A 223,849-nucleotide genomic window follows, 5' to 3' on the forward strand; every position below is an offset into this window, starting at 1 on the left:
TCTTGCCTGCGCCTCGAACGGCGCGGGCAAGACCGCTCCACCGAGAGGCTGGAGTGATGGGCAAGGATGGGGCCACGCACCACGAGAGGACACCTCACCTTGCCGTCGAAGCCGGACGCCAACTTCATCTGGTCCATCGCCAACCTGCTGCGCGGGCCGTACAAGCCCAAGGAGTACGGCGACGTCGTCCTGCCGATGACGATCCTGCGCCGGCTGGATTGCGTCCTGGCCGCGACCAAGGACGCCGTGCTTTCCGAGCAGAAGCGCTCCGGTGACCGGACGGCCAAGGACCTGCTGGACGTCAAGCTGCGTAAGGCCGCGAAGTACTCCTTCTACAACACCTCGCCGTACACGCTCCCGTCGCTGACCGGGGACAGCGCCAACATCAAGGCCAACCTGCTGTCCTACGTCGACGGTTTCAGCGACAACGTTCGCGACGTCTTCACCCGGTTCGGGTTCGAGGAGCAGGTGCAACGCCTGGAGGAGGCCAATGCCCTCTACCTGGTGGTCCAGGAGTTCGCCAAGCTCGACCTGCGCCCCCAGCACGTCAGCAACACCGAGATGGGCTCGGTCTTCGAGGAGCTGATCCGCAAGTTCGCGGAGGCGAGCAACGAAACCGCTGGTGAGCACTTCACCCCCCGTGAGGTCATCGCCCTCATGGTCGACCTGCTGCTGGTGGGCGACGAGGATGCGACCACCCCGGGCAAGGCCGTGAACCGCCGCGTTTACGACCCCGCGGCCGGCACTGGCGGGATGCTCTCGACGATGGATGAGCACCTGCGTGAGCAGAACCCGGCCGCCCGGCTGCTCATGGCCGGGCAAGAGATCAACCCCAGCTCGTATGCCGTGTGCAAGGCGGACATGATCATCAAGGGCCAGCCGGTTGACGCCATCGCCCTGGGCAACACCCTCACCGACGACGCCCACGCGGGCAAGGACTTCCACTACTGCCTCTCCAACCCTCCTTTCGGAGTGGAGTGGAAGACCTCTCAGCGCGAAGTCATCAAGGAGCACAAGCAGCTCGGCTTCAACGGACGCTTCGGCCCCGGCCTGCCCGCCGTCTCCGACGGGTCCATGCTGTTCCTGCTCCACCTGATCGACAAGATGCGCACCGTCGACCCCGACGACGAGAACGTGCGCGGCCGGGCCGCGATCGTCCTCAACGGATCGCCGTTGTTCACCGGGCGGGCAGGGTCGGGCGAGTCGGAGATCCGGCGCTGGGTCATCGAGTCCGACCTCCTCGACGCGATCATCGCGCTGCCGACCGACGTGTTCTACAACACCGGCATCGCCACCTACATCTGGGTCCTCGACCGCAAGAAGCCGGCCGAACGGCGCGGCTACGTCCAGCTCATCGACGGCTCGCAGATGTTCACCAAGATGCGCAAGTCCCTCGGGTCGAAGCGCAAGGAGTTGTTGCCCGCCGACATCGAGACCCTCGTCAAGCTGTACGCCGAGTTCGATGGCGCCGATGACAAGCGTTCCAAGGTCTTCCCGGGGGAGGCCTTCGGCTTCCACACCATCACCGTCGAACGATCGCTGCGCCTCGCCTTCCAAGCCACGGCTGAGCGGATTGACGAGGCCATCACGTCCAAGGCGGTTCAGAAGCTCGACGAGAGCACGCAGGAGCAGCTCCGCCGCGCGTTGCAGACCCTCGACCGCGAGACCGTGTGGAGAGCGCGTCCGGCTTTCGATCAGGCCTTGGGCAAGGCACTCGGCGCCGCCGGTCTCCAGGTCGGATCACCGGTCCGCAAGGCCATCCACGCAGCCCTGAGCGAACGTGACGAGACCGCGGAGATCTGCACGGACGCCAAGGGCAACCCCGAGCCGGACCCCAAGCTGCGCGACACCGAGAACGTCCCGCTCGGTCAGGACGTCGACGAGTATGTCGCCCGCGAGGTCCTTCCGTACGTCCCCGACGCTTGGATCGACCACGCCAAGACCAAGGTCGGCTACGAGATCCCCTTCACCCGGCACTTCTACGAGTACGTCCCGCCACGCACGCTCGAGGAGATCGACGCCGACGTCAAGCGGCTCATCGCCGAGATCCAGGAACTGTTCGCGGAGCTCGACTCGTGAGCGAGATGATCCGGCTCAAGTACGTCAGCTCGATCAACGAGGGCGTCCTAGCGGAGGATGCCGATCCTGGCTTTGAGTTCCTGTACGTGGACATCTCCGCCGTAGGTCAGGGGACCCTCGCGCTTCCGGCCGAACCGACCCGTTTCGCAGTCGCTCCCAGCAGAGCCAGGAGGCTCGCCGTAGCTGGCGATACCGTCGTCTCCACGGTGCGGACCTATCTGCGGGCCGTGACGGAGGTGCCCGCAACGGAGGACCCCCTTGTCTTCTCGACAGGGTTCGCCGTGATCAGTCCGGACCGGCAGCGTGTGTACCCGCGCTATCTGACGTGGCAGCTCCAGGCCGACAACTTCATCTCCACCGTCGAGTCCATCAGCACGGGCGTCAGCTACCCTGCGACATCGGCCGCCGCTATTGGAGACATCGGCGTTCGGATCCCGCCGCTGGATGTCCAACGTGCTGTCGCCAACTTCCTGGACCGTGAGACGGCGAAGATCGACGCGCTCATCGCCAAGCAAGAGCGGCTACTCGCCCTGCTTGACGAGAGGGAAGACGCTTTGCGGAAGGCATGGACGCTTGGCCACACTCAGGGCGCTGCGGCAACGCGGATTGGAAGAGTCTTGGAGCGTCTCGAGCGACCTCCGGCTGAACCTGCCCCGATCGTCACCGCGTACCGGGATGGCCAGGTGACAAGCCGTGGAGTTCGGCGAGAGGACGGTTACACCATCTCCTTCACAGAGCATGGGTATCAGGGGGTGGAGGTTGGCGACCTCGTCTTTCACGGCCTGGATGGCTTCGCGGGAGCAGTGGGCGTGGCAGAGGTGTCTGGGAAGTGCTCGCCCGTCTACCACGTCTGCCGGGCGCGCGAAGGCCACGATGCTGAGTACCTAGCCCAGCACATCCGCGCCCTGGGCGTGTCCGGCATGCTCGAGAAGTTCGCGTGGAGTGTCCGGCAACGAAGTGCTGACTACCGAAACTGGGCGCTCTTTGCGGCCTTGCCAATCGCGGTACCGTCCCTGCATGAGCAACGTGAGGCGGCCGACGAGATTCGTCGCGCCCGTGAGCGCGCGAGCCGGTTGCGCAGATCCGCCAAGGCGTGCATCGACCTACTCAGGGAGCGGCGCGCGGCCTTGATCACGGCGGCGGTGACGGGCAGGTTGGACGTCACCACCTACGGGAAGGCGGGCTGAGGCGTGGCGGTGGAGCATGAGCGGCAGCTCGAGGACGAGTTGTGTGACCATCTCGGCGCGCATGGGTGGGTCTACGAGCCGGGTGCGACCGGCTACGACAAGGAGCGGGCGTTGTGGCCCGCTGACCTGTTCGCCTGGCTGGAGGCGACCCAGCCGGAGACCCTCGCCGCGCTGGTCAAGACTGACAAGGATCGGGAGCGACTGCTGGACCGGCTTGCCGAGTCGCTGGATCGCCCCCTCGACGCGGGCGGAGGGACCCTGTCCGCGTTGCGCTACGGGTTCAAGTTCACCAAGCAGCTGGACCTGTGCCAGTTCCGCCCGGCGGAGTCGATGAACCCGACGACTACCAAGCGCTATGCCCAGAACCGGCTGCGGGTGGCGCGGCAGGTGTACTACTCGGAGAACAAGACCGACTCGATCGACCTGGTCTTTTTCGTCAACGGGCTGCCCGTGGCGACGACCGAGCTGAAGAGCGAGTTCCAGCAGGACGTCCACGAGGCCATCCGCCAGTACCGGCACGACCGGCCACCGGTGGACCCCACAACCCGTCGCCGCGAGCCATTGCTGACGCCTGGGCACCGGGCCCTGGTCCACTTCTCCGTCGACAATTCGGAGGTCTACGTGACCACCCGGCTCGACGGCGCTGCGACCCGCTTCCTGCCGTTCAACCGTGGCAACGCCGGGCATGCCGGCAACCCGCCGAACCCGCACGGCGCGGCCACGGCATACCTGTGGGAGGAGGTGCTGGCCAAGGACACCTGGCTGAACATCCTGGGCAAGTTCATGCACGTCCAGGTGAGCAAGCGCAAGGACCCGGCGACCGGCAGGGTCAGCCGGTCCTCGACGGTGATCTTCCCGCGCTACCACCAGCACGACGCGGTCACCACGCTCCTCGCCGACGCGAAGGAGAAGGGCCCCGGGCAGCGCTACCTGATCCAGCACTCGGCTGGGTCGGGCAAGACCAACTCGATCGCGTGGCTCTCGCACCAGCTCTCCACGCTGCACGACGCGGACTCTGACAAGGTCTTTGACTCGGTGCTGGTGATCACCGACCGGACGGTGCTGGACGACCAGCTGCAGGACGCGATCTACCAGATCGACCACAAGCGGGGCGTGGTGCTGCCGATCGGGCAGGGCACCGACAGCGACTTCGCCAAGCGGTTCGCCTCCAAGTCGCAGGCACTGACGGAGGCATTGACCACCGGCGGGGCGATCATCGTCGTCACGATCCAGACGGTGCCGTTCGCGCTGGAGGCGATCCGGGAGTCCAAGGCGCTGGCGGGCAAGCGGTTCGCGGTGATCATCGACGAGGCCCACTCCTCCCAGACCGGGGAATCGGCCAACAAGTTGCGACAGACCCTGTCGGGCAGGGTTCTCGACGACGTCACCGAAGAGGACGGCACGGTCGGCGTCGACGACCTGGTGCGGCTGGAGCTCGAGGGGCGCGGTGCGCTGCCGAACGTCTCCTTCTTCGCGTTCACCGCAACCCCGAAGGGCAAGACGCTCCAGCTGTTCGGCACCTCCGACATCGGCGAGGAGGCCGACAAGCGGCCGTTCCACCTGTACTCGATGCAGCAGGCCATCGAGGAGGGCTTCATCCTCGACGTGCTCACGAACTACACGACCTACCGGACGGCGTTCCGCCTGGTCCACGGCGGGCAGGACTACGACTCCGAGACGGTCGACAAGTCCAAGGCGATGAAGTCGGTGATGCAGTGGGTCAAGCTGCACCCGTACAACATCAGCCAGAAGGTCGCCATCATCGTCGAGCACTTCCGCGCCAACGTCGCACCCTTGCTGGACGGCAACGCCAAGGCCATGGTGGTCACCGACTCCCGCAAGTCCGCGGTGCGCTACAAGCTCGCGATGGACAAGTACATCGCCGAGCACCGCCTCACCGACGTCGCCACCCTCGTCGCGTTCTCTGGGTCCGTCGAGGACTCCGAGTCCGGGCCGGAGGAGTTCACCGAGCACTCGATGAACACCGACCTGCGCGGGCGCACCATCCCCGAGGCGCTGGGCACCGACGAGTATCAGGTGCTCATCGTGGCGAACAAGTACCAGACCGGGTTCGACCAGCCGCTGCTGTGCGCGATGTATGTCGACAAGCGGCTCGACGGTGTGCAGTGCGTCCAGACCCTGTCCCGGCTCAACCGCACCTACCCGGGCAAGACCACCTATGTCCTGGACTTCGTCAACCACGCCGAGGACGTCCTCGACGCATTCAAGGTCTACTACGAGGGTGCCTACCTCACGCAGGCCAGCGATCCCAACATCGTCTTCGATCAGTGGGACAAGCTCGCCGGCGTCGGCCTTTTCGACGACGTCGACGTTGACACCTGCGCGAGGGCCTACTGGGGCGACGGCTCCACCAAGCCCAGCCAGGGGAAGCTGTCCGCCGCGCTGGCGCCGGTGAAGGAACGGTTCAACACGGCATACCGGCGGGCGCTGCAGACTCAGGACGACAGCGAGACCGATCGGCTCGACACCTTCCGCCGTGACCTGCGCTCCTTCGTCAGCACCTACGACTTCCTCGGGTCGATCGTCGACTACGACGACGTCGACCTGGAGAAGCGGGCGACCTTCGCGCGGTTGCTCGCCGAGGCTCTCAAGGACTCCAACCGGCACGAGGAAACCATCGACCTCTCCGATGTCACTCTGACCCACCACGCGCTGCACAAGCAGCCCGAGCAGGAACTCGACCTGGCGACCGGGCAGGCCGAGGGGCTTGCGTCCGTCCTCGCAGCCGGATCCCGCGGCCGCCACGAGGCCGACCTGGTGCCATGGTCGGAGGTCCTGGCCCACATCAACACCCTCTTCGACGGCGACGGCCTCTCCGACGGCGACCAGGTCTCGGCGGTCGAGACCGTGCTGCGCAAGATGCTCGAGAACGAGGACCTGCGCGCCCAGGCAGTTGCGAACAACAAGCCGGACTTCTTCTCCGGGCCAGACCTGTGGAACACCATCCAGGAGGTGATCGTCGAGGCCACCGACAGTCAGCAGCGCGGGCTGGAGCGACTTGCCGCGGACCGGTCGCGCGAGGAGATCCTGACGATCATGGGGATGATGAAGCTCTGGGAGACACTGCGCGAGTCAGCCTGACGCCACTCCAAGGTCAGGACGTGGGCTGGCCAGCCCCCACTCCGGTGACGGGGTAGCGCTCCAAGGCCCAGCGGCGCTGGCCGGCGGCGCGTTCGAGTGCGGCGCGGTCCTTGGCCAGCAGATCGGCGTGCTGCAGCCACTCCTCGAGCGTGTCGACCTCCCAGGCAAGACGTGCTCGCACCCGGTCGAACATCTGACGGCAGCTGCGCGAGCAGAACCTGGTCGGTCGTCCGGCCGCGTAGCCGGAGGGCCACGCGCACATCTGATCGCACACGGGATTCAGGCACCGGTACTCGGTCCTCGGCTGCACGGTCTCGTCCAGGCCGCGTACGACGTCAATCGGCGACGGGTCCGCGACGGATTGCAGGTAGGTCTGCAAGGTTCGCTTCAAGGCGCCACCCCGGCGCTCGGGATGCTGGTCAGGCATCGTGGTTGGTAGGCGCCCCATGCTACCTCCTCTAGTCATTAATCCTGAGTCTAGGCGTGGGTCATCGGGCGATTTATGACTAGCCGAGCTGACCTGCGGAAATGCTCACATGTGGACGGGTCGCAGCAAGGAACCCCCGGCAGGCACGCTCGAGGAGCGCACGTCACCGGTTTCCACCGCCAAGCTGCGGGGGCCCGCACTCCTGGACGGAAATGGTTGCGCGAGCGGCAACACTCCGCTAGGTTCCCCTTAGGTCTCTTTGCCCCCGCTCCAGACGGAGTGAGGGCGCACCGGCTGCTACCGGTACGCCCTCAGCGACAGACCCGAGTGAACGCTGCGAAAGCGAGGATCCGTCATGGGTCAGTCTAGGGATGCCGCGTGCCCGCGGCCAGCCCGTGTGGTCTCTTGGACGTTCCGGTTCGACGCCGGCCCTCAGGTCTGGGACTGGACGACCGGGCCGCCAGATGTGCCCGCCTTGCGTTCGATCCGTGCCCCACGGTCGACGGAGAAGAGTCGCCACATCCCAGTCCAGGCTCACTCCGTCACGCTCGACGGTCCGATCCGTCTGGAGTCCGGGCTCGAGCACGATCTGGTGCGTGAGCTCGACCGAGACCCGGACGTGGTCTGGATGGTGTCGCAACCCGCCCGGCTCGCGCTCAGCACGGCCAACCGCCGGTCCAGAGTGCACACTCCCGACCTCCTGGTCCTCGGGCGGGAGGGTGCCGTGACCATCTGGGACGTCCGGCCCGTCGAGCGGCAGGACGAGAAGTTCGTCGAGAGCCGCGACCTGACCGAGGCGGCGTGCGGCGAGGTGGGGTGGGGCTACCGGGTCTACGGGGGCGGGTCGCCCGTGCGGCGGGACAACGTGCGGTGGCTGACGGCATACCGGCGGGTGATGCCGTGGTACCCGGCCGCCCGGGACGAGCTCCTCCGGATCTGCCGGGATCCCGGCGCGACCGTCGGGGTGGTCCTGGACGCGGACCGCGGTGCGGGCCACTTGGTCAGTGCGATGTGGCACTACGCCTGGATCGGCGCCCTCGTCGTCGACCTCGACCAACCGATTGGCCGGACGACGCCTATTCGTGCGCTCCGGGACGTGCCATGAGTGACCCGGCCGTTCCCCTCACTCTCGGGTCGCGGATCCTGACCGCGGACGGCTACGCGGTCGTCACGGACCTGGAACGCCATGGGGTGCGTCTGCGCTTCTCGACTGGAGAAGACCGATCCGTGGCCTTCACCCAGCTTCAGGCGCGAGCGGTCGGTGAGGACGGTCCACAGGCCGTCCACGCTTCCTTGTTCCCGTGGTGGCCCCAGCTCGAGGAATCGGTGCGCCGCGAGGCACTCTTCAAGCAGGAGTGCGTCCTCGAGGCACGGACCGGGTTCCGCTTCGGGCTGCGCGAGCTCGCCCAGCCCGGTGAGCCCTTCTACCCGTTCGGTGACGACTTCGGCCTCAGCTTGGCCGCGCGGTACCGCGAGATGAGCAAGGTCGTCTCCTTCGAACGCTCCGTCGACCGGGCGGTGATGCGCCGGGTCTACGACGGGGAACTGCTGCACCACCGGATCGCCCCCCGCACTCTGCAACGCTGGGACAACCTCTGGGTCGGCGGTGGGCTGCGCAGCCTCGTCGACGGGCGAGCCATCAAGGGCCGCCAGGCCTTCGACGTCATCGACGCCGACTTCCGACGGATCGCCCTGGAGAAGTTCGCGCAGTACGACGGCTCGAAGAGCCGCCCGAACCTGCAGGAGATCGAACGGCAGGTCCGCGTGGCCCTCAAGAACGAGGGCATCACCGACCCGCACCTGCCGGACCGGATCACCCAGGAGTTCCTCAGCTACCACTGGCGCGCGACCGGGTCCTCGGTGCGGGCCCAACGCTCCAAGTCCCTGCGCCGAGTCGCCGGTCACCAGAGCTACCCGGCCCAGCACCCGTCTGAGCTCGCCACCGACCTGACCATCGCCAACAACTTCGTCCTCGACCCCCTGCGGGAGCGCGCCATCAACGTCGAGGTCGGCGTCATCCACTCGATCGCCACCCGGGTCATCCACGGCATACGAGTGTTTCCGCGGGGAGCCCGCGGCATCGACGTCGGGCTCCTTGTCTATGACGCCATGCGGCAGTTCGCCATGGTCGTCGACGGAACCACCATCGACGACTTCCGCTGGTGCGGCATCCCCGAGTCCCTCGACCTTGGCGGCAACCCCGTCCACATCGGTAGACGACCCGCCGTCAAGCGTGACCTGACGATCCAAGGAGTGCACTACCTGCCCGGGGTGGCCCCCACCTCACTGCGCAGCGACCACGGCAGCATCTTCGTCGGCGAGCACTTCCGCGCCCTGCTAAACCACTTCGCCATCGAGTTGCGCCTCTCGCGCGGCAAGAAGCCCACGGACAACCCCCACTCCGAGCGGAAGATGGAGGACCTCGAACGCGCCTACCAGCAGGTGCCCGGATACAAGGGCCGCTCCATCCACCAGCGGGGACGCTTCATCGGCATCGAGGCGGACGAGCCGCTCCTGACCGCCGACGAGCTCGAGCGCCACTTCCGACGATGGGTCGCCCTCGACTACCACCGGATGCCGCACGACGGACTCACCCTGCCCGGAGCACCGGGCATCCGCCTGACCCCCTTGGAGATGCACGACGCCCTCGCGGACGCAACGGGCCGCATCCTCGTGCCGCAGCACCCCGATCTGCTCTACCAGTTCCTCCCGATCATCTGGCTGTCCCCCGGGCACGCCGGTGTCGAGCACAAGAACCTGACCTATGACGCGGCCGTCCTCGAAGACTTCCGCTCGGTCAGGCCCGGAACCTTCCGTGCGCAGGACTCGGCCATCCCCTTCCACATCGACCCACGCGACGTCACCCGCCTCTGGTTCCGTCACCCGGACACCGACCGGATCCACGAGGTCCCGTGGAAAGCGCGACACCTGATCCACGCACCTCTCGGCGATGTCGTCCGCGACAGGGCCCTGGAGCGCATCAAGGAACGCGGGGGCAACCGATCCATCAACAAGACCCGCGTCATGCGCCAGATCATCGATGAGATCGGCGAGCTCACCGCAGCCCCAACCACGGACGAGTGGCGCTCCAAGCTCGCTGCCGCGCAACTGCGTTGGGAGCAGTCGCAACGCGACCACGCCGAGGTCGCCGACGCACACCGTCAACTGGAGGAGCAGGCCGCAGCAGGACTCCCGAGGATCCACGGAGCAGAGGGGAACACCACCCTCGACCGGGCGCAGAACTCTTCCTCTGACTTCGACGCCCCGCTTCCGGACTACGACGAGGAGGCGATCTGATGGACGCACGCCTGTGGCACCAGCAAGCGACCGCACCATCGATCGCTCTGCCCCCGCCGGTCCCGGTGGAAGTGTTCGACGAGACGCCGGACGCGGCTCAGGACGCCTACTGGGAAGTGCTCAGCTCTGGGTTGGCCACCGTCGTACTGCCGTCGGCCCTGGCGCGGCGTGCCGCCACGCGACTGACCCGGCTGGTGGAGCGCAACACCCTCCGCCCGCCGGGTGCGAAGGCCATCGGGTCGGTCAGCGCCCCGTTCGCGGTCGGGAAGTCGACGTTCGTCAAGGACTGGGCCCAGGCGGCATACCGGGACCTGCTCGGCCCCGCCTGCGCGGACCCGCGGCCGACGTGGAACCCCGAACCAGGGGTCACCGCGGACTGGATCCCGCACGTCTACATCACGCTGCGGGCGGCCTCCAGGATCCGTGACGTGCTCGCCGCGCTGCTGCTGACGATGGGCTACCCCAGCGAGGGCCTGGTCCGGGTCACCACGACCCGGGTGGTGCACGCCTTCCGCCAGCACGGCGTGCGGCTGCTGCTCATCGATGACGCCCACTTCCTCGACGTGTCCAACAAGGACTCCCGCGACATGCTCGACTTCCTCAAGTACCTCAACACCGAGCTGGGCGAGCTGGGCGGCACGATGATCCTCATCGGCGCCGACCTGCACGATTCACCGATCTACCTGGACCCGCAGATCAACTCCCGCCTCGAACGGGTCACCCTTCGCCCGTACGGCTTCGGCACCGAGGAGGAGAAACGGGACTGGCAACGGTTCCTCAAGGACGCCGAGACCGTCCTGCTGCCCTACTTCGACTGTGCCCCGGCCGGGGTGTTCGCCCGAGACCTGGCCGGCTACATCTGGCGCCGCACCCAGGGCTACGTCGGGGACACCGCCCTGCTGCTCACCGAGGCTCTGCTGGCGGCGTTCGACGACGGCTCCGAGACGATCACTACCGACCACCTCGACTCCGTCCCCCTGTCCGCCAGGGCCGCCGCCGGTGAGGTCGACCTGCGCACCGCTGCCCCCAAGGCGTCCAAGCGTCGAGCCAAGGTCGGTGCCTCGTGAACGCATCGCTCCTGCCGGTCCGGCCCGCGCCTCACCCCGGGGAGCCGTTGTCCTCGTATGCGGTGCGGCTGGCCGACGCCAACGGCCTGGTGCGTGGCCGGGTACTTCCGGCGTGGCGACACGACATCGACGTCCCGCCGAGCGATCTGTCCACGATCGGCTCCCTCGCCGCGCTCGACCATGCGGCGGCGACGCAGCTGACGATGGACCGCTACCCGCTGACGGTCCGTGGCCACGGGCCCCAGCGTCGCCACGGGTGGCGACTGCACCACGCCGTGGCCTGGGTATGCCCATCCTGCACGGTGTCGACCGGCCACCGGGAGCTGCTGTGGCAGACCGCGCTGATGCCGGTCTGCCTGCGCTGCTCCTGCTACCTGATTCGAGCCGGCTACCTGCAAGTCGCGGTCCCCGCGCACCCGCGCGTCCTCGAGGTCGTCCAGACCCTCGCAGGGCTGGCCGAGGCCTCGGTAGCGGACCGCGGTGCCAGGCAGGTGCTGTACCGGCGGCGTCGCCGCTGCCAAGACCTGGCCGCCACGATCGACAGCGACTCCTTGGGCCGGGGTGGCGACCTGCCTCCGGTGGACCTGGACGCCGCTCGGAGGTGGGGTGCCTACCCCTGCCCGGACCCAACCACCGTCGCAGCGCTACTGGTCCTAACCGGCCCACGTCGTGGTGGACGCAGCAAGCCCGCTCACCTGCGCTGCCACCAATCGGCCCTCTTCAACGATGCCGACCGCGACCGGCTGGACTGGTTCCTCACCCGGTTGCGTCACCACGTCCACCAGGACGGGCTGCGCCCGGACCACGTGCCCAGCATGCTCCCGCCACCCCCAGGTGAGGAGGAGCGGACGCCCGGCGCGTGGCTGTCGCTGACCCGCGCCGCCACCGCCCTGCACATGCTCATCAGCCACGCCGCCGGCCACGCCGAGACGCCGGGAGAGGCGATGACCGCTCTGGGGGTCGTCGGCATCCCCTCCTGCGTGCTCATCGACGGCATCCACGCCGGGCAGGGCCTGCGCGAGCAGGACGGCGACCTGCTCACCCCCGCCGCGTTGCAGGAGCTGCTGGCAGCCGGGTTGATCGACTACCAGCGCCGCCGCGACATTCTTCGAGCCGTCACCCGGCTGCCCCGGACCACCCACCGGCGGCTGCCCTCGGTGATCACCACGAAACCGGCCTTCAGGAGACTGGCGCTGGCGTGGATCTGGACCCGGTTCACCCACGGCCCCATGCGCTCCAGCGCTTGGCCGGCCATACCCGACCGCGACGTTCAAGCCTTCGACCAGCGGATCGACCCGGAGACGCGCCTGCTGCTTCACGAGACGGGGCAACAACTCATCGCCGACACCGACCTGCTCCAGATCCCAGCGGCCCAGAGCACGTGGGCCGGCATCGCCAGGAGGTACGGATGACACCCGACGACAACACACCCGGCGAGTCAGTGGAGCAGCTGGCCAGGCGTCTGCTCGAGGCGATCGACGACACCCCGATAGCCGCGATGGACGCCACCTTCTACGCCCACTACTTCGAGGAGCTACGCCTGATCGTCGAAGCCTTCCTCGACCCCACACAGGCTCGGTCACCGACGCCGGAGCAGCGGGTCTGGATCGTCTGGGACTGCCAAGACCCCGTCGCCTGCTACCTGAGCGGGCAGGAGGCCGCCGAGGCATGCGCCGATCTGCAGCAGCAGCTGCGGTGCGCTCACGGCCCCGACCTCGAACTCTCCGGCTGCATCACTATCAGCAGCGCGACCCTCGAACCCGCCCGGTGCACCCAGACGGGAGTCCGTCGATGAGGGGCATCAGCCGCGAGGCTCTCGCCCGCGACGCCGCCTGGAGCCTGGCGGACGGAAACTGCAAAGGCATGGCCGCCCGCTGGGGCCGGTGGGAACGCCACTACCTGGCAGCCGAGGCCGTCGACGACCGCGCCCGGGCCCTGCTCGCACCGGCCGAGGTCTGCATCGGATGCCCCATCCTCGCCGAGTGCTCCGACCTGGCCGAACTGTCCGGGTACACCGGCATCGCCGGCGGCCGCGCCTACCGCAACGGCCGCGAAGACACGTACCGGCTCCGCGTCCCCAGCAAGCCACGACGCGTGACGGCATGACCATTGCATCCCCGTTGCCGATCTCCGTCAGCCCTCGCGACGGAGAGTCCATCGAGTCCTGGCTCGAGCACTTAGCCGACGCCAACGGCCTCACCACCTCACAGCTCCTGAACCATCTACGCAGCCGCGGCGCCAACACCCGGTACCTGACCCTCGCCCCCGCGCCCGCGACCATCGCCACCCTCGCCGCGCTGGCCCGCATCCCAGAGCAGACCATCACAGCAGCGACCGTCAGTGCGTTCGACGGAACCGCGCTCGACCTGACCGGCCTCGACCCCGGCGACCAGGACTCCTACCGGCAGGTCGCCGCCCGCGGCTGGACCCCCGCCCACGGCACCCAGATCTGCCCCACCTGCCTCGCCGAGGACGGAGCCTGGCGCACCTGCTGGCGCCTGCTCATCGTCACCGCCTGCACCCGTCATGGCACCCTCCTGGCTATCCAGTGTCCGGCCTGCAACCGCCCGTTCCGCGACCAGCGACACTCCCACCTGCGCCGCGTCGGTGCGCGGTCCGTCTGCGGGAATCCGCTCGGGGCCGGCCCCGCAAGTCAATGCCAGCACGACCTCACCACCATCCCCGTCGAGCCCGCCGACGAAGAAGTCCTCGCCATGCAGACCCGCATTGCTGACGCCCTCACCCGGAATGCCGTCACCGTCCTGGGCGACCCTGTCGACGGAGCCGACTACCTGACCGACCTGAGGCACCTGACCACGCTCCTGCTGCACCTCGCCAGCCAACCCGACGCCCGCAGACTCGCTACCTGGCCGGCCGACCTCGCTACAGAAGCGCAGCGGCGCACCGAGCTACGTGGGCCTCGCTGGGGCCTGCGCCCGCCCGAATCTCCAGGCCTGCGTGGAGCAGCCTTGGCAACGGCCGACGCGATCCTCACTGCGCCCGACCTCGAGGCCGCCGCAGCTGCGTTGATGCCGTGGACCGAGCTCACCCCGACCACCAACGACGGAACCCTGTGCTGGCTGGCCGACCGCACCGTCATGACGCCGACGCTGACCAGGCTCGTGCTGTCCGCACGGTCGCGTCACCGCCGTCTGTCCCACCACCTCGACACCCACCCGCCGACCGGAGCCGCGATGAAGATCAACCACAAGGTCATCCCACAGGTCATCCCCCACCAGCAGTACACGGACCACCTGACCGGCGCCTCCGAGAGCGGCGAGGAGACGGTCCGACTCTTCGCCTCCCTCTCGCTGGCCCGCGCGCACCCCGACATCTCCACGTGGGCAATGGCCGCAGAAGCCCTGGGCATGCCCGGCCCCATGGGCACCAGGTGTGCCCGCGTCTGCACGCGCACCATGCTGATCACTGCGCAGGATTGGCAAGATCGGATCTGGGCAGCCATTCAGGACGTGCACCGCCGGGACTACCGCGCGACTGAAGCCAAGATCGAGCACCGCCGGCACCTGACCAGTCGCTGGTTCCAGGAGTGGGCCCGCGGGTACCGACCCGGCACCCGCGGCACCAGCTGGCCATACGGGCTCACCTGGCAGTGGGTCCATGTCGCGCACGCCCATATCGACCTCTCACCCGGGTGGCTCGACGCCGCGCCCACCGCCAAGGACCGAGCCCTCTACCGACAGTTCGAAGACTCCCTCAACGACCAGCAACAGTTCGAACTCGCCTACGCGCTCCACAAGCGTGCGTGATCTGTCAGCCTGCCCTATGCGCGACGTCTTCGCAGCGCGTCCACGAGTCGTTTCCACCAGGTCGAGTGTGCTGGAGCGCGATCGGCTGCCGCTGCAGTCTGGTCTCGCACGATGGCCGCCCGCGTCGCAGCAACGCCGATGGGCGGTAGCCACTCGACCGCGTCCCGAGTGATCAGGTAGTGCGACCGGCAGGACAATTGGCCGTTCCCGACGGATGGTCGCAAAGTTACAGACCCGTCGAACGTGAGGGTCCAGCCATCACTCGCGAGCGGGGTCACAGCCTTCGCGCCACAACCGCACGCACAGAGGTGCACGGCGGTCGAGTACTCCATCGAGATGTAGAGACGTCCCTGCTCGAGGTCGCCGGGCACATACGTCACGTAGATCGGCTCAAGTCTGTGCAGACTCACGCTACGCCGGCACCTTCGCCCGAGTCCGCTTGCTCGGAGATCCGTGCGTACTTGTTGAGAGTCTCGTTGGTGTCGATGCGATAGGTACTGTGCAGTTCGCCCTCAGTATCGGCGTAGAACTTCAGCCACTTCTTGAAGCGGATGACGGCCATCACCGCGGCAGCCATGTTGAGCTCGGCGACCTGGAGGTTCGTGTCGTACTCGGCGGCGTCACCGGCGACGACGGAGATTAGCCCGCCTTGGGTCACGTGGTCGGTTGCACCCGGGAGCCCTGTGGTGACGCGAATCTGCCCGGCGATCCCGCTGTCGTCGCTTACCCCAATGCCGGTGTCGATGAAAGGGACGCCGGCCGCGATGAGCGAGTTCACGATCGTCCACTTGTCGGGTCCGGAGTCCATCGCCAGGAACACGAAGTCAGCGTCGGTCACTTCCGAGACATTGGCTGCGGTGATGTAGGCGGCGTGGGGGTGGATGTTGCGGCGCATGCTGGCGTACATGGCCGCGTAGAAGTCGACCTTTGCCATCCGCGCGTTCAGGTCAACGACGGACGCGGCGCCTGGTGCTCGAAACGCGTTGTGCGTGCTGAAGGTGTCCCCGTCGTAGAGGTGGACGTTCCGGATCGGGGTCTTGGCGAGCAGGTCGAGGATGTAGGCGCCGGTGCCGCCGAGGCCGACGATCGCGACCTTCGACAACTCAAGCAGCTCGTTGCGGGCAGTGATGCCGGCACGGCTGGAGAAGGTGTCGAGGTAGACGAACACCCCGTCGTCTTCGTCCGTGGTGAAGGGCTTGCCCTGCAGGGGTGTCACGGTCGGATCGATCGCCTGCGCGGGCCCGAGCAGGATGGCTGCGTAGGTCGTGACCTTCTCGTAGAAGTCGACGTACCCGTCGGGCCGGGGCTTCTGGGAGAAGCCGACGGCGGGCGTCAGCTCCGGTCCGGCTGCCCATCCGGACGTAAGGCCGACGTTGGCGAACCCGGGCGAGATCTCACCCCCGTCTTTGTTGCACGGAGCCGACCCGACAAACGCCATGACGTGGTTGCTGGGCTTGACGGTTCGATCGCCGGCCATCTCCAGCGGACAGATGAACGATCCTGCCTGAACTTCCCCTTCGGAGTCGACGTACGGGATGTCGTCCACAACGAGGTAGTTCTTGACGATCCGGACGGTGTAGCCCTCGCTGACGAGGCGCTGCAGGTCGGGGCTGTCACGAACGAGTCGTGAGGCGGACATCGAAGCTCGTTCCCTTCTTCTTGACCTTGACCGACTCGCCAGCCACGAGGGTGCCACTGCCTCCGTGGGGCGCGATCGCGTTCTTGTAGGCGACGGTGAAGATCGCTGCGGGGTCGTGGCCGGGGAAGGCCAGCGCGCCCAGGCTCTTGTAGCTGACGATCTCGTCGTCGAGCGTGTGCGGGGTCCCGTTGATGACCACCGCGTAGGTCTTCGCGCGCGTCTGGACGTTGGTGTTGTCGGACATGTTGGCTCCTGAGGTTGGCGAACCGGCGGGTTGCTGGCTCCTACATGGTAGCATGATCATCATCACCCAATGGCTGATGATGATATGACAACTGAACGTGTCGAAGCGTGTCGGGCCGAAGTGGCAGCATGGGGCCGACTAGGATCCGTCAGGTGTGGATCTTCATCTCTGGGGTGATGGAACGAGGTCATGTTGCGCGTCGAGTACCACGACGAAGTGCTGCGCCGGCTCGCCGAGGAGTTGGCGTACGCACCGAAGGGGTGGGACCCGACGGTCATCAAGTCGTATCGGAAGAAGGTCCAGCTCATCACCGCAGCGGTAGACGAGCGTGACCTGTACGAGATGCGGGGTCTGCGGATGGAGAAGCTGAAGGGCGACCGCCAGGGCCAGACGTCGATGCGACTCAACGATCAGTTCCGGCTGATCCTGACCTTCAAGACCGAAGGAGGCCGCGTAGCGGTGCTCCTTGAGGTCGTGGACTACCACTGAACATCGATAGTGAGAACGAGATGAACGCAGTACTAGCCGAGGTGTTCCCCGCAGGGGAGTTCCTCGCCGACGAGCTCGAGGCACGCGGCTGGACTCAGGCCGAGTTTGCCGCCATCCTCGACCGCCCGGCGCAGTTCGTCTCCGAGATCATCTCCGGTAAGAAGGAGATCACTCGCGAGTCCGCTGCGCAGATCGGCGCTGCCCTCGGGACCAGCGCCGAGATGTGGCTTAGCCTCCAGGACCAGTACCTTCTGTGGCTGCAGAAGCAAGACTCCAAGTCGCAGAGTGATCTGGACGACGTTCGCCGTCGTGCCCGTCTCAACGCCAAAGGTCCCATCCCGCTCCTCAGGAAGGCAGGCGTCCTCACCGGCAAGTCGCTGGACGAGCTCGAGGACGAGGTCATGCGGTTCTTCGAGTTGAAGTCGCTCGATGACGAGCCGCGCCTTGCGGCCGCCGCCAAGCGCTCCAATCACGGCGAAGCCCTCTCCTCCCTCCAAACCTCCTGGCTGTACATGGTCCGTCACACTGCACGCCACAAGGCGCCAACGGCCAAGTACTCGCGGAAGGCTCTCGAAGCCGTCGGTGCGGCCTTACCGCGCATCCTCAAGAGCCCTGGGGACTTTGCCACCTTGCCAGAGACGCTTGGCCGCGTCGGTGTCCGACTGGTCTACGTCCCCGCCCTCCCAGGCGCGAAGATCGATGGCTGCGCGATGATTGTCGACGAGACCCACGTCATTGGCCTGTCTGGTCGAGGGAAACGACTCGACAAGGTGCTTTTTGCTCTGGTGCACGAGATCGCTCACCTGACTCATGGTCACGTTAAGAACGATGCGCCGATCGTCGAGACGATAGACGTTGACGACGACCCCGATGACCACTCACGTGAGGCGACCCAGGAGCGTGAGGCCAACAAGACAGCCGCCCGGTGGGTCCTGCCGGATGGGCTGCCGGAGCTTCCTGATCGACTGAGCGGGCCCTGGATCACTCAGGTCGCGGCAGATGTGGACCTCGCGCCGATCGTTCTCGTGGGCCACTTGCAGCATCTCAGGAAGTTGGACTGGCGCACCACGTTGGCGAAGGGCGCCCCGAACGTCGATGCGGTACTTGCCCGGTGGTGACTGCTGGACCGCGGGCGAGTTCCGGACTCGGGTGGAGTGCCGCTCTGGGAGCGGTGGGAACCACGTCTACGGGCCGACACCCGAGGCGTGACCAAGGAATCACGAGGGCATGGCTGGAACAGGTCACAACTCCGACGATCATCCCTGACGCTCCGTGCCGTTGCCAGCAAATTGCGCAAAGCGCAGCCGCCGCGCCCGTTGCGCAAGATTTCGCGCCGAGACCGTGCAACCTTTGCTGCACCTCGACACGAGATGCAGCCAATCTTGCTGTCGAGAAGCGCTCTAAATTAGAGCAACTCGACTTCTATCTAAGATACGAAGCCCGAATCCACCGACGGGCGCCTCGGTAGCGTCTTGTGGGCTCGGCGGCTTCTGGACATGTAGTCGCTACGTACGCGCGATGCGACCACGCTTGCCGCCACGTGGTCTCTGCGAGGAGTCGCAAGTGCGGGCAGCTTCGGCCTCGTGGATCTGGACTCGTCCCGTGGGTAGCGCTCCTCGCCACCGGCCCTCGTCCGGGGCTCCAGGACATCACCGGAGATGCCGATGCCGAGGTGGCAAGTCGTTCCACGCGCACAGGGTTGAGGCGGTAGGTCGCCGAATCTAGTCACGCTCGATCGATGTGAGGCCGCGTGACGTATTTGTTGGTGGCAGCGGTGCCGCACCCACTACGCAGCGAACCTGATGTCCGCGACCCCGAAGTCGTCATGGGGCTGGGTCAAAGCGTTGCTGCACTCGATCTACGACCAGCCCGACTCTGACGCGGTGCACGCTCAGTTCGACCGGGTCGTCGACGCCCTGGCCGAGAAGCTGCCCGCCGTGGCCGAGCACCTTGAGGAAGCCCGTACCGACATCCTGGCGTTCACCGCGTTTCCGAAGGAGATCTGGCGCCAGATCTGGTCGAACAACCCCAACGAGCGGCTCAACCGCGAGATCCGTAGGCGTACCGACGTGGTCGGGATCTTCCCCGACCGGGCCAGCATCATCCGGCTCGTCGGCGCTGTCCTGGCCGAGCAACACGACGAGTGGGCCGAAGGCCGCCGCTACCTCGGACTCGACGTCCTCGCACGCGCCCAGGCCGTCGACCACGCCATCGCCGAGGAGGTGACCGAGCCAGAACTCCAGGCACTCACTGCCTGACCGACACGCCCAACCGAGGGATCAACCTCGTACACCACCCCAGCGGACTTGACCATGCGCAGTGGCGGCTGATCGAGCCGTTGCTTCCTGCCCGCACGGGGCGTCGTGGTCGCCCCTTTGCAGATGCTCGCACGATGATCGAAGGGATCGCCTACTGTGGTTCCCCCAGATCGTGGAGGGTTTCGGGCTACGCGGCGTCCGGGACGGACGCTGCGGTGGACTGCTCGTAGTTGACGGGTGACATCATGCCAGCCGCGCTGTGGCGGCGCTGGTGGTTATAGAACCCGTAAGCCCAGTCGATGACGACCGCGGCGGGCCTGGGCGCGGGTGTCGAACTCGTGCCGGGAGAGAACTTCCCACTCCAGGGATGAGAAGAACGCCTCCGCGGCTGCATTGTCGAAGCACGACCCCACCCGGCCCATCGACTGACGGATCCCCAGGTCGGCGCACAACGTGGTGAACGAGGTCGCCGTGTAGGTCGACCCGCGGTCGGTGTGGAACACGAGACGTTCGGCCTGGTCCTCTCGCCAGATCGCCTCCTTGCCGCCGCGGGCCGTCACGGCCATCCGGATCGCCGCGCACGCCAGCTCAGCGTCGGGGTGGGCACTGGTCGCCGCGCCGAGCAGCCGGCGGGAGTACAGGTCGATGACGGTGGCCAGGTACAGCTTGCCCTCGGCCGTCGGGATCTCAGTGATGTCACCGACCCACCTGCAGTTCGGCGCTGGCGCGGTGAAGTCCCGGCACAGCAGGTCCGGGAACGGCTTCTTGGTCTTGTCTTGCCTGGTCAAGCCACCGCGCCGCTTGATGACGCGGGCGACCAGACCCTGGCGGCGCATCGATTCGGCGACCGTCTTCTCGCTGATCTCCCAGCCGGCGTCGCGCAGGTCGGCATGCAGGCGCGGGGAGCCGTGCAGCCCCTTGGCGTCCTTGAACGCGACCTTCACCGCGCGGTCGACGGAGTCGCGGCGCCGGGCGGTGTCGGTGAACAACCCGCTCGCGGCGCCCGGGCCGTTGGCGCGCTTGATCCACTTGTAGAACCACGCCAGGGAGACCCCTAGCAGGGCGCAGACGAGGGTGTGTGGCACGGCGTAGTTGGTCCTCTGGTCGGCGATGAAGCGTGCCACGCTCACTTCGTCGCCTCCTTCACCCACAGGACCACGGATCGCTTGAGGACATCACGCTCCATCCGCAGCTCGGCGTTCTCCGCGCGCAGACGCTTCAGCTCCTTGTGGTCGTCCTTGGACAGCTCGCCACGGCCCTCGCGTGCGGCGCGGGCACGTTGGACCCAGTTGCCCAGCGTGCCCTCGTTCACACCGAGATCGCGGGCGACCTGCGCGATCGGCTTGTTCGTCTCCTCGACGATCCGGACCGCTCCCTCACGGAACTCCCGGTCGTACTTCTTCCTTGTCTCTGGCATCTCGATCCTCATTGTGGATGCCTCTACGCTCCGGGGGAACCTCAGGGGGCTTCAACGGCGGGGGTTGCGGCGTCACGGCAAGCGGGACCAGTTCGAGTGCGGCGAGCATCCTGGCTGTCTCGACGAAGTCGCTGACTGTTTGAGCGCCGAGGTCGTTGCGCCAAGCGATGGCGAGCGGGGAGTGGAGGAGCCCGGTGACCGGGATGAACGCCAGGCCGGGGCGGTCGTAGTAACGCTGGGTCGATGCCTGACTGAAGGCGATTCCGCGGCCGGAGAGAATGGCCTCGAAGCACTCCTCGACGCCGCCGACCTCGGCTCCGAGCACCGGGGTGTTGCCATCACGGCTGGACGTGGCGAGCCAGAAGTCGCGCCAGTACTCCGGCGCCTTTCGGGCAACGAAGGCCTCGTCGAGCACCTCGTCGACCGACACCTGGTCCCTGGCTGCTAGCGGCGAGCTGCTGGAGGTCACCAGCACCCGCGGTTCGACGAAGAGGGTCTCGATGCTCAGCCAGTCTTGCATCAGCAGCGGCGGGCGGACGAAGGCGATATCGACGCTGCCGTTCGCCAGGCCGACGTAGGGGTCGGCGAAGTCGTGCGACCGCATCTCGACCTGGACACGCGGGTACCGGGTCTGGAAGGCCTTGAGGATCTGGGGGTGAGCTCGGCGGCCGCGTTACCCTGGAAGCCGACCACGAGCGTGCCCCGAACGCCCCGCAATGCGCCACGCGTGGCGTCGACAAGCCGGTCGGCCCCAACCAGGAGCTTGTGGGCCTCCTCAAGCAAAACCGTGCCCACCTCGGTGAGTTCGACGTGTCGGCTGGTCCGGTCGAACAGCTTGGCCCCGAGCGAGTGCTCGAGCTTGCGGATCTGCACGCTCAGAGTCGGCTGCGAGATATGCAGACGGACCGCCGCGCGACCGAAGTGCAGCTCCTCGGCGACCGCGACGAAGTACCGCAGCACGCGCAGCTCCGGCACCTCGGACATGTCTGGACCCTAACCACGGGGGACCGCAAGCACCAATAGATGTCGCCTATCGATCGATGAGGAGGCGGTATTGGACCCCGGCGACGTGACGGCGGTCTCATGGGAGGGGCGCCGCCGACCCCAGTCCGGGATCGGCAGCCACACCCTTTGGTCCCTCAGAAAGGAACCGCTCATGAGCGCGCAGACCAGCGCACCGACGGCCGAAGCCTGGGCCGAGGCGTTCGCCGAAGCCAGCAACAACGACACCGAGATCCAGGCCCACGGCAAGTATTTCACCTGCTCCTACCTCCTGGACGCCACGGACCGCACCTACGTGGTCCAAGTCGAGTCCGGCCGGGTGACCCACGTGACTTCGAACCCCGGGCCCCTGGACGTGGCCTACCAGTTCGCCATCCGCGCCAGCGCCGGCACCTGGCGCGAGTTCGGACAGCCGGTGCCGGCACCGATGTTCCACGGCATCTGGGCCGCCAGCTTCCAGCGCGACATGAAGCTCGAGGGCGACATCCTCGTGCTCATGCAGAACCTGCGCTGCATCACCCGCCAGGTCGAGCTCCTGCGCGTCGTCGGCTCCCCCGTCTGAGAAAGGAAAAGACCCATGAGCAACCCCAAGATCTCACCTGTCACCGGCCACTACGTGACTATCGATGTCGACGGCCTGGAGTACAAGGTCTTCTACCTCGAGAACGGCACCGGCCAGCCGCTGGTCTGCCAGCACACCGCCGGCTGTCACAACCACCAGTGGCGCGGCCTGCTCGAGGACGAGGAGATCACTGCGAACTACCGCGTCATCGCCTACGACCTGCCCCGCCACGGCAAGTCCGACCCGCCCGAGAACACCGAATGGTGGAAGGAGGAGTACCAGCTCTCCGCCGACCACTTCGCGAACTTCATCATCGCGCTGTGCGACGCCCTCGAGCTCGAGGACCCGATCTTCATGGGCTCCTCCTTCGGCGGCAATATCGCCCTGCAGCTCGCACTGCGCAGGCCGGACCGATTCGCCGGCGTCCTGTCCGTCGAAGGAGCCGACTACTCGCCGGGCTTCTACCTCGACTGGTGGCAGCACCCGCACGCGAACGCCGCCCAGGTGTGCGCCAGCGGCACCTGGGACCTGATGGCACCGCAGTCGCCCGAGGGCGACCGGTGGAAGACCTGGTTCTACTACTCCCAGGGCTCGGAGTCCTTCAAGGGCGACCTGCACTTCTACTCAGTCGACCACGACCTGCGCGGCAAGCTCGGCGACATCGACGGCGAGCAGTGCCCGGTCATCATGATGACTGGCGAGTACGACTACCTCACCACCCCCGAGGACAGCGAGCGCACCGCCAACGCCATCACCAACGGCTCCTTCATCAACATGCCCGAGATCGGGCACTTCCCGATGAGCGAGAACCACCCGGTGTTCCGCACCTACCTCATCCAGGCCCTCGAGGACCTGCAGAAGAAGAAGGCCAGCGTCACCAACTGACGCAGCCTTCCGGTGGGGTGGGACGGCGAGCAGCCGTCCCACCCCACCGGCGCGCCGACACCCCCGCCGACCCATGAGAGGCAACGACGATGAAGCCACCCACGCAGCCCGTGCCCATCTGGGTAGCCGGCCACCAGGTCACCGGCGAGCACACCACCCCGATCACCCCACCCGACGGTGGTGACCCAGTCGCCGAGGTCGCGGTGGCGGACCCTTCCCACGTCGAGGAAGCCGTCCAGACCGCCCACGACGTCGGACGCGAACTCGCGTCGCTCCCAGCCCACCGCCGAGCCGACGCGCTCGACCACGTCTCGCGCCGACTGACCCAAAGCCGGGAGGAGTTGGCACGACTCATCATGGCCGAGGGCGGCAAACCCATCCGCTGGTCGCGGATCGAAGTCGACCGCGCCGCAGCGACATTCCGCCTGGCATCGGAGGAGGCACGCAGGTGGTCCGGAGAGCTGCAACGGCTCGACACCGACACCGCCGGCGAGGGCCGCATCGCCCTCAACCGTCGCGTCTCGCGCGGCCCCGTCCTGGGCATCACCCCGTTCAACTTCCCCCTCAACCTCGTCGCCCACAAGGTGGCACCAGCCCTCGCCGTCGGGGCGCCGATCGTCCTCAAGCCCGCACCCGCAACCCCCCTGTCGGCCCTCTTCCTCGGCGACCTGCTCGCCGAGACCGACCTGCCGGACGGGTCTTGGTCGGTCCTCACCGTCCCCAACGACCGCATGGACGCGCTCGTGGCCGACCCGCGACTGCCAGTCGTCTCGTTTACCGGCTCGGGCCCGGTCGGCTGGCACATCCGCGACTCCGTGCCCCGCAAGCACGTCACGCTTGAGCTCGGCGGGAACGCCTCCGCCGTCGTCTGCGCGGACTGGAACAGCGACGCCGACCTCCAGCAGGCCGCCACCCGCATCGCCGCGTTCGGCATGGGACAGGCTGGCCAATCGTGCATCTCGGTTCAGCGCGTCATCGCCGACACCAGCATCTACCCACGTCTGCTCGACCTCCTCACCCACGAGGTCGGCAACCAGGTCCTCGGGGACCCCGACCACGAGGGCACGACACTCGGCCCGATGATCAACACCCGCGCCGCGGCGCGGGCAGAGTCCTGGGTGGCCGAGGCCGTCGAGGCTGGTGCGCGCGTCCTCGTCGGCGGCAGGCGGGACGGCGCCCGTCTGCAACCCACCCTGATCGTCGACGCCCCGCTGGACGCCCGCGTCAACCGCGACGAGGTCTTTGCCCCGGTGGTCTCCATGCGCGAGGTCGACGGCACCGAGGCTGCATTCGCCGCCGTCAACGACTCCGACTTCGGACTCCAGGTCGGTGTCTTCACCCACGACATCACCACCGCCTTCAAAGCCCACCGCGACCTCGACGTCGGCGGCATCATCATCGGCGACGTTCCCAGCTACCGCGCTGACCAGATGCCCTACGGCGGAACCAAGGGTTCAGGCATCGGCCGAGAGGGCGTCCGCTTCGCCATGGACGACCTCACCTATGACCGTAGCCTCGTCTTCACCGGCGCGGCCCTATAGGCCTACAGCGACTTGCTGCCGCGGACCACGGCCTCACACTGTCGAAGGAGCGAGGCCAGTTCGACCTCCGCCCGCTCGAGATCAGCAATATCCACGCCACCATCATCGGCCGTGTGGTTCCCCCCAGATCGTGGAGGGTTTCGGGCTACGCGGCGTCCGGGACGGACGCCAGCAGTCCATCATCGGAAGTCTCTGGTTCACCACTGGACAGGCACAGGAAATGTCCGACCTCGCGGGCTGCGGGGCGCTGGACCTGTCCGTACTCGAGCACCACACTTTCCCGCTGGAGAAGATCAACGAGATGCTCGACGAAGGCTTGCCCGCACGCCACGGTGGCTTCACCAACTTCATCGCGACGCCGGACCCCAGCCTCGTAACCACCTGAGCCTTGCGCGGCCCTCTACACCGCGATCAACCAGCCCCTGCCGAGTCTTGGCCAGGGGCTGGTCTGCTGCCAGACCTACCTGGCTGATTCCGGGAGAGGGCGCATGCGTCGGTTCAGTCGGGCCGGTCAACTGCGGGGTCGGCGGGCCCGGCATCGGAACGGCTGGACTGTGTAGTGCCGTACTTTGCGCGGCACCTCTTACCAAGCGGATCTGTGCAAAGTAGGCCGCGTGTCGTGTGCAGTCTTCGCTGCATCTCGACACCTGTCCGTACCTTGGATAGCTGCTCCGCCCGTCTGGTGTTTTCACAGGGCCGCCCCGTACTCACATGCCGATGACAGCGCGTTCGCTGAGGAGGGTCGATGCCTCTGGGGTCGCCTACTGCGAGCAAACGCGTACCCTGTTAGGCCGTCGACTCGGCAGGATCTAGCCATGACCGTTGACCAGGCCGACATCGACCACGTTCTGCAACTCGAGCGCGAGCTCCAGTCGCCGGCTGCGAGGGGCAACGTCGCACGGCTTCGCGAACTGCTGTCCAGCGAGTTCATCGAGGTCGGCGCATCGGGACGGCGCTGGGAGCTATCCACCATCCTCGACCTGCTGGAGCAGGAGTCAGGCGAGCCGGACACCGCCGAGATCGGCATCGACAGCCTCGAGGCACGGCCCCTGTCGAAAGACCTCGTCCAGGTCTTCTGGGACTCGACCCGAGACGGTCGCCGTGCTCGTCGCACTTCTCTCTGGCGGCGAGCTGCCGACGGATGGGAGCAGATCTACCACCAGGGAACACCTCTGCCCTGATCGCGCGCTCTTGGGGCACATGGTGTGTGCGTCTGCTTGCATGGTTGCGTGTCGAAACTGGGCCAGGGACCGGAGCTTCAGCAGGTGCAGCAGTCCCTCCCGCCCCGCGACACCATCGGTGGCCAGTGTGCGCCGGCGACATCCTTCACGGGCCTAGACCCCTGGCGACGATCTCTCGCCCTCTCAGGGCGCCGTCTTGACCTGTGACCATTTGTAGTTCGGGCTCATTCACCTCCTCGGCCACGGTGTCGAAGGCCTGGGCTCGGGCGAGGACGTTCGAGTCGCGGCAGCGGCGATCGACGGCCCATTCGTCGCGCCAGGACGGCGCCGACAAGGCAGATGATCCTCGCGCGGTCGGGGAAGATGCCCACTGTCCCCGGGTATATCCGTCCTCGGCTCACACGAGTCCCGACCGGTCCACGTCCGAGCGATGGTCCCCTCACGGTGCTCTGAGCGTTCGATCGGTCGCGTTCTGGACCAAGGTTGCGGCGGCACGCAACGCACGTCGACGGTCGCTGTCGGAGATGAAGGTGGAGCCGTAGTGGGCACCGGGCTTGAGCCGGATCAGTTTGCCCAGCTCGGCCCCGAGTTTCTTGTCGGTGCGCGCGAGCACACGGGCTGCCTCTGCGTGGTCCTCTCCGGCATATCGGGAGCCGGTGGCGGACAGGCAAATGGTGTCGGAGGCGGCAATGCCGGCCAGCACAGCGATTCCGACGATGACGTTGTTCGCGCCCGGTCCTTCCTCGGTCGTCGCCAGCTCGGCGATCTCCAGGTAGCGGGCGGCGATGATCCGGCGGTTGTGTGCGTCGGCGGCATTGCCGACGCGGCGGCGCTCGGCGGGCATCAGTGAGCTTCCCGGCCTGTGTCGTGGAGGAGTCGAGACAGCGGTCGGCCGACAAGAAGGACCGCTTCGTCCTGCCATGAACCGAAGATGGGCTCGCCTGCAGCCTCGGCGCGGTGTAGGTCCGGTACGGACGTGGCCAGCCAAGACAACTGGTTCCCCGTGAGTGCGTGCATCAGGACCTCGGTGTCTGCGAGCTGCCCGTCCCACGTCGCCTCGTCTTCGGCTGACAGGTTCTCGGGCTGGACGACGAGCACGTCGATGTCCGACTCCGGCCCAGCCTCCCCTCGGGCGACCGATCCGTAGAGCGCGGCGTGGAGGCAGGGAATGCTCCATGAATTCAGCTCGTCGACCAACCGGCGCAGTACGGTCGCCGTCGCGTTGACGGCGTCGACGATGCACGGTGTCAAGACGTGGGAACGGTTGAGGCGGTAGAGGTTTGCTCGCCCGGCGGGCTCGACGAGGATCACACCTTGGGCGGTCAAGCGGCTGAGGGCGCGTTGGGTAGACGTGTGGCTGGCATCCGCGAGCTCAGCGATTCTTCGCCCCGGCAAGGGAGCCTCCGTGCCCGCCAGCACGGTCAGCGCGCGAGCGTCCGCCGCAGAGAGCAGCGTCGTCAACGGCTGGGAGAGGTCCATGACCAGAAGTATGGCCCATAAACGGTCCATATGGACCAGATCTGGTGCAATTGTTCGGGCCAACCGATGGCGCGACCTCGCCGTTGAACCCTGCCCGGGGGCCCGGAAGAGTGGCGTGCGCACCGTGCTCGACGCCCGCGCCGACGACGCGGCTCGGCATCGTCTACACCCGGCACGCGTTCCCCATCAGCCATGCCACGGTGACGGCGACCCGCGCCCCTTAGTGCGCACGGCCCGGGCGCGCGCACTTCGGCGAAGAAGTGCGCAGGGCTCGACGCTCAGTCTCCGCCGCGCTGCCAGTACGCGCCGGCGGCTGCGATCGCTTCGTCCTTGGTCATCTCGCAGACCTGCGTCTGGGGGTAGCCGGCCTTGGCGGTGAGCAGATGAAACAGGTCGGCCGGGATTGCGTGCTTCGCAGGAGGAGGAATGCTGCGCTCCGGCAGGGCTCCATCCTTGACGCAGGCCCAGAAGATCGGCTCTGTCACGTCGAGCTGTTCGCGCAGAATCCGCGTCCACAGGCTCGTGCCGTAGGTGTCTTTGCCCGGCGGATGGGAGATGCGGGTGCGCAGGATCCGCCCGTCCTCCAGCGCCAACTCGAAGGTGAGGTGGTGGTTGACCTTCTTTCCCGTGGCGCGCCGGACCTCCTCCCATCCCTCCGTGTGACAGAACGTCAGGTGATCCTTGCGGGTGGCCGCCGGGAAGGAGGTCATGCCGCTCCGGTGAGCCAGTCGGTGAGCTGCTCGTCGGTGGACAGGTCGACCAGCGGGACCAGGGTCTCCATCCGGCGGTGGTTGCCGGCGTGACGCAGGCGCGGCCAGTCCTCGGCGTACTCGCGCAGTGCCTCGACCATGTCGGCGGCGGCCTCTTCCAGGGTCGAACCCTCGGAGGCGAAGGGCATGCCACGCAGTGACAGCCCGATGCCGTCGTCCTCGCGGAACACCTCGGGGACGGTGCCGATCGAGGCGAGCAGCGCGCGCCGCACCGTCTCGACCGGGACGACGGCGAAGGCCTCACCGCTCCGGCGCACGACACCCGCGCCGCCGGTGCTGGCGGCGTCGATCATGTCCTTGAAGCCGGCGCGCCCAGCGGCGACCGTGTCGAACTGGGCGAGCGGCATGATGTTCTCCTCGGTGCTGCCATCATCCGGCCGGAGTGCCTCTTTGGCGGCTCCCGGGGCCATCCCGCGAGAAATATGTACACCGTGTACATCGACTGTATCGCCGGCAGATGATCACAGGCAAGTTCTTCGGCCTGGTGAGATCGTGACGAGCACGTCGAACAGTTCCATTCCGTCTTGCCCAGCTTCCCCCGGAGTTATCCACAGGGAGCTGGTGGTGCTGCCCCGACGACTGCGAAAACGGTCAGTGTGGGCGTATGCCGACCTCACGCAAGCGCCGCCCCCGCCGATCCGCCCGCTCGCGCCGCGCGTCGAAGACCTTCAGGGGTCACGACGTGCGGCGGGTCTCCGTCCGCACCCTTCTGGAGACGTCACCTGACAGCGAGGACCTCGACTGCATCGCCCGCGCCCTGGAGGCGGGCCGCCAAGGAGATGCCGCCACCAGCCTCGCGCACGAGCTGTCCGGTCTGGTGATCCTGGAGTCCCCGCACCGCCACGCCATGCAGGACCTCATCGATCAGGGCGAGCACGCGCCGCCCTGGGCCTACTCCCGGTGGTGCGCCGACCTCGCCTACCGCTCGATGCTCATGGCCGCGGACCCGCGCATCGACGAGGCCGTGCACATGGTGATGACGACGCTCCACCTCGACGCCGCGGAGCGCGCGATCGACGACACCGACGCCCTCCACCTGGGGACCAGGATCGCCGCCGGGGACCACGTGGCTCAGGACATCGCCCTCTACGAGCTCGGCGGCCTTCGGGACTACGTGCTCGAGCACGCGGGGCCGGGGCTGCTCGAGCGGACCGACAAGGTCCTGGGATGGGCGGACGAGGCCCGGGTGGGCGCCTACGAGGTGCTGGGGCTGCGGGGCTGCCGACTCGTGCTGCGGGACATGTCCGACTCGCGGACGGTCGAGGTGCTCAATGTCGGCGCGTTCACCGGCGTGGATGCCCCGGCCCTGGTCGGACGCCTGGCACCGATCACCGCCGAGCCCGGCCTCATGTTCGCCCGCCGGCCGATTCCTGTGGATCTGCGGACGGCCGGACGAGTCGGAGAGAGCGTGAACGATGACGATGCGCTCGGCTGGCTGTGGGCCCTCTCGTTCTCCCTGTGTGAGGGCGCGACCGAGGGATTCCACCTGACCCCCTCCACGCCCTACACGAGCGACCTCCCGTACCCCAGATTCGCGGGCTGCGAGGGAGAGTTCGACCCCGAGTCGGCCTCGCCGAGGGTCGCCGAGCTCTGCGCCCTCGGCCATGACCCGGTGGTCGCGAACGCCCTCTGCGTCCTGGAGGTGGGCCTGATCGCCGCTGGGGTCAGCGACCTCGCGGCCGCCGGCGTCTCGCCCCACGTGATGGCGGCGCTGGCCACCCCGGGCGTCTTCGAGTCAGCCAGGACCGAGTGCGTCGGACCGGAGACCGCTGCCGCGTGGCGCGTGCTCGCCGGTGTCGTGCCCGACCAGGGCACCGACCGTCTGCTGGAGCTGGCGGCGCTCGCCGACGCAAGGACACCCACGACCACGTCCGGCGACTCGGATTCTTGAGTCAGCGACCGAGGGTCGGCTGGGGCGGGATGCAGGTGTTGACGAAGAACACGAGCTTGACCCTGCGCTCGATGCAGGCGTCGAGCACGGGGCGCAAGAGTATGATGAAATCATACCCAGGAGGTGAGGCATGGCCGTGCGCAAGGTGGCGGTGACGCTGCCGGAGGAGCTTTACGACATGGTCGAGCGTGCTCGCAAGGTCGAGCATCGGTCGCGGTCGGAGATGATTGCCGAGGCCATCCGGACCCACTTCGGTGAGGCCACGTATCAGCCGTCGGAGGAGGAACGACACCTTCTTCAGGCGGCAGTGGACGAGGACCTCGCGCACCCTGAGGCGGCTCGCCCCTGGAGCGAGGTGCGGGCCGAGCTGTGGAACGACAGGTAGAGGTCGTCCTCTCACCGAATGCGGTGGCGGACGTGCACGATGCCCGTGACCATTACGGCGCGATCCGTGAGGACCTGGTCGACTCTTTCATGGAAGGTGTGGAGCAGATCGTCGACCGCCTGCAGATGTTCCCGCGATCCGGCACCCCGGTCGAGAGGTTCGGTGATCTGCGTCGGGCCCGCGTCCCCCGGTTCCCCTACGGCGTCTTCTACCGACTGAACCGGCTCGATGACGTGCGTATCCTCCGGGTCCTGCATGACCGGCGCGGCCGCCTGACCGCGTTCGATTCGACCGAGCTCGGAAGCGAGCGGTCGAGGATCCCGTCGCCTGCGACGCGGGTCGCCCCGCCCACTGCGCCTGGCGGCAGGCACTCTTGATGGCATCGCACCACTTCGTCCCGACACGATGAGGAGCACCGTGGACCTCGAATTCGACCCCACCGCCGCAGCCCGCCTCGAGCGGATCGTCGCCGATGCCAACCAGAACGTCTACGACATCGCTCGCGGCATCCAGCGCCGCCTGGGTGAGGGCGCCGATCCGCTCACCCACCCCGAGGTCTCCGATGCGCTGCGGCAGGCCTTCGCCCGCAACTTCGCCGCCGTGCAGATGGGACAGGCGATCCTGCTGTGCCTGAGCAGCGGCGTCCCCGTGCGGGACGTGCTCGTCATGCTCGACCTCGAAGGCCTCATGGCCACCGAGAAGAGCTTCGACGACGAACTGAACGCCCTGTTCCGCGACGAGGGCGACGACACCTGAGACTGCTCTAGAACGGCCAGAACCCGCGAGCCTGGTCCCAACCGGGATCGCGGGAGCCCAGGTAGGAACCGACGACGGCCGCCCCCAGGTCGTCGAGATCGGGGGCGACGACGCGGCCCTCGACCCGGCGGGCGAGCTGGTCGATCAGGTGCGCCAATCCCGGATCGTCGCCGAGACGGAAGATCGTCGTCTGTGCGCCGAGGCGATGGACGTCGTCGAGCGCGCGCACCGTGAGCGCCAACGTGACCCGATGGGGTGGGTAGGCGAACTCGGCCTCACCCACACGGTCCAGATGCGCGGTGGGTTCGCCGTCGGTGACGATGAGCAGCACCGGCTGAGCGGTGGGGTGCCGGCGGAAGAAGCGGTGCGCCAGCAGCAGCGCGTGGTGGAGGTTGGTGCCCTGCTCGTACAGCGCCTCGAGTGAGGTGAGGTCCTCGATGCGGGTGGTGCGGGCATGCCGCCCGAACGCGATGAGCTGCAGGTCATCCCCCCGGAACCGGCTGGTCACGAGCTGATGCAGCGCGAGCGCCGTGCGCTTCATCGGCACCCAGCGCCCCTCCATCGCCATCGAGAACGACGTGTCGACCAGGAGCGCCACGGCGGCCTGGGTGCGCGCCTCGGTCTGGTCGACCTCCACGTCGTCCACGCTCAGCCGCACCCCCGAACGCGGGTCCCCGCCCTCGGCGACGACCCGACGCACCGCGTTGCCCACGGTGGCGGTGACGTTCCACGGCTCGGTGTCTCCGAACTCCCACGGCCGGGTGGACCCGTCCAGCTCCCCGGCCGCACCCGCACGCCGCACGTCACGCCCTCCGGTCCGTCCCGACATGCGCTCGGCGATGTCTCGCAGCAACGCCTTGCCGAGCTGCCGGATGGCGGCGGGGGACAGGCGCAGCGCGCCGTCGGCAGTGCGATTCAGGTACCCCGACTCCCGCAGCGCCCGCTCCAGCTCGGCGAGAGTGCGGGCATCGACGACGGCCTCGTCACCGAGCTGACGGGCGAGGGCATCCAGATCGACGTCCTCCATCCGCGCGCCCGAATACTGCTGCGACAGTTGCTCGGCGAGGGCGTCGAGCTCGGCGAGGTCCTGCAGCACCCCGGTGCCGTCGCCGAGCCCCAGGCCCTGGTCGCCCTCGAAGGACTCCGACCCGTCCCAGTCCTCCCCGGGACGCAACGCCTGGAGGTTGTCGTCCAGACGGTCCAACGCCTGCGCCAGTTCCGGCGAGCCGAAGGCCTGCTGCGAGAGCTCCGCGAGTTCGGCCCGCTGCTCCGGCGTCATCGAGGCGAGCATCCGACGGCCGGCCGCGGCGCGCCGGGCCAGCTCGTCCAGCAGTTCGTCGAGGTCCTGCGGCTCGCCGGGGATCGAGTCGCCGTGCTTGTCCATGAACTCGGCGAAGTCCTCCGGGGTGTCCTCGCCGAGGCGACGCTTCTCCAGGAGTGCGTTGAGGTCGGCCATCATCTGGCTCACCCGGCCGCGATCCTCCTCGGTCGCGCCCTCCAACGCCTGCTTCATCCCGGCGAAGCGCTGGTCGAGGGCCTCCCGTCCGAGGAGGTCCTTGATCTGCTCGAACGTCTCCCGCGCCTCGCTGCTCCGCCACGGGTAGTCGCCGAGTTCGGTCACCGCGGCTGCCGTGGAGGCGGGCAGGTTGCCCAGGCGCATCTCGGAGAAGCGGGCCTCGTCGTCGAGGTCGCGGGCGAGCTGTTTGCGTTCGGCGAGGACAGCCTGATCGAGCAGCTCCCGCACCTCTTGCAACGTGCCGTCGAGACGGTGCTCCGCCAAGAGCTGCTGCCGACGCTGCGCCACCTGAGCTGCGAGGCTGTCCAGGCCGCGCTGATCCCGCCCACCCCGGCGCAGGAACTCCTGCATGGCCCGCTGCGGTGAGGTGCCGGCCATGACGTCCTCGCCGATCTCGGCCAGTGCCTCACCGAGGTCGACGGGCGGCGCGAGCGGATCACCGCCGCTGTACCGGCCGTACCGGGACCGGCCGCGACCACGACGCGCAGTCACGTCCGCCGCCATGTGACGTCCGCCGACGGCCTGTCCGCCGACGGCACGTCAGCCATAGGTGGTCTCCCCACCGTCGACGTCCTTGCTGATGCGGCGGGCGAGGAAGAGTCCTTCGAGGGCCAGTTCGGCGGCGCCGGCCCGGCCGGCGTCGTCGTCGGCGCCGAGTCGGGCCGCCAGGTCGTCGTAGAGCGTCGACTCCCCGAGGTCCGGCAGGCCGTCGAGCACCTCCCGGGCGCTGACCTGCTCGCCCGTGGTCACCGAGGCGCCGTCTTCGATGGCGTCGACCAGGGGCGACAGGTCGATCCCGGCCAGCCGGGCGCGGATGGCGCCGGCGGTGGCGGTGCGCAACAGGTGGGTGAGGATCTCGTCCTCGCGCCCCTCCTGGCCGGTCTCGAACTCGATCTTGCCGCCCAGGACGTCCACCGCCGTGATGAGGTCGACGACCCGCGCCAGCGCGCGTGACTCACCCCGTCGTGTCGCCCGGTGCAGCGCGGCGGCGGCGATCGTCTCGGCGCCGGCGATGGCGAAGCGGGCGGACACCCCGGAGCGCTGGTCCACGGCCGCCGAGTCCCGCAGCTCGCGGGTGAATCGGGCGAGGATCTCGACGATGATGTCGGGCACCTCCGCCACCAGGTGCGCCTCTTGCTGGACGACGGCGACCTCGTCGGCGAGCTCGAGGGGTAGTGGGTGCGGATCTCGGCGCCGAAGCGGTCCTTGAGGGGAGTGATGATGCGGCCGCGGTTCGTGTAGTCCTCCGGGTTGGCCGAGGCGACGACGAGCACGTCGAGGGGGAGCCGCAGCACGTAGCCGCGGATCTGGATGTCGCGCTCCTCCATCACGTTGAGCATCGCGACCTGGATGCGTTCGGCGAGGTCGGGCAGCTCGTTGATCGCGACGATGCCGCGGTGGCTGCGCGGGATGAGCCCGAAGTGGATGGTCTCGGGGTCGCCGAGGCTGCGGCCCTCGGCGACCTTGATCGGGTCGACGTCGCCGATGAGGTCTCCGACGCTCGTGTCGGGGGTGGCGAGCTTCTCCGCGTACCGCTCCTGCCGGTGGCGCCACGTCACCGGCAGCGCGTCGCCGTCCTCCGCGGCGCGACGTCGGGAGGCGTGCGTGAGGGGGAGTAGGGGTGTTCGCCCAGCTCGGAGCCGTCGATGACGGGCGTCCACTCGTCGAGGAGGCCGACGAGGGTGCGCAGCAGGCGCGTCTTGCCCTGCCCGCGCTCGCCGAGCAGGACGATGTCGTGGCCGGCGAGGATGGCGCGTTCCACCTGGGGGATGACCGTGTCCTGCAGACCGTGCAGGCCCGGCCAGGGGTCTTCGCCCGCAGCGAGTTTCGCCAGGAGGTTCGCGCGCAGCTCGGTGCGGAGGTCCTTCTCGACGTGACCCGAGGCGCGCAGCTCGCCCACGGTGGCGATGTTCGGGCGAGGCGCGGTGATGGAGGAGTGCTGGCTCACATCTCTCACGGTAAGTGCGCGGGGAGCCGACGTCGCGGGCAGAGCAGAAGCGATCGCCCCGGTCGAGCGGTGACCACGTGGCTGAAGGCTGACCGGCTGCCCCTCAGCCGCCACGACGTCGCGATCCGGGTGTTCGTGGTGCGGCGCCAGGTCAGGTGAGACGGCTCTCAGGGTCGTCGAACGTCAGCTCGGGGAGCGGTCCAGGGGCGTAAGGGTCTGGCATTTAGTACCATGGGCGGTACCATTGCGGTATGCCGTCCGTCGCGAGGATTAAGGTCGTCGCCGCGATCGAGAAGCTGGAGGAAATGTCATGACCACCACCACGACTGCGCGCGATGTCGCCCACTACGCCTACCGCGTGACCTGGTCGGTCGCGGACGAGGAGTTCGTCGCGACGTGCGTCGAGTTGCCGTCCCTGTCCTGGCTAGCAGCCTCACCGGAGGATGCGCTCCGCGGTCTGCGCGAGCTCGTGGCGGAGGTCGTGGAGGACATGCTCAGCAGCGGCGAGGTCGTGCCGGAACCGTTGGCGACGCGGACGTACTCCGGAAAGTTCAATCTCCGCGTCGGTGAAGAGCTTCACCGACAGCTGGCCTTGGAAGCCGCCGAACGGCATGTGAGCCTCAATCAGCACGTCGTCAGCAAGCTGAACAGGGCTTCCTGATCCGCCGCCGATGGCGCACTGACGGTTGACCTTCACGCATCGTCAGCGCGAATCGCGGTTCTGGAGAGGACCTCGCGGTGAGGGAGGTCACCCGCGCTGCCGCCCCGTGCACGGAGCAGGCCGACCCGGTCAGTCGGGCGGGTCAGTCCTTCGTCGTCCCTGAGACGTCGGCGCAGAGGACGGCGGTGTTGCCGTCCTGGTCGGCGATGACGGTCAGCCCAGGTGCGTCGCTGTCGTCGACGACGGTCCCGCCCGCGGCGAGCGCGGCGGCGACGCGTTGCTCGATGACCTCGCGCGCCACGTAGATCTCGATGTGGAACCGCTGACGCGGGGTCTCGTTCTCCTCGGCGTCGCCGAACCACAGGTTGGGTACCCGCACGGTGGCGTCCCGGACCTCGTCGCTGGGGGATCCGCGGCCCTGAGAGTCGGCGCTCCCGGTCAGCAGCGCCGCCCACACCGGGGCGATTCTCGCGGAACCTGGTGTGTCGAGGCCGAGTTCCATCTCACTGACCGAGGTCGGATCGGCGGTGAGTCCCTGATCGGCGGCGATCTCGGAGATCCGTCGCGCGAGGTCGAGGTCCTGCTGTGTCACCCACTCGACGACGTGCTCGGTGCCCTCGTCGTCGCGGTAGACGGCGTCGTCGCTGACCAGCTCGAGATCGACGTACCCCCTGCCGATCGAGGCCCGTGGGTGGTGACCGACCTCATCGCCCGCCTCGGCCACGGTGGCCACGAACCGGGCGCCGGCGCCGAAGTCGCCCACCACGTAACGCGCGTGCAGTCCCTGGGCCAGCTTGCGCCAGTCGGTGAGGCGGGCGGCGGCGATCTGCGCGCCACCCAGCATGTCTGTGGATGGTGATCCCATCGCCACATTGAGTCGCAGCGCTCACGCGGAGTCAAGGGGTCGGGCGGGGGCGGTCTTCCCGCCTCAGAGAAACACCCGGGCCCGGCCATCCACATCACGGCTGATGAGTCTGACGAACGTCTTCTGCGGGCGCCCGGCCGACGTCACGTCCCCCCGATGTAGGCCTCGGCGAGGGCGATGAGGTCGCGGTCCCGGTGGTAGCCGCGTTCTACGACCAAGCGCACCAGTCGCCGTAGGTCGGCGATGTCTTCACCGGTCAGGATCTGCCTCATGGCGGTGAGGTCGGCGGCGTCCTGTGGTCGCGCAGTGTCGTCGCGAGCCAACAACTTGAGAGCCACGAGGTGCGCCACGCGGGCCACCGGGAGCACGAGGCCGGGTACGAGCTCCAGTTGCTCCGCGTCCCGGGTGATCTCGGGCTCGATACCCGACGAGGCGAAGAGCAGGTCGACGAGGACTCCGCCCGAGACGGGAGGCCGCAGGCGGACGGTCGCGAGACGATCGACGTAGGCGTGTTCGACGAGCGATTCGACGTCGTAACCCCGGTGACCGAGTCGCATCACGATCGCTTCGGCGTCTGCGTCGTCATGGACGAGGACGCACGCGTCGACATCTCGCGTGAAGCGCGGTTCGGCGCGTGCCGAAACAGCGAATCCCCCGATCAGCGCCCATCGCAGCTCCAGCGTCGCGCAATCGCGCACCAGGCGGCGCAAAGACTCCTCGATGGGAGTCGTCATCGATTCACCGAGCATCCCTCAGAGCTACTGGCTGTCCGGGACAATCTCCGAACTCGGCGCCAGGGCGTTCACGCAGCCATCCCTGGATGGCTACCTGCGTCTGTGTCTCGGTCCATTCCGGATGCTCCCGCTGGAGTCGCGCTCTCATCATCTGTTCCCCGAGAGCGAACAGGTCGAGCGCGATGCGGAGGCGCGCCGCTGGTGTGTTGGCGGGCATGTCACGAGTCTAAGCGGGACGCGAGAGGGCGCCGCAGCACAGCCGCCTCGACCGTGCGCGTGCCTGGGCGATGCCCACGGCGCCTCCGGCCGATCGCCCGCACCTCGGTGATGCACGGCCTCCCGACCACCGGCCTACAGATCTCCCGGTTCGTAGGACCGCGCCGTCTCGACGAGGACCTCGTGGAAGCCGTCCTCGGCGGGTGCGCGGACACGGTCGTGGCGGTGCGCCAGGAGGATGCGGCGTGCAGGGGAGCTGTCGCCGAGCGAGACGATCCGCACCCGCGGATGCTTGTCGACGACGGCGGTGCGCGGTGCGAGCGCCACCCCGAGGCCGACGCTGACCATCGCCTGCGCGCCTCCTGATAGTCGTTGGCTTCGAACGAGATCCGCGGCTCGAACCCCGAGGCGAGCGCGCTCGGGCCGACCGTGGGTGAGGGCGCGGTGCTGCGGTCACTCTCAGGGTTGATGCCGCGGGCGAAGTCTCGACAGGTTCTTCAGAGACATCTTCATCGGGTATGACAAGGACGCGTCACGCCATGCCCGACCCCGACCCCCTGACCCTGACCCTGACCGACGAGGATCGCCGAGTCCCTCATCGGCTGGGCCTCGGACTGCATCCACCGGCTGCTGCCGATCTTCATGCAACACCGGCCCTCGGACGACCGACTCCACGTCGCGTTGAGCGCTGCTGCCGAGTTCCGTGCCGCGAAGCTGTCTGTCGGCCTCATGCGCAGACAGGCCTTCGCGGGCCATGCAGCCGCTCGAGACTGCGAAGACCCCGCAGCGACGCCCTGTCCGGCAAGGCGCTCGCGGACGAGCTCGCGTGGCAGGGGGCATCTGCCTGTCCGCTTCCACGAGCATCTCGACGACGAGTGAGCCGCCTGGCGCCGCGCTGGTTGCACAGTCCCGACGCGCTCACTCCACCTCGGGGAGTCGTGAACGCCTGACGGGGATCCGACGAGCGGCGGCCGCCCCTCTCCGTCGTCGCCCGTGAAGAGCCGCTGTTCCCGTCGTCCACGTGATGAAGTTGTACTGGTCGTGGACGTGGCCAGTACCCATCGGTGTCGAGGAGCCTGCACATGAACGAGAACACGCCTGAACACTTGGTTGTCGACGAGCTCACGGTTCATCGGATCAATGTGCAAGAGGCAGACGGTCGTGTGCGAATGGTGCTGTCCAACGGTGAGCGGCTTCCCGGTGCAACCATTCGTGGAAAGGAATACGACCCACACCGTTCCCATGCGGGCCTCATCTTCTTCAACGACGAAGAGACGGAGAGCGGCGGATTCATCTTCGGGGGAAGGGACGGCCGGCAATCGGGCAGCCTCACCTTCGACGCCTACGAGCAGGATCAGGTCGTCCAGGTGCTCGGGACCGACGGCCCGGAAGGAATAGTCGCAGGCGTCGTGGTCTCCGAACGCCCTCGTCGGTCCATCGCCGAGGACCTCGACGCCGTCGATCGTCCTCGTGCCGAGGACCAGTCCTCGGAGGTGATCGACGATCAGATGGAGGGTCGCGAGCGCGGGCGTCCCCGAGGGTTCTTCGGTCACCGTCGAGGTGAAGCGGCGGTCGAGTTGGCTGACGGCGAAGGGCGCGCCCGCCTTCGACTGACCGTGGCCGCGACCGGGCATGCCGCCATCCAGTTCCTCGACGAGCAAGGAGAAGTCATTTTCGAGTCTGACGCCGGAGGGCTTTCATAGTCATCAGGAGCAGCAGTAGTTCCTGTGTCGACAACCGGAGCGCCTAACCACTGCGTCCTGGCCCGCGATGTGAAAGGGGCCTTGGGTGGTTCGGGCTGGTGATGGCGGGCGTGGCGGCCTTCATCCTCACCCGCTGATTCGGCGGCTGCCGCATGGCCGGCGTGGGACGTCTGTCCGCTATGCCGACCGATGCGACCACACCGGCGTGCTCACAACATGGTCGTGGGTGTTGCGTCCTCGACGAGGATCAGGGCGTCGTACATCTGCGATGGGACGACCGAGACCGTGTGGAAGAACGGGACCAGCTTCTGCAGGTAGGTGAAGCTCTCGCCGGCGCTGCCCATCATCGTCGGCGAGTCGACGAGCGTTCGGTTCGTTCCCGAGGTCTGGGCGAAGTCGAGGTAGCCGATGCGGGTGCCCTCGTACATGCCGCGCAGCGGGGTGCGGTTGGTGAGACTCCACTCGCGGCGCTCGTCCTTCGTGCCCGACAGGAACGTCGTGTCGACGAACTCGGTGCCGATGACCCGGTACCCCTCGCCCCACTGCTTCGCGGCCCGTGCACCGACCGGCTCCGACACGGCGCCGTTGGCGGTCTTCCCCACGTGAGCGTTGTGGCCGAAGAGCAGAACACCCCCTTCGACTCCACCACGATGCGGCGGAGGTTGGTGAACATGACCTTTTCCCTGGTCGTTGAGTACGCGTCGCCGGCACCCGTCACCGCGATGTTGGCGGCGAGAGCGTCGACGGCGAACTCCGCGTCGTGACGATCGGGGGAGGCCGGGAGCCGGTGAACCGCTGCCCGGAGCGACTCGACGGTCGCGTCGTCGAAGGCCTCGGCCTTCGACGCGTCGGATGCTGTCTGTGCGGCCTCCGGGTCGGAGGACTGCAGGGCGTCCGCGACGATCCGCAGCGAAGGCTCGGTGCGCTGGACGTCCATCCCCACCAAGGTGATCCGCTGACCCGCCGGGGCCGAGGCGTTGTGGTCACGCATCCACTGCAGCCACTCGGCGACCTGGGCGGTCTTGTTGATCGCGAACCCGAACCGCTGGGCCGCCTCCTGCGCCGTCCCCGGACCGCCCTGGACGAACTCGTTGACGTCGTGGGTATGGCCGTAGTCCTCCTCGAGCACCACCGTCCGGAACCCATGGTCGACGACCTTGCTGGTGAGTTGCGTTCGAAGCTGCTGAAGTTCGGCATTTCCATGGGTGGCTTCGCCGAGTGCGAGGATGCGTGCATCGGTCAGGGCCGGCTGCAGACGCGCATCGGTGAACTCCACCGCAGCAGCCTCCCCCTGGGGTCGGGTGACGTAGGCCCAGCCACCCACCGCGAGCAGGGTGAGGATCACCAGGAGCGACAGCAGGACTGCACAGCCACGGCGCTTCGTGAGGGTCTTCACCGGACCTCACCCCGCGTCAGACGCATCCAACCGATGACCGCGGGGGTCACGAGCCACAAGAGCAGGCCCGTCGCAGTCCGGCCGATGACGGCCGCGTCGATGCGGCCGGCGAGGTCATACACGGTGTCGGGACGGAGCCACCCGAGGACCTGTGCCGCAGCCGGCGCAAAGGAACCGACAGCGGTGGCCACCATCGGGAAGACGAGGAACACGGCGAGCGTGATCGCGGTGCTGCCCGTGGCCATCCCCAGCGCCCAGCCGACGAGGGCGCTGACGACCAGACCCGCGGTGAGCACCGCGAAGGCGCTCCAGTCGATCTCCCACGACACCGGGCCGAGTCCCAGCAGTGGAGCGACGCTGCAGATCAGCGTGCCTGCAGCCAGAGCCAGTACCGCTGCGACAACGCCGAGGACGCCCATCGCCGCAGCCTTGGCCAGGAGAACGCGTCCACGGCGAGGGACGATGGCGAAGGTCGTCAGGGCCGTGCGGTGAGTGTTCTCCGACGTGACCAGGGCCGCACCGATGCCGACGAGGAAGTACGGCACGAACAACAGGGCCATCCGAGTCACGTCACCGAAGCCGGCGGGACCAGAGCTCAGGATGCTCCCGCCGCCGGTTGCGCCGGCAGCGAGGCAGGCCGCCACGAGAGCGACGATCAGTGGGCGCGTGTCGATGAGTTTGCGCAGTTCCACCCCCGTCAACCGGCCGATGGAGGCCGCGGCAGGCGGCGTGGGGTGCAGGGCAGTCGTCGTCATGACAGGTCCTTTCCGGTCAGGCGCGGTCGGTGGAGCTGGTGAGGGCGAAGTAGCGGTCCTCGAGATCAGCGTCCGAAGGGCGGGCTGCGGTGAGGACGTCGTCGGCGACGATCCGGCCGCCGCCGATCATCACGAGCCGGTCCGCGAGGCGACCCACCGACGACAGTTGGTGGCTCGACAACAGGACGGCGCATCCGGCATCGGCACGGCGGCGCAACAGCTCACCGAGCCACCGCTGACCCTGCGGGTCGAGACCATTGGTGGGCTCGTCCAGGACCAGGACCTGCGGGTCGCCGAGCAGCGCCAGGGCGAGCGCCAGGCGCTGCCGCATGCCGAGGAGTACCCGCGCACGCGCCGTCGGAGTTCCTCCGGAGTGAGTCCCGCCTCAGCGGCCGCGCCGGCGATCCGTGAGGTCGGCAGGCACATCGAGGCGGTCGCGAGCTGCAGCGCCGCGAGCCCGGTGCGACCGGGGTGGAAGCACTCGGAGTCGAGCACCGACCCGACGACGACGGCCGGGTTCGGCAGCCGGCGGTACGGGCGCCCGTCGACGAACGCAGTCCCGGAATCGGCGTCGGCGAACCCGAGGAGGATCCTCATGGTCGTCGACTTGCCGGCGCCGTTGGGGCCGAGGAATCCGACGATGCTGCCGGCCGGGACCGTGAAGGAGACGTCCTCCAAGACGGTCCGGCCACCGTAGGACTTGGTCAGTGAGTCGATCGTGATCATGGATCCATCACAGCCGCGCCGGCCCAGGGCGGTCATCGTCCGAGGGGCCGAACGCCCAGGCCGGAGGGCTGCGGCCGGTAGCGACCATCGGCTCGCCGGACCCCACCGGAGGTAGCCGATGGTCGCTACCCCCGCCTCTCGCGCCGGCCCTAGCCTGGCGAGGTGAGCTCAGCGACGCAGCCCAGGAACCTCGTGCACCGACGGATCGGTGGACTCGTGTGGCTGCCCGCAGCGCTCGCCACGGCCTTCTACGCCCTGCCGGTCGTGAGAAGCCTCGACCGACCGCTGCTGGTGGCACTCGTCCTCGTGCCGGGACTGCTCTCTCTGGGGGTACTCACCCGACGTCACACCGCACCCCGCCTCGTGTCTGCCGTCGCCGTCGGATGCCTGCTGGTCAGCCCCGCTGCGCTCGGTGGTGTCATCGGGATCATCGCCTCACGGGCGCGCCGTCTCCGTGACCGGCGACACCTGGTCGAGATCGTGGGCTGGACCCTCGCGGCCGTGGTCGCCAAGGTGATCCAGCTCGTGCTGCCGTATCCGGGAGGTGAGTGGACCTCGGCCTCGTCGGTGGACCTGACCATGACGGTCAGCGCGATCGGATTCGCCCTGTTCACCGGCCTGCTGTCGCGGGCACGAACCGATTCGGTCGACGCGGCACAGCGGGCCGAGCAGTCTCGGGCGGCCGAGATCCGCCTGGAGGAGCGGGCCCGGATCGCACGCGAGATGCACGACGTCGTCGCTCACCGCATTTCGCTCGTGGCGATGGTCTCGGGCGCCCTCGTCCACCGCGACGACCTCCCGGACGACGCGCAGGAGGCCGCGACGATCATCCGCACCAACTCGCGTCTCGCACTCGACGAACTCCGGGCCGTCCTACGCGACCTGCGCGACGACGGCGGCTCCCCGACGGGGACGACCGCAGCGCCGCAGCCGGATCTGGCACAACTGCCCGTCCTTCTCGCCGAGGTGCGCGAGGTGACCGACGTCAACTACACCTGCGAGATCGACACGGCGGCGCTACCGCCCACGGCGAGTCGTCAGCTGTACCGGATCCTGCAGGAAGGCCTGACCAATGCCCGCAAACATGCTCCGGCGCAGCCCGTGTCGGTGCGGATCACCCGTTCCGGCGGAGACGTCGTCCTCGAGGTGCGCAACCCGTTCACCGGCGAGGTCGGGGAGTCCGGTGGGTACGGCCTGGTGGGGATCCAGGAGCGCGCCCGTCTGCTCGGCGGTCACGCCCGGGTCGACGTGATCGACTCCCGATTCGTCCTCACCGCGACGATCCCTGCCAAGGTGGGGTCGTGACCAGCGACAGTCCCTCGATCCGGGTGGTGGTCGTCGACGACGACGCCCTCGTCCGCAAAGCCGTCGGCATGATCCTCGCCGGCGCCCCCGACATCTCGGTCGTCGCCGAGGCCGAGGACGGCAGACAGGGGCTGGCCGCGGTCCGAGACCACCGCCCCGACGTCGTGCTCACGGACATCCGCATGCCCGAACTGGACGGGATCGGCCTGGTCTCCGAACTGGCCGCTGCCGGGGACACGACCCCCGTCCTCATGCTGACCACGTTCAACGAGGACGACTACGTCGTCCGTGCCTTCCAGCTCGGCGCCAAGGGGTTCCTCCTCAAGGATGCCGATCCCGCCGACATGATCACCGCCGTCCGCGACGTCCACGCCGGCCGCCCGGCCCTCTCGCCCGCGGCCACCGAGACCCTGATCCACGCGGTCGCCACCGCCAGATCGGCCGCGCAGGCGCCTGCAAGCCATCTGACCGGCGCCTTCACCGACCGGGAGCGGGAGGTCGCCGTGCTCCTCGCCGGCGGCCGGTCCAACGCCGAGATCGGTCAGGAGCTCTACATGGCGCTCGCGACCGTCAAGGCCAACGTGACCCGCATCTACACGAAACTCGGTGTGGACAACCGGGTCTCGGCCGCCATGATCATCCGCGACGAGGGCCTGGTCTGAAGTCTGTCGGCACCACTGTGGCAGGTGCGGGTCCATCGTTCGTCCGTGCCGACCTCAACGCATCTTTGATGCTATGATGCGCCAGTGCGAACGACTCTTGATCTGGACGACGTGGTGCTGAGTGCTGCGCGGGCCAAGGCGCGCGCGGAGGGCATCTCACTCGGCCGTGCCGTGTCCGAGTTGGCTCTGGCCTCGCTGACCCCGCAGAGTCGACCGTCGCTATCACCGTCGTCCGAGTTCCCGATTCTTCACGGAGTTGCTGGACATGTCGTGACCGACGAACTGGTCGCGGCGTACCGCGATGACGACTGAGACCCAAGCTCGGCGTCTCTTGGACGTCAACGTGCTGCTCGCGCTCATGTGGGACCGACACATCCACCACGACGCCGCTCGGCGCCAGTTCCGCGCGGTCGCGACGGCCTTCGCAACGACGGCCGTGACGGAGTCGGGCCTGGTCCGGCTCCTGCTCACCCCGGTGGTCGTCGGCCGGCAGGTGTCGACGCCGGAGGCCCTCGGAGCGCTGCATGACGTCCGTTCGCTTCCGGGGTGGGCCTGGCTCGACGACGACGCGTCGTTCGACACCGCCGTGGTCGACGTACGCGTGCTCACCGGCCGACGCCAGGTGACCGATCTGCATCTGGTCGATCTGGCGGCGAGACACGGCCATCGTCTGGCGACCTTCGACACGGGCCTCGTCAGTTCCTTGGCCCCGGCCGATCGCCACCACGTCGACCTGTGGTCGCCCTGACGTCGAGCGGCCGGTTCGCGCCGCCGTCAGGGGCAGTGGCCGCGAAGTAGCGGGCACTAGCCAGCGCGGCTCCAGCAACTTCCGCTTCTCGACATCGCCCTCGCCGAGATGGGTCAGGACGTATCTGTCGCCCGCACGTGTATCAGATCCTTCTCGTCCAGTGCCGCTGGAGTGCGCTTCGAGTTCGCGCGCATCGGCGCCCGTGCCCAGGCATGCAACTCGTCATACGGATGCGTAGGTCGAGGGTTGTCACGAGTCACCGAGCACCTTCTTGATGAGTTCCGGGAACGCCCTGATGCCGGCGTTGCGGGCCTCGAGCTTCTTGTTTCCGGGAAGTGCGGCTACTCCTACGCGGCGCGCGCGAGCGGTTCGCCGAGCGGTACGACTTCACCGGAAAGACGGTGCACCCCGTCACCACCCACGCCATGAGCGGCCTGGGTAGGGCGATGCAGGACTACGCCGAGGTCTGCCGCGGTGCCACCCTCGGCGAGGGCCTCGCGGTGCAGGGCGAGGAGGTCCGGCAGGTAGGACCCGGCGCCGTGGCCACCTGGCTCGACCGCATCGACCTTCCCACCACACCGGCCCGATGACCCGCACCGCGACCCGACGCCGGCCCCACCCGCCAAGGGGGTAATGCCGGCCCCTCCCGGCGACCCCGACCCGCCACATACCGTCGACCACATGGAGAACCGCATGAACACGCTCACCCTGAACAACGGCGTCGAGATGCCCGCCCTTGGACTCGGCGTCTTCCAGACCCCACCGGAGGAGACCCGCGCCGCCGTCGAGGCCGCCCTGGACACCGGGTACCGCCACGTCGACACCGCTGCGGCGTACGGCAACGAACGCGAGGTCGGCCAGGCCATCCACGCCTCCGACGTCGCCCGCGACGAGGTCTTCATCGAGACCAAGATCTGGATCAGCGACTACGGCTACGACAGCACCCTGCACGGGTTCGAGAAGAGCGCCGGCAAGCTCGGCGTCGACCAGATCGACCTACTCATCCTGCACCAGGCCCTCCCGTCGAAGTTCGAGAAGACCCTCGAGGCCTACCGGGCTCTGGAGACCCTCCTTGAGCAGGGCAAGGTCCGCGCGATCGGCGTCAGCAACTTCATGGTGGATCACCTCACCCGCCTCCTCGAGGTGGCGCAGGTCGTGCCGGCCGTCAACCAGATCGAGGTGCACCCCTACTTCCAGCAGCGCGAGGTCCAAGCCTTCGGCACGAAGCACGACATCCTCACCCAGGCCTGGTCGCCCATCGGCGGCATCACCTTCTACCGCGACGGCGAGCACCGCAGCACACTGGAGGACCCGACCATCGTCGAGATCGCGCAGGCTCACTCCAAGAGCCCCGCGCAGGTCATGCTGCGCTGGCACCTCCAGCAGGGGCGATCGGTCATCCCCAAGTCGACCAAGGCGCACCGCATCGCCGAGAACTTCGACATCGTGGACTTCGACCTGTCCGGCGAGCAGCTCGCCGCGATCGACGCCCTCGACACCGGCAAGCGTGGCGGGCCCGAGCCGGAGGACGTCACGCTCGAGGCGTTCGGCCGCGACATCCCCGAGGCCTGAACCCGGCTGCACGGGGATTCTCAGCAGCGCCACGATGTCTGAGGGGACGTCCGCGTCCGCCGACTCACCGCGAGTGCTTGCGTCCTCCCGACGAATCTCGAAAGGTGTTCCCCATGACGACATGGCTCATCACCGGCTGCTCCACCGGACTCGGACGGGCCTTCGCCCAGGAGGTCCTCGCGCGCGGCCACAACGCCGTGGTCACCGCGCGCGACGCGGCGAAGGTGCACGACATCGTGGGGGCCTACCCGAACACCGCGGTCGCGTTGCCGCTCGACGTGACGAACGACGCGCAGGTCACTGCCGCGGTGACCGCAGCCGAAGAGCGGTTCGGCGGCGTCGATGTGCTGGTCAACAACGCCGGCTATGGCTACCGCGCCGCCGTCGAGGAGGGAGAGGACGAGGCGGTGCAGCAGCTGTTCGACACCCATGTGTTCGGCACCGCACGCACGATCAAGGCCGTGCTGCCCGGGATGCGGCGGCGCCGGTCCGGGACGATCGTCAATCTCTCCTCCATCGGCGCGCGCCTGTCCCCGCCGGGGTCCGGCTACTACGCTGCGGTCAAGGCTGCGGTCGAGGCGATGACCCTGTCGCTCCGCAAGGAGGTCGAGCCCCTGGGCATCACGGCCCTGGTCGTCGAACCCGGCGGGTTCCGTACCGATTTCGCCGGCAGGTCGCTCACTCAGTCCGCGATCCCGATAGAGGACTACGCCGAGACCGCCGGTCAGCGGCGCAAGGAGAACGACACCGTCCACGGGACGCAGGCGGGCGACCCTGCCAAGGCCGCGGCGCGCCTCGTCGAGGTCGTCGAGTCCGATGCCCCGCCGTACATGCTCGTGCTGGGTAACGACGCCTCGGATGCGTTCCGTGCCTCGCTCGACGCCCTGCGCGCCGACCTCGACACCTGGGAGCAGGTCAGCCGCAGCACCGACTTCGACGACTGATCCGACGAGGGCCTAGGAGTACGTCGTCCGTTGCGGGTACGACATCGTGCACCCCTGACCACTGAGGTGCACATGCACATGCACATGCACATGCTAATGTATGTGTATGTCTCTGATGGAGCGCCGGCTGCAAATCCTGTTGGACGAGAAGCGGTACGAGCGGCTCACCGGTGAGGCCGAGCGGACGGGGCGTAGCGTCGCCGCCGTGGTGCGCGAGGCCATCGACATGCGTTTTCCCGACGACGGAGGCCAGTCGCGCGCAGATGCGGCCCGTACCTTGTTGAGCCTGAGCGACATGGACGTCTCGAACCCGCCTGACGACGGGCCGGGGGAGAGTCCTGCCGAGTTGAAGGCCGCTTACGAAGAAGCGCTGGCTGCCAAGGTCGGCGACTGAATGCGCGCTCTGTTCCTCGACCCCTCGGTCCTGCTGCTGGCCGTCGGCGGCGAGCATGAGATGCGTGAGCCCTGTCGCGACGTCCTGAAGGCTGCTGCCGAGCAGAGCGTCCGGCTTCACCTGAGTGTGGAGGGCGGACAGGAGTTCCTGTTCCATCGCTTGCGTCGCACCACGCGCGACCGTGCCCTCGTCGAGTTCGACCAGGTGGAGCGCCTGGTCATCTGGCACGCCTTCGACGTCGACGTCCTGCGCTCGTCCCGAGACCTGGTGGCCAAGGGTTACGCGCGGGGGCGGAACGCGGTGCACGCCGCGACGGCACTCGGGGCCGGTTTCGACTCGATCGTCAGCTGTGACGCGGACTTCGACGGCATCCCCGGCCTGGCGCGGCTCGACCCCCGATCGTCGACCGCCTGGGCCGGGTGAGGCCCCGCCGCCGGAATCTGACCCTCGACCCGCCCACCGCACCGCATCGCGCAGGCCCTAGGTTGTCGTCCGAAACATCGACCGAGGAGCTGCCGTGAATGCCGTGTTGTTGGCCGTCGTCGTCATGCTGGGCCTGGCCTTGGCGCGGGTGCATGTCGTGATGGCGTTGGTCATCGCAGCGATCGTCGGCGGGCTCGTCGCGGGCATGGACATCACCGCGACGATGGAGTCGTTCACCGAAGGCATCGCCGGGGGTGCCAGCATCGCCTTGTCCTACGCGATGCTCGGGGCGTTCGCCGTGGCGATCTCCCACTCCGGGCTGCCGCAGGCCTTCGCCAACTGGATCATCGCCCGAGCCCGCACGAGCACCTCCTCTCTCGCCGCCGTCGGGGGCGGGTCCGCCCCGGCCACGGATGGCGCGCACATCGACGAGGCGGTGGAGGCGCCCAGGCCGGGCCGGGTGCCGGCAGGGATCAAGTGGGCGCTGCTCGGCGTCCTGCTGGCGGTGAGCATCATGAGTCAGAACGTCGTGCCGATCCACATCGCGTTCATCCCGATCCTCGTGCCGCCGCTGCTCATCGCGTTCAACAGGTTCGAGATCGACCGGCGGCTGCTCGCCTGCATCATGACCTTCGGTCTGGTGACGACCTACATGTGGCTGCCCTACGGCTTCGGCAACGTCTTCCTCAACGAGATCCTGCTCGCCAACATCGAGAGCGCGGGCCTCGACACGAGCGGAATCAACGTCATGTCGGCCATGGCCATCCCCGCCCTCGGCATGCTCGTGGGCCTGCTCATCGCGCTCGTCTCCTACCGCCGGCCACGCCGGTACGCCGACGCCCCGATCGCCGGCGAGGAGCAGCCGGACACCGGTCGGCCCATCGCCGCGTACCCGCTCGTCGTAGCGGGCATCGCGATCGTGCTGTCCCTGGTCATCCAGGTGTGGGCGGACTCGCTCCTGCTCGGGGCGCTCGTCGGGTTCGCGGTCTTCATGGCATCGCGGGTCGTGAAGTGGAACGAGGCGGGCGGTGTCTTCGACCGCGGTATCAAGATGATGGCGATGATCGGCTTCATCATGATCGCCGCGCAGGGATTCGCGCAGGTCATGCGCGACTCCGGCCACGTCGAGCCCCTCGTGACGGCCAGTGCGGAGGCCTTCGCCGGTAGCCGCGCGATCGCCGCCCTCGTCATGTTGGTCGTCGGCCTGTTCGTCACCATGGGCATCGGCAGTTCGTTCTCGACCCTGCCGATCATCACCACGATCTACGTGCCGCTGTGCCTCTCGCTCGGGTTCTCCCCGATCGCGACCGTCGCCCTCATCGGCACCGCCGGCGCTCTCGGCGACGCCGGCTCACCCGCCTCGGACTCGACCCTCGGCCCGACCGCCGGACTCAACGCCGACGGGCAGCACGACCACATCCGCGACACCGTCATCCCCACGTTCCTGCACTTCAACCTGCCGTTGATGGCGGCGGGATGGGTCGCCGCGATGGTCTTGTGAGTGCCCCACGCCCAGCACGCAGAGGAGCGGAGTCGAACCGTCGCCCGCATGCCGGATAAGTTGTCCACGTGTTGGAATCGCTGACCGCCGCCCTCGACCAGTTCAACGGGCGGCTCTACACCTACGTCCTCGTCGTCCTCCTCATCGGGGTGGGTCTGCTCCTCACCGTGCTCACGCGTGGGGTCCAGGTGCGACATTTCGCGGAGATGATCCGCTACAGCCTCGGCTCACGTCGCGGCGCCGAGGGCGGCATCTCGAGCTTCCAGGCGTTCGCCATCGGCATGGCCACCCGCATCGGCATCGGCAACATCACCGGTGTCGCGCTCGCGCTCGTGCTCGGCGGGCCCGGAGCGATCTTCTGGATGTGGGTGGTCGCCGCCGTCGGCATGGCGACGTCCTTCGCCGAGGCCACGCTGGCGCAGGTCTTCAAGGTGCGCTGGTCGGACGGCACGTTCCGAGGCGGCCCGGCCTACTACCTGACCCGCGGCCTGCGCTCGCGGGCGTGGGGTGTGCTGTTCGCGGTCCTGCTCATCTTCGCCATGGTCATCGCCATGCCGATGGTGCAGGCCAACACCATCGCCGTGGCCCTCGAGGCGGGGCACGGGGTGCCCACCTGGGTGACCGGCCTGGTGCTCATGGTGCTCGTCGGTCTCGTCGTCTTCGCAGGCGTGCGTGGCGTGGCACGAGCCGCGGAACTGCTGACCCCGCTCATGGCACTGGTGTACATCGGCATCGCGCTCGTCATCATCGCGCTCAACATCCAGGCGGTCCCGGGCTATCTGTCCGACATCGTCGCGGGCGCCTTCGGGCTGCGCGAGGGCCTGGCCGGCCTGGGCGGCGGCGTGGTGGCGGCCATGCTCAACGGCGCCCAGCGCGGCCTGTTCACCAACGAGGCCGGCATGGGCACCAACCCCAACGCCGCCGCCACCGCCACCGTGCGCCACCCCGTCCAGCAGGGACTCATCCAATCGCTCGGCGTGTTCGTCGACTCCGTCCTCATCTGCACCGCGACCGCCTTCATCATCCTGTCCGCCGGGGCGCCGCTGTACGTGCCCGGCCAGACGCAACGCCAGGCCGCCGGCGACCTCACCACCCAGGCCGTCACCGCCCAACTCGGCGGCGCGATGGTCTGGCCGATGACGATCATGATCTTCTTCTTCGGCTTCTCCTCGATCCTCGGCGCCTTCGCCTACGCCCAGGTCAACGCCGACTTCCTCCGCGGCCGCCACGGCCGGGTGCACCTGCTCGCCACCTGCGCCGTCATCACCACCGGCATCGGCTCCGTCCTCGCCCTGCACACCGTGTGGGTGTTCATGGACACCGCCATGGCACTCATCACCATCGTCAACCTCATCGGCCTCATCGTCCTGTCACGCTGGGTCGCCGGAGTCCTCCGCGACTACGAAACACAACGACGCCAAGGCGTGCGCGAACCCACCTTCGACGGCGACGACAACCCCCACCTACCCGGCCAACTCGAGAGCGACGTCTGGAACGCACGGGGGCTCACTCACGGGGGCTCCCCGCACGGGGGCTCCGCCCCCGTGGACCCCCGACTGCACTGACACGGCTGCGCCGCGGCGCACCCTCCGTTCCGTGCGTTCAAGCTCGCACCCTCGGGGGCTCCGCCCCCGAGTGCCCCCGACTGCGCTGACACGGCTGCGCCGCGACGTTCCTTCTGTTCCGCGCGTTCAAGCTCGCTCCGCTCGCGAACGCACGGGGCTCCGCCCCCGAGTGCCCCCGAACTGCACAGACACGGCTGCGCCGCGGCGCTCCTTCTGTTCCGCGCGTTCAGGCTCGCTTCGCTCGCGAACGCTCGGGGCTCCGCCCCCGAGTGCCCCCGAACTGCACAGACACGGCTGCGCCGCGGCGCTCCTTCTGTTCCGCACGTTCAGGCTCGCTTCGCTCGCGAACGCTCGGGGGCTCCGCCCCCGAGTGCCCCCGAACTGCACAGACACGGCTACGCCGCGGCGCTCCTTCTGTTCCGCACGTTCAGGCTCGCTTCGCTCGCGAACGCACGGAGGGCCTTCCCCGTCTGCACGCCGCTCCTCGGCCGCCTCGGGTTGTCCGTTCCGGCTCGACACGCCCGTTCCGCTCGACGAACGCACGGGCCAGGATGGGCGCATGGAGACAGCGATGCAGCCCCGCGAACCCGTCCCCCCGTTCACGCGTGAGAGCGCCCTCGCCAAGGTGCAGGCCGCCGAGGACGCCTGGAACACCACCGACCCGCAGCGTGTGGCAGGCGCCTACTCACCCGACACGCAATGGCGCAACCGCGACCTGCACATCCGCGGACGCGACGAGGTCATCGCGTTCCTCACCGACAAGTGGAACCGCGAGCTCGACTACCGCCTCCGCAAGAACCTCTGGGCCTTCACCGACGACCGCATCGCCGTGCGCTTCCAGTACGAATGGCACGATGCCGACGGGCAGTGGTGGCGCTCCTACGGCAACGAACTGTGGGAGTTCGACACCCTCGGCTACATGACCCGCCGCGAGGCATCCATCAACGACGTGGCGATCGACCAGGCCGACCTACGCGTCACACCGGGTGAAGGGGAGATCCCCACCTGGTGAGCGTCACGACACTCCGCCGGCACGAATCCCGGCGGAGCGTCGTGTTCGTGACGGGAGCCTCGGCGGCGCCTCCCGCCCCGGATTCAGCCTTGTGGCCGGCGGTTCCACTCTTTCGGCCGATGAGTGCGAACCACGTCCGTGATGCCATGGAACGAGACGCCGGGAGCATCCGGGGGAAACCGACGCCGACGAGAGGCCATCGATGAACAACCGACTAGCGCAGCACCTGACGACATGGAAGGCCTGGTACGCACTCTTCGCCATCCCCGCGCTCATCATCGGCTCGTTGTTGATGGCGCTGGGCGGAGCCGCCGAAGGAGCCCACGAAAGCGCCACGACCGCGATGAAGGGGCTCATGGTCCCGCTGCAGTTCATCGCCTTCGCCGTGCTGTCGCTGGGCTTCATCGCCCTCTTTGCGCGGCGTTGGCCGACGACCCGCGACCTGGGCCTCACCCGCGGTCTGGACAAGGGCGCCATCATCGTCGTTCTGGTCGTGTTCGTCGTGAGCCACGCGATCTTCTGGCTGATCGGCCTCGTGTCACCGGAGGACCCTGGCCAGGCGCAGCGGTACTTCGACGAGTCGGGTTTCACAGGCCCATTGCTGCCCGCCGTCGGCGCAGCCGTCACCAGCGTCATCCTCGCGCCCGTGTGCGAGGAACTGCTCTACCGCGGGGCGATGCTGCGGCCCATCCACGATGCCATCGCCCGCCGCGGCTCCACCACGACGGCGGCGATCGTGGCGATCGCCGTCAGCTCCGTCGCCTTCGCGTTGCCCCACCTCGGCGACTCCCTGTTCGGCACACAGGCCCTGGCCTACGTGGTCACCGGCGCGGCATTCGGGATCGTCTACGTCATGACGGGGTCGATGACCGCCGCGATGGTCTCCCACTCCCTGCAGAGCTGGGCGGCGTTCTCCCAGATCCTGATCTTCGGGCGTGGTGACGCATACGTGTCGCCGATCATCTGGATCCTCATCCTTGGCTGTCCCCTGTGGGTCTACCTCGTGGCCCGCGGCCTGCGCGCCATCTCCCCCAAGGGTCGCGAGGTGCCCGAGCAGCGAGGAGAGCTGAAGGCCCAGCGCACCTGATGCTCGGTCACGGTTCGGGGTCGACGGCCGACGGCGGCCTCGCCCCGACCGGCGCTTCTCGGGGCCACTCACCCCGGCGTGCGCGGATCGGGAGCGAACACGCGTCATCATGGAGACGTCGGTGACGGTGATGGCGCGAGGGGGCCGGATGACGGTGGGTGGGCGGTCGGAAGCAGGTCGGTGGGGCCGTGTCGGCCGGCGCCGCAGCGCGATGGCGGCGGGCCTGGTCGCGGTGACCCTCTTGACCGGCTGCAGCATCGCGGACCGGGCACCGCGCACGAGTCCGATCCCCACCCACGCCGCCGGGTCGGACACCGCAGACCGCGCCGAGGTCACCTACCTGCCCGAATGCGGCCCGGACTCTCTCGTCAAACGGCCCTCCTCCTACGTCCTGGCGTGCGGCGACGGCGGCGAACTCCTCGAGGACCTCACCTGGCGGGCGTGGGGTGAGGAGTCGGCGACGGCCGGCGGCAACATGGTGACGAACGACTGCAACCCGAACTGCGCCGAGGGCAGCGACATCTCCAACCCCGTCAAGGTCGTCGCCGATCAGCTGTCGGTCGGCGAGGGGACCTCGGTCTATCGCCGGCTCACCGTCACGCTCGACACGCCCGGAGGCGGCGGCGTGCAGACCGTCCTGCATCTGCCCGAGGGCGGCGAAGGCCCTTCCGGCGACGGCCCACCCGAGCTACCCACGATGTCGGACGGCTGAGGTCGCCGCACTGCCGGTCGCTGCCAGTCACTCACCGTCGACGGCCTGAAAACACACCTCCGCCCGCGCGCCCGTACCCGGCCCGTCGACGTTGCTCAACTCGAGCCGGCCACCCATGGCCCCGGTGTGCTTCGCCGCGATCGTCAGTCCGAGGCCGCTGCCCTTGCCGACGGTGAAGGTGGCGAACCGGCGCGGGCCGTCGGCCAGGAGCTCCTCGGGGAAACCCGGGCCGGAATCCACGACCTTCACGCGAGCACCCACGACCTCGACCCGCACCGGCGCGGCTCCGTAGGTGAGGGCGTTGCGGACGAGGTTGGTGACGACGCGGTCCACCCGGCGTGGCTCCACCCGCGCTCGGCCGGCCTGCGACACGTCGAGTTCGATGCGGTCGGCGTACGGTTCCAGAGCGCTACGCACTACGTCGCCGAGTTCGCAGTTCTGCCAAGCGATCTCGACCGACGCCGCATCGAGTCGGGAGATCTCGAGCAGGTCCTCCACGAGTCGCCGCAGGCGGGTGACCTGCCCGCGCACGAGATGACCGAGGTCGTCCTCGGGCAACAGTTCGGCGGCGCTGACGAGTCCGGTGACCGGCGACCGCAGTTCGTGGGCGACGTCGGCGGTGAACTGGCGCTCGAGCTCCAACCGGTGCTGCAAGGCCTGGGCCATCCGGTCCAGCGCGGAGGTGAGCAGTGCCACCTCGTCACGACCCGGTTGAGCGGCGCGGACATCGGTTTCGCCGCCGGCGATGCGGGTCGCCGCCTGGGCGCCGGCCCGGAGGCGCCGGGACAGCCACGTGCCGACGAGCCAGCCCAGCAGGGTGGCGACGGCGGCCGCGAGTGCGGCGGCGCGCGCGAAGGACCACCGCAACGCGCTGCGCTGAGCGTGCAACTCATCCCCCGGGAGCCGGACGGAGAGGACCTCGTGCATGCTCAGGAGTTGGACGGCGTACATCGTCGATCCGTCGTAGTACGACGCGCGCCGACCCTCGGAGGCACGCTGCACGACCTCGGGCGGGACCGAGGGGTCGTTGACGACGGCGCCGAACCGGCCGCGACCCTGGCTCTCGTAGAAGGTGACTCCGGACTCGAGGCGCTCCAGGGCCCGTTCGCGCAGACGTTCCCTGCCGTCGATGGCCGCGGCGTGATCGATGACGACGCCCGCGACCCCCGACACCCCGATGGCGACCGCTGCGACCCCGGCGGCGATCCGGGTGCGCAGGGAGTGCCAGAAGGGCACCGGCCGTAGCCGGGGCGCCTTGGCCGGCGTGGCCGCGTCGGTCACGTCAGCTCTTGACGAGCTTGTAGCCCGCGCCGCGGACGGTGGCGATGTGCTCGGCACCGATCTTGGCCCGCAACCGTTGGACGGTCACCTCCACCACGTGTGGGTCGCCCCAGTCGGGGTCGCCCCACACGAGGTCGAGCAGTTGGATGCGTGACAGCACCCGTCCTGGATGGTCGAGAAACGCCTCCAGGAGGCGGAACTCGGTGCTCGACAACGAGATCCGATCCTCACCGCGGCGGACGACCATGCCGGGGCGGTCGATGTGCAGGTCGCCGAGGGTGACCTCAGTGTCGGCGGCGGGGCGACCCCGGCGCAGGACGGCACGCAGGCGCGCCGCGAGCACGTCTCCGTCGAAGGGTTTGGTCACGTAGTCGTCGGCACCCGCCTCGAACCCGGCGATCTGGTCGTAGGGCAGGTCGCGGGCGGTGAGCAGCACGGCCGGGGTGTCGACCCGCTCACGGGCACGACGGATGAACGTCATGCCGTCCATGCGCGGCATCATCACGTCGACGACGAGGACGTCGGGCTCGACGAGGGGGAGCCGCTCCAACGCCTCGATCCCGTCACCGGCGACCTCCACGGCGAATCCGTGGCGTTCGAGCACGAGGCGGGTCGTGGTCCGCAGGGCCTCGTCGTCCTCGACGAGAAGCACGAGCGGTGCCCCGTCCGGGCGAGGCGCGGCCTGGCCGCGTGGGGAGACACTCATGCCTCCAGGCTAGATGCCCGACGAAGCACGCCCCGTGAGCCACGAGCTGCGCACCGCCGGGAGGCCGATGTGCCCGGCGATGGATACGGTGACTGCATGACCGATGCATCGGACGGGCGTGAGATCGACAACGAGGTCGCCGCTCAACTGGACGCCGCCGACTTCAACCAGGAGCGGGGAGACGACCCCTCGGCCGCTCCGCCGGACGAGATGAGCCGCGTCATCGAGGAGCAGGCCGCCCAGGCGGCTGATCCGCTCACGGGTGAGCCAGAGGATCCCGAGAGCCTCACCCAGGGTTCGACCTGGTGAGTCGCGAGGGGTCTCCCGCGCCGTCGTAGGACTGCCGCGAGTGCCGACCCGGGGCGCACGTCGAGCACCGTCAGGCCAGGGGAGACTCCACGGTGACGCGGAGTCTCCCCTGGCCGGCAGTCATGATCTCGCGGGCAACGGTCATGTCGTTCTTCTCCTGATCTGGTGGTCTCTGGTCGGTCGGTGGTCGCTGACAGAGATGAGGGGCGGCAGAGAGCGGCTTGGTTCGAGCCACGGGTCGACGCGGCCCCCCGATAGACCGCGTCGACCCGTGACCCGGGGGCCGGCTCTCAGAGCCGGGGACATGGTGAGGACCGACGGGGCGCAGGGGCCGTCGGTGAGCGGTGAAGGCCCCGCTTCGACCTTGCGCGGACGCAGACAGCCGGGACACCGGGTCGGCCGGAGAGAGCCATGACACCGGGGGATGAGGAAGCGAGGATGACGTCATCGCACACGAGAGCATCCGGACCTGAGGATCGGGAGACGGCTGGGCTCACCGTGTCGCGAGAGGGGGCGGAGCGAGGTCATCGCAGGGATGCCTTCGGCCTCTACCGGGGTCGAGTATTCCATTCCTCCGACCGCGGCGCGAGACGAGAGGAGCGGACCCGGAATCGTGAGCGTGGTTCGCGTGGTGACCCCGGTTCGCGACGGTCCGGGTGATCATCGAAGCGCGAGGAGGTCCCACCCGAGACCGGCCCCGGCCCCCAGGACCAGGGTGGAGGTGGCCAGGACGACGGCGGTGGCGCTCGAGGCGGACGCAGATCGTGGGGCGCGCGGGCCGCCGTTGCCCTCCGGATCGCCTCGCCCGTAGGCGGGCGCGATCCACCGCAGGTAGTAGAAGAGGCTGAGCACGGAGTTGAGCAGCACGGCGATCGCCAGCCAGGGGTGACCGCCGTCCCAGGCGGCCGTCGCCGTCGTCAGCTTGCCGACGAAGACGGCCGTCGGCGGCGTACCCACGAAGCCGAGAAGGGCCACGACGAGCGCAGCGATCAGGAGCGGCCGCCTCGTGCCCAGACCCCGGTAGGAGCCCAGGGTGCGGCGCTGCGGCAGGGCGCACGTCACCGCGAACGCCGCGAGGTTCGTGACCGTGTACGCGGTGAGGTAGAGCAGCAGCGAGGGCAGCGCCAGGTCGCTGCGGCCGGCCACCACGACCGGCACCAGCAGGTAGCCGACCTGGCTGACGGTGGACCAGCCGAGCAACCGCCGGGGTCCTCCTGCTGATACGCGGCGAGGTTGCCCAGCGTCATGCTGCCGACCGCGAGCACGGCGACGAACAACGGCCACTCGAGGTCGTCCGGCAGGACGCCCACGAGCCGGTGGATCGCGACCAGCGCCCCGAGCTTGGGCACCGTGGTGACGAACGCCGCGACCGCGCCACCGGCGCCGGCGGCCGCGTCGGGCACCCAGAAGTGCGCGGGCACCCCACCGGCCTTGAACAGCAACCCGCCGAGCACGGCCACGACCCCGGCGGCCACTGCGGCCGGAGGCGCGTCCGGGAGCCGGGTCTGCAGCTCCCCGTATCCCGTGGTGCCGCAGACTCCGGAGAGCACGGTGATGCCGAGCAGCAGGACGATGCCGAACAGCGACCCGAGCAGGTAGGTCTTCATCGTCGCCTCGGTACCGGCCCGGGTGCGGGCGATGCCGATCAGGCCGTAGAGGGGGATGCTCGCGAGTAGGAATCCGACCGCGAGGACGAGCAGGTCGGACGCGCCGCCGACGACGAGGGTCCCGGCGGTGGCGAACAGCAGCAACGCGTACGTCTCGCTCTCACGGGCCGTGCCGGCGATCTCGTCACCGGCGAGCACCAGCACGACGAGGCCGGCGAGCGCGGCCACGACCCGCACGACGGCCGTCGCGCCGTCGAGGGTGAACGTCCCTGACATCGCCCACCCGTCCGGGCCGCCACCGGCGACGGCTCCGGCCACGGCGGCGGCGAGGAGGGCCGCCGCCGCGAGCAGCCGCGCCACCCACTGGCGGGTGCGCGGCAGGAAGGAGCCGCTCATCAGCACGACCAGCCCGCCCAGGAAGAGCAGGATCTCGGGCAGGAGCAGCAACGGGCGCATGTCGGTCGAGCCCACGGCTCACCTGCCGACCAGGTCGATGGCCAGCCGGGCGGCGGGCTCGATCACGCTCAGCAGCGGCCCGGGCAGGAGACCGATGCCCAGGGACAGCGCGAGCAACCCGCCGACGGACCACAGCTCGGCGGGTCGCAGATCGGCCAGACTCTCGGAGCGGCCCTGGACCGGACCGGTGAAGAGGCGCTGGAGCGCCCGCAGGAACAGGGCGGCGGTGAGCAGGATGCCGGGCAGGGCGATCGCGGTCACCGGCGCGGCGGCGATGCTGCCGGTGAAGATCTGGAACTCGGCGATGAACCCCGACAGGCCGGGCAGGCCCAGGGAGGCGAACGCCCCGATCGCGAAGAGCGCGGCGAACCGCGGCGCGGGCCGGGCCAGCCCGCCGTAGGCGCCCATGTCGTAGGTCCCGGCGCGGTCGTGCAGGACGCCGGCCAGCAGGAACAGGGCCCCGGTGACGAGGCCGTGACTGACCATCTGGGTGACCGCGCCGGTGACCGCGACCGTCCGCGCCTCTCCCGCGGGGTCGGCCGTCACGAGCCCGGCCGCGCCGAGGGCGAGCACGACGTATCCCATGTGGTTGACGGAGGTGTAGGCGATCATGCGCTTGAGGTCGCTCTGGCCCAGGGCGACGAGCGCCCCGTAGATGACCGAGACGATCCCGACCGCGACGATCACCCACGCCCAGGCGCGCCAGGCCTCCGGCAGCATCGGCATCGCGATCCGCACGAACCCGTAGGTGCCCATCTTCAGCAGCACCCCGGCGAGCACGGCGGAGCCGATCGCGGGCGCGTCGGTGTGCGCCGGGGGCAGCCAGGTGTGGAACGGGACCGTCGGCGTCTTCACGGCCAGCCCCAGGAGGATGGCCGCGAGCACGAGCCCGCCGGTGAGCGGGGATCCACTCAGGGGTGGCTGCCGCGCCAGCTCGACCATGTCGAAGGTGTGCGGGCTCGCCCCGACGTAGAGGCCGATGAACCCGGCCAGTAGCGACAGCGACCCGAGGAAGGTGTAGAGGAAGAACTTCAGCGCCGAGCGACCGGCGCCCTGATGTCCCCATCCGGCGATGACGAAGTACATCCCGACGATCGACAGGTCGAAGAACAGGAAGAAGAGGATGAGGTCGGCGGCGACGAACACCCCCAGGCACATGCTCTGCAGGAAGCAGAACAGCGCCGCCTGCAGCCGCGGGCGGTCGCTCTCCCGCAGTGCGTAGAGCGCGCAGGCGAGGAAGAGGACCGCGGTCAGCGCCACGAGCGGCAGCGAGAGGCCGTCGACCCCGACGTGGTAGCTGCTGTCCACCCCCGGGATCCAGGGGAGGCGCTCCTCGAACGCCAACCCGCCCGCCGGTGGGGTCTCGTAGCGCAGCCAGAGCGCGAGGACCAGGGCGAGGTCGAGGGTCGCCACCCCCACCCAGGCCCGGCGCGCGGCGGCGTCGGAGAGCCGAGGGAGGGTCACGAGGACCAGGGCGGCCAGCAGGGGCAGGACGAGGATCAGGGACACCATGGTCAGCTCACCGCGATCAGGAGCAGGGCGCCGAGCGCGAGGATCGCGACGGCCTGGACGTAGTACTGGTGCACGAGCCCGCTCTGGGGTCGGCGCGCGAGGCCGCCGAGGCGACGCAGGCCGGTGGCGATGCCCTCCACCGCGCCGTCCACCCGGCGATCGTCGACGCTCGCGCCGGCAGCGGCCGCCCGACCGGTGCCCCGCCAGGCGCCGCGCACGGCCCCGTCGAGCACCCGGTCGTCGAGGACGCGCGACCCGCGGGCCAGGCGAAGGAGGCCGCGCGCGCCACCGGTGACGGCGCGGTCGAGAACGTGGTCGTCGAAGCGCGCGAGCCGGTGGGCCAGGCCCAGGGTCGGCCGGACGAGCAGGGTCTGCGTCGCGGCGTCGAGGCCGAGCCAGGTCGACGTCCATCGCGGCGCCCACGTCGGCAGCGCGGCGCGGCGCCACCACACGAGCGCGAGGACGACCAGGGCCGGCAGGGCCGACGCCGCGGCCACCGCGGCTCCCGGGTGCGAAGGGCGTCCCCCGACCGCGCGGGTCAAGGCGTCGCCGAGCGGGGGAGCGCGAGCACCCCGAGACCGGCCGCCCCCAGCGCGAGGACGACGAGCGGCGCCTGCTCGAGCGCGCCGACGTGCCCGGTGCCGGGTCGTTCCCGGCCGCGGTGCGAGGCGACCTCGTCCCGGTCCTGCGCGGTCACCCGCGACCACACGGCGACGAGGATCGACCCGGCGTAGGCGGCGGACAGCGCGGCCGCGGCCAGACCGACCGCGGCGAGCCCGGGTGAGCGTTCGAGTGCGACGGCGAGCACGGCGTCCTTCGTCGCCCACAGCGCGAGCGGGGCGACGCCGGCGAGGGACAGCGCGGCGATCGTCGCGCTCCACCCGAGCACGCGCCACCGTCGGGCGACGCCGCGCAGGCCCGCGAGGTCCTTCGTGCCGAGCGCGGTCAGCCAGGCCCCGGCCGCGAGGAACAACGCCGCCTTGGTGGCGGCGTGGGCGAGCAGATGCGCGGTGGCCCCGGCGGTCGCGCCGAGCCCGGCCCCGAGGACGACGAACCCGAGCTGCGCACTCGTCGACGCCGCCAGGAGTTGCTTGAGGTCACGCTGCCCGACCGCGACGACTCCGAGCACGAGGGCGGTGAGGGCACCGATCCACGCGGCGGTGCCGGACGCCCAGCCGGTGGCGGCGAGCAGGGGGTGGGCCCGCAGCAGCAGGTAGCCGCCCATGGCGACCATCGCCGCCGAGTGCAGCAGCGCGCTCACGGGACTCGGTCCCTCCATCGCCCGGGACAGCCAGAACGAGAACGGCAGTTGTGCCGCCTTGCCCAGCGCCGCGACCAGCACGCCCGCGGCGAGCACGTCACGCCATCCGGCGGAGGCGACGGGCAGGTCGGCCACGACCAGGCCCGCTCCGCCGGCGAGGGCGGCGGCGGCCGCGACGTACAACCCCAGGTCGGCGACGCGGGTGGTGAGGAAGGCCGTCGTCCCGGCCGACACGCGCCGCCCCTCCTGCCACCGGAATCCGATGAGGGCGAACGACATCGCCCCCATGACCTCCCAGCCCAGGAGCAGGGCGGGCAGGGTCTGCGCCGTCGCGGTGAGCAGGGCGGCCGCGGCGAAGAGGAGCATGAGCCCGTGGAAGCGGCCCGGTGATTCCTGCGTCTCCGGATCCCCGCAGGAGAAGAGGAGCACGAGCAGGGTGACCACGGCGATCATCGCCACCATCAGCGCAGAGAGCCCGTCCACCCCGATGGCGAACTCACCGCCGGGCACCACCGGCAGGAAGGGGGACGACGCGGAGGGCCGGCTCAGCGCGACGACGACCGACAGCACCGCGGTCACCGACGCGGTGGCGACCGAGAGGACGGCGGCCCCCCGGCGGGGACGGGCCAGCGCGAGGACCCCGCCGACACCGGCGGGGAGCACGAGCAGGAGCCACAGGGCGAGCTGGGCCGGCGCCGCGTTCATCCGGACAGATCCGTCGCCATGTCGGTCATGTCCGTCCCGGCCTCGCGATGCAGCAGCGTGGCGACCGCGAAGCCCATCGCCATCTCCAGCGTCATCACCGCGAGGATCACCAGGAGCAGCACCTGACCGCTGGTGGCCGGGGCGAGGAACCACCAGAAGGTGGCGGCGGCGAGGATCACCCCGTTGATCATCAACTCCAGGCCCATCATCACCATGACGAGCACCTGCTGGGAGATCGCGCCGTACAGGCCGACGCTGAAGAGCGCGGCCGCGACGATCAGTCCCGCCTCGAGAGTCACCGGCCGACACCTCCCGGCTGCGGGTCGTCGGCCGGGCGGCGGGACAGGTCGTCGCCGAACCGGTCGTAGCGGGTGCGGTGCGAGGCGAGGACGACGCCCGCGACGATCGTCGCCACCATGACCGGGGCGATGACCGCCATGACGAGCATCAGCGGCCCCATGAGCGACTCCCCCAGCGCGCGGGTGACATCGGGGGCGGGACTGCCGCGCCGGGCCGGCCAGTCGATGGCCAGGATGCCGGCGAGAAGGACGACGAAGGTGGCCACGGCGATCCCGATCGCGGTCTTGTGGCCGTGCACCATGCTCATCGGCATGAGAGCCGGGTTCATCCCCATGAACATCACCATGTAGACGGCCATGATCGCCATCTCCATCACCATCATGAGCACCGTCACGACGCCCACGTAGTTCTGCTGCAGGAAGAGCAGTTGCAGCCCGACGGCGACGAACGACAGCGCCAGCGCGTAGGTGGCACGGGCCATGGAGTCGACGACGAACACGGCGATCCCGGCGAGCACCGCCACCACACCGAGCGCCCAGAATCCGACGGCGAGCATCCTCAACCCCTTCCCACGACGACCACGGCCACGGCCACGACCAGGTCCTGCACGAGCACCGCGGGCAGGAGCACGAGCCAGCCCACCTCCACGAACTTCTCGGGGCGCAGCAGCGGCATCCACCGGCGCGTCCACACCAACACCGCGAGCACGGCGATGGTCTTGAGGAACACCCAGATCCACGCGGGCAGCAGCGGACCCGAGCCGCCGCCGAGGAACATCGGCACGGCGAACGCCGCACCGGCCGCCAGCAGGGCGTACCGGCCCGCCTCGAACACGAGCCGGTCCACCCCGGACAGTTCCGCGCGCACCCCGCCCGCGACGTCCGCGCCGAGCGCGGCCGCGAACGGCCCCCACACCGAGAACGCGGCGACGCCGAGCAGGTAGACCACGAACGCGATCGGCATCCACGCGGCGAACCACAGCCCGTCCTGGGCCGCGGCGATGGTGCCGACGCGCAGGCTCGCGGCAGCGAGCGCAGGCGCCACGAGGGCGAACATCAGGGGCAGCTCGTACCCCAGCGCCAGCGCGAGGAACCGGTAGCCGCCGACGAGCGCGAACGCCGAGTTCCCACCCCACCCGGTCAGCCACACGAAGGCCCAGACGAACACGTCCAGGGCGTTGAACCAGACGAGGCCGACGTCGAGATCCAGCAGCGTCCACCGCCCGAGCGGGACCACCGCGATCATGAGCGCCGCCGTCACGAGGAGCCCCGCGCCACCGATCCGCCACAGAAGCGTGTCGGCCTGCACGCTCACCCGGCGACGCTGCCGCAGCAGGCGCGCGACCTCGCCGATCGGGCGGGTCACCCCGTTCGCCATGCCCCCGGCCCCGGAGGCACGCGCGGCGAGCGCGCCGTCGATCATCGCGGCGGTGGCGGCGAGCCCCACGAGAATGAACAGTGCGAGGACGGCCCACCCAGGCGCCGCGGTCACCAGGTCCGGTACCGTCGCCGTCGCCGTCATCACCACCTCAGACATGGGACTCCTCGGACTCCCTCGACCCCTGCAGACGGCGCACGTTGAGACTCGCGACGACGAGCCGGGCGGTGGCGACGTCCAGACCCGTCACCAGATGCGCGATCGCGTCCACACGCAGGAGCTGATCGTCCTCGCGGCGTCCGGAGGCGTCCACGACGGCGGGGTCCGGTGTGGACGTGACGTCCGCCGGGGGCGTCCGACCGACGCCGTCGAGGGGTTCCAGCAGGCGCAACACCCGGTCGTAGGTGTCTCCGGCCGTGTCAGCCGGAAGCCCCAGGGTGCGCAGGTCGTCGTCGGTGACCGGACGGAGTCCGCGCAGGGACCAGCGCAGGACCCGGGACCGGGCCACCTGACGCCGCAGGCGATTCAACCGGCCGGCGAGATCCGACTCGTCGGCGCCGTCGAGGGCGACGTCCCGCAGCGACCGCACCCGCGCCGCCCCCGCCTCCCACCCGGCGAGCGCCAAGAGGGACGCGGCCGCGTCCAGGCGGTACGCGACCTCCTCCCCGGGAGGGCGGTGAGCGTGTCGGTCGGGGCGTCCCCGCCGTCGGGCTCATCGAGCAGTTCGCCGCGGGCCTGCGCGACGACGTCGCCGTGCAGCGTGGCGTTCAGAACGAGCCCGGGGGCCAGTGCGGCAGTACCGGACCGAGCGGGACCTCCAGGACGTCCATCTCCAGACCGTCGCGGTCCTCGGCGCCGCCGGCCAGGGGAATGCCGCCCGGGGCCATCTCCATGTCGCCGTGGTCCATGTCGCCGTGGTCCATGTCGCCGTGGTCCATGTCGCCGTGGGCGTCGTGACCTTGGTGCCCGTCGTGTTGTCCCTGGTCACACCCGCCACCCTGGCCGTTGTCCTCTCCGCTGCCTTCGTCCGCCGTCCCGTCGTCGCCGTCTCCGGACGACGCCTCGTCATCAGTGTCGGCGGAGTTCGAAGCGATGAGGTCCGCAGCGAAGGGCCGGGTCCGGGCGTCGTCGTGGTGGCGGGGGGTGTCGAGCAGCGCAGTGCGGGCCTCGTCGAGGCGCGACGCCACCTCTGCTTCGTCGGCCACGTCGACGCGCACCCGTGGGCCGGGCATCTCGTGCCAGACGCGTTCGACCGCCTCGGCCAGCTGCGGGCCCGGGTGTCCGCACACAGCGACGACGTCGGCGTCGGCCGGCGAGAGGGCGAGCAGCCATCCCCGCGACGCCACCGCGCGCTCCACCGCGACCCGGGTGCGCCACCGGCCTCGGACCTCGATCACGAGGACGTGCGAGCGCCGAACGGCCGCGCGGGCGAGGACGTCCGTCAGACCCATCGCAAGGCCCCCTCTCGCCAGGCCCATACGACGGCGACGAGCAGCGCGGCCAGGAAGAGGAACATCTCGACGACCGCGGTGATCCCGACATGCGCGACCACCACCGCCCAGGGGTACATGAACAGCATCTCGACGTCGAAGGCGAGGAAGACGAGCGTGACCGGATACCACCGGACGTGAAACCGCGACAGGGCATGCTGGGTGGGATGTCGGCCCGACTGATGAGGCAGGGTGACCAGCGGCTCGGCCCGCACGGACACCATCCGGTGCAGGCCGTACCCGGCGAGCACGACCGTGACGGCGAGCAGCGCCAGGAGCGTGACGCCGTGGAACATGTCGAACTCCCCTCTGTCGTCTCCCGCCACCCCGGTCCGTCATCACGCCCGAGGCCCGCATTGCCTGGACGGCCGACGGGCGTCGACTCGTCACTCTCCGCGAACTACCCGGCGCTCGAGGCAGCCGTCGGCCTCGGGGTGAATCCGGGTGGAGCGAGGGTCCCGTACGGGGTGACCTCGTAGGATACAGCACCGGCACCTGCGAGGTCGTCGTCGCGCCGTTACTCGTCAACGTGGCCTGGGCGAGCGCGCCGGGCGGCTCGGGCACGTTGTCGAGCACGACAGGATCGTTGCCCTCGCAATGGAGTTCGGCGCGGCCACGTGGGGGCACGGTCATCGACGTCCCCGAGCCGGAGGCGAAGCGGATATCGACGGACCGCTGCTGATCCGCGACGTTGTCGGCGGAGCCACAGAGGATGCCTGGGCCACTCTCCTGGCCGGAGACGACGAGCAGGTTCACCAGCCGAACGTCGCCGACCGTCGCGTCGAGCCCCGCTCCTCCCTGGAACTCGCCCTGTGCGGGCTCACCTGCGCAGCCGGACAGCGCCGCGGTGAGCGCCACGGCAGCGGCGATCAAGGGTCGGTGGTACGGGCGACTGCGCCCGTCCGACACCCCGTCGACCGTCAGCCGGGCAATGCCGGGATCGGCAGGAGAACTCGAGGGGACACCCACGATCGATCCAACCGTCGCTGACCCCGAAACGCCGATTCTGAGCGTGAGGTCACCTCGAACGCTACCTACCCGAGGTCCTCCGGACAACAGACGCCCCTCACCTCCGGCCCGGTGGACGCCTCGTGTCCTGTCACCATGGTCGCCATGACCTCCGACCGCTCCGACCTCTCATTCCGCGTCGGTCGCGAGGAGATCAGGGTGCGGCGTCGCTATGAGGTTCTCAGCATCGCCAACGACATCGTCATCGGACTCTGGTTCCTCATCGGAAGCATCCTGTTCTTCTCCGAGTCCACCACCTTCATCGGAACGTGGCTCTTCGTCGTCGGAAGTGCCCAGATGCTCATCCGCCCCGGCATTCGGATGACTCGGCACGTGCACCTGACGCGAATCGGCTCACGAACCCCGGACTCGCGCCGGGACTATTGACCCGACGCGAAGGCGGGTGCGCGCCGACTCACGATGGGTTCCCGGGTCACGTCCGGCGCGATAGGTGGGTGGAGGAGCCGACACCGCCCGGGCGATACCGGTCATCGGTGGAGGTCACGATCTCCTGGGCGACGTCGCGGAGTTTGACGTTGCCGGTGGAGGACACCCGCACCATGAACTGGAACGCCCTGTCCTCGTCCAGTTGGTAGCGCTCCATGAGGATGCCCAGCGCCTGCCCGATCGCCTTGCGGGAGGTCAGGGCCTGGTTCAGCTGGTCGTCATGGCGGGCGTGGCCGAGGGCGATGGCGGCGTGAGTGGCGAACAGTTCGGCGGAGCGGACCGCATCCTCGGCGACCTCGTCGGAACTCGTGGAGTACAGGTTCAGCCCGCCCAGACGCTCGTCCTCGACGAACAGTTGAACGGCGAGTTGGGAACGCACGCCTCGCTTGGCGGCGATGGGCATGAACCGTGGCCAGCGTTGGTCGTGACGGGCGTGATCGACGACGACGACGCGCTGCTCACGGATCGCCTGCACGCACGGGCCTTCGTCCAACTCGTACTGGGCCGCGTCCAGATCCCACACCAACTGGTCGGTGCCCGCCATGGTCTCGATGCGGCCTCCGCGATGGTGGATCGAGACGCCGACATGATCGAAACCGGGAACCGAGACGAGCGTCGCCCGGGCGATCGCCTCCAGCGTGTCCTCCAGCGAGCGGGAGGTGTTGACCTCTGCGGCGGCGGCCGTGATGACCTCGGCGATGGTGAAGTCGGAACTGCTCATGGCCGTGTCGCTTTCTGGCTGCAGACGCGACGCCGAACGGGCACGTGACGACTGGGTGATTGGGGCGTTGTCAGTACTTTAGGCAGTTCTCGACCAGAGTTGGTGGCGAGCCGCTCGACGGTTGCGCAACCCCGGGCCGAGTGCGGACGGCGCCGGTAGGCGTCGGGTTTCGCGGTGCGTCCGAGGTTCGCTGCCGAAGGCCCGAGCCACGGTCGGGGTCTTGCCCCGCGACGCCCCGCTGGGTAGGTTTCTCCGAAGTCTCCGCGCTCAGACTCGGCGCTACGGGAGGCTGTACGACGGTTGGACAGACCGTGAAGATCGACCTGCGTTTCCGGTTCGTCTCCTCCACCGCCTGGCTGAGCATCGCCGGTGCGGTCGACGCCTACAGCCATGCGGAGCTGGCGCGGCGTCTCCTCGATCTCGGGCGCCTCGAGTGCTCCGTACTCCATCTCGACGTCGGCGGCTTGACGCATATCGAACCGGAGAGCCTGCACGCGATCGACGAGGCCCGACGCGCCATGGTCGATCGTGGTGCCACCTTCGACGTCACCGTGGCATCGACGACGTTCACCCTCGCGAGCTTGATGTGCGGGTACACCGACCTGGCCGCTCACGCGCGCGTCGCAGGCCGGGTGCCGGCGTCCGAGTTGCCGCCGTACACGAGCATCATCAGCCCCACGATCGAGACCGGCAGTGGTCGACACCTCTGAGGGTCCAGCGACATCGGGGTAGGCGTGGCGACACCTACGTCGCCTTTCGGGTGACGCGTAGGTCGCTGCGTGCGTGAGCACAATGTTGTAGCGGTACAAGTGACATGCCTGGTGAATGCAGGCGCCCGTTCGAGGTGTCCTCCGGGACAGGCTGCGGCAGGCTGGTGTGTACGAATCCGTCACGGAAGGGGTCTCATGTCCGAGCAACCGAAGGAAGACCGGAACACCGACACCGACATCGACGAGCTGAACGAGGACGGCGTCGGTGGCACGACCGGCAAGGACTCCTCGTTCGAGCCCGAAGAGGACGACAAGGGCGCCGAGGGCACCGAGTCCTGAGTCCGTCCTACGACCACGGCCGGGAGGTTCCGATACCTCCCGGCCGTGTCGTGCCCCGTGCCGAAGTGCCGTCCCGGAGGCTGAGACCGGACCGCGTCGAGGGCCTCGAGATGCCTACGTGCCCGCCAGGCAGGTGGCCGGAGGACGGAGAACTACGCTCGTCGGCATGGACACGACAGCATCCCCCGGCCTCCGCGCGGCATGCGATCACGTCCTGTGTGCCACGTGCGGGGTCGAGTACGGCCACCGGTCCCTGCCCGCGCTGTGTCTCATCTGCGATGACGAGCGCGAGTACGTGCCGCGCGCCGGACAGTCGTGGACCACGGTCGGTGAACTGGCCACCGACGGATGCAGGACCGTCGTGGAGCAACTCGAGCCCGGCCTCGTGGCGATCGGCACGAGACCGGTGGTCGGCATCGGCCAGAGCTCCAAGCTCGTCGTCACCGACCACGGCAACGTCCTGTTCGACGTCCCGCCGTTCGTCGACGGCGCCGCGATCGCGGCCATCGCCGAGCGGGGCGGGATCGCCGCCGTCGTGGCGAGCCACCCCCACATGTACGGGGTGCAGTCCCTGTACAGCCGGGCGTTCGGGGACGCACCCGTCTACGTCGCATCCGCCGATCGTGACTTCCTGCCGCTGCGGCCGTCGACGGTCCGGTTCTGGGAGGACACCTTCGACGTGGTTCCGGGGGTGCGACTGGAGCAGATCGGTGGACACTTCCCCGGCATGACGGTGGCGCACTACACGGCCGCCGACGGGTGCGGAGTCCTGCTGGCCGGTGACGGCATCTACCCGGGTCCCGAGGGGCTCACCGTGAGTTTCCTGCGCAGCTACCCCAATCGGATCCCGCTGTCGGGCGCGGTCGTCCGCCGGATCGCCGAGCAGATCGGCCGCCTGGAGTTCGATCGGCTGTACAACAATTTCCGGGACATGGTGCCGGAGCGGGCGCAGGAGGTCGTGCAGGAGTCCGCGCGGCGCTACATCGCGTGGGTCACCGGCGAGAACGACCACCTGACCTGACCCTGCCCGCCCGGCCCGTGCTCGAGCCGGAGGGGGCGCGGCGCAGTGCATCGGGCTTCCAGGTTCAACGGGGGCCCCAGGTCCGATGCGGTGGGCTCCCGACCGGAGACGGGCGGCACGGCATTCCTCCTCACCCCGAGATGCCGAGTCCGCGGCGCGTCCGTAGCGTCGGGCCATGGACTTCCAGGACCTCGTCGGGGACAGGACGGTGCGGCAGCGGCTGCGGTTCGACGAACGGGTGGCGGCATCGGCGGTGCGCGTCGTCGAGGAGTCCGATGCCGTCTCGGCCGCATTGACGCTCGCTGCGTCCCTGGCCCCTGTGTCGCGGCTGCTCGGACGCGACACCGCGACCTACTTCTCGACCCTGGTCACGCTGGGCGCGATCGACCTGACGACGGCACGCGTCTGCGAACCGCACCTCGACGCGCTGACGATCCTCGCGCAGGCGGGTGATCTCGACCTGTCACCGTTGGGCGCAGGAGTGGGCAGCACGTGGGGGTGTACGCCGCCAACGCCCCCGGCCATGGGCTCACCGCTCGCGCCGCGCCCGACGGGTCCTGGGCCATCGCGGGCAGCAAGGCCTGGTGCTCTCTGGCCGAGTCCGTGACCCACGCCCTCGTGACCGCGGACACCGACGGTGGATCTCGGTTGTTCGCCGTCCCGATGCGGCACGAGAGCGTCGGGGTGGACTCACGGTCGTGGGTCTCGCGCGGACTGAGCGCCCTGCGCACCTCGACGGTGGTCTTCGACGGCGTCCCGGCCGTCCCCGTGGGCGGCCCGGGTTGGTACCTGAGCCGCCCCGGATTCACCTGGGGCGGCGTGGCGGTCGCCGCCGTGTGGTTCGGCGGGGCCGCGGCGCTCGCGGAGGCCCTGTGGGATGCCGCCGGACGACGCGACCCCGACCAGGTCGCGCTGATGACCCTCGGGAAGGTCGACGTCGCCCTGCACACGGCCCGCACCGCCCTCGAGGACGCCGCTGCCCGCATCGACACCGGCGAGGCGGAGGGACAGGCAGGGGTGGTGCTCGCACTGCGCACTCGCACGGTCGTCGTCGATGCTGCGGAGCGCGTCATGCGGGCCGTGGGGCACGCCCTGGGACCGGCACCGCTGACCCAGGACGAGGCCCACGCCCGCCGGGTCGCCGACCTCACCGTCTACATCCGGCAGCACCACGCCGAACGCGATCTCGCCGTCCTCGGAGGGCATCTCCTCGCGGCGGGGGAAGCAGGCCGGCCATTCGGGGGCGCGCTGTGACCCCCGATCCCGGCACGCCCCGCCCCTTCAGCCACACCGACGCAGGAACACCCGAGCACGTCTGGTTGAGGGCGCCGCAGTGGGACGACGTGCCCCGCCTCGACCTCGATGCGCTGCTCGGTGGCGGCCCCGACCGTGGCGCCGGTCCCAGGCGGGTCGTGCTGGCCTCGGCCCATCCCGACGACGAGACCCTGGCAGCGGGGATTCTGCTCGCCGCCGCCCACGCCGCAGGTGCCGACATCGTCGTCGTCGTCGCGACGGGCGGCGAACTCTCCCACCCGAACTCGCAGACGTGGTCGCGCGAGCTGCTCACCACCACGAGGCGTGCGGAGGTCCGCGCCGCGGTCGAGGTGTTGGCGCCGTCGGCCCGCTTCGTGCACCTCGACCTGCCCGACTCCGGGCTCGCAGCGCACGAGGACCGGCTCGTCGCGGAACTCACCGCGCTCGTCGATCCCGGCACCGTGCTCGTCGCACCGTGGAGTCTCGACGGGCACGCCGATCACGACGCCCTCGGGCGGGCAGCGACCACGTGCAGTGAACGCACCGGGGCACGCCTCGTGCAGTACCCGCTCTGGCTCTGGCACTGGGGCGAACTCGCCGACCTGCCGTGGCATCGGGCTGTCGCGCTCGCCGGCGACCGGCGATCCCTGGCGCTCAAGGAACGGGCCCTGGCCTGCCACAGATCCCAGGTCGAGCCCCTCGGTCCGCTCCCCGGTGACGAACCCGTCGTCGGACCGGACGTGCTGAGCCGCGCCCGCCGCCTCGTGGAGACCTTCCTGCTCCCCGATGCCGAGGCGGTCGCACAGGTCGCGGCCCCGGCCGGTGAGCAGGATGCGGGGGTCTTCGACGACCTGTACGCCGGCGGCGAGGAGGATCCCTGGGGGTTCTCCTCGTCGTTCTACGAGGCGCGCAAACGTGATCTGGTGCTCTCGCTCCTGCGCCGCCTCCGCTACGGCCACGCCCTCGAGGTGGGATGCGCCGACGGGCGTCTCACCGAGTACCTGGGCCGGCGGTGCGACCGGGTGACCGCGGTGGACGTGAGTCAGGAGGCGGTACACCGGGCGCGCGAACGTGCACCTGCCACCTGCGCCGTCATCCGCGGCGCCGCTCCGAGTGCGATCCCCGACGGGCCGTTCGACCTCGTCGTCCTGTCCGAGGTGGGCTACTTCATGCACCCCGCCGACTGGCTCGCCACGCTGCGCCGGTGCCGTGAACAGCTCGCTCCCGCAGGTGAGATCGTCCTTGTCCACTGGCAGCACGACACGCAGGACATCCCGCTCGACGGACGGCTCGTCCACGGCCAGGCCGCCACGATGCTCGACCTCCCGCGGACGGCGCACTACCTCGACGAGGACCTGGCGATCGACGTGTACGGCGGCCCGGTCTCGATCGCGTCCGAGGAGCGCGTGTGAGCATCGGACACGTCGTCGTCGCCATCCCGGTACGCGACGAGGCCGCGCTCCTCCCCGGCTGTCTACGAGCGGTCGCGGAAGCGACGTCGGTGCTGCAGCAGGAGAACCCGGTAATAGTCGACGTGGTGGTGACCCTCGACGGGTGCACCGACGGCTCCGAGGCGATCGCGCGGGCGTTCGGGGTCACCGTCGTCGAGCGGGCATCCGTGGGGGTCGGCGCCGCGCGCGACTCCGCTGTCCGGGCCGGTCTGGCCCGGTGCCCCGCCGATCTCGACTCGGTGTGGATCGCCAACACCGATGCGGACACGCAGGTCCCGCCGACCTGGCTCACCACCCAGCTCCGGTGGGCCGACGCCGGCCACGACGTGGTGGTGGGCACCGTCGAGCCCGTGGGCATCATCGACCCCACCCAGCTCGACGCCTGGCACGAACGACACGAACTGGCCGAGGACCACTCCTACGTCCACGGCGCCAACCTCGGGATCCGGGCCTCGACATACGTCGCGCTCGGCGGGTTTCCGGCCTCCCGCCTGCACGAGGACGTCCGCCTGGTCACCCGCGCCCGCGGTGCAGGCGTGCCCGTCGTCGCCACCGACACCACCCGGGTGCAGACCTCCGGCCGCTCGGTCGGACGCGTCCGGGGCGGTTACGCCGGGTATCTGCGTACCCTCCGTGCAGACGAGCACGACCACCCGGTCGCCGGCCTGCTCTGAGCCTTCGAGGCGGGCGTTCCGTCCCGGCGTAGAACGTCATCGACGACACGGACGGACGAGTCTCTTCGACCGAACTGCATGAACGCCTCGCCCGGTGTCCTCGGTGTCGTCCGTGTGGCTGTATGCGATCTCCCTCCGACCCGGCCTCGTGTAGCCATGTCACCGCTCGGGCGGGCGCTCTGGGCGTGCAGTGCGACGACGGTCGCCGGGGCCCGGCTCGGCTGGGCGGGGCACGTACTGTGCCGGGTATGGCACGGATTCGGGTGGGCACGTCGGGATGGACCTACCCGTACTGGCGTGGGGACTTCTATCCCCAGGGTCTGCCGCACCGGCAGGAGCTCGAGTACAACGCGCAGCACTTCGACACCGTCGAACTCAACGGCTCGTTCTACTCGCTGCAGCGACCCAGCTCCTACCGGCGGTGGGCCGGCGAGGTCGAGAAGGTGCGCGAGGACTTCGTGTTCGCCGTCAAGGGCAGCCGGTACGTCACCCATATGAAGCGGCTCAAGGACGTGCGGACGGCGCTCGCGAACTTCTACGCCTCGGGGGTGCTCGCCCTCGGCGCGCACACCGGACCCTTCCTGTGGCAATTGCCCGAACGACAGGAGTTCGACGAGGAGCTGCTCGCGTCGTTCTTCGACCAACTCCCACGCACGATGGCCGGCGCTGCTTCTCTCGCAGCCGAGCACGACGACAAGATCTCCGGCGATCGGGTCCTCACCGAGACGGGGCTCGACATGCCGCTGCACCACTGCCTCGAGCCGCGCCACGCCTCTTTCGAGGCCCCCGACGCATTGCGGCTGCTCGAGCAGCACGGAATCGCTGCGGTCACCGCCGACACCGGAGGACGGTTCGCTCGACTCGACGCCGAGACCGGCGAGATCGTCTACGTGCGCCTCCACGGACCCGAGGGCCTCTACGACAGCTCCTACTCCGCCGAACTGCTCGACGAGTGGGCCGCCGCCCTCATCGCCAGGCGCGATGCCGGGCGAGACGTCTACGTGTACTTCGACAACGACGGGCACGGCCATGCACCTCGAGACGCGGCGGCTCTGGCCGAACGGTTACGCGACTCCTGACCCGCCGCCCACGGCGTTCATCAGCGGGAGCCGACTGCGCGACCCAACGCGGCCCGCAGCGAGTCGCGAAAGTCGCGCATGCTCGGCACCCACTGCAGGTAGTCCGAGGCATGCGGCATCCCGTCGACGACGACGAGCTCGACCTCGACCCCGGCCTCGCGCAGCCGACGGGCGTACTCGACGTCCTCGTCGTGGAACAGGTCGATGGCGCCGACCCCGATCCACGCCGGCGGGAGGCCGGACAGGTCCTCACGCCGGGCGGCCGAGGCGTACGGGCGGTCCTCGACCTGGGTGACGGGGTGCCCGAGGAAGAGCGACCAGCCGTCGCGGTTCTGCTCCGGGGTCCACACGAGATGCCTGGCCTCGCCGCGCTCGCGCAGCACCGTGCGGTCGTCGAGCATCGGGTAGACCAGCGCCTGGACGAACCGCCGCGTCGGGAGAACGTCCTTCATCCGGATACGGCGTCCCGGATCGGGAGACAGTGTCATCCGTTCCGGGAGTGTTCGTCATCCGGTAGGTGCATCGTGGCCCGCGTCCGGGGCAGAGTGCGACTGGTCCCCACATCGACGGCCCGAGGAGATGACATGACCGCGGCTCTGCGTGACCGGCAGAAGGACCGCTTCTGCGACGCCCTGGCGGCGGTGGAGGCGACCGCGCCGACCCTGTGCGAAGGCTGGGATGCCCACGATCTGGCGATCCACCTGTGGATCCTCAAACACGACCCGGCGTCCTGGCCAGGAGATTTCCTGCCCGTGCCGCCCCTGCAGCAGACCTCCCGCGAACGCGCGCGGCGTATCCGCGAGCGGTGGACCTACGCCGACCTGATCGAGCGCCTCCGCGCCGACCCCGGATCGATCGCGTGCATGCCGCTCGACGCGCTCGAGGGTCACCGCCACGCTCTCGGCGAGTACTTCATGCACACCCTCGACATCACGCGCGCCAACGGACTCCCCGAGGTCGCGCCCGACGACGAACTCGAGGACGCCCTGTGGCGTCGGGTCAAGGCGGCGGCCCTCGCCCTGCACCTGGTGAAGACACCGGGACTCGTGCTGCGTCGGCCGAACGGGGACTCGGCGCGGATCGGCCCGAGGTGGCGTGGGCGTGAGGTGGTCGTCACCGGCGAACCCGGCGAGCTCATGTGCTGGGTGTACGGCCGTGGCGCCGTCGCCGACGTGACCGTCGAGCGCCGTTGACGTCCACGACCCCGCACGGAGCGCGGTGCTCAGCGCTCCGGGTGGACAGTGGGGTGGACGTCGGTCGCACCAGGCAGTGCCGTGTCCTGCCGGAGCGCCTGCAGGGTGTCGAGCTCGCGATCCAGGTCGCGGCGTCGGGCCTCGAGACGTTCCATCTCCGCTTTCAGCAGCCGTTCCATGGCGCCGGTCCGCTCCTCCGGAGGCGCTTCGAGGCAGGGCAGGAGGTCGTTGATCGTCGCACTGCACAGGCCGGCGGCGAAGAGGTGCTGGATCATCACGACGCGTTCGACGGTCGAGGGGTCGAAGTCGCGCCAACCGCCTGACGTGCGCTCGGAGCGGATCAGCCCCTGTTCCTCGTAGTACCGCAGCGACCGGGCACTGACCCCACCCGCCTCCGCCAGTTCACCGATGCGCATGACACCTCCCGAGCTCGCGCCTCGTCCCCAGTCTTGCAGTTGACACCGGTGTGAGGTTCCACGCTCGACGTGCCGCACCCACCAGGGGTGCCCACTCGAACCGGAGGTCGCCATGACCCGACTGCACATCTGGTCGGACTACGTGTGCCCGTTCTGTCTCATCGCCGACGAACTGATCGACCGCGCCGTCGCCGGTCGCGACGACGTCGACGTCGTGCACCACCCGCACGAGCTGCGGCCCCGACCGACACCGACCCTGCGCCCCGAGGACCCCTACCTCCCCGACATCTGGCAGCGGGCCGTCTACCCGATGGCACGTCGCCACGACGTGCCGATGACCCTGCCGAGCATCTCCCCACAGCCCTACACCGACACCGCCTTTCGCGGAGCGACGTACGCCGGGGACGTCGGCTTGGGGCGGGCGTACCACCGCCGGATGCTCACCGCCTTCTTCCGCGAGGACCTCGACATCGGCGACTCCGGCGTCCTGACCCACCTGGCAGAAGAGATCGGCCTCGACCCCGCCGCCTACGCCGCGGCCGTGGAAGCACCGTCCTCCGCGCAACGACACCAGGACGCGCTGGCCGAATCGGCGCGCATGGGGATCACGGTGGTGCCCACGATCGTCGTCGGCACCCGTCGGATCGAGGGCGTCGCGTCCGAGGGTGTCCTGCGACGGGCCCTGGAGGAGGCGGCAGCGGCATGAACATCGAGACCACCCGGCTCCGTGTGCTCCTGGAGGATGCCGTCGAGCATGCCGCCCGGCACGTCGAGGCCGGAGGGCTGCCGTTCGTCGGCGTCGTCGCCGGCGACGGATGGGTGTCCGAACCGGGAACCAACCTCGTCGTCCAGACGGGCGACCCGAGTGCGCACGCCGAGATCGTTGCCATGCGTCGAACCCTCTCCGAGCGTGGTCCGACCGCGCTCGCGGGAACCACCCTGCTCGCCACGGGCGAACCCTGCGCACTGTGCTATCGGTTCGCCGCCGATCACGGTGTCGCGCAGGTCGTGTACGCGGTCGACGACGCCACGGCCGCCCGGTGGGGATTCGACTACCGCACCTTCGAGGCCCGCACCCCCGTGACCCGTCGCGGGGGGACCGTCCATCACCTCACCGTCGAACGCGGCCTGGATCCGTTCGTCAGGTACGCACACCTCCACTCCGTCACCTCCTGAAAGGAGCGGTCATGCACTGGCTGTTCATCGGCGTCGCCGTCGTCTTCGAGATCGCCGTCGCCCTCTCCGCCGGAAAAGCGCAGGGCTTCACCCGCCCCGGCTGGACCGCGGCGACACTCGTCAGTGGCGGTATCGCCACCTACTTCCTCAGCCTCGCGCTGCTCACCTTCGACGTCGGTGTGGGGTATGCGATCTGGACCTCCGTCGCCGGCGTCGGAATCGTCCTGCTCGGGGCGCTCCTCTTCGGACAGCGCCTCGACCTGCGCAAACTCCTCGGCATCGCCCTCGTCATCGGCGGCGTCGTCGGCCTCCAGCTCAGCGGCGTCGCATGAGCACGCCTCGATCTCTCGAGAAGGGAACGTCCATGTCCGATGTCACCCACCCCTCCACCACGGCCGTCACCCGCGCGTGGGTCGTGCTGCTCCTCGCCGGCGTCTTCGAGATCGGGTACGCCCTCGCGGTCGGCGGCAGCCGCGGCTTCACCGACCTAACCTGGTCGTCGGTCGCCGTCGTGTTCTTCCTGCTCACGTTGTTCGCGCTGAGCGTCGCGCTGCGGACCATCGACGTGGGGATCGGATACGCCGTGTGGGCCGGGATCGGCGCGGTGGGTGCGGCAGCCCTGGGCCCGGTGTTCTTCGAGGAGACCCTCACGCCGGCCAAGGCGCTGTGGCTGACCGTCATCATCGCCGGCGTCGTGTGGCTCAAGCTCGCTGACCGACCGCGCCGTGAGCAGGCGGTGCCCGCGTGAGTTCCGCTGACCCGTCGGGGCTGACGCCGTCGTCCCGCGGATGTCGACGTCGCCCGGCGCGCCCAGGTGTCGCAAGGTCCGAGCGGGGGTAATGGGGTCTCCATGACCCAGCCCCCAGGACCCTACGACGCCTCCGGCCGCCCGCAGGATCACGTGCCCGGCCGTGACGAGCCCATCTACGACCGGCCCCCGCGGCGCGGTGGCTTCTCGGGATTCCCGTTCCCCAGCTACTCCACCCGCACCCGTCGCGGGACGCAGGTCACGGTCGGCGGGTGCTGCCTGCCGCTGCCGATCGGATGCCTCGCCACCACGCTCGCGGTGACGGGTTACGCCGTCTCGCGCGTCGTGCGGGCGCGGTCCTGAAACCCCCGGACCCGACAGGTCGAACTCACCGATCGAGAATGAGGACATGACTCACAGCGTTCCCACCACGTTCCTGCGCGCCGGAGACCACATGATCGAGATGCCGCAACTCGGCTTCGGCGTGTGGGAGGTCCCCGACGACAAGGTCACCGATGCCGTCGCCCACGCCCTCGCGACCGGGTACCGCAGCATCGACACCGCCGCCGTCTACGGCAACGAGGAGGGCGTCGGCCGCGCGCTGCGCCAGACCGACGTCCCCCGGGAGGACATCTTCCTCACCACGAAGGTCTGGAACGACGCCCACGGCACCGACTCCACCCGCGCCGCGCTGGAGGAGTCGCTGGGCAAGCTCGGCACCGACTACGTCGACCTCTACCTCATCCACTGGCCGACCCCGGCCAAGGACGCCTACGTCGACACGTGGAAGACCCTGCTCGACCTGCGCGAGCAGGGGCGGGTGAGGGCCGTCGGCGTGTGCAACTTCAACCAGCCTCACCTGCGCCGCCTCATGGAGGAGACCGGGGAGTACCCCGCGATCAACCAGATCGAGGTCCACCCCTACCTCACCCAGAACGAGCTTCGCGAGTTCAACGAGGTCAACGACATCGTCACCGAGGACTGGAGCCCACTCGGTGCGCGCCTGAACGTCATCGACGACCCGGCCGTCGTGTCGATCGCGAAGGCCACCGGCAAGACCCCGGCCCAGGTGGTGCTGCGCTGGCACCTGCAGATCGGGTCGGTCGTCATCCCGCGCTCGGTCACGCCGTCGCGCATCGAGCAGAACTTCGACCTGTTCGACTTCGAGCTCGACGACACCCAGATGACGGCCATCTCCGCCCTCGACCAGGGCAAGCGTTCCGGGCCGAACCCGGACGAGTTCAACGTGGGCGCCTGACGCTCGCCCAGAACCCACGACGCCGGGTCGCCCCACGAGGGCGACCCGGCGTCGTGCGTTTCGAGCCGGGAGGAGGTCCCCGGCGGATGTCATCTGGATCGAAGAACAACACGGACGACATCGAGGGCGTTACCGGACCAGAGGGCAACCCTCTGACCTGCAGTGATGAAAACGCTGCCCTCGTCGATGTTGTCCGTGTTGTTCTTCGATCGCCGGGACCGGGTGGGCTCAGCCGCGGGCCGCCGGCAGTGCCGACTTGATCGTGTTGCGCAGCGAGCTGTTGTGGCGGGCCCGCATGAACACGGCCACAGACGCGCCGACCTGACCGGCGCCGGCCATCGCGAGGACGGGGAGCAGCACCGTGTACCCGGCCTGCTCGATGAGCGTGGTGTGGATCGGGGTGAGCGCCTGGTGCAGCCCGAACATGACCAACGGCAGGAACAGGCCGCCGAGGACGAACCCGGCGAACGCGCCACCACCGGCCAGCAGACCGTTGGCGATCGTGCCGATCCCCACCGAGATCCACCCGGCCAGCGTCATGAACACGTAGATCGTCACGAGCCCGGCCACCAGCACGGTCACGGTCGGCACCACGAGCATGGCGATCGAGCGCGGGCACCACTTGCGGCACCAGCGCTCGACGAACGCCGCGAGCACGGCCGCGAGCAGCGCGCCGATGACGCCTCCCTGTCCGGGGGCGAGGGCCTGACCGGCGACGGTCACCTTGGCGATCCCGGCGAAGGGGATGATCGCCGCGACGGCTCCACCGAGCACCGGGGTGCCGCCGAACTCCTTGGCGGCGTTCATGCCGACGAAGACGGCGATGAGGCTCATGAATCCGCTGGCCAGCGCTGCGAGGGCGGGGGTGAAGTCGGCAGCCCACGGCGTGATGCCCCGGGTCGTCAGGTTGATCAGCACGCCGTTGACGCCGGCGATGATGCCGCAGGCGATGAGCGCGGGGATCAGCGGCAGGAAGATGTTGGCGATCCGGCGCAGGAAGGAGCGGATCGGGGTCTGGTTCTTGGCCTTGCGGTCCTCACGGATCTGCGCACCGCGGGCGGCCAGCGCCTCGGCGCTGACATCGGTCGAGTCCTCTCCCATGCGGACCTCGCTGCCGGCGAGCCGGCCGAGTTCGTCGGCGACCTCGTCGACCAGGCCGGGGCCGAGCACGACCTGCATCGTGCTGTCCTCGATGACGCCGAGCACCTCCGGGATGGCCTTGAGGGCGTCGACGTCGACGGCGTCGACGTCACGCACCCCGATGCGCAATCGGGTCATGCAGTTCTCGATGTCGTGGACGTTGCCGCTGCCGCCGAGTCCCTGAAGGATCGTCTGTGACAGCGCTGTCACCGTGCTCATGTCGGTCTCCGGTTCACTTGTGGGACGGCGTGGTGGTGGGGATCGCGGCCCGCAGGACCCCGTCCGCGGCGGCGATCCGGGCCTCGACGCGCTCGGGCTCCCAGCCGGTGAGCAGCGCGAGGATCGCAGGCTTGGCGCGCCCGGAGTGGGCGGCGAGGGCGCGGGCGACGGCGTCGGCGTCGGCTCCCGTGGCCTCGGTGACGATCCGGTGGGCGCGGTCGCGCAACTTCTCGTTGGTGGCGCGCACGTCGACCATGAGGTTTCCGTACGTCTTGCCGAGGCGGACCATGCTCGCGGTGGTCAGCAGGTTGCAGACGAGTTTCTGGGCGGTGCCGGCCTTGAGCCGGGTCGAGCCGGCCACGACCTCGGGGCCGACGACCACCTCGATCGCGACGTCGGCGGCGCGGCCCAGCGCAGAGCCGGCGTTGCACGACAGCCCGACCGTGCGGGCCCCGCAGCGCGCCGCCTCCTCGACCGCCCCCACCGCGTAGGGCGTCCGCCCCGAGGCGGAGATGCCGACGACGACGTCGTGCTGCCCCACCTGCAGCCGTTCGAGTTCGGCGACGGCGCCCGACCGGTCGTCCTCGGCGCCTTCGACGGCGGTGGTCAGCGCCGTCGGACCGCCGGCGATGAGGCCGACCACCAGTGCGGGGTCGGTGTTGAAGGTCGGTGGGCACTCCGAGGCGTCCAGCACACCCAGGCGCCCGGCCGTGCCTGCTCCCGCGTAGACGAGCCGGCCGCCGGCACGCATGCCCTCGACGACGAGGTCGACGGCCTCGGCGATCTGCGGCAACTGCGTCGCCACCGCCTGGGCGACCGTGGCGTCCTCACCGTTGATGAGCGTGAGCAGTCCCAGGGTGTCGAGCCGGTCGATCGAGGCGAAGTCGGCCGAGACCGCTTCTGTCGTCAGGGCGCCGAGCTGTTCGGCGGTGGCGTCGGGGGTGGTCATGCATCCTCCTGAAGGGTGCGTGGATGGCGGGGCGCGAGGGCGAGCCACGATTCCTCGATGGCCGTGCGCGTCTGGGTGAAGGTGCGTTGGGCCACCACGGTGAACAGCACGTCGATGACGAACATCTGCCCCGTGCGGGAGGCCATGGCGGCGGGGCGAAGGGTGCTCTCCCGGGCGCTGACGCTGAACAACGTCGCGTCCGCGGAGGTCACGGGGCTACCGGGGGTGGCGGTGATCGCGAGGGTGACGACGCCGCGCTCGCGGGCACGCTCCAGGGGCTCGGTCATGTCCGCCGTCGACCCCGAGGAGGAGACGACGACGAGCAGGTCCTCGGGCCGCATCACCAGTGCCGCGGTGAGGGCCGCGTGCCCCTCGGTCACGGCCTGCGCGACGATCCCGATGCGGGAGAGCTTGGCGGCGAGGTCGAGCGCGACGAGCCCGGAGGCGGCGATGCCGATCACCACCACGCTGCGTGCGGCGGTCACCATCGTCGCGGCGCGTTCGAGGGTGTCGTGGTCGAGGGTGGCGGCGGTGTCGGTGATCGCGCTGCACTCCTCTGCGGCGAGCTTGGCGATGGTGTCGGCGACGCCGTCCGACTGGGTGATGTCGCTGGTCACCAGGTGCGGGTCGGGCCGGGAGTCCGCGGCACCCGCGGCGACGGCGATGGCCGTCCGCAGGTCGCGGTACCCCCGGAACCCGGCCGTCGTCGCGAGGCGGACCACGGTGGACTCGCTGGTGCCGGTGGCCGCGGCCAAGGCGCTGAGGCTGAGTCCCGCGACGGCGGCGGGGTCGGCGAGGATGTGCTCGGCCACCCGCCGCGGACCGCCCGCCAGCGACGGCAGCAGGCGCCGCAGCATCGGCGACAACGACGAGGTCTGATCCATGTCAGTCGCCGATCTCCATGATGAATCCCCTTGCGTCAGTAGCTGAGTCCGGCGCCGTAGCGGTACAGCGTCGAACCGTTCGCGGCGGGGATGTCCACCGGGAGCTTGCCGGTCGGGTCGTTCTCGCCGACGAGGGTCCGCACGAGGGCCTCGATGGCGCTCGGGGTCCACGAGTAGGTGGCCAGGTAGGCCGGCACGCTCGGGAAGTGGGCGATGTCGTAGGGGTTGCGCAGGGCCGCGACGACCACCGGACGCCCGCTCGCCTGCAGCGCGGCGACCAGCTTGGCCTGCGGTGAGTCGGGCTTGACGTTGTACGTCGTGACCAGCACTCCCTCGGCGTCCTCGGCCGCGGCGACGGCTGCGTCGATCTGCTGCGCGGTCGGGTCGGCGCCCGTGGTGGCCAGGGTGACCTGCACACCGCGCTGCTCGAGGGAGTCCGCCAGGATCTCGTGGGTCACCGTGCCGCTGCTCCACCCGACGAGCGCGATCCGGCGACCGCGCGGGGTGATCGGGAGCACGCCCGTGTTGCGCAGCAGGGTGGTGGAGTGGTCGGCGACGTCGGCGGCGATGCGTCCGTGGGCGGTGGTGCCGACGACGCTCGCCACCTTCGCGACGTCCACGAGTGGACGCGCCACGACCCCTCGGACCGCCTTGTATTGCAGGTTGCGCAGCACCGAGTCCTCGAGGCGCCGCATCGGGATGCGGCCGGACTTGGCGGCGGCGAGCACCGCCGCGTAGGCCTTGGGCACGTCGGGCGACTGGAGCAGCACGTCGGCGCCGGCGAGGACCGCGCGCACGGCCACCTCGTCGTCGCCGTACTTCTGCCGGACTCCGGCCATCATCAGGCCGTCGGTGACGACCAGGCCGCGGAAACCCATCTCCTTGCGCAGGACCCCGGTGATGATCTTGGGGCTGAGCGTCGCCGGGTCACCGGAGTCGTCGAGCGCGGGGACGAGGAGGTGGGCCGTCATGATCGACTCCACGCCCGCCTTGATCGCCGCCTCGAAGGGCGGTCGGTCGAGGCGTTCCCACTCGGCGCGGGTGTGGGTGATCGTCGGGAGTCCGGCGTGGGAGTCCACCGACGTGTCGCCGTGCCCGGGGAAGTGCTTGGCGGTGGCGCTCACGCCACCCTTGCGCTGCAGGCCCGTGACCTGGCCCTTGACGATGCTCGACACGAGGCCGGGGTCCGAGCCGGGGGAGCGGACGCCGATGACCGGGTTGGCCGGGTCGACGTTGACGTCGGCGACCGGCGCGTAGTCCGTGGTGATGCCCATGGCCCGCAGTTCGCGTCCGGCGACCTGGCCCATGAGGTTCGCGTCGCGGACGCTGCGGGTGGCGCCGAGGGCCATCGCGCCGGGGAAGAGGGTGGCGGGCCGCCCGATCCGGAAGACGGCGCCGTGCTCCTGGTCCACCGAGATGGTCAGGGGCACTCGGGCGCCGCTCGCGAGGGCCGCGCGCTGCAGGCCGTTGGACAGGCCCGCGATCTGCTCGGGGTCCTTGAGGTTGTCCGACCAGGCGAAGTAGATGACACCGCCCAGGTGGTAGCGGGCGACGGCCTCTGCGCCGCTGCGGACGCCGAAGAGCTTGGTGTTCTCGGCGGCCTCGGCCTCGGTGACCCGCTCGGCGTCGGTGCCGTGGACGTAACAGGTGAAGAGCTGACCGACCTTCTGCTCCAGGGTCATCCGCCGCAGGATCCGCCGCGCCCAGGCGCGGTCGCGGGAGGTGCTGCCGGGGACCGCGACCTCGTGGGGGCGGGGTGGGTGCGTCTCGCCCGAGGCGGTGGGTGCCGTCGCCGTGGCGGCGTGCGCCTGTCGGGGGAGGGTGGCCAGCGCCGCGCCGGTGCCGATGCCGGTGAGGGCCGTGCGGCGGGAGAGGTCGGTCATGGTTTCGTCCTTCGCGATCACGTCGGTGTGACTGAGGAGAGGAGTCCTGACAGAAACTAGTCATCCACAGCGATGAATGGGGAGAGTTTCTATTCAGTAGGGCCGGAAGTCAACCACCGGAGGCGGCGACGCCGGTGAGCAGCGGCCGGCCGATCGGATGACAATGGGCGACGTGATCGTCGATCAGGCCGTGTATCGCGAGGGTGTCCGATACGAATGCGCCGACCCCAGTGCCGATCTCGAACGGCTGCGCCAGGAGGAGACCGGGTTCCTGTGGATCGGTCTGCGCGACCCCACCAAGGAGGAGTTCGCGGCCGTCGACGACGAGCTCCGGTTGCACCCGCTGGCCGTGGAGGACGCGCTCACCGGCAACCAGCGTCCGAAGATCGACGTCTACGAGGAGTCGATCTTCGTCTCCCTCAAGACGCTCCGGTACATCGAGGAGACCAGTGACGTCGAGACCGGCGAGCTCATGATGTTCGTGGGCGACCGGTTCGTCCTCACCGTGCGCAACGGGGAGGCCAACCCGCTGGCGGGTCTGCGCGCCGGTCTCGAGCACAATCCCGAGCGACTGGCCCACGGCCCACTCGCCGTGATGCACGCCGTCCTCGACCATATCGTCGACACCTACCTGCAGATCGACGCCGAGCTGGCCGACGACCTCGACGACATCGAGGAGGGCGTCTTCCTCGGAGGTCGCGACACCCAAGGCACCGACATCTACAAGCTCAAGCGTGAGGTGTTGGAGTTCAAGCGCGGCGCGGTGCCGCTGGTCCTGCCGCTGCGCCGCCTCGTGTCGGGGGAGGCGCGCTCCCTGGTGCCCAAGAAACTGCGGCCGTTCTTCGCCGACGTCCTCGACCACCTGCTCCAGGTGGTCGACCACGCCGAGAACTACGAACACCTGCTCAGCGACATCCTGTCCACGCATCTGACGCAGGTGTCGGTGCGTCAGAACGAGGACATGCGCAAGATCTCGGCGTGGGTGGCCATCGCGGCGTTGCCGACGATGATCGCCGGCATCTACGGGATGAACTTCGACTTCATGCCCGAACTGCACTGGCGGTACGGGTACTTCGCCGTCATGGGTGTCATCGGCGCCGCCTGTGTGGGGCTGTATGCGCTGTTCCGTCGCTCCGGGTGGCTGTAGCTTCGCCCGCTCTCGCCGGTAGGAGTGTGCCAGGCAGGGCGGGATGGTCAGGGGATCGCCCCGCCCTGCGTGATGGCAGACCTGCGACCTCGGGGGAGTCGCGTCTCCGACAGGATGCCCGGCTCCGAGGTCGTTGACAAATCATCGACCGTCCAGGAACGGGGCGCCTCAGTGGTTCGAACGACTGTCCGGATTTCTGTGGAGCGGCCTGGACGGAGTCGTTCCATCCCGTGAGTGAATGCGCCTGCATCTCAGGCAGCGGCGTGACCAGCGGACTCCCCAGTGATCGAACGATCGGTGCGCACGGGGTGGCGGTATGGGCTCAGGTGAGGGGTGGTGATTCCCTCTCGGACGCAGATGCATGCAAGTCCCGCTCCGCGCCGCAGAGGGCTCAGCCCCTTCGCCGGTCCGGCCGTCGACGAGTTCGCGGACGATGTCGAGATGCCCCGCGTGACGCGCGTACTCCTGCAGCAGGTGCAGCAGGATCCAGTGCAGGCGCGGCGCCTCGGCCGGAGAACGGAAGCGACCACCGATCGCGGCGACCTCCTCCAGGGAGTGCTGCTCGACGATCTCCCGCGTCCGGCGTCCGGCCGTGAGCAGGAGCTCGCGGGCGCCGGCGGCGTCGAGATCGGGGGTGACCCAGCCGTGCCCGGCGCGGTCGGCCCACGGGTCGGGCACCTGCTCGGCGAGGAATCCCCATTCCAGCCACCGGCATTCGACGTGGGCGAGGTGGTTGACCAGGCCGGCGGGCGTCCAGCCCGAGGGGATGCGGGCCTGTCGCAGCGCGGCGGGCGGCAGGCCGTCGAGCTTGGCGGCGATCACCGCCCGGTACCAGTCGAGGTAGTCGAGCAGCACGCCGCGCAGGTCGTCGGTGGATGCGGGCTCCGGGAGGGAGGTCATGCCTTCTTGCTACACGATGCCGCTCCGTCGCGGGTGCGCCATGGGGTCATCCGGGGAGTCGGCGGGCGCTCAGCCGCCGCAGTCGCAGACGCCGCTGGTCGGGAGCTGCATGAAGCAACGGGAGCAGGTGGGCGGAGGCGGCGGTGGGGCCGCGGCCGGCTTGGGCGGACGCGGCGTCGTCGCGCGGGTGGCGCGGGGGTGGTGGTGCGGGTCGAGCGAGCCGTCACAGGTGGCGTGGGCGGCGCGGGGGGAGCCTCCGCGGGCAGCAGATCGGCGACCCCGAGGGTGCCCGCCAGGTCGTGCGCGGCGGGGATCGCCTTCCAGAGGGCGCCGTGCCGCTGACGAAAGCGGGTGCGTTCCCCGGCCCGCCAGCTGCCGACGATCGCGGTCGGCCCACCCATCGACCGGAAGTGTTCCCACACACCGGGATCCCGGCGGATGACGAACATGTCCTGGTCGTCGCGCATGAGCACCGCGGAGGCGCCCTCGGTGTTCTCGGCGAGGACCGCGACAGCACCGGACGCCGCCGCGAGGAGCGGAACCGCCGCCATCACGACGTCGCCGGATCCGACCTCGACGCGCAGGGATCGGGGCCCGAGCACCTCGGCTCTGAGGCCGCGCTGCTCGGCGGCGTCGATGACGTCGGTCGGCGCCGAGGGGATCGCCGTCTCGTCGGGCGAGGGTGCGTCGGGTGTCGGAGCACCGGGTGAGGCGACGGTGCCGTCGCTGCTCTCGACGTCCTCGTTCTCGTGGGTGCTCGAGTCCACCTGCGCCTCCCTCGTCTGCCGGTGCTCGTCGTCGGTCGGGCCGAGTGCCTCGGGCCGGCCGCCGTCACCCTACTGCCCTCATCGACCTACCCGTCCGCCACCGGGCGGGACATCCGGCGACGACTCCCCGCGACCGTTCATGGTGATGCCCGGGTGCCCGCTGCCGCCCGATCGTGTCCGGACGTTTCCGCCCAGCGAGGAGGTGAGGTGAGGGGTCAGGGTCGAGCGGGTTCGTGATGGCGGCGCAGGAGGAGCGCACCGAGAACACCGAGCCAGAGGTAGGCGGGCCACAGGGACAGTCGCTCGAAGAAGCCGCCCCAGGTGGCCATCAGGGTCACGGCGAAGAGGCCGATCGTGCCGACGAGGCTGAGTGCGGCGGTGACGAAGGCCCAGGTGGCGAGGGGTCGTCCGCGCAACGCCAGGCCGTGGAGCAGCAGTGCGACGGGCTGGCCGAGGAAGACGGGGAGCGAGACGAGGGAGTGCAGTTCGAGGTCGACATCGAGGGGGACGAGTCCCGTCCCGATCGAACTCAGACCCGAGATGACCCAGCAGCAGACGGCGGCCACGCCGAGACCTCCGGGGCGCCACGCGCGGGGCAGGAGCAGGGCTCCGATGGCCAGCGCCACGCCGAACGCGATGAATGCGCCGTTGAGCAGGGGTTCCAGGGCGAGCAGACCTCGACCGGGCCCGCCGGGTAGGCGATCTGGGTGCACGACACCGCACCGAGGTCGCTGATCATGTTGTCCCGCAACGAATACGGTGCCGCGACGGTGGCGGCGACGATCAGCTCGCACACGATGTAGAGCGGCTGGATCAGCAGCAGGGCAGCTGCGATGCGCGCCTTCATCGGGCCGCGTGGACCGGCACTCGACCGGCGGTGACGAGGGTGTCGGCGAACGGACGACGACGGCGCATGGGTGTTCCCTTTCAGGACGGGGTCGGTCCGACGACGATAAGGGTCACGACACGCATCCGGGGGCGATCCGCAGCATTGCACGGGCCGCCGGTCGGTGGGCTCGGTCTCGAGTCGCGATCGTCGGCGACGGTAGAAGATGAGGGTAGAATCGCGTCATGCCGACGTTGAACATCAAGGATCCCGAGGTGTACGTCCTGGCCCGCAGGCTGGCCGAGCGGCGGCACACCTCTGCCACGGGTGCCGTGCGCGAGGCGCTTCGCGAGGCGCTCGAACGTGACTCGGCCCGTCGTGAGGGGATGGCGGAGCGACTCCTCGCCATCGGGGCCCGCAGCGCCGCGCAGCCGGAGCCGTTCCTCACGGACCAGGATCTGTACGACGAGCGCGGCCTCCCCGGTGATCCTGGACACCTCGGCCGTCATCGCGATCCTCGCCGGCGAGCCGGAAGCCGCAGAGCTCGCCGCACTCATCCAAGAAGCCGGCAACGTCCGCATCTCGGCGGGCACCCTGATCGAGGCGTCCCTGGTCTGTGGTCCGGTGCGGCAGCAGGCCCTGGACGACTTCATCGCCGAGGCCCAGGCGGAGGTCGTTCCCGTCGACGAGGAACAGGCGCGCCTCGCTCGGGGCGGGCATCTCCGTTTCGGGCGCGGCAGCGGATCACCCGCTCGGCTCGACTACGGCGACTGCTTCTCCTATGCCCTGGCCCGGCAGGCCGACGATGCGCTGCTCTTCATCGGCGACGACTTCACCCACACCGATGTCCGTTCCGCGCGAGGCGAACCGACCGGCGGTCAATGAAAGGCCTCCGTCGAGGGGACCGTGGCGGTGCCGAGTGTGCCGCCACGATGGGCGCTACCGGCGTCGGATCCCGGCTTTTCTCAACCACTTGGTTGACAAACCTTCGAGAGTGGGCCTACGTTGTTCTCAACCGATCAGTTGAGGAGGGGTCATGGCGGACCCGTTGTCGAAGGCGTTCTCGGCGCTGGCCGACCCGACTCGGCGCGACCTCGTGGCGCGGTTGGCCGTGGCCGACGCGACGGTGGGAGAACTCGCCAAGCCCTATGACGTGAGCATCCAGGCCGTCTCCAAGCACCTCAAGGTGCTCGCCGAGGCGGGGCTGGTCACCAAGACCCGGGACGCGCAGCGGCGTTCCGTGCATCTCGAGGCCGACGTGCTCGACCTCGCCACCGCCTGGTTGGAGCGCTACCGGCGCCAGGCCGAGGCCCGCTACGAACGACTCGACGCCGTGCTGGCCGATCTCGACGGCCAGGGCGACGACGCATGCCCGACACCTGAGGAAGGAACGGCATCATGACCCGCACCACCAACGCCACGACCTCCACCACCACCATCGAAGCCGACGCGACGGTCCCGCTCATCCGCATCACCCGCGACTTCGAGGCGACACCCGCGCAACTCTTTCGCGCGCACACCGACCCCGAGCTCTACGCCCGGTGGGTCGGTCCGGCCGACCTGAGCACCCGCATCGAGCATTGGGACGCCCGTGACGGCGGCAGCTGGCGGTTCGTCAACGTGCGCGCCGGTGAGGACGGCGCGGAGGAGTACGCCTTCCGCGGCTGCTTCCACGAGGTCTCGCCGCAGCGCATCGTCCAGACCTTCACGTTCGAGGGGATGCCCGAGGGGGTCTCCCTGGAGACGCTCACCTTCGAGGACCTGGGCGGTGGCCGCACCCGCCTGCACGCGCAGTCGCTCGTCGACTCCTTCGAGGCGCGCGACCAGTGGCTTGCCAGCGGCATGGAGGTCGGCGTCGAGCAGGGGTACGCCAAGCTCGACGGCCTCCTCGCCGACGGCTCGATCGGCGGTACCGACGATGGCGCTGCCTGAGTCGCCCGACGAGCGACACCGCGTGGTGGCGGGCGGATTCACCGACGTCGTCGCCGGAGTCGTCGACTGGGATGCGCCCGCGCCGGTCGAGGGCTGGACCGCACGGGACGTCGTGGGTCACCTCACGACGTGGTTGCCGGGGCTGCTCGCCTCCGGCAGTGACGTGCGGCTGCCGGTCGGACCGCCGGTCGAGACTGCCCCGGCCGCCGCGTGGCGCACCCACTCCGGCGCCGTCCAGGTGCTCCTCGACGATCCCGACACGAGCACGAAACGCCTGACCAACCCACACATCGGTGAGCTGCCACTGCCCACAGCGATCGACCGGTTCTACACCGCCGACGTCTTCATGCACACGTGGGACCTCGTGCGGGCCTCCGGGCAGGAGGTGCAGCTCGACGCCGACCTGTGCGCCGAGATGCTGGCGGGCATGAGTGAGATGGAGGACGTGCTGCGCAGTTCGGGCCAGTACGGGCCGCGGGTCGAGGTGCCCCAGGACGCGTCCGTGCAGGACCGCCTCCTGGGCTTCATCGGCCGCGACCCCACCTGGCGACCGTCGGCAGCCGGCTGACGCTGACCCGCGGACCTCGGGCCGGCGACGGAGGCAGCAGCTGCCTACGTCGCCGGTTCGAGCATCCTCTGCAGCAAGGCTCCGAGCTGTTCCTGCTCGTCGACGGCAAGGCGGTCGGTCGGGAAGGGGCCTGACATCACGGCCCGTCCCAATCGCCTGCGGAGTGCTGCGCCTTCCTCGGTGAGGGTCAGCAGTTTGACCCTGCGGTCCTGGCCCGGAACGCGCGTGACCCACCCGGCGCGAGTCAGACGGTCGGCGATGCCGGTGACATTGGAGGCGTCGCAGTGCAGGTGATCAGCCAGGTCCTTCATCTGTCGGGGCTCGCCGAGGAAGAAGACGACCCGCGCCTGCTGGGCCGTGAGGCCTTCCGTGGCGACCGCGTCAGCGAAGGCGTGCTTGGCGGCATCGGCGGCCCGGATCATCAATCGAGCCAGGTCGCGGGGCGGGAAGGGTGGGTCGAGGTCGATGCTCACGCAGAAAGTATATCTGATCAACTATTGACAACCCCAACGAACTGGCGAAGCCTGATACTTGACCAGCTCAAGTAATCCCCGAGGAGGGGCCATGTCCGCCGTACTCGATGACCACAGCACTCCCACCACTCGTGTCGGAGCCCGCACGACTGCAGTCCTCACCCCCGTGCTCGTCGTGGCGGTGGTCGTCAACCTGACGGTGCATGCCCTCGGCCGGGCGGCCGGCGCCGACTTCACCGTTCGGACACCGTCCGCGGATCAACCGCAGGTCGTCGGGTGGGTGTCCGTCCTGGTCATGTCGATCGTCCCCGTCCTCATCGGGTCACTGCTGCTGTGGGCGACCCGTCGCTCGCCGCGGGCATGGGTGGTGCTGGCCTGGGTCGGCCTCGTGGTCGGCGTTCTCAGTGTCGGCATGCCGGTCCTCGCCACGGCGACGACCGGCACGAAGCTCGCGCTGGCGACGATGCACCTCCTGCCCGCTGTCACCTGGTGGGTCTGCGTCCGTCGAGAGCTCGACCGGGCCGACCGAGTGCGGCGAGCAGTCGTCATCCCGGCGTCGCGGCGGCCGAGGTGAACGTTCGTCGGCGACCGTCCGTCGTGCGGCAGTCCTGACGCGGGATCGCGGATCGAAGAACAACACGGACAACATCGACGGAGAGCAGCCGGACCTTGCAACCCGTTGACCTGCGGTGATGTGCGAGACGATGCCGGACGGTCGCCGTTCATGTTGTCGGTGTTGTTCTTCCCTCTCCGACACCCGCTCCCTCCGCCACGGGGGTCGTGGTGCGGCGTGCCCAGGTCGGTGCACGTTCCGGGCGCGGACCGACCCCGACGACGAGCGCCGGGATGACGCTGAGCGCCGGGAGGCGTTGCACGAGCCGTGGTGGTGCCGAAGGGAACCCGGTGAGGCGGCCGTCGAGGACACGGTCGATGAGCCCGGCGTGCATGGCCCGCTGCAGACCCTGGATGAGGGCGGTCGGGACGATCCGACGGCGGCGCACCCGGGCGAGCACATCGTCGATGCCTCGGGCGTGACCGGCCTTCTGCGCCTGTCGGAGCGGGCCGGCCAGGAGCGTCGCAGCTCCGACCGCGTCCTGCACGGCGAGGTTGATGCCCACGCCGCCGACGGGTGACATCGCGTGCGCGGCGTCGCCGATGCACAGGACACCCTGTGCGTGCCAGCGGCGCAGACGGTCGACGCGTACGTCGAGGTGCTTGACGTCGTCCATCGAGGCGATGCCGTCGACGTCGTCCGCGAGCTGCGGCAGGGCCCGGGCGATCTCGGCGCGGAAGGCCTCGATGCCGCGGGCGCGCAACTGCGCGTCGGTGCCCTTCGGTCCGAGGTAGGCGACCTGGGTGTACCCCTCGCGGGGGATGGCGATGAGCGCCGTGCCGTCGCTGAACCGGGGCAGGAGCGACTCGGCCAGGTCGCGGGAGGTCGGCACTCGGAACCACCACACGTCGAAGCCGACACCGAACTCCCTGCTCGCGAGCCCGATCTCGCGACGCACCACGGACCACCGCCCGTCACAGGCGACGACGAGGTCGGCCTCCAGCCGTCCCGGCCCGTCAGGAGTTTCGTACTCCACCCCGGCGACGCGATCACCGTCCCGGACGAGGGCGGTCACCTCGTGGCTCATTCGCAGGTCGAACGTCGGCTCCTCACGGCCGGCGTCGGCGAGCAGGTCGAGGAAGTCCCATTGCGGAACCATCGCGATGTACGGGTGGCGCAACGGCAGACGGGAGAAATCGACCAGCGTGACCTGCGAGCCGTCGCCCGCCGGGACGCGCACGCCGCGGATCTTGCTGTGCGGCACGGCGGCGAACCGCTCGAACAGCCCGAGGTCGTCGAGGAGCCCGAGGGTGCTCGGGTGAACCGTGTCGCCGCGGAAGTCGCGCAGGAAGTCGGCGTGCTTCTCGAGCACAGTGACGCGGACGCCGGCGCGGGCCAGGAGCAGCCCGAGAACCATGCCGGCGGGGCCACCTCCGACGACGACGCAGGTGGTGTGCTCGGTCGGTGTGTCTCGGCGAGTGGTGTGGGTGGTCATGAGCGTCCCTCTCGATGGATGCGGACCGTGCCGATGTCCGCAAACGTAGAACTCCACAAACGTAGAAGTCAACGGGTGGGGGCTTACGCTGGGAGGAGATTCCGGCGCCGCCGGGTGAGGAGAGTGATCCGATGACCGTGTCCGAGAGTGGTCGAACGGGCCGACGACCGGGCCCCGTCTCGAGTCGTGACGCGATCCTCGCGGCGGCGCGCGATCAGTTCACGCAGCACGGGTTCAAGGGGGCGACGCTGCGGGCCATCGCGGGCCGAGCGGGCGTCGACCCGGGTCTCATCCGGCACTTCTTCGGTGACAAGGAGGGGCTGTTCACCGCATCGATGGAGATGCCCCCGAGGCGCCCGCGGCCGTGTTGGGCGTCTTCGACGAGCCGGTGGACGAGTGGGGCGAGCGGCTGACCCGCGCCTACCTCTCGCTGTGGGAGGACCCCGACACCTCCGGGCCGCTGCAGGCCACTGTGGTCTCCGCGTTCTCGAACGATCAGGCCTTGGAACGTCTGCGCCACTTCATCGTCACCACGGTCCTCGAGCAGGCGCGACCACACCTGCCTCCCGACGATCCGGATCTGCGGCTGGCCACGGCCATGACCCACATCATCGGCATCGCCCTCGGCCGCTACCTCCTCCAGGCGCCCCCGCTGGTCGCCGCCGACCTCGACGACATCGTCGCCCTCGTCGGCCCGAGCGTGCAGCGCTACCTCACCGGACCGATGCCGGCGCGGCCGTCCACGGGCAGGGCGAGGAGGATCACGCCATGAAGGACATCGCTGCCGTGATCATCAGGCTGCTCGGTCTCCTCGCTGCTCAGTGGGCGGCCTTCTGGGCGGGCAACATCGGCTACGACCCGGAAGGCGGCGCGAACATCGGCGCGGGGTTGCTTGCCTTCCTCGTCACGCTGGTCGTGGCTTTCGTGTGGGCCGTGGTCGACGGCCGCGGGTCGAGGCGCGTGGGGGCTCTTCTGCTGCGCTGGGCGGTCGTGGCCGTCGTGCTCGGGGTCGTCTCGGCGTTCCAGGCGCAGGGCTTCGGGGTGGAGTCCGGTCTCGACATGACCTCTCTGCGCTCGGACCTGACGGGGCTGGCCCCCTTCACGGCCGGCCTCGTCGCGGTGCCCGCCGCAGCCGGTCTCGCCCTGGGGTCCCTCCTCGCCCGCTGGAAGCGGTCTCGCGGCTGACTGCGTGCCCCGCCGCTTCGCTCCACCGGTTCTGGACGGCGGCTCTCATGGCTATTGTTAGTGACTAACATTCGGCGTAGCGTGACGCTGTGAGCACGCGAACCGAACGCACCCGGCTGCGCATCCTCGAGGCCGCGCTGCGGCTCTTCGCGGCGGAGGGCTACGACGCGGTCCCGGTCACCCGCATCGCCGACGAGGCGGGCGTCTCCCACATGACGTTCTTCCGCCACTTCCCGTCCAAGAGCGACGTGCTCGTGAGCGATCCGTACGACCCGCTCATCGCCGAGGCCGTGCGGGCCCAGCCGGTGGAGCTCGCGCCGCTCGAGCGGGGTCGGCGCGGCATCCTGGCGGCTTGGGAGCGCATCGGGGAGGGTCCCGACCTCGCCGACGAGGACATGCGACTCCGGCTCGGCATCGTCGCGAATCACCCGGGTCTGCGGGCCCGCATGTGGGAATCGCAGCAGGTCACGACACAAGCCATCGCCGCGGCCCTCGTCGACGGTGGGGCCGAGGTCCTCGAGGCCGAGGCGGCCGCCGGGGCGCTCGTCGGGGCACTGACCTCGGCCCTGTTCCTCCTCGGCACCGACCCCGCGCTCGGCATGCGTGAGGCCATCACCGGGGCGATGCGGGCGCTCGCACAAGGGTCTCGGCCATGACCGCGCCGCTCGTCCTGGACGGCGTCGGCGTCGAGCTCGCGGGCGGCAGACGGCGCGAGCGGGTCCGCGTTCTCGACTCCGTCGATCTCGTCCTCGCTGCCGGCAGGGTCCGAGCCCTCGTGGGGCTCAACGGCGCCGGCAAGACGACTCTCATGCGCGTCGCTCTGGGCATGCTGCGGCCCGACCGCGGATCGGTCGAGATCCTCGGCAGCCCGGTGCAGACGGCCGGGCCCCAGGTGTGGCGCCGCTGCGGGCACCTCGTCGAGACGCCGTTCTGCTACCCCGAGTTGACCGCGCGCGAGAACCTCCACGCGGCGGCGACCCTGCGGGGTCTGAGCAGCGAGGAGTCCCGACGACGCGTCGATGCCGTCGCCGAGCTCCTGGGTCTGGAGAAGTGGCTCGACCGCCGCGCCCGAACGCTGTCGCTCGGCACGAGGCAGAAGGTCGCGATCGGGGCGGCCACGCTGCACGAGCCAGCGGTACTGATCCTCGACGAGCCGGCCAACGCGCTCGACCCCAGGGCCGTCCTGGGCCTGCGCGGCCTCATCCGCGACCTCGCCGCCGGGGGCGCCGCGGTCCTCGTCTCGAGTCATCACCTCGACGAGGTGGCGCGGATGGCCGACGGCATCGACGTCCTCCACGCCGGCTGCATCGTCGGCACTCTCGAACCCGGGGGAGCCGACCTCGAACGCCGCTTCTTCGACCTCGTCCTCGCCGCGGAGGACCAACGCGCGGAACCGACCGGTGACGAGGTGGCGCGGCCATGACCGGATTCGGTGCGGCACTGCGCGTCGAGACACTCAAGCTGTGGCGCTCGCCGGTGGCGTGGGTCGCCGGTGTGACGGTGGCCGTTGTGGTGCCAGTGGCCTCGGTCGGTTTCGTCGCGCTCGCGCGGGGTGCCGCGGGCGGACCCGTGGCCCTCAAGGCCCGCGCCCTGATCATCGGTGACGGATGGGACGCGCTGCTCGGCTTCGCGGCCCAGCTCGAGGCGGGTCTCGGTCTGTTCGTGTTCGGGGTGGTCGTGAGCTGGTGCGTCGGTCGTGAGTTCACCGACGGCACGATCGTGGGGATCTTCGCCCAGCCCGTCTCCCGGGCTGCCATCGCCGGCGCCAAGTCGGTCGTGGTCGTGGCGTGGGCGGCGCTGGTGAGCCTCGTCGTCACCGTCCTGATGGTGGTGGGTGGTGTGCTGAGCGGGTTGCCGGTGCCCGAGTTCGGTGACGTCCTCAGAGTCCTGGGTCTGGGGGTCTTCACCGCCGCCACCGCCCTGCCCGCGGGCTGGGTGGCGACGCTCACGCGCGGCTATCTCGGGGGGATCGTCGCGACCCTGGCCGCCGTGCTCGGTACTCAATTCGCGGTGGCGCTCGGTGCGGGGGCGTGGGTTCCCTGGTCGGCCCCGGGGTTGTGGGCGGGTGTCGCGGGGCCGGCCGCCGCGGCGACGGTGACGCCCCTGCAGCTCACGCTTCCGGTGGTCGTCGGGGCGCTCGGTGTCTGGGCCACCTGCCGGGCCTGGGCGCGGCTTCAACTCGGCCGATCGTGATCCGTCCGGCGTGCGGGCAGCGAAAACCTGTCGACAGGTCGCAGCTCGTCGTCCGAGAATCGGGAGGTGCCCGGTGACGTGACCGGTGCTCGAGGAGAGGAGACGTGACATGTCGATGACTGTCCGCGGCGTGCCTTCGACCCGCCGTCCTTCTCTCCTCTGGAGCACCGCACGTGAGTACCGACCAGCACGACCACGCCTCTGACCCCACACCTCTCGACCCGCGCTTCACCTTCGACTTCCACTCCTACGGCGACCTCGACGACGACCAGCGCTGGTCGACGTGGGCGAGTGTCGAACCGCTGCAACGCGGCCCGGAGCCGCGGCCCGACTGGGTCGTCACGAGCCAAGGGGCGATCGACACCGAGCTCGGCATCCTCAAGACCGGCAAGGAGGCCGACGTCTTCCTCCTCGAGCGGGGTGACCCCCTCGAACCCGACGGCGCCTGCATCATGGCCGCCAAGCGCTACCGCAGCCCGGAACACCGCGCGTTCCACCGCAGTGCCGCCTACACCGAGGGTCGCGGCACCCGACGATCCCGCGATGTGCGTGCCGTCGACGCCAAGAGCACCTACGGGCGCCAAGTGGCTGCCGGAGCCTGGGCGGCCGCCGAGTGGGAGATGCTCAATCGCTTCTGGTTGCAAGGGATTCCCGTGCCCTATCCGGTGCAGATCGACGGCATGGAGATCCTCATGGAGTTCATCGGCGAGGGCCGGCAGGCGGCGCCACGGCTCGCCCAGACCCGACCCGATCGCGACCTGCTCGAGGACTACTACGCGCAGATCGCCGACGCGATGGCGGGCCTGGCCCGCGCCGGGATCGCCCATGGCGACCTGTCGGCCTACAACCTGCTCGCCGACGGCGACCGGATCGTCCTCATCGACCTCCCGCAGGCCGTGGACATCATCGGCAACCAGGCCGGCAGCGACTTCCTCCTGCGCGACTGCACGAACGTGTGCTCCTGGTTCCGCTCGCGTGGCCTCGACGTCGACGAGCAGGAGTTGTTCGCCACCCTGATCGCGCAGGCCTGGTGAGGGCACGCCGTCCCGGTGGGATTAGTCGGTGAGGAGATGGACCGGTCCGGACGGTACGGGAGCGGGGTGTCGACATCACCAGAAACCGACCGAACAGTCCTAGGGCATCGACATGGCGATCCGCGATCACCATGCGCTCCGGGCAGCGGAGATGGACCGAACCACGCAGGCGCGCCGCAGGCGGCCGGCGCCACGGCGCCCGCTCCCCATCCGAGGCCCTCAGCAGGTGCCGCCGGCCAGATCGACCGTTCGGAAAGAGGCGGCGTCCTCGCCGGCTCAGCGCGTCTCGGACCTCCCGCGGTCGTCGCCTGCTCGGTCCAGTAGTCGTGCGAAGCGAGTGCCGGGTTCGATGACGATCACGTCGGACCCGGTGACGACCTCGTGCTCGTCGAAGGCGGCCAGGACGTCGGCGATGACCTCGTGGGTGGCCTCGCGGGTCTCCAGCTGGGTCGCCCCGGACCAGAAGACGAGTTCGATGTGGACGGTGGTCGTGCCGACCTGCGTGAGGAGGGCACGGGGGCCGGTTCGTCGAGCACGAGCGGTTCGGCGCGCATGGCCTCCTCGGCGACGCGGCAGGCGCGGCGCAGGTCGGTGGCGTCGTCGACGTCGAGGCCGACCGTGGTGCGGACCTGCTCGAAGCCGGTCTGGACGGTGACGACCTCCGAGTGGAGCACCGCGTTGGGGATGAGCACCAGCCGCCCGTCGAAGGTGCGGATCGAGCTGGAGGTCAACCCCATCGAGACGATCGTCCCGCGATGGTCGGCGACGGCGATCTGGTCGCCGACGCGGAAACGGTCGCGTGCGAGCAGGACGATTCCGGCGAACATGTTGCCCAGCACGGTCTGGAACGCGATGCCGGCGGCGATGGAGACGACACCGACGCCGCCGAGGATGTCGACGGGCTTGACGCTGGGAAAGACGATGGTCAGGGCCGCGAGGACCGCGATGAGGACGGCGAGCCAGCCGGCGAGCCGGCCGAAGACGTCTGCGGAGGCGGGGCCACGACCGCGCCACAGCAGGCTGCTCCGGACCGCGGCGCGCAGCACGAACGAGACGAGGACGCCGGCGCCCACGGTGGCCAGCCCCAGCCCGGCACCGGCCAAGGTCACGGGTGGCAGGTCGAGGGCGATCATCCGGCGCCACCGTCGGTCCCGTCGACCAGTTCGCGGGCGCGGCGGATCGCGGGAACGTAACGCTGCGCCGCGGCGGTCTCGAGGTCGTCGAGCATGTCGCGCAAGCGGGCAGGGATCTGCACGGAGTCGGAGCCGTAGTGGGCGATCTCCTCGACGGCGAGCCGGATGTGCCCCTCGATCGATTGGGGATCGTGGACAACGCGGACCCGCCCGCCGGCGTCGGTGATGTAGGGGCTCGGTGACTCGCGGCCCACGAGGCGGCGCAGGATGCGGTGCAGTTCGTCGATGCACTGGGTCGCCGTCGTCGGGTCGTTGATGCCGGGGGAGAGCGCCCGCTCGGCGATGTCGACGAGCTGCCGGATGCCGAACGCGACGTCCTGACGCATCTGCCGCTCGGAGGCCAGGCCGACGTACGTGTACAGCTTCTCGCGGGACTCCTCATCGAGGGCGTCCACGCCCCAGACCCGGAGCATGTCCTGGCCCTCGGTGAGGAACTGCCCCACCGGGCGGTCGATCGTCACCACGGCGTCGTGCTCCGTCGCGAAGCTGACGAGGGCGTCGTAGTCGACGAACGTCAGCGCGCCGTGCCGCGTGCGCGTCGAGACGGCCACCCGAGGGGCGCCCGGATCGGGCGACCAGGTGGGTCCGGTCTCGACTTCTCCGTCGATCGCGTTCTCGGGGTACATCGCGTCGGCGAGATCCAGCGTGTGCTCGCCGATCCGGGAGATCACCTGCGAGACCTGGATCGAAGTCGTGATGTGGTGGATGAACGCGAGGAAGAGGCCGACGCTGGCGAGCACCAGCCCGAACGCGACGGTCACGGACACCTGTGGCACGAACGTTCCGGTCTCGCCGTAGTCGCCGCGCACCGCCCGCGTCACGGTGAGCGCGAAGACGAAGCTCGCGGTGAACACGCCGAGGGTGGCCTGCGTGATGCGGCTGTCGAGAAACCCCCGAGCGCGCGGGGGTGAACTGGCTGCTCGCGAGCTGGAGGACGACCATGGTGATCGAGAAGACGAGACCTGTCATCGAGATCATGCCGGTGGCGATCGTCCCCAGCAGGCCACGAGCCCCCGCAGGCCCGCCCTGGAAGACGTAGGGCACCTCGGTCTGCAGCCCCTCGTCGAGCAGGGGCAGCAGTACCCCGAGCAGGACCGCGCCCGTGGCGCACGCGACGGGAACGGCCCAGAACGGCCTCCACAGGTCCCGCCACCACGACGAGCCCTCGACGTTCGGGGTGCCCCCGCGGGCGCGCGTCGCCTCCGCGGTCTTCGTCATCGGGTTCCTCCTGCGAGCTCGACGTCGTGATGTCACGGACCCGAGCATCATGCCCGCCTCGACGACCCGACGCAGGGCAGCCCCCTGGTGCCGCGCGCGGTCCGGCGTCCTGGCGGGCATACTCGTCGGACAGCGACCGCGGGACATCATCAACCGCGGCCGAAGGAGGGAGTCGGCGTGTTCTTCGACGACTGGGCGGGCCTGCTCCGCGTCCTCGTCGTCGGCACGTGCGCCTACGTCGCCCTCATCGCGCTGCTCCGTGTCTCCGGCAAGCGGACCCTGGCCAAGCTCAACGCCTTCGACTTCGTCGTCACCGTCGCCCTCGGCTCCACCCTGGCGACCGTGCTGCTGTCCGCCGACGTCGCCCTCGCCGAAGGCGTCCTCGCCATGCTGCTGCTCGTCGCGCTGCAGTACGTCGTGGCCTGGCTCTCGACTCGCAGTCGCGCAGTCGAACGGCTCGTCAAGTCGGAACCGACGCTCCTCTACCGGAACGGGTTCCTCGCCGGTCCGATGCGCCGGGCTCGGGTCACCGAGGACGAGATCCGACAGGCTGCCCGTTCGAGCGGCAAGACCGACCTCGACGAGGTGTCCGCGGTGGTGCTCGAGACGGACGGCACCCTCAGCGTTCTGCCGGGTGTGCCGCACGTGTCGGAGCAGCGCCACCGTGGGCCCGGCCGGGTGGGGGACGAACCGGGGGCCTGACCCGGGTCTGCGACCGGGTCGGGGGCGGTCGAGGTCCACCTGCGGGAGGAACCCGTGTGCCCATGCGTGATCCCCGACGCGTGGACCCGGGTCAGCTCCGTCCTCGATCACCGCCGCCGGTGTCACCGCAGGGCGTAGCGGGAGTACACGATCCGGTCGGCGAAGCTCATGGACTCGAGCAACCGCGGGGAGGCGGTGAAGCCGGCCGGGAAGAGGCGCCGCCCCTCGCCCTGCACGACCGGGTAGGTGAAGAGGCGCAGTTCGTCCACGAGCCCGGCGACGAGGAGGGCGTGGCACAGGGTGATGCTGCCGGTGACGACGATGTCGCCTCCGTCGGTGTCCTTGAGCCGGGCGACCTGCGACACCGGCTCCCCCGAGAGGATCGTCGAGTTCTGCCACCCCGGGTCGGTGAGCGTGCGTGACACGACGTACTTCTCGACCGTGTCGAGGTAGCCCGAGATGCCGGTCTCGTCGTCGGCGTTCTGCGGCCAGTACCCGCGGAAGTCCGTGAACGTCTGCCGCCCGAGGAGGACGGCGTCGCAGGCGTCGTCCTGACGCCGCGTCTCCGCCTCCATGCGCGGGTCGTCCATCTGGGTCTGTGGGTCGAACCAGTCTCCGAGCATCTCGACCGCGCCGTCGAGCGTGATGTTCTGGGTGATCGCGAGCGTGCGCATGGAGCCTCCTGAGGGGAGCGTGTGCTCACAGCCCAACGCTGATCGCCAGTGAGGTCAAGGGGCGCCTCCCCGGAGGGAGCAGAGGGCCGGGTCAGGCGGGCGTGGCGACCGGCGTGGACCCGACGGCGGGGCGGAGACGTTCGCGAACGGTCGGTGGCATGGTCACCCGGCGCAGGATGACGTACTCGACCACGACCAGGTTGACCAGGATGGCCGCCCAGGCGCTCGTCGTGTAGATCTGATCGAACGGCAGGTCGGGCGCCACATTTCGTTTGAGGACCACGCCGGCGAGCAGGAAGACCCGCAGGGCCACGGCGCTGTAGGTGAGGGCGTAGTTGCGGGTCATCCAGATCCGATGGGCCTTGATCTGGCCGTGACGGATGCTCGTGTACCCGCGGTAGGCGGTGTAGAGCCACAGGACGGTCAGGAGCGCGAAGGCGACCTGGGCCGACAGCCCGCTCAGTGAGTAGAGCGCGGCGAAGAGGGACACCACCGCCGCGACCACGACCGACCCGAGGTAGACCCGCCCGACGATCCGATGCACGTGCGGTCGGCGGGCCCGCAGACGGGTCAGGAACTGCAGCGGGCCGAGTGCGAGCGCGAGCCCTCCGGGCAGCGCATGCACGGTGAGGGTGAGGGCGTGCCAGGCGACGTCGGGGTCGATGGGCACGCGGCTGGCCGCGGGGTCGCTGCTGAGGGTGGGGGGCACGGCGAAGGCGACAGTCCCGAGGGCGGCCAGCGCCATCACCGCCCAGGGCACCTGCCGTCGTCGTCGAGAGAGCGTGGTCGAGGGGTTGCGTTGCATGGCTGGCTCTTGGTGGGAAAACGCTGCTCGTCGACGTGCTGTTAGAGGCTCTAACAACTATGATGGTGCCTTACATCCGTGTGCGGCACAAGCCGTCGCGGCGAGTCGACCCACGATGGCGCGCTGCGATATCACCGCGACGGACCCACCCGTCGGCCACCGGCCGAGTCACCCGAGGAGGCGCCGATGCCCAGCGGACCGACCGCCAACCCGATGCGTGCGCGCTTTCGGGCACAGGTGCGCGACGACGTCAAACAGGCGGCCCTGAGTCAGCTCGCCACGGGTGGCGCTCAGGCGATCTCGCTCAATGCGATCGCCAAGGAGTTGGGGGTGTCGGGGCCGGCGCTGTATCGCTACTTCGCCGGACGCGATGAGTTGCTGACCGCGCTGGTCATCGACGCCTACCAGGATCTGCGCGATGCCCTGGCGCTCGCGCTCGACACCGTGCCGCCGTCGACGCCGCCCTCAGCGGCCCCAGCCGGCCCGGTCGCGCGTCTGGCTCGGGCCTACCGTCACTGGGCCCTCGCCCAACCGCATCGCTACGAGCTGCTCTTCAAGCCACCCATCCCGGGTTACGACGCGCATGCCGACGAGCTGGCGACCGCGGCCCGGTCGCTGATGGGCATCCTCCTCGCGGCGTTGGCCTCCTCGACCCCTGCGCTCGAGGGCGCGAGCGGGGAGACGCCGACTCGGCGGGGGGACCGCCGGTCTACTCGCATGACGCGGTCTTGGCCGAGCGCGGCGCGGGCAGTGCGCTGTTCGGCCTCGCTGTGTCGGTGTGGTCGTGTCTTCACGGCGTCGTCAGCCTGGAATGCGGGGGCAGTTTTGTGGCCATGCAGCTCGACACGGACGCCCTCTTCGACCGCGAGGTGGAGGCCCTGGTCGCCCGGGTCGACGCGAGCTCGACCGGGGGTGGGTGACCTCACCCGGCCGGGCGCAGATGTTCCCCGCACACCTGGGAGGCGGCGTGGGCGAGGGAGGCGAGGAACCCGGCGACGGCCGGGTTGAGACGTTCGTGGCGATGCAGCACGAGAACGTGTCTGCGGACCTCGCTCGCCTCGAGCGGTGCCACGCCGAGCCCCTCGCCGATGCCCCGGGCCAGCGCAGGGATGAGGGCGACGCCGAGGCCGCTCGCGACGAAGCGCCGCACGACGTCGTAGTCGTTGCTGCGCATGCTCACCTCGGGCACGAAACCGGCGAGGGCGCACAGCCGTTCCAGACACTGCGCGCCGGCGGTGTCGGCGGCGGTCGTGATCCAGGTCGCGTCCGCGAGGTCGGACCACGCGACGACCGCACGTCCGAGCAGCTCGTGGTCCTCGGGGACGATGAGCAGCAGGTCCTCGGCGAGCAGCGCCCGGGTCTCGACGTCGGCGGGGATACGGCGGGGGACGAGGTCGTAGCGGTACACGAGGGCGACGTCGATCTGCCCGTCGAGGAGTTGCGCGACGAGCTCGTCGGTCTCACCCTCCCCGAGCCGGATCTGCACCTGCGGATGCGCGGCCCGAAAGTGCGAGAAGGCCGCCGGCAACAACCGTTCACTCGCTGTGGGGAACGAGCCGACGCGCAGCGTGCCCAGACGCCCCTGCGCCATGGTGACGACGTCCTCTTCGAGCAGCCGCAGCGCGGTGAGGCTGTCCCGCGAGCGCTCGGCGAGGAGACGGGCCGTCGGCGTCGGGGTGATGCTGCGCGCCGACCGGTCGAAGAGCACCATCTTGAGGCTGCGTTCGAGCGTCGCGATCTGCTGGGACACGGCCGAGGGAGTGTAGCCGAGCTCGCGCGCCGCGTCGGCGAAGGACCCGGTCCGCAGCACGGTGACGAGGGTTTGCAGATGCAGCGGGTTGAGCATGGGCGAAGCCAACCACAGGTGTGGCCTTCCTCCTGCGGGATGACGGAGCAGTAGGCCGTCTGATCGATGCGCGTAGATCTGACCGAGGAAGGACTGTCGGCGGCGGGTGGCACGGTATTCCGCATCCGGAGTCTGGAGTCGCTGCGGTGTCCGGGCGGGTGGGTGGCTCGCGGTGGGGCGCCTTCCTCGGGGCGGTGAGAGGTGATGCGGGACGCCGTCGAATCACGCACGTACGCAGGCCCGCCTGGATTATCGGATGGTCCGGGCGGGCGCGTGGATCGCGCCGGTCGGAATGTGTTCGGGAGCAAGAGGTCTGGTGCTTGTCCACAGCGGCGGGGGCGGCCTGGAGTTATCAACAGGCAGGTCAGAGGGTTGTGAGGCGTATTTCTGTTCGATAAGATGCACGTATGACTACAGCCGCACCCACCACGATCATCGGTCCCGCCGATGATGCTGTCGTGGTGCAGGTGGAGCGACTCACCCGGGAGCTGGGTGACCTCGCTCGCGCCGTGGTGTCGATCCCCTCCGGCGACCTCGCGGCCGTGGCGGCGGCCGCATCGGCACTGGTGTCGGCGGCCGAGGCCACCCGGGCCGCGGTGGTGCTGGAGGCCTACCAGCGGGGCGTGATCGCCCAGTCCGACCATCCGCGGGTGGATCGGTGGGTGGAGCAGTCCAGCCGTGAGGGTGGCGCGCCGGTGGCTCGGGCGCAGGCCCGGCAACTCAAGGACGTCGCATCAGTGCCCGACGGGGGAGATCTGGCGGTGCTGCGCCGGGCGATCATCGAGGGGCGGGTGCCGATGGAGGCCGCGGCCACGGTCGCGCGGGTCTTTCGTCGGTGGCGCTCATCGATCGACTACGGCGACTGGGACGTGCTGCTGGAGACCCTCATCGGCTGGGCCGCCGAGGGGGCGGTGCGCCGCGAGCTGGAGGCCCTCGAGGACATGGTCATCGGGCAGTACGGCACCGCCGGCGCGCTGGACGCCGCCCACGAACGGGACTACCAGCGGCGCGAACTCACCGCCTTCCGCCGCGACCACGCCGGGATGCTGTGCGCGACGCTGCGCCTGGACCCGGCCTCCGAGGCCGTGTTCACCGCCGCGATCCACGCCACCTCCGCACCCCGTCCGGGCGATGACGGCGCCCTGGACGAACGCACGCCCGGTCAGCGACGCGCCGACGCGCTGCTGGCGCTGGTCGGGGGCGCGACCACCCCGTCCCGGGCGATGCCCGGCTCGGGATCCAAGGCCAGAGTCGTCATCACGATGACGCTGCAGGACCTGCTCTCGGGGATCGCCGACCACGCTGCGGGGGATTCCGCAGGCCATGGGGCTTTCGGTGGGCAGCGGGTCTCCACCGAGCGAGGCTATGGGAGGACCGGATTCGCCCAGGCGCTCTCACCCACCGAGGTGCGGATGCTGGCCTGCGACGCGCAGATCATCCCGGCCGTCCTCGGCGGCACGGGCGAACTCCTCGAACTCGGGCACACCAAACGGCTCATCACCCCCGGGCTGGGATACGCGCTGCAACTACGCGACAAGGGATGCAGCTTCCCCGGCTGCACGGCACCCCCGAGCTGGTGCGACGGACACCACATCACGCACTGGGCCGCCGGCGGACGAACCGACCTGAACAACCTCGCCCTGCTCTGTCGACATCATCACGTCGAAGTCCACCGCAAAGGACATACCGCCACCGTCGACGACGACGAAGTCCACTGGGTCAGATCCGACGGCACACCCATCGGCAACCGTCCACGCCCCGACACGCCCTTGGCAGGCACGGCATGAATGGCGTCGCGATGATTCGCGCCGTGCCGGAGGCGACGGTCGGGATCATCGCCCTGTCGACGTCCGGTGCTGTGTCGGGAGTGGTCGGCGGACGAGTCGGCCTGCCGTCTCCCCGAGCCGTCGTCCTGCCGTCGCCGTCGCCAGCGTTCGTTCGTCGATGTCGGACATCCCAGCTACGTGGACGGCGCGTCTCCGTGACGAAGCCGGTGCCCGCCGTCGTCCGGCGCGACGAACGTGCCTTCCCCGAGCATGTGCGGGATGCGCCCGGGAGTCCACGTTGCGACAGCCGGACGACGCCCGGCAGGGGCGGGTCAGCCGATGAGTCGGGGTTCGCCGACCTCGACGGCGGATTCGTCGAGTCCGTTGTCCTTGAGGATCTTGGCGAGGGTGCCGTCCTCGTGCATCTGCTTGATGTGGGCGTTGAACGCCTCCAGCAGGGCCGTGTTCTGCTTAGGCACGGGGAACGCGGCTTGGGCGGCCTCCTTCGAGGCGGCGACCGTCGGCTCGGGCTCGGCGACGCTGATCTTCATGTCGGGGTTCGTGGCCTTCTGAGACCCGAAGCTGTCGACGGCGATCGCGATCCGACCGGCCTTGAGGTCCTGGTTGAGGTTGACGGTCGAGGGGTAGATCTTGAGGCTCCCACCCAGGTACTTCTTGAGGTCGTCGACCCACAGGTACCCGTCGACCGTGCCGACCTGCTTGCCCTTGAGGTCGGAGATCTTGGAGATGGCCTCCTTGGAGGAGATCGCCATCTGGTCGAGGTACATGGGGTCGGTGAGGGAGACGATCTCCGAGCGCGCCTTGGTGCGGTACCAGTCCGGGATGCCGGTGTCGGCGCGACCGCTCTGCACCGTGGGGATGACGGCGGCGGGCGCCATCCACTTGGCCTCGATCTGCAGGCACTCCTTCTGCGCGATGTGCTCGAGGATGTCGGCGTCGACGCCCTTCATCCCGTCACCGTCGCGGGCCCCGAACGGCGGCAGGTCGTACCCCGCCACGGTGAGCTTGCCCTTGGTCACGGTCTCGAACGTGTGCTGAGGCGTGCAGTTCTGGCCGGCGGCGTCGTTCTGCCCACCACCCCCACACGCCGCGAGACCGGTCGAGATCAGCAGGAGGGAGGCGGCGGACAGCGTTGTCCTCGTGGGGCGCATGGGTTCGGGCCTTTCGTCAGGTGGAGCGAGAAACGGCGGTGGAGCAGAGACGGCGGTGCGTCAGAGGTGTCGCGACATGCGGGCGGTGATGCGGTCGGTGAGCAGGCTCATGGGGATGGTCACGGCGGCGTACATGAGTCCCGCGAGGGTGAGGACCGACAGGTACCGGAAGGTGGTCGAGCCGATGCTGTACGCGGCGCCGAGCAGCTCGGGCAGCGCGATCGTGTAGGCGAGCGAGGTCGCCTGGAAGATGAGGATGGCGAAGCCGAGCAGCGGTGGCACCGCGATCCGCAGGCCCTGGGGGATGACGACGTACCGCAGCGTGTCCAGGTGCGACATCCCGAGCGCGTCCGCCGCCTCGACCTCACCCGCCGGGACGGCCTGCAGGCCACCGCGGATGATCTCGGAGGTGTAGGCACCGGTGGTCAGGGCCAGGGCGATGACGGCCGAGACGAACGAGCTGAGGGTGAGCCCGAATCCGGGCATGCCGAAGTAGAAGATCTGCAGGACGACCAGTGCGGGGGTCCCGCGGCCGAGCTCGACCAGGGCGATGACCGCGGAGCGCAGGAGACCGTTCTCGCTGCTCGCGCCAAGGGCGAGCAGCAACCCGAACGGCAACCCCAGGACCAGGGAGGCGATCGTCACCTGGACGCTGGTGACGAGCCCGGTGCCGAGCGCGGGCAGATAGGTGAGCCAGTCGGCGAACATCAGCGGGCCACCTTCCGACGCATCCGGGAGTCGAGGGTGCGGGCACCCCACGCGCAGGGCACGGTGATGGCCATGTAGAACACGGCCGCGATGAGGTAGGGGGTCATCGGGTTGCCCGACTGCTTGGCCGCGCTGTCGGCGAAGAAGACGACGTCGGTGACGCCGATGGTGAACGCGATCGAACTGTCCTTGATGAGGCCCACGCCGTACGTCGCCGCCGCGGGTACGGCCTGACGCACGACCTGCGGGCCGATGACGTCGATCAGTTGGGCGCGCGAGCTCATGCCGAGGGCCTCGCCGGCCTCCCACTGGCCGTGGTGGATCGAGCTGAGACCGCCGCGGTAGATCTCGGCGAGGTAGGCGCTCGAGATGAGTCCGAAGGCGATGCACGCGGCGGGCAGCTCGGCGACGGTGATGAAGTCGTTGCCGATGCCGAAGTAGATGAGGAAGATCCACACAATGGGAGGGATGCCGCGCAGCAGCTCGATGAGGGCCCGCGCGAGCACCCGCACCACGACGAACCGGGACCGTCGCGCCAGGGCGAGGGGGATCCCGCCGCCCGCGCCGATCGAGAACCCGACCAGGGTGACGAGGATCGTGTACGGGATGCCCTGGGCGATCGCGGAGACGTCGTCGAAGATCATCGATCGACCACCGCGCGCAGGAACCGGCGGGTCCGTTCGTGCTGGGGGTCGGTGAAGACGGCCTGCGGGTCGCCCTGCTCGATGATCCCGCCGTCGGCCATGACGACGAGGGTGTCGGAGACGTCACGCGCGAACTGCATCTCGTGGGTGACGACGACCATCGTCATGCCCTCACCGGCGAGTTCGCGCATGACGGCGAGGACTTCGAGACCCACCTCGGGGTCGAGGGCCGAGGTGGGCTCGTCGAAGAGCATGACATTCGGGTCGAGTGCCAGGGCCCGCGCGATCGCGACGCGCTGCTGCTGGCCCCCGGAACAGCGCGCCGGGTACTGACCGGCCTTGTCCTGCAGGCCGACCCGCTCGAGCAGCGCCATCGCTCGCTCCTCCGCCTCGCCCTTGCTGCGCAGTAGGACCCGCATCTGGGGGAGGGCGACGTTCCTCAGCACCGTCAGGTGGGGGAAGAGGTTGAACGACTGGAAGACCATGCCGACGCTGCGGCGGAGGGCAGCGAGGTCCTTCTTGCTGAAGTCGGAGCCGACGTCGATGGTGTGGCCCTCGACCGTGATGGTGCCGCTGTCGGGGCGTTCGAGGAGGTTGATGCAACGCAGGAAGGTGGACTTGCCGGCGCCGCTGGGGCCGATCATCGCGACGACCTCGCCCTCGCGCACCGACAGGCTGACCTGGTCGAGGACCTTGTGGGCGCCGAAGGACTTGTCGACACGATCACAGTGGATCGCCGTGCCGGCGTTCTCCCGCCTGGGAGCGACGTTCATCGCTTCGACCTCTCGTCGGTGACAGGTGGCGACGGCGCTTGTGACCGCGGTCACGGCTCGTCCTTGATCCGCTCACCCTGCCCGACGTCGGGGAGTGGGCAACAGGTGTTCCAGGCCGAGCGTTTGTGGACCGCCCCGCCAGGTTCGCTAATGCTCGACCCGCCGGACCGGCGCTCGCGGGGCCCGGCGACGAGTCGTCACAACGACACCCGATGGCCGCGTCCGGCGACCGACGCGGCGTGCAGGATGGCCTCCGCGGCGGCGGCGTCCTGCACCCCGATGCCGACGCTGTTGTGGACGACGATCTGCTCGGAGCCCGTGCGTCCGGGGTGGCTGCCGGCGAAGATCGCGCCGAGTTCGACCAGCTCGTCGTGCGCGAGCACACCCTCGGCGTGGGCGCGCACGACCGAACCGGCCTGGGCCACGGCGATCTCGCGGTGGTCGACGACGACGAGGTCGGCCCCCGCCATGAGCGCGGTGGGCACCTCGGCACGGTCCGGGGCGAAGGACCCGACCGTGACGACCGTCGTGCCGGCGGCGACGTCCCCGTCGTCGAGGACCGGATCGAGACTCGTCGTGCACAGGGCGACGACCTGGGCGCCCGCGCACGCCTCACACGCCCAGTCGCAGGCGACGGTGGTCACGTCGAGATCGGCGAGGCGACCCGCGAGGCCCCGCGCCTCCTGTCGGTCCAGCCCGGCAATGCGCACCTCGCGCAGCGGCAGGGCATGGCTGATGAGCCGCGCGTGCGCCTCGGCCTGGACCCCGGTGCCGACGACCGCGAGGACGTCCGCCCCCGCCACGGCCAGGCGCTCGACCGCGGCCGCCGACGCCGCAGCGGTGCGCAGGGTGGTCACCGTCGTCCCGTCGAGTAGCGCAGCAGGAGTACCTGTCTCGGCATCGAGGACCATGACCACCGCCGAGATGCTCGGCAGGCCACGGCGGGCGTTGGCGGGCACCACCGAGCCGAACTTGCTGACGCTCGGGGCGTCCGGGGCGATCTTGGCGGCGTAGCAGAAGGTGCTCGACCCGCCGGGTCCGTCCATGAGGAGGCGCTCGGGCTGCTGGGCGACGCCGAGGCCGAGTTGGGTGAAGGCCCGCCGCTGGGACTCGATGGCGACCTCCGGCGGATAGAGCTCCGTGATCGTCGCGGCGTCGAGGACGAGCAGGCCCTCACCGGCGGGGCGGTCGGTGGTCGGGGAGGGGTGGGTGCTCATGGGTGTCCTTTCGGGCGGGCACGGCGCGTGTGGCCGTGACCGTAACCGCCCCACGCGCCCCGCGTCCTCACCCGCGCACACGGGGTCCGCGCCGGTGGAGCTCCCTGGACCCGCAGGCTGCGGAAATGCCGCCGAGCACCACGGATCCTCGGGCCAGGACCAGCATCCGGCGTCCTCACCCGAGGTGCCCGCGACGTCGACCACCGACGTCCCCACGCATCGACGGCATCGGAGGGCCGCCCCTGCCGATCCCGTTCATGCGCCCCCGAGGGTGACAGCATCAGCAACCCTGTCCCTGGAGTTACGACCTGGCGCCCTCGCCCCCCTGTCGCGGTGGCCGGGTGCGGTTGCAGGGTGTTTCCCAACGTCCCCGGCGCCGAGGCCGTGCACCGCACCCACGGCGCCGGAGACGATCAGCCGCCGCGACGAAGCGAGGACCGTGTGAGCGACACCGACCTGTTCGACCTCATGGACGACTGGGGCCCCGAGAAGATCGTGTGCGTCTCCGATCGCCGGACCGGGATGCGTGGCGTGCTCGTCATCGACAACACCGCCCGGGGCATGGGCAAGGGCGGAACGCGGATGAGCGCCACGCTGACCGTGGGTGAGGTGGCGCGGCTCGCGCGGACGATGACGTGGAAGTGGGCTGCCGTCGATCTGTTCTACGGCGGCGCGAAGGCCGGCATCCTCGGCGACCCGCGTCGCGCCGACAAGGAGGCCGTCCTGCGGGCCTTCGCGCGGGCGCTGGCCGACGAGGTCCCGGCGGAGTACGTCTTCGGCCTGGACATGGGGCTGGCCGAGGCCGACGCGGCGATCTTCGTCGACGAACTGCGTAGTCGCGGCGTGGCCACCGGTCTCCCGCGGGCCCTCGGCGGAACGCCCTACGACCAGCTCGGCATCACCGGGTACGGAGTCGCCGAGGCCGCACAGGCCGTCGCCGCCGACATCGACCTGCCCCTGGTCGGGGCGCGCGTCGTCATCCAGGGCTTCGGCGCCGTCGGTGCCGCGGCCGCCGCGCGCCTGTCCGAGCTCGGTGCCCGCGTCGTCGGCGTCTCCAACGCACTCGGCACGCTGGCCGACCCCGACGGCCTCGACGTCGCCGCGCTGACGGCCGACCGGGTCGTGGCCGGCGACGAGGCCCTGCGCGCCGCCGCCGGAGCCGGGGGCCTGCAGCACGTCGACGCCGCCCTCGACCTCGACTGCGACATCCTCGTCCCGGCCGCCCGCCAGGACGTGATCGACGCCGACGTCGCCGCCCGCACCAGCGCCCGTCTCGTCGTCGAAGGCGCGAACCTGCCGACCAGCGACGACGCCCGCCGCATCCTGCACGACCGCGGTGTCGCCGTCGTCCCCGACTTCATCGCCAACGCGGGCGGGATCATCGCCGCCGCGTACTCGATGGACGCCCGCACCTCGGCGTTCGTCGTCGACACGGCCGAGGTGTTCGCGACCGTCTCCGAGAAGCTGCGCGCCAACGCCGTCGAGGTGCTCGCCCGCTCGCGCCGCACCGGCGCCACGACGCGTCAGGCCGCTCTCGACATGGCCCAGGCCCGGGTGCTCGCGGCCATGGAGCTGCGTGGCCAGTGCCCGGCGGCCGCCGTCTCCCGGGTGGGGGCCGCGTGAGCTTTCCCATCGACACCCACCTGCGCACGGCACTCGGTGAGCTGACACCTCGGGTCCGGGTCGACTCGAACGTCGACTCGAACGACGTCACCGACGCCGAGCTGTCCGCGCTCTTCGACGTGCAGTGCACCAGCCGCCACCTCGACTTCGCGGCCCGGCTGCTCCAGCAGCGCGGTGAGGGGTTCTACACGATCGGGTCGGCCGGGCACGAGTCCAACGCCGTCGTCGCGATGGCGACCCGACCGACCGACCCGGCGTTGCTGCACTACCGCTCCGGCGGGTTCTACTGCGCCCGCGCGACGCAGGTGCCCGGCATCGACGCCGTGGATGACCTGATCCACAGCTTCACGAGTTCGGTCGAGGACCCCATCTCCGGCGGCCGGCACAAGGTGTTCGGACGCGCCGAGCTGGGGATCATCCCGCAGACCTCGACAATCGCCTCCCACCTGCCGCGGGCGATGGGACTGGCCTTCGCCCTCGGACGCGGCGTCGGGCGCGGCGAGGGCACCTACCCCGCCGACGCGATCGTCGTCACGAGTCTCGGCGACGCCTCGGTCAACCACTCCTCCACCGTGGGGGCCCTCAACGCCGCCGCCCACTCCGTCCACCAGGGCGTGCCGATGCCGCTGCTGGTGATGTGCGAGGACAACGGGATCGGCATCAGCGTGAAGACCCCCGCCGGGTGGACGCAGACCATGCTGAGGAGCTGGCCGGGCATCGAGGTCGTGGACGCCGCGGGCGACGATCCCGCGCGGGCCCTGGTGGTGGCGCGCGAGGCGGCGCAGCGGGTGCGACAGACGCGCCGGCCGGTCATCCTCCACCTGCGCACCGTGCGCTTCATGGGTCACGCCGGCTCCGACGCCGAGGTCGCCTACCGCAGCAGCCGCGACATCGAATCCGATTACGCCGCAGACCCGTTGCTCGCCACGGCCCGGGAGCTCGTCGGCCGCGGCGCCCACACGCCCGCGGAGCTCCTCGACCGCTACGAGGCCACGCGCACCCGCGTCCTCGCGCGCATCGAGCAGCTCCTGCCCGTGCGTCGCCTGACCACCGCCGCCGAGGTCATGGCCCCGCTGGCCGTCGGTGAGGCCACGGCCGCCGCGGTCGGCGCCTGCGACACGGCCGCCGACGCCTCCGTGCGCGAGGACGCCTTCCGAGGCCGCCTGCCCGAGGCCGCCGGCGCGCTCACGCTCGCGCAGTCGATCAACGCGACCCTCGCCGATCTCCTCGCCGCCCAACCCGCCGCGACGGTGTTCGGTGAGGACGTCGGCGTCAAGGGCGGCGTCTACGGCGTGACCCGCGGACTGCGGCGCGCGTTCGGCGCCACCCGCGTCTTCGACACCCTGCTCGACGAGGAGTCCGTCCTCGGCACCGCGCTCGGCCTCGCGCTCGCCGGGGGCCTGCCCATCCCCGAGATCCAGTACCTCGCCTACCTGCACAATGCCGAGGACCAACTCCGCGGCGAGGCGGCGACCCTGCGGTTCTTCTCCGACGGGCGGTACGCCAACGGCATGGTCGTCCGCATCGCCGGGCTCGCCTACCAGAAGGGCTTCGGAGGGCACTTCCACAACGACAACTCCCTGGCGGTGCTCCTCGACATCCCCGGCCTGCTCGTGGCCGTGCCGAGCAGCGCCGCCGAGGCGCCCGGGCTGCTCCGCGCGCTCGCCGGGGCGGCGGTACAGGACAGTCGGGTCGGCGTGTTCGTCGAGCCCATCGCGCTCTACCACACCCGTGACCTGCACCCCGGCGACGGCGCCTGGACCGCGCCCTATGTGAGCCCCGGCTCCGGCGAGCACTCCCACGCGCGGCTCGGCCGCGGCACGACGCACGGCGACGGTGAGGACGTCCTCGTCGTCACCTTCGGCAACGGGGTGCCGATGAGCCTGCGCGCCGCGGCCCGCGTGGCCGCCGACGGAGGTCCGCAGGCGACCGTCCTCGACCTGCGGTGGCTCGCGCCCCTGCCCACCGAGCACCTCCTGGCCGAGGCCGCCCGGTTCGATCGTGTTCTCGTGGTCGACGAGACCCGCCGCAGCGGAGGCGTCTCCCAGGCCGTGATCACCGCGCTCGTCGACGGCGGATACGGCGGAATTCTCCAGCGGGTCGCCGGGGAGGACAGCATCATTCCCCTCGGACCCGCCGCGAACACCGTCCTGCTGTCGGAGGACACCATCGTCTCCGCCCTGCACGCGACCCCTACTGCAAAGGAGCAGTCATGAGCACAGCGGTGCCCTCTCGTGCCGACGTCGTCGTCATCGGCGGCGGCGTCGTCGGCCTCGCGACCGCCTACGAACTGGCCAAGAGCGGCGCCGGTGAGGTGGTTCTGCTCGACTCGGGCTCGTTCGGTGCGGGGTCCACGTGCAAGGCTGCGGGCGGCGTCCGCGCGATGTTCTCCGACGAACTCAACATCCTCCTCGGCAAACGCTCGCTGGAGGTCTTCGAACGGTTCGAGGAGTTGTACGGCCAGGACATCGACCTCCACCAGGTCGGGTACCTGTTCCTCCTGGACAACGAGGACGACCTGCGCGACTTCGAGGCGGCCGTCGCGCTGCAGAACTCCCTCGGCGTCGACTCGCGGATGATCGACGTCGCCGAGGCCGAGCGGCTCTCGCCCTACATCTGTACCGACGGGCTCCTCGGCGCGGCGTTCTCACCGCGTGACGGCCACTGCACGCCCGAATCGGTCGTCCTCGGGTACGCCGGCGCGGCACGTCGGGCGGGGGCCACGCTCGTCCCGCACTGCGCCGTGACCGGGGCCGAGGTGCAGGACGGCCGGATCCGCGCCGTCGAGACCGCCGCGGGTCGCATCGAGACCGGCGCCGTCGTCTGCGCGGCGGGAGTGTGGTCGCGGCCGGTGGGCGAGTGGTTCGGCGTGGACCTGCCCGTAGAACCGCTGCGCCGGCAGCTCGTCATCAGCGAGGCCGTGCCCGACCTACCCCCGGACACCCCGTTCACCATCGACTTCGCGACGTCGTTCTACTTCCACAACGAAGGTCCCGGACTGCTCATCGGCATGTCGGACCCGCACGAGACCCCCGGGTTCAAGATGTCCCGCGGAGAGGACTGGCTGCCCGGCCTCGCCGACGCCATCGAGCGCCGCGCGCCGTCCCTCGCCGACGTCGGCATCAGCTCCGGCTGGGCCGGTCTGTACGAGATGACCCCCGACCACAACGGCCTCGTCGGCGAGGCGTGCGACGTCGACCGATTCTTCTACTGCACCGGCTTCTCCGGGCACGGGTTCCTGCTCGGACCCGCGCTCGGTGAGGTCATGGCCGACCTCTACCATCGCCGGACCCCGTTCGTCGACATCGGCGGCTTCGACGTCGGCCGGTTCGCCCACGAGAACCGGCCCGAACGCAACTGCGTCTGACCGACGCCCGACCACCGCACCCCCAGCACCCGATCCGCACGAGGAGCATCCCCATGACGCAGTCTTCGACGTCCCGCACGACCCTGCCGACCGCCGAGGACCTGATCGACCTCGCGCGCACCCACGCCGCCGCCTGCGGTGTGGACCTCGCCGAGCTGGACGGTGACGTGGAGGGGCGCTCACCGATCAACGGCGCCGTGACCTCCCGCACCACCGCCGCCAGGCCCGACGACGTCGACGCCGCCGTGCGTGCGGCCGGTGAGGCCTTCCTCGCGTGGCGTGAGGTGCCCGGGCCGGTGCGCGGCGCCGTCGTCAAGCGCCTGGGTGAGCTGCTGACCGAGCACAAGGATGACCTGGCCGCCCTCGTCTCGATCGAGGCCGGCAAGGTCACCTCCGAGGCGCGCGGTGAGGTGCAGGAGATGATCGACATCTGCGACTACGCCGTCGGCCTGTCACGGCAGCTCTTCGGTCGCACGATGACCTCCGAGTGTGGTTCCCCCGGATCGTGGAGGGCTTCGGGCTACGCGGCGTCCGGGACGGACGCTGCGGTGGACTGCTCGTAGTTGACCGGTGACATCATGCCAGCCGCGCTATGCCGGCGTTGGTGGTTGTAGAATCCGTAGGCCCAGTCGATGACCAGGGCCCGGGCCTGGGCTCGGGTGTCGAACGCCTGCCGGGACAGGACCTCCCACTCCAGGGAGGAGAAGAACGCCTCGGCGGCGGCGTTGTCGAAGCACGACCCGACCCGGCCCATCGACTGGCGGATCCCGAGGTCGGCGCAGAGCCGGGTGAACGAGGTCGCCGTGTAGGTCGAGCCCCGGTCGGTGTGGAAGATGACCCGGTCGGACTCGTCCTCGCGCCAGATCGCCTCCTTGCCGCCGCGAGCGGTCACGGCCATCTGGATCGCCGCGCACGCCAGGTCAGCGTCGGGGTGGGCACTGGTGGCCGCGCCGAGCAACCGGCGCGAGTACAGGTCGATCACGGTGGCCAGGTACAGCTTGCCCTCGGCCGTGGGGATCTCGGTGATGTCGCCGACCCACTTGCAGTTCGGCGCCGGCGCGGTGAAGTCGCGACGCACCAGGTCCGGGAACTTGGGTGCGGTCTTGTCCTGCCTGGTCAGGCCGCTGCGCCGCTTGATGACGCGGGCGACCAGGCCTTGGCGGCGCATCGACTCGGCGACCGTCTTCTCGCTGATCTGCCAGCCAGCCTCGCGCAGGTCGGCGTGCAAGCGCGGTGAGCCGTGCAGGCCCTTGGCGTTCTTGAACGCGACGCGCACCGCGCGGTCGACGGTGTCGCGGCGGCGGTCGGTGTCGGTGAACAGCCCGCTGGCAGCGCCGGGACCGTCGGCGCGCTTGATCCACTTGTAGAACCACGCTTCGGAGACTCCGAGCAGCGAGCAGACAAGGGCGTGTGGCACGGCGTAGTTGGTCCTCTGGTCGGCGATGAAGCGTGCCACGCTCACTTCGTCGCCTCCTTCACCCACAGGACCACGGATCGCTTGAGGACATCACGCTCCATCCGCAGCTCGGCGACCTCGGCGCGCAGCCGTTTCAGCTCCTCGTAGTCGTCCTTGGACAGCTCTCCATGACCCTCGCGTGCGGCACGGGCGCGTTGGACCCAGTTGCCCAGCGTGCCCTCGTTCACGCCAAGATCGCGAGCGACCTGCGCGATCGGCTTGTTCGTCTCCTCGACGATCCGGACCGCTCCCTCACGGAACTCCCGGTCGTACTTCTTACGCTTCTCTGGCATCTCGATCCCTCATTGTGGATGCCTCTACGCTCCAGGGGAACTTCAGGTCGCCGGCAGATCTGGGTTGAGTCGTGCAGGCTCTCTTCAAGCCAGGCACCCGGGCCCGCGCCCAGACGGCCGGCCCGGCAGTTCGAATCAAGGACACCAAGGTCAATAGCGTTCAGAGCCAGGGCCGACCGATCGCCCCTGCTCGCGAGGCCGAGGCGACGTGCATAGCCAAACACCCAGATCGGGTTGGTCGTGCGCAGGTGGATCCAGTGCTCGGCCGGGTAGTCGTAGAACGCCAAGAGCACGTCGAGGTCCTCGGTGATCTTCGCGGCCGCCTTGGGCCACTTCGCACCGTAGTCGGCTACGAACGCCTTCGCCGCGGCCTTCGCGTGGTCCTTGTCCTCGGCGTTCCAGATCTCCGCCAGCGCGGCCTTCGCGCCCGGGCTGGGCCGACTTCGGCAGCACGTTGAGGACGTTGGCGATCTTGTGGAACCAGCAGCGCTGCTCACGGGCCTCGGGGAACACCTGCCCGAGCGCGGCCCAGAACCCGAGCGCGCCGTCGCCGACCGCGAGCACCGGGGCGCGCATGCCACGTCGCTTGCAGGAGCGGAGCAGGTCGAGCCAGGACTCGGTCGACTCGCGGTGCCCGTCGTCGAGCGCGATCAGTTCCTTCGAACCGTCGGCACGCACGCCGATCATCACCAGCAGGCACACCTTGTCCTGCTCCAGGCGGACCTTGAGGTGGATCCCGTCGACCCACACGTACACGTAGTCGGTCTCGGAAAGGGACCGCTTGTGGAACGCGGCCGCCTCGTCTTGCCAGTCCTTCGTCAGGCGGGTGATCGTGGCCGCGGACAGGCCCGCACCGGAGCCGAGGAACTGGGTCAGCGCCGGGCCGAAGTCGCCGCTGGACAGGCCGTGCAGGTACAGCAGCGGCAACACCTCGGCAACCTTCGGCGACTTCCTCGCCCAGGCCGGCAGGATCGCCGAGGAGAACCGCTGCCGCTGCCCGGTGCTCGGGTCGACGCGCTTGTCGTTGACCCGCGGTGCACGCACCGGGATCGCGCCCGCCGCCGTGGTCACCTCCCGCGACCCGTGATGACCGTTGCGCACCACCAGCCGCCGACCCGCCTCGTCGACCTCGTCGACGAACGCGTCGATGTAGACAGCGACCTCGGCCTGCAACGCTGCCGCAAGCATCTGCCGAGCGCCGTCCCGGACGATCTCATCCAACAGCGAACCACCGGCCGACTCGTTGGACGCCGAAGCGTCGTGAACTACCTTGAGCATGGATGTACCTTCCCGAGCCGGCGCGCCAACGCCGACCCCGATCCGAACTTGAGCATGGACTTCGATCTTGCTCGGGAGGTACGTCCACCTCACGTCACCTCGCCGAGCGCCATCCACAGGTTCTGATCATTGCTCAGACGCGTGGCGCCGGTGGGCAGTACGGTGTTGAGAAGGTGATGGGCGAAGCAAGGAGGAGCGATGCAGGTCCTCTACGTCGTCGAGTTTTCTGTTACTCCACGCCACGCCGACGTTGCTCCGTACAGAGCAACTCTGGACAGCGTGACCTCGTGGCTCACGTTCCTCGCTAGTCGTGAACTTGACCGCCAGCTCTTGGAGTCCAGCGGAGATATGGCGCTCTCTCCCAACCTGGTAGGTGCATCACGCACCGCTGTCTGGGAAGTCGCGGGTACGGACGACGTCAAGGCCGTCAGGGTGGAGATTCGTGACGACAGCCCGGATTCGGGAACGGCGTTCGTCACTCGGGTGACCGTAGGACAGACTGGTGCCGCGACGACAGTCCGAGTGTCGATGGCTCGCGAAAGCTCACCGATCTGGCTATCTCCAGCGCCGGCAGCCGACATTCGGCAGCCGGGTATCGTGCGGTCGCTGTTGGAGAACGATCAGATCATCCTCTCGATTGTGGGGCAGGAGCAGGACGCGCGTTACATACAGGTCCGGACCGATGCTGAAGTCCGTACGCTCGCTTCCGCGATCCAGAAGCCGACGCGCCTGCCAATCCTCTTGATTCACACCCGAACGTTGCCTGCACTTGCGATGGCGCGCCAGGTCGCGGGCAAGCTAGTCGGCCTCGTGCGTGTCGTGACGCTCGACTACCGCGCTTCGAGGGCGCTTGATGTAGATCTACCTGGATACGCGCCACCGCGAGCAGGTGCACGCTTGATCTGGAGTGACCCGTCCGCACGCAGCATCACGTTCGACGATTCGAGGGTGAACGCTGACGATCCCGACATCCTCCGCTCTGACCTCATGCGCCTGCTCGCGCCCGTCTCGGTCCTTGCTCGCGGACTGGACCACGCGTACCGCGAGGCGAGGCGCGCAGAGATCGCTGACCGGGATCGTGATGCGAGAGCCCGCGCCGAACAGGCAGCCGCAGAGGGCGATCTGGTCGCGGAGGCCGCAGCTCTACGCGCTGAAGTCTCCGCCGCTCGTGCTAGCGCCGAGGAGTGGCAGCGACTCGCAACTGACGAGGAGCAGCGTGCCGACCGGTTCCAAGCCCAGGCAGGAAAGGTGTCTGACCTGGAAGCACAGATCGAGCAACTCACCATTGCGTTGCTTGCGATCCCGCCCTCCTCCGAGCAAGACGACACTGCGGAGACCGATCCGTGGGACGGATTGCCGGAACTTGTCAGCGGCGACAGCGACAGTGCAGAGGATCTATTCCTTCACCTCGAAGATGCATCCTCAGGCCGCATCGCCTTCACCGATCGGGCAGCGTCAACGTGGAAGAAGTGCAAGTACCCATTCTCTGACGAGATGACTGAATGCCTGGTCAAGCTCGCCCGTGTGGCAGCAGCGCTCTATGACGGTACCGAACGAAGCTATCCGCACCTCGACACCTGGATCAGGGACGAGTTCGACCTCAAAGTCTCACTCCAGGACGACACGATCGAGAAGAACTCGAAGATGCGCTACTTCGACTACGACGGCGCGACCCACGACCGAACTCCACACGTGAAGGTCCGCGACCATGCCCCGCCATCACAAGTCGGTCGTATTCATTTCGCACTCCACCACGAAGGACGTCGCTTGATCGTCGACCACGTCGGACTGAAGCTCTACTGACTCGGCCAGACCGGGCGCACCTCAGAGTGTGACGGTTTCGATGCGGGTCATGTCGGCCGGGGACGGTTATAAATACCTGCTGCGCACCGTCGCTGCCGCGGACGGCGACCGTGAGCTGTCCACGCCTCTGACGAGGTACTACGCCGAGGCGGGCACCCCGTGGGGGAGCAAAAGTAGTCCGGTCCTGATTGGCTTGTTTCTTCGGATCGGCGTACTTGATGTCGTAGTTCCGTCATCTGCCTTGCCGCGATTACTCGACGGGCTTGCCGTCCTGTACCACAGCAGATGCATGCGGAGTCGGCCGGATTATTCGCCGCGGGGGCGCCAGCGGCCGAAGCCTCCTTCGGTGTTGATGATCTGGCCGGTGATCCAGGACGCCTCGTCGGTGGTCAGCCAGGCGATGAGCCGCGCCGGGTCGTCCGGGCGTCCGTACCGGCCAAAGGGAAACATCGGCTCTACCACTCGCCACATCTCCTCGGTGAGATAGCCGGTGTCGACGGGTCCGGGGTTGACGGTGTTCACCCGGATGCCGCGATCGGCGAGTTGGTCGGCAATGGTCGCAGTCACCCCGGCCAGAGCTGCTTTCGCCGCCGCGTAGGCCACCTCGCCGGGCATTGGCCCCAACCCCTGGCCGGAGGTGAGGAACACGATCGAGGCGGGACTGGCGTCGTCGTGATGTGCGGCGAAGGCCTGGGCCAGCATGATCGATGCGCGCGCGTCTACGGCCCAGTGGCGGTCCAGGTCCGCGGCGTTCAGTTCGCCGATCGGCCCGTCGGAGCCCGTCAAGGCCTGATTGCAGATCAGTGCATCGAGCAGCCCGAACTCCTCGACGGCTGCCGTGATCACTCGGTCCGCCGCGTCAGGCTCGGTGAGATCAGCATGGAAGTCGGCTACCCGCGCGTCGCCGACCAGGTGAGACCGAACCCCGTCGAGCACGGCGTCGAGATCGTCGCTGCCCCAGTCCTGTTCGGCGTCGTGGGGTGAGAAGTGATGACAGAACACGCTCGCCCCGTAGGCCGCCAATCGGCATGCGGTGGCGTAGCCGATCCCTGCGCGGCGACTCACCCCGGTCACCACGACAGACTTACCGCTCAGCGGCAGCGGGTCACGCGCCAGAGAGTTTGCACCGTCACTGCTCATACATTCCAGTAGAACAGAATCCGGGAGCCGCCTCCCAGCGCGACGTTGTCGTGCACCTCTCCAGCGTGACGGTCTCCATGCGGGTGATGAGCGCCGGTGACGGCTACAAGTACCTCCTGCGCTCCGTCGCCGCAGCGGACGGCGACCGCTCGCTCTCGCGCTACTACATGGAGGAAGGTACCCCGTAGGGGAGCAAAAGTAGTCACGTCTCGCTCGGCTTGTTTCTGCGGTTCTCAGCCTACTGCGCGGGGGCGCGTCCTGCCCAATGTCATCGAACGAAGCGCGCCCCCCGAGTCCGGGTTCGGTCAGTTGCTATGTGCTCCTTCGTGCTGTCGTATTGGGAGCCGTATCAGGGCTATTGAGCCAACGGCGAGGAAGAGGACTGCGCCGAAAGTCATCGTCGCGGCGAAGCCTGTTCGCTGTACCCCGAACCCGGCCAGGAGCGGCCCGAGCGCCAGCCCACCTGCGTAGGCGAAGTTGTAGAGCGCGAACGATCCGCCGAGGGTCGGCGGGCTCGACCGGAACCCCTGCTCGCTGATGAGCGTGGTCGCCGGGGCCAGCAACAGCGCCGAGGAGACGCCGAGAAGCCCCATACCGACGCAGGTCTGCCACAGTTCACCGGCCCAGCCGATGACCAGCAGAGAAGCGGCGGCAGCGGCAACACCGGAACCGATGAGGACCCTCGGCGATGCCGTGGCAACGTACTTCCCGACAATGGGATTGGCGATGATCGCCGCGAGCGAGGCGAGCCCGAAGAGCAGGCCAATGATGAGCGACCCGGCCCCGAGATGCACGGGCAGCACGGGTTCGATGGCGGAGAGCGCACCCGCGCCGATAGCGATGGCGAGGACGATAGAGAACGAGCCAGGCACCCGTAGCACCGCGAGCGGGCCTGCGGTGTCGTCGGTGACCCGTGGAGAGCCTTTGACGAGGACGATGCGCAGCACCCCGTCAGCCAAGGCGATTCCGGTGGCGAGCAGGAACGGGGAGGCGGTGCCGAGGTGTTCGACCATGAACCCGGCAAGTGGCGGGCCGAGCAGCACGCCGAGTGTGAGGCTGGAGATGGCGATCCCCATCGCCTGACCACGCTTCTCGAAGCTCGTCGTTGCTGCGATCAGGGAGAGCGCGGCAACCCAGGACATGCCGCCTGCGATGCCCTGTGCCAAGCGAGCGACAAGGAGTAACCAGTAGGGGCCACCGGTGGCGAACAACAGGGTTGCAGCGGCAAGCCCGACCAGGCCGATCAGGAGCGGGGTCTTCGGGCCGTGCCGGTCGACGATGCGCCCGGCGAACAGCGTCGCGACGATCATCGCGACCGCGTAGGAGGCGAAGAGGATGCCGGTGGCGGCTGGCCCCTGCTCGACCACGGCGGGGAGCAATGGGAGCACGGGCACGGCCAGGCCGTGCACGAGCATGTCGGTGAACATCGCGGCCGAGCCGACAATGAGTGCGCGGGCCGGGGTGGTGCCTCGAATATGCGAGGCCGGGTCGTGTGTCGTCATGAGGTGACGAGTCCTTTCTAGGTGAGCAACCCCCTTGCCAGTGCCGTCATGGCGGCGCTCAATTCGTCGGGTTGCGGAAGATCATCGGGTCGGGTCACCGCAGTCACGGTGAGCCCTTGTAAGAACACCAGCGCCAAGCCCGCGACCGTCTCAGAGTCGGCCTCGCCCGTGCTGGGGAGGGTGGCAGCGATCTGATCGCGCCAGGCATCGAGAGCGGCGTTCTTCTCCGAGCGGTCAGTGAGCGCTTGCGGGGCGACGAGCACGGTGCTCGCAGCCAGGGCACGGAACAGGGCGTCATCTCGCAGCAGCGTCACGAACTCCGTCAACAGCGCTGAGAGTGTCGCCTCGCCGTTGTGGACGAAGAGGTGGTTGCCGTACTCGGCCCAGCCCCACGTGAGCGCTTCCTCCAGCAGCACGGCCTTGGAACGGAAGTGGTGGTGCAACGCTCCGCGGGTGAGACCTGCACGTTCAGCGACATGCTCGAACGTTGCCCCCTCCACCCCTTCTCTTCGAAGGCCATCAACGCCGCCTCAAGCAACGCCAGACGCGTACGCTCCGCGTCCTCAGCAGTCCGTCTCATACATACAGGCTAACACGTATGATTACCTTCGCATCGATTCATAGTCCACGCCGCGTTTCTACAGCCCGCGTGTCGGCCCCTCATGTCGCGGGGCGTTGCGATGGGGATCGTGCTCGAACGGGTCGGTGAGCTGCCGTGCCCGCTCCGCTGCCTGCTGCTTTCGCTGTTCCTGCTCGGCACGCTTGGCTTCGATGCGTGCGGCGGCTTCGGGGATCGGGAGGCTGCGGAGTTCGTCTGCTTCTGCGCCAGTCATGGCGGCCTTGGCGCGCGCGTCGCGTGCGTCGCGTCTCGGGTTGGTCATGCGCATGCCGAGGTGGTCGAGGCGGACTCGTTCGGCCCCGTACTCGCTGACCAGCAACGCCAAGTGTTCCTGCTCGTGCCGCTTGCGCATCGTTTCCCGCTCGGCTCGGGCTGCTTCGACGTGCTGGGCGGCGTCGATCACGCGGGGATCGTGCTCGGCGTGTCGCTTGGTTCGCTGCTCCGCCCAGGCGGGAAGTGCCTCGGCGGTGCGGGGTGGCTCGCACCAGGACTCGCGCACCTGCGCCCGGAGGGTCTGGGTCTGTTCGGTTGCGGAGCGGTGCTTGGTGAGGGCCTTGCGCCTGCCAAACCTACCGACTGTCGAGAGTCGGGCACTGGCAGCGGTCTCGTCTTCGACGGCGGCGAGGTAGGCGGCACCGTCGTGCTCGGCCTGCACGATGAGCGGCTGGGCGACCTCGGCACGTATTTGCTCGGCGGCTTCTTCGGCCTTACGGAGTGCAGCGACGCTCTCGTCGTCCTCGGCGCGGTGGGTGGCGCGTTGGGCGTCGAGCCGGTTGGCGATCTGCTCCCACCGTTCCGCTGCGAGTTCGGCGCGTTCAGCTTCACGGCCGAGGCGGGAGAGTTCGTCGGTGACGCGCTTGACCGGGCCATCTGCGGTGAGCCCGCGCACGGCTTCGATGGCCTGGGCGGTGGCGTGGTCGAGGTCATAGGCGATCATCGCCTCCGCCCCGTGACGGGCGAGCAGGCCCAGCATCGCCCGGAACCGCGGGCGCACCACCCTGCGAACCTTCTCCCCGGTCGGCAAGGTGATGGTGCGCTGCTTGAACGCGGAAGTGTCGTTCTCCCAGAACACCTCCACCACCTCATACCCCTGGGCTTCGGCGAAGACACGGCAGTCTGCCTCCTGCCGGTCGACCCCCTTCTCCGAGCCCTCCGGGTCGTCACTGATCCGCACGTACAGCACCGCTCGTGACGGCGTCGTCTGCCTGGTCATCGGTCGTACCTTCCTTGTCTGTCAAGACGCAGGTACGTTTACGACCCCACGGGACCCCGCCGGGGCAGTGGCTCGGCTCCGGGGTCGCCTCTGTCGACGACGCGTGAAAACTGAGCAGGAGTCGACGGGCGAGAACTGAGCAGCCCGGGGAGCCTGGGCGGGGTGATCACCGTGGAGGACTGGGCTGAGATTCGTCGTCTGTACCGTTCGGAGGGGTTGTCGAAGGCGGCGATCGCCCGCAGGTTGGGGATCTCGCGGAACACGGTCGCGAAGGCGTTGGCGTCGGACGGGCCCCCGCGGTACGAACGACCGGCGAAGGGTTCGCTGGTCGACGCGGTCGAGCCCCGGGTCCGGTTGCTGCTGGCCGAGTACCCGACGATGCCCGCGACCGTGATCGCCGAGCGGATCGGCTGGGAGCACTCCTTGACGATCCTCAAGGACCGCGTCCGCGACCTGCGGCCCTTGTATCAGGGCATCGACCCGGCCGACCGGGTGGAGTACACCCCCGGTGAGGTCGCCCAGTGCGATCTGTGGTTCCCGCCCGTACCGATCCCGGTCGGCAAGGGCATCGAGCGGATCCTGCCAGTCCTGGCCATGACGAGCGGATACTCCCGGCACACGTCCGCGGTGATGATCCCCTCCCGGCAAGGAGGCGACATCCTCGCGGGCATGTGGCGCCTGCTCGCCGGCCACCCGACCGACCCGACACGGCCCGGGTGGGGTCGGTGCCCTCGCGCCCTGGTGTGGGACCGGGAGTCAGCGATCGGTGGCAAGGGCAAGCCGACTCCGGCCGCAGCCGCGTTCGTGGGCACCCTCGGCGTCCGGTTGATGCTCGCGCCCGCCCGCGACCCCGAGTTCAAGGGTCTGGTCGAGCGACGCAACGGCTTCTTCGAGACCTCCTTCCTGCCCGGTCGCGTGTTCACGAGCCCGGCAGACTTCAACACCCAGATCAGCGAGTGGCTCACCACGAAGGCCAACACGCGGTTCGTCCGCTCGATCGGGGCCACGATTACCGACAGGTGGCCGATCGACCGGGCCGCGATGATCACCCTGCCCCCGGTCGCCCCACAGGTGGGGCTACGCGCCAGGGTGCGGCTGGCGCGGGACTACTACGTGCGCATCGACGCCAACGACTACTCCGTCGACCCATCGATGATCGGCCGGTTCGTCGACGTCGTCGCCGGTCCCGACCGCGTCACCGTCACCCACGAGGGCGCCGTCGCCGCCGACCACGCCCGCTACTGGGGCAGCGCAGCGACGATCACCGACCCGAACCATCAGGCCACCGCCAAACGGTTGCGCGGCGACTACCAGGCCACCCGCGCCGCCACCGCCCGGCGCCACCAGCTACGCGCCCACGCCGACGGGCACGCCGTCGCGCTGCGGGCGCTTCCCGACTACGACGCCCTGTTCGGCATCGACTTCCACACCAACCCCACCACCCCGCACACCCCCGAGCCCGTGACCGACTCCGTCCGTGAGCACGAAGCCGAAGCGGCCGACGGGCCCGATGGCTCGGCCCCCGGCATCATCCGCCCCACCTCCCAAGGAGCTACGTCCTGATGACCCCCACCACCGCTGTCGCCGATGCACTCGACGAGGACACCACCGCGCCTGCCGCACTGCCCGCCGGCGACGAGGACCCCGCCGCGCGCGCGGACACCGGACGAGGCCGCAAGCGAACCAGCAAGCCGGTGCTTGCCGCACCGACTCCCGCACCGCCCGCGCCCGCAGGAGCGCCAGGGATCGCCGCTGCCGCGTCCGGCGCGCGGCTGGACTCCCAGATCGCCTACCTGACGCGGGTCCTGAAGATGCCCACGATCGGGCGGACCTGGGCCGACCTGGCCGACCAGGCCCGCGACCTGGGCTGGTCCCACGAGGAGTACCTCGCCGCCGTGCTCGAGCGCCAGGCCGCTGACCGCGAGTCCGCCGGGACGATGATGCGCATCCGCACCGCGCACTTCCCCGCGATGAAGACCCTCGAAGACTTCAACTACGACCACCTGCCCTCGCTACGCCGCGACGTCCTGGCCCACCTCGCCACGTCCACCTACGTGCCGAAGGCCGAGAACGTCGTCCTGCTCGGCCCGCCCGGCATCGGCAAGACCCACCTCGCCATCGGCCTCGGGATCAAGGCCGCGCAGAACGGTCACAGCGTCCTGTTCGACACCGCGTCCGCGTGGATCAACCGCCTCACCATCGCCCACCAGGGCGGTCAGCTCGACGCCGAGCTGAAGAAGATCCGCCGCTACAAGCTGATCATCGTCGACGAGGTCGGCTACATCCCCTTCGACACCGACGCCGCGAACCTGTTCTTCCAGCTCGTCGCCTCACGCTACGAACAAGGCTCGATCATCGTCACCTCGAACCTGCCCTTCGGCCGCTGGGGCGAGACCTTCAGCGACGACGTCGTCGCCGCAGCCATGATCGACCGCCTCGTCCACCACGCCGAAGTCCTCGCCCTATCCGGCGACTCCTACCGCACCCGCGCCCGCCGCGACCTACTCGCCCAAGACCGCGACCGCTGAACAACCACCCACAGTCACAACCGGCCCCACCGGCACACACAAGACGGATTGCCACCCGCGGCATGTGCGTGCGTTCAGTCCGCCAGTCAGCGGTACGGACAGGGGTGACCGTCAGGCCGGGGCGATGAGATCACAATCACGCATTGACCGAATGAACGATATGGGTCAAAGTGTCTCATGCTCAATCGCAAAAACAACCCACCCGCCTCGATCGTGGTGGAGCGAGCCGACTCGCGCGTGCACGCCTGGGTCACCGGGCCCACCGAGGCACCGCTCATCGTCCTGACGCACGGGGCGGCCATGGACCATCGGATGTTCGATCCGCAGGTGGAGCCCTTGGTCGAGGCCGGCTATCGGGTCCTGACGTGGGACCTTCGTGGTCACGGGGACTCGCAGCCGCTCGGTCGCTCACCGATTCTCGTCGGCGACATGGTGGACGATCTGCTCGCACTGCTCGAGCGCCTGGACGTGAGGGGACCTATCTGCGTCGGCGGTCAGTCGTTGGGGGGATACGTCGCGCAGGAGCTGGCTTTTCTGCACCCGCAACGGGTGAGTGCGATGGTGATCGTGGGCTCGACCTGCATCACCCTGCCCATTCCGCGATGGGAACACCTGGCCCTCAGGTCGTCCGTCGCGTGGTTCGCGGTGTGGCCATGGGACCATTTCCGGCGCACCATCGCCCGCGCCACCGCTCTCACCCCGGACGTGCAGGAGTATGCGGCCGACGCCGCCTCCCGAATGTCGAAGCGGGACTTCGTACGGGTGTGGTCGGGACTGTCGGAGTCCTTGCACCCCGAACCGCACTACCGCATCGACATACCGCTCCTTCTCGCCCACGGGGACGCCGACCGGACCGGCAACGTCGCACGCACCGCGGGCGACTGGGCTCGCAGGGACCCTCAGTGTCGATACGAGGTCATCCCGAAGGCGTCGCACAACGCCAACCAGGACAACTCGCCCGCCTTCAACCGGGTGCTCCTCGACTTCCTGGCCGAGCACTACCCAACGGCTCGTTCATGACGACCCGACGCGACCGCCTCTTCGATGTCGCTGCAGACCACTTCGTCCGATTCGGTTTCCGCAAGGCCAGCATCTCCGGCATCACGCACGAGGCGAAGGTGTCCAAGGGCGCCCTCTACCTGGAGTTCGCCACGAAAGACGACCTGTTCACCCAAGTGGTGTACCGGGAGTTCCGGCTCTACCTGCAGGACGCTCTGGCCCGCGTTCAGAACGACCCGGAAGGTGGTCGCCTGTCGCGCATCTACCGCCACTGCCTCGCCGCGCTCCTGAAGCGCGAGTTCCTGGTATCGCTGTACACCGATACCGACGGAGCCCTAACCGGTCTACTCGTTCAACACGGGCCGGAGCGATACGGGCCCCGCGTGGTCCTCGGGGAGACCTTCCTCGCACGTCTGCAGCAGGCGGGACTCGTCACCCCGACCATTCCCGCAGCGTCACTGAGTCACACCCTCAGCGTGCTCACGACCGGCCCCCTCCTCGCCGAACCGCTGCTCCGCCGGGAGGACAGTCCACCACTGCGCGAAACCCTCGGAGCCATCAGCGACATGATCTCTACTTCATTCGAGATCTCCGGACCCGACGTCTCCGAGGGCAAGGAGGCCTTCGCCGATCTCGTCCAAGCGCTCATCAGTGAACTCGATCCCGAGAGGCTTGCTTGACCGTTCTCCATCGACCGAGGCTCCTCGCGACGGCAATAGAAGAGTGCATCAGCGCGTGAGCGGGGGTGCCGAGTTCTGTCAAGGAGGGCCGCCGCAATGGCGCCTACCCACATACGTGGCCGCTTGCGCAAAGCAGACGGCGGCTCGACGCCCGCGTCTTTCCAGTGCCTCGGTGCGGCCCAGTTCAACGCGCGCTTCTCGACAGGTGAGGACGACCACGAACGCGGCGGCTATCTGGCTTCCGAGGAACCGTGCGTGACCAGGACCACAACTCCGGCTTCACCGTACGAGAGTGATGTCGGACACACACGACCGTCGGCGCGTGCTCAGACTGCTCAGTTTTCAGCCGTCGACATCTGCTCAGTTTTCACCCGTCGTTGACAGCCTCACTTGGCAACGGTCAGCTCGCGGTCGGGGACCGGGTGTCGGAGGCCCAGCTCCAGCTCTTGATGGGCATGGGCCGTGACTCGATCACCGGCGACCCGCTCGGCCTCGCGTTCCCTGTCTACAAGTCGGTCCCGGAGCGGGTCGAGGCGCGGATCGCCGATCTCGACACATCGCTGAGTCCGGGCGTGAAAGGTGAGGCGATCGCTGGGCCTTGACCCCTGTTGGTGGACACGGGGGTTTGAACCGGCCTCGGTCTCCTGCCGCATCGTTTCTGGTTCAGGGAGGATGGGGCTCATGCCCAAGAAGTACACCGCTGAGGAGCGGGAGCGTGCGGTTCGGATGGTTCGTGAGCAGGTGCCAGAGTTCGGGTCGGTGACGGCGGCAGCCGGGGCGGTGGCGACCCGGTTGGGGATGTCACGGGAGACGATTCGCAACTGGTGTAAGCAGGACGAGATCGACGCCGAGGAATCGTCAAGACCTGTGGATGGGTGAGTTCTACGGGGTTGCTCGCGGTGAGCTCGACTTCGTGGCCGTCGGTGTTCGATAGGTAGGCCGCGTGAGCTCGGCACCGATCGGGACCATCCACCACGTCGAGCTATGGGTCCCCGTGGCCCAGTGACGATCGTTTACGGGTCGACCAACGACCACCGACAGACGACCGTGAACCCCCAGGTCACCTTGACCCATAAACCCGGTCCACTGACACGCTGTGACCTTCGCCGGTAAATGGCGGTGTTCTGTCGATGCTCCGTGGCGGCTTTAGTTGGTGGTACCGATGACAAGCGTGGTCTGGCCGTCCGTGGTCGAGAGTCCTGCCGCCGATGCGAGGGCGGCAGTGTCATCGTCCGCAGCTGAGGTGTGGTTCCCCCGGATCGTGGAGGGCTTCGGGCTACGCGGCGTCCGGGACGGACGCTGCGGTGGACTGCTCGTAGTTGACCGGTGACATCATGCCAGCCGCGCTATGCCGGCGTTGGTGGTTGTAGAATCCGTAGGCCCAGTCGATGACCAGGGCCCGGGCCTGGGCTCGGGTGTCGAACGCCTGCCGGGACAGGACCTCCCACTCCAGGGAGGAGAAGAACGCCTCGGCGGCGGCGTTGTCGAAGCACGACCCGACCCGGCCCATCGACTGGCGGATCCCGAGGTCGGCGCAGAGCCGGGTGAACGAGGTCGCCGTGTAGGTCGAGCCCCGGTCGGTGTGGAAGATGACCCGGTCGGACTCGTCCTCGCGCCAGATCGCCTCCTTGCCGCCGCGAGCGGTCACGGCCATCTGGATCGCCGCGCACGCCAGGTCAGCGTCGGGGTGGGCACTGGTGGCCGCGCCGAGCAACCGGCGCGAGTACAGGTCGATCACGGTGGCCAGGTACAGCTTGCCCTCGGCCGTGGGGATCTCGGTGATGTCGCCGACCCACTTGCAGTTCGGCGCCGGCGCGGTGAAGTTGCGACGCACCAGGTCCGGGAACTTGGGTGCGGTCTTGTCCTGCCTGGTCAGGCCGCTGCGCCGCTTGATGACGCGGGCGACCAGGCCTTGGCGGCGCATCGACTCGGCGACCGTCTTCTCGCTGATCTGCCAGCCAGCCTCGCGCAGGTCGGCGTGCAAGCGCGGTGAGCCGTGCAGGCCCTTGGCGTTCTTGAACGCGACGCGCACCGCGCGGTCGACGGTGTCGCGGCGGCGGTCGGTGTCGGTGAACAGCCCGCTGGCAGCGCCGGGACCGTCGGCGCGCTTGATCCACTTGTAGAACCACGCTTCGGAGACTCCGAGCAGCGAGCAGACAAGGGCGTGTGGCACGGCGTAGTTGGTCCTCTGGTCGGCGATGAAGCGTGCCACGCTCACTTCGTCGCCTCCTTCACCCACAGGACCACGGATCGCTTGAGGACATCACGCTCCATCCGCAGCTCGGCGACCTCGGCGCGCAGCCGTTTCAGCTCCTCGTAGTCGTCCTTGGACAGCTCTCCATGACCCTCGCGTGCGGCACGGGCGCGTTGGACCCAGTTGCCCAGCGTGCCCTCGTTCACGCCAAGATCGCGAGCGACCTGCGCGATCGGCTTGTTCGTCTCCTCGACGATCCGGACCGCTCCCTCACGGAACTCCCGGTCGTACTTCTTACGCTTCTCTGGCATCTCGATCCCTCATTGTGGATGCCTCTACGCTCCAGGGGGAACTTCAGCCACCACTCCACGTGAGACCCACCCGAGCCAGCACCCCGCTCACCTACGGGTGCCACAGCGCCAAGCGGAGCCGCATCCGACGCCGGCCATCGACATGGCGGAGCGTCTCACTTCTGCGATCCGGACCGATGCAGCCCTGTCGTGGGCACTCCGGCCGAGTCGCCTGCGTGGCGACCAGGTGAGGACTCACCCGCGCCCGCAGGCCGCGTTCTCGTACTGCTCGACCCTCGCCTCATCGATGCGCCCGAACGGTCCGCTGCGCCGCTATCGATCACCAAGCACGTCCACCTCACCGATCCGGCCGACCAGAGGGAATGCCGAGGAGGGCGATGTGAAGGTCCAAAGCGGCCAAGGCGAAGTCTAGGGACAGGCATGAGGACAGCGCTTGCGCTCCTAACCCGTCGGTGAGGGCGAGCAGCGCCACGGCAGCAGTGTTGACATCAACGTCCTCACGGACCTGGCCCGCGTCCCGTGCCTGTATCAGCAATCCGACCATGTGGCCTCGCAACCGGGCATTACCCTCGGCCAACCTCGTTGCCGCAGCTTCGTGGGTCATGGCGTAGGACATGAAGGCCAGGGACACTCCTCCGGCGCCCCGCCGGGCATCATCCGTCGGCAGTAGGGAGCTCAACAGGGTTCGAATCTCCTCAAGGGGTTCCGGATCGTGCTCGCTCGCCGGTGATTCCGTCCCTGCACCACTGCCGTCGGCGAACGTGGCGGCGGCGACATCCATCGCGTAGTGGATCATCGCGTCCTTGGTCGGGAAGTAGTGCTGAACCATCCCCGAGGTGACGCCAGCCTCCGCCGCGATCCGACGAAGCGACAAGCCCTCCAAGCCCTCCTGCGCAGCGACACGCAGAAGCGCCGACGCGATGAACTCACGCCTCTGCTCATGATCGACCTGCTTCGGCACCCCCGTAGCCTCCCATGCCCCGCCGCCGACCCATCCTGGACTCGGCCTCGCTACCCACTCTCCTGTTACATTACGACTGAAATGCAAAATCAGACGCCACGGCCGTGAACTGGAGGTTCACCATGAGCACTCTGACACCCACCAACACCGACATCCTCCGACAGGCATTCGATGCCCTGAGGACCCGCGACCTCGACGGATGCCTTGCACTCATGACCGAGGACTTCATCATCAACATCGCGGGAATGCCGCACCAGCGTCGCGGCGCGAAGGCCTGGAAGGAGAACGTGGCCGTCATCCTGACCGCATTCCCTGACCTGGACTTCCGCATCGAAGACGTCATCGCCCAGGGAGACCGTGTCGCCGTGCGGATGACCTTCACCGGAACTCATACCGGGGAGTTCATGGGCGCATCACCCACAGGCCGCCAGATCGAGTACGACAGCTACGAGATCTATCGCTTCGAGAACGGGAGGATCGCCGAGGAGTGGATCAACTCCGACATCCTGTCGCTGTTGCAGCAGGTCGGCGCGCTCTCTGGAACGCGATTGGCCGCCATGTACCTGGCCGGACACCGGACAAAGCTCGCCCTGGCACTGGGGGTTCTCCTGGGTGCCCTCGTACGTCACGGCCTCGGCCAAACCCCGGTGCCTTCTGCTTGACTCCGCGGTTGTGGCCGGCCCGTAGTCCGGGCTCCCCATGTGGGCGATGATCAGCGGCACAGAGGGAAGCGCTCCAGGAGCCGGGCGATGTGCGAGGCGCCGGTGAACTGGTGCGTACCGGGTTGTGCGGAGTCGGAATTTCTGGTTTCTCATGCCACGGTGATGATGCTGTTGCGCTCGAACTCTATCGGCGTCATCCAGCCCAGGCTGCTGTGTCGGCGGCGACGGTTGTGCCAGATCTCCAGGTAGTCGAAGATCACGTTCGCGAGTTCGATGCGGGTGTTCCATTTGCGTCGGTCGAGGAGTTCGACTTGCATCCGGGACCAGAACGCTTCGATCATCGAGTTGTCGTAGCAGTCACCGATGCTGCCCATCGACGGCAGGAGCCCGGCGGCCTTGGCGCGGTTGGTGAAGGCCCAAGAACCGAATTGAACTCCCTGGTCGGAGTGGATCACCGTCCCCGCGGGCGCGCCCCGCCGAGTCGGGTGTCGATGGCCATTCCGAGCGCGTTGGTCACCAGCGCGGCGGTCGGTGAGGCATCGATGGACCATCCGACGACCCGTCGGGAGAAGGTGTCCAGCACGGCACAGCAGTAGACCTTGCCCTCTCGAGTGGGGTGCTCGGTGATGTCAATGACCCACAACTGGTTCGGTCCGTTACTGGCGAAGGACCGGTTGACCTGGTCGGCGGCGATGTTGTCCGGTTTGATCCGTTTCCACTTTGCTCGCCCGGCCACTCCGCGCAGGCCGGCACGGCGCATGAGCAGCTCGACCTGCCCATGTCCCACCGCGATGCCGCGCCCCAGGGTGAGCTCAGCGTGGACCCGCCGCCCGCCGTACGTACCTCAGGAGTCGAGGTGGATCCGGCTGATCACATCGGTCAGCCAAGCGTGGCGCACCGCGCGTTCGGACGGGGCCCGCTTCAACCGGGCGTAGTAGCCGGATTCCGACACTGCGAGGACACGGCAGGCCACCTGCGCGGGGATGTTCTCGGCGACCATCACCTCGACCGCCGAGAACCGCCTTTTGGGCTCGCGTCCTCCCGCAGCAGTTCAACGGCCCGTCGAGCCGCCTGGAGTTCGGTCTCGAGTTGAGCGATCCGGGCCTTTGCGGCCGTGAGCTCGGACTTCTCCTGGCTCGTCAGCCCCGACAGCAGACCCTTGTCGATCCGGTCCTGACGCCGCCAGGTGTAGATCGACTCCTGGCTGATGTCCAGGTCGTGCGCCACCTGCGTGACGCTTCGGCCTTCTTCGAGAAGGTCCAAGACCTTACGCCGGAACTCCGGTGGGTAACCTCGCCGTCCCACAACGACCTCCTGATGTCAGACACCAGAGTCCAGAATCACCGACGCCGCGGAACCCGGTACACACCAGAGCCTCCACCGAACCCGGGGCGATTCACTACGCGTCACGTGGTTCAGCGCGGGCCTCTCCGCTGCGGTCGGCGCCGCAGCAGGCGAATCGGCAGGACAGCACTGATCCCGCAACACTCGCAGCACACAGCCGACCAGGAAGGGTCGATGGATGACGCTCCGCCAGCTCCGCATATACACCGTCCAGGCAAACCACCGCGACGCGGTCTTTCACCGGTGGGATACCCAAGCCCGCCCCCTCATGCAGGAGCACGGCTTCACCTTCGTCGAGCAGTGGGAAGGTCGCGTCGACCCGGTCAGCCAAAACCTGCCGATCCGGGTGCTACGCCTCCTGCTCACGATGCGACACCCCAGTCGGCCGCGCTCGGCCAGCCACGTCTTCGACTTCGGCTACCTGCTGGCATGGGAGGACGAGACTCAGATGCGCTGCGCCTGGGATGCCTTCCTCGACGACCCGCGATGGCGGCACGCCAAGAGCATCACGCAGCGGGCCGCTCACGGCGAGCCAGTGGTCATGGTCACCGACCGCCTCCTGCACCCCCGATCGAAATGACCCAGCTGAGCCGAACGACTCGCACCTCCCCGTCGATTGTCGCCCCGGCAGCGGCGGGTAGAACGCGGCCCCGAGAACAACACCGCCCATCGGGAATCCCGAAGCGCGCTCGGCGGCAGATGGGGGGCGGTGTGCTGCCCATCCGGCTACGCTCCGAGCCGTCCCGTCAGGACTGGGACGCCGGGGCCGGTCAGGTCGAGCAGTGCGACGGCGCGGCCAGTCATCGCCAGCGCCAGCGCTTCCGCGGGCCCAGCTACGCACGGCCCCTCGCCATAGGTCCAGTCCACGTCGGTGGCCTGCCAGAAGAGTCCATCGAGCAGCCCTTCGGGCACGTGGCCCAGGCGGTGGGCTGCTTGGCTGGGCAGCCAGGGCAGTAGGTTCTGCCAGTCGGCCAGGGGCACGCCAGAGGGCAGGCCGAGTGGTCGGGCTGCGTCGTTGAGGTGGATGCAGCCGTCTGCGAACTGGCCCATGGGGCCGAGGGCGGGTGTGGAAATCCGCCGGGTGGCCCCTTCTCTGAGCGTGGTCGTCAGTTCCCGCACCGGGCGCTGGCCCAGGCGCGTGGCGATCCTGGTGGAAGCGTGGTGCACAGAGCCCGTGCGGAGGGTGTGCCACAGCAGCTGGGCCGGGGTGCTGGCCAGCGGCATGACCACGTGTCCTAGCAGCGTGCGCAGGCTCCAGCCGCGACACAGGCTGGGGCCGTCGAGGAGCTCATCGGCAGTGTTGTCGTAGAGGTCAGCAATGCGCATGCGGTTGGCGGCCGTGGATTCGATGATTGAGTCCTTGGACATGAGATTCCTCTCGTCTAACGTGTATCTCGTTTGACGAGAGATTAGGATGGTTTTCGTGAGCACGCCAGACCAGATCGTGACTGCGGTCCGACGAGCGGTCATCCACCTGAGCACCCAGGGCTCTCGCTTCGCCCGCGCGCACGGTGTGAACCTGACCGACATCCGGGCCCTGGTGGTCTTGCTGGACCTGCAACGAGCTGGTGAAGCGACGACTCCGGGCGCCCTGGGGTCGGGGTTGGGTTTGGCGTCTGCCTCCACGACTCAGGTCATCGACCGGCTCGAGCAGCGGGGCCTGGTCCTCCGGGAGCGAGACACATACGACCGCCGCCGCGTGTCGTTGCAGGTGACCGGTCAGGCGATCGAGTCCGGAGTGGCCTCGTTCGAGCCCCTCCTGCAGTCCGTGCGGGATCTGGCTACGCGCCGCTCAGCTGCCGATCAGCGCGTCATCCTGTCCTTCCTGGACGACCTCGCAGCCCTGAACCCGAACGACGAGTGACGGCAGTCGTCGCCGCGGCGAGGTTGGACGTCCGCCGGAGTCCTGGTCCCCCAATGCGGCAGATCCGGGCGTGCGTCGGGCACGTCCGATAACGCGTTCGCAACCGTGCCGGACCCACTCGCCGGTGGCCGAGAATGGGTGCAGTGAAGACTCACTTGATCACCGTTCCCCTCCCCAGCGCGGTCGAGGAACTCGTGGTGGACCGCCGCACCGGCGAGTCGTGGACCGCCCACGTCGAGCCCTTCGCCATGGCAGACACCGTGGTGACGCGCGGCCTCTGGGACGACGCGTACGGCGTGACCTGCGATCCTGAGTCGGCGAACCTTCCGAAGACCGACGTGAGCTGGCGAGACGCGATCTTGTTCTGCAACGAACTCTCACTCCGAGAGGGCCTGACTCCGGCCTATGAGATCGCAGAGCGTGAGGTTCCCACCCCGACACGGTGGCGGCCGCACAGCGAGCCAGAGCTCGACGATTGGAGCGTCGTCTGGCACCACGGTGCCGACGGGTATCGGCTACCCACGGACGCCGAGTGGCAGGTGGCCTGCCGCGCAGACACGACAGGTGCGCGCTACGGGCCGCTGGACGAGATCGCCTGGTACGCCGACAACTCCGGGGGGACCATCCATCCAGTGCGATCGAAGAAGCCGAACGCGTGGGGCCTGTTCGACCTCCTGGGCGGCGTGTGGGAATGGTGCTGGGATCTGTACGACCCCGACGTCTACGGGTCCTACCGCATCATCCGCGGCGGCGGCTGGAGCGATCCGGAGTGGAGCTGCCGGGCCGGCGTGCGACGCAAGACCAACCCGAACGCCACGTTTGACGATCTGGGATTTCGGGTGGCCCGCGGGGCTACCACTACTCCTGCCGTGAGGCCGGACTGAGGCCGGTTCGGTGCCGGCGACTTCACCGGAGGCGACAGCGGGAGCTTGCGGCTGCACAGACTTGCGATTGCTTCGGCTCGAGGGAGGCGACTGAGGTGGGGGCTGTCGTCACGCCCGCCGGTTTGGCTGTGGCGGGATGCGTTGGCCACTGGGTCAGCGGGCGGTCAGACGGACAGGGGGTGATGGCAGACTGTGGTTCCCCCGGATCGTGGAGGGCTTCGGGCTACGCGGCGTCCGGGACGGACGCTGCGGTGGACTGCTCGTAGTTGACCGGTGACATCATGCCAGCCGCGCTATGCCGGCGTTGGTGGTTGTAGAATCCGTAGGCCCAGTCGATGACCAGGGCCCGGGCCTGGGCTCGGGTGTCGAACGCCTGCCGGGACAGGACCTCCCACTCCAGGGAGGAGAAGAACGCCTCGGCGGCGGCGTTGTCGAAGCACGACCCGACCCGGCCCATCGACTGGCGGATCCCGAGGTCGGCGCAGAGCCGGGTGAACGAGGTCGCCGTGTAGGTCGAGCCCCGGTCGGTGTGGAAGATGACCCGGTCGGACTCGTCCTCGCGCCAGATCGCCTCCTTGCCGCCGCGAGCGGTCACGGCCATCTGGATCGCCGCGCACGCCAGGTCAGCGTCGGGGTGGGCACTGGTGGCCGCGCCGAGCAACCGGCGCGAGTACAGGTCGATCACGGTGGCCAGGTACAGCTTGCCCTCGGCCGTGGGGATCTCGGTGATGTCGCCGACCCACTTGCAGTTCGGCGCCGGCGCGGTGAAGTTGCGACGCACCAGGTCCGGGAACTTGGGTGCGGTCTTGTCCTGCCTGGTCAGGCCGCTGCGCCGCTTGATGACGCGGGCGACCAGGCCTTGGCGGCGCATCGACTCGGCGACCGTCTTCTCGCTGATCTGCCAGCCAGCCTCGCGCAGGTCGGCGTGCAAGCGCGGTGAGCCGTGCAGGCCCTTGGCGTTCTTGAACGCGACGCGCACCGCGCGGTCGACGGTGTCGCGGCGGCGGTCGGTGTCGGTGAACAGCCCGCTGGCAGCGCCGGGACCGTCGGCGCGCTTGATCCACTTGTAGAACCACGCTTCGGAGACTCCGAGCAGCGAGCAGACAAGGGCGGGACTGCTGCACGGGTAGGTGACAGGTTGGGTCAGGCCGCCTGAGTGGCGGCTGTGGCTATGGTGGCCTCGTATTCGATGGGCGTCAACCGACCGAGTCGGTCCTGGCGCCGGCGGCGGTGGTAGGTCCGCTCGAGCCAGGTGACGATGCTGATGCGTAGGTCCTGGCGGGTGGCCCAGCGGCGGCGGTCCAGGACGTTCTTCTGCAGGAGAGCGAAGAACGACTCCATCGCGGCGTTGTCGGCGCTCGTGCCGACCTGGCCCATGGATCCGACCAGGTGGTGGCGGCGCAGCGCGGCCAGGTACTTCCGCGACCGGAACTGGCTGCCCCTGTCGGAGTGGACGATGCAGCCGGCGACGTCCATGCCGTGCGCGGCGCGGGTCGCCACGGCGTTGTCCAGGGCCTGCACCGCCAGGCGTGACTTCATCCGGGCATCGATGGAGTAGCCGACGATGCGGCCCGACCAGACGTCCTTGACCGCGCACATGTAGAGCTTGCCCTCACCGGTGGGGTGCTCGGTGATGTCGGTCAGCCACAGCTGGTTCGGGCCGGCCGCGGTGAAGTCCCGCTCGACGAGGTCCTCATGCGCCGGCGGACCGGGCTTGCCGTTCTTGCCGCGCTTCTTACCGAACACACTCCACCAGCCGTTCTCCGAGCAGATCCGCCACGCGGTCCGGTCGCACATGCCCTCCCCGGCCTCACGGGCCTCGTCGGCCAGCAGCCGGTGCCCGAACTCGGGGTCGTCGCGGTGGGCGTCAAACAGCGCGTTCGCGCGGTAGGCGGCCGCCAGCTCGGCGTCGGTGACCGGTTCCTTCAGCCACCGGTAGTACGGCTGACGAGCGATCTTCAGCACCCGGCACGTCACCGTGACGGGGATCCCGTCGCCGGCCAGCTCGCGGACGAGCGGGTACATCATTTTGGGGAGATGTTCGCCTGAGACAGGTACGCCGCGGCGCGGCGCAGGACCTCGTTCTCCTGCTCCAGCAGCCGGATGCGCCGTTTGGCCTCGCGCAGCTCGGCCAGCTCCTCGCGGTCGGCGCCGGGCCTGATGCCGGCGTCGCGGTCGGCCTGGGTCATCCAGTTCGTCAGGCACGACTCGGAGATCCCGAAGTCCTTGGCCACCTGCTTGATCGTCACCCCCTCCTCGCGTTGACGGGCGACCCGGACGACATCGTCCCGGAACTCCTGGGGATAGGGCTTGGGCATGGTGCACATCCTTCCCTGCGGCGCCTCAGAGCACCACAGACTCGGTGTCACCTACCCGTGCAGCAGTCCCGGCGTGTGGCACGGCGTAGTTGGTCCTCTGGTCGGCGATGAAGCGTGCCACGCTCACTTCGTCGCCTCCTTCACCCACAGGACCACGGATCGCTTGAGGACATCACGCTCCATCCGCAGCTCGGCGACCTCGGCGCGCAGCCGTTTCAGCTCCTCGTAGTCGTCCTTGGACAGCTCTCCATGACCCTCGCGTGCGGCACGGGCGCGTTGGACCCAGTTGCCCAGCGTGCCCTCGTTCACGCCAAGATCGCGAGCGACCTGCGCGATCGGCTTGTTCGTCTCCTCGACGATCCGGACCGCTCCCTCACGGAACTCCCGGTCGTACTTCTTACGCTTCTCTGGCATCTCGATCCCTCATTGTGGATGCCTCTACGCTCCAGGGGGAACTTCAGCCGGCACGTCCACGACCTGCTCGCCCAGCGGCAACAACCTGGCCACGACATGTCGACCGATGCCCTCACAGCCCTCGACCGCCCACCTCCGTTGGGGCCAACGCCTGACGTACTCCAGCATCGCGGCGAAGCCGTCCTCGTCGGTAGTGAACTGTCCGTGTCCGAGGATCTGCTCCTTGGGAGTCATCACCTCGATCGTGACGGTGCGCTTGTGCGGGTCCATCCCGATCACGACCGGACCCGGTGCCTGCTCGTTCATCAGCTGCCTCCTGACATCCTCAACATCGGTTGTGTCGGTCCGGAGGGCACCGCTACTACCAGCAGAGCAATCCCTTCTTCAGCCTCTCCCGACCATGTCGGTGGCCAGAGCAGCGCAAGCCGGTCGAGAGTCACACCACCAGGATGGACAGCCGGAAAAGAGCGACTACCCCGACCACCTAGACCGAGCCTGGCCAGGCACCGATCCTGAGGTCAATAGAACTAGTAGCCGCCTATAGCCGGCGGTTTCGGCGACGACGTGGCGGATCAGGTCGGGGCGGGACGGCTCAGTTCGGGGTGGGCGCGGCCGATCACTACTCGTACGACGTGTGCGTGGGTCGGGCCGTCGAGGCCTCCGACCGTGTCGACCGGAGAGGGGTCCGTCATGAACCAGTGCCGCGGCAGTGTCGCGATCGGGCCCTCGGCCGGTGACTCGGGACGGGCGCGTCACCTCGGCGTGTTCGGCCAGTTGCTGACCTCGGCGGGCGGCGACGTCACCGACCCGGGAGTGTGGCTCTTCACCAGCCTGCCCGTGCGGGAGGACTCGATGATCGCGACGTTCCGCCTGCGCGGCGACGCGGTCTCGGCCGCCGACGTCGTCAGGGTCGGCACGGCTCTCGCGCTGTACACGGAGCCGCAGGTCGGCGACATCGGTGGCGCCGTCCTCGAACTCCTCGGCCAGGTCGATGCCTACGACGTGACCGTGACGCCGGAGATCGCGGCCACGGCCCACCCGATCTCGACGTGGGACATGACCGTGATCGTCACCGGAGAGCCGGATCTCGAACCCCTCGCGGTCGGCCTCGCCGACGGTGGCTGGGACGTGCACTTCGCACCCGTCGGCGCAGGCTCGTGGGCCCGCGGCGGTGTCGAGATCGCGGGATGACCTCGGGCGCGCAACGGATCGGTCACCTCTGCCCGGCGCGCCTCGACGCACGCCACCATCCGTCGCATCCTCATCAGGGGCGCCCGCAGGGGCGAGAGACGGGGGATGACGCATGAGGCCGGACGATGACATGCGCGTGCTGCATCCCGGATGGGACCCGCGGCGACGCGTGCGCGACCGGCGTCGCCGCCCGTGGTTCCTCCTGGTCGTGACCGTCGCGGTGATCCTGGTCGCGGGGATCGCGGTCGGACTGTCCCTGCTGCGCATGACGCCCGAGACCCCGCCCAACCGTCCGGCGTTCCCGCCGGAGGCCTTCACCACCCCACCGCCAGCGCCGACCCCGCCACCGGCGCCGCAACCCGAGTTCGACCAGGGCGGCCCGCAGGTCCACGCACCCACGATGCCCACGGCCGCTGCTCGTGTGGCCGGCGCCGGCGACGATACCCGCGCGTGCGACATCGACGACCTGTCCCTGGTGAACCACGGTTGGGAGAGGGCGACCGGCACCAGCTGGACCAGCGTGACAGCCACCAACATGAAGGACCAGCCGTGCGTGCTCGGCGCCTGGCCGCAGGTCCGCATCGTTCAGGGGCGGCCGCTGGCGCTGACGTTCCAGCAGGTGTCGAAGGATGCCGACGGACAGCCGGCCGCGCCGCAGCGCCTCCTGCTCGAACCGGGCAGGGGAGCCTCGATCGTGTTGTGGTGGCGTGGTTACGGGGCCGCCTCCGACGACACGACTCCGCAGCGGTTCTTCATGCGGTTCGGGAGCGGGGACTGGCGTGAGATCCCCCTCCCGCCTGACCTGACGACACCCTTCGACCTCGTGGACGGTGGCCAGGTCGAGCTGTATCCGTGGCTGCCCACCGTCCCGGCCGGCTGACCGGCACCCGAGGCCGGACCTGTCGACGGTATCGGTCCGTTCAGCGGAGGTGAAGAACAACACGGACAACTTGGGCCAGGAACTGATGCGCATCGATGCAGGTCAGCGGCTCAAGGCAAGTCTCTGAGGCGCGTTGATGTCGTCGGTGTTGTTCTTCCTCGTCGGCGACACGGCGTCGAGGCGCCGACTCAGTCGAGGAACAGGTCGACCCGGAGGTCCTCGTCGGGGCCGCCGTACCGGGAGAAGTCGGAGACTCCCGCGTCGCGCAGCACGTCCTCGTCGATGAAGAAGTTGCCCGTGCACTGCCGCGGGTCGCTGGTGAGGATGACGTGGGCGGCGTCGGCGACGATCTCGGGAGTGCGGCTCATCCGCATCGTCGCCTCCCCGCCGAGGAGGTTGGCCACGGCGGCGGTGGCGATCGTGGTGCGAGGCCAGAGGCTGTTCGCGGCGATCCCGGCTCCCTTGAGCTCCTCGGCCAACCCGATGGTGACCAGGCTCATGCCGTACTTGGCGATCGTGTAGCCGAGGTGCCCACCGGCCCACTTGGGCTGCAGGTCGATCGGGGGCGAGAGCGTGAGCACGTGGGCCCACGGCGACGCCTCGAGGTGGGGGATCGACGCCTTGGCGAGGAGGAACGAGCCGCGGCAGTTGATGTTCTGCATGAGGTCGTACTTCTTCATCGCCAGCTCGCGGGTGGGCGACAGGTCGATGGCGCTGGCGTTGTTGACGACGATGTCGATGCCGCCGAAGGTCTCGACGGTCGTCGCCACGGCCTGCAGCACCGACTCCTCCTCCCGCACGTCGCCGACGATCGCGAGTGCCCGGCCGCCGGCGGCTTCGATGGCCTCGGCAGCGGTGTGGATCGTGCCCTCGAGCCGCGGATGGGGCTGGTCGGTCTTGGCGAGAAGGGCGATGTTCGCCCCGTCGCGGGCCGCGCGTTCGGCGATCGCGAGCCCGATGCCGCGGCTGCCTCCGGACATGAGGATCGTCCGGCCGGCGAGTGTCCTGTCGTTCATCTGCTCTCCTCGGGCTGGGGCGTGAGGTGCCAGCACATCACGGACGCCTGTCGTGACGCCCTGACGACGGCCGCGATTCTCTCGAGGAGGTGTCCTGACCCGGAGGTGCCGCGACGGCCCGCCGCGCTGGGAGGAGAGCCGGACATGGACGGGCCCCGGACGGCGGGCTTCCCCACCACCGTCCAGGGTCCGGTGTCTATCGTCGCCGGTTTTGCCCGGATCGCCTGCGCGGCGCGCCGTAGCGCGCGACGCACGAAAGAGGAGGCCTGTGGCTCCCGCTCACTCGGCCGGGAGCCCGCGTCGGCTCCCTGGGTGGCCGTCCTCGCCCGCGGCCGCGCGGAGCCACTGCTCCGGGCCGGCACTGCCGACGGGGTACTCCTCCAGCGGCACCTCGTCGGCGGCCCAGGCGGCGAGGACGGGATCGACGATGCGCCAGCACTCCTCGGCCACGTCGCCGCGCACGGAGAGCAGCGGGTCGCCGGCGATGATGTAGGACAGGATTTCGCCGTAGGGTCGCATCTCGCTGTCGCCGAGCTCGGCCTGCAGGTCGACGGTGGAGAAGTCGAACGCCCCCTCGGCGCCGCTGGTCGCCATCCGGAGACTGAGCGTCTCGGGGTTCATGCCGAACCGCAGAACGTCGGGGGCGGGGTCGTCGACGAATCCGACGGGCACGTGCGCCACGGGGCGGAACCGGACGACGATCTCGCGGCGACCTCCGAGGGCCTTGCCGCTGCGTAGGGTCACCGGCACGCCCTTCCACCGGGCGTTGGCGACCTCGACGGTGATCTCGCTCAATGTCTCGGTACAACGGGCGGGATCCACACCCCGCTCGTCGACGTAGGAGGGGATCTCTCGGCCGTCCACGTCACCCGCGGTGTAGCGCGCGCGGTGGGAGGAGGCGACGGGGTCGTCGCCGTACAGGCGGGTGGCGCGGAGCAGGTGGCCGATGAGGTCGCGCAGCTCGACGGCGTCGACCCGAGACGGTGCCTCCATCATGAGCATCGCCATGACGAGCAGCAGGTGGCTCTGCAGCATGTCGCGCAGGGCTCCGGCCTTGTCGTAGTAGCCGGCCCGGTCCTCCAGGGCGATCTGCTCGTCGTAGATGATCTCGATGGACTCGATGTCGTCGCTGCTCCACACCCGGGAGAGCACGCGGTTGCCGAACCGCAGACCGACGATGTTGAGCACCGTCGCCCGTCCGAGGAAGTGGTCGACGCGGAAGATCTGCTCCTCACGCACGAAGGAGGTCAGCAGGCGGTTGAACTCGCGGGCCGACTCCTCGCTCTCACCGAAGGGCTTCTCGAGGGCGAGCCGCAGGTCGTCCGGGAGGTCGAGCTGCGCCAGCACCCGGCACGCCGCGATCGTCACGGCCGGCGGGAGGGCGAAGTAGAGGACCACGGGCCGGTCGTCGGACAGCGAGGCGAGGAAGGTGGCCATCTGCTCGGGGCTCGTCACGTCGAGGGTGGTGTACCTCGTGCCGGCGACGACGCGCTCGCGGGCGTGGTCGGGGCAGGCGTTGGTGGTCAGCGCCTCGCGGACGCGCGTCTTCCACTCCTCGTCGGTGTACGTCTCCGTGGCCGCGCCGACGAGGTGGACGTCGAGGTCGGGGCGTCCGGCGAGCAGGGTCGCCAGTCCCGGCAGGAGGAGTCGTGAGGTCAGATCCCCGGATGCTCCGAGGACGGCCAGGGTCACCTTGTCGGTCGTCATGTCGCTCCGTTCGCGGGCGGGTCGGGGCCGCGTCGATCCTCTCGCACGGCCTCCGATTCCGATACCCGAGACGCCCCACCACACGCTTGTCGCGTGTGCGGTGGGGCGTGGGCGCGTCAGGCCGCGCGGGTGACGGAGGGGGAGTCGCCGGGGATGAAGTCCGCCGCACGCTCGCCGAGGCCGAGGAGGTGTTCCAGGGCGTCGGCGCAGCGTCCGCAGGCCCGGCCGTCGCCGTACGGATTCACGGCCGTGGCCATCGCCTCGTACGCGACCGCGTCGTCGAACAGCCGCGTCAGGTGGGCCAGTACCTCCGCCTCGTCGGTGCCGATGAGGCGCGCCGTGCCCGCCTCGACGGCCTCGGGACGTTCGGTGGTGTCGCGGGCCACGAGGACCGGCACGCCGAGACCGGGTGCCTCCTCCTGCAGGCCGCCCGAGTCGGTGAGGACGACCGTGGCCCGGCGCAGTTCGTCGACGAACGTCACGTAGTCGAGCGGATCGCGCAGGTCGACGTTGGGCAGGTCCCCGACCCGAGGGACGACGGCGGCACGCACGGCCGGGTTGAGGTGCAGCGGCATGACGATGTCGACGTCGGGGTGCGAGCCGGCGAAGGCGGTGATCGCGCGGGCGATGCCCTCCATGCGTTCCCCGAGATTCTCTCGGCGGTGCAGGGTGATGAGGAGCCGGCGACGCGCTGCCTGGGGGCCGTGGAGCGCCTGCGCGTCGGTGCCCCCAGGGCCGGCAGCCCGTCGACCACCCGGTGCAGGGCGTCGATCACCGTGTTGCCGGTGACGACGATGCGGCGGGGGTCGACGTTCTCGGCCAGCAGCGCCGCGCGGTTGCCGGCGGTGGGCGCCAGGTGGAGGTCGGCGAGGCGCCCGATGAGCTGCCGGTTCGCCTCCTCCGGGAACGGCGAGGCGAGGTCGCCGGTCCGCAGGCCCGCCTCGAGGTGGACGACGGGCACCTGCGCGTAGAACGCGGCCTGAGCAGCGGCGTTGGCGGTGCTCGTGTCGCCGTGGACGACGACGGCGGCGGGCCGCAGATCGGCGAGGATCGGCGTCAGGCGGGTCAGGGTCTTGGCGACGATGGACTCGATGCCCTGACCGGGCTCGAACAGCTCGAGGTCGTGCTCGGGCACGATGCCGAAGACGTCGTTGACCTGCGTCAACATCTCGCGATGCTGGCCGGTGACGACGACCTGGACGTCGAAGACGTCGCGGTCGCGGCACTCGAGCACGAGCGGAGCCATCTTGATGGCCTCGGGCCGGGTTCCGTACACGAACAGGACGAGCGGGCGTGTGCTCACGATGTGGGTCGCTTTCTCGGTAGCAGGCAGGCCGGCGGCCTCCGAGACGCAGCGACGACTGCGCATGCGAGCATGGCGAGATCCCCCTGATCGCTCAGCTCGGATGGGCGATCACCGACCGCCCGACCCCCGGGTGACGCCGGGCACCCCGGCCCGTCGTGACGTGCGCCCGAAGACGTCCCGTGTGGCCACTCCCCTCCGGACCACTCGTCTTGGACGAACGTTCACATCGCGTCGTCTCCGTTGTACTCCGAGTGACGCCCGGGGCGCCACGATCCTGGGATGCATCGGCGGTGAGGGCCGTTTCGCCGTCGCGCTCGGCCGAACGACGCCTCGGTTGCGCGTAGCTTGTCGATCCATGACAGACCGACATCCCGACGCCCGCTCAGGCCCCGGCGCCGATCCGGAATCGAGCTCCAGGGCAACTGAACTCGAACAAGGGCCGGATGCCCCGCCCCGTCGGTCCCGGCGAGGTCGGCGTCTGGACCGGGCTCGGAATCTGATGCACCAAGCAGGGCAGGCCGGAAACTACCCCCACGGAGTTCATCCGGCCCTGGTGCCCGGTGTCTCGGTCGACGATCAGCGCTACGACTACCGCACCGACCGCGTCGTCGTGGTCGTGGTGGCGGTGACGATCCTGGCCTTCCTCGCGTGGGGCCTGCTCGACACGGAAGGTCTGGCGGCGGCCTCGGAGACGGCGCTGGTCTGGGTCACCACCTACTTCGGGTGGTTCTGCAGCGTGCTGGCGGCCGTCGTCCTCTTCTTCATGCTGTGGATCGGTTTCGGCCGGTACGGACGCATCCCGCTCGGGCTGGATGGTGAGAAGCCCGAGTACACGACCTTCTCGTGGGTCGCGATGCTGTTCGCCGCCGGGATGGGCGTCGGACTGCTGTTCTTCGGCCCGTACGAGCCGATGCAGTACTACCTCGAGCCGGCTCCCGGCACGGTGGACCCGCAGACCCGCGAGGCCATGCATCGGGCCCTGGTCCAGACGGTGTTCCACTGGGGTCCCCAGGCCTGGGCGATGTACGCGCTGGTGGGGGCGACCGTGGCCTACGGCGCCTACCGGCGCGGCCGGACCGTCCTCATGAGCTCGATCTTCGAATCCCTCATCGGCCGTGACGGTGTGCGCGGTGCCCGTGGCCGGATCATCGACATCTTCGCGATCATCGCCACCCTGTTCGGCACGGCTGCCGCGCTGGGCATCGGTGCCCTGCAGATCGGCCGCGGCGTCCAGATCGCGGGCGGTCTCGGTGAGATCAACACCCCGATGCTGCTCGGCATCGTCGCCGTCCTCACGGCGGTGTTCATCACCTCGGCGGTCAGCGGGGTGGCCCGAGGCATCCGCTACCTGTCCAACATCAACATGGTCTTCGCCGTGATCGTCGCGATCTTCGTCTTCCTGGTGGGTCCGACCCTGTTCCTGGTGAACTTCATCCCGTCGGTCATCGCGCAGTACCTCTCGGAGACGCTGACCCTGATCGCCTACTCGGCCAGCTACGGCGAATAGCAGGAGGTGTTCCTCCGCTCCTGGACGGTCTTCTATTGGGCGTGGTGGGTGTCGTGGTCGCCCTTCGTCGGCATCTTCATCGCCAAGATCTCCCGCGGTCGCACCCTGCGGGAGTTCGTCGTCGTCGTCATCCTCGTGCCGTCGTTGGTGTGCCTGACCTCGTTCTCCATCTACGGCGGCACGTCGATGTGGATGCAGGAGCAGGGCATCGCCGACATCGGCGGAGCACCCAACGCCCAGGACGCGCTGTTCATCCTGCTCGACGCGCTCCCGTTGTCGACGATCACGCCGATCGTCGTCATCTTCATGCTCACGGTCTTCTTCGTCACCAGCGCCGATTCGGCCTCCGTCGTCATGGGCAGCCTGGCTCAGCGAGGGCGCGCGACCCCCTCTCACGGGGTCGTCATCATGCTGGGTCTGTTCTTGTTGGCGATCGCGATCGTGTTCCTGCTCATCGGTGGACAGGCCGCTTTGCAGGGCATGCAGAACTTCGTCGTCGTGTCGGCCTTGCCGTTCGCCGTCGCGATGGTGGTGATGATGGTGGCCTTCGTCAAGGATCTGCGCAGCGACCCGGCTGCCATCCGGCGGCTGTATGCGGAGACGGCGGTCGAACAGGCCGTCCGTGAGGGTGTGCGGCACCACGGCGACGACTTCGCGATCGCGGTCGAGCCTGCGGAGGACGGCAAGGGCGCGGGCGCCGACTACGACTCGCTCGCGCCACCGGTCACGCAGTGGTACCAGCGGCGAGACGAGTTCGGCGAGCCGATCGACTACGACTACGAGCGCGGTCAGTACGTCGACAGCCTCGACGCCGACGCCACCCACGAGACGCCGTCCGGTGGGGAGGTGGAGGCCCGTTCCGGCCGCCGGGAGTCGCTCGGTCGCGAAGACGAGCAGTCCTGACCGGGGAGACATGACGAGGGCCGGTGCGACATCGCACCGGCCCTCGTCACCACGTCTCGGCCCGCTCGTGGGTCAGCCGAGGACCGGGGAAACCGGTCCCAGGCGCGGTGGGCACCGAGGAGATCGACGAGGGTGCCGACCGCCTTGTCGGCGTCCTTCTCCTGAACGATGCCGGGAGTGCCGGCCTCGATGCCCGCAGCGGCCATGGCGGCCTCGGCCTCGGGCAGGAACGCGATGGCCTTGCAGTGGCGGTACATCTCGCCGATCAGCAGGGTCAGGCGCGGGTCGACGGCCGAGTTCGGCACGCCGGAGGGGTCGCCCGCCTTGGCGTCGAACGCGGCGGCGGAATCCGGTGCCGGGGCGATCGCCGACACGGCCAGGAGTGCGTCGAACTCGATGGACCGGGTCGTCAGCAGCGTCCGGTCGATCACGACGTCCTTCTTGCCACCGAGGTGGCCGCCGTGAGCGGCGACGACGAACGGCGTCATGCCCGCCTTCTCGACCGCGGCGGAGGCCTTCTTCACCTGGGCCAGGTCGGCGTCGTCATCGGCGACGATGCCGACGATGCGGCCGTCGACGGGGAAGTTCATCTCCGCCTTGACCTGCGAGAGGGCCGGGCTGGGCTCGACGTCCGCGACCTTCGTGGACGGCTCGGGTACCGGCAGCCCCAGGCCGGTGGCCACGGTCTTCGCGAGATCGGTGTCGACCGCCGCGAGGTGTGCGAGCTGCCGCTCACGAACCGGGTTCTCGTAGCACTTGCCCAGTTCGAAGGTGTAGGCCGCGGCGACATGGTCCTGCTCCACGGGCGTCAGGCTGCGGTAGAACATCCGCACCTGGCTGAGGTGGTCGTCGAACGTGGCCGGCACGGCCCGGACCTTCTCACCCGAGACGGGCGTGGAGACCTCGACGAACGGGCGCTGCGCCTCCGGAGTCTCGGCCGGGTTGCCGGCGTCGATGCTGTTCGGCCGGTAGGGCGCCTGGCCGGTGTGCACCGCGTGCTGGTGGAACCCGTCGCGGAGCATGTCGTTGACCGGCGCGTGCGCGCGGTTGATCGGGATCTGCGCGAAGTTGGGGCCACCGAGCCGCGTGAGCTGGGTGTCGACGTAGCTGAACAGGCGGGCCTGCAGCAGCGGGTCGTTGGTCACGTCGATGCCCGGCACGAGGTGGCCGGGGTTGAACATGACCTGCTCGGTCTCGGCGAAGTAGTTCGTCGGGTTGGCGTTCAGGGTCATCTTGCCGAGCAACTGCACCGGGCAGAGCTCCTCGGGGACGAGCTTCGTCGGGTCGAGCAGGTCGATGCCCTCGAACATCTCGTCCTGGGTGTCCGGCATGACCTGCACGCCGAGCTCCCAGGAGGGGAAGGCGCCGGCCTCGATCGCGTCGGCGAGGTCGCGGCGGTGGAAGTCGGGGTCGGCGCCCGCGGCGAGCTGGGCCTCCTCCCACGTCATCGAGTGGACTCCCGCGACGGGCTTCCAATGGAACTTGACCAGGCACGTCTCGCCGTCGGCGTTCGTCAGGCGGAAGGTGTGGACGCCGAAACCCTCCATCGTGCGGAACGAGGCGGGGATGCCGCGGTCGGACATGTTCCACATGGTGTGGGCCTGGGCCTCGGTGTGCAGGGAGACGAAGTCCCAGAACGTGTCGTGGGCGCTCTGCGCCTGGGGGATCTCGCGGTCCGGGTGGGGCTTGGCCGCGTGCACGACGTCGGGGAACTTGATGCCGTCCTGGATGAAGAAGACGGGGATGTTGTTGCCGACGAGGTCGTAGTTGCCCTCCTCGGTGTAGAACTTCGTCGCGAATCCGCGGGTGTCGCGCACGGTGTCGGCCGAGCCGCGGGAGCCCAGCACGGTGGAGAACCGCACGAAGACGGGGGTCTCGATCTTCTCGGCGAGGAACCTGGCCGTGGTGATCTTGGCGCCCGTGCCGTAGGAGGTGAACACGCCGTGCGCCCCGGCGCCACGGGCGTGCACGACACGCTCGGGGATGCGCTCGTGGTCGAAGTGCATGATCTTCTCGCGCAGGTGGTGGTCCTGCAGGAGCGTCGGGCCGCGGCGTCCGGCCTTGAGGGAGTGGTCGCTGTCGCGCAGCCGCGTCCCGGTGGCCGTGGTGAGGAACTCACCCTGCTGGGAGCGAGGCGCCACCGCGGATGCCCCGAAGGGACAGCCGGTCGCCGTGACGGTCTCGGGGGCACGCTGGTCGGGGTTCGGCACCGGGGGTGTGGTGGGGGCCGTGGGTTCCTCGACCGTGGGGGAGGGTTCTCCTGCTGAGCCATGGCGGTCCTTTCAGGGGTGCATGCGGTGTCACCCGTGCCAGTGCCCCGGATCGGGCATTTCATGCCTGTCGGCTCCGGCCGTCGTCGACTTCGGGACGCCGCGAGTCGGCGGTCGAGCCTCGTCCTGGTGTCCTGGTGTCCTGGTGTCCTGGTGTCCTGGTGTCCGGGGTCGTGGGCGGGGTTGTGTCCGGGGACGGGCGGGTAAGGCCGGGGCAGACCCGGTTCCGACGTCGACGCCTCGGCGAGAGAGCGAGATCCCCATGACCCAGCCAGACCCCATCCGCCGCAGCACCGGGGCCACCGAGACCGTCGATGCGGTGATCGTCGGCGCAGGCCATCACGGCCTGGTGGCGGCCTCCCACCTGGCCGATGCGGGGTGGGACGTCGTCGTACTCGAGGAGCGCGACGTCGTCGGCGGCGCCGTGAACTCGGTGGAGCAGGACGGGTGGGTGATGGACGAGTTCAGCGCGTGCCACCCCTTGGCCCACGCCTCCCCTGTGCTGCGGGGGCTCGACCTCGAGGATCATGGATTGCGGTGGGCGATCGCCGAGACCCAGCTGGCCCACCTGTCGCGGCCGGGGGACGACCGGTCTCCCGCGCTCCACCGCGACGCCCGGGTGACGGCCGAGCACCTGGCCGAGGACGACCCGCGCGACGGACGGACGTGGATGCGCCTGGTCGAGCAGTACGACGACATCAAGGACCCGCTGCTCGGAGCTCTGCTCACGGCCTGGCCACCGGTCGCCGACACCCCGCGGCTGTTGCGGGCGGTCGGTCTGCGCAACCTGCCGGATTTTCTTCGATTCATGCTGCTGCCCACGACCCGGATGGGCGAGGAACTGTTCCGCGGGAAGGCGGGACGTGAGCTGCTCGCCGGTAACGCGATGCACGCCGATGCACCGCCGACGGCGCCCGTCAGCGGCGTGTTCGGGTGGCTCATGACGATGTTGGCCCAGGACGTCGGGTTCCCCTCACCGGTCGGGGGCACGCGCGAGCTGGCCCGCGCGCTGGCCCGCCGCGCCGAGGCCGCCGGGGCGAGGATCGACCTCGCGACCTCGGCGACGCGGATCGTCGTCCGCGACGGACGTGCCCGGGGGCCGAGACCGGGGACGGTCGCCGGATCGCGGTCCGCCGCGCGGTCGTCGCCGACACCAGCGCCCCGGCGCTCTACACGCGCCTGCTCGACTCCGCCGACGTGCCGGCCGGGCTTCGGGCGCGCCTCGACCACTTCGTCTGGGACCTGCCGACGGTCAAGATCGACTACCGCCTGGCCGAGCCGATGCCCTGGACCGCTCGGAACGCGCGGGGCGCCGGGGTCGTGCACATCGGGCGGGACGTCCCCGGCCTGGTGGAGTGGTCCGCCGAACTCGAGGCCGGACGCATCCCGGAGCAGCCGTTCGCGCTCATGGGGCAGATGACGAGCATCGACCCGAGCCGTTCGCCTGCGGGCACAGAGGCGCTGTGGCTGTACACCCACCTGCCGCGCGGCGTCACCGACGAGGCGGCCTCGGCGAGGACGGTGGAGCACAGCGAGGCGATGCTCGACCGGTTCGCTCCCGACTGGCGAGACCTGGTCATCGAGCGGATCGTCCGCACCCCTCGCACGCTGCAGGAGGCGAACGCCAACCTCGGTGAGGGGGCTGTGGGCGGCGGCACCCAGCAACTCCTGCAGCAGGCGCTGTGGCGACCGGTGACCGGGCTCGGCGGGCCGCGCACGCACATCCCCGGCCTCTATCTGGGCAGCGCGGCGATCCACCCCGGGGGCGGGGTGCACGGTGGCTGCGGTTACATGGCGGCGCGTGCGGCGCTCACGGACTCCGGACGCCTCGGCAGCGGCGTCGGCCGGCTCTGGTCCGGCGCGCTGCGGGGGATCTACGCCGACGCCGACCCGGCGTGGGTCGGCACCGGCCGCGCGACGACCGCGCAGCGTCGGTGAGGCTCAGGGATGCTCGCGGCGTTCGGCGAGCAGGGCCAGCCGCTTGAGGGTCTCGACGTTGCGCACGTGCAGCGCGGCGTCGCGGGCGGGCTTGGGGGCCTTGGTCGCCGGGCCGCTGGTGAAGTCCTCGACCATGCGGATCACGGTTCCGGTGCCGTCCGGGATCAGGGAGATGTCGACCCGCGCCTGTCCAGCGGGTCGGATGCGCGCCTCCATGACGATGCGTCGGCCGTCCTCGACCTCGAGCACCTGGGTGTTGTCGTCGATGACGGCCGGCCACGCCCCGACGGAGTGGTGGATGCGGGAACCCACTGCGGGCCAGTCGGGCTCGACGGCCCGGACCCGCGATGCGCCGACGACCCAGGCGACGAAGGTCCACCCGTCGGCGATGACGTCCCAGATCGCCTCGGGGGCCGCGTTCGTGCGTCGTTCGGTGGTGCTCATGGGCCTGCTCCTGCCGGTGGGCGACGGGCGACGACGGCCGGCGCCCGGAGGGTGTCTCCTCGCGGACGCCCTTACCCGGGTGGGCGGCGGATCAACCCCTCCGGCCGGTGCCCCACCGGCGTGCGGCCCTCCCCGGATGCCGCAGTCGCCCGGTGTTGGCAGGATGACCGGCGACGTCGCCGGAACCTCCGGCGCAGATCCGAAGGAGCCGACGTGAGCGAGCCGACCATCGCCGAGGACCAGCGGGACGCCGTCCGCGTCCTCGCCTTCGCCGGGCGCGAGTTCGACCGGGTACGAGACCTGTTGGTGGGCGACGACGAGCCGGGCCAGCAGCAGGTGGCCGAATCGGTCGAGGCCGACGAGTCCGTGGACGACGACGAGCGCGGTGCTGCGCGAAAGCTCCTCGGCGCCATCGGCACGGTGGCCGCCACGGCGGGACGCGTCGTCACCGGGTCGGTGCACCCGCGCCACGACGACTGGGCCGCCACCAGCCTGGACGACCGGATCGACTGGTGGGTCGGCCGGTTCGGCACGGCGGCCGCAGCCCTCGCCGCCGTCCCCGGTCTCGGGGGCAAGGTGGGCAAGCTCGTCGGCATCGACGACGTCGTGGGCGCGTCGGCGCAGATCCTCGTGGTCAACGCCGTCGCCCGTGAGATGGGCATCAGCGACCTCGGTGAGCGCGTGGCGGTCGCGGGCCGCATCGTCCTCGGTCATGAACTGGACCCGGAGGCCGTGTCGACGGCCCTGGCCGATCCCGACGCGCAACCCGAGGACGATGCCCCGGGTGAGGCACCCAAGGAGAAGACGGGGCCGCTGGCCCGGGTCGGGCGCACCGCTCAACTCCTGTGGCGGGTGGCGCGCCGCATCCAGAGCATGAGGTCCGACCTCGACAACCGCCGCAAGGGCGGGCTCTTCTCGCGGGCGCTGAGCAACCTGCCGGCGGTCGGCGCACTGGGGGCGTTCGTCTCCGAGCGCAAGGGGATCTCCCGGGCCGCCGACGACGCCCGCAGCGCCTTCACCCACTGACCACCGACCCCTGACCACCGACCCCTCCACCTGAAACAGCACGTGAGGTCTGAGACAGCACCTCACGCGCTGCTGTCTCGTCCTCAGCGGCTGTTTCAGGTGAAGTTCACTCGCTCGGGTAGAGCGCCTCGTTGATCGTCGTGACGGCATCGAGGTTGCCCCAGGTGCCGGGGAGCAGTTGCGAGGCGGGGATCGCCACGAGCCGGCCCTGCTGGACTGCCTTCGCGCTGCCCAGGTGCGTGGACAACCACTGCCGGGTGCGCTTCTCGTGCTCGTCGTCGAGAGCGCTGAACACGATGACGTCGGGGTTCTTGGCCAGCAGCGTCTCGCGGGAGACCTCGGCGGCGAAGAACTTCGCGAAGGCCGGGTCGTCCGGTGAGAAGACGCCCCGACCGCCGGCGGCCTCGCCGATGCTGTGCTCGACCCCGGCGCCGATGGCCGTGACGGTCTCGCCCTCGATGAACACCTGCGCGAGCGTCGGCTTCGGCTTGTCCTTCGCGCGATCGGTCGCCTTCTGCAGTTGCGCGTTCGCCTCGGCGGTCAGGCGCCGCGCCGCGTCGTCGGCGCCGAGGACCTGCCCGAGGGAGTCGATGTCGGTGATGAGGTCGCTCACCTCCGCCTCCGATCGGCGGTCCAGGCATCCCGCCGCCGCGACATAGGTCGCAGCCCCGGCCTTGCGCAGTTGGTCCTGGGTCGCGTACCCCTTCTCGGCGGTGAACTCGTACGTCGTGGGCGAGACGACCAGGTCGGGCTGCAGGGTCAGCAACTGCTCACGGGTCGGCGGGGAGTCCTGGCCGACGACCGGGATCTGCCGGCCTCCGCCGGTCAGCGTCTCCGGCAGTGGACGTCCGTGGGTCTGCGCCACCCCGACGATGCGGTCGGCCGCCCCGAGACGCGCGATGAGATCGGCCTGCCCCGGGTTGAGCGCCACGATGCGCTGCGGCGCGCCGGCGTAGGTCACCGGGGTGCCGCAGTTGGTCACCGAGGCCGTGGCCTGGGGTGTCGTGGCCGCCGGTGCGCCGGTCACCGCCTGGCCGCAGCCGACGAGCAGCAGGAGGCCGCCGGTCAGCAGGGCGGTGGCGCGGAGGGTGCGTGTCGTCATGAGGTCTCCTGGGTGCTGGTGGTGCGCGGAATGGCGGGGGAGGGGCTCGGGGCGGTGCGGCGGAACGACATGACGACGCCCCCGCGGGGGTCGGTCAGGGCGCGGGAGGACACCCGCAGCACGTCGTCGACGAGGTCGGTGGTGAGGACCTGCGCGACCGGTCCCTCGGCTCGGATCCGCCCGTGGTGCAGGACGGCCGCCCGATCGCAGTAGGCCAGGGCGAGGTTGACGTCGTGCAGAGCGGCCAGCACGGTCGCGCCCCGCTGCGTGACGAGGTGAAGCAACTCGTGCTGGAATCCCACGTCGGCGTGGTTGGTCGGCTCGTCGAGGATCATGACCGGCGCCTGTTGGGTGAGCGCGCGGGCCAGCAGGACCCGCTGCTTCTCGCCGCCGGACAGCGACGGGAAGGCGCGCTTGGCCAGTGGACTCGCGCCCACCTCGGCGAGGGCGGCGTGGGCCAGCTCGAGGTCGGCCGGAGAGTCGGCGCCGAAGCCGCGCTGAAGCGGCACCCGCCCCAGCAGCGCCACGTCGAGCGCGGTCAGCGGAAACTCGGTGCTGATCTCCTGCGCCATCACGGCGATCCGCCGGGCCGCCTCCCCGGGGCTCAGCCGGTGCACGTCGTCCCCACCGACCAGCACCTGCCCGGACTGCGGCCGGTGGACGCGATAGGCCGTGCGCAGCAGCGTGGACTTGCCGCTGCCGTTGGCGCCGATCAGCCCCACCACGCACCCGGAGGGCACGGTGAGGTCGACCCCGTCGACGATGCGCGTCCCGCCGAGCTCGACGTGCAGAGAAGCGATCCGGAGTTCCATCACACGTCCTTGGTGCGCATGAGCCAGAGGAAGAACGGTGCGCCGGCGACCGCGGTGAGGATGCCGAGGGGGATCTCCGCGGGTGCGGCCACGACCCGCGCGAGCAGGTCGCACGTCGTGAGGAAGGCGGCGCCGCCGAGCACGCTGAGGGGGATGACGCGGCGGTGGTCGGCGCCCACGAGCATCCGGGCGACGTGCGGGACGATGAGTCCGACGAACCCGATGCCGCCGGCGACCGACACGGTGGCCGCCGTGAGCAGCGCGGTGACGCCGAGCAGGATCCGACGCAATGCCGGCACGTCGACGCCCAGGGCGGTAGCGGCCTCGTCACCGACCAGCAGGGCGTTGAGTGCTCGCGTGCGCAGCCCGACCACCGCGAGCGCCACGAGCAACGCGACGAGTGGAGGCAGCAGGCTGGACCAGGTGGCCGCCGACACCGACCCGAGCAGGAAGTGCATGACGCTGTAGATGTTCTGGGCGTCGGTGGTCATGAGCAGGAAGTTCGTCAGCGCCGACAGCAGAGCCCCGAGCGCGACACCGACGAGGATGAGCCGCGCGGGCAGGACGACCCCCTGCTTCTGGGCGAGGACGTACACGAGCGCGATGGCGACACCGGCACCCGCGAACGCCGCGGTGTTGAGGGTCAGACCCGCCAGCGCGGTCGACCCGGCGACGATCGCGGCGACCGCGCCGAGACCCGCGCCTGCTGAGACCCCGAGGATGTAGGGCTCCGCGAGGGGTTTCGCACGGTGACCTGCAGGATCGCCCCCGCCAGGGCCAGGGCCGCCCCGGCGAGGGCGGCCAAGAGCGAGCGTGCGAGGCGGAACGACCAGACCGCCTCGTCCTGTGGCGGCGTGATGCTGCCGTCGCTCATCCACGGCATCCCCGGGACCAGGTGGCCGAGGAGGATCTTGCCCGCTTCCACCGGGGTGGTGGGCAAGGGTCCGTGAGCAGCGGAGACGAGGACGACCACGGCGATCACCACGAGCAGGACCCCGCTCCACGCGCGCGTGTGCCGGGTCGTGTCCACCTGGCCCCTCCCGTCGGTCCGTACGATCAGGGGTCAGCGTATACAAATGAGAATCATTACGCATCATCCGAGAAGAAGCGCGGTGGACGACAACGGCCCGCCTCCCAGGGGAGGCGGGCCGAGCCGCGGTTCGGGTGCAGCATGTTGTCTCAGTACAAGCGGTGGTCCTCTTCGCTCTGCACGCGCAGCCGGCGGTAGCCGTAGCCGTCGAGTTGCAGCTCGAACTTCTTCGTCGGGTCCTCCTCCAGCGAGCGCTGCTCCCACAGGTCGACCAGGCGGGACCCCTTCTCCACCCCGGCGACGGAGATCTCGACCGTGCGCCCGTCCTGGCTGAGGTTGTGCGCCGTGATGACGAGCCCTTCCTCCCAGCGGCACGCGAGGACGAGGACCGCCTCGTCGGGCTGGTCGACGATCTCCACCGAGCCCCAGCCGAGTTCGGGGTGACGGCGGTAGAGGTAGATCAGCCCGCGGATGAACGAGTAGTGCGAGTCGGGTTCGCTGCGCTGGTCGGCCACGTTGACGTGCGCGGGGCCGTAGCCATCCTCGGGCAGGGGTGAGACCAGCGAGCGTCGCTCGGCGCTGGAGAACCCGCCGCCGTCTTCGGCGGTCCACTGCATCGGCGTGCGGACCGCCATCCGGCCGTCCTCGGCGAGGTTCTCGCCCATGCCGATCTCCTCGCCATAGAAGATCGAGGGGGTGCCGGGCAGGGCGAAGAGCAGGCTGTACGCCATGCGGATGCGGCGGGGGTCGCCACCGAGCATCGTCGGGAGCCGCCGCTTGAGGCCGCGGTCGAAGACCTGCATCTCCTTCTCCGGCCCGAAGGCGTCGAAGACCTCCTGGCGCTCGGAGTCGCTGAGCTTGTCGAGGGTCAGCTCGTCGTGGTTGCGCAGGAAGTTGGCCCACTGGGTCTCGCGGGCGAGGGGAACGTCGAACGCTGCGTCAGGGCCTTGACGATCGGCTCGGCCTCACCTCGCGCCATGGCCAGGTAGACCGACTGCATGCCGATGAAGTCGAACTGCAGCGACAGGCCGTCGCCGCGCTCCTCGCCGAAGAACCCGTACTGGTCCTCGTACGGCACGTTGACCTCACCGAGCAGGATGCCGTCACCGGTGCGCCGGCGCAGGAAGTTGCAGGTCTCCCGGAGGAAGTCCATCGGGTCGCCCAGTTCCTTCTTCTCCTCCTTGGTGTACCCGGTGGTCTCGAGGATGAACGGCACCGCATCGACGCGGAATCCGTCGACGCCGAGCTGGGTCCAGAACCCGATGATGCGCCCGATCTCCTCGCGGACCGCGCGGTTGGCGAGGTTGAGGTCGGGCTGGAACGTGTAGAAGTTGTGCAGGTACCACTCACCGGTCTTGTCCTCCTTCTCCCAGATGGAGTCCTCGGCGTCGGGAAAGACGACCTTGTCCGAGGTGTCCGGCGGCTCGGTGTCACGCCACACGTACCAGTTGCGGTAGGGGTTGTCCTTGCTCTTGCGGGCCTCCTTGAACCAGGGGTGCTGGTCGGAGGTGTGGTTGATGACGAGGTCGATGATGACCTTCATGCCGCGGTCGTGGGCCGTGCGCAGGACCTCGACCATGTCGCCGAGCGAGCCGAGCCGCGGGTCGACGGTGTAGTAGTCGGTGATGTCGTAGCCGTCGTCGAGGTCGGGGGAGGGAAGAACGGCATGAGCCACAGGCACGTCACGCCGAGCTCGGCCAGGTAGTCGATGCGGTGGGCCAGCCCCTGCAGGTCACCGATGCCGTCGCCGTTGCTGTCCTGGTAGGTCTCGACGTCCAGGCTGTAGATGACGGCGTTCTTCCACCAGAGGTCGCTCGTGTCGGTGATGCGCATGTCAGTTCTCCTTCAGGGCGGGCAGGACGTGCTCGGCGGCGGCCTCGATCCAGGGCGACTGGTCCTGGCCGACGAAGTGCAGGTAGACGCGGTCGAATGCACCGAGGTCGACCATCTCCTTGATGCGCTCGGTGAGGCGCGGCAGGTCGGACTCCACCAGGCAGGCCTGGCCGATCATCTCGTCGGTCGCGCCACGGGCGACGTCCTCGAGGTGTGCGGTGGTGATGTCGGTGGCGGTGGTGGTGTTCCACACGTTGCTGCCCCACTGGTCGCGGGCGATGGCCCATGCCTCCTCGGAGGTGGACGCCCAGCTCAGGTGCACCTGCAGGATGCGCTCGCCGTCGCCGCCGGCCTCGGCGTACGCGTCGACGATGCTCTTGAGCCGGTCGAGGGGCTGGTTGATCGTCGCGATGCCGTCGGCCCACTGCGCGCCGCGTGCCGCGGACTTCTCTGACAGGGTCGGCTGGATGAGCTGGGGCGGCTCGTCGGGCAGCGTCCAGAGCTTGGCGTTCTCGACCGTCACGCGGCCGTGGTGGGTGACGGTCTCGCCGCGGTGGAGGCGCCGGATGATGTCGGCGCACTCCAGCAGCCGCTCGTCGCGCTCGTCCTTGGTGGGCCAGCGCTCGCCCATGATGTGCTCGTTCATCCACTGGCCGGTACCGAGGGCGAGCCAGAAGCGGCCGGGGAACATCTGCGCCAGCGTCGCAGAGGCCTGCGCGATGATCGCCGGGTGATAGCGCTGGCCGGGGCAGTTGACGGTGCCGAACGTCAGGTTGGTCGTGGCGAGCGCGGCGCCGAGCCAGGACCAGGCGAATCCGGACTCGCCCTGGCGCGTGCTCCAGGGCGCGAAGTGGTCCGAGCACATGGCGGCGTCGAAGCCGGCCTGCTCCGCGGCCTGGACGTCTGCGAGCAGTTGCCGGGGCGAGATCTGTTCGTGGGAGGCGTGAAAACCGACGAGAGTCATGCCTCTCATTAGACCCACCTCGCGGGCCCGGCACACCCGGAACGTGCTGGGTGCTGTGGGAGCGCTGATGCCCTGAGCGGCGAATTCGCTTGGGCCTGCGGGGGCCTGAGGGTGAGGCGCATCGTGCACATTCCCCGCGACGACGGGGTGGTCGCGGGCCCCGGAGCGCCGTGACGGCTGATGCGCGGCGGCCCGGCGGTCGCGCGAGAGCGGCGGGGGACGCCCTACGCTGATCAGATGTCTTCACGTCACCGGCGCGCGCCGGAGCCCGCCCCCGCCGCCTCGACGACGTCCAGTCGCCTGCTGGCCCGGCTGATGGACGACATGGTCCGCATCCCTGGCACGCGGTTCGGGCTGGGTCTCGATGCGCTCATCGGCCTGATCCCCGGAATCGGCGACGTCGCAGGCACGGCCATCTCCTCGGTGATCCTCGCCGACGCAGTACGCAACCGGGTGCCGATCTCCGTGCTGCTGTTGATGGGCTGGAACCTGCTGTTCGACGCGATCCTGGGACTGATCCCGGGCGTCGGCGACGTCGCCGATGCTGCCCACCGCGCCAACCTCAAGAACCTGCGGCTGCTCGAGAAGACCGTCGCGCAGGGCCGTACGGTCGACGCCTCGGCCAAGGGCTACGTCGTGCGTGCCGTGCTCGTGGTCGCCGTCATCCTGCTGGTCCTCATCGCCTTCGCGGCAGCCACGATCTGGGTCCTGCTGCGCCTCATCGGGGCCGTCGGCTGATCGAGGGATCCGCCGCTCCGCCGGAGTCGGAGTCGACCTCGTCGTCGTCGAGGACGTCCTGGGGCAGGTTCAGTGCGTCGGCCATGTCCTCCAGGGGGATCTGCTTGGTCTCGGGCATCACGGTGAGAACCCAGACGAGTTGGCCGATCATGCAGACCAGGAACACGAGGAAGGCCGTGCCGCCGCCGAGGGCCGCCGCGATGCCGGGAAAGGTCCAGGACGTGACCGCTGCGAAGAACCAGTGCGTGAAGCTGCCGAGGGCCTGCCCCTGAGCACGGATGCGGTTGGGGAAGATCTCGGAGATGAACACCCAGATCACCGATCCCTGCCCGAACGCGTGGGCGGCGATGAAGAGCACGAGGCCGCCGAGGACCAGGGTCGAGGACGTCCCGGTGAACTCACCGTCGCTGGTGAAGAAGACGAACGTGACCAGGCCCAGGGAGATCAGGTAGCCGATCGAGCCGACGAGCATGAGCGTGCGGCGACCGATCTTGTCGATGACGGTCAGCGCGGCCATGGTCGCCACCAGATTGACCACCCCGACGACGATGGACTGCAGGAACGCGGCGTCGTCGCCCGCGCCGGCCATCCGGAAGATGTCGGGGGCGTAGTAGAGGATCGCGTTGATGCCCGAGAGCTGGTTGAACATGGCGATGGCGACGGCCAGCCAGATGACCTTCGAGTGGCCCTTGGTGAAGAACTTCACCTTGCGGCTGCGTCGCTCCTTGGCGTCCGCCTCGGCGATCTCGGTGAACTCGCGGTCGAGTTCCTCCTCCGAACGGGTGAGCCTCGCCAGGGTGGTGCGGGAATCCTGCGTCCGACCCTGGGTGTAGAGCCAGCGGGGTGATTCCGGCACCGTGAAGACCAACGCGAAGAACAGCAGCGCCGGGATGGCCTCGACGCCGAACATCCAGCGCCAGGCGATGTCGCCGTCCAGCGCCGAGGCCAGGAGCCAGTTCGACAGGTAGGCCAGCAGGATGCCGAGGACGACGTTGAACTGCACGAGGCCGACGAGTCGTCCACGTGATCGGGCCGGCGCGATCTCGGAGGTGTAGATGGGCGCCACGACCGAGGCTCCGCCCACGCCGACACCGCCGATGAAGCGGAAGAACATGAACAGCCACCAGTTGCCCACCACGGCGCTGCCGATGGCGGAGACGAAGTACAGGACGCCGATGACGGCCAGCACGGGTTTGCGGCCGAATCGGTCGGCGGGGCGTCCGGCGAACAGCGCGCCGATGATCGTGCCGATCAGGGCGGTGGCGACGGTGAATCCGAGCCCGAAGTCCGACAGGGCGAACACCTCGGTGAGGTTCTCCGTGGTGCCGGAGATGACGGCGGTGTCGAATCCGAACAACAATCCGCCGAGCGCCGCGACGACGGCGCTGCGGATGACGAGGCCTGCGGAGCGTGGCTTCTCGGTGCTGGTGGTCATGAGGCCCTCCCGACGACGGTGGCGAGTGTGGGCCATCCTCGCGGAATCCGGACGAGTGACAACTCCTGCACCCGCACGGATTTCACACCTTGTGCGCAAAGCGCGCACCGTCGTCACCCCACCACCTCGAACAGCCGGAGATGTCTGAAACAGCCGCGCTTGCCCTACTGTCTCGTCGTCACCGGCTGTTTCAGGTGCGGAGTCGGGTGTCGGCGCAGGGTCAGCGAACCCATGAGGACGCCGCCGATGACGACGGCCGCTCCGAGGATCTCGATCGCGTTCGGTTGTTCGCCCAGCACGAGCCAGGCCGTGGTCAGGCCGGTGACGGGGACGAGCATGGAGAACGGCGCGACGCTGCTCGCGGGGTGTTCGCGCAGGAGCCAGGTCCAGATGCCGCCGGCCATGGCGGTCGCCAGCAGGCAGGTGTAGAGCAGGCCGAGCAGGGCGGGCACGGCCTCCGGGCGCAGCGAGGTCGCCATCGCCCGGGTGATCCGGTCGGGGCCTTCGACCAGGAGCGACAGGGCGAACATCGGGATCGGCGGGACGATCGACATCCATAACGTGAGGTGCAGCGGGTTCTGCGGCCGCGCCTGTCGTGAGGCGAGATTGCCCAGGGCCCACCCGAATCCGCCGGCCACCGTGAGCAGGAACGGCCACGCCGTGGCTCCGGCCGCGCGTTGGGAGCCCACGATCGCGAGACCGCCGACGGCGATCACCGCCCCGATCAGGGCGATCGCGGAGATGCGCTCCCGCAGCAGCAGCGCTCCGAGCAGCACGGTGAACGGCGCCGAGCTCTGCAGCACCAGCGAGGCCAGGCCGACGGGCATCCCCTCGGCCATCGCCCAGTACAGGAACGTGAACTGCAGGATCCCGAAGCCGACCCCGTAGCCGACCAGCCATCGCGTGGCGACCTTCGGGCGCGGGACGAACATGACGGTCGGAATCGCGATGACTGTCCAGCGCAGCGCGGCGCACAGGAAGGGCGGGAAGTGCTCCAGGGAGGCGTGGATGGCGAGGAAGTTCACCCCCACAGCACGGCGACGAGTGCTGCGAGGAGTCGGTGACGCGTCGGCATGTCCCCAGCGTCCGTCGACCGGCAGTGAAGGACAAGCGAAATGTTCCGTATCGAATCAGTAGGCTGCCTACATGGACGTGCGGCACCTGACCCTCCTGCACGAACTCGCCGAGCGCGGGAGCATCGTCGCGGTCGCAGCGGCGACCCACCGCACGCCGTCGGCGGTGTCGCAGCAGTTACGTACGGCCTCCAGGGAGTTCGGCGTCGACCTCGTGGAGCCGCACGGGCGTGGCGTCCGGCTCACCGACGCGGGACGGTTGCTCGCCGGGGAGGCGGTGGCGGTGCAGGAGCGGTTGGCCGAGGTGGAGGCGCGGCTTGCGGAGTTCGGCGGCTCCCCGAGCGGTGTGGTGCGGATCGCGGCGCTGGCGAGCGCGGCGGAGTACCTGCTGCCCAAGACGTGTCTCGCACTGGCGGGCGGGGGCATCGAGATCCATCTCGACGACATCGACGTCGCCGAGGAGGACTACGCCCGTGTGGCCGCCGACTACGACATCGTCATCGGGCACAGCCTCACTGGCGAGGTCCTCCCGGGCTCCGCACACCTGACGCGGAGTGTGGTGGCGCGCGAGCCGATCGACGTCGCACTCCCGTCGGGTCACCGGTTGGCGGAGGCGCGGACGATCCGGGCGATCGACGTCGTGGACGACCCGTGGATCGGTGTGCCGGTGGGCTTTCCGTTCGACGAGGTGCTGCGGGGGATCGAGTTGTCCACGGGCCGTGAGGCCCACCGCCTGCAGCGCGTTCGGGACAACCGGCTCGTGGAGTCCTTCGTCGCGGCGGGTCTGGGCGTGGGGTTGGTGCCGAGATTCACCACCCGGGAGCGCCCCGACCTCGTCCTGCGCCCCCTGGCCGACGTGCCGGCGACCCGCTGGATCGTCGCCCTCTCCCGCCCCGACCGAGCCCGCCGAGCCGTGGTCCGCAGAGTCCGAGACACCCTGACCCGAGTGGCCCGCCACCCGGACCCGCCACCCCGACCCGCCTGAGACAGCAGGTGAGGTCTGAGGCAGCAGCGCACGACCCACTGTCTCGTCGTCACCTGCTGTCTCAGGCGGAAGATCAGACCGCGGGGATCGGTGGGGCTGGGTCGGTCAGTTTCGGTCGTCGGTGGTGGCCGGTGTGAAGCGGGCCGAGGGGCGCGTGATGCCGCCGATGGCGATCCGGACCGTGAGGAACAGGGCCAGGGCGAAGAGCGCCAGGACTCCGATCGCGCCGATCCAGTGGTGTCCGAGGAGGAACGCGTCGTGACCGAAGCTCGTGCCCAGCCAAGCGAGCAGCAGGTAGCGGGCCTGGTTGGCGGCGACGACGATCGCCAGCCCCACGACGACGCCCGCGAGGATGCGGTGCAGGTGCGCACGCCGCAGTCCGTACATCAGCGCAGCCCCCAGCAGCAGCACCGGCGTGACGAGGACGACCGTCGAGCACAGCGACGTGATGCGCATCGCCATGACCGCGGGGGTGCCGATCCCGACCCACACCACCGGGCCGAGCGAGGCCGCCTGCCCGGTCACGCCGACGCGGGCGATGTCGGCGGCGAGGTTCGCCTCGGCCGCCACGAACGGGTCCTGGACGAGGAACACCGCCACCGCCGCCAGCAGCAGGAACAGAGCGGCGAGCACCCGCGCGGGCCGGCTCGCGGCGTGCATCGCGGTCGACGCGCTTGACGGCGTGGACGCGGGCGATGAGGTGAGAGCGGTCCTCGGTGGGCCTCTCGGGAGACGCGGGTGTGGGAGCTGCGGGCGGCGAAGTCGCCACGGCCCGCCTGCGGCACGATGTCGGCGACGCGGCTGCCGGCGACGGCCGCCGAGTGGGCCTGGATCTCGAGGACGTCCTCGACGGCTCCGGCCTCGAGTCCGACCTCCTTGAGTCGCTGCGTCTTGACCCACCCGTTCTGGCCGAGGGCGAGCCGGCGGAACGCGTTGACCACGTAGATCTGGGTCAGGTAGCTGTACAGCCAGTAGGCGACGCCGAACGCCACCGAGGCGGCGACGTTCCACTCGCGCTCGCGGCCGTAGAGGTACCCCCACGTCGCGAAGGGTGCGATGCCGGTGAGCAGCACCAGCGGGATCAGCCACCAGGAGGCGACGATCCACGCGATCAGGCCACCGGCTGCGTGCGCCCCGACGACCGCCATGCCGATGAGCACGACCGGCCACACGACGATCCCGACGAGGGTCTGGAGCGGTGTGGTGAGGAAGTACGCCATCTCGCAGGTGGCGGCGGGGGTGACCATCGGGCTCGCGGCGACGTCCCGCAGGTAGCGCAGGCACTGGATGCCGCCCTGACACCAGCGCGTCCGCTGACGCACGAGCGCGGGCAGCGCGGCGACGGCCTCCTGGGAGACGACGGCGTCGTGCACGTACCTGATCTCATACCCAGCGAGCATCATGTGCAGGCTGAGTTCGTAGTCCTCCAGCAGGGATCCGTGCCAGGGGTCGCCGGCCTGGACGCCGATGACGTCGAGTGCGGACAGGCGGCTGAACTGCCCGTTCCCGCCGATACCGACGGAGATCGTGTGGCCGCGCAGCATTTGCATCGCGGCGATGGTCGTGCGGAACTCCGCGTCCTGCAGGGCCCGTAGCAGGCGCGCGAACCGGCTCGCGTCGGGCGGCGCCTCGAACATCGCGACCTGGCACTGGGCGGCGCCCACGACGGGGTCGCCGAACACGCGGTCGCTCGCCACGAGCGCGAGGGCGTTCTCGGCGAGGTCACCGTCGGCGTCGACGACCGTGACGATGACCTTCTCGTGGTCGGCGCCCTGCGGCAGCCACGCGAGCAGCGCACGGTAGGCGGCGTTGAGGGCGTCGCCCTTGCCGGTCTGGGCGTCGGGAAAGACACGTCGCACCAGGTGGATGTGGGGGTCGGTCTCGGCGGCACCCGCGATGATGGCGGCGGTGTCGTCGTCACTGGCGTCGTCGATGACCCATATGTGGGCCTGCGGAAAGCGGGTGCGCAGCCGACGCAGCGAACTGCCGATCACGGCCTCCTCGTTGCGGCACGGCACGAGGACGTGCCACGAGAACGCGCTCGGATCGCCGACCGGGTCGGGGCGACGGCGTAGATACGGCACGAGGATCGTGGCGACGTAGGCCAGGAAGATCGTCAGCAGCACGAAGGCGAGCGCCTGCAACTGCACGTAGACGGACATGGAGCTCCTCAGACACGTCGGGAGTGCGGGAGGGGATCCCGATGGCGACGGCAGGGTGAACAGACAGGTGGGACAGGTGTCAGTGGTGCATGGGGTGGCGCAGGGCGAGGCCGGCCGGGCCAGAAGGAGTCGACCCCCGGCCCGGCCACGCACCGTGCACCCGGGTGAAGAACAACACGGACGACATCGACGAGCGACGGACCCGCTTGACGAGCCGCTGACCTGCGGTGCAGCGATTCCGACTGTGCTCCATGTTGTCGATCTTGTTCTTCGAACGGCGTGACCCGACGTCGGCTACAGCGACCGCGCGGCCCGGCGCTTGGTGTGGCACAGGAGCAGGAACCCTCCGGCCACGAAGGCCACCGCCAGACCGATCACGATGAGCGCGCCGGTGCCCGCGAACGGGAGGGCTGCCGCCCCACCGGTCGCGACCGTCGCGATGGTCACCGGCGAACCGCCGGATCCTCCGAGGTACACGGCGCGCCTCAGGTCGTGACGCGACGACGACGGACGGCGGCGAGGCCGGCGACGAGGGCACCGACTCCGAGTGCGCCGCCGGCGAGACCGGCGGAGGCGATCGGCACGTCGCCCTGCTCGGCGTTCGTCACCTTGCCGCAGGACACGATGCCGAGTTGCACGTCACCGGTCACGGCGGTGGCGCCGGCGATCTCGCGGCTGTCCACGTCGAAGTACGTGTGCATGCCGACGATCCGCAACTGCCCGTTCGGAAGGCGCGTCTGCTCGTTGTAGACGACCTTCTGCTCGTAGCTGTTCGCGTCGGAGCCGGCGGGCAGGTACACGGTGGTGTTCGGCGCGGGCGTGGACGACATGCCGGCCGGCACCGAGGCGGGTGCCGACACCGACCCGGTGGCGTTGCCCTCGGCGTCGGAGGTGCACGTGACCCTGAGCTGTCCCAGGCTGGCCGACAGCGTCGGGATGCCGACGATGCCGGTGACCGGGGCGTGGATCGTCACCGACGACGTCCCCGTGTAGGGCGCGTCGGCGTCGAAGCCGGTGACGGACGGGTAGTACAGGCCGGTCGAGATGTTGACGCGTCCCGACTTGGTGAGCCCGACCAGCGGCGCACCGTCGTTGCCGCCCTCGGTGGCGGAGAACAGGCGCGAGGCCTGCGTCGTGGTGGTGGGTGTGCTGGTGTGCACGGTGTAGTTGAGCGACCAGCCCTGTGCGGTGGTGTCGCCCGGGGCGTCCGCCGCGAAGGCGGTAGCGCGACGAGCGTGAGAGCGGCGCCGGCCGCTCCCGCCGCGAGCGCGCGAGACTTCCAGATTCCCATTGGTGAAACTCCCCAACTGATGCCGCCTGGGCACGATTCCCCTCGTGCTCGGGCGGCCCCGATTCGACGCCGGGTCTTGGCCCGTCGTGAACGGCGTGGGCGGGAGGAGGGGAGGGAGCGATCGGTGTGGATCGCTCGTCCTGGACGGTCGTTCACGTGGCGTCATCACTGTTGTACTCGTCGGTAGCCGAACCGGCCACCATCGAAGGATGCATGCCACCTGGGTGCGAGGTGGGAGCGGGCCGAGGTCCCGACGGGCGGGCGGCGCTCCGGTGCCGGTGGGATGCTGGGTGACATGGATCACGGATCGAGGTCGTCGTGAGGTTCGCCGAGGTCGTGGCGACGTCGGAGGCGGTCGCGGCCACCCGATCGCGCACGGCCAAGGTGACCCTGGTGGCCGACGCCCTGCGCGCCGCCGGGCCGGAGGGGGCTCGGCTCGCGGCGTTCTACCTGTCCGGGACGCTGCCGCAGCGTCGCACCGGGATCGGGTGGCGCAGCCTGGCCGAGCTGCCGGCTCCCGCCGGGGAGGCGAGCCTCGAGCTGGGGGACGTGGACGAGGCGCTCGAGGAGATCTCCGCGCTGTCCGGAGCCGGGTCGGCGGGTCGGCGCAGGGCCGCCGTCCAGGCCGTGTTCGCCGCGGCGACCGAGCGCGAGCAGCGTTTTCTACGAGGGCTGCTCACCGGTGAGGTGAGGCAAGGCGCGCTCGACGGGGTGCTGCAGGCGGCGATCGCCGAGGCGGCCGACGTTCCGGCCGCGGCGGTGCGTCGCGCGGTGATGCTCGCCGGATGGCCGGCTCCGGTGGCCCAGGCGGCGCTGGAGAACGGTGAGGAGGGACTCGCCCGGATCGGCCTCGTGGTGGGACGCCCGCTGCGGCCCATGCTTGCGGGCTCCGAACCCGACGTCCCCGCCGCGCTCGCGCAAGTGGGCAAGGGGCGCCCGGTCGCGATCGAGCGCAAACTCGACGGGATCCGTGTGCAGGCCCACAAACTCGGCGACGAGGTCCGTCTGTTCACCCGGTCGCTGGACGAGATCACCGAGCGTCTGCCCGAGGTCGTCGACGTCGTGCGTCGCATGCCCGCGCAGGACGTCGTCCTCGACGCCGAGGCCATCGCCCTGCGCCCCGACGGCGCGCCACATCCGTTCCAGGTCACCGGCGCCCGCACGGCCAGTCGCAGTGATCCGGCGGCGCTGGCCGCGACCACGCCCGTGACGACGTTCGTCTTCGACGTCCTGCACGTCAGCGGCGAGGATCTGCTGGACGCGCCGGCCTCCGAACGATTCGCCCGCCTGGCCACGCTGCTGCCGGAAGACGTGGTGGTGCCGCGGGTCGTCACCGACGATGCCGAGGAGGCCGCCGAGTTCTTCGCCGAGCAGGTCACGGCCGGACACGAAGGGGTGGTCGTCAAGAGCCTCGACGCGCCGTACGCGGCGGGGCGGCGGGGTGCGGGCTGGGTCAAGGTCAAGCCGCGGCACACGCTCGACCTCGTGGTCCTGGCGATCGAGTGGGGCAGCGGGCGGCGCCGCGGGATGCTGTCGAACATCCACCTCGGAGCCCGCGACGAGTCGTCACCGACCGGGTTCGTCATGCTCGGCAAGACGTTCAAGGGCATGACCGACGAGATGCTGGAGTGGCAGACGCGCCGGTTCCTCGACCTGGAGACCGGCGGCGAGGATCACGTCGTGCACGTGCGTCCCGAGCAGGTCGTCGAGATCGCGTTCGACGGCCTGCAGACCTCCCGCCGCTACCCCGCCGGTCTCGCCCTGCGGTTCGCGCGCGTGCTGCGCTACCGCGACGACAAGACCGCGGCCGAGGCCGACACCATCGAGACCGTGCGCTCCCTCGCGCACGGGTAGAGGCCGGAGCACGCCAGAGGAGTCGCACCCGCTCGGGCAGGCGGGTGCGACTCCCCTGGGATCACTCCCAGCGGGCCGTGCTCGGGTCGACGCCGTTCGCGCGGGCGTTCTCGGCGACGACGTCGTGCAGCCACTGCGCGAGCCCGGGCTGAACCGCCTCGTAGCGGTCGGTGAACCGCTGGTCGGCGAGGTACATCTGCGCGAGGCACACCTGCATCGAGTGCGTGCAGTCGTAGAACTGCCCGATCGAGTCCCGGTGCCGCTCGGCCAGGGCGTTCGCCTGGTCCGAGCCGGGAGCCACGCCGTCACGGACGGCGGCGGCCATGTCGGCGTCGAGCGCGTCGGAGTCGGCCTTGACCTGCTCCCACTGTTCGCGGGTCATCTGCGCCGAGCGCTGCTGCGACTGGGCCCACTGCGGGCTGTCACCCCAACGCTCCTCGGCCTCGTCCTGGTACTCCGGCTTCCAGTCCTGACCGAAGATCTCGCTCAGCTCCTGTGGGGAGAGTCGTTCGTCCATCGATGTCACCTCCAACATCCGATCCACTGCGGAGACCATCTCCTGCAGGCGAGTGATGCGGGCGGTGAGCAGCTCACGCTGCCTGCCCAGATGCATGCTCTCGTCGACCGTGGGGTCGTCGAGGATCGCGGCGATCTGCGCCAACGGAACGCCCACCTCGCGGTAGACCAGAACCCGGTGGATGCGCGCGACGTCGTCACGCGAATACACCCGGTAGTCCGACCACGTGCGCCCGCTCGGGTGCACGAGACCGATCTCGTCCCAGTGGTGCAGGGTCCGTACGCTCACACCGACCATGGCCGCGACGGCGCCGACCGTCAGGTCGGTCTCGTCGTCGACGGGGCGGTGTGTAGGCGTGTTCATCAGTCCAGCATCTCTCACACCCAGAACGCTCCTGCCTCACGTCGCGTGAGGGTCAAGAGGATTGTTCGACGCGGTGCTGCCGCGTCGAGTCGGTCCCGGGCGGGGGGCGTGTGTTTACCCCGTCGCGTTCGGTGGAAAGGGAAGACATGAGCCCCGCCCCGAGCCTGCAGCAGACCTACGTCGAGGCACTGCCGGACCTGTCCATGCCGTGGCGCGCCGCGTCGGTCGAGCAGCCGCGACTGGTGGCCTTCGACGCGGATCTGGCGGCGGAGCTGGGGCTGGACTCCGAGTGGCTCCGCGGCGCTGAGGGCGTGCGGATGCTCGCCGGTCAGGTCGACGAGCGGGTCCCCACCTACGCCCAGGCCTACGCCGGCCATCAGTTCGGTTCGTACTCACCCGTGCTCGGAGACGGGCGGGCGCTTCTCCTCGGCGAGTACGTCGATCCGTCGGGGCGGCGGCACGACCTGCACCTGAAGGGATCGGGGCGCACCCCCTTCGCCCGCGGTGGCGACGGGTACGCCGTGATTGGCCCGATGTTGCGCGAGTACCTCATGGGGCAGGCGATGCACGGCCTCGGCATCCCGACCACGCGTGCTCTGGCGGTCGTGGCGACCGGCCGCGAGGTCAGGCGTGAGCGGCCGCTCCCCGGTGCGATCCTCTGCCGGGTCGCGGACAGCCATCTGCGGGTCGGGACGTTCCAATACGCGGCGTCCTTGCGGCGCTTCGACGTCCTCGAAGCGCTGGCCGATCACGCCATCGACCGCCATCACCCGAGCGCGCGCGAGCACGACAACCCCTACCTCGCGCTGTTCGACGAGGTCTGCCGCGTCCAGGCGGAGCTCGTCGCGGCGTGGATGGGCGTCGGTTTCGTGCACGGCGTGATGAACACCGACAACATGACGATCTCGGGTCAGACCATCGACTACGGGCCGTGTGCCTTCATCGACGCGCACGACCCCCGCGCCGTGTTCAGCTCCATCGACCACCAGGGCCGGTACGCCTACGGCAACCAACCGGGAATCGCCCAGTGGAACCTCGCGCGGCTCGGCGAGGCGCTGCTGCCCCTCATCGCGGGCGCCGAGCCGGGCGAGGACGCCGACAAGGCGGTCGTCGACGACGCCGTCGCGGCGGCCACCGCCGTGCTCGAGGCCTACGCGGGACGGTACGAGGAGGCGTTCCTACGCCTCATGGGTGCCAAGCTGGGACTTCCCTCCGACGCCGAGACGGGTCGGGTGCGGAGCCTGGCCACCGATCTGTTCGCGCTGATGACCCGCGAGAAGGTCGACCACACCCTCTTCTTCCGCGCCCTCACCGACGGCACGACCCACGCCCTCGTCGACGTCCCGGAGTTCGACGACTGGTCGCAGCGCCGCGCCGCACTGCTCGGCCCGGAGGAGGAGACCGCACGCGCCGCGATGCGCGCCGTCAATCCCGTCTACATCCCCCGCAACCACCTCGTCGAGGAGGCGCTCGCCGCGGCGACCGAGGGCGACCTCGCCCCCTTCGAGCGCCTCGTCGACGCCGTGCGCCGACCGTATGAACCACGGCCCGGGCTGGAGGACTTCACCCACCCGGCCCCGCCGGACGCCGCTCCGCACGTGACCTACTGCGGCACCTGAGCTTCGCCGCCCGCCTGACGAGTTCCCTGCAGCCGTGTGAGTTGCCTCTCCTCGACACACCGGTCGTGTGCCTTCACCGGACCCGGGCATCCGCCGGTGCTTGACTGACCCACAGGCATCGCCGAGGCTCGGCCCTGCCACCCCGCGGGCGCGGGGGTCGTCCGGGACGCAAGGAGCACACTGCAATGGAGCAGATTCTCGAGTTCAACGAGGCGGTCAACGGGTTCGTGTGGGGCCCGGTGATGCTGCTCATCCTCGTCGGCACCGGTGTCTATCTGACGATCCGCAGCGGCGTGTTCCAGGTTCGCGGGTTCCCGATGGCGATGTCCACCACCATCGGCTCGGTCATCGGTCGCCGGGCCAAGAAGGCCGACGAGGCCAACATCAGCGGCTTCCAGGCGGTCTCCACGGCCCTGGCGAGCACGGTCGGCACCGGAAACGTCGTCGGCGTGGCCACGGCCATCACCATCGGTGGCCCCGGCGCCGTGTTCTGGATGTGGATCAGTGCGTTCTTCGGAATGATGACGAAGTTCGCCGAGATCGTGCTGGCGATGAAGTACCGGGAGACGAACGTCGAGGGGCGTTACGTCGGCGGCCCGATGTATTACATCAAGAACGGCCTGAAGCAACCGTGGCTGGCGTACGTCTTCGCGGTCTTCGCCACGTTGGCCACCTTCGGCATCGGCAACATGACCCAGGCGAATTCGATCGCCACCGCCTTCGAGACGAGTTTCGGCACCCCGACGTGGCTCATGGGTGTCATCGTCATGGTTCTCACCGCCGTGGTCATCCTCGGCGGCATCAAGGCCATCGCGCGCGTCACCGAAAAGCTCGTGCCGTTCATGGCGGTCTTCTACATCGCCATCTCGATCGTTCTGCTGGTCCTTCACGCCGGGCAGATCATCCCCTCGCTCGTGCTCGTCGTCCACGCCGCCTTCGACCCCACCTCGGCACTGGGTGGTGCCGCCGGTTACACGATCGCCCAGGCCATCCGCATGGGTATCGCCCGCGGTGTCTTCTCCAACGAGGCCGGCCTCGGTTCGGCGCCGATCGCGCACGCGGCCTCCAACACGAAGGAGCCCGTGGAGCAGGGCCTGTGGGGCATCTTCGAGGTCTTCGTCGACACCCTCCTCATCTGCACCATGACCGCGTTGGTCATCCTCACCACGGGCGTCTGGCAAGGCGAGGAGCGGGGCGCGGCCCTGACGATCGCCGCCTTCAACCACGGTCTGCCGGGAACGTTCGGCGGCATCGCCCTGACGATCGGACTGGCGCTGTTCGCCTACTCGACGATCCTCGGGTGGTCCTACTACGGCGAGAAGAGCCTGGAGTTCATCTTCCGCGGCATCGGCGGAACCCGCATCGCGATCTTCGTCTACCGCCTGGTGTTCGTGGCCGCCGTCTACGTCGGGTCGGTCGGTGGCCTGCACGCCGTGTGGGACATCTCGGACACGCTCAACGGTCTGATGGCCATCCCGAACCTCATCGGCGTCCTCGGTCTGTCCGGTGTCGTCATCGCCGAACTCCGCAGCTACCTCCGGCGGCGCAAGGCCGGTGAACTCGTCGCCGACTGATTCCGGGCCGAAAAGCCGGGCCGGCTGCATTCTCGAATCTCATGCCCCCGGATGAGGCCCAACGAAGTGTGAACCGATCTCGGAGGATGTCATGGACGGTCTCGTCGAACTGACCGGAACCCTCGCCGGAAATCTGTGGAGCAACTGGCTGGTCTACTTCGTCCTGCTCAGTGGCGTGCTGTTCACGGCCGTTCTCCGGGCGCCGCAGCTCCTGCGGATCCGTGAGATGGTGACGTACCTCGTGCGGGGCGGTGACTCCTCCCGTGGGGTCTCCTCCTTCCAGGCCTTCGCGATGGCACTCGGTGGCCGCGTCGGCGTCGGCAACATCATGGGCGTGGCCACCGCTATCCACTTCGGTGGGCCGGGCGCCATGTTCTGGATGTGGGTGACGGCACTGCTGGGCTCCGGTGTCGCGGTCATGGAGTCTTCTCTCGCTCAGGTGTACAAGCAGGAGATCAACGGCGAGTACCGAGGCGGTCCCGCGTATTACATGGCCCGCGGCATCCGCTGGCGCTGGTTGGGAGTGCCACTCGGATTCATCTACGCCGGTGCAGCCATCCTCGCGTTCACCGTCACGGGGCCCACGATCCAGTCCAACAGCATCGCCGAGTCCATGAACGGCGCCTGGGGAATCGACCCGCGCATCACCGGCGTCGTCGTGGCGGTGCTGTTCTGCCTGGTCATCTTCGGTGGCATGAAGCGCATCGGTAAGGTCTGTGGATTCCTCGTCCCGTTCATGGCCGTCGCGTACATCCTGCTGGGCATCGTCATCCTCGTCATGGACGCCTCGCGCATCCCCGAGATGTTCCGCCTCATCTTCAGCAGTGCGTTCGGCGGCGAAGCGGTCTTCGGCGGCATGCTCGGCGCGATCATCATGTGGGGCGTCAAGCGCGCGGTGTACTCCTCCGAGGCCGGTACCGGCTCGGGTGCGCAGGCCTCCGCCGCGGCCGAGGTGAGCCACCCGTTCAAGCAGGGCCTGGCCCAGGGTTTCTCGATCTACATCGACACGCTGTTCGTCTGCACCATCACGGGTCTGATGATCCTCGTCACCGGGCAGTACAACGTGGTGGGGCTGGATGAGGAGACCGAGATCATCTCCAACATCCCCGGCGTGGAGTCGGCCGTCTACACGCAGTCGGCCATCGACTCGGTCTTCCCGGGATTCGGCGCCGCCTTCGTCGCGATCGCGATGTTCCTCTTCGCGTTCACGACGCTGCTGTCCTTCGGGTTCTACGCCGACACGAACATCGCCTTCCTGTTCCGCAGCGGACGCAAGGAGAGGATCGCGAACGTCGTCGTCCAGATCGTGCTCGCAGCCTCGATCCTCGTCGGCGCCTTCAACAAGTCCGACTTCGCGTGGAACATGGCCGATATCGGTGTCGGGCTCTACTCCTGGATCAACCTGTTCGCCATGCTCTTCCTCGTGGGGACCGGCATCACGGTGATGAAGGACTACTCCGAGCAGCGCAAGGCCGGTCTCGACCCGATCTTCGACCCGGCACGCCTGGGCATCCGCAACGCGGAGACGTGGGAGGCCATCGCGCAGCGCTACCGCGAGGAGCGGGGCGAGGTCGACGAGGACGGCCGGGGGACTCCGCAAGTGAGGACCGAGACCTGATCCGGGTCGTCGATCGGTCTGCGCGTCGACCGATCGGTTGACGCTGCTCGCCTGATCGGGCAGGGATGATGTCGGGTATGACGACGACGGCTCGAGACGGACGTGTCCTGAGATGGGCCGGGATCGGTCTGGCGGCAGCGGCCGTCACCGGGGCGGGGTTTCTCGGCCTGCAGATCCGGGAGAACCTGACCTACGTCGACCGCGGGATGAGGCGCGTGTGGGCCGCGGGCTATGCGCAGCGGCGCGCGACCGTGGACGGGTCGCTCATCAGCTACGCCGAGGGGCCCGACAACGGGCCGGCGCTGCTGCTCATCCACGGGCAGTCGACGGACTGGAAGAACTATTTTCGTGTGCTGCCGGAACTGTCGCGGCGCTACCACGTGTATGCGCTCGAATGCTACGGTCACGGCGACTCCGGCCGTGCTGTGGAGAAGTACAGCGCGGTGCGGCACGGCGAAGACCTGCAGGCGTTCATCGCGCGGGTGATCGGGGAGCCCGTCATCGTCGCGGGTCACTCTTCGGGTGGGCACCTGGCCACGTGGCTCGCCGCGAACGCGGGCGGTCAGGTCCGTGCCGCCCTCCTGGAGGATCCGCCGTTGTTCACGACGGTCCTGCCGCGAGCCAGGGAGACGTGGAATTACGTCGATCTCGCGACCAACGCGCACGACTTCCTCGCCTCGGGCGATACCGACTTCGTCGAGTACACCCTCGAGAACTCACGCATCTGGCAGTTCTTCGGAGGAGGTGCGGAGTGGTTCAAGCAGCAGGGTCGTGACTATCACCGCGCGCATCCGGGCGCAGGACCGAGATGGTGGGCGCTGCCGCCACTGATGAACGAGTCCTTTCGTGCCCTGGGGCAGTACGACCCGCGTTTCGGTGACGCGTTCTACACCGGCTCCTGGGACGAGGGGTGGGATCACGCGGACACCCTCGCGCGCATCACCGTCCCCACCACCCTCGTCCACACGAAGGTGCAGGTCGGAAAAGACGGCATCCTGCGTGGCGCCATGTCGGACGAGGAGGCCGACCGTGCCTTCGCCCTGCTGCGCGACGGCCGCTTCCATCGCAGCGACACCGGGCACGGCTTCCACGACGAAGCCCCCGCGGACTACGTCCGCCTGGTCGACGAGCTGGCTACCCGCGCAGGCTGATCGGGACGAGGCCGACGCGCCGGGACCACGCTGGGCAGGGGCGGGCGACCCATGGTCAAACGGACAAGACGAGCGTAGGTTGGCGGGCTATTCGCTCGACATGATCCTGGGGAGCTCGACATGGCTACCAGTGCGTTCGAATTCTCCGAGTCCGCGACCACATCGCGTTCTCGGCCGTCACGTTTCACCGCCCGCGGCACGGCTCAACTCGCCGCTTTCCTCCTCGCGGTGCTCGCACCGGGCCGGCGCCGACCGTAGGGCGACCCGGGGGCTCGGTGACGGATGGCGTGGCGGCGTCTCCGGTCAGCTCATCGGGTCGGTGATCGGGTGGGTGCCGCGGCGGGAGTCGAAGATCAGCGACGTCTCGGCGTGCAGCACGCCGGGGCGGTTGGTGAGGTGGTCGAGGACGAAGTCGCGCAGCTCGTGCGCCGACCGGCAGGCCAGGTGGACGTAGAAGTCGGTGGCGCCCGAGACGTGGTGGAGGCTGATGACCCCGGGGACCTGGGGCACCTCGTCGGTGAATCGTTCGATGTGCGCGCGGGCGTGACCACCGAACCGGACGGCGACCATGGCCTCGACGGGACGTCCGACGGCAGCGGGGTCGACCGCGGCGTGGATGCCGCGCACGATGCCCCGCTCGCGTAGCGCCTTGACCCGCGTCAGGCACGTGGATTCGGCGATGCCGGCGGTGCGGGCCAGCTGTGTGTTGGAGAGGCGGCCGTCCTTCTCCAGCGCGGTGACCAGGATCCTGTCGATCTCGTCGAGTGGGCGATGCTCGGGACGGGACGGCATGGCTCTCCTTCGCTAAAACAGGCAGTGAGCAGAGGATTCTGCGAATCCATTGATTCTCTGAAGAAGAATCTACACACTGAGGGAGCCAGGCCCACCCCACCGACGTCGGAGACTCACCATGTCCCACCGGTTCGACACCACCGCCGTGCACGCCGCCCGCGAAGACCTCGCGTCGCTCGGCGTGCACGTCCCGCCCATCGATCTCTCCAGCACCGCCCCGGTGCCCGACGTCGAGACCGGCGGTGACTCCTACGAACATCTCGCCGGCGGTGGAGTGCTCGAACCCGGGCAGTCGACGGTCTATCAACGCCTCTGGAACCCGACCGTCGCGAGGTTCGAGGAGGCCCTGGCCCGGCTCGAGGGGGCCGAGCAGTCGGTGGCCTACGCCTCGGGGATGGCCGCACTCAGCGCCGCGCTGCTCGCGATCGTGCAACTGGGACGCCCACACGTGGTCGCGGTGCGTCCGCTGTACGGCGGTAGCGACCACGTGCTCTCCACCGGACTCCTCGGCACGAGCGTGACCTGGGCGCAGGCCGACACCGTCGACGCCGCGATCACCCCGGACACCGGGCTGGTGATCGTCGAGTCGCCCGGCAACCCGACCCTCGAGCTCGTCGACATCGCAGCCGTGGTGCGGCAGGCCGGGACGGTGCCGGTCCTCGTCGACAACACCTTCGCCACCCCCGTCCTGCAACGTCCGCTCGACCTCGGAGCCCGGATGGTGCTGCACTCGGGCACCAAATTCCTCGGCGGACACGGCGACCTGCTCGCGGGCGTCATCGCCACCGACGCCGAATGGGCGGCGCGATTGCGGGCGGTACGGGCCTTGACCGGCGGAATCCTGCACCCCCTGGCCGCCTACATGGCCCACCGGGGGTTGCAGACCCTGCCCGTGCGCGTCCGCGCGCAGCAGGAGAACGCCACGGTCGTGGCGGCGTGGCTCGCGGACCGCCCCGAGGTGCATCGCGTGCTCCACCCCGGGATGCCGGGCACCGACCCGGGCGGTCTCCTCGGACGCCAGATGGCCGGCCCCGGAGCGGTACTCGCCTTCGACGTCGGTGACTACGAGGCCGCGGCGCGCGTGGTCGACGGGGTGCACCTCATCACCCACGCCGTCTCCCTGGGCGGCGTGGACAGCCTCATCCAGCACCCGGCCTCGCTGACCCACCGGCCGGTCGCACCGAAGGCCCGCCCGCTGCCCGGAGTCCTGCGGCTCTCGGTCGGGCTCGAGGACCCGGCCGACCTCATCGCCGACCTCGAGCAGGCGCTGACCCGCTGAGCGGGCGGCGCAGGCCTCACCTCACCGCGAACGTCGTGGCCGTGTTGCGGTAGCTCGAGTCGATCTTGATCGCGATGGCGTTCCGGCGTTCCCCGAAGCGGAGGTACTGCCAGCCGTCCTGATACCGGGAAGACCCGACCGAGACGCGCGAGATGGTGCCGCCGGTGGTCATCACCACCCGCTTGCCGGTCACCGAGTTCCTCGCCACCAGGCCGGATTTCGAGCGACTCACGAGCTTCCAGGTGTGGTCGAGATGGAAGTGCTGGGTCGAGACGACGCCGCGCGGCCAGCCGTCGACGACCGTGATGCGCTTGCCCGGGTCGTCGACGGTGACCCGGCGGACGTGATCGACGCCGTAGGCCCGGTCCCGCACCACCGTCGTCATGACCCTGCCGGTGTTGGTGAACGACGTGACCCGACCCGTCGCGCCGGCATCGAGGGCGCGTCCACGGGCGACGCCGACGTTGTGCGCGTACGGCTTCTTCCACCACGGTGCCGTCGGGCTGACCGGGTCGTAGGTCGAGTAGCCCGGGCCGGTGAGGACGCGGGAGCCGGCGGTGCTCCACACCACCGAGCTCTTGTCGAAGTGCCCGTGCGCCCAGGTCTTCGGGCCGTAACGCACGACGAAGTAGGACGTCTTGGGGTCCTTCCAGGAGAACCGTCCGGCGAGCCACCCGGTCTGTTCGTCGCGAAACGCGCCGGGCTTCTTGCCGCGGCCACCGGGGACCCCGGGCACGCGCAGCGAGTCGCCCACGGAGGTGACCATCCCGTCGGGCTCGGTGAGCCATTGCGAGGCCTCGGCCACCCGCACGAGCTTGGCGTTGATCTTGGCCGGGATGGGGGAGCCGGGCAGCACCTCCTCGATCATGCGGCCGTACGCGGCCCACTGCCCGTGGTTGTCCTTGTGATAGGCGGCCGACTGCTCGAAGCTGACGCCCCGCGTGGAGAAGGCGCCCTCGATCTCGTTCGACATCCGCTGGGCCGCCCGCTCGATCCAGTCGGCCCGACCGACGAGCGACCCTGCGGTGATGATGAACTGGTTGGCCATCAGACCGTGATTGTGGATGCGGCGGTAGGGCGGGCCATAATACCGTGGGCCGAACTGGAGCTCGACCTCGACCGCCATCATCGCGGGGATCCGCTCGTCCTTCGACAGGTGATAGAGGCAGTTGAGGGTCTGCAGCCGGCGCAGCGAGGTCCCTTCGTCCCAGCCGTGGACGCTCCGGCCGGTGTCGGGATTCTCGGTGTAGAAGCGCTGGACCTGCGCGACCGTCCGGGCCACGGCCTCGTCCTGCCCGTGCGCCGCGGCCTTGCGCGCCACCTGCTGCGCCCACCGGAACGAGTAGAACCACATCGTCCAGGCCGGGTCCTTCGAGGGGGAGTCGGTCCAGACGCGCGGGTCGATCCTGCCGACCGTGAAGCGGTAGGGCGACAGGTCCACCTCGATCGGTTCACCGTCCTTGACGGCGCTGTCGATCGGGTCGGCGCACGGCGGAACGATCGTGCCGAACCTCGCCGCCGGGTTGATCGTGCGTGATGACGTCGCCTGCTCCGAGGCCACTGCAGCGGGTGCGGACGGTGCCGCGAGGGACAGGGCCAGGGCTGACACCACTGGGACGGTCGGGGTCCGGGCGAGCTTCATGGCACCAGGTTTCGGACGGTGTGGGAGGTGTCCTTACCTCCTCCCACTCGACCGCAGCGCGGGAGTCTGTAGCGAAAGTGCTACGACATCAGTGATGTTCGCCGTCGTCTGGCGCGTCGGGTGAGGCATCCCCGGGGCACGCGCGTCGCACGAACGCCGCGATCCCGCGCAGTTCCTCGACGCGCGAGGACTCCCCGACGTACGGCATGTGACCGGTCTCGAAGTAGGCGTGCTCGATGCGGTCGAACGCCTCGGCGGGGAGCTTGAGGTGCGTGACCGTGTCGACGGCTGCGCCGTAGGGGGTGGCCAGGTCGTAGTAGCCGTACTCGATGCGCACCTGCAGGTGCGGGTTGGCGCGATGACGCGTTCGAGCTTGTCCGTGACATCGATCGGCTTGCCCTCGAACTCCTTGTACGACCACTGCGAGAAGGCGTCGGAGAACACCATGAACGGCAGGTCGAGATCCGAGTTCAGCTCGGCGCGCAGGTAGTGGTGGATCGCCGCCGCGTAGGGCCCCTGCAGTGCGTCGATGGAGGGGTCGGCGTCCATCTTCTCGGCGATGCGGGAGTGCAGGGGGCCGGTGATCCGTCCGTCGATGCGACCGACGGTGAGGCCGCGGTCGCGCAGCACCTCGGTGCAGTAGCGCCAGTGCTCCGGGCGCAGGTCGCACCGCAGGAGGTAGTCGACGGAGAGCCCGGTGAGCGCCGCGAGTCTGCCTGCCATCTCGGTGCGTTCTTCATCGGTCAGACGGTGCCCGCGGGCGAGGGCCGACCGGTAGGGGCCAGCGGAGAGTTCCTCGGCCTCGGCCAGGACCTCCTCGAGCGACCTGTCCGGGATCAGCCCGTGGTAGTGCGCGATGGCGGCGTAGGTGGGCAGGAACGACAGGCACGCCTCGTCGTGGCGCAGGTAGTCGAAGTCCTGACTGCCGAAGTCCAGGACCGAGCTGATGAGGACGAGCCCGTTGAGCTGCATCCCGTAGGTGTCGAACAGGTGCGCGGCCACCGACACCGCACGCGTCGTGCCGTAGGACTCCCCGCAGACGAACTTGGGGCTCATCCACCGGTCCTCACGGGTGCACCACAGCCGGATGAGCTCGGAGACCTGCTCCACGTCCTTCTTCCAGCCGAGGAACTCCTTGGCCTTGCCACCCTCGACCACGCGGGACTGCCCGGTGGAGAGGGGGTCGATGAACACGAGGTCGGAGTGCGCCAGCAGCGTGTGGGGGTTGTCGATCAGCCGGTAGGGCGGCGGGGTGGGGGAGCCGGGCTCGCCGGCGTCGACGATGCGGGGTCCGAGGAGACCGAGATGCAGCCACACCGAACTCGACCCGGGACCTCCGTTGAACACGAACGTGATCGGGCGGGTAGCCGGGTCTGCGTCATCGAGGGTGTACGCGGTGACGGAGAGCTCGGCGCGGGCCTTCCACCCGTGGAAGACGTCGTCCTTCGTCTCCTCCTCGCGGATGACGATGCGGCCCGTGCGGGCGCTGTAGGCCAGGGTGCCGCCGTCGACGTCGAGCGTGTGGCGGGTCGAGACGAGCGCATCCACGGGGTCGGGCTTCTCGGTGTTCGGCTCGGGCGTCTTCGCGGCGGTGTCATCGGTACCCATGCCGGTGACGCTAGGCGATCCGCGCGATGCTCTCGGCGGATTGCGCGGAACCGCCGATCCGTCGGTGGGACCGCCCCCTGAGCGGAACGAAGAACAACACCGACAACATCGACACGGCCTTGCCGGTAGCCGCAGGCCTGTGACCTGCGGCGATCTCAACAGCCCCGTCGTCGATGTTGTCGGTGTTGTTCTTCGCGGGTTGGGACTCGGGCGGTCACGTGCTCCGGACCAACGCCGCCGCCCGCACCATCTCCCGGACCCACCCCGGGTTCTTCATGACATCGCCGAAGCAGAACGGCAGCACGGTCCATCCCGCAGCGGTGAGTTCGGTGTACCGCCGGCGGTCCCGCGCGAAGGCCTCGACAGACCCGTGGAACTCGTAGCTGTCCGCCTCGACGACGATCCTCAGGTCGGGATCGGCCAGATCGACCCGGACGCGCCCGTTTCCGTGCGTGATCTCGTGCTGCAGACGGAGTCTCACCTCGGGGACGTCCGCGAGGACGGCGCGCAGCGTGGACTCGAACGGGTTCGCCGAATGACCGTCGGCCGCCTGGGCCACGCGGCGCACGCGGGGCGCTCCGCGCCCCCGGTAGCGGTCCGCTGCCTGGATCAGTTCACCCGGCTCGACCGACCCCGCGCGCAAGGCCGAGTCGGCGATCGCGAGCGCCTCCGGCCACGGTAGGTCGACTGCGCAGTCGATCACCGTGCGCAGGTGAGAGGTGGCGTGTTCCCGCCGCTCGGCAGGGGCCAGGTCGTGCCGGCACAGACGGACGGGCTGGTCGGCCACGTGGGTGAAACCCCGCCGCCCGTGCGGGAGGGCGATCTCCAGCACGGGCGGCTCACAGAGCACCGGCCACCCGTGATGGGAGGCGGCGCAGCGGTGGGACAGGGCGCCGAAGCAGCCCCTGGCATGGGCGTGCCGAGCCACGAGGGCTGCGACCTCGGCGTCGGTCGGTCCGAGGGCCCAGCGCGACCACGCACGGGCGAGGGTCGGGTCACCGACCCGGGGCTCGCTGTGCGTCGACAGCGCGTACACGCCCCGCCCCACTCGACGGATCGTGTCTCGCACGAGGGCCGACCGCACCGTCGCGGCCGAGGAGGCGCGCACCAGGTCGGCCCATCCGGCGATTCCACCGGCAGCGACGAGGGCGGCATGGAGCTCGGCCATGCGGGAGGGGTGAGGCATACCGCCATCGTGTGCCGGGCCCGTGGGTGAGTCGTGGGCGTTGTCCACAGGGGCAGGCCGGGGCGCTGCGGGGGTTCGGCTGCTGGGGGCTCAGCGGATGAAGAACAACACCGACAACATCGACGAAGGCCCTGCCGCCGGCCGCACCGCCGTGACCTGGATCGATCTCGACGGTCCCGTTGGCGATGTTGTCGGTGTTGTTCTTCGACTCGGACGACGGGTCTGTCGGGGGTCCCTCGTACGCTGCACTCATGCCCGACACCGTCGCCCTTGTCATCGGCCCGACGGCGGCCGACGCGTGGGGTGCGCCCGAGGTGCCTCGGGCAGCGGTGGTGGGGGCGGACGTGAGCGCCGTCGTCGATCTCGGGGAGTTGCCCGCCCTGGTGGCGCGACTCGAGGAGGGGCGGCCGCGGTGGGTGTGGTGGTCGGCCGCCGAGGTCGTGGGTCCGCTGCTCGCGGCGGGGGTGCGGGTCGCCCGGGCGTGGGACGTCGCCGAGGCGCACCGGCTGCTGGCGGGCGGATGGTCCGCGGAGCCGGCGGAGGCCTGGGCGCTCGCGCACGACCTCGACCCGGCAGGGATGCCCGCACGCCATCGTGGCGACCTACTCGATCTGCTCGGCGCCGACGAGACGCCGGGAACCGGTCCTGCGGACGACGTCACGCGGCCCGACGGGTACCTGCGCGCGGACGCGGCGGCCGGGGCCTGGGCCATCACCGACGACCGGCTGCTCACCTGGGCGAAGACCGTCCTGACCTGCGCGGACGCGCAGCACCGACTGGCCTCGGCCACCTCCCCGCGGCTGGTCGCGACGATCCATGCCGAGTCGGCCGCGGCCGTACTCTGCGCGGAGCTGGGGCATGACGGATTGCCGGTCGACCGAGCGGTGCTGCTCGACCTGGTCGAACCGATGAGCGGGCCGCCCGCCGAGCGCGACGCCCGGGTCCTCGCGCACGTGCCCGGCCGCGAGCACCTGGACCTGCGCAACCCGGCGCAGGTGCGCGAGCTGTTGGGTGCGGTCGGCATCGACGTGCCCTCGACCCGCAAGCACGTCCTCGAGCAGTACGCGAACGTCCACCCCGTCGTCCCGGCGCTGCTGGCATGGCGGGCCGACGAGCGGATCGCGACGACGTACGGGGTGCGGTGGATCGCCGAGCACGTCGGACCCGATCACCGGCTGCGCGGTGAGTGGCGCGCGTGCGACGGCGGCGCCGGCCGGATGACCGCGGCCAGTGGCCTGCACAACCTGCCGGCCCTCCTGCGTCCCGGGGTCGCGGCCCATGAGGGGCACGTGTTCGTGCGGGCCGATCTGGGCCAGATCGAGCCTCGGGTGCTCGCGGTGGTGTCCGGCGATCCGGCGTTCGTGCAGGCCACCATGGCCGACGACCTGTACGCGCCGGTGGCGCAGACCCTCGGGGTGGAGCGGGCGGTGGCCAAGGTGGCGGTGCTGTCGGCGATGTACGGAGGCCGCGCCGGCCAGGCCGCCGCGGCGTTGCAGGGCCTCGAACGCGCCTACCCGACGGCGATCCGGCTGCTCGAGGGGGCGTACGCGGCGGGGGTGCGCGGTGAGTCGGTGCGCACCTTCGGTGGGCGGCTCATCCCCACCACCCGGATGCTCGGCCCCGACGGACGGCCGGGCACGAACCCCGAACTCGACGCAGCCCGAGGGCGGTTCACACGCAACGCCATCATCCAGGGCGCCGCGGCCGAACTCTTCAAGGCGTGGGCGGCGACGGTGCGGGCGACGACCGCGCACCTGGGAGCCCGGATCGTCCTGTGCCTGCACGACGAGTTGCTCGTCCACGTACCCGCCGCCCACGGTGAGGAGGCCGCCCGGCTCGTCGACGTGGCGCTGCAGGACGCGTCTCGCCGCTGGTCGGGTGGATCAGGGGTCCGGTTCGTCTCGGACACCCGGGTCATCACGCGCTGGTCCGACGCCAAGGAGTGACCGACTCATTCCGTCGATCGCCCGTAGCGGGCGACGAGTTCGCGCGCCCGGTCACGCAGGGCGCGGCGTAGGGCGTCGGGAGCCACGGCCTCGGCGCCGGTGTCGAGTTGCCACAGGGCCCACGTCGCGTGCCGGAGATCCTCGAACATCACGTGCAGGCGCACCCACCCGTCGGAATCCGTCTCCTGCGAACGCACCGCACGCGCGTTCCGCAGCAGCTCCTCGCGGCGGGTGGGGTCGACCCGGACGACGACGGGGAGGTGGTCGGTGGACAGGAAGCGCGCGCTCCGCTCCTGCCAGATGCGGTCGAGGTCCACCTGGTCCGGGCGTTGCGCCACCTCCGGCAGCACCTCGGCCTGCGCCATCCGTGCGACGCGGTAGGTGCGGTCCTCACCGTCCTTGGTGGCCAGCAGGTAGGTGCGTTCGCGCACGGTGACCAGGCCGATCGGGTCCACCGTGCGCTCTCGGGGCGTCGCGCCGGGCGCGGCGTAGGTGAAGCGCAGCCGGTGTCCGGTGAGCACGGCCCGGCGGACCTCGACCATGACCGCGTCCGCGACGTCCTCCGTGGATCGGCGGCGGGAGAGCAGGTCGGTCTCCGGCTCGACGAGCAGTCGACGGGCGGCCTCGCCGAGGTCGGTGCGGCGGTCCTCGGGGAGGGTGTCGACCACCTTGCGTAGGGCGGAGGCGAGTGCCGAGCCGAGCCCGAATGCGTGATCTCCGCGCTCCGTTCCCGCGGTGATCAGCGCCAGGGCCTCGTCGTCCTTGAGGCCGACGAGTTCGGTGCGGAAGTCAGGCAGGAGCGCGAACCCGCCGTGGCGCCCGCGTTCGGCGTAGACGGGGACTCCGGCGCTGGACAGCGCGTCGATGTCGCGGAGCACCGTGCGGGTCGAGACGTCGAGTTCGTCGGACAGTTCCCCGGCGGTCATCCGGCCTCGGCGGCGCAGCAGCAACACCATCGAGAGCAACCGGTCGGCGCGCATCTCGTGAGTGTGCCAAGAAACATGACATCAGGTGTCGTGATTCGTCGGGAGGCTGAACGCGCGAGGCCCGCGACCGCCGATCCGGCGGTACGCGCACCCTCGTCACGGCCCTGGAGGAGCAGACATGGAACGAGTGGCGATCAACCCGGTGACCTGGTCGGTGGAGATGGGTTTCAACCAGGGGGAGGTCGTGTCGGGCCAGACCCGCACGCTGTACATCTCCGGGCAGACGGCGATGGCTCCGGACGGGCAGCCCGCGCACCCCGGTGACATGGCCGCGCAGGTGTCGCTCGCCCTCGACAACCTCGAGGCGGTGCTGGGCGAGGCGGGCATGTCGCTGGCCGACCTCGTCCGGCTCAACGTCTACACGACCGACGTCGACGCGCTCTTCCCTCACTACGGCGTGCTGGCGGCGAGGTTGGCCGCAGCCGGCGTGGCGCCCACGACGACGATGCTCGGCGTCATCCGACTCGCGATCCCCGGGCAGATGATCGAACTCGACGGAACGGCCGTGGCGTAGGGAGCCGGTCGGGCGGCTCGTGGCCGACGAGTGACACGTTTCGGCCACCCGATCCGTCACTGTGGTGACGGGCGATGAGGAGGCCGGCAGGTGAGCGATCAGGTGTTCGCGCAGGAGCGGCCGCGTCTGGTGGGGATGGCGGCGAAGATCCTCGGCGATGCCGTCGAGGCCGAGGACATCGTGCAGACGGCCTGGCTACGCCTGCGGAGCACGCAACGCCCGGAGTCGTCCGACCCGCCCCCTCCCGCCGAAACCGGCACCCTTCTGTGTCAAGCGGGGGTCTTGAGGGGGGTCGTATTCTGGGTGGTGACGGGTCCAGGAAGTGACTGATCCGAAGTGTCGGTGTGGGGCTGTGAGCCGGCCGCGCTGGATGACAGTGACGCGCCCCGGTGTCCTCCTGGGCCCGTCCTTTGTGTGGTGAGGACGTCGTTGAGCATGGTGCGGTAGAGGATGTCGGATAGGCGTCGTTTCAGGCAGCGCATTGCTTCGCTGGGGCGTTTGCCGGCGGCGATTTTCCGGTCGTAGTAGGCCCGTCCTTGGGTTGTGGGGGTGCGCAGCTGGACGATGGCCATGATGTGCAGCACGTGGTTGATCTGTCGGTTCCCGCCGCGGGAAAGGCGGTGGCGGGTGTTGTCACCGGAGGAGGCGTCGATCGGGGCGGTACCGTTCCAGGACGCGAAGTGGGCCTTGCTGGGGAACCGGGTGATGTCACCGATCTCGACCAGCAGCCGGGCGGCGCCGGTGGGTCCGATGCCGTGCAACCTGAGCAGGGCGGTCCCGGTGCTCTTGAGGAGCTCGATGAGTTCCTTGTCCGCGCTCTTCTTGCGGGCGTGGATCCGTTCCAGGTCGACCACCAGTTCCAGGGCGACCCGTTTGCGGGTCTTGCCCAGGGCGTCCTTGGGTCGCACGCCGGTCAGGATCGTGCGGGCGCGGGCGGCGGACAGGTCTTTCTTGGCCCCACCAGGGACGATCTCCAGCAGCAGGGCGTGCAGCTGGCAGACCTTGCGGACGTGTTCTTCCCCGATCCGGCGGCGCCGGTCGACCAGCAGCCGCAGGACTTCCAGCTGCTCGTCGTGGGCCACCGACTGCAACCCCGCGATCCGGGCCCCGACCAGGGCGATGGAGTGGGCGTCAGTGTCATCGGTCTTGCGGCCCTGGCCGGTGGCGAAGATCCGCATCCGGGCGGACAGCTTGGCCGGCACGTCCACGACCTGCTCGCCCAGCGGCAACAACCTGGCCACGACATGTCGACCGATGCCCTCACAGCCCTCGACCGCCCACCTCCGTTGGGGCCAACGCCTGACGTACTCCAGCATCGCGGCGAAGCCGTCCTCGTCGGTAGTGAACTGTCCGTGTCCGAGGATCTGCTCCTTGGGGGTCATCACCTCGATCGTGACGGTGCGCTTGTGCGGGTCCATCCCGATCACGACCGGACCCGGTGCCTGCTCGTTCATCAGCTGCCTCCTGACATCCTCGACATCGGTGGTGTCGGTCCGGAGGGCACCGCTACTACCAGCAGAGCAATCCCTTCTTCAGCCTCTCCCGACCATGTCGGTGGCCAGAGCAGCGCAAGCCGGTCGAGAGTCACACCACCAGGATGGACAGCCGGAAAAGAGCGACCACCCCGACCACCTAGACCGAGCCTGGCCAGGCACCGATCCTGAGGTCAATAGAACTAGTAGCCGGGAATAGGCGGCGGTCTCGGCGTCACGGGTCCTCGGAGGAGATCGAGAACGTGGTGGTTGACGACGGTGACCGTGCGCCTGTGCCTGGATCGGCTGCGCCGGCGGGTGCCCACGCCCGAGGCCGACATCGAACTCCCGGATACCGCACCGGATCCCGCCGACGAGATGGAGTCGGCGGAGACCCTCGGCGTCGCCCTGCAGGCGGTCATCGATCGGCTCGGCCCGCGGGAGCGGGTCGCGTTCGTGTTGCACGACAGCTTCGGATTCGAGTTCGCCACGATCGCCGAGGTGCTCGACACCACCCCGCCGGCGGCCCGCACGCTCGCCTCGCGCGCCCGCGCCAAGGTCCGGCGACCGGCAGTTGAGGACGGGCCCGCCGACTGGGAGGTCGTCGACGCCTTCCTCGCGGCGGCCCGGCACGGCGAGTTCGAGCGGCTGCTCGAATTGCTGGCGCCCGACGCGGCGGTCGGAGCGGATCGGGCTGCGGTGCTGGTCGGTACCCCGCATCGCATCGACGGCCGTGAACAGGTGGCCACCTTCTTCAACGGCGCTGCGGCCTCCGCCCTGCCGGTCTTCGTCGGGGATCGACCCGGGGCGGCGTGGTTCGACCGCGGAACCCCGCGGGTGGCCTTCGATTTCGTCGTGTCTGGCGGCGTCGTGCACCGCATCGACTTCCGGGCGGAGCCGGCGCTGCTGGGCAGGCTGGTCCGCCGGGCGGGGGATCGGCGTCGCGAAGTCGGCCGCCGGTGACACATTCATCGCGCCTGCCGCGTCATAAGGTCAGCGGGTCATCCTGGCCCGGAATCGAGCGAGACGGAGAGACAGATGAAGGCCATGACCTGTCGCCAACTGGGCGGACCGTGTGACCTGCAGCTACGAGGCGAGAACGCCGACGAGGTCATCCAGGCCCAGGACCGTCATCTCAAGGAGGCCGTCGCCGCGGGCGATGTCACCCATGAGCAGGCCCGCGAAGAGATGAAGGGACGCTGGAAGCGCCCCAAGAAGTCCCTCGACTGGTACTTCGGCGCCAAGAAGGCGTTCGCCGCGCTCCCCGAGGACTGACCGACGCCGCGTGATCGGCGACCGGGTCACCGGGTGGGCAACACGGACTCGAGTTCGCGCTGCCACTCGGCGATCTCCCACCCCTTCCCCATCACCCAGTCGTCGTCGAAGTAGGTGTGGGCGTAGCGGTCGCCGGAGTCGCACAGGAGCGTGACGATCGAGCCGCGCTCACCTGCGGCGCGCATCTCCGAGACGAGGGCGGCGACGCCGACGATGTTGGTGCCGGTCGAGGCGCCGACCCGGCGACCGAGACGATCGCTGAGGAACCTGGCGCCGGCCACCGAGGCCGCGTCGGGGACCCGCATCATCCGGTCGACGGCGTGACGGATGAAGCTCGGCTCGACGCGCGGCCGGCCGATGCCCTCGATGGCCGAACTCCCCTCGCAGGTGATGCCGGCGTCGTTCGCGACCCAGCCGTCGAAGAACGCCGAGTTCTCCACGTCGACGACACACAGCCGCGTGTCGAGGCGGTGATAGCGCAGGTACCGGCCGATCGTCGCGCTCGTGCCGCCGGTGCCGGCGCCGACGACGACCCAGGACGGGTCGGGGTGCCGCTCCTCGCCGAGCTGGTCGATGATCGACTCCGCGATGTTGTTGTGCCCGCGCCAGTCGGTGGCGCGCTCGGCGTAGGTGAACTGGTCGAGGAAGTGACCGCCGTGCTCGGCGGCGAGCCGGTGGGACTCGGCGCACATCTGATCGGCCCGGTCGACGAAGTGGCACCGGCCGCCCTCGGCCTCGATGAGCCGGATCTTCTCCGGGCTGGTCGAGCGCGGCACGACCGCGACGAACGGCAGGTCGAGCATCCGCGCGAAGTGGGCCTCGCTCACCGCCGTCGACCCCGAGGAGGCCTCCACCACCAGCGTGCCCGGCCCGAGCCACCCGTTGACCAGGGCGTAGGTGAACAGCGAGCGCGCGAGCCGGTGCTTGAGGCTGCCGGTCGGGTGGGTCGACTCGTCCTTGAGGTAGAGGTCGATGCCCCAGGTCTCGGGCAGCTCCAGTCGCCACAGGTGGGTGTCGGCGGATCGTCGCGCGTCGGCGTCCAGCCGCCGCACGCGCTCGGCTACCCAGGCGCGCTGCTCGGCGTCGAACCGGTTCACATCGGCGAGCCCGGACAGCAGTGTCGTCGTCTCCGTCATCGATGACCTCCCTCGAGTCGTCTCCATTGTCATGCGCCCGGTGTTGGCGTCGCCGGGGAATCGGGATGTGCCGCGATGCCGAACGTCGCCCCGAGGCGGCGGGCGGTGCCTCGGCGGGCGCGGTGCGGGCTGTGCGAGCCTGGGCGCACACGAGACCTCGGGGGTGGCGATGAAGGTGGCATCGATCCGGGTGCACCCGGTCAAGAGCACGGCGATACGTCGGGTGGAGACGGCGGAGGTCGGATTCGCCGGACTGCGCGGGGACCGCGAGTGGATGGTCGTCGACGCGACCGGCGAGATGGTCTCCGCGCGCGTCCTGCCCGAGTTGTTCACCATCACCGCGAGCACGAGGAGCACGGGCGGGACGACCGCCGACCTGCGCCTGGAGGCCCCGGACATGCCCGCGATCGAACTGGCCCACCCGGTCGACGGAGCCGAGGACGTGCGGCTCTTCGGCAAGAAGCACCTCCTCGCCCGGCCGGTCGGCGCAGAGGCGGACACCTGGATCCGGGCCGCCCTCGGGCGGGAGGACCTGTCCCTCGTGTGGTGCGACGACCCCACGCGACGGCGACTCACCCTGGGACGCGAGGGGGATCACGCCGCGTTCCAGGACGGCTACCCCGTCACGGTGCTCTCCTCGGAATCCGTGGCGCAGGTGAACGAGTGGATCTGCGAAGCCGCCCTCGAGCGTGGCGAACCGGTCCCGGAGCCGATCACCGCCGACCGGTTCCGCCCCAACCTGCTCGTCGACGGCGTCCACGCCCCGTTCGCCGAGGACGCCTGGGAGCGGATCCGCATCGGCGAGGCGATCCTGCGCAAGGCCAAGCTCGTCGACCGGTGCGTCATGACGACGATCGACCCCACGGATCTCTCCCGCGGCAAGGACCCCATCCGCACCCTTGCTCGGCATCGCCGGTGGGACGGTGCGACCTGGCTCGCGGTCCACTTCATCCCCGAGACGCCCGGCGCGGTCCGGATCGGTGACCCCATCACCCTGATGTAGGCCTGCCCGGTTCGCCGGTCGAGCGGTCACGGTGATCGAAGAACGACACGAACAACATCGAGGCCAGTGCGATTTCTGTCGCCGCAGGTCAGCGGCCTGACCCGGCCGGCAAGCCCCGGTCCATGTCGTCCGTGTTGTTCTTCGATCACCAAGACGCTGAGGCGGGCCGCGTCCGAGGGCTCGATCAGAGGGGACTCGGCCCCGGCGCGCAGGGCTCAGACCGACGCGGGAGTGGGGGCGTCGATGCTGCGATCCGGCACGGCCCGCAGACTCTTGCGTGGCCAGGCACTCTTCTGCCCGACGAGCGTGAGCAGGGCCGGCACCATGAACGTGCGCACCACGAACACGTCGAGCAGGATGCCGACGGCCATCGTGAAGGCGAGCTCCCGGAACGCGCTGAGCGGAACCGTCGCGAGCATGCCGAAACTCACCGCCAGCACCACTCCGGCCGTCGTGATGGCCTTGGAGGACTCCGGCATGGCGATCGCCATGGCCTTCGGCAGCGGATGGTGCCGCGCTTCCTCCCAGGTGCGCCCGACGCCGAAGATGTTGTAGTCCGACCCGAGTGCCACGAGCAGCACGGCCGAGGCGAACGGGACGTAGAACGTGATGCCGTCCTCGCCGAGGAGGTTCGTGAACACGAACGTGGTCAGTCCGAGGGCCGCGGCCACCGACAGCACGTTGCAGGCCAGCAGATACAGCGGAGCGACGACGGCCCTCAGGAACACGATGAGGATCAGCAGGTTGACCGCGAGACCCGCCAGCGCGAGACGGCCGAGGTCGTCCAGGGTTCCGTCGATGATGTCGGCCGCCAGCGCGGTGTCGCCGCCGACGCCGATGTGTTCGACCTGCAACCCCGAGTCGGCCGCGAGATCGGGCAGTGTCTCGCGAAGCCTGGAGAGGGTCTGCACGGCGGTTCCGTCGAGCGGCGCGTCCTTCAGGACGACGAGCATGCGCGCCGTGTCGTGCTCGTCGTTGGTGAAGACGCCGAGGTCGAACTGCGGCATCGACAGGGCCGGTCCGACGACACCGGCGACGCCTGGTTGCTCGGCCACGCGGTCCTGCAGGTCGATGAGGCCGTCGAGGTCGTCGGTGATCCCCGGCCCGTGGACGAGGACCGAGGTCGGCGACGTGATCCCCGGCGAGAATCCCTCGGCGGCGGCGACCGCGGCCCGCTTGACGGTGTTGTCGTCGGGCAGGGAACTCGTGAACCCCGCCTTGAGGATCATCCCCGCCATGGGCAGCGCCATGATCGTGAGGACCACAGCACTCACGACGAGCGCCGCCACCGCGGGGGTCTTGCGGGACAGGCCACTGACCATCGCGGCCATCCACCGCGAGGGCTGTGCCATGCTCGCGATACCCGCCCGACGGCGTGGCCAGAACACCCCACGGCCGAGGACGGCGACGATCGCCGGCACCAGGGTGATCGCGACGAACAGACCGACGAGGATCGTGACGGCCATCGCCGGACCGAACGGCCGATAGAAGGCCGACCGGGCCACGACGAGGCTGAGCGTGGCGGCCGCGACGGTGACGCCGGCGGCCACGATGATCGGCGTGTAGGTGGTGACGGCGGAGGTCACGGCGCCCCGCCGGTCCTTCGTGCCACGGCCGAACGCCGTCCCCAGTCCGGTGACGTAGAAGATCGTGTAGTCCGTCACGACCCCGAGCAGCAGCGCCAACAGCACCGGTTGTAGTTCGGCGGGCGCGCTCACGCCCAGCAGGTCGGCCAGCATGGTGACGACCCACATGGTGATGACCAGGGCGATCCCGGAGGCGCCGAGGGCGATGAACGGCACGACGACAGAGCGGAAGGCGGCGGCGACGATGACGAAGATCGCCACCAGGGTCAGCAGTTCGAGGGTGGGCAGGTGCAGCCCGAGGATGTAGGCCTGTTGTGCCCGGGCCGGGATCGACCCGGCGACGCCGATGACGTGGTCCTCCTGCCGCTCCAGGTTCTGCTGGGCGTACACGCGTGATTCGGTGTGCTGGGTCCCGAAGTCGGTTCGCGGGTCCATGAACAGGTAGGTGAGGACGGTCGTGCCGCGTTCGTCCTGGCCCGCGCCGAAGGTGACGGCGTTGGGCATGGGCAGGGCCCCCAGCAGCGGCGGCCGGGGCTCGCGCTGGTTGACCGCGACAGCATCCAGGACCGACTCCGCCTGGACGTACGGCGACAACCCGGTCTCGTCGCGCTGCACCACCACGGTGCGGCTGAACAGCGGGAAGCCGAAGACCTCCATCTCGCGGACCTCGGTCTTGAACGCTTCGCCGTCGGCGGACATCAAGGAGCCGGCACCGCTCGCCCCGGCGACCGCCGGCGGAGGGAAGGAGACGGCGAGGGCCGCCAGCGCGATCCAGAAGGCGATGATCGGCCAGCGCAGGGCGTAGGTGACGCGGGCGTGTGCACGCCACGGGCCTCCGGTCGGTTCCGGTGGGCCTGCCGCCACGTGGGACGTATCGGAGGTCATGGCGGCTCGATCCTCGTCGGGGCGGTCGGTGTCGGACAGGGTCCAGCGTCCCGGATCGGCGCGGGTATGTCGCGTCGGCGCGTTCCACCGGGCCGAAACGGTGACACCCGCCTACGCTTTCGGGGCAGGACCAACCTCGCCGAAGGAGACCGTCATGGCCGATATCGACAGCCCCGAGGAGGGGTCCCCGCACCCGACGGGTTCGTCGGCGGAGTCGCGAGGTCGCAGCTCCGAGGGGTCGTCGGGGGCCTCGGCAGCCGGTGAACGGCCCGGCCGCCGCTCTTGGCTCCTGCCGGTGCTCGCGCTCGTGCTCGGCCTCGCCCTGGGAGCGGGGCTCATGGCTCTGGTGAACGGCGGCGACACCACGCAGTCGCCCATCGCCGAGGACGGCGCGACGCCGACCACCACCACCGCACCGACCACCGACGCGACGACCCCGACGGTCGGTAGCGGTGACGTGGTCATCCCGGCGAGTTGCCTGCAGATCGCGGACGAGTCGCAGACCCTCAACCGCGTCCTCGTGGACGGCGTCCGCGCCGCTCAGGATCTCGACGCCTCGGCGATGAGCCGGATCGTGCGGGAGTTCGGGCGAGTCCAGGGGCAACTGGCCGAGCTGTCCGAGGACTGTCGGGCCGGCGCCGGCCCCGTATCGCCCCCGGTCCGGACGGGTGCTCCCAGCGCCACGTCCCTCTCGCCCGAGACGCCGCCCGCGACGACCCCCGCCGGATGAGCCCGGACCGCAGCGGTGGGGGGACATGACATCCGTCATGCCACAGCCGTGGCGGTGTCATCGCAGGTCATGAGCATGTGTGTGGGTCGCCTCGCCACTCTCGGGTGATGCTGGAGGCATGGAAACGAACGAGACGACCCCGGCACAGGGGCACACGGTGGAGCGGCGCATGGACGGTGACCCGCATCCGGGTCAGTTCTACTCGCACACCCTCCGCACCCCGACGGCGCGCTGGTGGAAGCCGGTCGTCGGGATCATCGGCGGCAGTGTCCTGCTGTTGCTCGCGTCCATCGTGGCGAGCCTGGCCGCCATGGCGATCGACGTGGCCGCGTTCGGACGCCCCTTCTCCGTCGGCGTCCTCACCCCGACGATGTACGCGGCGACGATGCTCTCCCTCATCCTGCTCATCCCCATCACCTGGGTGTTCGTGCGGTTCCTCCACGGTCAGCGGTGGGGCTTCAACGGCTCGATCGAGGGACGACTGCGCACCGGGTGGATGGTGCGGGCCCTGCCGGTTCTGCTCGTCGTGTTCGCGGTCTACATGATCGCGTTCATGCAGCTCACACCCGACATGGGTGAGCGTTCCCCCAACTGGCTCTCGTTCGCGGTGATCGCGTTGCTGCTCATGCCCTTCCAGGCCGCCGCCGAAGAGGTCTTCTTCCGCGGTTACGTGCAGCGCGCCGCGGGTTCGTGGCTCGGTGGCGAGAAGGCGGCCCTCGTCGTCGGCACCCTGATCAGCGCGTCCCTCTTCGCTGCCTTCCACTTCGCGCAGGACCCGTGGCTGGTCTTCTACTACTTCTCCTTCGGCGTGACGCTGTCGATCGCGGCCCGCCTGACTGGTGGCCTCGAGGTGCCGATCCTCCTGCACGCGGTCAACAACGTGGTCTCCGGCGTCCTCGGCGCCTACATGTCGGACATGAACCGCGCGTTCGACCGCAGCGTCGGGGTGGGCGGGCCGTTCATGCTCGTGCAGGTCGTCTTCGTCGCGCTCGTCGTCGCGGTGCTCGTCTGGTGGGCCCGCCGCTCCGGGCTGCGCAGCCAGGTGCCCGCCTGACAGGTGACTCGTGAGTAGGCAGAATGGCCGGTGCCGTCTCGACAGGGGCGGCACCGGCCGTTGTGCTGTGGCCGGCGCCGACCGAGAACCGCGAACAGGGGAGTTCCATGACATCCAACGACACGACGCCCTCCGGCGACCTGAACATCGGTCGTGATCTCGACCTGGTCCTCGTCGGGGCGACCGGGTTCGTCGGCAGGTTGACCGCCGCCCACCTGGCGGAGACGGCGGGCGAGGCCCGGATCGCTCTCGCAGGTCGCGACCTGGGTCGGCTCGAGCAGGCCAGGGCCTCGCTCCCGCCCGCCGCCTCGACCTGGGAACTCGTCGTCGTCGACGTGACCGATGCCGAGCAGGCGGCCGCGCTCGCGCGGCGGACGACGGTCGTGTGCAGCACGGTCGGTCCGTACGAGCAGTACGGCAAGGCCCTCGTGCGGGCGTGCGCCGAGGCCGGCACCCACTACTGCGACCTCACCGGTGAGGTGACGTTCGTCCGCTGGTCGATCGACACGGTCGGCCCGATCGCCGAACGCACCGGGGCGCGCATCGTGCACTCGTGCGGATTCGACTCCGTCCCGTCCGATCTCGGAGTCCTCGAGACGGCGCGAGCCGCGGCCGAGGCGGGCGACGGCACCCTCACCCGCACCGTGACCCACGTCCGCTCGATGCGGGGCGGCATCAGCGGCGGCACCGTCGCCTCGATGCGCGGCCAGGTCGTGCGCGCCGGTGAGGACCCGAGCGTCGGACGACTCCTGCGTGACTCCTACGCGCTGTCCCCCGACCGCGCGGCCGAGCCCGACCGATCAGGGCACGCAGACACCGAGCGTGTCTCCGGGCCGGCGGCACTCGCGCGCAAGGCAGGCGTCGAGTACGACCGCGACTCCGGACGCTGGACCGCCCCGTTCTTCATGGCGTCCTACAACACGCGGGTGGTGCGGTGGAGCAACGCCCGCACCGGGTGGTCCTACGGCCGCGACCTGCAGTACTCCGAGGTCGTCGACACCGGCGAGGGGCCGCTGGGTGCGACCCGCGGCGTCGCCACCTCGGCCGCCGTGACCGGGATCATGGGTGGGATGGGCAAGAAGCCCATCCGTGCGGTGCTGGACCGGGTGCTGCCCTCGCCGGGGGAGGGGCCGAGCGACTCCTCCATGAAGAAGGGCCGCTTCGTCTTCGACATCGAGGCCGACACGACCACCGGTGCCCACTACCGCACCCGCGTGGCCGACGGCCGGGACCCGGGCTACACGAGCACGGCGGTCATGCTCGGCCAGTCCGCGCTCGCGTTGGCGCAGGACGACCTCGCGGCCGTCACCGACGCCGGTGGGGTCATGACCCCGGCGACGGGACTCGGGCGGCTGCTCGTGGATCGGCTACGGCGGCAGGGGTTCACGATCGAGACCGTTCGGCGCTGATGTCTGCTCGGTCCGTGGGCGGGGTGTCCACGGGCCGAGCGCAGCGGAGTCCACGACCCGGGCCGGATGGGGGCCCGGTACGGTGGGTCGGCCGGAGTCGGGGCCGGTGTTTTCGCCCTGTTCGGACGGTTGCCGGTGGTCACCGTGGACGTGGCAACGGGCGGTGCGCCGCGGGACCGCGCGTCAAGGAGGCGTGCCGGGCGCGGGGGATTCCTTGACCGATTCGTTGTAGGGTCGGGCCTCGTTGACCTGCCCGACGATTCGCGGTCCTACCGGACCGCGGGGACGAACCCGGTTCGTCCCCGATGGAAGGCCACCATGTTCGCTGCACTACCCCCTGCCCCTCCCGCTGCCGTCGTCGTGACCGCTCCGAGCGTCGCGGCGAGCGATTCCCACCGCGTCCGTCCGGGCGACACGGTCGGTGGCGTGGCCCTGCGCTACGGCGTCACCCGTGGTGAGCTGCGGGCCGCCAACGACATCGGCGCCGACAACCTCATCCGCATCGGTGAGCGTCTGACGATCCCGACCAAGGGTGCGTCCTCGACGCAGTCCACGAGTTCGGCTGCTGCCCGGCAGAACTCGACGGGTGCCGCCGCACGGTCCGGCCCGGTCCGCGCCGGTGCGTCGATGTCGCTCGGTGCCGAGCGCCTCGCCGCGCGTGACGCGGTCGCCGCCGCGGCCCGCGAACACGGCATCGACGTCGACCTCGCTCTGGCGATCGCCTGGCAGGAGTCGCGCTGGCGCCCGGACGCCGTCTCCCACGCGGGGGCGCGCGGTGTCATGCAGTGCATGCCGGTCACCGGCCGCTGGATGTCGGAGAAGCTGGGCCGTCAGCTCGACCTCGACGACGTACGGGACAACGCGACCTGCGGGGTGATGTTGCTCAAGACGTTGCAGCAGAGCTCCGGCGGCGACGAGGCCACGGTCCTGGGTGCCTACTACCAGGGGATGACGTCGCTGAAGCAGCGCGGCATGTACGGCGAGACCTCCCGGTATGTGGCGCAGGTGCAGTCGCACCGCGACACGATCGCCGCAGGCAACGCCCTCCGAGGCTGACCCCCGACGCCATTCCCCCTGACACAGTAGGTGACGTCGAAACAGGTGCTCACGCGCTGCTGTTTCGCACGTCTTCTGCTGTTCGAGGGGGTACGTCATGCGGACACGGTCCGTGATTCTCATCGTCCTCGGTTGTGTCGTCGCCGGGGTGGCGTTGGCGATGGCGCTGTTCGCCGCCTTCGGGATGTACCAGGCCGCCCAGCCTCCCTGTGGTGATCGGGACTACCCCATCACCTCCTCCGAAGGCGGCGGCGCCTGCGTGCCGCGCGGGCAGCCGCCGCCGTCGGGATGGACGACCTACGAGCCCGGCCATACCCCCACTCGGGTGGACGAATTGGGGCAGAGCGGGAAGTAGCTCCCGGTCGTCGCCCTCGCTCAGGTGCCGTGCGAACTCTCCAGGTCCAGCAGCGTCTTCTTGCGCTCGATCCCGCCCGCGAAGCCGGTGAGGGAACCACTCGCGCCGACCACGCGGTGGCACGGCACGACGACGCAGAGGGGGTTGCGGCCGTTGGCCAGACCGACCGCCCGGGAGGCCTTGGCGTTGCCGACCTCGGTGGCCAGGCGACCGTAGGACCACGTCTGCCCGTAGGGGATCCGGCGCAGCGCCGTCCAGACCAGGCGCTGGAACTCGGTGCCGACGGGGGCGAGCGGCAGGTCGAACTCCGTGCGTTCTCCGGCGAAGTACTCGGCCAGTTGACGTCGGGTCTCTTCGAACGGCGCGGCCGAGTCGTCACGGTCGCCGAACGCCGTCTCGTCGGGGCGGTGCTTCTGGTCGGCCATGTAGCAGCCCACGAGGTGTCCGCCGTCGGAGACGAGGGTCAGCGGTCCGATCGGGCTGTCGACGACGGTGTGGGCGCGGTCGGTGGTCATGATCCGTCCTTCGGCATGCGGGTGATGGGGTGGTCGAGGGTCCCCCAGAGGTGGAGGACCGCGTAGGAGCGCCACGGCCGCCACGAATGGGCGTGGGCGGTGAGTCGGGCCGGAGTGGTCGGCAGGCCGAGGCCGGCGGCAACCTGACGGATGCCGAGGTCACCGGCGAGGAAGACGTCGGGGTCGCCGAGCGCCCGCATCGCGATCGAGTCGACGGTCCACGGGCCGATCCCCGGCATCGACGTGAGGACCGACCGGGCATGCTCGCGGTCGGCTCCGACCCCGAGGTCGAGATCGCCCGCAGCGAGGGCTTCGGCGAGCATGACCAGGGTGCGTCGGCGGGTGCGGGGGAAGGACAGCGTTTCCTGGTCGACCCCGGCCACGGCCTCGGCTGCGGGGAACAGATGGGTCAGGCCACCGACGGGATCGTGCACGGGAGTGCCGAGGGCGCTGACGAGGCGGGCGGCGTGCGTCCGCGCCGCCGCGGTCGAGACCTGTTGTCCCAGGACGACCCGCAGGGCCATCTCCGAGCCGTCGGGGGTACGGGGCATGCGACGGCCGGGGAACGCGACGACGAGCGGTGCCAGGACGGGGTCGGCACCGAGGGTCTGCTCGGCCGCTTCCGGGTCGGCGTCGAGGTCGAGCAGCCGGCGGCATCGGGCGACGGCAGCACCCACGTCACGCACGTCGGTCAGCCGTAGTTCGGCCGCGACGTGACCTTCCTGCGGTCGAAGCGCGACGATGCCGGGCCCGCCCGGCAGGCGGAGCGTGCGGCGATAGGCCCCGCCCCGCCACTCCTCCACCCCGGGCACGCCGGTCTGGACGAGATGACCGAACAGGTCGTCCGGGCGGAACGGACGCCGGAAGGGCAACCGCACGTGCAGACTCCCCGCCGTGACCGATCCGGACGCGCCCGTGCCGGCTGCGTCCGTCCGGGGGTGGCCGAGGCCCGCATTCGCAGGTCGGAGGGGGTGGTGGCGTAGACCTGCCGGACGGTGTCGTTGAAGGCGCGGACGCTGGAGAAGCCGGCGGCGAACGCGGCGTCGGCCAGCGGCATCGACGTGGACTCGACGAGGGTCCGTGCCGTCTGCGCCCGCCGGGCGCGCACGATCGAGAGGGGCCCGGCGCCGAGTTCGGCGCGCATGACCCGCTCCACCTGCCGGACGCTGTACCCGAGCGCCCGGGCCAGGCCGGGGACCCCCTCGCGGTCGACGATCCCGTCGGCGATGAGGCGCATCGCCCGCGCGACGACGTCGGCGCGTGTGTCCCACTCGGGGGAACCCGGGCTCGCGTCGGGACGGCACCTCTTGCACGCGCGGAACCCGGCCAGTTGCGCCGCGGCCGCCGTCGGGTAGAAGTCGACGTTCGCGGCGCGCGGCGTCATGGCCGGGCAGCTCGGTCGGCAGTAGATGCCGGTGGTGAGCACGGCCGTGACGAACCAGCCGTCGAACCGGGTGTCGCGGCCGGCCACGGCCCGCAGCGCGCCCTCGCGGTCGAGGTGGGTGATCGTCATGCCGTTCAGTCTCCGCCCTGATCGTGGCCGTGTCCGGCCGGAATGCGACATGACGGTCCGTCCCGGCGAGGGGACTACGCGTCGAGCCGCTCGACGATGTCACGTACCGCGGCCCGCGCCCACTGACCGACGCCGATCAACGTGGCCGACGCGGCACCGCACCAGTCGCCGTAGCCCAGGACGTAGAGGCCGGGTGAGTCGACCACCCGTGGCCCGTCGGTGGCGAACCGCCCCTGGTGACGCGGGATCTCCAGATCCGCCAGATGGCGCAGGGCAGGGCGGAACCCGGTGCACCAGATCACGTGATCCAGTTCGCGACTCGTCCCGTCGGCCCAGACCGCGCCGGTGCGGGTGAAGTGCTGGGGAACGTCTTCGGGGTCGAGCAACCCGGTGTCGCGGGCCTCGCGCACGGGAGGCACGACGACGATGTCACCCAGCCCGCCGACACCCTGCGCCCCGTCCTCGCCCCGGACCCGGGCGCTCGCCAAGCGGAACAGCTCTCGGCCGTCCACGTCGTCCGGCAGGTATCGAGGTGGGGCCAGGGTGCACCACACGAGCTCGCAGACCGGGGCGAGGTCGGCGGCGATCTGGGCACCGGAGTTCGCGCCGCCGACCACCATGACGCGGCGTCCGGCGTGCTCGTCCGGGCCGTCGTAGACGGCGCTGTGCCACTGCCTGCCGCCGAAGGATTCCCGGCCCGGGAAGGCCGGGACGAACGGCCGCGACCACGTGCCGGTCGCGCTGATCACCGCCGCCGCCTGCCGGGTCCCTCGGTCGGTGTCGACCTCGAAACCCGTCGACGTCCGCCGCACCGCCTCCACCCGCACCGGCCGCTCCACGGGGATCTCGTACCGTCGCTCGTACTCGGTCAGGTAGGCCATGACGTGCGCCGCGTCGGGGTTGCCGTCCTTGCTCGGCGGCATCCGCCACCCGGGCAGAGAGGAGTACTCCGCCGGGGAGAACAGTCGCAGCGACGGCCAGGTGTGGCGCCAGGCACCCCCGGGGGCGTCCTGATCGTCGAGGACGGTGTAGGACAACCCGGCCCGGCGGAGGAAGTACGCCGCGGCGAGTGCGGCCTGCCCACCCCCGATGACGATGACGTCCACGGGCCCATCCTGGCAGCCCCGAACGGCACTCGGGACCCGGGATGTCCGGTCCGCACCGGGCCGGACCCGGTACGGTCGTCGTATGGCCGAGGAGGAGCGCAACGTCTACGGGGGTCGACTGCAGGAATGCGGAACCGACCCCGTCACCGGCTTCTATCGCGACGGCTGCTGCTATACCGGACCCGAGGACCTCGGCAGCCACACCATCTGCGCGGTGATGACGGACGAGTTCCTCGCCCACCAGCAGTCCGTCGGCAACGACCTGATCACCCCGCGCCCGCAGTGGCAGTTCCCGGGACTCGTCGCCGGCGACCGGTGGTGTGTGGTCGCGGCGAGGTGGCTGCAGGCCCATCAGGACGGGCACGCCGCGCCCGTGGTGCTGGCCTCGACCCATGAACGGGCGCTGGAGATCGTGCCGATGGATGTCCTGCGACCGTACGCTGTCGACGTGCCCGACGACCCCGGATCGCTGCTCTGATGACCCTGCGAAGCCTGACCTGCCGCATGACCTCGACCCCTGACGAGTTGTGGGCGCGGCTGCGGGACCCCGCGATGAGTGAGCGGCGCGCGGCTCTGGGTGGCGAGTCCTCCACCGTCACCGTGCACGACGAGGACGGGGCCGGTCGCCTGCGCGTGGGCATCGACACCGCCGTCCCCGAGAGCTGGATGCCCGCGGTCGTCCGCGGGCGGTTGCGCGGCAGATCAGGATTCGGGCTCCCCACCGTGCGTCGTGTCGAGACCTGGGAGCGGGTCGGCACCGATCTCGACACGGATCGTGCCGGCGACCGGCAGGGCGGTGCGACGGGCATGGACGACATCGACGGGTGGATGTCGCTGGACATCCACGGTGCGCCCGGTGACGCGTCGTGCGAGATGCACATCGCCGGGGCAGGAGAGGGCAGCGTCGTGCGCTACGAGTTGTCGCTGACCGTGAACGTCCCCGTCGTCGGCCGCGCCATCGAGTCGGCAGTGCTCTCGCGCATCGAGGACGTGCTCGAGCGTGAACTCGAGATCCTCGACGGCTGACACCGACTCGCCGCACGGAGCTGCCACCCTGGCGGCATGACTCCACGCCCGGTCGGGACGACCGTCGACGGCACCTGCGCGTTTCGGATGATGCCCACCGATCCGTTCGACGAGCGGCCCTCGTCGGCGATGGTGATGCGAGTCGGCGGGGGTCTGACCCTGCACTGCACCTGGGTCCATCCGATGGACGGGGGGCAGCAGGGCGTGCTGCTCGTCGGCGCGAGCCCCGACGAGGGCCCGGTGGAGGCGACCCTCGTCGACCCGGCTCAGCCGCGGCGGAAGCGCCGTCGTGCGAGGACGCCCGTCGTGGGCACGGACCACACCGGCTGACCGGTCAGGCCCCAGCTCTGCAGGATGGCCGAGGCTGCGAGCATGCCCGTGGTCGCCGCCCGCTCCATCAGGGCCACGGGCAGGTCGACACGGATCCCGTCGCCGGCCAGCATGACTCGCGGGTCGGGAGTGACGATGCCCGGACGTTCCGACCACGGTTCAGGGGTCACCAGGACGCAGTCGTCCCGCACGAGCCACCCCTGCGCGACCGTGGTCGCGCCGGCGAGCTCGGGATGCAGGCGGTGCACCTGAGCGAGCAGGTCCGCCTGAACGGCCTCTTCCGAGACGTCGTCCGGCAGGGCGTAGGCATGGAGTTCGACGACGCTGCCGCCGTGCTCGGCGACCCACGCCCGCGCCTCGTCCTCGTAGAGGTGCAAGGCGCTGACGTTGTCGAGCATGCCGGTCCCGGCGGTCCCCCGGAACGGCGGCGTGTCCGATGCCATGGGCGTGTCGAGCCACAACCGCCACACGGCGAATCGCGGTGCGCGCCGCAGCAACTGAATGCGCTCGCGCCAGCCCGGGTCACCCAGCCAGGCGCTTTCGCCGACGAGTCGTCGCAGCGGTTCGACGTCGGTGGCGAGGACGACCGCATCGACCTCCAGTGGCGCATGGCCCCGGGCGTGGACGATCACCGGCCCGGATTCTCCCTCGGGGTCCTCGATGACCGTGACCTCCGCGTCCACGCGGATGTCGACGCCGCGACGCCACAGGTACTCACCCAGCGGCGCCCACAGCGTGCGGTCGTACGAGCCGTCCGGCACGTCGAAGATCAGGCCCTCGGCTGACCCCATGAAGTAGGAGTGGAACATCGCCACGAGCTCGGCGCCGGAGAACTCGCGCGGGTCGGCGAAGAAGCTGCGCGCGAAGACCTCGAGCGCGAGATGCCGCGCAGCGGGTGGGAACCGAAGTCGGTCGAGGACCTCCGCGGCGCTCATCCCGTCGTAGTCGCCGAAACTGGCGGGGAAGTCGACGGTGAGCAGGTCCGTGGCGCGGCGCAGGTCGACCCGCGCCACCTGCGCGAGCGGAAAACTCTTGCTGCGCAGGGCGAATGCGCCGACGCTCCACGGCGGGGTGAGCGGGATGCCGCTGAAGGAGTCGGTGTTCCCGGCGGCGTCGACCAAGGGGTAGTCGTTCAACGGAACGAGGTGGGACAGGCCGGGGTCGGCGCGCCGAAGCAGCTCACGCAGGTTGTAGTACTGCCTGAAGAACGCGTGGAAGCCGCGGCCCATGCTCCGGCCGTCCTCGGTGGTCCAGGAGGCGACCCGGCCGCCGAGGCGGTCTCCGCGCTCCAGCAGCGTCACCTGCGCTCCGCCCTCGGCGAGCACGGCGGCCGCCGCGATCCCGGCGATCCCGCCGCCGACGACGGCCACGCGGTTGCGAGCCGGGTCGTGCTCGCGAACCCGCACGCCGGGGTCCAGCAGCGTTTGCGGGGCGTGTCGCTCGGCCCGCCGATCGCGTCCGGGCCGCCACCGTGGTGTCCTGCTCATCTCGGCCTCCGCCCGTGGACGATGTGGACCATCGAGGCCTGCCATCCTGGCACCCCGCGCGCGCGGACGTCCTCGAAGCCACCACGCACCAGGCGATCCATGATCTGGGGGACCGAATCGAAGTCGAGCACGCTGCGCCACAGGTAGACGAACAGGCCCGGCCGGCGGGTGACGACGACCGACAGCGGGATGATGACGGCCCAGGACAGCAGCGTCCACGCGGCGGCGGCGACCGGACGCCCGGCGACGGAGTAGTCGTGGAAGACCAGTGGCCCCCGGGCACCAGACGTTCGGACAGGCCGGTGACGAGCTCGTCCCGCTCGGTGACGTTGCGCAGCAGGTAGGCCCCGAACACGCCGTCGACGTGCTCGCCACGGTTGCGCAGCAGGTCGGCGATGTTCTCGGCCAGCGCCTGCTCGAAGTCGACACCGGCCGGCCAGGAGTCCCGTCGGGCCTGGGTGAGCATGCCGTTGGAGGCGTCGATGCCCGTGAGGCGGTAGCGCAGGCCGGCCGCGTCCAGGGCATCGACCAGGGCCCGCGTCGAGGCGCCCGACCCGCAGCCGAGGTCGAGAAGCCGCAGCTCACGACCCGGGTCCCGTGGCAAGGAGTCGACGAACGCCCGCGCGGAGGCACGCAACTGCGCGTGGTAACCGGGCGACATCCCCACCATGAGGTCGTACCGCCGCGCGACCTCGTCGAAGGCGGCGGGCACGTGGGCGGTGGGTGTCGTCATCGGGTCCTCCGGTGCTGGTGGCGGGTACGCAGGTCGTAGCGCCGTTCGGCGTAGGCGAGGTCGTCGACCCACAGCCCGGATGCAGTGTGCCGGATGCCGGCGGCGACCAGCGGGGAGAAGGCCCGGGCGACCTGGAAGCCGGGGCGGGGCGACGTCGCGATCGTCGCCTCGAGGACCACCGTGCGCGCGGGTGTCTCACCGGGGGCGGTCAGGGGTGTCGCGTGGGTCTCCACCACGCTGCCGGCGCCCTCCCCTCGGTGATCGTCATGACGATCGTGCGGGCGTCGGGGCAGGTGAACTCGGCGCGCACCGGCACGCCGAAGGTGCGTCCCAGGCGGAACGTCACGTCGACCACCAGCGTGTGGACGTCCGAGGCGTCCTCGTCGACGACGAGGTGGCTGAACGCGTAGGGGTGGAACCAGGCGCCGTGCCAGGGGTCGAGGCGGTTGGCGATGACGTCGGCGGGCTCGCAGGTGGCGCGGTGGGCGACGACGCCGGAGATCGCGCCGGCCGGGTCCGGCCGCGTCGTGATGACGGGCCGCGCCGTCGGCTCCCCGGCGAACGGGTCGTCGGATTCCAGCCGCGCCCACAGCAGCACGCCGTCGTCGTGGGCGGGGTAGGAGTTCCAGCGCAGCTCCGAACGGTCTCCGCCGAGGGCCAGGCCGTGCCAGCGGCAGAGGATCGACCCGTCGGCGACGACGCAGCCATCCAGCCGCGCTCCCATGTGCGGGCAGGCACCGGGTCCGGCGTGAAAGGTGCCGGCGGCGTCGCGGTAGAGCACGACTTCTCGGCCGGCGATCTCCCTCACGATCGTGGCGGGGCTGCGGCCGTCCTTGGGCACCCGTACGTCGCCGGAGGTCCCGACGACGAACCACCCTCCGGTCGGCCGCTCCTGCGCAGCGGCCAGGGCCTTCTCGATGCGGGGCACCGCGGCCTGGCGCCACGTCGATCGAAGATGGGCCTCGTCCGGTTGAGGTCGGCGGCGGACGGGGACTCTCATCGCTTCTCCTTGAGGGCGGTGCGGGGGCCACGGGCCACGGTGTCCAGCAGCAGCACGACCTTGCGGCGGCGTGGCACCCGGCGTCGCGCGGTGAACACGTCGTAGTCGGCCGCCTCGATCCGTTCGAGGATCTCCGCGTACATCCGCAACGCCAGTGCGACGCACAGCGCGGACTCGCGCGGCAGCATCGTCACCCCCGGCCGGGCCCGGGCGTACAACTCACGGTTGCGGGCGATCTGCGCGGCGAGGAAGGCGCGCCACTGCGGGGTGACGACCCGCGTTCGTGCGTCGGCGCCGTGGGCGGCCATCTCGTCGGCCGGCAGGTAGATGCGGCCGCGTTCGAGATCCTCCCCGACGTCGCGGATGAAGTTCGTGAGCTGGAAGGCCAGGCCGAGTGCCCGGGCCGGCTCCGTGGCCTCGGGGGTGAGCGGGTCGAGGATCGGCAGCATCATCTCGCCGATGACCGCCGCCGACCCCTCCATGTAGTCGTCGCGCAGCTCGGGCCAGGAGGCCCAGCTCGTGCGGGTGAGGTCGAGGGTCATCGCGTCGAAGAACCGGTCGAAGCACTCCAGGGGGATCCCGCGCTCGCGGACCGTGCGGGCGACCGCCGCCAGCACAGGGGCCTCCGGGTCGGTGCCGACCTCCACCTGCGCCGACTCGACGGCCGTGACGAACCGTGCGCGGAAGTCCGCGAGCCGGCGGGCGGTCGCGGCGAGATCTCCACCCTCGGGTTCGTCCACGATGTCGTCGGCGAGGCGGCACAGCGCGTAGACGGTGAAGACGTCCCGCCGCTGCTCGGGCCGCAGCAGGCGCGTCCCCCAGTAGTAGGTGGTGCCGTGTTGCCGGGTCAGCGCCGCCGCCCGGCGGTCGCCCTCGGCGATGACGTCGGAGGTGAGCGGTCGGCTCATGCCAGGTAGTCCGACACCCGGCGGGCGGCCAGCCGCCCGGAGATGAGCACCATCGGCACACCGACGCCGGGCACCGTCGAGGAACCCGCGAAGAACAGGCCCGGTCGCCGGGGGTCGTGGTTGGCGGGCCGGAACGGGCCGGTCTGGGCGAACGTGTGCGCCAGGGCGAACGGGGTGCCCGCCGCCATCCCCTGCTGTTGCCAGTCGACGGGGGTGACGACCGCGTCGGTGACGACGTCGGTCGGGTAGCCCTCGCCCGCGAGGAAGGAGAGCAGCTCCTCCTGCATCCGCGGGGTCTCGACCTCCCAGTCGATCTCGCCGACATGCAGATTGGGCACCGGCTCGAGCACGTACAACGTCGAGTGCCCCTCCGGCGCCGCGGAGGCGTCGTCCTTGGACGGCACGCACACGAGCCGGCTGGGGTCGGACATGCGGCGGCCTCCGACGAGCAGGTCGTCGAAGGCGCCCTTCCAGGCCCGGCCGAAGTGGATGTTGTGGTGCGCGGCGTGCTCGGGGACGCCCCGCACCCCGAGGTGCCAGACGAGCGCCGAGGGGGAGTAGTCGCCGGTGCGAGCAGCGCGCGGCGGTCGCAGGTCCTCCGCGTGCCGGGCGTAGGCGACGGGCAGGTCCAGCGTCGTCACCACGGCATCGGCACCGATCCGCTCGCCGTCGTCGAGTTCGACGCCCATGACGGCGCCGTCGTGGCGGGTGAGGATGCGTGACACCGACCGGCCGTACACGAACTCGACGCCGGCTTGCGCGTTCGCGTCGGCCATCGCCTGTGGCAGGGCGCGCATGCCGCCGTCGGGAAACCACACCCCCTCGATGGAATCCATGTACGTGATGACCGCGTAGATGGCGAGTGCCTGATCGGGCGCCAGGCCGGCGTACATGGCCTGGAAGGAGAAGAGGCGGTGCAGCCGGTCGTCGGCGAAGCGGCGTCGGATCGCCGGGCCCAGGCGGCCGAACCCGCCGAGACGCACCAGTTCGAGGGCGGCTCCCGGACGGGCCAGCAGATCGGTGGGCGAGTCGTAGTTGCGGCCGATGAAGTGGGGCATCTCCACCTCGTACAGGCGCCGCAGCCAGCGGGTGAAGTCCTCGAAGGCCGCCGCGTCCCCCGCCCCGCAGGTGCGGGCGATCTCCTCGGTCATGGCCGTGTGGCCGTGCCGGACGTGGATCGCGGACCCGTCGGCGTAACGAGCGCGGTAGGCCGGGTCGAGCCGCTGGAGAGGCAGGGCCGCCTCGACGGAGGACCCGACCGCACGCAACACCTCGTCCACCAGATCGATCATCGTCAGGACGGTGGGTCCGGTGTCGAACGTGAACCCGTCCTGGTGCAGGCGACCCGCCCGACCGCCGGGGACGTCCTCACGCTCGACGACAAGCACCTCGCGTCCGGCTGCACGAAGGTGGGCGGCGGTGGCCAGACCGGCGAGTCCGGCCCCGATGACGATGGTGGTCAGGATGTCCTCCAGGCGATGTGTCGAGTCATGCGCACCAGCTCGCGGATGCCGTCGGCGTGCAGCACCCCGTCGGCGCGGTGCAGGATCGTGACGGCGCGGTCGACGCCGTCGGAGATGGAGTGCTCGGCTCGTTCACGGATGCCCGCGCGGGTCATCGCGTCCTGGAGGGCCTCGACGTCGCCGGGTCGTTCGTCCGTGGTCCCGACGCGCTCGAGCAGCGTGAGCCCCGGCCCGTCGAGGTGGTTCTGGGCCTCGACCCGCAAGGTGGTCGGCTTGTGTTGACGCAGGTCGTCGCCGCTGGGCTTGCCGGTCTCGCGCGGGTCGCCCCAGGCGCCGAGGAGGTCGTCGCGCGCGGCGAACACCCAGCCCATCTCGTCGCCGTAGGACTCGAGGACGCTGAGGACGTCGTCGTCGGCGCCGGCGGCGAGAGCCCCGAGCTGCAGGGGGCGGGTGACCGTGTAGGCGCCGGACTTGATCCGCGCGATGCGCCGGGCACGCCGCAGATCACCCGGCCCGGTGGCGGCGCCCGACAGATCCTCCCGCTGGCCCGCGATGAGTTCGATGTTGAGCTCGAACCACAGCCGGCGCATGCGTGGCGGCAGCGTGGCGATCAGGGCGTCGGCCATGGTGTGGGCGAGGTCGCCGATGAGGATGGCGATGGACTCCCCGTAGCGGTCGGGCGAGCCGTACGCGCCCACGGCGCGGTGCGCCTCCGCGGCGAGGACGTGCGCCGCGGGTTCGCCACGGCGGGTGTCGGACTCGTCCATGACGTCGTCGTGCACCAACGCGAAGGTGTGGAGCAATTCCAGCGCCGCACCGGCGCGGATCGCCGCGTCGCGGCCCGCCTCGGAGGTGCCTCCGGCGCAGACGAACCCCCAGTGGCACATCAGCGGCCGGATGCGTTTGCCTCCATTGCGCGTGAGGCGCGCGAGGCGGGCCGGCAGGTCGATGTCGCCGAGCACGGCATCCGGAGTGCCGTCCAGCGCACGCGACCACAACCCTTGGACGTCGGCGCCGACCTCGGTGACGTACTGATCCACGGCGGCCAGGATCTCGTTCTCGTCCAAGGGCCCACCGGTGCCGGGGACACTGTGTTCCCGGCCGGTGGTGGTCATGACAACGACCCTATGCACTCGATGCACGATTCGCACGGCGGCGGCCTCGCGAAACCACTCACGGCGGCGCCCTACCCGGCTCATAGCCTCCCGACAGGTGCGCGCCGGACCGTGAGGGGGTCAGAGAAGGAGACCACCCGGGTCTCCAGGAGGAAAGGACCCCCACATGCCCACCAGGACCACCCTCATGACCGGTGCTGCGGCGCTGGTCACCGCCGGGTCGCTCGCCTTCGCCGGCGCGACCCTGGCCCAGGCGAACACGCCCGACGGCTCCGGCTCGAGCACGGACGCCGCGACCGCCACCGACGGCGCGCAGGACTGCGGGCCCGGCGGGCGAGGCGGCCACGAGCACACCGAGGTGACCGGGGAGGAGGCGACGAAGGTCACAGCCGCGGTCACCGCGCAGGACTCCGCGATCACCGTCGAGCAGGTGCGCAAGGACCCCGACGGGTCCTACGACGTCCTCGGCACCAAGGCCGGCTCGCCCGTGATGGTCGAGGTGAGCGCCGACCTGGCCACGGTCGAGGTGCGGACCGGCGGCCCCGGCCACGACGGACGACGAGGCGGCCCGCGTGGCGAGAGCGGACGGGGCGGCACACCCGCGCCGAGCACCGCACCCTCGACCGGCACCTCGCCCACCGATGTCCCCAGCACACCGACCACCTGATCGATCCCGGCCGCTCCGGGCCGGGCGCGCGTGGGGCCACGCGTGTTCGGCCCGGGAGGCTCGGAAGGGGTTGCGGCCCAGGTGGTTCGGAGATTCGTGTTCAGGTCGTCCGTCTAGATGATGCATCACTGTCATACTGGTCCGATGACCGATTCGCCATGGCTGGACGACCGCAGCCAACAGATGTGGCGGCGCTGGCTCCATGTCACCAGCCGCCTGCCCGGAGCGATCGGAGCCCAGCTCCAGGCGGACTCCGGACTCTCACAGGCGGATTTCGCCGTCCTGGTGCAGTTGAGCGAGGCTCCCGACGAGCGCTCGCGCATCGCCGAACTCGCCGACACTCTGCAATGGGAGCGCAGCCGGCTGTCCCACCAGCTCACCCGTATGGAGAAGCGTGGACTGATCCGGCGTGAGGAGTGCGCGCAGGACGGCCGGGGTGCCTTCGCCGTCCTCACCACCGACGGCCGGGAGCGCATCGAGCAGGCGGCTCCCGGGCACGCGCGCCTCGTGCGCGGCCTGTTCTTCGACGACATCCCGCCCGAGGATCTCGCGGCGTTCGATCGCGTCCTGGGCCGACTCACCACCCGCATCGAGGACGCGCTCACGACCTGAGGGCCGCGGATCTCGGGCGAGCTCAACGACGTTCGAGGAGTCCCTTGAGGTAGGCGGCCTGGCCCACGTGGGCGGTGACGTCGTTGACGACCGACACCAGACGTGATGCGGCGGTCACGTGCGGGGTCCACGCCGTGTCGACGACGGTGCGGTAGTCCTCGGGGCGCAACTGCCGCAGGACCTCCGTCGTGAGGGCGTGGACGTCCGAGTGATAGCCGGCGAGCAGCGCGGGATCGTCGAGACCGAAGGCGGCGACGTCCTCGGTGGTGTGGCCGTACCCGATGTCGGCGACGTCGTAGGGCACGTCGAAGCGCGCCCGCCACGACGGCCAGACCTGCTCACGAGGCCGCCCGCACTCCCGGGCGACGCCGACGAGGTGGTCGTCCTGCACCCGGGTCAGGTGCCAGATCAGCCACCCGATGGAGTTCGCGTCGGCGTCGGGGCGCCACAACAGGTCCTCCACCGACAGACCGTCGAGGATCTGCGGAATCTCTTCGTGGACACGCTCGAAGGCGTCGAGGAGGAGGTCGGTCGCGAGGCTGGGCCGTTCGGAGGTGTACATGCCCGGTGCCCGTCAGCGTCCGGAGGTCCGGATGAGCTTCTTGTTGGCGAACTCGTCCATGCCGTAGGAGGCCAGTTCGCGTCCGTAGCCGGAGCGCTTGACGCCGCCGAAGGGCAACTCGGCCATCGTCGTGCCGTGCTCGTTGATGTAGGCCATGCCCACGTCGAGCCGATCCGCGACCGAGCGTCCGAGCTCGGCGTCCTGGGTCCACACCGAGCCGGACAGGCCGTAGGGGCTGGAGTTGGCGAACTCGATGGCCTCCTCGGCGGAGGAGACCTTGAAGACCATCGCGACCGGGCCGAACAACTCCTCGGTGTAGGCCCGCATCTCGGGGGTGACGGCGGTGAGCACGGTGGGCTGCATGAACGCGCCCGGCCCCTCGACCCGGTCGCCGCCGGTGCGCACGGTGACGCCCTTGTCCTTGGCGTCCTGCACCTGCTCGAGCAGGGTGTCGAGCGCGCTCTTGGACGACAGCGGTCCCATGCGGGTGTCGTCCTCCAGCGGGTCTCCGGTGCTCGTCTTCTCGAACGCGGCGGTCAGTCCCTCGACGAACTCGTCGTACAGGTCCTCGGCCACCAGCATCCGCTTGGGCGAGTTGCACGCCTGGCCGGCGTTGCTCAGGCGCGCACCCGCGGCAACCTTGACGGTGCGGGCGATGTCCGGGGAGTCGAGCACGATCATCGCGTCGGAGCCGCCCAGCTCGAGGACGCACTTCTTGAGGTTGCGCCCGGCGGTCTCGGCGACGGCGGCCCCGGCGCGTTCGCTGCCGGTGAGGGAGACGCCCTGCACCCGGGGGTCGGCGATGACATCGGTGATCTGCTCGTTGGTGGCGAAGATGTTGACGTAGGCGCCCTCGGGGAACCCGGCGTCGCGGAAGATCTCCTCCATGACCAGCGCGGACTTGGCGCAGATCTGCGCGTGCTTCAGCAGGATCGTGTTGCCCAGCATGAGGTTCGGGGCGGCGAACCGCGCGACCTGGTAGTAGGGGAAGTTCCAGGGCATGATCCCGAGCAGCACACCCACGGGGTCGCGGCGCACGATCGACTCGCCGCCGGGCGCGTTGAGCACCTCCTCGGTGAGGGCGTCGACGCCGTGCTCGGCGTAGTAGCGGTAGATCCCGGAGACGATGCCGATCTCACCCAGGCCCTGCTTGACGGGCTTGCCCATCTCGCGGGCGATGATCTCGGCCAGCTCCTGGGCCCGCTCGTCGTAGATGTCGGCGACCTTGGCCAGGAGCTTCGCGCGCTCGGCCGGGTCCGTCGTGCGCCAGGAGGTGTAGGCCTCGCCGGCACGATCGATGGCGGACTTCACGCCCGCGTCGTCGAGGGTGGGGAACTCCTCAAGGATCTCGCCGGTCGCCGGGTTCTCGGTGCGGTAGTCGTTGCTCATGGGGATCGTCCTCTCATCGGGGCGGACTTTGCGCCACCGTAGGCACAGACCCCACGGCCCTGCCAGGTGAGCGCCGCTCGGACTCGGCGGTGGATGGGCCACGCCGGCATCGCCCGTGGCAGCCGAGATGGCACCGAAGTGGTCGTGATAGCGACCATTTCGGTGCCACCGTGCGTGTCGACCGCCGCCGGGTGGGCCGGTGACGAAGTCATCAGGGCTGCCCGCTGCTACGCCAGCGTGGCCTCGGTGCGGGCGGTGTGGTCGTCGATGTCGGGGAAGGCCTTGCCCGGGTTGAGGATCCCGTGCGGGTCGAGTGCCTTCTTGATCGCGGAGTGCATGCCCAGGACGCCGGGGGAGACCTCGCTGGCCAGGCCGCGGCGTTTGATCAGGCCGATGCCATGTTCGCCGGCGACGGTGCCGCCGAGTTCGACTGCGGCGTCGAGGATCTCCTCGAAAGCGACCTGTGCGCGGCGTTTGGCCTCGTCGTCACCGGCGGGCACGAGCAACAGCGGGTGCAGGTTGCCGTCGCCGGCGTGGGCGATGTTGGCGATGCGGGTCTCGTGACGGCCCGCGATCTCCTCGATGCGCCCGAGCATCTCGGGCACCTTCGAGCGGGGGACGCACACGTCCTCGGTGAGGACCGGCCCGAGACGTTCCAGAGCGGGGTAGGCGAGTCGTCGCGCCGCGAACAGCGCGTCGGCCTCCTGCTCGTCCTCAGCGACCACGGCCGCGCTCGCACCGCCCTGCTCGAAGCAGGCGCGAATGGCCTCGGCCTCCTGCTCACCGGCCTGGCCGGGGAGGTCGGTCCTGGCCAGCAGGAGCACGTTGCCGTCGGAAGTGAGGCCCATGTTCTTCCACTCGTCGACCGCGCGCAGACACTCGCGGTCGACCAACTCCAGCGCCGAGGGGGTGATGCCCGCGGCCGCGACCGCCGCCACCCCGCGGCCGGCGTCGACGAGGGTGTCGAAGAAGCCCGCGATCGTCGTCTCCGGAGAGCGCGCCGCACGCAGGGCCACGACGATCTCCGTGATGATCCCGAGCGTGCCCTCCGACCCCACCATGAGACCCGCGAGGTCGTAGCCCGCGACGCCCTTGGCCGTCCGGCGCCCGAGGCGCACGACCTCGCCGGTGCCCGTGACGACCTCGAGTTCACGCACGTAGTCGCGGGTCACGCCGTACTTGACGCAGCAGACCCCACCGGCGTTGGTGCCGACGTTGCCGCCGATCATCGACCACGGCGAGCTCGCCGGGTCCGGCGGATACCAGAGCCCCTGCTCGGCCGCGGCCGCCCGCAGGTCGTCGTTGATCACACCGGGCTGCACGACCGCGAGGGACTCCACGGCATCGATCTCGACGATCTGGCTCATCGCGTCGAAGACCACGACCACGCAGCCGTCGATGGCGTTCGCACCGCCCACCAACCCCGTGCCGGCAGCGCGCGGCACGAGGGGGTACCCGTCTCGATGCAGGCCAGGACGATCTGCCGGACCTCCTCCGTCGAACGCGGACGCACGACGACGGCCGGCTTGCCGTACGGCGCCCACACACCCTCGTCGTGCGAGTACGCCTCCATGACATCGGGATCGCGATCGAGGAACCGATCGGCGGGCAGCACGTCCAGCAGGGCGCGGACGATCGGTTCGTGCGTGGTGGCGGGGTCCGTCACGGGGTCTCCATCCTGGCGGTGACGTCGTCGGGCTGGGCAGGCGCCTTGGGCTTGGGGGCGGCGCCGAGCACCAGCGCCAGGATCGCAGCCATCGCGAGGAAGCCACCGACCACCCACATGGCCACGCCGAATCCACCCGTCGCGTCCTTGATGAGACCGGTCGCGTACGGCGCGGCGAATCCAGACGCGTTCCCCAGGGTGTTGATCAGGGCGATACCGCCCGCGGCGCTCGCGCCGGTGAGGAAGTTGGTCGGCAGGTACCAGAACACCGGCAGGGCGCAGAAGATGCCGATGGCCGTCAGGGTCACCGCGACCATGACGAGGAACGGCGACTGCAGCATCAACGCCACCGGCACGCTCACCGCGGCGAGGAGCAGCGGCCCGGCGACGTGCCACACGCGCTCCTTGGTGTGGTCGCTGTGGTGGGCCCACCAGACCATGACGACGGCGGCGATGGCGTAGGGGACGGCGACGATGAGGCCGGTCTCGATGAGGGAGTAGGAGCGGCCGAACATCTGCGAGAAGCCGCGGACGATCGTCGGCAGGAAGAAGCTCAGCGCGTACAGGCCGTAGGTGGTGCCGAAGTAGATGAGGCCCAGACCGATGATGCGCGGGTTGGTGAGGGAGGACTTCAGCGGCCAATGGTGCGTGGACGCGGTGTCGCGGGCCTCGGTGTCCAGACGGTTCTGCAACCAGGTGCGCTCGTGCTCGCTCAGCCACTTCGCGTCCTTGGGCCGGTCGGTGAGGAACGCGATGGCGAACCCGGCGAGGACGATGGCCGGCAGACCCTGGAGGAAGAACATCCAGCGCCATCCGGCGAAGCCCATGACACCGTCCATGACCTGCATGAGCGTCGTGGACAGGGGAGCTCCGACGACCGAGGAGATCGGGATGGCGAGCAGGAAGTACCCGGTCATCCGCACCCGGTCGGCGCGCGGCAGCCAGTAGGTCAGGTACAGGATCATGCCCGGGAAGAAGCCCGCCTCGGCGATGCCGAGCAGGACTCGCAGGCCGTACAGCCACCCGGGGGTGGGCACGAACGCCATCGCGGAGGCGACCGCGCCCCAGGTCACGAGGATGCGGGCCATCCAGATGCGCGCCCCGAACTTGTGCAGCGCGAGGTTGCTCGGGACCTCGAAGAGCAGGTAGCCGATGAAGAACAGGCCGGAGGCCAGCCCGAACATCGCCTCGGTGAGGCCGAGGTCCTCACTCATCGTCAGCTTGGCGAAGCCGATGTTCGTGCGGTCCAGGTAGTTGACGAAGTACATGAGCCCCATGAGGGGGATCAGCCGGCGGGCGACCTTGCGGACGACGGCGCGCCGCATCTCCTCGTCGGTGGCATGACTGAGATCTGACACAGGCCCTCCAGATTCGAATCCTCGGGCGAGTGCCCTGGTGGGCAAGGACTGTAGCTGCCGATACAACCTGGCGGAAGAGGATAAGTCTGATGATTCGGATAAGCGTGCGCGGAGGCGGGACGAGCGGTCGGTCGGGGTGGCGCTGGACAGGGGTTGTCGGTGGTGCCGCCTACGATCGGGGCCACAGCGGATCGCCGGATCGAACCTCGGCCCGGGACCGCCGCGTCGAGTCGTCAAGGAGGTTGCGTGACACTGCATCTGCATCGCGCGGTCGACACGGCCTCGCTGGCTCGCGGACTCGCCGGGATGCTCGCCGACCCGCTCCCCGACCCTCTGGCGCAGGAGGTCGTGGTCGTCCCCGCCAAGGGCATCGAGCGATGGCTGACCCAGCGGTTGTCGCACCGGCTCGGCACGTCGGGGCTAGTGGGCGCCGAGGCGGGGGCGGAGTTCCGTCCGCGGACCGACGGTGTCTGTGCGGGAGTGCGGTTCGTGTCTCCGTCCTCGCTCGTCACGCTGCTCACGGGTCGCCCGTCCTCGCCGTTCGCGGCTCGACCCGACGACCCGTTCGCCGTCGACCGGCTCACGTGGACCGTCCTCGACGTCGTCGACGCGCATCTGGAGGCCGACTGGCTGCGCACCGTGGCCCGTCACCTCGGCCGCGAACACACGGGCCTGGAGGCCGAGCTGCGGATCGGTCGTCGGTACGCCCTGGCCCGCCACCTGGCCACCCTCTTCGCCTACTACGCCCGGCAGCGGCCTTCGCTGCTCGCCGAGTGGCAGGCCGGCCGGCTCACCGGCATCGAGGGCGATCTGGCGTGGCAGGCGCGGCTCTGGCGCGAGGTGGTCGACGAGATCGCGCGCGCCGCTGCCGACGACGCCGCCGCAGGGGGCTCGGGAACTTCCGGGGGTTTCGCCGGAGCCGCCGGCGATCTCGCCCCGCACACGCCCCCCGACGTCCGGCACGCCGCGGTCGTGACGGCGTTGACCACCTCACCCCAGAGCCTCGACCTGCCGGCACGCCTGTCGATGTTCGGACACACGCGGCTCGCCGCCACCGAGGTCGAGCTGCTGAGCGCGCTCGCCGTCCACCGCGACGTGCACCTGTGGCTGCCGCAGGCGTCTCCGGCCGCGTGGGACCGCTTGGCCGATGCCGTGAGCGCGGGTCCGATCCGGCGGGCCGAGGACACCTCGGTCGGGCTCGTCGCCCACCCGTTGCTGGCCTCGCTGGGCCGCGACTCCCGTGAGCTGCAACGCAGCCTCGCGGTGACGAAGGCCGTCGACCACGGGCAGATCGCACCCGGGGACGCCGAGGCAGGCGAGAGCGCACCGCCCCCGAACCCACCACGGTGCTGCAGATGCTCCAGCACGACCTGGCGACCGACACCCCCGCCGACGCGGAGGTGCGGCGACGGCGCGCGGTCGACGCGGAGTCCGACGACTCCCTCCGCGTCCACGCCTGCCACGGGCCGGCCCGGCAGGTCGAGGTGCTCCGCGACGTCATCACCGGGTTGCTCGAGGACGACCCGACGCTCGAGCCCCGCGACATCCTCGTCATGTGCCCCGACATCGAGGCCTACGCCCCCTTGTTCTCGGCCGCGTTCGGCCTCGGCGAGGAGGCCGGCGACTTCGCCCACCCCGCACACGGATTCCGGGTGCGGTTGGCCGACAGGTCGCTCGTGGCCACCAATCCCCTGTTCCAGGTCACCCTCGGGCTCCTCGACCTGGCCGCCGGTCGCGTCACCGTCTCCCAGGTGCTCGACCTCGCCACCCACCCCGCCGTGTCCCGGCGGTTCCGGTTCGACGAGGACGCGCTGGAGAAGATCGAGGCCTGGATCGCTGACGCCGGCATCCGATGGGGGCTCGACGCCGAGCACCGCGCCACCTACCGGTTGTCGACGTTCGAGCAGAACACGTGGCGGGCGGGGCTCGACCGGTTGCTGCTCGGGGTCGCGATGGCCGAGGCCGTCGTGCCCGAGGCGAGTGGCGGTCTCGACCGCAGCCACCTCGGTGCCGTGCTGCCCATCGACGACGTCGGGAGCGGCGACATCGATCTCGTCGGGAGGTTCGTCGAGTTCGCCGACCGGATGCAGGCGTGCATCGACGCTCTCGTGGCCGCCGAGGGCGTGCGGGAGTGGATGGACGTCCTACGGGCCGGGGTCGCCGCCCTGACGTCGGTGTCGACGACGGACGCGTGGCAGTCGGCGCAGCTCGACCGCGAACTCGCCGCGGTCGCCGACTCGGCCCGCACGGACACCCGCGTGCGGCTCCCCGACGTGCGCCGACTCCTCGACCGGCGCCTCGGTGGCCGGCCCACCCGGGCCAACTTCCGCACCGGCACCCTGACGGTGTGCACCATGGTGCCGATGCGCTCGGTGCCGCATCGTGTCGTCGCCCTCGTCGGCCTCGACGACGGCGTGTTCCCGCGGGTCGAGACCGTCGACGGCGACGACGTGCTCGCCCGCGATCCGCACACCGGGGAGCGCGACCGCCGCAGCGAGGACCGGCAACTGCTGCTCGACGCCGTCATGGCGGCTCGCGACCACCTCGTCATCACCTACAGCGGTGCCAGCGACCTCGACGGGTCGATCCGTCCACCGGCCGTGCCCGTCGGCGAGCTCCTCGACGCGGTGCACGGACTCGCCGACGGCCTGCACGATGCGTCGGGCTCGAGGATCGTGTGCACCCACCCGCTGCAACCCTTCGATCCCCGACTCCTGCAGCCGCCGACACCGGCCACCTTCGACCGTGCCGCCTACGAGGGCGCGCGGGCATTGTCCGGGCTCCGCGCCCCCAAGTCTCCGTTCCTCACCGGCGCCCTGCCTCCGATGCCCGACGCGCGTGAGGACGTGGCCCTGGACCGGCTGCACGGCTTCTTCGCCAACCCCGCCCGCGCCTTCCTGCGCGAGAGGTTGGACGTCATCCCCCTGCGGGAGGAGGACACCGATCTCGATGCGATGCCGGTCGAACTCGACGGCCTGGAGAAGTGGGGCGTGGGCGAACGGATCCTCCACGACGCCCTCGCCGGGGTCCACCCCGACCACGCCGTACGGGCGGAGACGGCCCGGGGGCTCGTGCCACCGGCGCGGCTCGGCGACCGCACGGTCGAGGACGTGGTGAAGGTGGTGCGCGCGCTCATGCAGGCCGCGGGGCCGCTGCGCGCCGTCCCGGCCCGCGCGGTCGACGTCACCGTGGGGCTGGCCGGTGGACGCCGACTCACCGGCACGGTGACCGGCGTGCACGGGACCGACCTGTTGACGGTGTCGTACTCCTCGCTGTCGGCCAAGGCGCGGCTGCGGGCCTGGATCGACCTGCTCGCGCTCACCGTCGCCCACCCGGACACGCCGTGGACGGCGCACGTGGTCGCCAAGAGCCGCGGCGGGGCGGTGCACCGGATGTGGGGGCCGCTGCCGCCCACCGCGGCGGCCGAGTGGCTCGCCGACCTCGTCGACGTCCGCGACCGTGGCCTGTGCGAGCCGATCCCGTTGCCGCCGAAGACGTCTCTGGCCTATGCCGAGGCCGCCGGCCGGCGCCGTGACGTCGGCGCCGAGGACGCGTTCGCCGCACGCGATCTGGCCGCGCCGATCGATGCGGCCCGTCAGGCGTGGGAGACCAACCGCAACCGCGCGGACGCCTTCCCCGGCGAACACGCCGATCCGTCCTCCGCCCGGGTGTACGGCCCGGCCGCGCCGCTGGAGGTGCTGCTCGCCGGGTCGGGCGCTGACGAGGACTGGAACTCCGAACCGACCCGGTTGGGCCGGTACGCCGTGCGGGTGTGGGAGCCGGAGATCGCCGGCGGGAGGCGGGTGTGATGAGCGACCAAGCCGGCCTGGAGACCCCACTGGAGACGTTCGACATCACCGCGCCGCTGCCCACGGGCACCGTCCTGCTCGAGGCCAGCGCCGGCACCGGCAAGACGTGGACCATCGGAGCCCTCGTCACCCGCTACGTCGCCGAGGGTGTGGTCGATCTCGACGAGATGCTCGTCGTCACCTTCGGCCGCGCCGCCAGCCAGGAGTTGCGGGCCCGGGTGCGCGATCACCTCGTCGAGGCCTCGCGGGCCTTCGCTGACCCGGCCTCGGCGCCGCGGGGCGAACCGCTCATCGACCTCCTCCTCGACGCACCACCAGCCGAATTGGCTCTGCGTCAGGCGCGTGTGGTCACCGCCCTGGCCTCCTTCGACTCGGCCACGATCGCCACCACGCACCAGTTCTGCCAGACCGTGCTGCGTTCCCTCGGCGTCGCCGGCGACACCGAGCGGGACGCCACCCTGGTCGAGGACCCCTCCGACCTCGTGCGCGAGGTCGTCGACGACCTGTACCTCCGCGGTTTCGCGCACGACGACGCCTCCCCGGTGTTCACCCTCGCCGAGGCACGGGCCATCGCGGCCGACGTGGTCGGCAATCCCCAGGCGCGGATCGAGCCCGTCGACGCCGCGGCGGGCTCGCCCGCCGCGCGACGTGCCGGTTTCGCCAGGGCCGTGCGCGACGAGGTGGCCCTCCGGATGCGTCGCGCCGGGCTGCTCGGCTACGACGACCTCCTCAGCCGGTTGGCCGATGCCCTCGAGGCGCCCGACTCCCCGGCCCGCGAACGCATGCGGCAGCGCTGGAAGGTCGTGCTCGTCGACGAGTTCCAGGACACCGACCCGGTGCAGTGGACCGTGCTCGAGCGGGCCTTCTCCGGTGTCGCGACGCTCGTGCTCATCGGCGACCCCAAGCAGGCGATCTACGCCTTCCGGGGCGGCGACATCGTCACCTACCTCGACGCCGCCGCCACCGCGACCACCCGGCAGACCCTCGGCTGCAACCACCGCACCGACGGTGACCTGCTCGATCGGCTGCAGGCCGTCCTGCGGGGTGCGCGACTGGGCGAGGAGGGCATCGTCGTCCACGACGTCGGCGCCGCCCACCCGGGAAGTCGTCTCGTCGGTGCTCCGGCGAGTGCCTCCTTCCGGGTGCGGGTGCTCGACCGGTCGACGCTCAAGTGGCGTGCCGACCGTCTGCCGTCGGTGGGCAAGATCCGGCCGCGGATCGCCGCCGACGTCGCCGAGGAGATCGCGGCGCTCCTCACCTCGGGGGCGACGTTCGACGGCGAACCCGTCCTGCCACGGCACGTCGCCGTCCTCGCGCACACCTCCAGGCAGTTGCAGTACGTGCGAGACGCCTTGCACGCCAAGAAGATCCCGGCCGTCCTCGCCGGTACGGGCAGCGTCGTCGAGACGCCGGCAGCAGCGGACTGGCTCGCGCTGCTCGTCGCCATGGACGCCCCCCACCGCACCGGCCTCGTGCGGGCGGCCGCCCTCACCGACCTCATGGGCTACACCGCGGAGGCCATCGACGCCGGGGGCGACCGGCTCACCGACGCCCTGGCCGGACGGCTGCGGCGCTGCGGCGAGTTGTTCGCCACCCGCGGCCTGGCCGCCGTCATGGCCACCATCGACGCCGAGGGCCTCTCCGCCCGCCTGCTCTCGCGCATCGGAGGCGAACGCGACCTCACCGATCTGCGTCACCTCGCCGAGATCCTGCACACCGAGGCCCACGACGGCCGGCTCGGTCTGGTCGCCCTCATCCAACGACTCCAGGACATGCGCGAGGACGAGCGCCGCACCGGCTCGGCGACCCGGCGGCGCCGGCTCGACAGCGATGCCGCCGCGGTCCAGCTCGTCACCATCCACGGCAGCAAGGGGCTGCAGTACGTCGCCTGCTACGTGCCTTTCCTCTTCGACCGCTGGGTCCCCGAGCCGGTCCGTCCCACGTTCCACGCACCCCCGGATGCCCAGGGTCATCGGGAGCGCGCCGTCGACGTCGGTGGCCCGCACCCGGGCCGTCGCGCGAACGCTGCCGCGCACCTGGCCGAGGAGGCGGGTGAATCCCTGCGCCTCGCCTACGTCGCCCTGACGCGCGCCCAGGGCCATGTCGTCGCGTGGTGGGCACCGACGGCCAACACGCTCGGCTCGCCGTTGCACCGTCTGCTGCTCGGGCGTGCGCCGGGGGAGTCCGTCGTCCCCGATGAGGCTCCGATCAGCAGCGATGTCGAGACCGTAGCCCGTCTGCGGGCCTGGGAGGCGGTCGGCGGCCCGGTGATCGAGCCGGCCCTCCACGAACAGCCGGTCGAGGTCGAGGTGACGGCCGACGTGCCGGCCCTCGCGGTCCGCCCCTTCACCCGCGGGGTCGATCACACGTGGCGGCGGACCAGTTACAGCTCACTCACCCGCGACGCCGGCGTCCACGCCCTCGGTGCCGCCACGAGCGAACCCGAGGTCGTCGGCACCGACGACGAGGCCGGTCTACCCGTGCCCGAGCCGCCGCCGGCGTTGCCGGGTGACCTGCCCTCACCGATGGCGTCGCTGCCCGTGGGCGCCCGGTTCGGATCGCTCGTGCACGCCGTGCTCGAGGAGGCAGACCCCCGGGCGGGTGATCTGCGGGCCGAGTTCCGCGACCGCATCGAGGAGTCCCGCGTGATGTGGCCGGTCGACCTCGAGACCGACGTCCTCGCCGAGGCGCTGGTCGCGGTGTGCGACACGCCGCTGGGACCCCTCGCCCCGGGCACCACGCTGCGCGACGTCGGCCGGGAGAACCGGCTCTGCGAGGTGGAGTTCGAGCTGCCGCTGGCCGGTGGTGACGAGCCGGGCACGCCCCTGCAGGCACGGCTGGGTGAGATCGCCGCCCTCCTGCGTACGCACCTGCCCGAGGGCGACCCCATCCGTCCCTACGCCGACGAACTCGACCGCCCGGAGCTCGGCGGGCAGGTCCTGCGTGGGTACCTCACGGGGTCGCTCGACGTGGTGCTGCGGGTCGGGGAGCGCTATCTCGTGGCGGACTACAAGACCAACTGGCTCGGCCCCTTCGAAGAACCGCTCACCGCCGCTGCGTACGTGCCGGACAACCTCGATCGGGCCATGGGTCATTCGGACTACCCCTTGCAGGCGCTGCTCTATGCGGTCGTGCTCCACCGCTACCTGCGGTGGCGGTTGCCGGGATACGACCCCGAGGTCCATCTCGGCGGGGTGCTCTACCTCTACGTGCGCGGCATGTGCGGACCGGCGACCCCGGTCGTCGACGGTCGTCCGTGCGGAGTGTTCTCGTGGCGTCCGCCCGCCGCCCTGGTCGAGGACCTGTCCCTGCTGCTCGACGGAGGCGCGCGATGAGCCCGACGGCATCGATCCCGGTCACTGTCGGAGGTGGTGGGGGTCTCGACCTCGACGCCCGGTACGCCCTGCGCGCCCCCGAACCGCTCGCGACGTTCAACCGGGCCGGGTACCTGCGGGCCGCGGACGTGCACGTGGCGATCCGGCTCGCGGCGCTCGCCGAGGAGACCGACCCCCGCGTGCTCCTCGCCTCCGCGCTGCTCGTGCGGGTGGTGCGCGACGGATCCACCTGCCTCGACCTCGCCACGGGCCATGAGTTGGCCCCCGAGGTGATCGACGACCCGGATCTGCCGGGCGAACCCGGTGACGTCGGGCAGCGCGACGGGCACGGTGCGGCTCCCGTCGATCGGTTGCCGTGGCCCGAGGCGGGACCCTGGATGGAGGCCGTCGCGGCGAGTCCCCTGGTGGCGGCCGGTGTGCTGCGGATCGAGGAGGGCCTGCTCTACCTCGACCGCTACTGGGGTGAGGAACGCAGCGTGTGTGCCGACCTGCTGGCGCGGCGGGAGGTGTCGGCGACGCCGACCGACGAGGACCGGCTCGAACACAGCCTGAGCAGGATCTTTCCCGACGCCGGACACCGGCAACAGCGTGAGGCGTCGGCGCGTCTGGCCAGGTCGATGACCGGTGTTCTCACCGGTGGCCCCGGCAGTGGCAAGACGACGACGGTGGCGGGACTCCTCGCCGTCTTGGCCGATCAGAGCGACGAGCCGTTGCGGATCGCCCTGACCGCGCCCACCGGCAAGGCCGCCGCCCGACTGCAGGAGGCGGTCGCCGCTGCCTCGGCCGCGTTTCCCGGCGACGCCCGAGCCCGGCTGGAGGGTCTCGAGGCCTCGACGCTGCACCGGTTGCTCGGGTGGCGGCCGGGATCGCGCACCCGGTTCCGGCACGACCGGAGCAACACGCTCCCGCACGACGTCGTGGTCGTCGACGAGTCGTCGATGCTGTCCCTCACGCTCACCGCGCGCCTGCTCGAGGCGCTGCGGCCGACGACCCGCCTCGTCCTCGTGGGCGATGCCGACCAGCTCGCCTCGGTCGACGCCGGTGCGGTGCTGGGTGACCTCGTCGGTGGTCTCGACGGCGGCGGAGACGGCGACGGGCACGGTGATGTTCCTGGTCACGACCCCGGCGACGGTGACGATGACACGCCCGGTCCGGACGGTGACCACCGCCCGGTCGCCGAGGTCGTCCGGCTCACCGGGTCGCACCGGTACTCGGGGGCCATCGGTGAGTTGGCGCGCGCCGTCCGTGCCGGCGACACCGATGCGGTGCTCGACGTGCTGCGCACGGGCGAGTCCATGCGTCTGGTGGAGGACGAGGACCCGGCGCCCGTTCTCCGGCCGCGGTTGGTCGCGCACGCCACCGCCGTCCGTGAGGCGGCGCGCGCCGGTGACGGCGACCTCGCCCTGGAGGTCCTCGGACGGCACCGGGTGTTGTGCGTGCACCGGGCGGGGGCCCACGGGGTGCGGACGTGGAACCGGCGCGTCGAGGGGTGGCTCACCGAGGAGACCGGTGACGGTCTGTACGACCTCATGTACGTGGGTCGCCCGCTGCTCGTCACCACCAACGACTACGGCCTCGGCCTCTACAACGGAGACACCGGCGTCGTCGTGCAGGGAGAGACGGGCGAGCCGCCGGTGGCCGTCATGGCCGGGTCGTCCGGCACGGTAGTGCTGGCCGCCACCCGGTTGTCCGACGTCGAGACCTTGCACGCGATGACCGTGCACAAGGCCCAGGGCAGCGAGGCCGACGACATCACGGTCATGCTCCCGCCGGGCGACTCGCCGCTGCTGACACGCGAACTCCTCTACACAGCGGTCACCCGTGCCCGACGCTCGGTCACCGTCGTCGGGTCAGAGGCCACGGTCCGCGCCGCCCTCGACCGTCGAGCCCGCCGCGCGAGCGGCCTCGCAGCACGCCTGCGCCGACCCTCGGCGTGACCGGGCTGTCGTCGTCACCGAACCAAAGAGACGGCCGCTATCGAAGGAGTGAACGTGTCGATGAAGAAGACGGTTCTGGCAGGAACGCTGCTCGCCGCGGTGAGCGTCGTCGGCGGATGCGGCACCACTCCCGAGGCCCCTGCGGTCGCCGCGTCGCCGCCGGGCGCGGGCAACCTCTCCGGTTCCGCATCAGCTCCGATGCCGACCCTGTCCTCCGACTACCCCACTTTCACCTCCGTGAAAGAGCTTGCTCAGGCGTCCCAACTGATCGTGCGAGGAAAGGTCGTCTCCGGTCCCAAGAAGGCGGACGAGGCATCACAGGTCGGCGGCAACTCGGAGAACGACATTCCCAGCGTCGTCTACGAGGTCGCTGTCGACAAGGTCTACAAGGGTGATGCGGTGGATCG

Annotated in this window: 219 protein-coding genes and 21 pseudogenes (1 of these 240 running past the window's edge); 124 read left to right on the forward strand and 116 right to left on the reverse strand. The window is 69.8% G+C overall.

The window, feature by feature from the left end; genetic code table 11:
• Positions 1-99: 99 nt before the first annotated feature.
• From QQK49_RS19025 to QQK49_RS19035, 3 genes are read left to right on the forward strand one after another with little or no spacing between them, the layout of a single operon-like run.
• On the forward strand, positions 100-2,079 hold the full coding sequence (locus tag QQK49_RS19025) for a type I restriction-modification system subunit M (protein WP_284305346.1): 1,980 nt from the start codon (positions 100-102) through the stop codon (positions 2,077-2,079).
• Complete coding sequence (locus tag QQK49_RS19030; RefSeq protein ID WP_284305347.1) at positions 2,076-3,266, forward strand: restriction endonuclease subunit S domain-containing protein; 1,191 nt, start codon at positions 2,076-2,078, stop codon at positions 3,264-3,266. The genes QQK49_RS19025 and QQK49_RS19030 overlap by 4 nt, the downstream gene beginning before the upstream one ends.
• Positions 3,267-3,269: 3 nt before the next feature.
• The gene (locus QQK49_RS19035; RefSeq protein ID WP_284305348.1) at positions 3,270-6,368 is read left to right on the forward strand and encodes a type I restriction endonuclease subunit R; all 3,099 of its coding nucleotides are present in this window, start codon (positions 3,270-3,272) and stop codon (positions 6,366-6,368) included.
• A gap of 13 nt (positions 6,369-6,381) precedes the next feature.
• Here QQK49_RS19035 and QQK49_RS19040 read toward each other — a convergent pair whose 3' ends face one another.
• Positions 6,382-6,549, reverse strand: coding sequence for a hypothetical protein (locus tag QQK49_RS19040; RefSeq protein WP_284305349.1), 168 nt, complete (start codon positions 6,547-6,549; stop codon positions 6,382-6,384).
• A 601-nt stretch (positions 6,550-7,150) separates the two neighbouring features.
• Between QQK49_RS19040 and QQK49_RS19045 the strand changes: the two genes are divergently transcribed.
• The 7 genes from QQK49_RS19045 to QQK49_RS19075 are packed head-to-tail and all read left to right on the forward strand — an operon-like array spanning position 7,151 to position 14,926.
• Positions 7,151-7,900, forward strand: a complete 750-nt coding sequence (locus QQK49_RS19045) for a TnsA-like heteromeric transposase endonuclease subunit (RefSeq protein WP_284305350.1) — start codon at positions 7,151-7,153, stop codon at positions 7,898-7,900.
• Positions 7,897-10,092: a transposase gene (locus QQK49_RS19050; protein ID WP_284305351.1), complete on the forward strand. Its 2,196-nt coding sequence runs from the start codon at positions 7,897-7,899 to the stop codon at positions 10,090-10,092. Before QQK49_RS19045 ends, QQK49_RS19050 begins: the two co-directional genes overlap by 4 nt.
• Positions 10,092-11,159, forward strand: a complete 1,068-nt coding sequence (locus QQK49_RS19055) for a TniB family NTP-binding protein (protein WP_284305352.1) — start codon at positions 10,092-10,094, stop codon at positions 11,157-11,159. Before QQK49_RS19050 ends, QQK49_RS19055 begins: the two co-directional genes overlap by 1 nt.
• On the forward strand, positions 11,156-12,571 hold the full coding sequence (locus QQK49_RS19060; protein ID WP_284305353.1) for a TniQ family protein: 1,416 nt from the start codon (positions 11,156-11,158) through the stop codon (positions 12,569-12,571). The genes QQK49_RS19055 and QQK49_RS19060 overlap by 4 nt, the downstream gene beginning before the upstream one ends.
• Positions 12,568-12,954 carry a hypothetical protein gene (locus QQK49_RS19065; RefSeq protein WP_284305354.1) on the forward strand — a complete coding sequence of 129 codons (387 nt, stop codon included), beginning with the start codon at positions 12,568-12,570 and terminating at the stop codon, positions 12,952-12,954. Before QQK49_RS19060 ends, QQK49_RS19065 begins: the two co-directional genes overlap by 4 nt.
• A complete protein-coding gene (locus QQK49_RS19070; protein ID WP_284305355.1) occupies positions 12,951-13,265 on the forward strand; it encodes a hypothetical protein in 315 nt (104 codons plus the stop codon). The genes QQK49_RS19065 and QQK49_RS19070 overlap by 4 nt, the downstream gene beginning before the upstream one ends.
• Positions 13,262-14,926 (forward strand): TniQ family protein, encoded by a 1,665-nt coding sequence (locus QQK49_RS19075; RefSeq protein ID WP_284305356.1) that lies wholly within the window; start codon positions 13,262-13,264, stop codon positions 14,924-14,926. Before QQK49_RS19070 ends, QQK49_RS19075 begins: the two co-directional genes overlap by 4 nt.
• Positions 14,927-14,940: 14 nt before the next feature.
• On the opposite strand, the gene QQK49_RS23420 is transcribed toward QQK49_RS19075, so the two are convergent.
• From QQK49_RS23420 to QQK49_RS19085, 3 genes are read right to left on the reverse strand one after another with little or no spacing between them, the layout of a single operon-like run.
• A complete protein-coding gene (locus tag QQK49_RS23420; RefSeq protein WP_488803209.1) occupies positions 14,941-15,336 on the reverse strand; it encodes a ubiquitination-like system serine protease family protein in 396 nt (131 codons plus the stop codon).
• Positions 15,333-16,565 carry a ThiF family adenylyltransferase gene (locus QQK49_RS19080; protein WP_284305357.1) on the reverse strand — a complete coding sequence of 411 codons (1,233 nt, stop codon included), beginning with the start codon at positions 16,563-16,565 and terminating at the stop codon, positions 15,333-15,335. Before QQK49_RS19080 ends, QQK49_RS23420 begins: the two co-directional genes overlap by 4 nt.
• A complete protein-coding gene (locus tag QQK49_RS19085; protein ID WP_284305358.1) occupies positions 16,540-16,809 on the reverse strand; it encodes a multiubiquitin domain-containing protein in 270 nt (89 codons plus the stop codon). The genes QQK49_RS19080 and QQK49_RS19085 overlap by 26 nt, the downstream gene beginning before the upstream one ends.
• 189 nt (positions 16,810-16,998) lie before the next feature.
• Here QQK49_RS19085 and QQK49_RS19090 point away from each other — a divergent pair, with 189 nt between their 5' ends.
• From QQK49_RS19090 to QQK49_RS19100, 3 genes and pseudogenes are all read left to right on the forward strand, one after another.
• On the forward strand, positions 16,999-17,298 hold the full coding sequence (locus tag QQK49_RS19090) for a type II toxin-antitoxin system RelE/ParE family toxin (protein WP_284305359.1): 300 nt from the start codon (positions 16,999-17,001) through the stop codon (positions 17,296-17,298).
• A gap of 20 nt (positions 17,299-17,318) precedes the next feature.
• Positions 17,319-18,416, forward strand: coding sequence for a HigA family addiction module antitoxin (locus tag QQK49_RS19095; protein WP_284305360.1), 1,098 nt, complete (start codon positions 17,319-17,321; stop codon positions 18,414-18,416).
• A gap of 648 nt (positions 18,417-19,064) precedes the next feature.
• Positions 19,065-19,556 (forward strand): annotated as a pseudogene (locus QQK49_RS19100) (transposase); the annotation flags it as partial.
• Between the two features lie 275 nt (positions 19,557-19,831).
• On the opposite strand, the gene QQK49_RS19105 reads toward QQK49_RS19100, so the two are convergent.
• The 4 genes from QQK49_RS19105 to QQK49_RS19120 are packed head-to-tail and all read right to left on the reverse strand — an operon-like array spanning position 19,832 to position 21,957.
• Positions 19,832-20,680 carry an IS3 family transposase gene (locus tag QQK49_RS19105; RefSeq protein WP_284305361.1) on the reverse strand — a complete coding sequence of 283 codons (849 nt, stop codon included), beginning with the start codon at positions 20,678-20,680 and terminating at the stop codon, positions 19,832-19,834.
• A 2-nt stretch (positions 20,681-20,682) separates the two neighbouring features.
• Positions 20,683-20,973 carry a transposase gene (locus tag QQK49_RS19110; protein ID WP_075958693.1) on the reverse strand — a complete coding sequence of 97 codons (291 nt, stop codon included), beginning with the start codon at positions 20,971-20,973 and terminating at the stop codon, positions 20,683-20,685.
• Complete coding sequence (locus tag QQK49_RS19115) at positions 20,933-21,577, reverse strand: LysR substrate-binding domain-containing protein (protein ID WP_284305362.1); 645 nt, start codon at positions 21,575-21,577, stop codon at positions 20,933-20,935. Before QQK49_RS19115 ends, QQK49_RS19110 begins: the two co-directional genes overlap by 41 nt.
• A complete protein-coding gene (locus QQK49_RS19120) occupies positions 21,493-21,957 on the reverse strand; it encodes a LysR family transcriptional regulator (RefSeq protein WP_284305363.1) in 465 nt (154 codons plus the stop codon). The genes QQK49_RS19115 and QQK49_RS19120 overlap by 85 nt, the downstream gene beginning before the upstream one ends.
• Before the next feature lie 172 nt (positions 21,958-22,129).
• Between QQK49_RS19120 and QQK49_RS19125 the strand changes: the two genes are divergently transcribed.
• The 5 genes from QQK49_RS19125 to QQK49_RS19145 all read left to right on the forward strand — a co-directional run bounded on the left by QQK49_RS19125 (position 22,130) and on the right by QQK49_RS19145 (position 26,144).
• Positions 22,130-22,537: a hypothetical protein gene (locus tag QQK49_RS19125; RefSeq protein ID WP_284305364.1), complete on the forward strand. Its 408-nt coding sequence runs from the start codon at positions 22,130-22,132 to the stop codon at positions 22,535-22,537.
• Positions 22,538-22,552: 15 nt separating this feature from the next.
• Entirely contained in the window at positions 22,553-23,422 is an 870-nt protein-coding gene (locus tag QQK49_RS19130) for an alpha/beta fold hydrolase (protein ID WP_284305365.1), read from the forward strand.
• A gap of 89 nt (positions 23,423-23,511) precedes the next feature.
• Positions 23,512-24,963, forward strand: a complete 1,452-nt coding sequence (locus QQK49_RS19135) for an aldehyde dehydrogenase family protein (protein WP_284305366.1) — start codon at positions 23,512-23,514, stop codon at positions 24,961-24,963.
• A gap of 220 nt (positions 24,964-25,183) precedes the next feature.
• The gene (locus QQK49_RS19140) at positions 25,184-25,348 is read left to right on the forward strand and encodes a hypothetical protein (protein WP_284305367.1); all 165 of its coding nucleotides are present in this window, start codon (positions 25,184-25,186) and stop codon (positions 25,346-25,348) included.
• Between the two features lie 430 nt (positions 25,349-25,778).
• On the forward strand, positions 25,779-26,144 hold the full coding sequence (locus QQK49_RS19145; protein ID WP_284305368.1) for a nuclear transport factor 2 family protein: 366 nt from the start codon (positions 25,779-25,781) through the stop codon (positions 26,142-26,144).
• A gap of 439 nt (positions 26,145-26,583) precedes the next feature.
• Here QQK49_RS19145 and QQK49_RS19150 read toward each other — a convergent pair whose 3' ends face one another.
• The 4 genes from QQK49_RS19150 to QQK49_RS19165 form a co-directional block, all read right to left on the reverse strand.
• Positions 26,584-26,988 carry a hypothetical protein gene (locus tag QQK49_RS19150; protein ID WP_284305369.1) on the reverse strand — a complete coding sequence of 135 codons (405 nt, stop codon included), beginning with the start codon at positions 26,986-26,988 and terminating at the stop codon, positions 26,584-26,586.
• Positions 26,988-27,623, reverse strand: a complete 636-nt coding sequence (locus QQK49_RS19155; RefSeq protein WP_284305370.1) for a nucleotidyltransferase domain-containing protein — start codon at positions 27,621-27,623, stop codon at positions 26,988-26,990. The genes QQK49_RS19150 and QQK49_RS19155 overlap by 1 nt, the downstream gene beginning before the upstream one ends.
• 278 nt (positions 27,624-27,901) lie before the next feature.
• Positions 27,902-28,333, reverse strand: a complete 432-nt coding sequence (locus QQK49_RS19160; protein ID WP_284305371.1) for a cytotoxic translational repressor of toxin-antitoxin stability system — start codon at positions 28,331-28,333, stop codon at positions 27,902-27,904.
• Positions 28,330-28,740 carry a hypothetical protein gene (locus QQK49_RS19165; protein ID WP_284305372.1) on the reverse strand — a complete coding sequence of 137 codons (411 nt, stop codon included), beginning with the start codon at positions 28,738-28,740 and terminating at the stop codon, positions 28,330-28,332. Before QQK49_RS19165 ends, QQK49_RS19160 begins: the two co-directional genes overlap by 4 nt.
• Positions 28,741-28,997: 257 nt before the next feature.
• Between QQK49_RS19165 and QQK49_RS19170 the strand changes: the two genes are divergently transcribed.
• From QQK49_RS19170 to QQK49_RS19185, 4 genes are all read left to right on the forward strand, one after another.
• Positions 28,998-30,284 carry a hypothetical protein gene (locus tag QQK49_RS19170; protein ID WP_284305373.1) on the forward strand — a complete coding sequence of 429 codons (1,287 nt, stop codon included), beginning with the start codon at positions 28,998-29,000 and terminating at the stop codon, positions 30,282-30,284.
• Positions 30,285-30,414: 130 nt separating this feature from the next.
• Positions 30,415-30,669 (forward strand): ribbon-helix-helix protein, CopG family, encoded by a 255-nt coding sequence (locus QQK49_RS19175; RefSeq protein ID WP_284305374.1) that lies wholly within the window; start codon positions 30,415-30,417, stop codon positions 30,667-30,669.
• Between the two features lie 32 nt (positions 30,670-30,701).
• Positions 30,702-31,046 carry a type II toxin-antitoxin system RelE/ParE family toxin gene (locus QQK49_RS23425; protein WP_431310599.1) on the forward strand — a complete coding sequence of 115 codons (345 nt, stop codon included), beginning with the start codon at positions 30,702-30,704 and terminating at the stop codon, positions 31,044-31,046.
• Positions 31,047-31,086: 40 nt separating this feature from the next.
• Positions 31,087-31,425, forward strand: coding sequence for a hypothetical protein (locus QQK49_RS19185; RefSeq protein WP_284305376.1), 339 nt, complete (start codon positions 31,087-31,089; stop codon positions 31,423-31,425).
• A gap of 7 nt (positions 31,426-31,432) precedes the next feature.
• Here the strand turns inward: QQK49_RS19185 and QQK49_RS19190 are convergent, their stop codons facing one another.
• Both QQK49_RS19190 and QQK49_RS19195 read right to left on the reverse strand, forming a co-directional pair.
• Positions 31,433-33,433 (reverse strand): vWA domain-containing protein, encoded by a 2,001-nt coding sequence (locus QQK49_RS19190; protein WP_284305377.1) that lies wholly within the window; start codon positions 33,431-33,433, stop codon positions 31,433-31,435.
• A gap of 48 nt (positions 33,434-33,481) precedes the next feature.
• Positions 33,482-34,871: pseudogene (locus QQK49_RS19195) on the reverse strand (magnesium chelatase ATPase subunit I).
• 328 nt (positions 34,872-35,199) lie between these two features.
• On the opposite strand from QQK49_RS19195, the gene QQK49_RS19200 reads away from it, so the two are divergent.
• Positions 35,200-35,550, forward strand: a complete 351-nt coding sequence (locus QQK49_RS19200) for a type II toxin-antitoxin system HicB family antitoxin (RefSeq protein WP_284305378.1) — start codon at positions 35,200-35,202, stop codon at positions 35,548-35,550.
• Between the two features lie 142 nt (positions 35,551-35,692).
• Here the strand turns inward: QQK49_RS19200 and QQK49_RS19205 are convergent, their stop codons facing one another.
• The 4 genes and pseudogenes from QQK49_RS19205 to QQK49_RS19215 form a co-directional block, all read right to left on the reverse strand.
• The gene (locus tag QQK49_RS19205; protein WP_284305379.1) at positions 35,693-36,415 is read right to left on the reverse strand and encodes a 4a-hydroxytetrahydrobiopterin dehydratase; all 723 of its coding nucleotides are present in this window, start codon (positions 36,413-36,415) and stop codon (positions 35,693-35,695) included.
• 143 nt (positions 36,416-36,558) lie between these two features.
• The gene (locus QQK49_RS19210; RefSeq protein WP_284305380.1) at positions 36,559-37,149 is read right to left on the reverse strand and encodes a nucleotidyl transferase AbiEii/AbiGii toxin family protein; all 591 of its coding nucleotides are present in this window, start codon (positions 37,147-37,149) and stop codon (positions 36,559-36,561) included.
• Positions 37,150-37,153: 4 nt separating this feature from the next.
• Positions 37,154-37,366 carry a hypothetical protein gene (locus QQK49_RS23430; protein WP_431310556.1) on the reverse strand — a complete coding sequence of 71 codons (213 nt, stop codon included), beginning with the start codon at positions 37,364-37,366 and terminating at the stop codon, positions 37,154-37,156.
• Between the two features lie 134 nt (positions 37,367-37,500).
• Positions 37,501-37,784 (reverse strand): annotated as a pseudogene (locus tag QQK49_RS19215) (LysR substrate-binding domain-containing protein); the annotation flags it as partial.
• A gap of 223 nt (positions 37,785-38,007) precedes the next feature.
• On the opposite strand from QQK49_RS19215, the gene QQK49_RS23435 reads away from it, so the two are divergent.
• Both QQK49_RS23435 and QQK49_RS19220 read left to right on the forward strand, forming a co-directional pair.
• On the forward strand, positions 38,008-38,244 hold the full coding sequence (locus tag QQK49_RS23435) for a putative immunity protein (protein WP_431310557.1): 237 nt from the start codon (positions 38,008-38,010) through the stop codon (positions 38,242-38,244).
• A gap of 203 nt (positions 38,245-38,447) precedes the next feature.
• Complete coding sequence (locus QQK49_RS19220) at positions 38,448-39,068, forward strand: hypothetical protein (RefSeq protein WP_284305381.1); 621 nt, start codon at positions 38,448-38,450, stop codon at positions 39,066-39,068.
• Positions 39,069-39,277: 209 nt separating this feature from the next.
• Here QQK49_RS19220 and QQK49_RS23440 read toward each other — a convergent pair.
• From QQK49_RS23440 to QQK49_RS23005, 5 genes and pseudogenes are all read right to left on the reverse strand, one after another.
• Positions 39,278-39,700 (reverse strand): annotated as a pseudogene (locus QQK49_RS23440) (erythromycin esterase family protein); the annotation flags it as partial.
• Positions 39,701-39,726: 26 nt separating this feature from the next.
• Positions 39,727-40,464: pseudogene (locus QQK49_RS23445) on the reverse strand (erythromycin esterase family protein); the annotation flags it as partial.
• The gene (locus tag QQK49_RS19230; RefSeq protein WP_284305382.1) at positions 40,461-41,219 is read right to left on the reverse strand and encodes a hypothetical protein; all 759 of its coding nucleotides are present in this window, start codon (positions 41,217-41,219) and stop codon (positions 40,461-40,463) included. The gene QQK49_RS19230 and the pseudogene QQK49_RS23445, both read right to left, overlap by 4 nt.
• 223 nt (positions 41,220-41,442) lie before the next feature.
• Positions 41,443-41,550: pseudogene (locus tag QQK49_RS19235) on the reverse strand (AAA family ATPase); the annotation flags it as partial.
• A 188-nt stretch (positions 41,551-41,738) separates the two neighbouring features.
• Positions 41,739-41,981 (reverse strand): annotated as a pseudogene (locus QQK49_RS23005) (ATP-binding cassette domain-containing protein); the annotation flags it as partial.
• Between the two features lie 126 nt (positions 41,982-42,107).
• On the opposite strand from QQK49_RS23005, the gene QQK49_RS19245 reads away from it, so the two are divergent.
• The 13 genes from QQK49_RS19245 to QQK49_RS19305 all read left to right on the forward strand — a co-directional run bounded on the left by QQK49_RS19245 (position 42,108) and on the right by QQK49_RS19305 (position 53,870).
• Positions 42,108-43,250 (forward strand): sensor histidine kinase, encoded by a 1,143-nt coding sequence (locus QQK49_RS19245; RefSeq protein ID WP_284305383.1) that lies wholly within the window; start codon positions 42,108-42,110, stop codon positions 43,248-43,250.
• Positions 43,247-43,912, forward strand: coding sequence for a response regulator (locus tag QQK49_RS19250; RefSeq protein ID WP_284305384.1), 666 nt, complete (start codon positions 43,247-43,249; stop codon positions 43,910-43,912). Before QQK49_RS19245 ends, QQK49_RS19250 begins: the two co-directional genes overlap by 4 nt.
• Before the next feature lie 301 nt (positions 43,913-44,213).
• On the forward strand, positions 44,214-44,660 hold the full coding sequence (locus QQK49_RS19255) for a TA system VapC family ribonuclease toxin (RefSeq protein ID WP_284305385.1): 447 nt from the start codon (positions 44,214-44,216) through the stop codon (positions 44,658-44,660).
• 335 nt (positions 44,661-44,995) lie between these two features.
• Positions 44,996-45,250 carry a flavodoxin gene (locus QQK49_RS19260; protein ID WP_284305386.1) on the forward strand — a complete coding sequence of 85 codons (255 nt, stop codon included), beginning with the start codon at positions 44,996-44,998 and terminating at the stop codon, positions 45,248-45,250.
• A gap of 103 nt (positions 45,251-45,353) precedes the next feature.
• A complete protein-coding gene (locus tag QQK49_RS19265) occupies positions 45,354-46,232 on the forward strand; it encodes an aldo/keto reductase (RefSeq protein WP_284305387.1) in 879 nt (292 codons plus the stop codon).
• Between the two features lie 113 nt (positions 46,233-46,345).
• Entirely contained in the window at positions 46,346-47,176 is an 831-nt protein-coding gene (locus QQK49_RS19270) for an oxidoreductase (protein WP_284305388.1), read from the forward strand.
• Between the two features lie 106 nt (positions 47,177-47,282).
• Positions 47,283-47,570, forward strand: coding sequence for a ribbon-helix-helix protein, CopG family (locus QQK49_RS19275; RefSeq protein WP_284305389.1), 288 nt, complete (start codon positions 47,283-47,285; stop codon positions 47,568-47,570).
• Positions 47,571-47,993, forward strand: a complete 423-nt coding sequence (locus QQK49_RS19280; protein WP_284305390.1) for a type II toxin-antitoxin system VapC family toxin — start codon at positions 47,571-47,573, stop codon at positions 47,991-47,993.
• A gap of 94 nt (positions 47,994-48,087) precedes the next feature.
• On the forward strand, positions 48,088-49,494 hold the full coding sequence (locus tag QQK49_RS19285) for a Na+/H+ antiporter family protein (RefSeq protein ID WP_284305391.1): 1,407 nt from the start codon (positions 48,088-48,090) through the stop codon (positions 49,492-49,494).
• 68 nt (positions 49,495-49,562) lie between these two features.
• Entirely contained in the window at positions 49,563-51,059 is a 1,497-nt protein-coding gene (locus QQK49_RS19290) for an alanine/glycine:cation symporter family protein (RefSeq protein ID WP_284305392.1), read from the forward strand.
• A 559-nt stretch (positions 51,060-51,618) separates the two neighbouring features.
• Positions 51,619-52,071: a nuclear transport factor 2 family protein gene (locus tag QQK49_RS19295; RefSeq protein ID WP_284305393.1), complete on the forward strand. Its 453-nt coding sequence runs from the start codon at positions 51,619-51,621 to the stop codon at positions 52,069-52,071.
• A gap of 202 nt (positions 52,072-52,273) precedes the next feature.
• The gene (locus QQK49_RS19300; RefSeq protein ID WP_284305394.1) at positions 52,274-53,158 is read left to right on the forward strand and encodes a CPBP family intramembrane glutamic endopeptidase; all 885 of its coding nucleotides are present in this window, start codon (positions 52,274-52,276) and stop codon (positions 53,156-53,158) included.
• Between the two features lie 232 nt (positions 53,159-53,390).
• Positions 53,391-53,870, forward strand: a complete 480-nt coding sequence (locus QQK49_RS19305; protein WP_284305395.1) for a hypothetical protein — start codon at positions 53,391-53,393, stop codon at positions 53,868-53,870.
• 27 nt (positions 53,871-53,897) lie between these two features.
• Here the strand turns inward: QQK49_RS19305 and QQK49_RS19310 are convergent, their stop codons facing one another.
• Both QQK49_RS19310 and QQK49_RS19315 read right to left on the reverse strand, forming a co-directional pair.
• On the reverse strand, positions 53,898-55,151 hold the full coding sequence (locus tag QQK49_RS19310; RefSeq protein WP_284305396.1) for a HAMP domain-containing sensor histidine kinase: 1,254 nt from the start codon (positions 55,149-55,151) through the stop codon (positions 53,898-53,900).
• 1 nt (position 55,152) lies between these two features.
• Positions 55,153-55,857: a response regulator transcription factor gene (locus QQK49_RS19315; RefSeq protein WP_284305397.1), complete on the reverse strand. Its 705-nt coding sequence runs from the start codon at positions 55,855-55,857 to the stop codon at positions 55,153-55,155.
• 96 nt (positions 55,858-55,953) lie between these two features.
• Here QQK49_RS19315 and QQK49_RS19320 point away from each other — a divergent pair, with 96 nt between their 5' ends.
• Positions 55,954-56,166: a hypothetical protein gene (locus QQK49_RS19320; RefSeq protein WP_284305398.1), complete on the forward strand. Its 213-nt coding sequence runs from the start codon at positions 55,954-55,956 to the stop codon at positions 56,164-56,166.
• 660 nt (positions 56,167-56,826) lie between these two features.
• On the opposite strand, the gene QQK49_RS19325 is transcribed toward QQK49_RS19320, so the two are convergent.
• The 11 genes from QQK49_RS19325 to QQK49_RS19375 all read right to left on the reverse strand — a co-directional run bounded on the left by QQK49_RS19325 (position 56,827) and on the right by QQK49_RS19375 (position 65,170).
• Positions 56,827-57,312, reverse strand: a complete 486-nt coding sequence (locus tag QQK49_RS19325) for a proton-conducting transporter transmembrane domain-containing protein (protein WP_284305399.1) — start codon at positions 57,310-57,312, stop codon at positions 56,827-56,829.
• Positions 57,225-58,244, reverse strand: a complete 1,020-nt coding sequence (locus QQK49_RS19330; RefSeq protein ID WP_284305400.1) for a proton-conducting transporter transmembrane domain-containing protein — start codon at positions 58,242-58,244, stop codon at positions 57,225-57,227. The genes QQK49_RS19325 and QQK49_RS19330 overlap by 88 nt, the downstream gene beginning before the upstream one ends.
• A gap of 3 nt (positions 58,245-58,247) precedes the next feature.
• Entirely contained in the window at positions 58,248-59,741 is a 1,494-nt protein-coding gene (locus tag QQK49_RS19335) for a complex I subunit 4 family protein (RefSeq protein ID WP_284305401.1), read from the reverse strand.
• A gap of 2 nt (positions 59,742-59,743) precedes the next feature.
• A complete protein-coding gene (locus QQK49_RS19340; protein WP_284305402.1) occupies positions 59,744-60,238 on the reverse strand; it encodes a hypothetical protein in 495 nt (164 codons plus the stop codon).
• Positions 60,239-60,279: 41 nt separating this feature from the next.
• A complete protein-coding gene (locus tag QQK49_RS19345) occupies positions 60,280-61,707 on the reverse strand; it encodes a proton-conducting transporter transmembrane domain-containing protein (protein ID WP_284305403.1) in 1,428 nt (475 codons plus the stop codon).
• A complete protein-coding gene (locus QQK49_RS19350) occupies positions 61,704-62,006 on the reverse strand; it encodes an NADH-quinone oxidoreductase subunit NuoK (protein WP_284305404.1) in 303 nt (100 codons plus the stop codon). The genes QQK49_RS19345 and QQK49_RS19350 overlap by 4 nt, the downstream gene beginning before the upstream one ends.
• Positions 62,003-62,563 carry an NADH-quinone oxidoreductase subunit J gene (locus tag QQK49_RS19355; RefSeq protein WP_284305405.1) on the reverse strand — a complete coding sequence of 187 codons (561 nt, stop codon included), beginning with the start codon at positions 62,561-62,563 and terminating at the stop codon, positions 62,003-62,005. Before QQK49_RS19355 ends, QQK49_RS19350 begins: the two co-directional genes overlap by 4 nt.
• Positions 62,564-62,565: 2 nt before the next feature.
• Entirely contained in the window at positions 62,566-63,543 is a 978-nt protein-coding gene (locus QQK49_RS19360) for an NADH-quinone oxidoreductase subunit H (protein WP_284305407.1), read from the reverse strand.
• Entirely contained in the window at positions 63,536-64,009 is a 474-nt protein-coding gene (locus QQK49_RS19365) for a hypothetical protein (RefSeq protein ID WP_284305408.1), read from the reverse strand. Before QQK49_RS19365 ends, QQK49_RS19360 begins: the two co-directional genes overlap by 8 nt.
• A 142-nt stretch (positions 64,010-64,151) precedes the next feature.
• Positions 64,152-64,835, reverse strand: a complete 684-nt coding sequence (locus QQK49_RS19370; RefSeq protein WP_284305409.1) for a hypothetical protein — start codon at positions 64,833-64,835, stop codon at positions 64,152-64,154.
• The gene (locus tag QQK49_RS19375; RefSeq protein WP_284305410.1) at positions 64,826-65,170 is read right to left on the reverse strand and encodes an NADH-quinone oxidoreductase subunit A; all 345 of its coding nucleotides are present in this window, start codon (positions 65,168-65,170) and stop codon (positions 64,826-64,828) included. The genes QQK49_RS19370 and QQK49_RS19375 overlap by 10 nt, the downstream gene beginning before the upstream one ends.
• Before the next feature lie 817 nt (positions 65,171-65,987).
• Between QQK49_RS19375 and QQK49_RS19380 the strand changes: the two genes are divergently transcribed.
• On the forward strand, positions 65,988-66,269 hold the full coding sequence (locus QQK49_RS19380; RefSeq protein WP_284305411.1) for a YrhK family protein: 282 nt from the start codon (positions 65,988-65,990) through the stop codon (positions 66,267-66,269).
• Between the two features lie 46 nt (positions 66,270-66,315).
• Here QQK49_RS19380 and QQK49_RS19385 read toward each other — a convergent pair whose 3' ends face one another.
• Entirely contained in the window at positions 66,316-67,050 is a 735-nt protein-coding gene (locus QQK49_RS19385) for a GAF and ANTAR domain-containing protein (protein WP_284305412.1), read from the reverse strand.
• A gap of 311 nt (positions 67,051-67,361) precedes the next feature.
• On the opposite strand from QQK49_RS19385, the gene QQK49_RS19390 reads away from it, so the two are divergent.
• The 8 genes from QQK49_RS19390 to QQK49_RS19425 all read left to right on the forward strand — a co-directional run bounded on the left by QQK49_RS19390 (position 67,362) and on the right by QQK49_RS19425 (position 73,578).
• Entirely contained in the window at positions 67,362-67,760 is a 399-nt protein-coding gene (locus tag QQK49_RS19390; RefSeq protein WP_284305413.1) for a hypothetical protein, read from the forward strand.
• Positions 67,761-67,955: 195 nt separating this feature from the next.
• A complete protein-coding gene (locus QQK49_RS19395; protein WP_284305414.1) occupies positions 67,956-68,099 on the forward strand; it encodes a hypothetical protein in 144 nt (47 codons plus the stop codon).
• Positions 68,100-68,265: 166 nt separating this feature from the next.
• Positions 68,266-69,120, forward strand: a complete 855-nt coding sequence (locus QQK49_RS19400) for an MBL fold metallo-hydrolase (protein WP_284305415.1) — start codon at positions 68,266-68,268, stop codon at positions 69,118-69,120.
• A gap of 175 nt (positions 69,121-69,295) precedes the next feature.
• Complete coding sequence (locus tag QQK49_RS19405; protein ID WP_284305416.1) at positions 69,296-69,727, forward strand: hypothetical protein; 432 nt, start codon at positions 69,296-69,298, stop codon at positions 69,725-69,727.
• A gap of 11 nt (positions 69,728-69,738) precedes the next feature.
• The gene (locus QQK49_RS19410) at positions 69,739-70,374 is read left to right on the forward strand and encodes an acyl-CoA dehydrogenase family protein (RefSeq protein WP_284305417.1); all 636 of its coding nucleotides are present in this window, start codon (positions 69,739-69,741) and stop codon (positions 70,372-70,374) included.
• A complete protein-coding gene (locus tag QQK49_RS19415) occupies positions 70,371-71,786 on the forward strand; it encodes a bifunctional PIG-L family deacetylase/class I SAM-dependent methyltransferase (protein WP_284305418.1) in 1,416 nt (471 codons plus the stop codon). The genes QQK49_RS19410 and QQK49_RS19415 overlap by 4 nt, the downstream gene beginning before the upstream one ends.
• Entirely contained in the window at positions 71,783-72,499 is a 717-nt protein-coding gene (locus QQK49_RS19420) for a glycosyltransferase family 2 protein (RefSeq protein WP_284305419.1), read from the forward strand. The genes QQK49_RS19415 and QQK49_RS19420 overlap by 4 nt, the downstream gene beginning before the upstream one ends.
• A gap of 248 nt (positions 72,500-72,747) precedes the next feature.
• On the forward strand, positions 72,748-73,578 hold the full coding sequence (locus QQK49_RS19425; RefSeq protein WP_284305420.1) for a DUF72 domain-containing protein: 831 nt from the start codon (positions 72,748-72,750) through the stop codon (positions 73,576-73,578).
• A 20-nt stretch (positions 73,579-73,598) separates the two neighbouring features.
• On the opposite strand, the gene QQK49_RS19430 is transcribed toward QQK49_RS19425, so the two are convergent.
• A complete protein-coding gene (locus QQK49_RS19430; protein ID WP_284305421.1) occupies positions 73,599-74,030 on the reverse strand; it encodes an alpha/beta hydrolase fold domain-containing protein in 432 nt (143 codons plus the stop codon).
• Positions 74,031-74,162: 132 nt separating this feature from the next.
• On the opposite strand from QQK49_RS19430, the gene QQK49_RS19435 reads away from it, so the two are divergent.
• Positions 74,163-74,771: a maleylpyruvate isomerase family mycothiol-dependent enzyme gene (locus QQK49_RS19435; protein ID WP_284305422.1), complete on the forward strand. Its 609-nt coding sequence runs from the start codon at positions 74,163-74,165 to the stop codon at positions 74,769-74,771.
• A gap of 29 nt (positions 74,772-74,800) precedes the next feature.
• Here the strand turns inward: QQK49_RS19435 and QQK49_RS19440 are convergent, their stop codons facing one another.
• Positions 74,801-75,187 carry a MerR family transcriptional regulator gene (locus tag QQK49_RS19440; RefSeq protein ID WP_284305423.1) on the reverse strand — a complete coding sequence of 129 codons (387 nt, stop codon included), beginning with the start codon at positions 75,185-75,187 and terminating at the stop codon, positions 74,801-74,803.
• A 112-nt stretch (positions 75,188-75,299) separates the two neighbouring features.
• Between QQK49_RS19440 and QQK49_RS19445 the strand changes: the two genes are divergently transcribed.
• From QQK49_RS19445 to QQK49_RS19470, 6 genes are all read left to right on the forward strand, one after another.
• Positions 75,300-75,893, forward strand: a complete 594-nt coding sequence (locus QQK49_RS19445; protein WP_284305424.1) for a DsbA family oxidoreductase — start codon at positions 75,300-75,302, stop codon at positions 75,891-75,893.
• Positions 75,890-76,363 (forward strand): nucleoside deaminase, encoded by a 474-nt coding sequence (locus QQK49_RS19450; RefSeq protein WP_284305425.1) that lies wholly within the window; start codon positions 75,890-75,892, stop codon positions 76,361-76,363. Before QQK49_RS19445 ends, QQK49_RS19450 begins: the two co-directional genes overlap by 4 nt.
• A gap of 11 nt (positions 76,364-76,374) precedes the next feature.
• A complete protein-coding gene (locus QQK49_RS19455) occupies positions 76,375-76,695 on the forward strand; it encodes a DMT family transporter (protein WP_284305426.1) in 321 nt (106 codons plus the stop codon).
• A gap of 32 nt (positions 76,696-76,727) precedes the next feature.
• Positions 76,728-77,111, forward strand: coding sequence for a DMT family transporter (locus tag QQK49_RS19460; RefSeq protein WP_284305427.1), 384 nt, complete (start codon positions 76,728-76,730; stop codon positions 77,109-77,111).
• A gap of 102 nt (positions 77,112-77,213) precedes the next feature.
• Positions 77,214-77,474: a hypothetical protein gene (locus QQK49_RS19465; protein WP_284305428.1), complete on the forward strand. Its 261-nt coding sequence runs from the start codon at positions 77,214-77,216 to the stop codon at positions 77,472-77,474.
• A gap of 46 nt (positions 77,475-77,520) precedes the next feature.
• On the forward strand, positions 77,521-78,369 hold the full coding sequence (locus tag QQK49_RS19470) for an aldo/keto reductase (RefSeq protein WP_284305429.1): 849 nt from the start codon (positions 77,521-77,523) through the stop codon (positions 78,367-78,369).
• Positions 78,370-78,597: 228 nt separating this feature from the next.
• Here the strand turns inward: QQK49_RS19470 and QQK49_RS19475 are convergent, their stop codons facing one another.
• From QQK49_RS19475 to QQK49_RS19490, 4 genes are read right to left on the reverse strand one after another with little or no spacing between them, the layout of a single operon-like run.
• The gene (locus QQK49_RS19475) at positions 78,598-79,728 is read right to left on the reverse strand and encodes a PTS transporter subunit EIIC (protein WP_284305430.1); all 1,131 of its coding nucleotides are present in this window, start codon (positions 79,726-79,728) and stop codon (positions 78,598-78,600) included.
• 13 nt (positions 79,729-79,741) lie between these two features.
• Positions 79,742-80,677, reverse strand: coding sequence for an N-acetylmuramic acid 6-phosphate etherase (murQ, locus tag QQK49_RS19480; RefSeq protein WP_284305431.1), 936 nt, complete (start codon positions 80,675-80,677; stop codon positions 79,742-79,744).
• On the reverse strand, positions 80,674-81,561 hold the full coding sequence (locus QQK49_RS19485) for a MurR/RpiR family transcriptional regulator (RefSeq protein ID WP_284305432.1): 888 nt from the start codon (positions 81,559-81,561) through the stop codon (positions 80,674-80,676). Before QQK49_RS19485 ends, murQ begins: the two co-directional genes overlap by 4 nt.
• 35 nt (positions 81,562-81,596) lie before the next feature.
• The gene (locus QQK49_RS19490; protein WP_284305433.1) at positions 81,597-83,444 is read right to left on the reverse strand and encodes a glycoside hydrolase family 3 protein; all 1,848 of its coding nucleotides are present in this window, start codon (positions 83,442-83,444) and stop codon (positions 81,597-81,599) included.
• Positions 83,445-83,616: 172 nt separating this feature from the next.
• Between QQK49_RS19490 and corA the strand changes: the two genes are divergently transcribed.
• Positions 83,617-84,591, forward strand: a complete 975-nt coding sequence (corA, locus tag QQK49_RS19495; protein ID WP_284305434.1) for a magnesium/cobalt transporter CorA — start codon at positions 83,617-83,619, stop codon at positions 84,589-84,591.
• A 168-nt stretch (positions 84,592-84,759) separates the two neighbouring features.
• Here the strand turns inward: corA and QQK49_RS19500 are convergent, their stop codons facing one another.
• The 3 genes from QQK49_RS19500 to QQK49_RS19510 all read right to left on the reverse strand — a co-directional run bounded on the left by QQK49_RS19500 (position 84,760) and on the right by QQK49_RS19510 (position 86,971).
• Positions 84,760-85,491: a DinB family protein gene (locus QQK49_RS19500; RefSeq protein ID WP_284305435.1), complete on the reverse strand. Its 732-nt coding sequence runs from the start codon at positions 85,489-85,491 to the stop codon at positions 84,760-84,762.
• Positions 85,488-86,258: a hypothetical protein gene (locus QQK49_RS19505; RefSeq protein ID WP_284305436.1), complete on the reverse strand. Its 771-nt coding sequence runs from the start codon at positions 86,256-86,258 to the stop codon at positions 85,488-85,490. The genes QQK49_RS19500 and QQK49_RS19505 overlap by 4 nt, the downstream gene beginning before the upstream one ends.
• A gap of 215 nt (positions 86,259-86,473) precedes the next feature.
• Positions 86,474-86,971, reverse strand: coding sequence for a DUF998 domain-containing protein (locus QQK49_RS19510; protein WP_284305437.1), 498 nt, complete (start codon positions 86,969-86,971; stop codon positions 86,474-86,476).
• 358 nt (positions 86,972-87,329) lie between these two features.
• Here QQK49_RS19510 and QQK49_RS23450 point away from each other — a divergent pair.
• The 5 genes and pseudogenes from QQK49_RS23450 to QQK49_RS19530 form a co-directional block, all read left to right on the forward strand.
• Positions 87,330-87,554 (forward strand): annotated as a pseudogene (locus tag QQK49_RS23450) (type II toxin-antitoxin system VapB family antitoxin); the annotation flags it as partial.
• Between the two features lie 13 nt (positions 87,555-87,567).
• Positions 87,568-87,969: a type II toxin-antitoxin system VapC family toxin gene (locus tag QQK49_RS19515; protein ID WP_284305438.1), complete on the forward strand. Its 402-nt coding sequence runs from the start codon at positions 87,568-87,570 to the stop codon at positions 87,967-87,969.
• Positions 87,970-88,120: 151 nt separating this feature from the next.
• A complete protein-coding gene (locus QQK49_RS19520) occupies positions 88,121-88,486 on the forward strand; it encodes an ArsR/SmtB family transcription factor (RefSeq protein ID WP_284305439.1) in 366 nt (121 codons plus the stop codon).
• On the forward strand, positions 88,483-89,016 hold the full coding sequence (locus QQK49_RS19525; protein ID WP_284305440.1) for an SRPBCC family protein: 534 nt from the start codon (positions 88,483-88,485) through the stop codon (positions 89,014-89,016). Before QQK49_RS19520 ends, QQK49_RS19525 begins: the two co-directional genes overlap by 4 nt.
• Positions 89,003-89,584, forward strand: a complete 582-nt coding sequence (locus QQK49_RS19530; RefSeq protein ID WP_284305441.1) for a maleylpyruvate isomerase family mycothiol-dependent enzyme — start codon at positions 89,003-89,005, stop codon at positions 89,582-89,584. Before QQK49_RS19525 ends, QQK49_RS19530 begins: the two co-directional genes overlap by 14 nt.
• Positions 89,585-89,628: 44 nt before the next feature.
• On the opposite strand, the gene QQK49_RS19535 is transcribed toward QQK49_RS19530, so the two are convergent.
• Positions 89,629-90,057: a MarR family winged helix-turn-helix transcriptional regulator gene (locus tag QQK49_RS19535; protein ID WP_284305442.1), complete on the reverse strand. Its 429-nt coding sequence runs from the start codon at positions 90,055-90,057 to the stop codon at positions 89,629-89,631.
• A gap of 91 nt (positions 90,058-90,148) precedes the next feature.
• Between QQK49_RS19535 and QQK49_RS19540 the strand changes: the two genes are divergently transcribed.
• Complete coding sequence (locus QQK49_RS19540) at positions 90,149-90,631, forward strand: DUF6069 family protein (RefSeq protein ID WP_284305443.1); 483 nt, start codon at positions 90,149-90,151, stop codon at positions 90,629-90,631.
• A gap of 148 nt (positions 90,632-90,779) precedes the next feature.
• Here the strand turns inward: QQK49_RS19540 and QQK49_RS19545 are convergent, their stop codons facing one another.
• Positions 90,780-92,105: an FAD-dependent oxidoreductase gene (locus QQK49_RS19545; protein WP_284305444.1), complete on the reverse strand. Its 1,326-nt coding sequence runs from the start codon at positions 92,103-92,105 to the stop codon at positions 90,780-90,782.
• A 131-nt stretch (positions 92,106-92,236) separates the two neighbouring features.
• Between QQK49_RS19545 and QQK49_RS19550 the strand changes: the two genes are divergently transcribed.
• The 7 genes from QQK49_RS19550 to QQK49_RS19580 all read left to right on the forward strand — a co-directional run bounded on the left by QQK49_RS19550 (position 92,237) and on the right by QQK49_RS19580 (position 96,517).
• Positions 92,237-92,518: a TetR/AcrR family transcriptional regulator gene (locus QQK49_RS19550; protein WP_284305445.1), complete on the forward strand. Its 282-nt coding sequence runs from the start codon at positions 92,237-92,239 to the stop codon at positions 92,516-92,518.
• Positions 92,494-92,877 (forward strand): TetR/AcrR family transcriptional regulator, encoded by a 384-nt coding sequence (locus QQK49_RS19555; protein WP_284305446.1) that lies wholly within the window; start codon positions 92,494-92,496, stop codon positions 92,875-92,877. Before QQK49_RS19550 ends, QQK49_RS19555 begins: the two co-directional genes overlap by 25 nt.
• Positions 92,874-93,290 (forward strand): hypothetical protein, encoded by a 417-nt coding sequence (locus QQK49_RS19560; RefSeq protein WP_284305447.1) that lies wholly within the window; start codon positions 92,874-92,876, stop codon positions 93,288-93,290. The genes QQK49_RS19555 and QQK49_RS19560 overlap by 4 nt, the downstream gene beginning before the upstream one ends.
• An 89-nt stretch (positions 93,291-93,379) precedes the next feature.
• Positions 93,380-93,946, forward strand: coding sequence for a TetR/AcrR family transcriptional regulator (locus tag QQK49_RS19565; protein WP_284305448.1), 567 nt, complete (start codon positions 93,380-93,382; stop codon positions 93,944-93,946).
• A complete protein-coding gene (locus QQK49_RS19570; RefSeq protein ID WP_284305449.1) occupies positions 93,943-94,713 on the forward strand; it encodes an ABC transporter ATP-binding protein in 771 nt (256 codons plus the stop codon). The genes QQK49_RS19565 and QQK49_RS19570 overlap by 4 nt, the downstream gene beginning before the upstream one ends.
• Entirely contained in the window at positions 94,710-95,483 is a 774-nt protein-coding gene (locus tag QQK49_RS19575) for an ABC transporter permease (RefSeq protein ID WP_284305450.1), read from the forward strand. The genes QQK49_RS19570 and QQK49_RS19575 overlap by 4 nt, the downstream gene beginning before the upstream one ends.
• 173 nt (positions 95,484-95,656) lie before the next feature.
• Positions 95,657-96,517, forward strand: a complete 861-nt coding sequence (locus tag QQK49_RS19580) for a serine protein kinase RIO (RefSeq protein WP_284305451.1) — start codon at positions 95,657-95,659, stop codon at positions 96,515-96,517.
• Positions 96,518-96,873: 356 nt separating this feature from the next.
• Here the strand turns inward: QQK49_RS19580 and QQK49_RS19585 are convergent, their stop codons facing one another.
• Both QQK49_RS19585 and QQK49_RS23455 read right to left on the reverse strand, forming a co-directional pair.
• On the reverse strand, positions 96,874-97,650 hold the full coding sequence (locus QQK49_RS19585) for a mechanosensitive ion channel domain-containing protein (RefSeq protein ID WP_284305453.1): 777 nt from the start codon (positions 97,648-97,650) through the stop codon (positions 96,874-96,876).
• Positions 97,647-99,078: pseudogene (locus QQK49_RS23455) on the reverse strand (DUF2254 domain-containing protein). Before QQK49_RS23455 ends, QQK49_RS19585 begins: the two are co-directional and overlap by 4 nt.
• 27 nt (positions 99,079-99,105) lie before the next feature.
• Between QQK49_RS23455 and QQK49_RS19595 the strand changes: the two are divergent.
• Positions 99,106-99,630: a DUF421 domain-containing protein gene (locus QQK49_RS19595; RefSeq protein ID WP_284305455.1), complete on the forward strand. Its 525-nt coding sequence runs from the start codon at positions 99,106-99,108 to the stop codon at positions 99,628-99,630.
• A 122-nt stretch (positions 99,631-99,752) separates the two neighbouring features.
• Here the strand turns inward: QQK49_RS19595 and QQK49_RS19600 are convergent, their stop codons facing one another.
• The gene (locus tag QQK49_RS19600; RefSeq protein ID WP_284305456.1) at positions 99,753-100,304 is read right to left on the reverse strand and encodes a dihydrofolate reductase family protein; all 552 of its coding nucleotides are present in this window, start codon (positions 100,302-100,304) and stop codon (positions 99,753-99,755) included.
• A gap of 91 nt (positions 100,305-100,395) precedes the next feature.
• Positions 100,396-101,109 (reverse strand): DUF2306 domain-containing protein, encoded by a 714-nt coding sequence (locus QQK49_RS19605; protein ID WP_284305457.1) that lies wholly within the window; start codon positions 101,107-101,109, stop codon positions 100,396-100,398.
• Positions 101,110-101,322: 213 nt separating this feature from the next.
• Between QQK49_RS19605 and QQK49_RS23460 the strand changes: the two are divergent.
• Together QQK49_RS23460 and QQK49_RS23465 are read left to right on the forward strand one after the other, a co-directional pair.
• A pseudogene (locus tag QQK49_RS23460) lies at positions 101,323-101,748 on the forward strand (TetR/AcrR family transcriptional regulator); the annotation flags it as partial.
• A gap of 89 nt (positions 101,749-101,837) precedes the next feature.
• Positions 101,838-102,029, forward strand: coding sequence for a TetR-like C-terminal domain-containing protein (locus tag QQK49_RS23465; RefSeq protein WP_431310601.1), 192 nt, complete (start codon positions 101,838-101,840; stop codon positions 102,027-102,029).
• 2 nt (positions 102,030-102,031) lie between these two features.
• On the opposite strand, the gene QQK49_RS19615 is transcribed toward QQK49_RS23465, so the two are convergent.
• Positions 102,032-102,955: a LysR family transcriptional regulator gene (locus QQK49_RS19615; RefSeq protein ID WP_284305458.1), complete on the reverse strand. Its 924-nt coding sequence runs from the start codon at positions 102,953-102,955 to the stop codon at positions 102,032-102,034.
• A 407-nt stretch (positions 102,956-103,362) separates the two neighbouring features.
• On the opposite strand from QQK49_RS19615, the gene QQK49_RS19620 reads away from it, so the two are divergent.
• Positions 103,363-104,742 (forward strand): HNH endonuclease signature motif containing protein, encoded by a 1,380-nt coding sequence (locus QQK49_RS19620; RefSeq protein ID WP_284305459.1) that lies wholly within the window; start codon positions 103,363-103,365, stop codon positions 104,740-104,742.
• Between the two features lie 311 nt (positions 104,743-105,053).
• On the opposite strand, the gene QQK49_RS19625 is transcribed toward QQK49_RS19620, so the two are convergent.
• The 5 genes from QQK49_RS19625 to QQK49_RS19645 all read right to left on the reverse strand — a co-directional run bounded on the left by QQK49_RS19625 (position 105,054) and on the right by QQK49_RS19645 (position 109,235).
• Complete coding sequence (locus tag QQK49_RS19625) at positions 105,054-105,893, reverse strand: substrate-binding periplasmic protein (protein ID WP_284305460.1); 840 nt, start codon at positions 105,891-105,893, stop codon at positions 105,054-105,056.
• Positions 105,894-105,953: 60 nt separating this feature from the next.
• A complete protein-coding gene (locus QQK49_RS19630; RefSeq protein WP_284305461.1) occupies positions 105,954-106,601 on the reverse strand; it encodes an amino acid ABC transporter permease in 648 nt (215 codons plus the stop codon).
• On the reverse strand, positions 106,601-107,245 hold the full coding sequence (locus QQK49_RS19635) for an amino acid ABC transporter permease (RefSeq protein ID WP_284305462.1): 645 nt from the start codon (positions 107,243-107,245) through the stop codon (positions 106,601-106,603). Before QQK49_RS19635 ends, QQK49_RS19630 begins: the two co-directional genes overlap by 1 nt.
• Entirely contained in the window at positions 107,242-108,018 is a 777-nt protein-coding gene (locus QQK49_RS19640; protein WP_284305463.1) for an amino acid ABC transporter ATP-binding protein, read from the reverse strand. Before QQK49_RS19640 ends, QQK49_RS19635 begins: the two co-directional genes overlap by 4 nt.
• Before the next feature lie 197 nt (positions 108,019-108,215).
• Complete coding sequence (locus tag QQK49_RS19645; RefSeq protein ID WP_284305464.1) at positions 108,216-109,235, reverse strand: ornithine cyclodeaminase family protein; 1,020 nt, start codon at positions 109,233-109,235, stop codon at positions 108,216-108,218.
• A 441-nt stretch (positions 109,236-109,676) separates the two neighbouring features.
• Between QQK49_RS19645 and QQK49_RS19650 the strand changes: the two genes are divergently transcribed.
• The 4 genes from QQK49_RS19650 to QQK49_RS19665 are packed head-to-tail and all read left to right on the forward strand — an operon-like array spanning position 109,677 to position 114,788.
• Entirely contained in the window at positions 109,677-110,858 is a 1,182-nt protein-coding gene (locus tag QQK49_RS19650; protein WP_284305465.1) for a Glu/Leu/Phe/Val family dehydrogenase, read from the forward strand.
• Entirely contained in the window at positions 110,855-113,074 is a 2,220-nt protein-coding gene (locus QQK49_RS19655; RefSeq protein ID WP_284305466.1) for a thiamine pyrophosphate-dependent enzyme, read from the forward strand. The genes QQK49_RS19650 and QQK49_RS19655 overlap by 4 nt, the downstream gene beginning before the upstream one ends.
• Positions 113,071-114,225: an NAD(P)/FAD-dependent oxidoreductase gene (locus tag QQK49_RS19660; RefSeq protein WP_284305467.1), complete on the forward strand. Its 1,155-nt coding sequence runs from the start codon at positions 113,071-113,073 to the stop codon at positions 114,223-114,225. The genes QQK49_RS19655 and QQK49_RS19660 overlap by 4 nt, the downstream gene beginning before the upstream one ends.
• Before the next feature lie 53 nt (positions 114,226-114,278).
• Positions 114,279-114,788, forward strand: a complete 510-nt coding sequence (locus tag QQK49_RS19665) for an aldehyde dehydrogenase family protein (RefSeq protein ID WP_284305468.1) — start codon at positions 114,279-114,281, stop codon at positions 114,786-114,788.
• On the opposite strand, the gene QQK49_RS19670 is transcribed toward QQK49_RS19665, so the two are convergent.
• The 3 genes and pseudogenes from QQK49_RS19670 to QQK49_RS19680 all read right to left on the reverse strand — a co-directional run.
• Entirely contained in the window at positions 114,746-115,681 is a 936-nt protein-coding gene (locus QQK49_RS19670; RefSeq protein WP_284305469.1) for an IS3 family transposase, read from the reverse strand. The genes QQK49_RS19665 and QQK49_RS19670 overlap by 43 nt on opposite strands.
• Before the next feature lie 2 nt (positions 115,682-115,683).
• Positions 115,684-115,974 carry a transposase gene (locus QQK49_RS19675; RefSeq protein ID WP_182818941.1) on the reverse strand — a complete coding sequence of 97 codons (291 nt, stop codon included), beginning with the start codon at positions 115,972-115,974 and terminating at the stop codon, positions 115,684-115,686.
• Positions 115,975-116,123: 149 nt separating this feature from the next.
• Positions 116,124-117,252 (reverse strand): annotated as a pseudogene (locus tag QQK49_RS19680) (IS256 family transposase); the annotation flags it as partial.
• A gap of 198 nt (positions 117,253-117,450) precedes the next feature.
• On the opposite strand from QQK49_RS19680, the gene QQK49_RS19685 reads away from it, so the two are divergent.
• Complete coding sequence (locus QQK49_RS19685; protein ID WP_284305470.1) at positions 117,451-119,055, forward strand: hypothetical protein; 1,605 nt, start codon at positions 117,451-117,453, stop codon at positions 119,053-119,055.
• A gap of 306 nt (positions 119,056-119,361) precedes the next feature.
• Here the strand turns inward: QQK49_RS19685 and QQK49_RS19690 are convergent, their stop codons facing one another.
• Positions 119,362-120,195: an SDR family oxidoreductase gene (locus QQK49_RS19690; protein ID WP_284305471.1), complete on the reverse strand. Its 834-nt coding sequence runs from the start codon at positions 120,193-120,195 to the stop codon at positions 119,362-119,364.
• 65 nt (positions 120,196-120,260) lie between these two features.
• Here QQK49_RS19690 and QQK49_RS19695 point away from each other — a divergent pair, with 65 nt between their 5' ends.
• Positions 120,261-120,383, forward strand: a complete 123-nt coding sequence (locus QQK49_RS19695; protein ID WP_284305472.1) for a hypothetical protein — start codon at positions 120,261-120,263, stop codon at positions 120,381-120,383.
• Positions 120,384-120,500: 117 nt separating this feature from the next.
• Here QQK49_RS19695 and QQK49_RS19700 read toward each other — a convergent pair whose 3' ends face one another.
• The 3 genes from QQK49_RS19700 to QQK49_RS19710 form a co-directional block, all read right to left on the reverse strand.
• Entirely contained in the window at positions 120,501-121,697 is a 1,197-nt protein-coding gene (locus QQK49_RS19700; protein WP_068426060.1) for an MFS transporter, read from the reverse strand.
• A 17-nt stretch (positions 121,698-121,714) separates the two neighbouring features.
• Positions 121,715-122,197: a TetR/AcrR family transcriptional regulator gene (locus QQK49_RS19705; protein ID WP_284305473.1), complete on the reverse strand. Its 483-nt coding sequence runs from the start codon at positions 122,195-122,197 to the stop codon at positions 121,715-121,717.
• A gap of 138 nt (positions 122,198-122,335) precedes the next feature.
• Positions 122,336-123,529, reverse strand: a complete 1,194-nt coding sequence (locus QQK49_RS19710; protein ID WP_284305474.1) for a recombinase family protein — start codon at positions 123,527-123,529, stop codon at positions 122,336-122,338.
• Positions 123,530-123,691: 162 nt separating this feature from the next.
• On the opposite strand from QQK49_RS19710, the gene istA reads away from it, so the two are divergent.
• The 6 genes from istA (at position 123,692) to QQK49_RS19740 (ending at position 128,615) form a co-directional block, all read left to right on the forward strand.
• Complete coding sequence (gene istA, locus QQK49_RS19715; RefSeq protein WP_284304466.1) at positions 123,692-125,092, forward strand: IS21 family transposase; 1,401 nt, start codon at positions 123,692-123,694, stop codon at positions 125,090-125,092.
• On the forward strand, positions 125,092-126,057 hold the full coding sequence (gene istB / locus QQK49_RS19720) for an IS21-like element helper ATPase IstB (RefSeq protein ID WP_284304467.1): 966 nt from the start codon (positions 125,092-125,094) through the stop codon (positions 126,055-126,057). Before istA ends, istB begins: the two co-directional genes overlap by 1 nt.
• 177 nt (positions 126,058-126,234) lie before the next feature.
• Positions 126,235-127,077: an alpha/beta fold hydrolase gene (locus QQK49_RS19725; RefSeq protein ID WP_284304468.1), complete on the forward strand. Its 843-nt coding sequence runs from the start codon at positions 126,235-126,237 to the stop codon at positions 127,075-127,077.
• Entirely contained in the window at positions 127,074-127,736 is a 663-nt protein-coding gene (locus QQK49_RS19730) for a TetR/AcrR family transcriptional regulator (protein ID WP_284304469.1), read from the forward strand. Before QQK49_RS19725 ends, QQK49_RS19730 begins: the two co-directional genes overlap by 4 nt.
• A 422-nt stretch (positions 127,737-128,158) precedes the next feature.
• Entirely contained in the window at positions 128,159-128,338 is a 180-nt protein-coding gene (locus QQK49_RS19735; protein WP_431310558.1) for a hypothetical protein, read from the forward strand.
• Positions 128,339-128,417: 79 nt separating this feature from the next.
• Entirely contained in the window at positions 128,418-128,615 is a 198-nt protein-coding gene (locus tag QQK49_RS19740; protein ID WP_284305475.1) for a hypothetical protein, read from the forward strand.
• A gap of 397 nt (positions 128,616-129,012) precedes the next feature.
• Here QQK49_RS19740 and QQK49_RS19745 read toward each other — a convergent pair whose 3' ends face one another.
• The 3 genes from QQK49_RS19745 to QQK49_RS19755 form a co-directional block, all read right to left on the reverse strand.
• Complete coding sequence (locus QQK49_RS19745; protein WP_284302823.1) at positions 129,013-129,948, reverse strand: IS3 family transposase; 936 nt, start codon at positions 129,946-129,948, stop codon at positions 129,013-129,015.
• Positions 129,949-129,950: 2 nt separating this feature from the next.
• Complete coding sequence (locus QQK49_RS19750) at positions 129,951-130,241, reverse strand: transposase (RefSeq protein ID WP_182818941.1); 291 nt, start codon at positions 130,239-130,241, stop codon at positions 129,951-129,953.
• Positions 130,242-130,578: 337 nt separating this feature from the next.
• On the reverse strand, positions 130,579-131,202 hold the full coding sequence (locus QQK49_RS19755; protein WP_284305476.1) for a TetR/AcrR family transcriptional regulator: 624 nt from the start codon (positions 131,200-131,202) through the stop codon (positions 130,579-130,581).
• Positions 131,203-131,324: 122 nt separating this feature from the next.
• Here QQK49_RS19755 and QQK49_RS19760 point away from each other — a divergent pair, with 122 nt between their 5' ends.
• Positions 131,325-131,864: an ester cyclase gene (locus QQK49_RS19760; protein WP_284305477.1), complete on the forward strand. Its 540-nt coding sequence runs from the start codon at positions 131,325-131,327 to the stop codon at positions 131,862-131,864.
• A gap of 149 nt (positions 131,865-132,013) precedes the next feature.
• Here the strand turns inward: QQK49_RS19760 and QQK49_RS19765 are convergent.
• A pseudogene (locus QQK49_RS19765) lies at positions 132,014-133,169 on the reverse strand (IS3 family transposase).
• A gap of 217 nt (positions 133,170-133,386) precedes the next feature.
• Between QQK49_RS19765 and QQK49_RS19770 the strand changes: the two are divergent.
• Positions 133,387-133,788: a hypothetical protein gene (locus QQK49_RS19770; protein ID WP_284305478.1), complete on the forward strand. Its 402-nt coding sequence runs from the start codon at positions 133,387-133,389 to the stop codon at positions 133,786-133,788.
• A gap of 146 nt (positions 133,789-133,934) precedes the next feature.
• Here QQK49_RS19770 and QQK49_RS19775 read toward each other — a convergent pair whose 3' ends face one another.
• Entirely contained in the window at positions 133,935-134,576 is a 642-nt protein-coding gene (locus QQK49_RS19775) for a maleylpyruvate isomerase family mycothiol-dependent enzyme (RefSeq protein WP_284305479.1), read from the reverse strand.
• 55 nt (positions 134,577-134,631) lie between these two features.
• On the opposite strand from QQK49_RS19775, the gene QQK49_RS19780 reads away from it, so the two are divergent.
• Together QQK49_RS19780 and QQK49_RS19785 are read left to right on the forward strand one after the other, a co-directional pair.
• On the forward strand, positions 134,632-135,072 hold the full coding sequence (locus QQK49_RS19780; RefSeq protein WP_284305480.1) for a MarR family winged helix-turn-helix transcriptional regulator: 441 nt from the start codon (positions 134,632-134,634) through the stop codon (positions 135,070-135,072).
• Between the two features lie 197 nt (positions 135,073-135,269).
• Complete coding sequence (locus QQK49_RS19785; RefSeq protein ID WP_284305481.1) at positions 135,270-135,956, forward strand: formylglycine-generating enzyme family protein; 687 nt, start codon at positions 135,270-135,272, stop codon at positions 135,954-135,956.
• Positions 135,957-136,179: 223 nt separating this feature from the next.
• Here QQK49_RS19785 and QQK49_RS19790 read toward each other — a convergent pair whose 3' ends face one another.
• The 4 genes from QQK49_RS19790 to QQK49_RS19805 all read right to left on the reverse strand — a co-directional run bounded on the left by QQK49_RS19790 (position 136,180) and on the right by QQK49_RS19805 (position 138,994).
• On the reverse strand, positions 136,180-137,208 hold the full coding sequence (locus tag QQK49_RS19790) for an IS3 family transposase (protein WP_284305956.1): 1,029 nt from the start codon (positions 137,206-137,208) through the stop codon (positions 136,180-136,182).
• Positions 137,100-138,274 (reverse strand): IS3 family transposase gene (locus tag QQK49_RS19795; protein ID WP_284304186.1). Its coding sequence is split into 2 segments (ribosomal slippage): positions 137,100-137,999 and positions 138,002-138,274, totalling 1,173 coding nucleotides; the frame shifts between segments, so codons are not numbered across the junction. The genes QQK49_RS19790 and QQK49_RS19795 overlap by 109 nt, the downstream gene beginning before the upstream one ends.
• Before the next feature lie 123 nt (positions 138,275-138,397).
• On the reverse strand, positions 138,398-138,688 hold the full coding sequence (locus QQK49_RS19800; protein ID WP_182818941.1) for a transposase: 291 nt from the start codon (positions 138,686-138,688) through the stop codon (positions 138,398-138,400).
• A 24-nt stretch (positions 138,689-138,712) separates the two neighbouring features.
• On the reverse strand, positions 138,713-138,994 hold the full coding sequence (locus QQK49_RS19805; protein WP_284305482.1) for an IS110 family transposase: 282 nt from the start codon (positions 138,992-138,994) through the stop codon (positions 138,713-138,715).
• A gap of 384 nt (positions 138,995-139,378) precedes the next feature.
• Between QQK49_RS19805 and QQK49_RS19810 the strand changes: the two genes are divergently transcribed.
• Together QQK49_RS19810 and QQK49_RS19815 are read left to right on the forward strand one after the other, a co-directional pair.
• The gene (locus QQK49_RS19810) at positions 139,379-139,879 is read left to right on the forward strand and encodes a hypothetical protein (RefSeq protein ID WP_284305483.1); all 501 of its coding nucleotides are present in this window, start codon (positions 139,379-139,381) and stop codon (positions 139,877-139,879) included.
• A gap of 112 nt (positions 139,880-139,991) precedes the next feature.
• On the forward strand, positions 139,992-140,759 hold the full coding sequence (locus QQK49_RS19815; protein WP_284305484.1) for a DUF4232 domain-containing protein: 768 nt from the start codon (positions 139,992-139,994) through the stop codon (positions 140,757-140,759).
• Between the two features lie 188 nt (positions 140,760-140,947).
• Here QQK49_RS19815 and QQK49_RS19820 read toward each other — a convergent pair whose 3' ends face one another.
• The 4 genes and pseudogenes from QQK49_RS19820 to QQK49_RS23020 all read right to left on the reverse strand — a co-directional run.
• Complete coding sequence (locus QQK49_RS19820; RefSeq protein ID WP_284305485.1) at positions 140,948-141,775, reverse strand: SDR family oxidoreductase; 828 nt, start codon at positions 141,773-141,775, stop codon at positions 140,948-140,950.
• A 279-nt stretch (positions 141,776-142,054) separates the two neighbouring features.
• On the reverse strand, positions 142,055-143,482 hold the full coding sequence (locus QQK49_RS19825; RefSeq protein ID WP_284305486.1) for a glucose-6-phosphate dehydrogenase: 1,428 nt from the start codon (positions 143,480-143,482) through the stop codon (positions 142,055-142,057).
• A 116-nt stretch (positions 143,483-143,598) separates the two neighbouring features.
• Complete coding sequence (locus QQK49_RS23015; RefSeq protein ID WP_348536237.1) at positions 143,599-144,120, reverse strand: UDP-N-acetylglucosamine 2-epimerase; 522 nt, start codon at positions 144,118-144,120, stop codon at positions 143,599-143,601.
• Between the two features lie 164 nt (positions 144,121-144,284).
• A pseudogene (locus QQK49_RS23020) lies at positions 144,285-144,851 on the reverse strand (UDP-N-acetylglucosamine 2-epimerase); the annotation flags it as partial.
• 562 nt (positions 144,852-145,413) lie between these two features.
• Here QQK49_RS23020 and QQK49_RS19835 point away from each other — a divergent pair.
• Positions 145,414-147,198 (forward strand): annotated as a pseudogene (locus tag QQK49_RS19835) (BCCT family transporter).
• Here the strand turns inward: QQK49_RS19835 and QQK49_RS19840 are convergent.
• Positions 147,084-149,408: a catalase gene (locus QQK49_RS19840; RefSeq protein WP_284305487.1), complete on the reverse strand. Its 2,325-nt coding sequence runs from the start codon at positions 149,406-149,408 to the stop codon at positions 147,084-147,086. The pseudogene QQK49_RS19835 and the gene QQK49_RS19840 overlap by 115 nt on opposite strands.
• Before the next feature lie 322 nt (positions 149,409-149,730).
• Between QQK49_RS19840 and QQK49_RS19845 the strand changes: the two genes are divergently transcribed.
• Both QQK49_RS19845 and QQK49_RS19850 read left to right on the forward strand, forming a co-directional pair.
• Positions 149,731-150,888 (forward strand): FAD-dependent oxidoreductase, encoded by a 1,158-nt coding sequence (locus QQK49_RS19845; RefSeq protein ID WP_284305488.1) that lies wholly within the window; start codon positions 149,731-149,733, stop codon positions 150,886-150,888.
• A complete protein-coding gene (locus QQK49_RS19850) occupies positions 150,819-151,406 on the forward strand; it encodes a phytoene desaturase family protein (protein WP_284305489.1) in 588 nt (195 codons plus the stop codon). The genes QQK49_RS19845 and QQK49_RS19850 overlap by 70 nt, the downstream gene beginning before the upstream one ends.
• A 3-nt stretch (positions 151,407-151,409) precedes the next feature.
• On the opposite strand, the gene QQK49_RS19855 is transcribed toward QQK49_RS19850, so the two are convergent.
• A complete protein-coding gene (locus QQK49_RS19855; protein WP_284305490.1) occupies positions 151,410-151,850 on the reverse strand; it encodes an SRPBCC family protein in 441 nt (146 codons plus the stop codon).
• A gap of 213 nt (positions 151,851-152,063) precedes the next feature.
• Here QQK49_RS19855 and QQK49_RS19860 point away from each other — a divergent pair, with 213 nt between their 5' ends.
• Positions 152,064-152,876 (forward strand): hypothetical protein, encoded by an 813-nt coding sequence (locus QQK49_RS19860; RefSeq protein ID WP_284305491.1) that lies wholly within the window; start codon positions 152,064-152,066, stop codon positions 152,874-152,876.
• A 106-nt stretch (positions 152,877-152,982) separates the two neighbouring features.
• Here QQK49_RS19860 and QQK49_RS19865 read toward each other — a convergent pair whose 3' ends face one another.
• The 5 genes and pseudogenes from QQK49_RS19865 to QQK49_RS19890 all read right to left on the reverse strand — a co-directional run bounded on the left by QQK49_RS19865 (position 152,983) and on the right by QQK49_RS19890 (position 158,617).
• Positions 152,983-153,978, reverse strand: a complete 996-nt coding sequence (locus tag QQK49_RS19865) for an ABC transporter substrate-binding protein (protein ID WP_284305492.1) — start codon at positions 153,976-153,978, stop codon at positions 152,983-152,985.
• Positions 153,975-154,790, reverse strand: coding sequence for an ABC transporter ATP-binding protein (locus QQK49_RS19870; RefSeq protein WP_284305493.1), 816 nt, complete (start codon positions 154,788-154,790; stop codon positions 153,975-153,977). The genes QQK49_RS19865 and QQK49_RS19870 overlap by 4 nt, the downstream gene beginning before the upstream one ends.
• Positions 154,790-155,820: pseudogene (locus tag QQK49_RS19875) on the reverse strand (FecCD family ABC transporter permease). Before QQK49_RS19875 ends, QQK49_RS19870 begins: the two are co-directional and overlap by 1 nt.
• Positions 155,821-155,969: 149 nt before the next feature.
• Positions 155,970-157,653 (reverse strand): annotated as a pseudogene (locus QQK49_RS19885) (alpha-amylase family protein).
• Position 157,654: 1 nt separating this feature from the next.
• A complete protein-coding gene (locus QQK49_RS19890; protein WP_284305495.1) occupies positions 157,655-158,617 on the reverse strand; it encodes a TIGR03885 family FMN-dependent LLM class oxidoreductase in 963 nt (320 codons plus the stop codon).
• A 237-nt stretch (positions 158,618-158,854) separates the two neighbouring features.
• Between QQK49_RS19890 and QQK49_RS19895 the strand changes: the two genes are divergently transcribed.
• Complete coding sequence (locus QQK49_RS19895) at positions 158,855-159,355, forward strand: DUF4112 domain-containing protein (protein ID WP_284305496.1); 501 nt, start codon at positions 158,855-158,857, stop codon at positions 159,353-159,355.
• On the opposite strand, the gene QQK49_RS19900 is transcribed toward QQK49_RS19895, so the two are convergent.
• Positions 159,336-160,790: a sugar porter family MFS transporter gene (locus QQK49_RS19900; protein WP_284305497.1), complete on the reverse strand. Its 1,455-nt coding sequence runs from the start codon at positions 160,788-160,790 to the stop codon at positions 159,336-159,338. The genes QQK49_RS19895 and QQK49_RS19900 overlap by 20 nt on opposite strands.
• Before the next feature lie 164 nt (positions 160,791-160,954).
• Positions 160,955-161,815, reverse strand: a complete 861-nt coding sequence (locus QQK49_RS19905; RefSeq protein WP_284305498.1) for an EamA family transporter — start codon at positions 161,813-161,815, stop codon at positions 160,955-160,957.
• Positions 161,816-161,936: 121 nt separating this feature from the next.
• On the opposite strand from QQK49_RS19905, the gene QQK49_RS19910 reads away from it, so the two are divergent.
• A complete protein-coding gene (locus QQK49_RS19910; RefSeq protein WP_284305499.1) occupies positions 161,937-162,848 on the forward strand; it encodes a LysR family transcriptional regulator in 912 nt (303 codons plus the stop codon).
• A 105-nt stretch (positions 162,849-162,953) separates the two neighbouring features.
• On the opposite strand, the gene QQK49_RS19915 is transcribed toward QQK49_RS19910, so the two are convergent.
• The 5 genes from QQK49_RS19915 to QQK49_RS19935 form a co-directional block, all read right to left on the reverse strand.
• Entirely contained in the window at positions 162,954-163,418 is a 465-nt protein-coding gene (locus QQK49_RS19915) for a hypothetical protein (protein WP_284305500.1), read from the reverse strand.
• Positions 163,370-165,010, reverse strand: a complete 1,641-nt coding sequence (locus tag QQK49_RS19920; RefSeq protein WP_284305501.1) for an XrtP-associated glycosyltransferase — start codon at positions 165,008-165,010, stop codon at positions 163,370-163,372. Before QQK49_RS19920 ends, QQK49_RS19915 begins: the two co-directional genes overlap by 49 nt.
• A 79-nt stretch (positions 165,011-165,089) precedes the next feature.
• Positions 165,090-165,263, reverse strand: a complete 174-nt coding sequence (locus QQK49_RS19925) for a hypothetical protein (protein ID WP_284305502.1) — start codon at positions 165,261-165,263, stop codon at positions 165,090-165,092.
• A gap of 41 nt (positions 165,264-165,304) precedes the next feature.
• Positions 165,305-165,457 (reverse strand): hypothetical protein, encoded by a 153-nt coding sequence (locus tag QQK49_RS19930; protein ID WP_284305503.1) that lies wholly within the window; start codon positions 165,455-165,457, stop codon positions 165,305-165,307.
• A 38-nt stretch (positions 165,458-165,495) separates the two neighbouring features.
• Positions 165,496-166,335: a hypothetical protein gene (locus tag QQK49_RS19935; RefSeq protein WP_284305504.1), complete on the reverse strand. Its 840-nt coding sequence runs from the start codon at positions 166,333-166,335 to the stop codon at positions 165,496-165,498.
• Positions 166,336-166,619: 284 nt separating this feature from the next.
• Here QQK49_RS19935 and QQK49_RS19940 point away from each other — a divergent pair, with 284 nt between their 5' ends.
• Positions 166,620-168,155, forward strand: a complete 1,536-nt coding sequence (locus QQK49_RS19940; protein WP_284305505.1) for an ATP-dependent DNA ligase — start codon at positions 166,620-166,622, stop codon at positions 168,153-168,155.
• A gap of 61 nt (positions 168,156-168,216) precedes the next feature.
• Here the strand turns inward: QQK49_RS19940 and QQK49_RS19945 are convergent, their stop codons facing one another.
• Positions 168,217-169,035, reverse strand: coding sequence for a MerR family transcriptional regulator (locus QQK49_RS19945; RefSeq protein ID WP_284305506.1), 819 nt, complete (start codon positions 169,033-169,035; stop codon positions 168,217-168,219).
• Between the two features lie 146 nt (positions 169,036-169,181).
• Between QQK49_RS19945 and QQK49_RS19950 the strand changes: the two genes are divergently transcribed.
• From QQK49_RS19950 to QQK49_RS19965, 4 genes are all read left to right on the forward strand, one after another.
• A complete protein-coding gene (locus QQK49_RS19950; protein ID WP_284305507.1) occupies positions 169,182-170,654 on the forward strand; it encodes a protein adenylyltransferase SelO in 1,473 nt (490 codons plus the stop codon).
• Between the two features lie 185 nt (positions 170,655-170,839).
• Positions 170,840-172,228 (forward strand): alanine/glycine:cation symporter family protein, encoded by a 1,389-nt coding sequence (locus tag QQK49_RS19955; RefSeq protein ID WP_284305508.1) that lies wholly within the window; start codon positions 170,840-170,842, stop codon positions 172,226-172,228.
• Between the two features lie 91 nt (positions 172,229-172,319).
• Positions 172,320-173,846 carry an alanine/glycine:cation symporter family protein gene (locus QQK49_RS19960; protein WP_284305509.1) on the forward strand — a complete coding sequence of 509 codons (1,527 nt, stop codon included), beginning with the start codon at positions 172,320-172,322 and terminating at the stop codon, positions 173,844-173,846.
• Positions 173,847-173,923: 77 nt separating this feature from the next.
• Complete coding sequence (locus QQK49_RS19965) at positions 173,924-174,997, forward strand: alpha/beta fold hydrolase (RefSeq protein ID WP_284305510.1); 1,074 nt, start codon at positions 173,924-173,926, stop codon at positions 174,995-174,997.
• 303 nt (positions 174,998-175,300) lie between these two features.
• Here the strand turns inward: QQK49_RS19965 and QQK49_RS19970 are convergent, their stop codons facing one another.
• Positions 175,301-175,789, reverse strand: a complete 489-nt coding sequence (locus QQK49_RS19970) for an Lrp/AsnC family transcriptional regulator (RefSeq protein ID WP_284305511.1) — start codon at positions 175,787-175,789, stop codon at positions 175,301-175,303.
• A 118-nt stretch (positions 175,790-175,907) separates the two neighbouring features.
• Here QQK49_RS19970 and QQK49_RS19975 point away from each other — a divergent pair, with 118 nt between their 5' ends.
• Positions 175,908-177,068, forward strand: a complete 1,161-nt coding sequence (locus tag QQK49_RS19975) for a trans-sulfuration enzyme family protein (RefSeq protein WP_284305512.1) — start codon at positions 175,908-175,910, stop codon at positions 177,066-177,068.
• A gap of 16 nt (positions 177,069-177,084) precedes the next feature.
• Here the strand turns inward: QQK49_RS19975 and QQK49_RS19980 are convergent, their stop codons facing one another.
• The 3 genes from QQK49_RS19980 to QQK49_RS19990 form a co-directional block, all read right to left on the reverse strand.
• On the reverse strand, positions 177,085-178,677 hold the full coding sequence (locus tag QQK49_RS19980; protein WP_284305513.1) for a heparinase II/III domain-containing protein: 1,593 nt from the start codon (positions 178,675-178,677) through the stop codon (positions 177,085-177,087).
• Between the two features lie 66 nt (positions 178,678-178,743).
• Positions 178,744-180,318 carry a S10 family peptidase gene (locus QQK49_RS19985; protein ID WP_284305514.1) on the reverse strand — a complete coding sequence of 525 codons (1,575 nt, stop codon included), beginning with the start codon at positions 180,316-180,318 and terminating at the stop codon, positions 178,744-178,746.
• 214 nt (positions 180,319-180,532) lie between these two features.
• The gene (locus tag QQK49_RS19990; protein ID WP_284305515.1) at positions 180,533-181,504 is read right to left on the reverse strand and encodes a DUF559 domain-containing protein; all 972 of its coding nucleotides are present in this window, start codon (positions 181,502-181,504) and stop codon (positions 180,533-180,535) included.
• 251 nt (positions 181,505-181,755) lie between these two features.
• Here QQK49_RS19990 and QQK49_RS19995 point away from each other — a divergent pair, with 251 nt between their 5' ends.
• Positions 181,756-183,450 carry a DNA polymerase gene (locus QQK49_RS19995; protein WP_284305516.1) on the forward strand — a complete coding sequence of 565 codons (1,695 nt, stop codon included), beginning with the start codon at positions 181,756-181,758 and terminating at the stop codon, positions 183,448-183,450.
• A 5-nt stretch (positions 183,451-183,455) separates the two neighbouring features.
• Here the strand turns inward: QQK49_RS19995 and QQK49_RS20000 are convergent, their stop codons facing one another.
• Complete coding sequence (locus tag QQK49_RS20000; protein ID WP_284305517.1) at positions 183,456-184,430, reverse strand: helix-turn-helix transcriptional regulator; 975 nt, start codon at positions 184,428-184,430, stop codon at positions 183,456-183,458.
• A 124-nt stretch (positions 184,431-184,554) separates the two neighbouring features.
• On the opposite strand from QQK49_RS20000, the gene QQK49_RS20005 reads away from it, so the two are divergent.
• Positions 184,555-184,950, forward strand: a complete 396-nt coding sequence (locus tag QQK49_RS20005; RefSeq protein ID WP_284305518.1) for a RidA family protein — start codon at positions 184,555-184,557, stop codon at positions 184,948-184,950.
• Between the two features lie 102 nt (positions 184,951-185,052).
• Positions 185,053-185,280, forward strand: a complete 228-nt coding sequence (locus QQK49_RS20010; RefSeq protein ID WP_284305958.1) for a sigma factor — start codon at positions 185,053-185,055, stop codon at positions 185,278-185,280.
• Here the strand turns inward: QQK49_RS20010 and QQK49_RS20015 are convergent.
• On the reverse strand, positions 185,220-186,404 hold the full coding sequence (locus QQK49_RS20015; RefSeq protein WP_284305519.1) for an IS110 family RNA-guided transposase: 1,185 nt from the start codon (positions 186,402-186,404) through the stop codon (positions 185,220-185,222). The genes QQK49_RS20010 and QQK49_RS20015 overlap by 61 nt on opposite strands.
• A gap of 297 nt (positions 186,405-186,701) precedes the next feature.
• Between QQK49_RS20015 and QQK49_RS20020 the strand changes: the two genes are divergently transcribed.
• Together QQK49_RS20020 and QQK49_RS20025 are read left to right on the forward strand one after the other, a co-directional pair.
• A complete protein-coding gene (locus QQK49_RS20020; protein WP_284305959.1) occupies positions 186,702-187,385 on the forward strand; it encodes a sigma factor-like helix-turn-helix DNA-binding protein in 684 nt (227 codons plus the stop codon).
• A gap of 75 nt (positions 187,386-187,460) precedes the next feature.
• Entirely contained in the window at positions 187,461-187,697 is a 237-nt protein-coding gene (locus QQK49_RS20025; protein WP_284305520.1) for a DUF1059 domain-containing protein, read from the forward strand.
• A 26-nt stretch (positions 187,698-187,723) separates the two neighbouring features.
• Here QQK49_RS20025 and QQK49_RS20030 read toward each other — a convergent pair whose 3' ends face one another.
• Positions 187,724-188,833, reverse strand: a complete 1,110-nt coding sequence (locus QQK49_RS20030) for a PLP-dependent cysteine synthase family protein (protein ID WP_284305521.1) — start codon at positions 188,831-188,833, stop codon at positions 187,724-187,726.
• A gap of 169 nt (positions 188,834-189,002) precedes the next feature.
• Between QQK49_RS20030 and QQK49_RS20035 the strand changes: the two genes are divergently transcribed.
• A complete protein-coding gene (locus QQK49_RS20035) occupies positions 189,003-189,836 on the forward strand; it encodes an MOSC domain-containing protein (protein ID WP_284305522.1) in 834 nt (277 codons plus the stop codon).
• 215 nt (positions 189,837-190,051) lie between these two features.
• On the opposite strand, the gene QQK49_RS20040 is transcribed toward QQK49_RS20035, so the two are convergent.
• Positions 190,052-192,307 (reverse strand): MMPL family transporter, encoded by a 2,256-nt coding sequence (locus QQK49_RS20040; RefSeq protein ID WP_284305523.1) that lies wholly within the window; start codon positions 192,305-192,307, stop codon positions 190,052-190,054.
• 154 nt (positions 192,308-192,461) lie between these two features.
• On the opposite strand from QQK49_RS20040, the gene QQK49_RS20045 reads away from it, so the two are divergent.
• From QQK49_RS20045 to QQK49_RS20065, 5 genes are all read left to right on the forward strand, one after another.
• Complete coding sequence (locus QQK49_RS20045) at positions 192,462-193,037, forward strand: hypothetical protein (RefSeq protein ID WP_284305524.1); 576 nt, start codon at positions 192,462-192,464, stop codon at positions 193,035-193,037.
• A 118-nt stretch (positions 193,038-193,155) separates the two neighbouring features.
• Positions 193,156-194,091: a CPBP family intramembrane glutamic endopeptidase gene (locus QQK49_RS20050; protein WP_284305525.1), complete on the forward strand. Its 936-nt coding sequence runs from the start codon at positions 193,156-193,158 to the stop codon at positions 194,089-194,091.
• 107 nt (positions 194,092-194,198) lie between these two features.
• Complete coding sequence (locus tag QQK49_RS20055) at positions 194,199-195,500, forward strand: saccharopine dehydrogenase family protein (protein ID WP_284305526.1); 1,302 nt, start codon at positions 194,199-194,201, stop codon at positions 195,498-195,500.
• 360 nt (positions 195,501-195,860) lie between these two features.
• Entirely contained in the window at positions 195,861-196,556 is a 696-nt protein-coding gene (locus QQK49_RS20060; RefSeq protein ID WP_284305528.1) for a lytic transglycosylase, read from the forward strand.
• A 97-nt stretch (positions 196,557-196,653) separates the two neighbouring features.
• Entirely contained in the window at positions 196,654-196,911 is a 258-nt protein-coding gene (locus tag QQK49_RS20065) for a hypothetical protein (RefSeq protein WP_284305529.1), read from the forward strand.
• A gap of 20 nt (positions 196,912-196,931) precedes the next feature.
• Here QQK49_RS20065 and QQK49_RS20070 read toward each other — a convergent pair whose 3' ends face one another.
• The 4 genes and pseudogenes from QQK49_RS20070 to QQK49_RS20085 all read right to left on the reverse strand — a co-directional run bounded on the left by QQK49_RS20070 (position 196,932) and on the right by QQK49_RS20085 (position 200,045).
• Positions 196,932-197,426 carry a methylated-DNA--[protein]-cysteine S-methyltransferase gene (locus QQK49_RS20070; RefSeq protein ID WP_284305530.1) on the reverse strand — a complete coding sequence of 165 codons (495 nt, stop codon included), beginning with the start codon at positions 197,424-197,426 and terminating at the stop codon, positions 196,932-196,934.
• On the reverse strand, positions 197,423-198,304 hold the full coding sequence (locus tag QQK49_RS20075) for a DNA-3-methyladenine glycosylase family protein (RefSeq protein WP_284305531.1): 882 nt from the start codon (positions 198,302-198,304) through the stop codon (positions 197,423-197,425). Before QQK49_RS20075 ends, QQK49_RS20070 begins: the two co-directional genes overlap by 4 nt.
• A 134-nt stretch (positions 198,305-198,438) precedes the next feature.
• Positions 198,439-198,990: pseudogene (locus QQK49_RS20080) on the reverse strand (bifunctional transcriptional activator/DNA repair enzyme AdaA); the annotation flags it as partial.
• Between the two features lie 23 nt (positions 198,991-199,013).
• Positions 199,014-200,045 (reverse strand): ArsO family NAD(P)H-dependent flavin-containing monooxygenase, encoded by a 1,032-nt coding sequence (locus QQK49_RS20085; RefSeq protein ID WP_284305532.1) that lies wholly within the window; start codon positions 200,043-200,045, stop codon positions 199,014-199,016.
• 82 nt (positions 200,046-200,127) lie between these two features.
• Between QQK49_RS20085 and QQK49_RS20090 the strand changes: the two genes are divergently transcribed.
• Genes QQK49_RS20090 through QQK49_RS20100 form a run of 3 tightly spaced genes read left to right on the forward strand, consistent with a single transcriptional unit; the run spans position 200,128 to position 201,401 of the window.
• On the forward strand, positions 200,128-200,523 hold the full coding sequence (locus QQK49_RS20090) for a DUF2237 family protein (RefSeq protein WP_284305533.1): 396 nt from the start codon (positions 200,128-200,130) through the stop codon (positions 200,521-200,523).
• Positions 200,523-201,071, forward strand: a complete 549-nt coding sequence (locus QQK49_RS20095) for a DUF2505 domain-containing protein (protein WP_284305534.1) — start codon at positions 200,523-200,525, stop codon at positions 201,069-201,071. The genes QQK49_RS20090 and QQK49_RS20095 overlap by 1 nt, the downstream gene beginning before the upstream one ends.
• Before the next feature lie 36 nt (positions 201,072-201,107).
• Positions 201,108-201,401, forward strand: coding sequence for a hypothetical protein (locus QQK49_RS20100; protein WP_284305535.1), 294 nt, complete (start codon positions 201,108-201,110; stop codon positions 201,399-201,401).
• Here the strand turns inward: QQK49_RS20100 and QQK49_RS20105 are convergent.
• From QQK49_RS20105 to QQK49_RS20135, 6 genes and pseudogenes are all read right to left on the reverse strand, one after another.
• Positions 201,338-202,888, reverse strand: a complete 1,551-nt coding sequence (locus QQK49_RS20105; protein ID WP_284305536.1) for an FAD-dependent oxidoreductase — start codon at positions 202,886-202,888, stop codon at positions 201,338-201,340. The two genes, QQK49_RS20100 and QQK49_RS20105, sit on opposite strands and share 64 nt — an antisense overlap.
• A gap of 328 nt (positions 202,889-203,216) precedes the next feature.
• Positions 203,217-203,621 (reverse strand): annotated as a pseudogene (locus QQK49_RS20110) (methyltransferase domain-containing protein); the annotation flags it as partial.
• A pseudogene (locus tag QQK49_RS20120) lies at positions 203,618-204,621 on the reverse strand (DUF5914 domain-containing protein). The pseudogenes QQK49_RS20110 and QQK49_RS20120, both read right to left, overlap by 4 nt.
• Positions 204,618-205,529 (reverse strand): phytoene/squalene synthase family protein, encoded by a 912-nt coding sequence (locus QQK49_RS20125; RefSeq protein WP_284305540.1) that lies wholly within the window; start codon positions 205,527-205,529, stop codon positions 204,618-204,620. The pseudogene QQK49_RS20120 and the gene QQK49_RS20125 overlap by 4 nt, the downstream one beginning before the upstream one ends.
• A complete protein-coding gene (crtI, locus tag QQK49_RS20130; protein WP_348536273.1) occupies positions 205,526-207,004 on the reverse strand; it encodes a phytoene desaturase family protein in 1,479 nt (492 codons plus the stop codon). Before crtI ends, QQK49_RS20125 begins: the two co-directional genes overlap by 4 nt.
• Entirely contained in the window at positions 206,989-208,107 is a 1,119-nt protein-coding gene (locus tag QQK49_RS20135) for a polyprenyl synthetase family protein (protein WP_284305541.1), read from the reverse strand. Before QQK49_RS20135 ends, crtI begins: the two co-directional genes overlap by 16 nt.
• A 166-nt stretch (positions 208,108-208,273) precedes the next feature.
• Here QQK49_RS20135 and QQK49_RS20140 point away from each other — a divergent pair, with 166 nt between their 5' ends.
• Both QQK49_RS20140 and QQK49_RS20145 read left to right on the forward strand, forming a co-directional pair.
• The gene (locus QQK49_RS20140; RefSeq protein ID WP_284305542.1) at positions 208,274-208,774 is read left to right on the forward strand and encodes a hypothetical protein; all 501 of its coding nucleotides are present in this window, start codon (positions 208,274-208,276) and stop codon (positions 208,772-208,774) included.
• Between the two features lie 144 nt (positions 208,775-208,918).
• Positions 208,919-209,386 (forward strand): MarR family winged helix-turn-helix transcriptional regulator, encoded by a 468-nt coding sequence (locus QQK49_RS20145; RefSeq protein WP_284305543.1) that lies wholly within the window; start codon positions 208,919-208,921, stop codon positions 209,384-209,386.
• Positions 209,387-209,408: 22 nt separating this feature from the next.
• On the opposite strand, the gene QQK49_RS20150 is transcribed toward QQK49_RS20145, so the two are convergent.
• The 5 genes from QQK49_RS20150 to QQK49_RS20170 all read right to left on the reverse strand — a co-directional run bounded on the left by QQK49_RS20150 (position 209,409) and on the right by QQK49_RS20170 (position 214,361).
• On the reverse strand, positions 209,409-209,948 hold the full coding sequence (locus QQK49_RS20150) for a mycothiol transferase (protein ID WP_284305544.1): 540 nt from the start codon (positions 209,946-209,948) through the stop codon (positions 209,409-209,411).
• A 12-nt stretch (positions 209,949-209,960) separates the two neighbouring features.
• Positions 209,961-211,337, reverse strand: coding sequence for an NAD-dependent succinate-semialdehyde dehydrogenase (locus QQK49_RS20155; RefSeq protein WP_284305545.1), 1,377 nt, complete (start codon positions 211,335-211,337; stop codon positions 209,961-209,963).
• Between the two features lie 227 nt (positions 211,338-211,564).
• A complete protein-coding gene (locus tag QQK49_RS20160; RefSeq protein ID WP_348536238.1) occupies positions 211,565-212,782 on the reverse strand; it encodes an FAD-binding oxidoreductase in 1,218 nt (405 codons plus the stop codon).
• A complete protein-coding gene (locus QQK49_RS20165) occupies positions 212,701-213,003 on the reverse strand; it encodes a hypothetical protein (protein WP_284305547.1) in 303 nt (100 codons plus the stop codon). The genes QQK49_RS20160 and QQK49_RS20165 overlap by 82 nt, the downstream gene beginning before the upstream one ends.
• Positions 213,000-214,361: an MFS transporter gene (locus QQK49_RS20170; RefSeq protein ID WP_284305548.1), complete on the reverse strand. Its 1,362-nt coding sequence runs from the start codon at positions 214,359-214,361 to the stop codon at positions 213,000-213,002. Before QQK49_RS20170 ends, QQK49_RS20165 begins: the two co-directional genes overlap by 4 nt.
• 306 nt (positions 214,362-214,667) lie before the next feature.
• On the opposite strand from QQK49_RS20170, the pseudogene QQK49_RS20175 reads away from it, so the two are divergent.
• From QQK49_RS20175 to QQK49_RS20195, 5 genes and pseudogenes are all read left to right on the forward strand, one after another.
• A pseudogene (locus QQK49_RS20175) lies at positions 214,668-215,561 on the forward strand (exodeoxyribonuclease V subunit gamma); the annotation flags it as partial.
• Between the two features lie 143 nt (positions 215,562-215,704).
• Positions 215,705-218,170 (forward strand): annotated as a pseudogene (recC, locus tag QQK49_RS20180) (exodeoxyribonuclease V subunit gamma); the annotation flags it as partial.
• Positions 218,170-221,505, forward strand: a complete 3,336-nt coding sequence (locus QQK49_RS20185; RefSeq protein ID WP_284305550.1) for a UvrD-helicase domain-containing protein — start codon at positions 218,170-218,172, stop codon at positions 221,503-221,505. The pseudogene recC and the gene QQK49_RS20185, both read left to right, overlap by 1 nt.
• Entirely contained in the window at positions 221,502-223,442 is a 1,941-nt protein-coding gene (gene recD, locus QQK49_RS20190; RefSeq protein ID WP_284305551.1) for an exodeoxyribonuclease V subunit alpha, read from the forward strand. Before QQK49_RS20185 ends, recD begins: the two co-directional genes overlap by 4 nt.
• A gap of 54 nt (positions 223,443-223,496) precedes the next feature.
• Positions 223,497-223,849, forward strand: partial view of a hypothetical protein gene (locus tag QQK49_RS20195; protein ID WP_284305552.1) — the 5' portion only. Its footprint extends 268 nt past the window's final position; the window shows 353 of its 621 coding nt (coding positions 1-353); the start codon lies at positions 223,497-223,499; the stop codon falls past the right edge of the window.

Origin of the sequence: Mobilicoccus caccae (assembly GCF_030161635.1) — a bacterium.
Taxonomy (GTDB): domain Bacteria; phylum Actinomycetota; class Actinomycetes; order Actinomycetales; family Dermatophilaceae; genus Mobilicoccus; species Mobilicoccus caccae.

What these genes read in the sequence shown, in the direction of transcription:
- QQK49_RS19045 (WP_284305350.1), top strand. Translation starts at nt 7,151, where the DNA reads ATGGGTCAGTCTAGGGATGCCGCGTGCCCGCGGCCAGCCCGTGTGGTC.
- QQK49_RS19050 (WP_284305351.1), top strand. Translation starts at nt 7,897, where the DNA reads ATGAGTGACCCGGCCGTTCCCCTCACTCTCGGGTCGCGGATCCTGACC.
- QQK49_RS19055 (WP_284305352.1), top strand. Translation starts at nt 10,092, where the DNA reads ATGGACGCACGCCTGTGGCACCAGCAAGCGACCGCACCATCGATCGCT.
- QQK49_RS19065 (WP_284305354.1), top strand. Translation starts at nt 12,568, where the DNA reads ATGACACCCGACGACAACACACCCGGCGAGTCAGTGGAGCAGCTGGCC.
- QQK49_RS19070 (WP_284305355.1), top strand. Translation starts at nt 12,951, where the DNA reads ATGAGGGGCATCAGCCGCGAGGCTCTCGCCCGCGACGCCGCCTGGAGC.
- QQK49_RS19075 (WP_284305356.1), top strand. Translation starts at nt 13,262, where the DNA reads ATGACCATTGCATCCCCGTTGCCGATCTCCGTCAGCCCTCGCGACGGA.
- QQK49_RS19080 (WP_284305357.1), bottom strand. Translation starts at nt 16,565, where the DNA reads ATGTCCGCCTCACGACTCGTTCGTGACAGCCCCGACCTGCAGCGCCTC.
- QQK49_RS19085 (WP_284305358.1), bottom strand. Translation starts at nt 16,809, where the DNA reads ATGTCCGACAACACCAACGTCCAGACGCGCGCGAAGACCTACGCGGTG.
- QQK49_RS19090 (WP_284305359.1), top strand. Translation starts at nt 16,999, where the DNA reads ATGTTGCGCGTCGAGTACCACGACGAAGTGCTGCGCCGGCTCGCCGAG.
- QQK49_RS19095 (WP_284305360.1), top strand. Translation starts at nt 17,319, where the DNA reads ATGAACGCAGTACTAGCCGAGGTGTTCCCCGCAGGGGAGTTCCTCGCC.
- QQK49_RS19110 (WP_075958693.1), bottom strand. Translation starts at nt 20,973, where the DNA reads ATGCCAGAGACAAGGAAGAAGTACGACCGGGAGTTCCGTGAGGGAGCG.
- QQK49_RS19115 (WP_284305362.1), bottom strand. Translation starts at nt 21,577, where the DNA reads ATGCGGTCGCACGACTTCGCCGACCCCTACGTCGGCCTGGCGAACGGC.
- QQK49_RS19120 (WP_284305363.1), bottom strand. Translation starts at nt 21,957, where the DNA reads ATGTCCGAGGTGCCGGAGCTGCGCGTGCTGCGGTACTTCGTCGCGGTC.
- QQK49_RS19125 (WP_284305364.1), top strand. Translation starts at nt 22,130, where the DNA reads ATGAGCGCGCAGACCAGCGCACCGACGGCCGAAGCCTGGGCCGAGGCG.
- QQK49_RS19130 (WP_284305365.1), top strand. Translation starts at nt 22,553, where the DNA reads ATGAGCAACCCCAAGATCTCACCTGTCACCGGCCACTACGTGACTATC.
- QQK49_RS19135 (WP_284305366.1), top strand. Translation starts at nt 23,512, where the DNA reads ATGAAGCCACCCACGCAGCCCGTGCCCATCTGGGTAGCCGGCCACCAG.
- QQK49_RS19140 (WP_284305367.1), top strand. Translation starts at nt 25,184, where the DNA reads ATGTCCGACCTCGCGGGCTGCGGGGCGCTGGACCTGTCCGTACTCGAG.
- QQK49_RS19145 (WP_284305368.1), top strand. Translation starts at nt 25,779, where the DNA reads ATGACCGTTGACCAGGCCGACATCGACCACGTTCTGCAACTCGAGCGC.
- QQK49_RS19150 (WP_284305369.1), bottom strand. Translation starts at nt 26,988, where the DNA reads ATGCCCGCCGAGCGCCGCCGCGTCGGCAATGCCGCCGACGCACACAAC.
- QQK49_RS19155 (WP_284305370.1), bottom strand. Translation starts at nt 27,623, where the DNA reads ATGGACCTCTCCCAGCCGTTGACGACGCTGCTCTCTGCGGCGGACGCT.
- QQK49_RS19160 (WP_284305371.1), bottom strand. Translation starts at nt 28,333, where the DNA reads ATGACCTCCTTCCCGGCGGCCACCCGCAAGGATCACCTGACGTTCTGT.
- QQK49_RS19165 (WP_284305372.1), bottom strand. Translation starts at nt 28,740, where the DNA reads ATGCCGCTCGCCCAGTTCGACACGGTCGCCGCTGGGCGCGCCGGCTTC.
- QQK49_RS19170 (WP_284305373.1), top strand. Translation starts at nt 28,998, where the DNA reads ATGCCGACCTCACGCAAGCGCCGCCCCCGCCGATCCGCCCGCTCGCGC.
- QQK49_RS19175 (WP_284305374.1), top strand. Translation starts at nt 30,415, where the DNA reads ATGGCCGTGCGCAAGGTGGCGGTGACGCTGCCGGAGGAGCTTTACGAC.
- QQK49_RS19200 (WP_284305378.1), top strand. Translation starts at nt 35,200, where the DNA reads ATGACCACCACCACGACTGCGCGCGATGTCGCCCACTACGCCTACCGC.
- QQK49_RS19205 (WP_284305379.1), bottom strand. Translation starts at nt 36,415, where the DNA reads ATGGGATCACCATCCACAGACATGCTGGGTGGCGCGCAGATCGCCGCC.
- QQK49_RS19210 (WP_284305380.1), bottom strand. Translation starts at nt 37,149, where the DNA reads ATGACGACTCCCATCGAGGAGTCTTTGCGCCGCCTGGTGCGCGATTGC.
- QQK49_RS23430 (WP_431310556.1), bottom strand. Translation starts at nt 37,366, where the DNA reads ATGCCCGCCAACACACCAGCGGCGCGCCTCCGCATCGCGCTCGACCTG.
- QQK49_RS23435 (WP_431310557.1), top strand. Translation starts at nt 38,008, where the DNA reads ATGCAACACCGGCCCTCGGACGACCGACTCCACGTCGCGTTGAGCGCT.
- QQK49_RS19220 (WP_284305381.1), top strand. Translation starts at nt 38,448, where the DNA reads ATGAACGAGAACACGCCTGAACACTTGGTTGTCGACGAGCTCACGGTT.
- QQK49_RS19230 (WP_284305382.1), bottom strand. Translation starts at nt 41,219, where the DNA reads ATGACGACGACTGCCCTGCACCCCACGCCGCCTGCCGCGGCCTCCATC.
- QQK49_RS19255 (WP_284305385.1), top strand. Translation starts at nt 44,214, where the DNA reads ATGACGACTGAGACCCAAGCTCGGCGTCTCTTGGACGTCAACGTGCTG.
- QQK49_RS19265 (WP_284305387.1), top strand. Translation starts at nt 45,354, where the DNA reads ATGAACACGCTCACCCTGAACAACGGCGTCGAGATGCCCGCCCTTGGA.
- QQK49_RS19270 (WP_284305388.1), top strand. Translation starts at nt 46,346, where the DNA reads ATGACGACATGGCTCATCACCGGCTGCTCCACCGGACTCGGACGGGCC.
- QQK49_RS19275 (WP_284305389.1), top strand. Translation starts at nt 47,283, where the DNA reads ATGTCTCTGATGGAGCGCCGGCTGCAAATCCTGTTGGACGAGAAGCGG.
- QQK49_RS19280 (WP_284305390.1), top strand. Translation starts at nt 47,571, where the DNA reads ATGCGCGCTCTGTTCCTCGACCCCTCGGTCCTGCTGCTGGCCGTCGGC.
- QQK49_RS19295 (WP_284305393.1), top strand. Translation starts at nt 51,619, where the DNA reads ATGGAGACAGCGATGCAGCCCCGCGAACCCGTCCCCCCGTTCACGCGT.
- QQK49_RS19300 (WP_284305394.1), top strand. Translation starts at nt 52,274, where the DNA reads ATGAACAACCGACTAGCGCAGCACCTGACGACATGGAAGGCCTGGTAC.
- QQK49_RS19315 (WP_284305397.1), bottom strand. Translation starts at nt 55,857, where the DNA reads ATGAGTGTCTCCCCACGCGGCCAGGCCGCGCCTCGCCCGGACGGGGCA.
- QQK49_RS19320 (WP_284305398.1), top strand. Translation starts at nt 55,954, where the DNA reads ATGACCGATGCATCGGACGGGCGTGAGATCGACAACGAGGTCGCCGCT.
- QQK49_RS19335 (WP_284305401.1), bottom strand. Translation starts at nt 59,741, where the DNA reads ATGGTGTCCCTGATCCTCGTCCTGCCCCTGCTGGCCGCCCTGGTCCTC.
- QQK49_RS19345 (WP_284305403.1), bottom strand. Translation starts at nt 61,707, where the DNA reads ATGAACGCGGCGCCGGCCCAGCTCGCCCTGTGGCTCCTGCTCGTGCTC.
- QQK49_RS19355 (WP_284305405.1), bottom strand. Translation starts at nt 62,563, where the DNA reads ATGCTCGCCGTCGGATTCTGGGCGCTCGGTGTGGTGGCGGTGCTCGCC.
- QQK49_RS19360 (WP_284305407.1), bottom strand. Translation starts at nt 63,543, where the DNA reads ATGTCTGAGGTGGTGATGACGGCGACGGCGACGGTACCGGACCTGGTG.
- QQK49_RS19370 (WP_284305409.1), bottom strand. Translation starts at nt 64,835, where the DNA reads ATGGGTCTGACGGACGTCCTCGCCCGCGCGGCCGTTCGGCGCTCGCAC.
- QQK49_RS19375 (WP_284305410.1), bottom strand. Translation starts at nt 65,170, where the DNA reads ATGTTCCACGGCGTCACGCTCCTGGCGCTGCTCGCCGTCACGGTCGTG.
- QQK49_RS19380 (WP_284305411.1), top strand. Translation starts at nt 65,988, where the DNA reads ATGACCTCCGACCGCTCCGACCTCTCATTCCGCGTCGGTCGCGAGGAG.
- QQK49_RS19385 (WP_284305412.1), bottom strand. Translation starts at nt 67,050, where the DNA reads ATGAGCAGTTCCGACTTCACCATCGCCGAGGTCATCACGGCCGCCGCC.
- QQK49_RS19395 (WP_284305414.1), top strand. Translation starts at nt 67,956, where the DNA reads ATGTCCGAGCAACCGAAGGAAGACCGGAACACCGACACCGACATCGAC.
- QQK49_RS19400 (WP_284305415.1), top strand. Translation starts at nt 68,266, where the DNA reads ATGGACACGACAGCATCCCCCGGCCTCCGCGCGGCATGCGATCACGTC.
- QQK49_RS19405 (WP_284305416.1), top strand. Translation starts at nt 69,296, where the DNA reads ATGGACTTCCAGGACCTCGTCGGGGACAGGACGGTGCGGCAGCGGCTG.
- QQK49_RS19425 (WP_284305420.1), top strand. Translation starts at nt 72,748, where the DNA reads ATGGCACGGATTCGGGTGGGCACGTCGGGATGGACCTACCCGTACTGG.
- QQK49_RS19430 (WP_284305421.1), bottom strand. Translation starts at nt 74,030, where the DNA reads ATGAAGGACGTTCTCCCGACGCGGCGGTTCGTCCAGGCGCTGGTCTAC.
- QQK49_RS19435 (WP_284305422.1), top strand. Translation starts at nt 74,163, where the DNA reads ATGACCGCGGCTCTGCGTGACCGGCAGAAGGACCGCTTCTGCGACGCC.
- QQK49_RS19440 (WP_284305423.1), bottom strand. Translation starts at nt 75,187, where the DNA reads ATGCGCATCGGTGAACTGGCGGAGGCGGGTGGGGTCAGTGCCCGGTCG.
- QQK49_RS19445 (WP_284305424.1), top strand. Translation starts at nt 75,300, where the DNA reads ATGACCCGACTGCACATCTGGTCGGACTACGTGTGCCCGTTCTGTCTC.
- QQK49_RS19450 (WP_284305425.1), top strand. Translation starts at nt 75,890, where the DNA reads ATGAACATCGAGACCACCCGGCTCCGTGTGCTCCTGGAGGATGCCGTC.
- QQK49_RS19455 (WP_284305426.1), top strand. Translation starts at nt 76,375, where the DNA reads ATGCACTGGCTGTTCATCGGCGTCGCCGTCGTCTTCGAGATCGCCGTC.
- QQK49_RS19460 (WP_284305427.1), top strand. Translation starts at nt 76,728, where the DNA reads ATGTCCGATGTCACCCACCCCTCCACCACGGCCGTCACCCGCGCGTGG.
- QQK49_RS19465 (WP_284305428.1), top strand. Translation starts at nt 77,214, where the DNA reads ATGACCCAGCCCCCAGGACCCTACGACGCCTCCGGCCGCCCGCAGGAT.
- QQK49_RS19470 (WP_284305429.1), top strand. Translation starts at nt 77,521, where the DNA reads ATGACTCACAGCGTTCCCACCACGTTCCTGCGCGCCGGAGACCACATG.
- QQK49_RS19475 (WP_284305430.1), bottom strand. Translation starts at nt 79,728, where the DNA reads ATGAGCACGGTGACAGCGCTGTCACAGACGATCCTTCAGGGACTCGGC.
- murQ (WP_284305431.1), bottom strand. Translation starts at nt 80,677, where the DNA reads ATGACCACCCCCGACGCCACCGCCGAACAGCTCGGCGCCCTGACGACA.
- QQK49_RS19485 (WP_284305432.1), bottom strand. Translation starts at nt 81,561, where the DNA reads ATGGATCAGACCTCGTCGTTGTCGCCGATGCTGCGGCGCCTGCTGCCG.
- QQK49_RS19490 (WP_284305433.1), bottom strand. Translation starts at nt 83,444, where the DNA reads ATGACCGACCTCTCCCGCCGCACGGCCCTCACCGGCATCGGCACCGGC.
- QQK49_RS19500 (WP_284305435.1), bottom strand. Translation starts at nt 85,491, where the DNA reads ATGACCTCCCTCCCGGAGCCCGCATCCACCGACGACCTGCGCGGCGTG.
- QQK49_RS19520 (WP_284305439.1), top strand. Translation starts at nt 88,121, where the DNA reads ATGGCGGACCCGTTGTCGAAGGCGTTCTCGGCGCTGGCCGACCCGACT.
- QQK49_RS19525 (WP_284305440.1), top strand. Translation starts at nt 88,483, where the DNA reads ATGACCCGCACCACCAACGCCACGACCTCCACCACCACCATCGAAGCC.
- QQK49_RS19530 (WP_284305441.1), top strand. Translation starts at nt 89,003, where the DNA reads ATGGCGCTGCCTGAGTCGCCCGACGAGCGACACCGCGTGGTGGCGGGC.
- QQK49_RS19540 (WP_284305443.1), top strand. Translation starts at nt 90,149, where the DNA reads ATGTCCGCCGTACTCGATGACCACAGCACTCCCACCACTCGTGTCGGA.
- QQK49_RS19545 (WP_284305444.1), bottom strand. Translation starts at nt 92,105, where the DNA reads ATGACCACCCACACCACTCGCCGAGACACACCGACCGAGCACACCACC.
- QQK49_RS19550 (WP_284305445.1), top strand. Translation starts at nt 92,237, where the DNA reads ATGACCGTGTCCGAGAGTGGTCGAACGGGCCGACGACCGGGCCCCGTC.
- QQK49_RS19560 (WP_284305447.1), top strand. Translation starts at nt 92,874, where the DNA reads ATGAAGGACATCGCTGCCGTGATCATCAGGCTGCTCGGTCTCCTCGCT.
- QQK49_RS19570 (WP_284305449.1), top strand. Translation starts at nt 93,943, where the DNA reads ATGACCGCGCCGCTCGTCCTGGACGGCGTCGGCGTCGAGCTCGCGGGC.
- QQK49_RS19575 (WP_284305450.1), top strand. Translation starts at nt 94,710, where the DNA reads ATGACCGGATTCGGTGCGGCACTGCGCGTCGAGACACTCAAGCTGTGG.
- QQK49_RS19585 (WP_284305453.1), bottom strand. Translation starts at nt 97,650, where the DNA reads ATGATCGCCCTCGACCTGCCACCCGTGACCTTGGCCGGTGCCGGGCTG.
- QQK49_RS19600 (WP_284305456.1), bottom strand. Translation starts at nt 100,304, where the DNA reads ATGCGCACGCTCGCGATCACCCAGAACATCACGCTCGACGGCGCGGTC.
- QQK49_RS19605 (WP_284305457.1), bottom strand. Translation starts at nt 101,109, where the DNA reads ATGCAACGCAACCCCTCGACCACGCTCTCTCGACGACGACGGCAGGTG.
- QQK49_RS19615 (WP_284305458.1), bottom strand. Translation starts at nt 102,955, where the DNA reads ATGCTCAACCCGCTGCATCTGCAAACCCTCGTCACCGTGCTGCGGACC.
- QQK49_RS19620 (WP_284305459.1), top strand. Translation starts at nt 103,363, where the DNA reads ATGACTACAGCCGCACCCACCACGATCATCGGTCCCGCCGATGATGCT.
- QQK49_RS19625 (WP_284305460.1), bottom strand. Translation starts at nt 105,893, where the DNA reads ATGCGCCCCACGAGGACAACGCTGTCCGCCGCCTCCCTCCTGCTGATC.
- QQK49_RS19630 (WP_284305461.1), bottom strand. Translation starts at nt 106,601, where the DNA reads ATGTTCGCCGACTGGCTCACCTATCTGCCCGCGCTCGGCACCGGGCTC.
- QQK49_RS19635 (WP_284305462.1), bottom strand. Translation starts at nt 107,245, where the DNA reads ATGATCTTCGACGACGTCTCCGCGATCGCCCAGGGCATCCCGTACACG.
- QQK49_RS19640 (WP_284305463.1), bottom strand. Translation starts at nt 108,018, where the DNA reads ATGAACGTCGCTCCCAGGCGGGAGAACGCCGGCACGGCGATCCACTGT.
- QQK49_RS19645 (WP_284305464.1), bottom strand. Translation starts at nt 109,235, where the DNA reads ATGAGCACCCACCCCTCCCCGACCACCGACCGCCCCGCCGGTGAGGGC.
- QQK49_RS19660 (WP_284305467.1), top strand. Translation starts at nt 113,071, where the DNA reads ATGAGCACAGCGGTGCCCTCTCGTGCCGACGTCGTCGTCATCGGCGGC.
- QQK49_RS19665 (WP_284305468.1), top strand. Translation starts at nt 114,279, where the DNA reads ATGACGCAGTCTTCGACGTCCCGCACGACCCTGCCGACCGCCGAGGAC.
- QQK49_RS19675 (WP_182818941.1), bottom strand. Translation starts at nt 115,974, where the DNA reads ATGCCAGAGAAGCGTAAGAAGTACGACCGGGAGTTCCGTGAGGGAGCG.
- QQK49_RS19685 (WP_284305470.1), top strand. Translation starts at nt 117,451, where the DNA reads ATGCAGGTCCTCTACGTCGTCGAGTTTTCTGTTACTCCACGCCACGCC.
- QQK49_RS19690 (WP_284305471.1), bottom strand. Translation starts at nt 120,195, where the DNA reads ATGAGCAGTGACGGTGCAAACTCTCTGGCGCGTGACCCGCTGCCGCTG.
- QQK49_RS19700 (WP_068426060.1), bottom strand. Translation starts at nt 121,697, where the DNA reads ATGACGACACACGACCCGGCCTCGCATATTCGAGGCACCACCCCGGCC.
- QQK49_RS19710 (WP_284305474.1), bottom strand. Translation starts at nt 123,529, where the DNA reads ATGACCAGGCAGACGACGCCGTCACGAGCGGTGCTGTACGTGCGGATC.
- istB (WP_284304467.1), top strand. Translation starts at nt 125,092, where the DNA reads ATGACCCCCACCACCGCTGTCGCCGATGCACTCGACGAGGACACCACC.
- QQK49_RS19725 (WP_284304468.1), top strand. Translation starts at nt 126,235, where the DNA reads ATGCTCAATCGCAAAAACAACCCACCCGCCTCGATCGTGGTGGAGCGA.
- QQK49_RS19730 (WP_284304469.1), top strand. Translation starts at nt 127,074, where the DNA reads ATGACGACCCGACGCGACCGCCTCTTCGATGTCGCTGCAGACCACTTC.
- QQK49_RS19740 (WP_284305475.1), top strand. Translation starts at nt 128,418, where the DNA reads ATGCCCAAGAAGTACACCGCTGAGGAGCGGGAGCGTGCGGTTCGGATG.
- QQK49_RS19750 (WP_182818941.1), bottom strand. Translation starts at nt 130,241, where the DNA reads ATGCCAGAGAAGCGTAAGAAGTACGACCGGGAGTTCCGTGAGGGAGCG.
- QQK49_RS19760 (WP_284305477.1), top strand. Translation starts at nt 131,325, where the DNA reads ATGAGCACTCTGACACCCACCAACACCGACATCCTCCGACAGGCATTC.
- QQK49_RS19770 (WP_284305478.1), top strand. Translation starts at nt 133,387, where the DNA reads ATGACGCTCCGCCAGCTCCGCATATACACCGTCCAGGCAAACCACCGC.
- QQK49_RS19775 (WP_284305479.1), bottom strand. Translation starts at nt 134,576, where the DNA reads ATGTCCAAGGACTCAATCATCGAATCCACGGCCGCCAACCGCATGCGC.
- QQK49_RS19800 (WP_182818941.1), bottom strand. Translation starts at nt 138,688, where the DNA reads ATGCCAGAGAAGCGTAAGAAGTACGACCGGGAGTTCCGTGAGGGAGCG.
- QQK49_RS19805 (WP_284305482.1), bottom strand. Translation starts at nt 138,994, where the DNA reads ATGAACGAGCAGGCACCGGGTCCGGTCGTGATCGGGATGGACCCGCAC.
- QQK49_RS19810 (WP_284305483.1), top strand. Translation starts at nt 139,379, where the DNA reads ATGAACCAGTGCCGCGGCAGTGTCGCGATCGGGCCCTCGGCCGGTGAC.
- QQK49_RS19815 (WP_284305484.1), top strand. Translation starts at nt 139,992, where the DNA reads ATGAGGCCGGACGATGACATGCGCGTGCTGCATCCCGGATGGGACCCG.
- QQK49_RS19820 (WP_284305485.1), bottom strand. Translation starts at nt 141,775, where the DNA reads ATGAACGACAGGACACTCGCCGGCCGGACGATCCTCATGTCCGGAGGC.
- QQK49_RS19825 (WP_284305486.1), bottom strand. Translation starts at nt 143,482, where the DNA reads ATGACGACCGACAAGGTGACCCTGGCCGTCCTCGGAGCATCCGGGGAT.
- QQK49_RS23015 (WP_348536237.1), bottom strand. Translation starts at nt 144,120, where the DNA reads ATGGAGGGCATCGCCCGCGCGATCACCGCCTTCGCCGGCTCGCACCCC.
- QQK49_RS19845 (WP_284305488.1), top strand. Translation starts at nt 149,731, where the DNA reads ATGACCCAGCCAGACCCCATCCGCCGCAGCACCGGGGCCACCGAGACC.
- QQK49_RS19855 (WP_284305490.1), bottom strand. Translation starts at nt 151,850, where the DNA reads ATGAGCACCACCGAACGACGCACGAACGCGGCCCCCGAGGCGATCTGG.
- QQK49_RS19865 (WP_284305492.1), bottom strand. Translation starts at nt 153,978, where the DNA reads ATGACGACACGCACCCTCCGCGCCACCGCCCTGCTGACCGGCGGCCTC.
- QQK49_RS19870 (WP_284305493.1), bottom strand. Translation starts at nt 154,790, where the DNA reads ATGGAACTCCGGATCGCTTCTCTGCACGTCGAGCTCGGCGGGACGCGC.
- QQK49_RS19890 (WP_284305495.1), bottom strand. Translation starts at nt 158,617, where the DNA reads ATGACTCTCGTCGGTTTTCACGCCTCCCACGAACAGATCTCGCCCCGG.
- QQK49_RS19895 (WP_284305496.1), top strand. Translation starts at nt 158,855, where the DNA reads ATGTCTTCACGTCACCGGCGCGCGCCGGAGCCCGCCCCCGCCGCCTCG.
- QQK49_RS19900 (WP_284305497.1), bottom strand. Translation starts at nt 160,790, where the DNA reads ATGACCACCAGCACCGAGAAGCCACGCTCCGCAGGCCTCGTCATCCGC.
- QQK49_RS19910 (WP_284305499.1), top strand. Translation starts at nt 161,937, where the DNA reads ATGGACGTGCGGCACCTGACCCTCCTGCACGAACTCGCCGAGCGCGGG.
- QQK49_RS19920 (WP_284305501.1), bottom strand. Translation starts at nt 165,010, where the DNA reads ATGTCCGTCTACGTGCAGTTGCAGGCGCTCGCCTTCGTGCTGCTGACG.
- QQK49_RS19925 (WP_284305502.1), bottom strand. Translation starts at nt 165,263, where the DNA reads ATGGAGCACAGTCGGAATCGCTGCACCGCAGGTCAGCGGCTCGTCAAG.
- QQK49_RS19945 (WP_284305506.1), bottom strand. Translation starts at nt 169,035, where the DNA reads ATGAACACGCCTACACACCGCCCCGTCGACGACGAGACCGACCTGACG.
- QQK49_RS19950 (WP_284305507.1), top strand. Translation starts at nt 169,182, where the DNA reads ATGAGCCCCGCCCCGAGCCTGCAGCAGACCTACGTCGAGGCACTGCCG.
- QQK49_RS19955 (WP_284305508.1), top strand. Translation starts at nt 170,840, where the DNA reads ATGGAGCAGATTCTCGAGTTCAACGAGGCGGTCAACGGGTTCGTGTGG.
- QQK49_RS19960 (WP_284305509.1), top strand. Translation starts at nt 172,320, where the DNA reads ATGGACGGTCTCGTCGAACTGACCGGAACCCTCGCCGGAAATCTGTGG.
- QQK49_RS19965 (WP_284305510.1), top strand. Translation starts at nt 173,924, where the DNA reads ATGACGACGACGGCTCGAGACGGACGTGTCCTGAGATGGGCCGGGATC.
- QQK49_RS19970 (WP_284305511.1), bottom strand. Translation starts at nt 175,789, where the DNA reads ATGCCGTCCCGTCCCGAGCATCGCCCACTCGACGAGATCGACAGGATC.
- QQK49_RS19975 (WP_284305512.1), top strand. Translation starts at nt 175,908, where the DNA reads ATGTCCCACCGGTTCGACACCACCGCCGTGCACGCCGCCCGCGAAGAC.
- QQK49_RS19985 (WP_284305514.1), bottom strand. Translation starts at nt 180,318, where the DNA reads ATGGGTACCGATGACACCGCCGCGAAGACGCCCGAGCCGAACACCGAG.
- QQK49_RS19990 (WP_284305515.1), bottom strand. Translation starts at nt 181,504, where the DNA reads ATGCCTCACCCCTCCCGCATGGCCGAGCTCCATGCCGCCCTCGTCGCT.
- QQK49_RS19995 (WP_284305516.1), top strand. Translation starts at nt 181,756, where the DNA reads ATGCCCGACACCGTCGCCCTTGTCATCGGCCCGACGGCGGCCGACGCG.
- QQK49_RS20000 (WP_284305517.1), bottom strand. Translation starts at nt 184,430, where the DNA reads ATGCGCGCCGACCGGTTGCTCTCGATGGTGTTGCTGCTGCGCCGCCGA.
- QQK49_RS20005 (WP_284305518.1), top strand. Translation starts at nt 184,555, where the DNA reads ATGGAACGAGTGGCGATCAACCCGGTGACCTGGTCGGTGGAGATGGGT.
- QQK49_RS20015 (WP_284305519.1), bottom strand. Translation starts at nt 186,404, where the DNA reads ATGAACGAGCAGGCACCGGGTCCGGTCGTGATCGGGATGGACCCGCAC.
- QQK49_RS20025 (WP_284305520.1), top strand. Translation starts at nt 187,461, where the DNA reads ATGAAGGCCATGACCTGTCGCCAACTGGGCGGACCGTGTGACCTGCAG.
- QQK49_RS20030 (WP_284305521.1), bottom strand. Translation starts at nt 188,833, where the DNA reads ATGACGGAGACGACGACACTGCTGTCCGGGCTCGCCGATGTGAACCGG.
- QQK49_RS20035 (WP_284305522.1), top strand. Translation starts at nt 189,003, where the DNA reads ATGAAGGTGGCATCGATCCGGGTGCACCCGGTCAAGAGCACGGCGATA.
- QQK49_RS20040 (WP_284305523.1), bottom strand. Translation starts at nt 192,307, where the DNA reads ATGACCTCCGATACGTCCCACGTGGCGGCAGGCCCACCGGAACCGACC.
- QQK49_RS20045 (WP_284305524.1), top strand. Translation starts at nt 192,462, where the DNA reads ATGGCCGATATCGACAGCCCCGAGGAGGGGTCCCCGCACCCGACGGGT.
- QQK49_RS20050 (WP_284305525.1), top strand. Translation starts at nt 193,156, where the DNA reads ATGGAAACGAACGAGACGACCCCGGCACAGGGGCACACGGTGGAGCGG.
- QQK49_RS20055 (WP_284305526.1), top strand. Translation starts at nt 194,199, where the DNA reads ATGACATCCAACGACACGACGCCCTCCGGCGACCTGAACATCGGTCGT.
- QQK49_RS20065 (WP_284305529.1), top strand. Translation starts at nt 196,654, where the DNA reads ATGCGGACACGGTCCGTGATTCTCATCGTCCTCGGTTGTGTCGTCGCC.
- QQK49_RS20070 (WP_284305530.1), bottom strand. Translation starts at nt 197,426, where the DNA reads ATGACCACCGACCGCGCCCACACCGTCGTCGACAGCCCGATCGGACCG.
- QQK49_RS20090 (WP_284305533.1), top strand. Translation starts at nt 200,128, where the DNA reads ATGGCCGAGGAGGAGCGCAACGTCTACGGGGGTCGACTGCAGGAATGC.
- QQK49_RS20095 (WP_284305534.1), top strand. Translation starts at nt 200,523, where the DNA reads ATGACCCTGCGAAGCCTGACCTGCCGCATGACCTCGACCCCTGACGAG.
- QQK49_RS20100 (WP_284305535.1), top strand. Translation starts at nt 201,108, where the DNA reads ATGACTCCACGCCCGGTCGGGACGACCGTCGACGGCACCTGCGCGTTT.
- QQK49_RS20105 (WP_284305536.1), bottom strand. Translation starts at nt 202,888, where the DNA reads ATGAGCAGGACACCACGGTGGCGGCCCGGACGCGATCGGCGGGCCGAG.
- QQK49_RS20125 (WP_284305540.1), bottom strand. Translation starts at nt 205,529, where the DNA reads ATGAGCCGACCGCTCACCTCCGACGTCATCGCCGAGGGCGACCGCCGG.
- QQK49_RS20135 (WP_284305541.1), bottom strand. Translation starts at nt 208,107, where the DNA reads ATGACCACCACCGGCCGGGAACACAGTGTCCCCGGCACCGGTGGGCCC.
- QQK49_RS20140 (WP_284305542.1), top strand. Translation starts at nt 208,274, where the DNA reads ATGCCCACCAGGACCACCCTCATGACCGGTGCTGCGGCGCTGGTCACC.
- QQK49_RS20145 (WP_284305543.1), top strand. Translation starts at nt 208,919, where the DNA reads ATGACCGATTCGCCATGGCTGGACGACCGCAGCCAACAGATGTGGCGG.
- QQK49_RS20150 (WP_284305544.1), bottom strand. Translation starts at nt 209,948, where the DNA reads ATGTACACCTCCGAACGGCCCAGCCTCGCGACCGACCTCCTCCTCGAC.
- QQK49_RS20155 (WP_284305545.1), bottom strand. Translation starts at nt 211,337, where the DNA reads ATGAGCAACGACTACCGCACCGAGAACCCGGCGACCGGCGAGATCCTT.
- QQK49_RS20185 (WP_284305550.1), top strand. Translation starts at nt 218,170, where the DNA reads ATGAGCGACCAAGCCGGCCTGGAGACCCCACTGGAGACGTTCGACATC.
- recD (WP_284305551.1), top strand. Translation starts at nt 221,502, where the DNA reads ATGAGCCCGACGGCATCGATCCCGGTCACTGTCGGAGGTGGTGGGGGT.